Origin of the sequence: Streptomyces sp. NBC_00820, from assembly GCF_036347055.1 — a bacterium.
Classification (GTDB): Bacteria; Actinomycetota; Actinomycetes; order Streptomycetales; family Streptomycetaceae; genus Streptomyces.
Map to the genome: position 1 here is coordinate 5,580,610 of NZ_CP108882.1, position 230,006 is coordinate 5,810,615.

General features: G+C 71.5%; 198 protein-coding genes, 5 tRNA genes, 4 pseudogenes and 2 riboswitches (1 of these 209 running past the window's edge). Of the genes and pseudogenes, 142 read left to right on the top strand and 65 right to left on the bottom strand.

All coding sequences use genetic code 11. The annotated features are described in order from the left end of the window. Nucleotides 1–466: 466 nt before the first annotated feature. Both OIB37_RS25330 and OIB37_RS25335 read right to left on the bottom strand, forming a co-directional pair. Nucleotides 467–2,263 (bottom strand): ABC transporter ATP-binding protein, encoded by a 1,797-nt coding sequence (locus tag OIB37_RS25330; RefSeq protein WP_330459899.1) that lies wholly within the window; start codon nt 2,261–2,263, stop codon nt 467–469. Then, the gene (locus OIB37_RS25335) at nt 2,260–4,080 is read right to left on the bottom strand and encodes an ABC transporter ATP-binding protein (RefSeq protein WP_330459900.1); all 1,821 of its coding nucleotides are present in this window, start codon (nt 4,078–4,080) and stop codon (nt 2,260–2,262) included. Before OIB37_RS25335 ends, OIB37_RS25330 begins: the two co-directional genes overlap by 4 nt. A gap of 286 nt (nt 4,081–4,366) precedes the next feature. Here OIB37_RS25335 and OIB37_RS25340 point away from each other — a divergent pair, with 286 nt between their 5' ends. Next, nucleotides 4,367–4,894, top strand: a complete 528-nt coding sequence (locus OIB37_RS25340) for a DUF4232 domain-containing protein (RefSeq protein ID WP_330459901.1) — start codon at nt 4,367–4,369, stop codon at nt 4,892–4,894. A 253-nt stretch (nt 4,895–5,147) separates the two neighbouring features. Here OIB37_RS25340 and OIB37_RS25345 read toward each other — a convergent pair whose 3' ends face one another. Together OIB37_RS25345 and OIB37_RS25350 are read right to left on the bottom strand one after the other, a co-directional pair. Then, nucleotides 5,148–7,019 carry an ABC transporter ATP-binding protein gene (locus OIB37_RS25345; protein WP_330459902.1) on the bottom strand — a complete coding sequence of 624 codons (1,872 nt, stop codon included), beginning with the start codon at nt 7,017–7,019 and terminating at the stop codon, nt 5,148–5,150. Beyond that, a complete protein-coding gene (locus tag OIB37_RS25350; RefSeq protein WP_330459903.1) occupies nt 7,016–8,854 on the bottom strand; it encodes an ABC transporter ATP-binding protein in 1,839 nt (612 codons plus the stop codon). Before OIB37_RS25350 ends, OIB37_RS25345 begins: the two co-directional genes overlap by 4 nt. Nucleotides 8,855–9,051: 197 nt before the next feature. Between OIB37_RS25350 and OIB37_RS25355 the strand changes: the two genes are divergently transcribed. From OIB37_RS25355 to OIB37_RS25365, 3 genes and pseudogenes are all read left to right on the top strand, one after another. Continuing rightward, nucleotides 9,052–9,960 (top strand): ABC transporter ATP-binding protein, encoded by a 909-nt coding sequence (locus OIB37_RS25355; protein WP_330459904.1) that lies wholly within the window; start codon nt 9,052–9,054, stop codon nt 9,958–9,960. Next, nucleotides 9,957–10,601 (top strand): annotated as a pseudogene (locus tag OIB37_RS25360) (ABC transporter permease); the annotation flags it as partial. The gene OIB37_RS25355 and the pseudogene OIB37_RS25360, both read left to right, overlap by 4 nt. Next, a pseudogene (locus tag OIB37_RS25365) lies at nt 10,597–10,848 on the top strand (response regulator transcription factor); the annotation flags it as partial. The pseudogenes OIB37_RS25360 and OIB37_RS25365, both read left to right, overlap by 5 nt. On the opposite strand, the gene OIB37_RS25370 reads toward OIB37_RS25365, so the two are convergent. Next, entirely contained in the window at nt 10,845–12,341 is a 1,497-nt protein-coding gene (locus tag OIB37_RS25370) for a glycosyltransferase family 39 protein (RefSeq protein WP_330459905.1), read from the bottom strand. The pseudogene OIB37_RS25365 and the gene OIB37_RS25370 overlap by 4 nt on opposite strands. A gap of 619 nt (nt 12,342–12,960) precedes the next feature. Then, nucleotides 12,961–15,207, bottom strand: coding sequence for a glycogen debranching protein GlgX (gene glgX, locus OIB37_RS25375; protein WP_330459906.1), 2,247 nt, complete (start codon nt 15,205–15,207; stop codon nt 12,961–12,963). Nucleotides 15,208–15,453: 246 nt separating this feature from the next. On the opposite strand from glgX, the gene OIB37_RS25380 reads away from it, so the two are divergent. Both OIB37_RS25380 and OIB37_RS25385 read left to right on the top strand, forming a co-directional pair. Further along, a complete protein-coding gene (locus OIB37_RS25380; RefSeq protein WP_330459907.1) occupies nt 15,454–16,686 on the top strand; it encodes a L,D-transpeptidase in 1,233 nt (410 codons plus the stop codon). A 168-nt stretch (nt 16,687–16,854) separates the two neighbouring features. Then, complete coding sequence (locus OIB37_RS25385) at nt 16,855–18,093, top strand: L,D-transpeptidase (protein WP_443058202.1); 1,239 nt, start codon at nt 16,855–16,857, stop codon at nt 18,091–18,093. An 82-nt stretch (nt 18,094–18,175) separates the two neighbouring features. Here the strand turns inward: OIB37_RS25385 and OIB37_RS25390 are convergent, their stop codons facing one another. The 3 genes from OIB37_RS25390 to OIB37_RS25400 are packed head-to-tail and all read right to left on the bottom strand — an operon-like array spanning nt 18,176 to nt 20,131. Next, nucleotides 18,176–19,072: a MauE/DoxX family redox-associated membrane protein gene (locus OIB37_RS25390; protein ID WP_330459909.1), complete on the bottom strand. Its 897-nt coding sequence runs from the start codon at nt 19,070–19,072 to the stop codon at nt 18,176–18,178. A 16-nt stretch (nt 19,073–19,088) separates the two neighbouring features. Next, nucleotides 19,089–19,697 carry a cell wall protein gene (locus tag OIB37_RS25395; protein ID WP_330459910.1) on the bottom strand — a complete coding sequence of 203 codons (609 nt, stop codon included), beginning with the start codon at nt 19,695–19,697 and terminating at the stop codon, nt 19,089–19,091. Nucleotides 19,698–19,708: 11 nt separating this feature from the next. Continuing rightward, nucleotides 19,709–20,131, bottom strand: a complete 423-nt coding sequence (locus OIB37_RS25400) for a hypothetical protein (protein ID WP_330459911.1) — start codon at nt 20,129–20,131, stop codon at nt 19,709–19,711. Nucleotides 20,132–20,323: 192 nt separating this feature from the next. On the opposite strand from OIB37_RS25400, the gene OIB37_RS25405 reads away from it, so the two are divergent. From OIB37_RS25405 to OIB37_RS25425, 5 genes are all read left to right on the top strand, one after another. After that, nucleotides 20,324–21,091, top strand: coding sequence for an enoyl-CoA hydratase/isomerase family protein (locus tag OIB37_RS25405; RefSeq protein ID WP_330459912.1), 768 nt, complete (start codon nt 20,324–20,326; stop codon nt 21,089–21,091). 297 nt (nt 21,092–21,388) lie between these two features. Then, nucleotides 21,389–21,892 carry an ATP-binding protein gene (locus tag OIB37_RS25410; RefSeq protein WP_330459913.1) on the top strand — a complete coding sequence of 168 codons (504 nt, stop codon included), beginning with the start codon at nt 21,389–21,391 and terminating at the stop codon, nt 21,890–21,892. A gap of 134 nt (nt 21,893–22,026) precedes the next feature. Next, complete coding sequence (locus tag OIB37_RS25415) at nt 22,027–22,836, top strand: polysaccharide deacetylase family protein (protein WP_330459914.1); 810 nt, start codon at nt 22,027–22,029, stop codon at nt 22,834–22,836. After that, the gene (locus OIB37_RS25420) at nt 22,836–24,026 is read left to right on the top strand and encodes a YVTN family beta-propeller repeat protein (RefSeq protein WP_330459915.1); all 1,191 of its coding nucleotides are present in this window, start codon (nt 22,836–22,838) and stop codon (nt 24,024–24,026) included. The genes OIB37_RS25415 and OIB37_RS25420 overlap by 1 nt, the downstream gene beginning before the upstream one ends. A 78-nt stretch (nt 24,027–24,104) precedes the next feature. Continuing rightward, nucleotides 24,105–24,710, top strand: a complete 606-nt coding sequence (locus OIB37_RS25425; RefSeq protein WP_330459916.1) for an ADP-ribosyltransferase — start codon at nt 24,105–24,107, stop codon at nt 24,708–24,710. Here the strand turns inward: OIB37_RS25425 and OIB37_RS25430 are convergent. Continuing rightward, nucleotides 24,679–25,368, bottom strand: coding sequence for a GNAT family N-acetyltransferase (locus OIB37_RS25430; RefSeq protein WP_330459917.1), 690 nt, complete (start codon nt 25,366–25,368; stop codon nt 24,679–24,681). The genes OIB37_RS25425 and OIB37_RS25430 overlap by 32 nt on opposite strands. Before the next feature lie 62 nt (nt 25,369–25,430). Here OIB37_RS25430 and OIB37_RS25435 point away from each other — a divergent pair, with 62 nt between their 5' ends. The 3 genes from OIB37_RS25435 to OIB37_RS25445 all read left to right on the top strand — a co-directional run bounded on the left by OIB37_RS25435 (nt 25,431) and on the right by OIB37_RS25445 (nt 27,426). Continuing rightward, nucleotides 25,431–26,342, top strand: a complete 912-nt coding sequence (locus OIB37_RS25435) for a MerR family transcriptional regulator (protein ID WP_330459918.1) — start codon at nt 25,431–25,433, stop codon at nt 26,340–26,342. 59 nt (nt 26,343–26,401) lie between these two features. Further along, on the top strand, nt 26,402–26,614 hold the full coding sequence (locus OIB37_RS25440) for an EF-hand domain-containing protein (protein ID WP_330459919.1): 213 nt from the start codon (nt 26,402–26,404) through the stop codon (nt 26,612–26,614). Nucleotides 26,615–26,763: 149 nt separating this feature from the next. Then, nucleotides 26,764–27,426 (top strand): NADPH-dependent F420 reductase, encoded by a 663-nt coding sequence (locus OIB37_RS25445; RefSeq protein WP_330459920.1) that lies wholly within the window; start codon nt 26,764–26,766, stop codon nt 27,424–27,426. Nucleotides 27,427–27,514: 88 nt separating this feature from the next. Here the strand turns inward: OIB37_RS25445 and OIB37_RS25450 are convergent, their stop codons facing one another. The 4 genes from OIB37_RS25450 to OIB37_RS25465 form a co-directional block, all read right to left on the bottom strand. Further along, on the bottom strand, nt 27,515–28,072 hold the full coding sequence (locus tag OIB37_RS25450) for a glycoside hydrolase family 25 protein (RefSeq protein WP_330459921.1): 558 nt from the start codon (nt 28,070–28,072) through the stop codon (nt 27,515–27,517). Nucleotides 28,073–28,164: 92 nt separating this feature from the next. Next, nucleotides 28,165–29,283: a WD40 repeat domain-containing protein gene (locus OIB37_RS25455; RefSeq protein WP_330459922.1), complete on the bottom strand. Its 1,119-nt coding sequence runs from the start codon at nt 29,281–29,283 to the stop codon at nt 28,165–28,167. After that, nucleotides 29,270–29,677, bottom strand: a complete 408-nt coding sequence (locus OIB37_RS25460) for a hypothetical protein (protein WP_330459923.1) — start codon at nt 29,675–29,677, stop codon at nt 29,270–29,272. Before OIB37_RS25460 ends, OIB37_RS25455 begins: the two co-directional genes overlap by 14 nt. A 606-nt stretch (nt 29,678–30,283) precedes the next feature. Next, complete coding sequence (locus OIB37_RS25465) at nt 30,284–31,063, bottom strand: hypothetical protein (protein ID WP_330459924.1); 780 nt, start codon at nt 31,061–31,063, stop codon at nt 30,284–30,286. Between the two features lie 532 nt (nt 31,064–31,595). Here OIB37_RS25465 and OIB37_RS25470 point away from each other — a divergent pair. Next, complete coding sequence (locus OIB37_RS25470; protein ID WP_330459925.1) at nt 31,596–33,431, top strand: caspase family protein; 1,836 nt, start codon at nt 31,596–31,598, stop codon at nt 33,429–33,431. 50 nt (nt 33,432–33,481) lie between these two features. On the opposite strand, the gene OIB37_RS25475 is transcribed toward OIB37_RS25470, so the two are convergent. The 11 genes from OIB37_RS25475 to gcvT form a co-directional block, all read right to left on the bottom strand. Then, on the bottom strand, nt 33,482–36,367 hold the full coding sequence (locus tag OIB37_RS25475) for a CHAT domain-containing protein (RefSeq protein ID WP_330459926.1): 2,886 nt from the start codon (nt 36,365–36,367) through the stop codon (nt 33,482–33,484). A gap of 1 nt (nt 36,368) precedes the next feature. Next, nucleotides 36,369–37,043, bottom strand: a complete 675-nt coding sequence (locus OIB37_RS25480; RefSeq protein WP_330459927.1) for an RES family NAD+ phosphorylase — start codon at nt 37,041–37,043, stop codon at nt 36,369–36,371. A gap of 3 nt (nt 37,044–37,046) precedes the next feature. After that, nucleotides 37,047–37,706: a hypothetical protein gene (locus tag OIB37_RS25485; protein ID WP_330459928.1), complete on the bottom strand. Its 660-nt coding sequence runs from the start codon at nt 37,704–37,706 to the stop codon at nt 37,047–37,049. Next, complete coding sequence (locus OIB37_RS25490; RefSeq protein WP_330459929.1) at nt 37,688–38,818, bottom strand: hypothetical protein; 1,131 nt, start codon at nt 38,816–38,818, stop codon at nt 37,688–37,690. The genes OIB37_RS25485 and OIB37_RS25490 overlap by 19 nt, the downstream gene beginning before the upstream one ends. Before the next feature lie 428 nt (nt 38,819–39,246). Beyond that, nucleotides 39,247–39,666, bottom strand: coding sequence for a PIN domain nuclease (locus OIB37_RS25495; protein WP_330459930.1), 420 nt, complete (start codon nt 39,664–39,666; stop codon nt 39,247–39,249). Beyond that, a complete protein-coding gene (locus tag OIB37_RS25500) occupies nt 39,666–39,920 on the bottom strand; it encodes a type II toxin-antitoxin system VapB family antitoxin (protein WP_330459931.1) in 255 nt (84 codons plus the stop codon). Before OIB37_RS25500 ends, OIB37_RS25495 begins: the two co-directional genes overlap by 1 nt. A 365-nt stretch (nt 39,921–40,285) precedes the next feature. Further along, the gene (locus tag OIB37_RS25505) at nt 40,286–40,900 is read right to left on the bottom strand and encodes a type IV toxin-antitoxin system AbiEi family antitoxin domain-containing protein (RefSeq protein WP_330459932.1); all 615 of its coding nucleotides are present in this window, start codon (nt 40,898–40,900) and stop codon (nt 40,286–40,288) included. Between the two features lie 261 nt (nt 40,901–41,161). Next, nucleotides 41,162–42,529 (bottom strand): L-serine ammonia-lyase, encoded by a 1,368-nt coding sequence (locus OIB37_RS25510; RefSeq protein ID WP_330459933.1) that lies wholly within the window; start codon nt 42,527–42,529, stop codon nt 41,162–41,164. A 91-nt stretch (nt 42,530–42,620) separates the two neighbouring features. After that, nucleotides 42,621–43,889 carry a serine hydroxymethyltransferase gene (glyA, locus tag OIB37_RS25515; protein WP_330459934.1) on the bottom strand — a complete coding sequence of 423 codons (1,269 nt, stop codon included), beginning with the start codon at nt 43,887–43,889 and terminating at the stop codon, nt 42,621–42,623. Between the two features lie 15 nt (nt 43,890–43,904). After that, nucleotides 43,905–44,282, bottom strand: a complete 378-nt coding sequence (gcvH, locus tag OIB37_RS25520; protein ID WP_330459935.1) for a glycine cleavage system protein GcvH — start codon at nt 44,280–44,282, stop codon at nt 43,905–43,907. Between the two features lie 349 nt (nt 44,283–44,631). Next, a complete protein-coding gene (gene gcvT / locus OIB37_RS25525; RefSeq protein WP_330459936.1) occupies nt 44,632–45,774 on the bottom strand; it encodes a glycine cleavage system aminomethyltransferase GcvT in 1,143 nt (380 codons plus the stop codon). 39 nt (nt 45,775–45,813) lie between these two features. After that, a riboswitch (glycine riboswitch) is annotated at nt 45,814–45,936 on the bottom strand. Next, nucleotides 45,937–46,037: riboswitch (glycine riboswitch) on the bottom strand. A 179-nt stretch (nt 46,038–46,216) separates the two neighbouring features. Between gcvT and OIB37_RS25530 the strand changes: the two genes are divergently transcribed. The 10 genes and pseudogenes from OIB37_RS25530 (at nt 46,217) to OIB37_RS25575 (ending at nt 58,093) form a co-directional block, all read left to right on the top strand. Then, nucleotides 46,217–46,909, top strand: a complete 693-nt coding sequence (locus OIB37_RS25530; protein WP_330459937.1) for an AAA family ATPase — start codon at nt 46,217–46,219, stop codon at nt 46,907–46,909. A 41-nt stretch (nt 46,910–46,950) separates the two neighbouring features. Then, nucleotides 46,951–47,742: an enhanced serine sensitivity protein SseB gene (locus OIB37_RS25535; RefSeq protein ID WP_330459938.1), complete on the top strand. Its 792-nt coding sequence runs from the start codon at nt 46,951–46,953 to the stop codon at nt 47,740–47,742. Nucleotides 47,743–47,935: 193 nt separating this feature from the next. Continuing rightward, nucleotides 47,936–48,712: an enhanced serine sensitivity protein SseB C-terminal domain-containing protein gene (locus tag OIB37_RS25540; RefSeq protein WP_443058285.1), complete on the top strand. Its 777-nt coding sequence runs from the start codon at nt 47,936–47,938 to the stop codon at nt 48,710–48,712. A 359-nt stretch (nt 48,713–49,071) separates the two neighbouring features. Next, entirely contained in the window at nt 49,072–50,070 is a 999-nt protein-coding gene (locus tag OIB37_RS25545; protein WP_330459940.1) for an ABC transporter permease, read from the top strand. 55 nt (nt 50,071–50,125) lie between these two features. Then, the gene (locus tag OIB37_RS25550) at nt 50,126–51,877 is read left to right on the top strand and encodes an ABC transporter substrate-binding protein (RefSeq protein WP_443058203.1); all 1,752 of its coding nucleotides are present in this window, start codon (nt 50,126–50,128) and stop codon (nt 51,875–51,877) included. Between the two features lie 72 nt (nt 51,878–51,949). Further along, nucleotides 51,950–52,957, top strand: coding sequence for an ABC transporter permease (locus OIB37_RS25555; protein ID WP_330459942.1), 1,008 nt, complete (start codon nt 51,950–51,952; stop codon nt 52,955–52,957). Next, nucleotides 52,954–54,048, top strand: coding sequence for an ABC transporter ATP-binding protein (locus OIB37_RS25560; protein WP_330459943.1), 1,095 nt, complete (start codon nt 52,954–52,956; stop codon nt 54,046–54,048). The genes OIB37_RS25555 and OIB37_RS25560 overlap by 4 nt, the downstream gene beginning before the upstream one ends. Further along, nucleotides 54,045–55,251, top strand: a pseudogene (locus tag OIB37_RS25565) (ABC transporter ATP-binding protein); the annotation flags it as partial. The gene OIB37_RS25560 and the pseudogene OIB37_RS25565, both read left to right, overlap by 4 nt. Before the next feature lie 767 nt (nt 55,252–56,018). After that, nucleotides 56,019–57,389, top strand: a complete 1,371-nt coding sequence (locus OIB37_RS25570; protein WP_330459944.1) for a M1 family metallopeptidase — start codon at nt 56,019–56,021, stop codon at nt 57,387–57,389. A gap of 47 nt (nt 57,390–57,436) precedes the next feature. After that, nucleotides 57,437–58,093 carry a trimeric intracellular cation channel family protein gene (locus OIB37_RS25575; RefSeq protein ID WP_330459945.1) on the top strand — a complete coding sequence of 219 codons (657 nt, stop codon included), beginning with the start codon at nt 57,437–57,439 and terminating at the stop codon, nt 58,091–58,093. Here OIB37_RS25575 and OIB37_RS25580 read toward each other — a convergent pair. Then, a complete protein-coding gene (locus tag OIB37_RS25580) occupies nt 58,005–59,330 on the bottom strand; it encodes an alpha/beta hydrolase (RefSeq protein WP_330461972.1) in 1,326 nt (441 codons plus the stop codon). The two genes, OIB37_RS25575 and OIB37_RS25580, sit on opposite strands and share 89 nt — an antisense overlap. 149 nt (nt 59,331–59,479) lie before the next feature. Between OIB37_RS25580 and OIB37_RS25585 the strand changes: the two genes are divergently transcribed. Next, a complete protein-coding gene (locus OIB37_RS25585; RefSeq protein WP_330459946.1) occupies nt 59,480–60,340 on the top strand; it encodes a thioesterase family protein in 861 nt (286 codons plus the stop codon). Nucleotides 60,341–60,530: 190 nt separating this feature from the next. Here the strand turns inward: OIB37_RS25585 and OIB37_RS25590 are convergent, their stop codons facing one another. Further along, entirely contained in the window at nt 60,531–61,157 is a 627-nt protein-coding gene (locus tag OIB37_RS25590; RefSeq protein WP_330459947.1) for a TetR family transcriptional regulator, read from the bottom strand. Nucleotides 61,158–61,221: 64 nt separating this feature from the next. Here OIB37_RS25590 and OIB37_RS25595 point away from each other — a divergent pair, with 64 nt between their 5' ends. From OIB37_RS25595 to OIB37_RS25605, 3 genes are all read left to right on the top strand, one after another. Beyond that, nucleotides 61,222–61,488: a hypothetical protein gene (locus tag OIB37_RS25595; protein WP_330462100.1), complete on the top strand. Its 267-nt coding sequence runs from the start codon at nt 61,222–61,224 to the stop codon at nt 61,486–61,488. A 32-nt stretch (nt 61,489–61,520) separates the two neighbouring features. After that, on the top strand, nt 61,521–61,805 hold the full coding sequence (locus OIB37_RS25600; RefSeq protein ID WP_330459948.1) for a DUF4190 domain-containing protein: 285 nt from the start codon (nt 61,521–61,523) through the stop codon (nt 61,803–61,805). Nucleotides 61,806–62,012: 207 nt separating this feature from the next. Continuing rightward, nucleotides 62,013–63,182, top strand: a complete 1,170-nt coding sequence (locus tag OIB37_RS25605) for a cysteine desulfurase family protein (RefSeq protein WP_330459949.1) — start codon at nt 62,013–62,015, stop codon at nt 63,180–63,182. 325 nt (nt 63,183–63,507) lie between these two features. Here the strand turns inward: OIB37_RS25605 and OIB37_RS25610 are convergent, their stop codons facing one another. Further along, nucleotides 63,508–64,185, bottom strand: coding sequence for an N-acetylmuramoyl-L-alanine amidase (locus OIB37_RS25610; RefSeq protein WP_330459950.1), 678 nt, complete (start codon nt 64,183–64,185; stop codon nt 63,508–63,510). A 120-nt stretch (nt 64,186–64,305) separates the two neighbouring features. Here OIB37_RS25610 and mnmA point away from each other — a divergent pair, with 120 nt between their 5' ends. Beyond that, complete coding sequence (mnmA, locus tag OIB37_RS25615) at nt 64,306–65,430, top strand: tRNA 2-thiouridine(34) synthase MnmA (RefSeq protein WP_330459951.1); 1,125 nt, start codon at nt 64,306–64,308, stop codon at nt 65,428–65,430. Nucleotides 65,431–65,563: 133 nt separating this feature from the next. Here mnmA and OIB37_RS25620 read toward each other — a convergent pair whose 3' ends face one another. Continuing rightward, nucleotides 65,564–66,358, bottom strand: a complete 795-nt coding sequence (locus OIB37_RS25620) for an alpha/beta fold hydrolase (protein ID WP_330459952.1) — start codon at nt 66,356–66,358, stop codon at nt 65,564–65,566. Between the two features lie 63 nt (nt 66,359–66,421). Then, nucleotides 66,422–66,745 (bottom strand): DUF427 domain-containing protein, encoded by a 324-nt coding sequence (locus OIB37_RS25625; protein WP_330459953.1) that lies wholly within the window; start codon nt 66,743–66,745, stop codon nt 66,422–66,424. Nucleotides 66,746–66,796: 51 nt separating this feature from the next. On the opposite strand from OIB37_RS25625, the gene OIB37_RS25630 reads away from it, so the two are divergent. From OIB37_RS25630 to gatB, 9 genes are all read left to right on the top strand, one after another. After that, nucleotides 66,797–67,360 carry a TIGR00730 family Rossman fold protein gene (locus OIB37_RS25630; protein ID WP_330459954.1) on the top strand — a complete coding sequence of 188 codons (564 nt, stop codon included), beginning with the start codon at nt 66,797–66,799 and terminating at the stop codon, nt 67,358–67,360. 7 nt (nt 67,361–67,367) lie between these two features. Next, complete coding sequence (locus OIB37_RS25635) at nt 67,368–68,066, top strand: SDR family oxidoreductase (RefSeq protein ID WP_330459955.1); 699 nt, start codon at nt 67,368–67,370, stop codon at nt 68,064–68,066. Nucleotides 68,067–68,337: 271 nt separating this feature from the next. Continuing rightward, a complete protein-coding gene (locus OIB37_RS25640; RefSeq protein WP_330459956.1) occupies nt 68,338–69,345 on the top strand; it encodes a methionine synthase in 1,008 nt (335 codons plus the stop codon). A 15-nt stretch (nt 69,346–69,360) separates the two neighbouring features. Next, nucleotides 69,361–71,562: an NAD-dependent DNA ligase LigA gene (gene ligA / locus OIB37_RS25645; RefSeq protein ID WP_330459957.1), complete on the top strand. Its 2,202-nt coding sequence runs from the start codon at nt 69,361–69,363 to the stop codon at nt 71,560–71,562. Between the two features lie 259 nt (nt 71,563–71,821). After that, nucleotides 71,822–74,026 carry a putative bifunctional diguanylate cyclase/phosphodiesterase gene (locus OIB37_RS25650; protein WP_330459958.1) on the top strand — a complete coding sequence of 735 codons (2,205 nt, stop codon included), beginning with the start codon at nt 71,822–71,824 and terminating at the stop codon, nt 74,024–74,026. Between the two features lie 776 nt (nt 74,027–74,802). After that, nucleotides 74,803–75,099, top strand: a complete 297-nt coding sequence (gene gatC / locus OIB37_RS25655) for an Asp-tRNA(Asn)/Glu-tRNA(Gln) amidotransferase subunit GatC (RefSeq protein ID WP_018544665.1) — start codon at nt 74,803–74,805, stop codon at nt 75,097–75,099. A 6-nt stretch (nt 75,100–75,105) separates the two neighbouring features. Further along, a complete protein-coding gene (gatA, locus tag OIB37_RS25660) occupies nt 75,106–76,599 on the top strand; it encodes an Asp-tRNA(Asn)/Glu-tRNA(Gln) amidotransferase subunit GatA (protein ID WP_330459959.1) in 1,494 nt (497 codons plus the stop codon). Then, nucleotides 76,596–76,838 carry a hypothetical protein gene (locus OIB37_RS25665; protein WP_330459960.1) on the top strand — a complete coding sequence of 81 codons (243 nt, stop codon included), beginning with the start codon at nt 76,596–76,598 and terminating at the stop codon, nt 76,836–76,838. Before gatA ends, OIB37_RS25665 begins: the two co-directional genes overlap by 4 nt. Before the next feature lie 16 nt (nt 76,839–76,854). Then, the gene (gene gatB / locus OIB37_RS25670) at nt 76,855–78,369 is read left to right on the top strand and encodes an Asp-tRNA(Asn)/Glu-tRNA(Gln) amidotransferase subunit GatB (RefSeq protein ID WP_330459961.1); all 1,515 of its coding nucleotides are present in this window, start codon (nt 76,855–76,857) and stop codon (nt 78,367–78,369) included. Between the two features lie 50 nt (nt 78,370–78,419). Here gatB and OIB37_RS25675 read toward each other — a convergent pair whose 3' ends face one another. After that, nucleotides 78,420–79,217: an SAM-dependent methyltransferase gene (locus tag OIB37_RS25675; RefSeq protein WP_330459962.1), complete on the bottom strand. Its 798-nt coding sequence runs from the start codon at nt 79,215–79,217 to the stop codon at nt 78,420–78,422. 76 nt (nt 79,218–79,293) lie between these two features. Between OIB37_RS25675 and OIB37_RS25680 the strand changes: the two genes are divergently transcribed. From OIB37_RS25680 to OIB37_RS25700, 5 genes are all read left to right on the top strand, one after another. Further along, entirely contained in the window at nt 79,294–79,608 is a 315-nt protein-coding gene (locus tag OIB37_RS25680; protein WP_330459963.1) for a hypothetical protein, read from the top strand. A gap of 82 nt (nt 79,609–79,690) precedes the next feature. Continuing rightward, entirely contained in the window at nt 79,691–80,266 is a 576-nt protein-coding gene (locus OIB37_RS25685; protein WP_330459964.1) for a GNAT family N-acetyltransferase, read from the top strand. Nucleotides 80,267–80,311: 45 nt separating this feature from the next. After that, nucleotides 80,312–80,899: a hypothetical protein gene (locus OIB37_RS25690; RefSeq protein WP_330459965.1), complete on the top strand. Its 588-nt coding sequence runs from the start codon at nt 80,312–80,314 to the stop codon at nt 80,897–80,899. Between the two features lie 198 nt (nt 80,900–81,097). After that, a complete protein-coding gene (locus tag OIB37_RS25695) occupies nt 81,098–81,304 on the top strand; it encodes a hypothetical protein (RefSeq protein WP_330459966.1) in 207 nt (68 codons plus the stop codon). 179 nt (nt 81,305–81,483) lie between these two features. After that, a complete protein-coding gene (locus OIB37_RS25700; protein WP_330461973.1) occupies nt 81,484–84,558 on the top strand; it encodes a helix-turn-helix transcriptional regulator in 3,075 nt (1,024 codons plus the stop codon). Nucleotides 84,559–84,811: 253 nt separating this feature from the next. Here OIB37_RS25700 and OIB37_RS25705 read toward each other — a convergent pair whose 3' ends face one another. After that, the gene (locus OIB37_RS25705) at nt 84,812–85,993 is read right to left on the bottom strand and encodes a PQQ-dependent sugar dehydrogenase (protein ID WP_330459967.1); all 1,182 of its coding nucleotides are present in this window, start codon (nt 85,991–85,993) and stop codon (nt 84,812–84,814) included. 98 nt (nt 85,994–86,091) lie between these two features. Beyond that, nucleotides 86,092–87,090 (bottom strand): aldo/keto reductase, encoded by a 999-nt coding sequence (locus tag OIB37_RS25710; RefSeq protein WP_330459968.1) that lies wholly within the window; start codon nt 87,088–87,090, stop codon nt 86,092–86,094. 75 nt (nt 87,091–87,165) lie between these two features. Between OIB37_RS25710 and OIB37_RS25715 the strand changes: the two genes are divergently transcribed. The 6 genes from OIB37_RS25715 to serA all read left to right on the top strand — a co-directional run bounded on the left by OIB37_RS25715 (nt 87,166) and on the right by serA (nt 97,180). After that, nucleotides 87,166–88,107, top strand: a complete 942-nt coding sequence (locus OIB37_RS25715; RefSeq protein WP_330459969.1) for a 2-hydroxyacid dehydrogenase — start codon at nt 87,166–87,168, stop codon at nt 88,105–88,107. A gap of 409 nt (nt 88,108–88,516) precedes the next feature. Continuing rightward, entirely contained in the window at nt 88,517–91,528 is a 3,012-nt protein-coding gene (locus OIB37_RS25720) for a putative bifunctional diguanylate cyclase/phosphodiesterase (protein WP_443058286.1), read from the top strand. 277 nt (nt 91,529–91,805) lie between these two features. Further along, on the top strand, nt 91,806–93,671 hold the full coding sequence (locus tag OIB37_RS25725) for an acetolactate synthase large subunit (RefSeq protein ID WP_330459971.1): 1,866 nt from the start codon (nt 91,806–91,808) through the stop codon (nt 93,669–93,671). 21 nt (nt 93,672–93,692) lie between these two features. Beyond that, nucleotides 93,693–94,217, top strand: a complete 525-nt coding sequence (ilvN, locus tag OIB37_RS25730) for an acetolactate synthase small subunit (RefSeq protein ID WP_330459972.1) — start codon at nt 93,693–93,695, stop codon at nt 94,215–94,217. Between the two features lie 119 nt (nt 94,218–94,336). Further along, on the top strand, nt 94,337–95,335 hold the full coding sequence (gene ilvC / locus OIB37_RS25735; protein ID WP_330459973.1) for a ketol-acid reductoisomerase: 999 nt from the start codon (nt 94,337–94,339) through the stop codon (nt 95,333–95,335). Nucleotides 95,336–95,590: 255 nt separating this feature from the next. Continuing rightward, entirely contained in the window at nt 95,591–97,180 is a 1,590-nt protein-coding gene (gene serA, locus OIB37_RS25740; RefSeq protein WP_330459974.1) for a phosphoglycerate dehydrogenase, read from the top strand. A 94-nt stretch (nt 97,181–97,274) separates the two neighbouring features. Here the strand turns inward: serA and OIB37_RS25745 are convergent, their stop codons facing one another. Further along, complete coding sequence (locus OIB37_RS25745; RefSeq protein WP_330459975.1) at nt 97,275–98,807, bottom strand: MFS transporter; 1,533 nt, start codon at nt 98,805–98,807, stop codon at nt 97,275–97,277. 97 nt (nt 98,808–98,904) lie between these two features. On the opposite strand from OIB37_RS25745, the gene OIB37_RS25750 reads away from it, so the two are divergent. Further along, nucleotides 98,905–99,480 carry a TetR/AcrR family transcriptional regulator gene (locus tag OIB37_RS25750; protein WP_330459976.1) on the top strand — a complete coding sequence of 192 codons (576 nt, stop codon included), beginning with the start codon at nt 98,905–98,907 and terminating at the stop codon, nt 99,478–99,480. Nucleotides 99,481–99,484: 4 nt separating this feature from the next. Here the strand turns inward: OIB37_RS25750 and OIB37_RS25755 are convergent, their stop codons facing one another. Next, nucleotides 99,485–100,690, bottom strand: coding sequence for a PucR family transcriptional regulator (locus OIB37_RS25755; protein ID WP_330459977.1), 1,206 nt, complete (start codon nt 100,688–100,690; stop codon nt 99,485–99,487). A 167-nt stretch (nt 100,691–100,857) separates the two neighbouring features. Between OIB37_RS25755 and OIB37_RS25760 the strand changes: the two genes are divergently transcribed. From OIB37_RS25760 to OIB37_RS25780, 5 genes are all read left to right on the top strand, one after another. Further along, nucleotides 100,858–101,784: a proline dehydrogenase family protein gene (locus OIB37_RS25760; protein ID WP_330459978.1), complete on the top strand. Its 927-nt coding sequence runs from the start codon at nt 100,858–100,860 to the stop codon at nt 101,782–101,784. Then, nucleotides 101,777–101,917, top strand: coding sequence for a hypothetical protein (locus OIB37_RS25765; RefSeq protein WP_330459979.1), 141 nt, complete (start codon nt 101,777–101,779; stop codon nt 101,915–101,917). The genes OIB37_RS25760 and OIB37_RS25765 overlap by 8 nt, the downstream gene beginning before the upstream one ends. Nucleotides 101,918–101,955: 38 nt before the next feature. Then, nucleotides 101,956–103,596 carry an L-glutamate gamma-semialdehyde dehydrogenase gene (pruA, locus tag OIB37_RS25770; RefSeq protein WP_330459980.1) on the top strand — a complete coding sequence of 547 codons (1,641 nt, stop codon included), beginning with the start codon at nt 101,956–101,958 and terminating at the stop codon, nt 103,594–103,596. Between the two features lie 156 nt (nt 103,597–103,752). Beyond that, on the top strand, nt 103,753–104,685 hold the full coding sequence (locus OIB37_RS25775; protein ID WP_330459981.1) for an alpha/beta fold hydrolase: 933 nt from the start codon (nt 103,753–103,755) through the stop codon (nt 104,683–104,685). 9 nt (nt 104,686–104,694) lie between these two features. Beyond that, nucleotides 104,695–105,237 (top strand): GNAT family N-acetyltransferase, encoded by a 543-nt coding sequence (locus OIB37_RS25780; protein WP_330459982.1) that lies wholly within the window; start codon nt 104,695–104,697, stop codon nt 105,235–105,237. Between the two features lie 6 nt (nt 105,238–105,243). On the opposite strand, the gene OIB37_RS25785 is transcribed toward OIB37_RS25780, so the two are convergent. Further along, nucleotides 105,244–106,236, bottom strand: a complete 993-nt coding sequence (locus tag OIB37_RS25785; RefSeq protein ID WP_330459983.1) for an NADP-dependent oxidoreductase — start codon at nt 106,234–106,236, stop codon at nt 105,244–105,246. A 102-nt stretch (nt 106,237–106,338) separates the two neighbouring features. Between OIB37_RS25785 and OIB37_RS25790 the strand changes: the two genes are divergently transcribed. From OIB37_RS25790 to cimA, 10 genes are all read left to right on the top strand, one after another. Continuing rightward, nucleotides 106,339–107,301, top strand: coding sequence for a LysR family transcriptional regulator (locus tag OIB37_RS25790; RefSeq protein ID WP_330459984.1), 963 nt, complete (start codon nt 106,339–106,341; stop codon nt 107,299–107,301). Between the two features lie 213 nt (nt 107,302–107,514). Beyond that, complete coding sequence (locus OIB37_RS25795; RefSeq protein ID WP_330459985.1) at nt 107,515–107,646, top strand: hypothetical protein; 132 nt, start codon at nt 107,515–107,517, stop codon at nt 107,644–107,646. Between the two features lie 207 nt (nt 107,647–107,853). Next, nucleotides 107,854–108,897 (top strand): 3-isopropylmalate dehydrogenase, encoded by a 1,044-nt coding sequence (locus OIB37_RS25800; RefSeq protein WP_330459986.1) that lies wholly within the window; start codon nt 107,854–107,856, stop codon nt 108,895–108,897. 310 nt (nt 108,898–109,207) lie between these two features. After that, nucleotides 109,208–110,314 carry a branched-chain amino acid aminotransferase gene (locus OIB37_RS25805; protein ID WP_330459987.1) on the top strand — a complete coding sequence of 369 codons (1,107 nt, stop codon included), beginning with the start codon at nt 109,208–109,210 and terminating at the stop codon, nt 110,312–110,314. A 216-nt stretch (nt 110,315–110,530) separates the two neighbouring features. Continuing rightward, entirely contained in the window at nt 110,531–111,319 is a 789-nt protein-coding gene (gene ureA / locus OIB37_RS25810) for an urease subunit gamma (protein ID WP_330459988.1), read from the top strand. Beyond that, nucleotides 111,316–112,998 carry an urease subunit alpha gene (locus OIB37_RS25815; protein WP_330459989.1) on the top strand — a complete coding sequence of 561 codons (1,683 nt, stop codon included), beginning with the start codon at nt 111,316–111,318 and terminating at the stop codon, nt 112,996–112,998. Before ureA ends, OIB37_RS25815 begins: the two co-directional genes overlap by 4 nt. Nucleotides 112,999–113,009: 11 nt before the next feature. Next, nucleotides 113,010–114,053, top strand: a complete 1,044-nt coding sequence (locus tag OIB37_RS25820; protein ID WP_330459990.1) for an agmatine deiminase family protein — start codon at nt 113,010–113,012, stop codon at nt 114,051–114,053. 47 nt (nt 114,054–114,100) lie between these two features. Then, nucleotides 114,101–114,673 carry a hypothetical protein gene (locus OIB37_RS25825; protein WP_330459991.1) on the top strand — a complete coding sequence of 191 codons (573 nt, stop codon included), beginning with the start codon at nt 114,101–114,103 and terminating at the stop codon, nt 114,671–114,673. Continuing rightward, nucleotides 114,670–115,287, top strand: coding sequence for a TetR/AcrR family transcriptional regulator (locus OIB37_RS25830; protein WP_330459992.1), 618 nt, complete (start codon nt 114,670–114,672; stop codon nt 115,285–115,287). Before OIB37_RS25825 ends, OIB37_RS25830 begins: the two co-directional genes overlap by 4 nt. Nucleotides 115,288–115,649: 362 nt before the next feature. Then, a complete protein-coding gene (gene cimA, locus OIB37_RS25835; protein WP_330459993.1) occupies nt 115,650–117,260 on the top strand; it encodes a citramalate synthase in 1,611 nt (536 codons plus the stop codon). 28 nt (nt 117,261–117,288) lie between these two features. Here the strand turns inward: cimA and OIB37_RS25840 are convergent, their stop codons facing one another. Then, nucleotides 117,289–117,894: a GOLPH3/VPS74 family protein gene (locus tag OIB37_RS25840; RefSeq protein ID WP_330459994.1), complete on the bottom strand. Its 606-nt coding sequence runs from the start codon at nt 117,892–117,894 to the stop codon at nt 117,289–117,291. A 272-nt stretch (nt 117,895–118,166) separates the two neighbouring features. Further along, nucleotides 118,167–120,035 carry a ricin-type beta-trefoil lectin domain protein gene (locus OIB37_RS25845; RefSeq protein WP_330459995.1) on the bottom strand — a complete coding sequence of 623 codons (1,869 nt, stop codon included), beginning with the start codon at nt 120,033–120,035 and terminating at the stop codon, nt 118,167–118,169. A gap of 254 nt (nt 120,036–120,289) precedes the next feature. On the opposite strand from OIB37_RS25845, the gene OIB37_RS25850 reads away from it, so the two are divergent. Beyond that, a complete protein-coding gene (locus tag OIB37_RS25850) occupies nt 120,290–123,316 on the top strand; it encodes a glycoside hydrolase family 3 N-terminal domain-containing protein (RefSeq protein WP_330459996.1) in 3,027 nt (1,008 codons plus the stop codon). Nucleotides 123,317–123,376: 60 nt separating this feature from the next. Next, complete coding sequence (locus tag OIB37_RS25855; protein WP_330459997.1) at nt 123,377–124,762, top strand: hypothetical protein; 1,386 nt, start codon at nt 123,377–123,379, stop codon at nt 124,760–124,762. 154 nt (nt 124,763–124,916) lie between these two features. Here OIB37_RS25855 and OIB37_RS25860 read toward each other — a convergent pair whose 3' ends face one another. Continuing rightward, entirely contained in the window at nt 124,917–125,516 is a 600-nt protein-coding gene (locus OIB37_RS25860) for a YceI family protein (RefSeq protein ID WP_330459998.1), read from the bottom strand. Nucleotides 125,517–125,797: 281 nt separating this feature from the next. Here OIB37_RS25860 and OIB37_RS25865 point away from each other — a divergent pair, with 281 nt between their 5' ends. The 4 genes from OIB37_RS25865 (at nt 125,798) to OIB37_RS25880 (ending at nt 130,774) form a co-directional block, all read left to right on the top strand. Beyond that, nucleotides 125,798–126,292, top strand: a complete 495-nt coding sequence (locus OIB37_RS25865) for a hypothetical protein (protein WP_330459999.1) — start codon at nt 125,798–125,800, stop codon at nt 126,290–126,292. Between the two features lie 25 nt (nt 126,293–126,317). Continuing rightward, the gene (locus OIB37_RS25870; protein ID WP_330460000.1) at nt 126,318–128,777 is read left to right on the top strand and encodes a polysaccharide lyase 8 family protein; all 2,460 of its coding nucleotides are present in this window, start codon (nt 126,318–126,320) and stop codon (nt 128,775–128,777) included. Between the two features lie 154 nt (nt 128,778–128,931). Continuing rightward, entirely contained in the window at nt 128,932–130,527 is a 1,596-nt protein-coding gene (locus OIB37_RS25875) for an acyl-CoA carboxylase subunit beta (protein WP_330460001.1), read from the top strand. Between the two features lie 58 nt (nt 130,528–130,585). Continuing rightward, nucleotides 130,586–130,774, top strand: coding sequence for an acyl-CoA carboxylase subunit epsilon (locus OIB37_RS25880; RefSeq protein ID WP_330460002.1), 189 nt, complete (start codon nt 130,586–130,588; stop codon nt 130,772–130,774). A 179-nt stretch (nt 130,775–130,953) separates the two neighbouring features. Here OIB37_RS25880 and OIB37_RS25885 read toward each other — a convergent pair whose 3' ends face one another. From OIB37_RS25885 to OIB37_RS25920, 8 genes are all read right to left on the bottom strand, one after another. After that, entirely contained in the window at nt 130,954–131,535 is a 582-nt protein-coding gene (locus OIB37_RS25885) for a GTP-binding protein (protein ID WP_307622619.1), read from the bottom strand. Further along, nucleotides 131,516–132,085 (bottom strand): DUF742 domain-containing protein, encoded by a 570-nt coding sequence (locus OIB37_RS25890; protein ID WP_330460003.1) that lies wholly within the window; start codon nt 132,083–132,085, stop codon nt 131,516–131,518. The genes OIB37_RS25885 and OIB37_RS25890 overlap by 20 nt, the downstream gene beginning before the upstream one ends. A 94-nt stretch (nt 132,086–132,179) precedes the next feature. Then, complete coding sequence (locus tag OIB37_RS25895) at nt 132,180–132,593, bottom strand: roadblock/LC7 domain-containing protein (protein ID WP_330460004.1); 414 nt, start codon at nt 132,591–132,593, stop codon at nt 132,180–132,182. Nucleotides 132,594–132,603: 10 nt separating this feature from the next. Then, on the bottom strand, nt 132,604–135,870 hold the full coding sequence (locus tag OIB37_RS25900; RefSeq protein WP_330460005.1) for a sensor histidine kinase: 3,267 nt from the start codon (nt 135,868–135,870) through the stop codon (nt 132,604–132,606). A 379-nt stretch (nt 135,871–136,249) separates the two neighbouring features. Then, complete coding sequence (locus OIB37_RS25905; RefSeq protein WP_330460006.1) at nt 136,250–136,825, bottom strand: GTP-binding protein; 576 nt, start codon at nt 136,823–136,825, stop codon at nt 136,250–136,252. Beyond that, on the bottom strand, nt 136,806–137,204 hold the full coding sequence (locus OIB37_RS25910) for a DUF742 domain-containing protein (protein WP_330460007.1): 399 nt from the start codon (nt 137,202–137,204) through the stop codon (nt 136,806–136,808). Before OIB37_RS25910 ends, OIB37_RS25905 begins: the two co-directional genes overlap by 20 nt. Nucleotides 137,205–137,315: 111 nt before the next feature. Beyond that, entirely contained in the window at nt 137,316–137,729 is a 414-nt protein-coding gene (locus OIB37_RS25915; RefSeq protein ID WP_003993189.1) for a roadblock/LC7 domain-containing protein, read from the bottom strand. Between the two features lie 9 nt (nt 137,730–137,738). Further along, on the bottom strand, nt 137,739–141,656 hold the full coding sequence (locus tag OIB37_RS25920; protein WP_330460008.1) for a nitrate- and nitrite sensing domain-containing protein: 3,918 nt from the start codon (nt 141,654–141,656) through the stop codon (nt 137,739–137,741). Between the two features lie 557 nt (nt 141,657–142,213). Between OIB37_RS25920 and OIB37_RS25925 the strand changes: the two genes are divergently transcribed. From OIB37_RS25925 to OIB37_RS25965, 9 genes are all read left to right on the top strand, one after another. Beyond that, nucleotides 142,214–142,405 (top strand): hypothetical protein, encoded by a 192-nt coding sequence (locus OIB37_RS25925; protein WP_330460009.1) that lies wholly within the window; start codon nt 142,214–142,216, stop codon nt 142,403–142,405. 895 nt (nt 142,406–143,300) lie between these two features. Continuing rightward, on the top strand, nt 143,301–144,086 hold the full coding sequence (locus OIB37_RS25930; RefSeq protein ID WP_330460010.1) for a fumarylacetoacetate hydrolase family protein: 786 nt from the start codon (nt 143,301–143,303) through the stop codon (nt 144,084–144,086). Next, nucleotides 144,079–145,563 carry a glutamate--tRNA ligase gene (gltX, locus tag OIB37_RS25935; protein ID WP_330460011.1) on the top strand — a complete coding sequence of 495 codons (1,485 nt, stop codon included), beginning with the start codon at nt 144,079–144,081 and terminating at the stop codon, nt 145,561–145,563. The genes OIB37_RS25930 and gltX overlap by 8 nt, the downstream gene beginning before the upstream one ends. Nucleotides 145,564–145,732: 169 nt before the next feature. Continuing rightward, nucleotides 145,733–146,464, top strand: a complete 732-nt coding sequence (locus tag OIB37_RS25940; RefSeq protein ID WP_330460012.1) for an HAD family hydrolase — start codon at nt 145,733–145,735, stop codon at nt 146,462–146,464. Between the two features lie 93 nt (nt 146,465–146,557). Then, nucleotides 146,558–146,629: transfer RNA gene (locus OIB37_RS25945), tRNA-Gln, on the top strand. Nucleotides 146,630–146,668: 39 nt separating this feature from the next. Then, nucleotides 146,669–146,741, top strand: a tRNA-Glu gene (locus OIB37_RS25950). Nucleotides 146,742–146,772: 31 nt separating this feature from the next. Next, nucleotides 146,773–146,845, top strand: a tRNA-Glu gene (locus OIB37_RS25955). Nucleotides 146,846–146,865: 20 nt separating this feature from the next. Continuing rightward, nucleotides 146,866–146,937: transfer RNA gene (locus OIB37_RS25960), tRNA-Gln, on the top strand. A gap of 28 nt (nt 146,938–146,965) precedes the next feature. Then, nucleotides 146,966–147,038 (top strand) — tRNA-Glu (locus OIB37_RS25965). A 42-nt stretch (nt 147,039–147,080) separates the two neighbouring features. On the opposite strand, the gene OIB37_RS25970 is transcribed toward OIB37_RS25965, so the two are convergent. Beyond that, the gene (locus OIB37_RS25970) at nt 147,081–147,725 is read right to left on the bottom strand and encodes a MerR family transcriptional regulator (RefSeq protein ID WP_330460013.1); all 645 of its coding nucleotides are present in this window, start codon (nt 147,723–147,725) and stop codon (nt 147,081–147,083) included. 79 nt (nt 147,726–147,804) lie between these two features. On the opposite strand from OIB37_RS25970, the gene OIB37_RS25975 reads away from it, so the two are divergent. Next, nucleotides 147,805–148,347, top strand: coding sequence for a DUF4188 domain-containing protein (locus OIB37_RS25975; protein ID WP_330460014.1), 543 nt, complete (start codon nt 147,805–147,807; stop codon nt 148,345–148,347). 96 nt (nt 148,348–148,443) lie between these two features. Here OIB37_RS25975 and ndgR read toward each other — a convergent pair whose 3' ends face one another. Further along, on the bottom strand, nt 148,444–149,160 hold the full coding sequence (gene ndgR / locus OIB37_RS25980) for an IclR family transcriptional regulator NdgR (protein ID WP_330460015.1): 717 nt from the start codon (nt 149,158–149,160) through the stop codon (nt 148,444–148,446). Nucleotides 149,161–149,359: 199 nt separating this feature from the next. On the opposite strand from ndgR, the gene leuC reads away from it, so the two are divergent. The 4 genes from leuC to OIB37_RS26000 all read left to right on the top strand — a co-directional run bounded on the left by leuC (nt 149,360) and on the right by OIB37_RS26000 (nt 152,700). Next, a complete protein-coding gene (leuC, locus tag OIB37_RS25985) occupies nt 149,360–150,787 on the top strand; it encodes a 3-isopropylmalate dehydratase large subunit (protein WP_330460016.1) in 1,428 nt (475 codons plus the stop codon). A 2-nt stretch (nt 150,788–150,789) separates the two neighbouring features. After that, entirely contained in the window at nt 150,790–151,383 is a 594-nt protein-coding gene (gene leuD / locus OIB37_RS25990) for a 3-isopropylmalate dehydratase small subunit (protein WP_330460017.1), read from the top strand. Between the two features lie 287 nt (nt 151,384–151,670). Continuing rightward, nucleotides 151,671–151,901 carry a hypothetical protein gene (locus OIB37_RS25995; RefSeq protein WP_330460018.1) on the top strand — a complete coding sequence of 77 codons (231 nt, stop codon included), beginning with the start codon at nt 151,671–151,673 and terminating at the stop codon, nt 151,899–151,901. Nucleotides 151,902–152,037: 136 nt separating this feature from the next. After that, nucleotides 152,038–152,700 carry an HU family DNA-binding protein gene (locus OIB37_RS26000; protein WP_330460019.1) on the top strand — a complete coding sequence of 221 codons (663 nt, stop codon included), beginning with the start codon at nt 152,038–152,040 and terminating at the stop codon, nt 152,698–152,700. A 201-nt stretch (nt 152,701–152,901) separates the two neighbouring features. On the opposite strand, the gene OIB37_RS26005 is transcribed toward OIB37_RS26000, so the two are convergent. Further along, entirely contained in the window at nt 152,902–153,105 is a 204-nt protein-coding gene (locus tag OIB37_RS26005; RefSeq protein WP_330460020.1) for a hypothetical protein, read from the bottom strand. Between the two features lie 9 nt (nt 153,106–153,114). Further along, a complete protein-coding gene (gene cofC, locus OIB37_RS26010; protein ID WP_330460021.1) occupies nt 153,115–153,753 on the bottom strand; it encodes a 2-phospho-L-lactate guanylyltransferase in 639 nt (212 codons plus the stop codon). Nucleotides 153,754–153,929: 176 nt separating this feature from the next. Between cofC and OIB37_RS26015 the strand changes: the two genes are divergently transcribed. From OIB37_RS26015 to OIB37_RS26025, 3 genes are read left to right on the top strand one after another with little or no spacing between them, the layout of a single operon-like run. Then, nucleotides 153,930–154,736 (top strand): lysophospholipid acyltransferase family protein, encoded by an 807-nt coding sequence (locus OIB37_RS26015; protein ID WP_330460022.1) that lies wholly within the window; start codon nt 153,930–153,932, stop codon nt 154,734–154,736. After that, on the top strand, nt 154,733–155,752 hold the full coding sequence (locus OIB37_RS26020; protein WP_330460023.1) for an NAD(P)H-dependent glycerol-3-phosphate dehydrogenase: 1,020 nt from the start codon (nt 154,733–154,735) through the stop codon (nt 155,750–155,752). Before OIB37_RS26015 ends, OIB37_RS26020 begins: the two co-directional genes overlap by 4 nt. Before the next feature lie 59 nt (nt 155,753–155,811). Further along, nucleotides 155,812–156,969, top strand: a complete 1,158-nt coding sequence (locus OIB37_RS26025; protein WP_330460024.1) for a D-alanine--D-alanine ligase family protein — start codon at nt 155,812–155,814, stop codon at nt 156,967–156,969. A 112-nt stretch (nt 156,970–157,081) separates the two neighbouring features. Here the strand turns inward: OIB37_RS26025 and OIB37_RS26030 are convergent, their stop codons facing one another. Both OIB37_RS26030 and OIB37_RS26035 read right to left on the bottom strand, forming a co-directional pair. Beyond that, nucleotides 157,082–157,597, bottom strand: coding sequence for a DUF3515 domain-containing protein (locus OIB37_RS26030; RefSeq protein WP_330460025.1), 516 nt, complete (start codon nt 157,595–157,597; stop codon nt 157,082–157,084). Nucleotides 157,598–157,617: 20 nt separating this feature from the next. After that, nucleotides 157,618–157,851 (bottom strand): Lrp/AsnC family transcriptional regulator, encoded by a 234-nt coding sequence (locus OIB37_RS26035; RefSeq protein ID WP_029384521.1) that lies wholly within the window; start codon nt 157,849–157,851, stop codon nt 157,618–157,620. A 230-nt stretch (nt 157,852–158,081) separates the two neighbouring features. On the opposite strand from OIB37_RS26035, the gene OIB37_RS26040 reads away from it, so the two are divergent. Together OIB37_RS26040 and thiD are read left to right on the top strand one after the other, a co-directional pair. Continuing rightward, on the top strand, nt 158,082–159,047 hold the full coding sequence (locus OIB37_RS26040) for a thiamine-phosphate kinase (protein ID WP_330460026.1): 966 nt from the start codon (nt 158,082–158,084) through the stop codon (nt 159,045–159,047). Next, nucleotides 159,044–159,850: a bifunctional hydroxymethylpyrimidine kinase/phosphomethylpyrimidine kinase gene (thiD, locus tag OIB37_RS26045; RefSeq protein WP_330460027.1), complete on the top strand. Its 807-nt coding sequence runs from the start codon at nt 159,044–159,046 to the stop codon at nt 159,848–159,850. Before OIB37_RS26040 ends, thiD begins: the two co-directional genes overlap by 4 nt. Before the next feature lie 349 nt (nt 159,851–160,199). Here the strand turns inward: thiD and rpmB are convergent, their stop codons facing one another. Continuing rightward, on the bottom strand, nt 160,200–160,385 hold the full coding sequence (rpmB, locus tag OIB37_RS26050; RefSeq protein ID WP_004924906.1) for a 50S ribosomal protein L28: 186 nt from the start codon (nt 160,383–160,385) through the stop codon (nt 160,200–160,202). Between the two features lie 258 nt (nt 160,386–160,643). On the opposite strand from rpmB, the gene OIB37_RS26055 reads away from it, so the two are divergent. Further along, a complete protein-coding gene (locus tag OIB37_RS26055) occupies nt 160,644–162,452 on the top strand; it encodes a DAK2 domain-containing protein (protein ID WP_330460028.1) in 1,809 nt (602 codons plus the stop codon). An 82-nt stretch (nt 162,453–162,534) separates the two neighbouring features. On the opposite strand, the gene OIB37_RS26060 is transcribed toward OIB37_RS26055, so the two are convergent. Both OIB37_RS26060 and OIB37_RS26065 read right to left on the bottom strand, forming a co-directional pair. Further along, nucleotides 162,535–165,567: a tetratricopeptide repeat protein gene (locus OIB37_RS26060; RefSeq protein ID WP_330460029.1), complete on the bottom strand. Its 3,033-nt coding sequence runs from the start codon at nt 165,565–165,567 to the stop codon at nt 162,535–162,537. Further along, complete coding sequence (locus OIB37_RS26065; protein WP_330460030.1) at nt 165,564–167,411, bottom strand: HSP90 family protein; 1,848 nt, start codon at nt 167,409–167,411, stop codon at nt 165,564–165,566. The genes OIB37_RS26060 and OIB37_RS26065 overlap by 4 nt, the downstream gene beginning before the upstream one ends. A gap of 316 nt (nt 167,412–167,727) precedes the next feature. Here OIB37_RS26065 and recG point away from each other — a divergent pair, with 316 nt between their 5' ends. From recG to mutM, 8 genes and pseudogenes are all read left to right on the top strand, one after another. Further along, the gene (gene recG / locus OIB37_RS26070; protein WP_330460031.1) at nt 167,728–169,965 is read left to right on the top strand and encodes an ATP-dependent DNA helicase RecG; all 2,238 of its coding nucleotides are present in this window, start codon (nt 167,728–167,730) and stop codon (nt 169,963–169,965) included. Between the two features lie 170 nt (nt 169,966–170,135). Further along, a pseudogene (gene rsmD, locus OIB37_RS26075) lies at nt 170,136–170,735 on the top strand (16S rRNA (guanine(966)-N(2))-methyltransferase RsmD); the annotation flags it as partial. A gap of 26 nt (nt 170,736–170,761) precedes the next feature. Further along, entirely contained in the window at nt 170,762–171,241 is a 480-nt protein-coding gene (gene coaD, locus OIB37_RS26080) for a pantetheine-phosphate adenylyltransferase (protein ID WP_330460032.1), read from the top strand. Nucleotides 171,242–171,360: 119 nt separating this feature from the next. Beyond that, a complete protein-coding gene (locus OIB37_RS26085; protein ID WP_330460033.1) occupies nt 171,361–172,551 on the top strand; it encodes a cell division initiation protein in 1,191 nt (396 codons plus the stop codon). A gap of 155 nt (nt 172,552–172,706) precedes the next feature. Continuing rightward, complete coding sequence (locus OIB37_RS26090; RefSeq protein WP_330461974.1) at nt 172,707–173,360, top strand: YceD family protein; 654 nt, start codon at nt 172,707–172,709, stop codon at nt 173,358–173,360. A 2-nt stretch (nt 173,361–173,362) separates the two neighbouring features. Further along, the gene (rpmF, locus tag OIB37_RS26095; protein WP_015657589.1) at nt 173,363–173,536 is read left to right on the top strand and encodes a 50S ribosomal protein L32; all 174 of its coding nucleotides are present in this window, start codon (nt 173,363–173,365) and stop codon (nt 173,534–173,536) included. Between the two features lie 8 nt (nt 173,537–173,544). Further along, nucleotides 173,545–174,375, top strand: a complete 831-nt coding sequence (gene rnc, locus OIB37_RS26100; RefSeq protein ID WP_443058204.1) for a ribonuclease III — start codon at nt 173,545–173,547, stop codon at nt 174,373–174,375. 108 nt (nt 174,376–174,483) lie between these two features. Further along, nucleotides 174,484–175,344, top strand: a complete 861-nt coding sequence (gene mutM, locus OIB37_RS26105; protein ID WP_330460035.1) for a bifunctional DNA-formamidopyrimidine glycosylase/DNA-(apurinic or apyrimidinic site) lyase — start codon at nt 174,484–174,486, stop codon at nt 175,342–175,344. On the opposite strand, the gene OIB37_RS26110 is transcribed toward mutM, so the two are convergent. After that, entirely contained in the window at nt 175,317–175,712 is a 396-nt protein-coding gene (locus OIB37_RS26110) for a winged helix-turn-helix transcriptional regulator (protein ID WP_330460036.1), read from the bottom strand. The two genes, mutM and OIB37_RS26110, sit on opposite strands and share 28 nt — an antisense overlap. Before the next feature lie 134 nt (nt 175,713–175,846). Here OIB37_RS26110 and OIB37_RS26115 point away from each other — a divergent pair, with 134 nt between their 5' ends. Continuing rightward, the gene (locus OIB37_RS26115; RefSeq protein WP_330460037.1) at nt 175,847–176,437 is read left to right on the top strand and encodes a flavodoxin family protein; all 591 of its coding nucleotides are present in this window, start codon (nt 175,847–175,849) and stop codon (nt 176,435–176,437) included. A gap of 103 nt (nt 176,438–176,540) precedes the next feature. Here OIB37_RS26115 and OIB37_RS26120 read toward each other — a convergent pair whose 3' ends face one another. Continuing rightward, entirely contained in the window at nt 176,541–177,971 is a 1,431-nt protein-coding gene (locus OIB37_RS26120; protein ID WP_330460038.1) for a CAP domain-containing protein, read from the bottom strand. Between the two features lie 181 nt (nt 177,972–178,152). On the opposite strand from OIB37_RS26120, the gene OIB37_RS26125 reads away from it, so the two are divergent. From OIB37_RS26125 to OIB37_RS26140, 4 genes are all read left to right on the top strand, one after another. After that, nucleotides 178,153–178,434 (top strand): acylphosphatase, encoded by a 282-nt coding sequence (locus OIB37_RS26125; protein WP_330460039.1) that lies wholly within the window; start codon nt 178,153–178,155, stop codon nt 178,432–178,434. A 381-nt stretch (nt 178,435–178,815) separates the two neighbouring features. Next, nucleotides 178,816–179,019 carry a hypothetical protein gene (locus tag OIB37_RS26130; RefSeq protein ID WP_067004905.1) on the top strand — a complete coding sequence of 68 codons (204 nt, stop codon included), beginning with the start codon at nt 178,816–178,818 and terminating at the stop codon, nt 179,017–179,019. 243 nt (nt 179,020–179,262) lie between these two features. Continuing rightward, nucleotides 179,263–182,856, top strand: a complete 3,594-nt coding sequence (smc, locus tag OIB37_RS26135; RefSeq protein ID WP_330460040.1) for a chromosome segregation protein SMC — start codon at nt 179,263–179,265, stop codon at nt 182,854–182,856. 396 nt (nt 182,857–183,252) lie between these two features. Beyond that, nucleotides 183,253–184,671, top strand: coding sequence for a sugar porter family MFS transporter (locus OIB37_RS26140; RefSeq protein WP_330460041.1), 1,419 nt, complete (start codon nt 183,253–183,255; stop codon nt 184,669–184,671). Between the two features lie 127 nt (nt 184,672–184,798). On the opposite strand, the gene OIB37_RS26145 is transcribed toward OIB37_RS26140, so the two are convergent. Both OIB37_RS26145 and OIB37_RS26150 read right to left on the bottom strand, forming a co-directional pair. Beyond that, on the bottom strand, nt 184,799–185,338 hold the full coding sequence (locus OIB37_RS26145) for a hypothetical protein (RefSeq protein ID WP_330460042.1): 540 nt from the start codon (nt 185,336–185,338) through the stop codon (nt 184,799–184,801). Nucleotides 185,339–185,529: 191 nt separating this feature from the next. Further along, nucleotides 185,530–187,008 (bottom strand): cytosine permease, encoded by a 1,479-nt coding sequence (locus OIB37_RS26150; RefSeq protein WP_330460043.1) that lies wholly within the window; start codon nt 187,006–187,008, stop codon nt 185,530–185,532. Nucleotides 187,009–187,243: 235 nt separating this feature from the next. Between OIB37_RS26150 and ftsY the strand changes: the two genes are divergently transcribed. Next, entirely contained in the window at nt 187,244–188,446 is a 1,203-nt protein-coding gene (gene ftsY, locus OIB37_RS26155; protein WP_330460044.1) for a signal recognition particle-docking protein FtsY, read from the top strand. A 165-nt stretch (nt 188,447–188,611) separates the two neighbouring features. On the opposite strand, the gene OIB37_RS26160 is transcribed toward ftsY, so the two are convergent. Continuing rightward, nucleotides 188,612–189,274, bottom strand: coding sequence for a bifunctional DNA primase/polymerase (locus OIB37_RS26160; protein ID WP_330460045.1), 663 nt, complete (start codon nt 189,272–189,274; stop codon nt 188,612–188,614). Nucleotides 189,275–189,731: 457 nt separating this feature from the next. On the opposite strand from OIB37_RS26160, the gene nsdA reads away from it, so the two are divergent. The 6 genes from nsdA (at nt 189,732) to ftsH (ending at nt 199,458) form a co-directional block, all read left to right on the top strand. Further along, complete coding sequence (nsdA, locus tag OIB37_RS26165) at nt 189,732–191,210, top strand: transcriptional repressor NsdA (RefSeq protein WP_330460046.1); 1,479 nt, start codon at nt 189,732–189,734, stop codon at nt 191,208–191,210. Nucleotides 191,211–191,522: 312 nt separating this feature from the next. Continuing rightward, complete coding sequence (locus tag OIB37_RS26170; RefSeq protein WP_330460047.1) at nt 191,523–192,860, top strand: ammonium transporter; 1,338 nt, start codon at nt 191,523–191,525, stop codon at nt 192,858–192,860. Next, on the top strand, nt 192,857–193,195 hold the full coding sequence (locus OIB37_RS26175; protein ID WP_330460048.1) for a P-II family nitrogen regulator: 339 nt from the start codon (nt 192,857–192,859) through the stop codon (nt 193,193–193,195). Before OIB37_RS26170 ends, OIB37_RS26175 begins: the two co-directional genes overlap by 4 nt. Before the next feature lie 27 nt (nt 193,196–193,222). Next, on the top strand, nt 193,223–195,673 hold the full coding sequence (locus tag OIB37_RS26180) for a [protein-PII] uridylyltransferase (protein ID WP_330460049.1): 2,451 nt from the start codon (nt 193,223–193,225) through the stop codon (nt 195,671–195,673). A gap of 82 nt (nt 195,674–195,755) precedes the next feature. Beyond that, nucleotides 195,756–197,306: a signal recognition particle protein gene (gene ffh, locus OIB37_RS26185; protein ID WP_330460050.1), complete on the top strand. Its 1,551-nt coding sequence runs from the start codon at nt 195,756–195,758 to the stop codon at nt 197,304–197,306. Nucleotides 197,307–197,406: 100 nt separating this feature from the next. After that, the gene (gene ftsH, locus OIB37_RS26190) at nt 197,407–199,458 is read left to right on the top strand and encodes an ATP-dependent zinc metalloprotease FtsH (protein WP_330460051.1); all 2,052 of its coding nucleotides are present in this window, start codon (nt 197,407–197,409) and stop codon (nt 199,456–199,458) included. Here the strand turns inward: ftsH and OIB37_RS26195 are convergent. Further along, a complete protein-coding gene (locus tag OIB37_RS26195; RefSeq protein WP_330460052.1) occupies nt 199,439–200,335 on the bottom strand; it encodes an SAM-dependent methyltransferase in 897 nt (298 codons plus the stop codon). The two genes, ftsH and OIB37_RS26195, sit on opposite strands and share 20 nt — an antisense overlap. Before the next feature lie 509 nt (nt 200,336–200,844). Between OIB37_RS26195 and OIB37_RS26200 the strand changes: the two genes are divergently transcribed. From OIB37_RS26200 to OIB37_RS26280, 17 genes are all read left to right on the top strand, one after another. Further along, nucleotides 200,845–201,447, top strand: coding sequence for a hypothetical protein (locus OIB37_RS26200; RefSeq protein ID WP_330460053.1), 603 nt, complete (start codon nt 200,845–200,847; stop codon nt 201,445–201,447). Nucleotides 201,448–201,738: 291 nt separating this feature from the next. Continuing rightward, a complete protein-coding gene (rpsP, locus tag OIB37_RS26205) occupies nt 201,739–202,158 on the top strand; it encodes a 30S ribosomal protein S16 (RefSeq protein WP_330460054.1) in 420 nt (139 codons plus the stop codon). Between the two features lie 5 nt (nt 202,159–202,163). Continuing rightward, the gene (locus OIB37_RS26210) at nt 202,164–202,403 is read left to right on the top strand and encodes an RNA-binding protein (RefSeq protein ID WP_161180513.1); all 240 of its coding nucleotides are present in this window, start codon (nt 202,164–202,166) and stop codon (nt 202,401–202,403) included. Nucleotides 202,404–202,484: 81 nt separating this feature from the next. Beyond that, a complete protein-coding gene (rimM, locus tag OIB37_RS26215) occupies nt 202,485–203,102 on the top strand; it encodes a ribosome maturation factor RimM (RefSeq protein WP_330460055.1) in 618 nt (205 codons plus the stop codon). Beyond that, the gene (gene trmD / locus OIB37_RS26220) at nt 203,103–203,936 is read left to right on the top strand and encodes a tRNA (guanosine(37)-N1)-methyltransferase TrmD (protein WP_330460056.1); all 834 of its coding nucleotides are present in this window, start codon (nt 203,103–203,105) and stop codon (nt 203,934–203,936) included. 135 nt (nt 203,937–204,071) lie between these two features. After that, on the top strand, nt 204,072–204,422 hold the full coding sequence (rplS, locus tag OIB37_RS26225) for a 50S ribosomal protein L19 (protein ID WP_330460057.1): 351 nt from the start codon (nt 204,072–204,074) through the stop codon (nt 204,420–204,422). 45 nt (nt 204,423–204,467) lie between these two features. After that, entirely contained in the window at nt 204,468–205,205 is a 738-nt protein-coding gene (lepB, locus tag OIB37_RS26230; RefSeq protein ID WP_330460058.1) for a signal peptidase I, read from the top strand. Then, nucleotides 205,198–206,349, top strand: a complete 1,152-nt coding sequence (gene lepB, locus OIB37_RS26235) for a signal peptidase I (protein ID WP_330460059.1) — start codon at nt 205,198–205,200, stop codon at nt 206,347–206,349. The genes lepB (OIB37_RS26230) and lepB (OIB37_RS26235) overlap by 8 nt, the downstream gene beginning before the upstream one ends. Then, the gene (lepB, locus tag OIB37_RS26240; RefSeq protein ID WP_330460060.1) at nt 206,276–207,166 is read left to right on the top strand and encodes a signal peptidase I; all 891 of its coding nucleotides are present in this window, start codon (nt 206,276–206,278) and stop codon (nt 207,164–207,166) included. Before lepB (OIB37_RS26235) ends, lepB (OIB37_RS26240) begins: the two co-directional genes overlap by 74 nt. 189 nt (nt 207,167–207,355) lie before the next feature. Continuing rightward, nucleotides 207,356–208,114: a signal peptidase I gene (lepB, locus tag OIB37_RS26245; protein ID WP_330460061.1), complete on the top strand. Its 759-nt coding sequence runs from the start codon at nt 207,356–207,358 to the stop codon at nt 208,112–208,114. Nucleotides 208,115–208,235: 121 nt separating this feature from the next. After that, a complete protein-coding gene (locus OIB37_RS26250; RefSeq protein WP_330461975.1) occupies nt 208,236–208,712 on the top strand; it encodes an NUDIX hydrolase in 477 nt (158 codons plus the stop codon). 56 nt (nt 208,713–208,768) lie between these two features. Continuing rightward, nucleotides 208,769–209,077, top strand: coding sequence for a DUF2469 domain-containing protein (locus OIB37_RS26255; protein WP_003965949.1), 309 nt, complete (start codon nt 208,769–208,771; stop codon nt 209,075–209,077). 137 nt (nt 209,078–209,214) lie between these two features. Continuing rightward, nucleotides 209,215–209,580 carry a YraN family protein gene (locus OIB37_RS26260; RefSeq protein ID WP_330460062.1) on the top strand — a complete coding sequence of 122 codons (366 nt, stop codon included), beginning with the start codon at nt 209,215–209,217 and terminating at the stop codon, nt 209,578–209,580. Nucleotide 209,581: 1 nt separating this feature from the next. Beyond that, the gene (locus OIB37_RS26265) at nt 209,582–211,207 is read left to right on the top strand and encodes a YifB family Mg chelatase-like AAA ATPase (protein WP_330460063.1); all 1,626 of its coding nucleotides are present in this window, start codon (nt 209,582–209,584) and stop codon (nt 211,205–211,207) included. After that, nucleotides 211,204–212,364: a DNA-processing protein DprA gene (gene dprA, locus OIB37_RS26270; protein ID WP_330460064.1), complete on the top strand. Its 1,161-nt coding sequence runs from the start codon at nt 211,204–211,206 to the stop codon at nt 212,362–212,364. Before OIB37_RS26265 ends, dprA begins: the two co-directional genes overlap by 4 nt. Nucleotides 212,365–212,749: 385 nt before the next feature. Then, a complete protein-coding gene (whiG, locus tag OIB37_RS26275; protein ID WP_330460065.1) occupies nt 212,750–213,592 on the top strand; it encodes an RNA polymerase sigma factor WhiG in 843 nt (280 codons plus the stop codon). 64 nt (nt 213,593–213,656) lie between these two features. Further along, nucleotides 213,657–214,214, top strand: coding sequence for a TetR/AcrR family transcriptional regulator (locus OIB37_RS26280; protein WP_330461976.1), 558 nt, complete (start codon nt 213,657–213,659; stop codon nt 214,212–214,214). A gap of 125 nt (nt 214,215–214,339) precedes the next feature. Here OIB37_RS26280 and OIB37_RS26285 read toward each other — a convergent pair whose 3' ends face one another. Next, complete coding sequence (locus OIB37_RS26285; RefSeq protein ID WP_330460066.1) at nt 214,340–214,987, bottom strand: M23 family metallopeptidase; 648 nt, start codon at nt 214,985–214,987, stop codon at nt 214,340–214,342. A 270-nt stretch (nt 214,988–215,257) separates the two neighbouring features. On the opposite strand from OIB37_RS26285, the gene rpsB reads away from it, so the two are divergent. The 7 genes from rpsB (at nt 215,258) to OIB37_RS26320 (ending at nt 221,611) form a co-directional block, all read left to right on the top strand. Further along, nucleotides 215,258–216,187: a 30S ribosomal protein S2 gene (rpsB, locus tag OIB37_RS26290; protein WP_330460067.1), complete on the top strand. Its 930-nt coding sequence runs from the start codon at nt 215,258–215,260 to the stop codon at nt 216,185–216,187. Nucleotides 216,188–216,338: 151 nt separating this feature from the next. Continuing rightward, a complete protein-coding gene (tsf, locus tag OIB37_RS26295; RefSeq protein WP_330460068.1) occupies nt 216,339–217,175 on the top strand; it encodes a translation elongation factor Ts in 837 nt (278 codons plus the stop codon). Nucleotides 217,176–217,366: 191 nt separating this feature from the next. After that, on the top strand, nt 217,367–218,125 hold the full coding sequence (gene pyrH / locus OIB37_RS26300) for a UMP kinase (protein WP_330460069.1): 759 nt from the start codon (nt 217,367–217,369) through the stop codon (nt 218,123–218,125). 184 nt (nt 218,126–218,309) lie between these two features. Continuing rightward, nucleotides 218,310–218,867, top strand: a complete 558-nt coding sequence (gene frr / locus OIB37_RS26305; RefSeq protein WP_330460070.1) for a ribosome recycling factor — start codon at nt 218,310–218,312, stop codon at nt 218,865–218,867. Continuing rightward, nucleotides 218,867–220,030, top strand: a complete 1,164-nt coding sequence (locus tag OIB37_RS26310; protein WP_330460071.1) for a phosphatidate cytidylyltransferase — start codon at nt 218,867–218,869, stop codon at nt 220,028–220,030. The genes frr and OIB37_RS26310 overlap by 1 nt, the downstream gene beginning before the upstream one ends. A 255-nt stretch (nt 220,031–220,285) precedes the next feature. Then, nucleotides 220,286–220,981: a hypothetical protein gene (locus tag OIB37_RS26315; protein ID WP_330460072.1), complete on the top strand. Its 696-nt coding sequence runs from the start codon at nt 220,286–220,288 to the stop codon at nt 220,979–220,981. Nucleotides 220,982–221,068: 87 nt separating this feature from the next. After that, entirely contained in the window at nt 221,069–221,611 is a 543-nt protein-coding gene (locus OIB37_RS26320) for a helix-turn-helix domain-containing protein (protein ID WP_330460073.1), read from the top strand. Here OIB37_RS26320 and OIB37_RS26325 read toward each other — a convergent pair. Continuing rightward, nucleotides 221,550–221,864 (bottom strand): hypothetical protein, encoded by a 315-nt coding sequence (locus OIB37_RS26325; protein ID WP_330460074.1) that lies wholly within the window; start codon nt 221,862–221,864, stop codon nt 221,550–221,552. The two genes, OIB37_RS26320 and OIB37_RS26325, sit on opposite strands and share 62 nt — an antisense overlap. A 408-nt stretch (nt 221,865–222,272) precedes the next feature. Between OIB37_RS26325 and OIB37_RS26330 the strand changes: the two genes are divergently transcribed. Both OIB37_RS26330 and OIB37_RS26335 read left to right on the top strand, forming a co-directional pair. Then, entirely contained in the window at nt 222,273–223,970 is a 1,698-nt protein-coding gene (locus OIB37_RS26330; protein WP_330460075.1) for an ISAzo13 family transposase, read from the top strand. A gap of 280 nt (nt 223,971–224,250) precedes the next feature. Beyond that, a complete protein-coding gene (locus OIB37_RS26335) occupies nt 224,251–224,796 on the top strand; it encodes a GIY-YIG nuclease family protein (protein ID WP_330460076.1) in 546 nt (181 codons plus the stop codon). 165 nt (nt 224,797–224,961) lie between these two features. On the opposite strand, the gene OIB37_RS26340 is transcribed toward OIB37_RS26335, so the two are convergent. Continuing rightward, nucleotides 224,962–225,495 carry a hypothetical protein gene (locus OIB37_RS26340; RefSeq protein WP_330460077.1) on the bottom strand — a complete coding sequence of 178 codons (534 nt, stop codon included), beginning with the start codon at nt 225,493–225,495 and terminating at the stop codon, nt 224,962–224,964. A gap of 339 nt (nt 225,496–225,834) precedes the next feature. On the opposite strand from OIB37_RS26340, the gene OIB37_RS26345 reads away from it, so the two are divergent. From OIB37_RS26345 to OIB37_RS26360, 4 genes are all read left to right on the top strand, one after another. Further along, entirely contained in the window at nt 225,835–226,332 is a 498-nt protein-coding gene (locus OIB37_RS26345) for a hypothetical protein (RefSeq protein ID WP_330460078.1), read from the top strand. A 171-nt stretch (nt 226,333–226,503) separates the two neighbouring features. After that, nucleotides 226,504–227,610, top strand: coding sequence for a 23S rRNA (adenine(2503)-C(2))-methyltransferase RlmN (gene rlmN / locus OIB37_RS26350; RefSeq protein ID WP_330460079.1), 1,107 nt, complete (start codon nt 226,504–226,506; stop codon nt 227,608–227,610). Nucleotides 227,611–227,812: 202 nt separating this feature from the next. Beyond that, nucleotides 227,813–228,889, top strand: a complete 1,077-nt coding sequence (locus tag OIB37_RS26355) for a thiamine ABC transporter substrate-binding protein (protein WP_330460080.1) — start codon at nt 227,813–227,815, stop codon at nt 228,887–228,889. A 47-nt stretch (nt 228,890–228,936) separates the two neighbouring features. Next, nucleotides 228,937–230,006: the 5' portion of an ABC transporter permease gene (locus tag OIB37_RS26360; RefSeq protein WP_330460081.1), read on the top strand. The gene runs 532 nt beyond the window's last position; the window shows 1,070 of its 1,602 coding nt (coding positions 1–1,070); its start codon is at nt 228,937–228,939; its stop codon lies beyond the right edge, outside the window.

The window sequence follows — 230,006 nt, forward strand, 5'->3', positions numbered from 1 at the left end:
GCGCTTCGCGCGGCCAGGGGAGACCGGACGGTGGGATGGGACGTCCGGGCAGAACAGGGCGGTGCGGGAACACGCGTGCAGAGGCCGGCCCGGTCCAGTCGTGAACGTGGCGTGGGGTTGCTGTGAGCCGGCCGTGGGAAGAGTGGCAGGTGATCACTGCTCCTGTCAGGACCGCGTCAGGAACTTGGCCGGAAATCGTTCGTTGATCGGATATTCATGTTCGATATGCGAAATGTTTGTAAAACGACGCATGACTGTGGCGGGGGGTGTTTTGGGGGCAGGTGGGGGCGGTGAGTTGCCGTGGTGCCGGCCGGGGCGATGAGGTGCCGTAGCGGGTCGCGGCGATGAGGTGCCGTAGCCCGGGCCGTAGCGGGTCGCGGCGATGAGGTGTCGTAGCCCGGGCCGTAGCGGGTCGCGGCGATGAGGTACCGCAGCGCGGGCCGGAGCGGTCCGCCCCTCGCGGGCCTCAGTTCGGGGTGCCGTCCCCGTGCCAGGTCCGCCACAGGGCGGCATAGGCGCCGCCGGCCGCCACCAGGTCCTCGTGGGAGCCCAGTTCGGTGACGAGACCGTCCTCCATGACCGCCACCCGGTCCGCGTCGTGGGCCGTGTGCAGACGGTGGGCGATGGCGATGACCGTACGGCCCTCCAGGACCGCGGCGAGCGCGCGCTCGGTGTGGCGGGCGGTGGTGGGATCGAGGAGCGCGGTCGCCTCGTCGAGGATGAGGGTGTGCGGATCGGCCAGCACCACCCGGGCCAGCGCCAGTTGCTGGGTCTGGGAGCCGTCGGTGAGGCAAGCGCCTTTCGGCCCCGAGGAACCGGGACCCCGGGGAAGGCCGCCCGCGCCGAGGCGGGTGCCGAGCCCGTCCGGCAGGTCACGCACCCAGCCGTCGGCGTCCACGGTGGCCAGCGCCTGCCACAACTCCTCGTCCGTGGCACCCGGTTCGGCGATCAGCAGGTTGTCGCGGACCGTACCCAGGAACACATGGTGCTCCTGGGTGACCAGCACCACCTGGCGGCGCAACCGCTCCGGCGTCAGCCCGGCGACCGGCACCCCGCCCACCGTCACCGTGCCCGCGCTGGGACTGTCGATCCCCGCGATCAGCCTGCTGAGGGTCGTCTTGCCCGCGCCCGACGGGCCGACCACGGCGATCCGTTCACCGGGACGGACGGTCAGATCGACCCCGCGCAGCACCTCCCGGCCGCGCCCGTAGGCGTAACGGACGCCGGTGGCGTCGATACGGTCGCCGTCCGGAACCACCTCCCCGGCGGCCGGCGCCACCCGCGGGGCACGGGCCAGACCCTCCACCCGGGCGAAGGAGGCCCCGCTGGACTGCAGTTGCTCGACCCGTACCAGCACCGCGTCCAGCGGCTCGCTGAACTGCCGCAGATACAGCCCCGCCGCCACCACCGCGCCCAGGCTCACCGTGCCGTGCGCGTGCAGCACCCCGCCGATCAGCAGCACGCCGGCCACGGGCAGGAGATACGACACCTCGACCGCCGGGAAGAACACGGTCCGCAGGTACAGCGTGTGCAGGCGGGTGCGCCGCGACGTCTCCAGCGCCGCACCGCCGGCGGTGACGCGCCGGCCGGCCAGCCGGAACGCCTCGACCGTCCGCGCACCGGCCGCCGTCGCCGCGAGGGTCTCGGCGACGTCCGAGGTGGCCGCGCCCTCGGCGAGGTAGGCCGCCCGCGCCCGCCGCAGATACCAGCGCACCACGATCGCGACCGGCACCAGGCCGGTCGTCCCGACGGCACCCAGCAGCGGGTCGATGAGGAACACCGCGCCGAGCAGGAACAGCGCCTGCACCCCCTGAACGAGTATCTCGGGGCCCGCGTCGCGCAGCGTGGTGCCGACGGTCGTCACATCGGCCGTGCCCCGGGCGGTCAGGTCGCCGGTGCCGGCCCGCTCCACCACCGACGCGGGCAGCGCCAGCGCACGGTCGACGAACTCCTCCCGCACCCGGGCCAGCGTCCGCTCCCCGAACCGGTGCCCCACGTACCGCGCCCAGCGCGCCACCAGCAGCTGTGCCGCCGAACACAGCAGGATGACCGGCGCCAGCCGGTCCACCGCCGCGACACCGTCCCCGGACCGCACCGCGTCCACGATCCGCCCGACCAGCCACGGGCCGGCGAGACCCGCCACGGCCGCCGCCGCGTTCAGCGCCAGGACGGCCGCGAAGACCCGCCCGTCGGCGCGCACCAGCCGCAGCGCAGCCCGCCGTACGTCGGCCGGCCCGGCGATGGGCAGCTTCCCGTCGGTCACCTCGCTCCCTCCGTGTCAGCGACCGCGTCCGCGCCGGTGTGCGTATCGGCGTCTGTGTCTGTGTCTGCGCCTGCGTCTGCACCTGGGTCTGCGCCCGCGCCGGCGTCCGTGTCCGTCTCCGCGTCGGCCTCCCTGGTCACCAGTGCCCGGTATCCCGGTTCCCCGGCGAGCAGTTCGCGGTGGCTCCCGGTCGCCGCGACCTTGCCGTCGACCAGGTAGTGCACGGTGTCCGCGCGGTCGAGGACGAGCGGGGAGGCACTCGTCACCACGGTCGTACGCCCCGCGCGTGACGCGCGCAGCCGGTCGGCCACCACGGCCTCGGTGTGGGCGTCGAGCGCGGAGGTCGGTTCGACGGCCAGCAGTACCTCCGGCGCGGCCAGCAGCGCCCGTACGAGCCGTACCCGTTGCCGTTGGCCACCCGAGAGGTTGCGGCCCTGGGCGTCGACCTGCGCGTCGAGCCCGTCGGGCAGCCCCCGCACGATGTCGTCGGCCGCCGCCGCGTGCACGGCACGCGCCACCTCCGCCTCGTCCGGCTCCCGGCACCCACCGACCAGCTCGCGCAGCGGCCCCGCGAACAGGTCGGCCTCGTGGTCGGCGACCAGGATGCGCTCGCGCACCCGCGGCAGGGGGATGTCGTCCAGGCGGACGTCGCCCCAGGTGACGTCCGAGGGCGCGTACCGGCCGAGGCGGTCCACCACGGCGGCCGCGTCCGCCGGCCGCGCCGCGGCCAGCGCGGTCAGCCCGCCGGGCGGCACCCGCACGCCCGACTCGGGATCGTGCAGCACGGACGGTTCGGCCGGCGGGTCGGCGGTGCCGGCATCCGGCGCGGGTTCGAGCCGCAGCAGCCGTACGACGCGCTCCGCCGCCACCACGCCGCGGCTGAGGTAGTAGGCGCCGTCGATCAGCATGGCCACCGGCCACCCGGCCAGCACGGCGACATATCCGTACACCGACACCAGCTCGCCCACGGTGATCTCCCCGCGGGCCGCCATCCGCGCCCCCAGCCAGGTCACCACGGCCAGGAACAGGGTCGGCAGGCCCGCCCCCAGCGCCTGGATCCAGCTGGTCACGGCGCCCACGCGGTACCCCTGTTCGCGCAGCCGCCGCGAGTCCCGGCGGAAGGAGTCGGCGACGAGCCCCTTGCCGCCCAGGCCGCCCAGTACGCGCAGACCGCCCGCGAGGTCACCGATCCGCGCGGTCAGCACCCCCTGCCGTTCGCGGTACTCGGTCTCCGCCCCGCGCAGCCGCCCCATCAGCGGCCCGACGAGCACGCCGATCAGCGGCACCCCGACGAGCACCACCACGGCCAGCCGCACGGAGACCGACAGCAGCAGCCCCGCGACGACGACGTAGGACATGAGCGCGCCGATGCCGGGTCCGACCACCGTCATGGCGGCGGCGATCGTCTGCACGTCGCCGACGCCGATCGTGACCACCTCACCGGCCCCCGTCTGCCCGGGCAGCGTGGCCCCCAGCCGCACCGCCTGGCGCACGACGACCTTCACCGTGCGGAAGTTGGCGTCCAGCCGTACCCGGGTCATCGTGCGGTGCCGCATGATGCTCAGCCAGGCGTTGAGGGACCCGACCGCGAACAGCGCGGCCGTCCACCCGGCCAGCGCCCCCGTGTCGCCCGGCTCCAGGCCCTCGTCGACCGCCCTCGCCATCAGGTACGGCGTCGCCGCCAGCAGCGTCATCCACGTACAGCTCAGCACCGCTCCGGCCGCGGCCCGGCCCGGCTGCCGGGTCACCAGCCACCACAGGTATCGCCGGCCGCCGCGGCAGTCGGGTGTGCCGGGATCCTCGTACGCGTCGATCATCGCGGTCCGCTTTCCCGTAGGTTCCTCGCGAGCTCGGCCAGGCAGGCGGTCTTGCAGGCTACCGAGGGTGCCGGGGGTTGCCCATCGAATAATCCCGGCGGCGGGACGGCGGGATCCGGGCCCCGTGGGCTGCTCGGGCTGACGTTCGCGCGGGGTGAAAATGTGCGCTTTGGTGTAGACATGGCGCTTCTGTGGCATCCGGTGGCCCGGTCGGGGGAGGAATGGAGTCGACCGGGGTTCCGACGGAATCCCGTGGACCGAACCGAGCGGGAATGGAGAGTTCGTGGTGCGTACGACGACTTGGAAGACCGCCGTCACCGCCGCCACCACCTTGCTGGTGGGTGCGCTGGGCGGGGGACCGGCGCAGGCGTCCTTGCCGACCGCCGCGGCATCACCGGACGCGGGCGTGGCGCCCTCGTCGTGCCGGCCGGCGAACCACATCGCCGAGATCGCCGCGGACGCCCCGAGTTCAGGGCATCGCCACTACCGCGTCACCCTGACCGCGGCGCCCGGGTACGAACCGTGCGAGCTGGCGGGGTCGCCGACCGACGTGCGGTTCTCCCGCCACGGTCTCCCGGACGGCGTCACGGCCGGCCGGTACGGCTCGCAGAGCACGGTGGTGACCTTCGGCCCGGGCCACCCGGTCCACTTCGACATCCAGGTCCCCAGCGGCGCCGGGGGTGTTCTCGCCGACGAGGCGGCCTTCACGCTCAGGACCCCGGACGGCGGGGTGATCCCCGGCGAGTCCACCGCCTACGGCCAGTTCACCGTCGACGCCGGCACCCTCATCGGCCCGGTCGGACCAGGGGCCTGATCACGCGGGCCACCCGAACCCGCAGGCGGGCCACTCGCGCGCGGGCCGCTCGAGGGCGCGTACCGCTCGCTCCACCTCGGCACGGCGCTCGTGCGCATCCGCTGCCGGCGTGGCGCGAGCATCCCGCGGACGCCGGACGCCGGACGCCGGACGCCGGACGCCGGACGCCGGACGCCGGACGCCGGACGCCGGACGCCGGACGCCGGACGCCGGACGCCGGACGCCGGACGCCGGACGCCGGGGCCCGGGGGCCTCAGGCCAGGCTGTCCCGCCAGGCCTTGTGCAGGTCCGCGAACCGGCCCGTGCCGGCGATCAGTTCGTCCGGGGCGCCGTCCTCGACGATCCGTCCGTGCTCCATCACCAGCACCCGGTCCGCGATCTCCACCGTGGACAGCCGGTGCGCGATCACCATGGCGGTGCGGCCGCGCAGCACCGTCGACATCGCGCGCTGCACGGCCCGTTCGCCCGGGATGTCCAGCGAGCTGGTGGCCTCGTCCAGGATCAGTACGGCGGGGTCGGCGAGCAACGCGCGGGCGAACGCGACCAGTTGGCGCTGTCCGGCGGAGATGCGGCCGCCGCGCTTGCGTACGTCCGTGTCGTAGCCGTCGGGCAGTCCGCTGATGAACTCGTGCGCGCCGATGGCCTTCGCCGCCTGCTCGATCTCCGCGCGGGTGGCCTCCGGGCGGCCGATCGCGATGTTGTCCGCGACCGTGCCGGAGAACAGGAACGCCTCCTGCGTGACCATGACCACCCCGCGGCGCAGTTCGGGGACCGACAGCTCGCGCAGGTCGACACCGTCCAGCAGCACGCGCCCCTCGGTGGGGTCGTAGAAGCGGGCGAGCAGCTTGGCCAGCGTCGACTTGCCCGCGCCCGTGGAGCCGACCAGCGCGACCGTCTCTCCGGCGGGCACGGTGAGGTCGAAGCGGGGGAGCACCTCGCCGCCGGTGCGGTAGGCGAAGCGGACCTGGTCGAAGACCACCTCGCGGCCGGGGAGATCGCTCTCCAGGGGCGGCAGTTCACGCGGTTCCGCGGGCTCGGGCACCGACGGCGTCTGCGCCAGCAGGCCCGCGATCTTCTCCAGCGAGGCGGCCGCCGACTGGTAGGAGTTGAGGAACATGCCGAGCCGGTCGATCGGGTCGTACAGCCGGCGCAGGTACAGCACCGCCGCCGCCAGCACGCCCAGCGCCAGCGAGCCCGAGGCCACCCGGTAGGCACCCCACAGGACCATCGCCGCGACCGCCGTGTTCGCCACCAGCCGCGAGCCGACCACGTACCGGGCCATCTCCAGCATGCCGTCGCCGTTGGTCCGCGCGTGCCGCTCGTTCAGCACGGCGAACTCGGCGTCGTTGACGGCCTCCCGCCGGAAGGCGCGCACCGGGCGGATGCCGTTCATCGTCTCCACGAACTTCACGATCACCGCCGCGATCGCCGTCGACCGCGCCCGGAACACCCGCCCCGCACGCCGCCGGTAGAGCCGCACGAGCAGGAAGAGCGGCACGAAGGAGGCCACCGCGACCGCACCGATCCCGAGATCGAGCCACAGCAGCATCGCCGAGATGTAGAGGAAGGACAGCACGACGGTCACCAGCTCCTGGAGCCCCTCGTTGAGGAGTTCGCGCAGCGACTCGACGTCCGTCGTGGAGCGGGAGATCAGCCGCCCCGAGGTGTACCGCTCGTGGAAGTCGACACTCAGCGCCTGCGCGTGCCGGAAGATCCGCCCGCGCAGGTCCAGCAGCACGTCCTGGCTGACCCGCGCCGAGGCCTCGATGAACGTGAACTGCAGCCCGCCGGAGGTCAGCGCGCACAGCAGATAGCCGACGGCCACCACGACCAGCGGCCCCCGGTCGTGGTCCCGCAGCGCCGGTACGGCGTTGTCGATGGCGTACGCCACCAGCAGCGGGGCCGCCTGCACCGCCGCCTGCTGCAACAGCAGCAGCAGGGTGGTGAACGCGACCCGGGCCTTCATCGGGGCGAGCAGTGAGCGCAGCAGGGTGCTCGTGGCGCCGGGCGGAGTGGGCAGCACGTCCCGGTCGAAGGGGTCGCCCGGGGCGTCCGGGCCCGGCTTTCCGGTGCCGGACGCGCCGGGCTCGCCGGTGGTGGGGCCGGCGCTGGTCGTCGTGGTCATCGGTGGTCCCCCTCTTCGCCCTCACCGGACATCAGATGCGCGTACTCGGCGTTGGTGCGCAGCAGTTCGTGGTGCGTGCCCACGGCGGTGATCCGGCCGCCCGACAGCAGGGCCACCCGGTCGGCGAGCAGCACCGTGGACGGCCGGTGGGCCACGATCAGCGCGGTCGTGTCCGCCAGCACCTGCCGCAGCGCGGCCTCCACGGCCGCCTCCGTGTGCACGTCCAGGGCGGACAGCGGGTCGTCCAGCACCAGGAACTCCGGCCGGCCGACGACCGCGCGGGCCAGCGCGAGGCGCTGCCGCTGACCGCCGGACAGGCTCAGGCCCTGTTCGCCGACGCGGGTGCCGGGGCCCTGCGGGAGCGCGTGCGCGAAGTCGGCCTGCGCCACGGCCAGGGCGCGGTCCAGCTCCGCCGCGCCGGCGTCCTCGTCCGCCCCCATCAGGACGTTCTCGCCGACGCTCGTGGAGAACAGCGTGGGCTCCTCGAACGCCATGGCGACCCGGGCGCGCAGTTCCTCCCGGGACATCGCGGTGATGTCGGTGCCGTGCAGGGTGATGCGGCCGGACGTGACGTCGTGCAGGCGGGGGATCAGCGCGGTGAGGGTCGTCTTCCCGCTGCCGGTCGCGCCGACCAGGGCCATGGACTCGCCGGGGCGGATGTACAGGTCGACGCGGTCGAGGAGGGGAGGGGAGTGCGGCGGGGCGTCGGGGTAGCGGAAGGAGACGTTCTCGAACCGCAGACCCTTCGCGGGAGCGGGACCCTTCGCGGGAGTGGCAGCGAGAGTGGGGGTGCCCCGCTCCTGCGTCCCGCCCTCCGTCGTCCCCCGCTCCCGCGTCCCGCTCTCCGGTGCCTCGTCCATCACCTCGAAGTACCGTTCCGTGGCCGTGGCCGCCTCCTGGCTCATCGCCAGCAGGAAGCCGATCGAGTCCACCGGCCAGCGCAGCGCGAGCGCGGTGCTCAGGAAGGCGACCAGGGTGCCCGCCGACAGATCCCCGTCCGCCACCTGAAGGGCACCCAGCACCAGCGCCGCGCCGATCGCCACCTCGGGCAGCGTCACGATGACGCCCCAGATGGTGGCCAGCAGCCGGGCCTTGCGCAGCTCCGTGCCGCGCAGCGTGGCCGCCAGCGCGCGGAACGTCCGGGCCTGGCTGCGGTGGCGGCCGAAGCCCTTGATGATGCGGATGCCGAGCACGCTCTCCTCGACCAGCGTCGTCACGTCCCCGACCTGGTCCTGCGCGCGCCGCGCCACCTCGGCGTACCGGCGCTCGAAGACTACGCAGGTCCACAGCACGGGCACGGCGGGCCCGAGGATGACCAGCCCCAGCGACCAGTCCTGCAGCAGCATGATGACCACGCCGACGAGGATCGTCACCCCGTTGACCAGCAGGAAGGTCAGCGGGAAGGCGAGGAACATGCGCAGCAGCATCAGGTCGGTGGTGGCCCGCGAGAGCAACTGGCCGGACGCCCAGCGGTCGTGGAAGGCCACCGGCAGCCGCTGGAGGTGCCGGTACAGGCCCGCCCGCATCTCCGCCTCGACGCCCGTCAGCGGCCGGGCCACCAGCCGGCGCCGTATCCCGAACAGCGCCGCCTCGGCGATGCCGAGCAGCAGCAGGTACAGCGCGCCGAGCCAGACTCCGGCCGGATCCCGGTCGGCGACGGGTCCGTCGACCATCCACTTCAGGACGAGCGGGATCACCAGTCCGGTGCACGAGGCGAGGACCGCCACGAACGCGGCCGCGCCCAGCCGGACCCGGACGGGGCGGACGTACGGCCACAGCCTCAGCAGGGTGCGTACGGCGGAGCGTTCCTCGGTGGTTGCACGTGTCGTGGGCATCATCGCGAGCGTACGGACCGGGACCGGCGTCGCCCACCGAGTTTCGGCCGGACCGGGGTCCGTCGCTGGTCCTACGACCAGCGCGTTCCGCGGCACCGGGCCCGGGAGGTCGTAGCCCCGGGTCAACCGATCGGACGATGCCGCCTCGAGCGCGACGGCCGATGTGCCGGACCCCGTCCGCCCGGGACCCTCGACGCATGCCATCCGTCATCGAAGTCACCGATCTGCGCAAGTCGTACGGCGGACGCACCGTCGTGGACGGCGTCTCCCTCGCCGTCGAGGAGGGCGAGATCTTCGGCATCCTCGGCCCCAACGGAGCCGGCAAGACCACCACCGTGGAGTGCGTGGAGGGACTTCGCGTCCCCGACGCCGGCCGCGTCCGTGTCGCCGGCCTCGACCCCGTCGCCGACCACGCCGAGGTGTCCCGGCTCCTCGGCGCCCAGCTCCAGCAGAGCGAACTCCAGCCCAGACTCACCGTGCGGGAGGCGCTGGATCTGTACGCCTCCTTCTACCCCCGCCCCGCCGACCGGCACGCCCTCGCCGAACGGCTGGGGCTCGGCCCGAAGCTGGACACCCGGTTCGCCAAGCTCTCCGGCGGCCAGCAGCAACGTCTGTTCATCGCCCTCGCGCTGATCGGCGGCCCGCGCATCGTCGTCCTGGACGAGCTGACCACCGGCCTGGACCCGCGCGCCCGCCGCGACACCTGGCAGCTCATCGAGGACGTCCGCGCGAGCGGGGTCACGGTCCTCCTGGTCACCCACTTCATGGAGGAGGCACAGCGCCTCTGCGACCGCGTCGCGGTCATCGACAAGGGCCGGGTGGCAGCCCTGGACACCCCCGCCGGTCTCGTCCGGCGTTCGGCGGGTGCCACCGTCGTCTCCTTCACCCCGTCCGCACCGCTCGCCGAAACCGACCTGAACGCGCTGCCCGCGCTCGCCTCCGTCGAGCACCGGGACGGCCGGATCACCCTCACCGGCACCGACGAGACCGTCAACGCCGTCCTCTCCCTGCTCGCCCGCCACCACGTCACCGCGCACCAACTGCGCGTCACCGACGCCACGCTGGACGACGCCTTCCTCGACCTCACCAAGGAGGAAGCGGCATGAACACCGCCGTGCTCCGCACCGAGATCCGCCTCTTCCGCCGCGAACCCGGCGGCATCTTCTGGATCCTGCTCTTCCCCACCGTCCTGCTGGTGATCCTGGGCTCCATCCCCTCGTTCCGGCAGCCCGACGACTCCATGGGCGGCCTGCGCCCGATCGACGCCTACGTACCCGTGGCCGTCCTGCTCGGCCTGATCGTCGGCGGACTGCAGTCCATGCCGCAGTCCCTGACCGGCTACCGCGAACGCGGCATCCTGCGCCGCATGTCCACGACCCCCGTACGGCCGGGCGCGCTGCTATCCGCCCACATGTGCGTGTACGGCGGCGCGGCCCTGTGCTCCGCGCTGCTCGCCCTCGCCGTCGGCCGGCTGGCGTTCGCGGTGCACCTGCCCAGGCAGCTGCCCGGGTACGTCGTCGCGCTCGTGTGCGCCGTCCTGGTGGCCCTCGCTCTCGGCTCGGTGGTGTCCGCGCTGTCGCGCACGACGAAGATCGCCGGCGCGATCGGCTCGGCCGTGTTCTTCCCGTCGATGTTCTGCGCGGGCGTCTGGCTGCCGGTGCAGGCGATGCCGCACACCCTCGCCCGGGCCGTCGGGTTCACGCCCTTCGGCGCTGCCGCCGAGGCGCTGAACCAGGCGGCGGCCGGCCGTCGCCTCCCGCCTGGTCTCCGCCGTCCGCGCCCCCAGGACTCCCGGCAACGAGCCGTTGTCCGCACGCGAACGCGAGGTGCTGGCGCTGGTCGCCAAGGGCACGTCCAACCGGGAGATCGCCCGCGAGCTGTTCATCAGCGAGGCGACCGTGAAGACCCATCTCACGCACCTCTACGCCAAGTTGGGCGCGAAGGACCGCGCGGCCGCGGTGGCGGTCGCCTACGACCGGGGCATCCTCGGCTAACCGGAACCCGGGGGACAGGGAACGGGGCCCGCGCGTCCGGCGTCCTGGCGGCACCGCTCGTACACCGTCACCCGCCGCCCGCGCACCTGCGCGTCCGCCACCACCGTGAAGTAGCCGCGCAGCACGGCGGTCTTCGCGCCGTCCCGCCCGCCCCTTACCGGCCGGGCCACCTCGGCCGCGTCCGTGACCAGCAGTATCCGCCGCTGTGCCAGCATCGCGGCCCGTATCCGGCGGGGAGCGGCCTCCTCGCCCTTCAGCGTTCCGGACCGTAACGGGCTCTCGGCCAGCGCGACGTCCCGCAGGCCGGCGAAGGCGTCGGGGGAGACCAGCGCGGTGTCGCGCCGGGCCGCCGGTACGAAGACCACCGCGTCCCCGGCCCGCTTCAGCTGCCGTACGTTCCCGGCCGCCGCGAGGACGTCGTCCACCCGGCTGGCCGGGGACCGCTTGGCCAGCGCCTGCGGCAGCAGCGCCACCACCGCCGTCGCGAGCGCCACCGGGACGAGCAGGCGTGACGCCCGCGGGTACCGCGGCCCGGCCGCCCGTACCGCCGCACCCAGCGCCGAGCCGATCAGCAGGGCCAGGCCCAGCATGCTGAACAGCACGTACCGGTCCAGGAAGAGAGGCTGGACCAGGGAGATGCCGAGCAGGCCGAGCTGCGGCACCGCCAGCAACGGCAGCCCGACCGCCGCCGCCGACAGCCGGCCCACGCGCGGCCGGTCCAGCAGTGCGCCGAGACCGCCGATCGCCAGCAGGACCGCCGGACCGATCAGCATGTGCCACGTCAACGGCGGTATCCAGGACACCTGGTCGGACTGGGTCCGGCTGAAGAGGATCAACGGCAGCGCGGCGCCGACCGCCCCGGTCGAGGCCACCGCCCACCGTGTCCGGGTCCCGCGTGCGGCCTTCGTCCAGAGCAGCGTCGCCAGGTGGGCGGGCAGGACCAGCAGCGACAGCCAGTTCAGCAGCGCGCACACCGCGACGACGCCCCCGTAGGCCACCCAGTGCCCCGTCCGGGCCCGTCCCCGCAACGCCGTCACCAGCAGCAGGGTCGAGATCCCCGCCCCGGCCGCGACCAGCGCGTAGGAGCGGCCCTCCTGGAGATAGAACTGCACGGCCGGAAGCAGCCCGAACGCCAATCCGCCCGCCAGGCCCGCCCAGCGGCCGGTCAGCCGGTGGCCGATGAGCGCCACGCAGGTCGCGGCCGTCGCCGTGGCCAGGACCGAGGGAAGCCGCAGGGTCGTGGTGCTCGCCCCGAAGCAGACGAAGAGCCCGTGCATCAGCAGGTAGTAGAGCCCGTGCACGGCATCGACCTGTCCGAGCATGTACCAGATGCCGGAGGCGGGCCGCTGGGCCACCTGCCAGGTCGCGGCCTCGTCCCGCCACATGCTCCGCTGCCGGGACAGGCCCCACAGACCGAGGGCGAGCGTCCACGGCAGCGGGATCAGCCACAGCGGCGGCCGGTACCGGCGGAACGCGCCGGCCGGCCGCGTCACCTGGAGCGCACGGCGGCGGGAAGGGAGACGGCGGGCAACTCGCGCATGAACGGTCCTCCGGGGATCGACGGTCGGTGCCGCGGAGGACGGGCCGTCGAACGCCGCGGACCGGATCCCTCCCGCCGCTCCGGGACCGCCGGACAGCGTCTCGACGGCTCGAGGCCGAGACGGAATCCGGACGCCGGACACCCACCCCCCCTGGGCGTGCCCCCCTTGGTGCGAGGTCCGCCGGGCCGGGTGGGCAGGCCATGAAGTTACCGGATGTGGATCACCGGCAACCAGGGGTCACCGCCGTGGGCAGTGTCACCGCCGACGCGGGGAACCCCGCCCGCGCGCCGCGGGCGAACTGACCGTCTCCACCCGTGAAACGACGGTTCGCCCCTGGGCCCTGTCGTCAAACTCGCTCCCCCACTGCCTCAAGGGCGTGGGAGGTGCCCACAGCCTCGCGGCGTCACGCATGTCCTCTCGCCGCACCGGGCCCCGACCCACGTACATCCACTACGAGGGCCAGGGCCCGGCACGCCCAGAGAACGCACCTGACGCCGCGAGGCCCGCCCTCCAGGCGGACGACGGGAGTTTGACGACAGGACCTAGTCCGCGCCCCGCCCCGCCCCGCCCGTCAGCCGACCCGCAGCAGCAGCACCGAGCGCCCCGGCACCGTGATCTCCGTGCCCGCCGGGTGGACCGTCCCCGGTGCCCCGGTCTGCTCCTCGCGGGAGGTGTCGACCACGACCTCGTACGCTTCCGCCCACGGCGCCCCCGGCAGGACGAAGCCCGTCGGGTGCTCGCCCGCGTGCAGCACGGCGAGGAAGCTGTCGTCCAGGACCGGCGCGCCCCGCTCGTCCCGGCCCGGGATGTCCCGCCCGGACAGATACATGCCGAGCGTGGCCGCGGGCGCGTACCAGTCGCCCTCGGTCATCTCCGCGCCCCGGGAGGTGAACCAGGCCAGGTCGCGCAGCCCGTCCACCGAGTGCGCGCGGCCGGAGAAGAAGGCCCGGCGGCGCAGCACCGGATGCCGGTGGCGCAGCGCGATCAGCCGCGAGGTCAGGTCGAACAGCGGGCGCCATTCGGGGTCGTCCAGCAGCGACCAGTCCAGCCAGCTGATCTCGTTGTCCTGGCAGTAGGCGTTGTTGTTGCCGCCCTGGGTGCGGCCGAGTTCGTCGCCCGCGACCAGCATGGGCACACCGGTCGACAGCAGGAGGGTGGTCAGCAGGTTCCTCGACTGCCGCCGCCGCAGGGCCCGTACCCCCTCGTCCGGTGTCTCGCCCTCCGCCCCGCAGTTCCACGCCCGGTTGTCGTCGGTGCCGTCCCGGTTGTCCTCGCCGTTGGCCTCGTTGTGCTTGCCCTGGTACGACACCAGGTCGCGCAGGGTGAAACCGTCGTGCGCGGTGACGAAGTTGACCGAGGCGTAGGGGCGGCGCCCGCCCCAGGCGTACAGGTCGCTGGAGCCGGACAGGCGGTAGCCCATCTCCCGTACGTCGGGCAGCGCATGGCGCCAGAAGTCGCGTACGGCGTCGCGGTAGCGGTCGTTCCACTCGGTCCACAGCGGCGGGAAGGCACCCACCTGGTAGCCGCCCGAGCCGATGTCCCACGGTTCGGCGATGAGCTTGACCCGGCGCAGCACCGGGTCCTGGGCGATGACCGCCAGAAAGGGGGACAGCATGTCGACGTCGTGCATCGAGCGGGCCAGCGCCGCCGCCAGGTCGAAGCGGAAGCCGTCCACGCCCATCTCGGTGACCCAGTACCGCAGCGAGTCCGTGATCAGGCGCAGCACCTGGGGCTGGACCACGTGCAGGGTGTTGCCGCAGCCGGTGTAGTCGGCGTAGCGGCGGGCGTCGCCCTGGAGGCGGTAGTAGCCGCGGTTGTCGATGCCCTTGAGGGAGAGGGTGGGGCCCAGCTCGCCCGCCTCCGCCGTGTGGTTGTAGACCACGTCGAGGATCACCTCGATGCCGGCCGCGTGCAGCGCGCGGACCATCCGCTTGAACTCGCCGACCTGCTGCCCCGTCGTGCCGGAGGCCGCGTAGGCCGCGTGCGGGGCGAAGTAGCCGATGGAGTTGTAGCCCCAGTGGTTGACGAGGCCGCGGCGCAGCAGGTGGTCCTCGTGGGCGAACTGGTGGACGGGGAGCAGTTCCACGGCCGTGACGCCCAGCTTCACCAGGTGCTCTACCGCCGCCGGGTGCGCGAGTCCCGCGTAGGTGCCGCGCAGCTCCTCGGGGATACCGGGGTGGAGCTTGGTGAAGCCCTTGACGTGCAGTTCGTAGATGACGGAGTCCGCCCACGGCGTCTTGGGGCGGCGGTCGTCGGACCAGTCGTCGTCGTCGTGCACGACGACGCCCTTGGGCACGTGCGGCGCCGAGTCCCGCTCGTCGCGCACGGTGTCGGCGACGTACTGCTCCGGCCAGTCCCGCACATGCCCGTACACCTCCGGAGGCAGCGCGAACTCCCCGTCCACCGCACGCGCGTACGGGTCCAGCAGCAGCTTGGCCGGGTTCCAGCGGGCACCGGTCCACGGGTCCCAGCGGCCCTCCACCCGGTAGCCGTAGCGCTGCCCCGGCATGACGCCCGGCACGAAGCCGTGCCAGATCTCGTGCGTCAGCTCGGTCAGCCGGGCCTGGGTCTCCCGGCCCCGCTCGTCGAACAGGCACAGCCGGACCGCCTCCGCCCCGGCCGCCCACAGCGCGAAGTTGGTGCCCGCGACCCCGTCCGGGCCGACCCGGAACCGCGCCCCGAGCGGCGTCGGCGCACCGGGCCACACGGGCGGCGCGGGCGGCACGGCGCGGCGGGCGCCGTTCACCACGGCGGCCGGATGCCCGCTGTCCGCGGCCGGCTTCTCGGCCCGTGCCCGCCGCTCGGCTGCGCTCGTCACCAGTCGCCCCTCTTCTGTGTGGCTCGGCCCCGGGGGCGCGGCCGGCCGTGCCGAAGGGCCGGGTGTGCGGGCCCCCGGCCCGACGGCACACCCGGCCGACCGGTGCGGCTGCCCGCCCTGACGGCTCCGCGCGGGCCGGGGGTCCCCTCCTGGGGAACTCCCCTTCACGTCGTCCTCCCACTGTTCTGCCCAGCGCGGGCGTCGCACTCACGTTTCCCCGGGGTGGGCCCGGTCGTTGAGCCCCGCGTGAGGCACGTACAAGGAAACGCGCGGCGCGCGGCGGCCGCGCTGGCCGCGGTAATGACATGGGTCGGACTGCTGGCAGGGGCCGCCGGCTGCACCTCGGAGGGCTCCGGCCCGCTGGGCATCGGCGGGCCCGTGGGCAAACCCCCCGCACCCGAGGACGTCATCCGCGTCACCCCGGGTGACGGCGGCAAGGCCGTCCGGCCCGCGGAGCGGCTGCGGGTACGGCTGCCCGGCGGGCGCCTGGAGAAGGTCAGCGTCGTCCGGTCCCAGGACGCCCAGGACACCCCGGTACCGGGGCGCGTCAGCGCCGACGGGCTGAGCTGGGAGCCCGACGACAAGCGGCTGGCGCTGGCCGCCAAGTACACCGTCGACGTGGTGGCGCTGGACACCCACGGCCGCCGCTCGGCCCGGCACTCCACCTTCACGACGTACGTCCCCGACAAGCGCTTCATCGGCTACGTCACCCCCGAGAACCGCTCCGTCGTCGGCACCGGAATGATCGTTTCCCTGGCCTTCAGCCACGACATCACCGACCGCGCCGCCGTGCAGCGCGCCGTGCGCGTCACCGCGGAACCGCCCGTGGAGATCAGCGCGCACTGGTTCGGCAAGAACCGGCTGGACTTCCGCCCCGAGCGCTACTGGAAGCCCGGCACCGAGGTCACCGTCGACCTCGGACTGCGCGACGTCGAGGGCGCGCCCGGCGTCTACGGGCTCCAGCGGAAGACGGTGACCTTCACCGTCGGGCGCAGCCAGGTCTCCCTGGTCGACGCGGCCAAGCACACCATGGAGGTACGGCGGGACGGCGATCTGCTCGCCACCGTGCCGATCACCGCGGGCGCCCCCGACCACCCCACCTACAACGGGAAGATGGTCGTGATGGACATGCTCGAGGTCACCCGGATGAACAGCCAGACGGTCGGCTTCGGCGGCGAGTACGACATCCCCGACGTCCCGCACGCCATGAAACTCACCGACTCCGGAACCTTCCTGCACGGCAACTACTGGGCACCGACCGCCCCCGGCCAGGTCAATGTCAGCCACGGCTGCGTGGGACTCAAGGACGTCAAGGGAGGCGGCTCGGACACCCCGGCGGGCTGGTTCTTCGACCGGAGCCTGATCGGGGACGTCATCGAGGTCGTGAACAGCAAGGACAAAACCGTCTCCCCCGACAATGGGCTCTCGGGGTGGAACATGGCGTGGAACGCGTGGAAAGCGGGCAGCGTGCTCAAGTAGCCAGGTGAAGCGCGGGGTTCGGGGGTCACGGGGGCCGGTCGAAGTTGCGACGCAACGGTGACATTCGGCTGACTCCCCGTCCTAAACCCTGCGGTTACCATGCTCCGATGCGGGCGCGGGACGCGCCGGGGCGTGGGCCTGTGACCAGGCCTTGGAGGGGAGAGCAACTTGAACGTGCGGCCGATATCGGGGGCTCCGGCGGGGGACCGGCGGAGAGGTCGTCAGGGACTGGCGCTCATGACGGGAGCCCTGGTGCTGTCCCTCGCCGCGTGCGGCGGGGGCGGCGGTTCCGGCTCCGGGTCGGGTGACGGCAAGGCCAAGTCCTCGGACACCCGGCAGAGCAAGCAGTCCACGGCCGCCGTCAGCATCTCGCCCAAGTCCGGTGCCGCGCACGTCGACACCAGCGGCGCCCTCAAGGTCGGAGTCACCAAGGGCAAGCTGACCGAGGTCACCGTCAAGGACGACAAGGGCACCGCGGTCGACGGCGCCATCGCCGCCGACGGTGCCGGCTGGACGCCGTCGACGCACCTGGCCGCCGCCACCAAGTACACGGTGCACGCGGTCGCGAAGGACTCCGCGGGCCGCGAGGCCGCCGAGGACTCGACGTTCACCACGCTCACGCCGAAGAACACCTTCGTCGGCAACTTCACGCCCGAGGACGGCTCCACCGTCGGCGTCGGCATGCCGTTCTCCCTCCGCTTCACCCGGGGCATCACCCACCCCGAGGCCGTCGAGAAGGCCGTCAGCATCAAGACCGAGCCGGCCGTCGACGTCGAGGGCCACTGGTTCGGCAACGACCGCCTCGACTTCCGCCCGGAGAAGTACTGGAAGTCGGGTACGAAGGTCACGATCGACCTCAACCTCGACGGCGTCGAGGGCCGCTCCGGCGTCTACGGCAAGCAGCACAAGACGGTGAAGTTCACCATCGGCCGCGACCGGGTGTCCTACGTGGACGCCAAGAAGCACACGATGAAGGTCACCCAGGACGGGAAGGTCATCAAGACCATCCCGGTCACCACCGGCAAGCCCGGCTACGACACCTGGAACGGCCAGATGGTCATGAGCCAGAAGCTCGTCGTGACCCGCATGAACGGCGAGACGGTCGGCTACGGCGGCGAGTACGACATCAAGGACGTCCCGCACGCCATCCGTCTGACCGACTCCGGCACCTTCGTCCACGGCAACTACTGGGGCGGCGGCGCCTTCGGCAACTTCAACGCCAGCCACGGCTGCATCGGTCTGCGCGACGTGCGCGGCGGCTACGACAAGGGCGTCCCGGCGGCGTGGTTCTTCAACCACTCCATCGTCGGCGACGTGGTGGTCGTACGGCACGCCCACGACCGCACGGTCGACCCGGCGAACGGCCTCAACGGCTGGAACATGTCCTGGGACGAGTGGAAGAAGTAGCGACCGGCGGGTGTGAGGGGGCGGGGCGTCCGGTGGACGCCCCGCCCCTTCTTCTTTCCCGGCCGCCGGGCCTTCGGGCTCTTCAGACCAGGGGCAGGGAGGTGCGCCCCGGGAAGCCGTCGAGCAGGTCCACGTCCACCGGCAGGTCGGTCAGGTCGTCGATCAGGGTGACCCGGACCGCGGGCCGGTCGGTGGTGTCCCTGGTCGCGCCCGGGTCCACCGCGAACAGCACGGTGACCGGGCATGCCGCGCCGTCCGGGTCATGGACCCCGGCGTACTGGAGGAAGCGCCAGCCGTCGGCCTCCCAGTGGTCGATCAGCCCCGAGCGCACGACCGGCGCCGCGGCCACCCACGCCAGTGAGCGCTCCAGCAGTTCGACGGAGGCGGCGACCGGCACCTCCGCGTCCGGGGCTCCCGGGAGCGGGTGCCCGAACACCTTCAGCCGCGTCCTGCGCAGCGGCACCAGCCACAGTTCGTCCAGATCGCCGGAGACCGCGACCAGCACGGCCGCGGCGACGGCCAGGAACACGGCCGACGCCACCGGGTGCCCGGCGGCCTGGCTCCACCAGGCCGTCCGCGCTCCGGTGGCCGCGGCCCCGCCCGCCACGACGAGTCCCGCCCGGGCGAAGGACCGCCAGGTGAGCGGGGAGTCGTCCCGCGCGGTGCACCCGCAGGACGACTCCGGGGCGGTCGCCCGGGCGTACCCGAGGTAGCCCAGGAAGCCGAGCCCCAGGGCGGTCGCCGCGAGGCCCGGGACCTCCGTGGCCGGTGCCGCCAACAGGCCTGCGGCGACCACGAGTTCCGCGGCCCCGGTGGCCCGCAGGACGGCCGTGGCGCGGCGGCCGTCGCCCAGGACGCGCACCAGTACGGTGCCGGCCGCCTGCCGTGCCGTCTGCCGGCCGAACGCCTTGCCCGCCCCGGTGGCGGCGAGCAGGACCCCGAGCAGCAGCGGCGCGAGGCTCGTAACGAGCGAGACCATCACGTACCTCCTCGGCTCAGTGCCCGACGCTGATGCGGGCGATGTCCACGCTGTCGTCGGCGGGCCGCCAGGCTCCGAGCACCTGGGCGTGGTGCCCGATCCGCAGCTGCGAGAGGTCGGAGGTGAGGGCGCCGCCGCGGAAGGAGGCGGTGGTCCGCTTCGTCACGACGTTGCCGACCAGGGCGTTGCGGCCGTGGCTCAGGTGCAGCCTCGACCGCTCGATGCCGCGGACGGTGACGTAGAGGTTGACGATGTTCACCCACACCGCGTCGGCGGCCATGGTGCCGTCAGGCATGTCGACGCCCCGCGCGTACAGGCCGTCGCCGACCTCGACGGCCTCGGCGGTGACCGTCTCCAGCTTCCAGAGGCTGGTGGCGTTGGTGAGCTGGACGAGCCGGTGGCCGCCGTCGGACTCGACGACTTCGAGGACACTGCCCTTGATCCGGCTGACGCGGCCGTCGATGAAGGACGACTTGGAGATCGCAGGGTCCAGGGAGGGCGTCGGGGCGGCGAACGCGGCGTCCGCGTCCAGTGCGCCGAGTGCGGAGGCGCCCACGATGGTGGCGCCGCCGACCGCCGCGGCCGTCAGCAGACGGCGGCGGTCGAGGCCTTCGCGTCCGGTCATGGTCGTCCTCCTCACTCGTAGATGTAGACGGGGAGCAGCCCGGAGCTGAGGCTGCCGATGGCGGAGTAGGCGGCGGGGGTGAGGTCGATCACCCGGTGGGTGCGGCACACGCCGTTGCAGCAGGTCTTCTCGCTGCACCACATCTGGGTGTTGGGGCCGCAGTCGGCGAGGGTGACGCAGACGGTGGCGCCGGAGCACTGGTGCTTGACGTTGACCACGGAGCCGCAGCCGCGTCTGGGCATGTTCTCGCCGCAGGCGGCCGGGTTGGTGACGTTCCAGCAGGCGGACGTCAGGTTCGGCCAGGCGGCCATGTTCCGGCTGGACTGACAGGTGCCGCAGGCGCCGGTGCCGGTACTGCCGCAGGGGCCCCAGGAGCTGCCGCAGCAGAACCAGGACGTCTCGCCGGCCCACAGCGAGGTGGATCCGCAAGCCATTGCTTGTCCCTTCGTCGATGGGGGAGTTCAGTGCACCGTTCGGAGTGGGGGTTGAGTTGATCAGTGCATGACAACTTGCGACGAAACAGCTGTGCGGGATGGTGCGTCGGCCACGCCATGATGCTCGCTTCTACGCGCGTTGGCCAGAGGGTGCGGTGCCGCTCCGCGTGAACGCCCGCTAACCTGCGGGGCATGACCGTGAATCTCGAAGTCGCCGACGGTGTAGGAACTCTGCGCCTGGACCGCCCGCCGATGAACGCGCTGGACGTGGCCACGCAGGACCGGCTGAAGGAGCTCGCCGAGGAGGCCACGCGCCGCGAGGACGTGCGTGCCGTGGTGATCTACGGTGGCGAGCGGGTGTTCGCGGCGGGCGCGGACATCAAGGAGATGCAGGCCATGGACCACACCGCGATGGTCCTGCGCGCCCGCGGCCTTCAGGACTCCTTCAGCGCCGTGGCCCGCATCCCCAAGCCCGTGGTCGCCGCGATCACCGGGTACGCGCTCGGCGGCGGCTGCGAACTGGCCCTGTGCGCCGACTACCGCATCGCCGCGGACAACGCCAAGCTCGGCCAGCCCGAGATCCTGCTCGGTCTGATCCCGGGCGCCGGCGGCACCCAGCGGCTGCCCCGCCTCATCGGTCCCTCCAAGGCGAAGGACCTGATCTTCACGGGCCGCATGGTGAAGGCCGACGAGGCCCTCGCCCTCGGACTGGTGGACCGCGTCGTACCGGCCGACGAGGTGTACGGGCAGGCGCACGCCTGGGCCGCCGCGCTCGCCAAGGGTCCGGCCATCGCCCTGCGTGCGGCGAAGGAGTCCGTCGACACCGGACTGGAGACCGACATCGACACCGGCCTCGCCGTCGAACGGAACTGGTTCGCCGGTCTGTTCGCCACCGAGGACCGCGAGCGCGGCATGCGCAGCTTCGTGGAAGAGGGTCCGGGCAAGGCGAAGTTCGTCTGACCCGGAGGGTGAACTTCCGGCGTAACTCTGCCGGGATCACTTGCAATTGACGCGTCGTCTCATTCGGGTCCCTCGATGGAGCGGTTTATGGGAGCCTTAACTCGCCCTTAAGCCTGCCCCGTCGAGGGAGTCTGACGATTGCCCGGAAGTGAGCCGTCGCCGCAGGTCAACCGGCCCCTACCGGATCGAAACTTGCCGTCGGCATATGACAATCGGCCGACGGAGGACAGGGGCGTGCAGGGGGCGTATTCCCCCGGAACGCCTCCGGAGGCGGCCCCGGACGGCCATCATGGGGGCATGGCGGGGCTGGAGGGCATCGAACAGCCACGGGGACACAGCCGTGCGGCCGCGGCGCGCTGGTCGCCCGCGGTCGAGGACGAACAGGCGCTCAAGGCGCTCGAACTGTTCGGCAACCCCACGGAAGCGGAGGTCCCGCTCCCGTCCCGCCCCGAGTCGGCGGCCACCGCGCGCCGGCTCGCCCAGGTCGTCGTCCTGCGCCACTGGGGACTGTCCCCCAAGATGACCGAGGACGTGGTCCTGCTCGTCTCCGAACTCGTCGGCAATGCCGTACGGCACACCGGCGCCCGGGTCTTCGGCCTGCGCATGCGCCGCCGCCGCGGCTGGATCCGCGTCGAGGTCCGCGACCCCTCGCGCGGGCTGCCCTGTCTGATGCCGGTCCAGGAGATGGACGTCAGCGGCCGCGGCCTGTTCCTGGTCGACAAGCTCTCCGACCGCTGGGGCGTGGACCTGTTACCGCGCGGCAAGACGACCTGGTTCGAGATGCGCGTCAGCGACCGCTAGCCCCTCCACCGCTCCACCCCTCCTCCGCTCCGCCGTTCCTCCCCTCCACCGCACCCCTCCCGGGTTCCGGCATACGACCCGAAATCCTCCCCTAATGGGGGCAATCGGTCGTTTTCTTACCTGTCAGCCCTTAAATGGGTGCCGTGACCACCACCAACCGACGCGGGGTGCTGCGTGCGGGAGCCGGCCTCGTCACCGGCGGAGCACTCGCCGGCGGGTGCGGCGGCGCCCCGGCGGCATCCCGCGCCGCCGGGACCTCCGACTCCACCCCGCCTCCCACCCGCGCGGCCGGCCGCCCCACGGCCGCCCCCCGCCCCGCGCCCGCCCCCCGCGCCTTCCCCGGGCAGCCCGCCCAGATCACCCACGGCCCGCGCACCCGCCCGCAGGTCGCCCTCACCTTCCACGGCCAGGGCGACCCGGCCATCGCCACCGCCCTGCTCACCGCGGCCGAGCGGCACGGAGCCCGGCTCACCGTGCTCGCCGTCGGCACCTGGCTGGACGAACACCCGAGCCTCGCCCGCCGCATCCTCGACGGCGGTCACGACCTCGGCAACCACACCCAGCGGCACATCGCCGTCAACGACCTGTCCGAGAGCGAGGCCCGCGCGGAGATCACCGGCTGCGCGGACCGGCTGAAGCGGCTCACCGGGTCCATCGGCACCTGGTTCCGCCCCTCCCGCTCCCCGGCCGCCTCCGCACGCGTCGTCGGGCTGGCCCGCGCCGCCGGCTACCCGCACGTGCTGTCGTACGACGTCGACTCGCTCGACTACACCCGCCCCGGCGCCGACGCCGTCACCCGCAAGGTGCTCGCCGAGGTGCGCGGCGGATCGGTGGTGAGCCTGCACTTCGGGTATCCGGACACGGTCGCCGCCCTCCCCGCCGTACTCCACGAACTCGACCACCGCGGCCTGCGCGCGGTCACCACCACGGAGCTGCTGAGCTGATGCGAACGACGAACGCCGCCCGCCTCCTGGCCGCCGGAGCCGCCCTCACCGCCCTGACCCTGCTGACCGCGTGCGGAGGAGGCGACGGCGGGCACCGCGAGAGCCAGGCCCTCCCCAGCAAGGCGGCGGTCCGGCCACCGCAGGTGCGCCGGCAGACGAGCGTCCTGCCCGGGATGCCCCCGGTGCAGGACCCGCACGACCTCTACGCGGCCGACCGCCCGAACCGGCTGTCCCCGGTCGTCAAGGACTTCCCGTCCCTGGTGTACGTCCCCAACACCAACTCCGACACGGTCTCGGTCATCGACCCCAGGACCTACCGGATCGTCAGGACCATCCGGGTCGGCCGCCAGCCGCAGCACGTCGTGCCCTCCTGGGACCTGAAGACCCTGTGGGTCAACAACGACCGCGGCAACAGCCTCACCCCGATCGATCCGGCGACCGGCAAGGCCGGCAAGGCGGTCGCCGTGCACGACCCGTACAACCTGTACTTCACACCCGACGGGAAGTACGCCATCGTCATGGCCTCCATGGACCGCCAGCTCGTCTTCCGGGACGCGCACACCATGAAGACCGTCAAGGCGGTGCCCGTCAGCTGCTTCGGCGTCAACCACGCCGACTTCTCCGCCGACGGCCGCTACTTCGTCGTCTCCTGCGAGTTCAGCGGGGAACTGCTCAAGGTCGACACCGCGCGGATGAAGGTCGTCGCCCACCAGAAGCTGCCCCTGCGCGGTGCCATGCCGCAGGACGTCAAGATCTCCCCGGACGGCAAGCTGTTCTACATCGCCGACATGGCGGCCAACGGCGTGTGGATCCTGAACGGCGACACCTTCGCCAAGCCGTCGTTCCTCGCCACCGGCAAGGGCGCGCACGGGCTGTACGTCAGCCGGGACTCCCGGGTGATGTACGTCTCCAACCGCGGCGAAGGGACCATCTCGCTCTTCGACTTCACCCGCAGCCGGCTCACCGGGAAGTGGCGCCTGCCCGGCGGCGGCAGCCCCGACATGGGCGGGGTCTCGGCCGACGGCAAGGTGCTGTGGCTGTCCGGCCGCTACAACTCCGAGGTGTACGCCCTCGACACCGGCACCGGCAAGCTGCTCGCCCGCGTCAAGGTCGGCAGCGGCCCGCACGGCCTCGCCGTCTACCCGCAGCCCGGCCGCTACTCACTGGGCCACACCGGCATCTTCCGCTGACCGGGCGGTCGGCCGGAATCGCCGCCGATCGGGTGAGGATCCCGCATTCGCCGCCGGTGAGCCGACATCGTGCCGCCCATGATCACAACCCGTCCGCGGCGGCGGATCCTCGCCGCCGCCCTGTCCCTCGGCGCCGTCCTCGCGACCACCGCCGCCGCCCCGTCCGCGACCCCGGCGGATCTGAAGTCCCGGGCCGCCGCACCCTTCTGTCCCCAGTTCGAGGACAAGATCAAGGCGGCGGCCGACCGGAGCGTGGACGTCGACCGGATCACGCCGGCCCCGGCGTGGCGCACCACCTGCGGCACCCTGTGGCGCAACGACAACCGCGCACCCGAGACGATCTTCCCCGACGGCTTCTACCCCCGGGACGTCGTCGACGGCCAGTACGACGTCGAGAAGTACGTCCTCGTCAACCAGCCGTCGCCCTATGTGTCGACCACGTACGACCACGACCTCTACAAGACCTGGAAGTCGAAGTTCAACTACTACATCGACGCTCCCGGCGGCGTGGACGTCAACAAGACCATCGGTGACACCCACAAGTGGGCCGACCAGGTCGAGGTCGCCTTCCCCGGCGGCATCGCCCGGCAGTACATCATCGGCGCCTGCCCGGTCGACAAGCAGACCAGGACCGAGCTGCTGGACGACTGCGTCAGCAACCCGTACTACGAGCCGTGGCACTGACCGTCGCACCAACCGGCGCACCAGCCGTCGCGCCGACGAGCAGCGCCTCCGCGCCCACCGGCACGTAACCGGCCGCCTGGAACGCCCGCATGCTGCGGGCGTTCCCCGGCGCGACCTGCGCCCACAGCGGCTCCGTGACCAGCTGCCGGGCCGCCGTCACCAGCGCCCGCCCCAGCCCCCGGTGCCGTACCCCCTCGTCCACCTCGACGGACACCTCCAGGCGGCCGCCGACCCCGCGCCCCGCCATCAGCACCCCGCCGTCCGCCGTCCACGCCCGTACCTCGTCGCGGCGCCCCCAGGCGTAGGCGACGCGGGGATGCCCGGCGTCCTCGATCTCCCGCAGCGCGAGCCGCGGCGGGCCCGGCAGGGGAGCACCGACCAGAACCGCGTCCACGGTCTCCGTGCGGCGGCCGGTGCGGTCCATGAAGGCGGCGAGGAAGCGGGGGTTCAGCGACGCGGCGAGCGGATCGCAGTCCAGCCCGCGCAGGGTGTCGTACACCCAGCGGGGGTCCTCGTCAGTGAAGACGACCGAGTGTCCGGTGAACGCGACCACCCCCGCGTCCCGGTCGCAGTGCTGCGCCACGACCGTCGTACGGCCGTCCGCCGGGGGAAAGACGCCGCGCGCCGCCGCGTCGAGCACGTCCCGCAAGGTCTCCACCGCACACGCCCTCTCAGGTGCTCCTTGAGTCTCCACCCACTGGAGGGCCCACACTCGCAGACGTGATCGACGACGGCACCGCACTTCTCACCATCGGCGAGCTGGCACGGGCCACCGGCCTGACCGTTCGCACCATCCGCTACTGGTCCGACGAGGGTGCGCTGCCCCCGGTGGGCCGCTCAGCCGGCGGCTACCGGCTCTACGACAGCGCCTCCGTCGCCCGCCTGGAGCTGATCCACACCCTGCGCGAGCTGGGCCTCGGCCTGGACGACGTGCGCCGGGTGCTGGCGGGCGAGACGACGGTGGCCGAGGTCGCGGCGGCGCACGTGGTGGCGCTGGACGCGCAGATCGGCGCCCTGAAGGTGACCCGTGCGGTGCTGTCGACCGTGGCGCGACGCGGCTCGACCGCAGAGGAGATGACCCTGATGAACAAGCTGGCACGGCTGTCGACGGCCGAACGCAGGCGGATCCTGGAGGAGTTCGTGGAGGAGATGTTCCACGGCCTGGACACCGCGGACCCGGACATCCGCGAGCGCATGCGGAACACGGCCGTCGACCTGCCCGACGACCCGACGCCCGAGCAGGTCGACGCCTGGGTGGAGCTGGCCGAGCTGATCCAGGACCCCGCGTTCCGGGCGCAGATGCGCGAGGCGGCCGAGTTCAACGCCGCCGACCGCGGGCACAGTACCCCCGCCGGCGCTTCCATGTGGTTCTACAAGCGGCTCGTCCAGCTTGCCGGGCAGGCACGCGAACGCGGCATCGCACCCGAGGCCCCCGAGGCCGGCCGGATCCTGCGCGAACTGCTCGGCGACGCCGACCGGGACGCCGTCCTCGCCCGCATGAAGTCGTCCCACAACGTCAGGGCGGCCCGCTACCGCGAACTCATGGCCACGCTCAAGGGAACGACCCTCCAGGCCCACGAGGAGGAGTTCGCATGGGTGGTCGCCGCACTGGAGGCTCGCGCGGGCCGTTAATCTGACCAGCGTCAGTACGTCAGTACGGCATAAGAAACACGAGCAAAAGGGGCGGATCGGTGGCGGACATCGAGGAAGCACGCAAGCAGTTCCAGCGGATGGACGCGGACGGTGACGGATTCATCACCGCGGCGGAGTTCAAGTCCGCCCTGGCCCAGGAAGGTGACTGGAACGTCACCGAGACGGTGGCCGAGGCCATCATCAGGACCCGCGACCTCAACGGTGACAAGGTGCTGTCGTTCGACGAGTTCTGGACCTACCTGAGCAAGTGACACGCGGCGAAAGGGGGGTGCCCGGCCGGTCCGGCGCCCCCCTTCGTCGTACCCCGCCACCCGTTCGCCGGAGCCGCCGGAATAGCCGGGGCCCCGCCGGGGTTGCCGCCCACGGAAGCATGCACATGCATCGACCTGGAGGGCCCCTCATGAAGATCGGCATCATCGGCGCGGGCAACATCGGCGGCAACCTCACCCGGCGGCTCACCGCCCTCGGTCACGACGTGTCCGTGGCCAACTCCCGCGGTCCCGAGACGCTCAAGGCACTGGCCGAGGAGACCGGCGCGACGGCCGTGCGCGCCGAGGAGGCCGCGAACGGCGCCGAGATCGTCGTCGTCACCGTCCCCCTCAAGGCAGTCCCGGACCTCCCCGCCGGCCTTCTCGACGGCGCGGCCGAGGACGCGGCGGTGATCGACACCAACAACTACTACCCGCGAGAGCGCGACGGCCGGATCGCGGCCATCGAGGACGAGGGCCTGACCGAGAGCCGCTGGACCGGGCAGCACCTGGGACACCCGGTCGTGAAGGCCTTCAACGGCACCTACGCCCAGGACATCCTGGATCGCCACCGTCCGGCCGGCGCCCCCGACCGCCTGGCCCTCCCGGTGGCCGGCGACGACCCCGCCGCCAAGGCGAAGGTCCGCGCGCTCATCGACGAACTGGGCTTCGACACCGTCGACTCCGGCACCCTGGACGACTCCTGGCGCCAGCAGCCCGGCACCCCCGTCTACGGTCTCCAGGAGGGCACGGAAGCCGTCCGTGAGGCACTGGCGGCGGCGTCGCCGGAACGCCCGGCGGACTTCAGGGGCTGAGTGGGCGGCGGGGCGAAAAGCCCCTCGGGCGGCGGCCGTCGCGGGAAGCGGAAGCGCTCCCCGCGAGACGGTCGCCGCTCACCGCTCGCTACGCGTCCGCGGCCCACTCCCGCAGCGCGGCCTTGCTGGAGAAGTCCGCCACGTCCCGGTCGAGCGGGTCGGAAGTGTACTGGTGGAAACGCCACTTCGCCTTGATCCGGGGCTTGCCCGCCGTGACGTAGTCGGCGATCCAGAGCCCGTCGCCGGCGTACGAGGTGGTGTCGATGTTGAGCCAGTAGTCCCGGTTCGTGTACAGGATGACCCGGTTGTCCGGCCGCAACTGCTTCACCTTCCGGATGAAGGCGTCCTTCTCCGCGTTGCTCGCGTGCGTCCCCTCCCCGGTCGTCTCCCAGTCCACGGCCAGGACGTCCCCCGGCCGCTCCGGGGCGTGCCGGGCGAAGTACTCGGCCTGAGCGGTCAGATTCCCCGGCCACAGGAAGTGGTAGAACCCGACGACCAGCCCGGCGTCCCGGGCGGTCTTCGTCTGGGCCGCGAGTCTGGAGTTGACGTACGAACGTCCCTCCGTCGCCTTGATGAAGACGAAGGACAGGCCGTCCGTGTCGTACGAGGATGACTGGAACGCGCTTACGTCGATGCCGTGCAGCATGGGGGTGTTGTGCCCGCTGTGCCCACCGTCGGAACATCGGGCTCCGTATCAATGGCGCGGGGCCGCCGGCGGGTGGCGGGAGTGACGGTGCCTCAGGCGGCGGGCGAGCGCCACCACAGGTTCGCCGTCCCGTCCGGGCCGACCGTGGCCACCGTACGGGAGTCGGGGCTGAAGGCGAGCGCGGTGACGCGCTCCCCGCCGTCCGCGAAGGGGTGTCCGAGCGGCCGCGGCCGCGCCGGGTCGGTCACGTCCCACAGCGTGACGCCGTGCCGGCCGTCCACCACGGCGAGCAGACCGCCGTCGGGACTGAAGGCGAGCGCGGCCGTCTCCCGTCCGCCGGAGCCGAAGGGCGCTCCCGCGGCCCTGGGGCGTCCCGGCCGCGACACGTCCCACAGGCGCACACCCGAAGGCGCGCCGGCGGTCGCGAGGGTGTGTCCGTCCGGTGAGAACTGGGCCGGCCCGGAGGCCGGGGCGATTCTGCTCAGGGTGCGCGGCCGCGGCGGTTTCCCGTGCGTGCGGCGAAGCTCCACCAGCTCGGTGGAGCCGCCCGCGGCGGAGGCGGCCAGGATCGTGGTGTTCCCGCCGGCCAGCAGGGCCTTCACCCGCGGCGGGGCGTCCGGGCAGGACCACTGGGTCCGCCCCGTGTCGACGGCCAGCGCGCGCACTCCCTGCGCCCCCGCCGTCACGAGTGTCCTGCCGTCCGGGCTGATCCCGGCGGCCGTCACCCCCTGGGCTCTGCCCCGGGTGGTGACCCGTTCCGGATGCTCGGGCTCCATCAGGTCCCACGTGCCCACCGAGGAGCCGGTGACCGTCACCAGCAGCCCGCCGTCGGGCGGCGTGAACGCCACCGCGTCGGCCCGTCCGTACGGTCCGAGCCGTCCGTTGTCGACCAGGTGCCAGCGCTCCGCGCGGAGCACGTCGCCGCGTTCCGGCCTCACGCTCTGCCAGGGCGTGGGCAGCACGTCCTGTACGGCGGCGGCGGTCAGACAGGTCAGGACGACGCACCAGACGGTGAGGAGCCCGGGAAGCCAGCGCGCCCGGGGCGACGTACGGCAGGGTGGCGGCCCCTGAGCCCAGTCTGCCGCCGGCGCGGCGGCCAGGGCCGCCGCCAGCCGCGCGCCGGGCCGGTCCCGCGGCGGCGCGGGGGTGTCCGGCGGACACGCGGCCAGGGCCAGCACCAGGCGGCCGGCGAAGCTTTCAGCGCGCAGCATTGGACCCCCTGGACCGCGACAGCGCCTCTTCGGATTCCCCGTCCGACTGCCGGGCGCCGGGCAGCGGTGGCTCGGGGTGCTGCTGGGTGCCCGGACCGCTGACGGGGATCGCCTGGAAGAACTTGGCCACGACGAGCGGCGTCGTCACGCCCACGGCGAAGGCGGCGGTGGCGTTGGGCAGCTGCCCGGAGTTCCCCAGCGCCGCGGTGAGACCGAACCCCGCGAACAGTCGCAGCGCGATCGCCACCAGCATCACGGGGCGGTCGGCACGGCTGCGCCACGGCCACCGCCAGCGACTGCGCGGACCGGTCGGGCGCATGGACGCGGAGAGGTTGAGCGCCTCGGCGACGCTGCTGCCCAGCAGTCCCCACAGCGCGGCGTACAGGTCGGTCACCTCACCGATGGTAGCGGAGAGTGACGCTAAGTTTGCGGTGCGTGCCGATACGGGTGCCCGACCCCAGCCCCTAGGCCCCCACCGTCACCTTCCGGTCTGCGGCCCGCGCCCCGCGACCCGCAGCCGCCCGTGCCCGTCAGCACTCGATGATGTTCACCGCGAGCCCGCCGCGCGCCGTCTCCTTGTACTTGACGCTCATGTGGGCCGCACTTGAGCATGGCTCTGACCTGGCGTTTTGGTGCGGCGAACGTGGCTCGCGTGGCACTGGGGATTTTTCGGGGACTTCTTGCGGACGCTTGCTCACAGAGTATCTGGCGGCGCTCGAAATCCGTGTGAAGGGCGGACTCAAGGCAGTGCCGACGGTCTGGACAAGCATGCGTCCGAGCCGGCGAATCGGCGCGCTGGTAATGCGCAGAGGTCTCTGATTCGAATCCCGAAGGCGGTTCAGTGAAGTGACTTGGGCCTTTCATGCTTTCCAAGATCAATTCGTGGTGGCGAGGCACCTCTATCGGTACGCCGTGATCGCCACCGGTGGCGACCGGTGGACAGACGTGCAGCGAGCGCGCAGAGCGGGGGACAAGCAGGTGGTTGGAGACGTGCGACCAGCTAGCCGCGCAGGGTCACGCCGTGCCGAATGCGCATCCGGTGGATCTCCCACCAGACGACGGCCGTCACCGAAACCGGGCCGCCGAGCAGGGAACCGATCTGGATCAGCGGCGGGCCGGGCGGGAGGTCAGCCGTGGCGACGCTGATGACCATGAACTCCCAGACGAGGGCTCCGGTCAGCAGCGCGGGCAGGGCCGGATGCGCCTCGGCGGTGTTGAAGGCGCTGCGCACGGCTGGCCCGGAAGCGAACACCACGAACAGCAGGACCCAGATCATCGGGATCCATGGCACGAACGTGACCACCGGCATGAGCAGGATGGTGGTCACGTCGACGGACGACTTGCCGAACACGGCCGGCATCAGATGCGCCGTGGACCAGGCCGCGAGCGCGGCCAGCACCGGCACGAGGCTGAGCGCGCCGAAGTACCACAGGGCCAACCGCCCAGAGGCGCGTAGCCGCGGCCGCATGACCCGCCTTGCGTCGGGTGAGGCCCACCGGAAGAGCAACCAGCCCACCACCGGTGCGGTGAGCAGCAGCAGCCACGGTGTGGCCATCAGCCTGGCCCAGTACTCTTCCCGCGCCTGGGCCATATCCCCCGGCTTGCCGTACACGAGGAGGATGAGGCAGGAAATGACCGCAGCGGTCCAGGCGCGCGCCTTCTGGATACGCACAACCTCCGGGTCCTCGATCTGGCGGTGGTGCCCGGCCGCGAAGATCCGTCGTGCCCTGGTGCGGGCCGACCGGGCCAGCGGGTAGCTCACGAGCAGCGGCAGGGTCACGACCCAGGTGCACGGGAACAGCACCACGGCCCAGAGGCAGCCGTGCACCCGCCCGCGCCGCCCTCTGAGCAACTCGGCGAGTGTGGGCCACTCGTCGGACCGCAGTCGTTGCCACAGGGAGGGCTGCGTCGGCGAGTTGTACGGCGACGGGCCGTACGGGGTCGCGTACGGGGAGGGGGCGTACGGGGATCCGTATGGGGACGGGCCGTATGGGGTCTGGCCCGACTGAGGAGGGGCGTAGGGCGGACGGTCCGGGAGCGGCGGGACGTGGGGAAGCCGGGGCGGTGGCGGGGTGTGCGGGTCCGGCTGCGGGGTCGGCGGACACGGTCCGCCGTCGGGCTGCCAGGGTGACTGGTGCGGGTGGGGTCCCCCGAAACTCACTGCGCTGTCCTCTCTCCTGGTCTCCTGACTCTCATACTGCCCTTACCTTCAACTGCTTTGCGGTCCAAGGGACATGGGTGGCACGACGATGACCCGCACACGCCCTGGCTTCGCCCCGGTCCCGCCCCGTCCAGACTGAGAGGATCACGCCATGCGCAGCGTGTACGCCCTGTTCGTGGGCATCGACGACTATCCGGAAAAGCCGCTGAAGGGATGCGTGAACGACGTGCGGGAGGCCGAGCAATGGTTGCGTCGGCAGGGCGGTGTACGGGCCGACGTACTGCCGCTGCACAACGGGCGGGCCACTCGGGCGGCTGTGCTCGGCGGCATCGAGCGGCACCTCGGCCGCAGCGGTCCCGGTGACACCGCGCTGCTGTGGTTCAGCGGCCACGGTAGCGAGGAGGCCACCGACGCGCCGTGGGAAGCCACCGGCCGGTCCCAGGCCCTGGTGTGCCACGACAGCCAGACACCGGGCGGCCAGCCACTGCGGGACACCGAACTCGGCGCGCTGCTCGACGGCATCGCCGCGCGCGGCGCGCATGTCGTCGCCGTCCTGGACTGCTGCCACTCGGGCGGCGCGACGCGCGACGAGACCGCCGGCGTGCGCTCGGTGACCTGGCGCCCCTGGTGGCATACGGACGGCGCCCGAGGGACGCGGGACACCGGAGGCCAAGGTCCCGAGCAGCACCGGCACGTGCTGCTCGCCGCGTGCCGCCCGCAGGAGCTCGCCCACGAGGAGGTCCTCGACGGTCGGGTGCGCGGCTACTTCAGTCACGCCCTGCTCGCCACCCTCGGCGCGCTCGGCCCCGCGGCTGCCCACGGCGCGTTGCACGCGCGCGTGGAGGAACGCGTCCGCAGGCTGAGCAGCGTGCAGCACCCGGAGCTGCGCGGCCCGGAGAACGGCTCTTTCCTGTACGGCGACACCCTGGAAGCCTCGCCGTTCCTGCTGCGGCACACGGCCGACGGTTGGGAGGTCAACTGCGGTCGGGCTCACGGACTGGCCACGGTGGGAGCTGAGTTCACCCTGCTCGGCGGCGCGGGCACGCCGCGAACGGTCGTGGTGCGCGCCCTCCGGGCGGAGTCGGCTCTGGTGGAGCCGACGGGCTGGCAACCGGGGCCCGCCGATCGGGAGTCGGTGTTCGGGGTGACGCCGTCCGTGTTGGCCTTCACGCGGGCCGCCGTCACGCTCGAGGGCGAACCCGCGGCCGTACGCCTGCTCGCCGACGCCTTGGTCGACCGGCCTCTGCTGGCGGCCGAGGGCGACGGGCCGACGCTGCGGGTGGAGGCAGCGGACGGCCGGGTACGGGTGTCGGGCGGCGGGGGCGTCGAGCCCGAACTGCCACTGCGCTCCCGGGCCGACGCCGCACGAGTCGCCGACTGCCTGGAACACCTCACGCGCTGGCGGCATATCCGAGATCTGGACAACCCCGACCCCTGGCTGTCGTCCCTCGTCCGGGTGACGGTCGAGGAGACCTCGGTGGGCGGCGTGCGGCACACGGCCGACGGGGAGGTCATCTGCTCGTACACCGACGATCACCGCTCGCCGCAGGTGATGGTGGGCATCCGCAACGACTCGGACCGTCCGCTTTGGTGCGTCCTGCTCGATCTCACCGACCGCTACGGCTCGTGGCCGGGCTTGTTCGAGGGCGAGTTCGTCGGGCCCGGGCACACCGGGTGGGCCCGCCGGGGCGAGCCGGTGTGGCTGTTCCTGCCTTCGGGGCGCGAAGTACGGCGGGGTGCCTACACGCGGGAGTGGCTGAAGCTGATCGTGGCGGAGAACGAGCTGAACCTCGCGCCGTTCCGGCTCGATCCGTGGTCCGCCGACGCCCCCGAGCCGGCACGCGGGCTCCCGACCGGCTCCGGCAGCGACGGCGGTCTGCTGCGGCTGGCCGCGCCCGCGCACGGCCGGGACGCGGGCGGGCCGCAGGGGCGCGGCGTGGGCCGCTGGGGCACGGTCAAGGTCCTCATCCGCACCGAGGTGCCCTGAACCGCGGTCCCGGCCGGGTCACGAGCCGAGGCGGTACCCGGGCCGCCGGATCACCAGCCGAGGTGCGTGAAGCCGGCCCACGCCGTCAGGTCGTCGCTCCTGATCCGGGCGACGCGGGAGCGCAAGGGGGCCGGCATGCCCGGCGGCGGCTCGCGCAGATCGTCCAGCATCCACATCTGGGCACCGCGCAGGGCCTGCCCTGGGGGCCGCCCCTCCTGGCACAGGTAGTGATGGGTCATGTACATCAGCAGCGAGGTCGCCTCGTCGGGCACCAGCCACAGCGAGCCGATGACCGAGCGGGCGCCGGCGACGAGGAAGGCGGTGGACAGGCTGTACGCCTCGTCGTAACCATGCCCGGAGACGTTGGTACGGCAGGCGGCCAGTACCACCAGGTCCAGCTGCCGATATCGGGTGATTCCTTCGGTGAGCTGCTCGGCGCCCAGGTTCCCGCCGGAAAGGGCGAGATAGGCGCTGTGTCGGCTGCCCTGGTGCACCACTCCGTGGCAGGCGAGGTGCAACAGCCCGCCCCGCTGCCCCTCCAACCATTTGGTGACGGCGTCGGGGGTCGCCGTTCCGGAGCGCAGGAGGCGGCTGCCTGGGTGGAAGGCCCGGTGGATCGCCTCTGCCTCCTCGCCGGCGTGGTGCAGGTCCCGGGTCGGGTCGCCGACGATGAGCGCCTCGCGGGCGCCGGTCGCGGGACGGGCGGCGACCTCGCACAGCAGCCGGGCGGACGGCATGTACGAGACGTCCACCACCTGGCATACCCGCCGCCCCCGGGACAGCCGCGCCGCGTGCCACGGTACGACGCCCAGTTCGGCCATCGGCACCAGCACGAGGGAAGCCGTGCCGCCTCCGGCGTCTCGCGGGAGAGCCCTGAGCAGCGGCTCCATCACCGCCGTACCCGCCCAGTCGCACAGCCGCTCCAGGGCGGCACGGGTCGAGTCCGCGTCGGGAGCGGAAGCGGGGGCGGGAGGGTCGTCGGGTAGGGGTGGTCCGCCGGCGTCCCGGCCCGGGCTGCCGACGGACCGGTACGAACTCAACGCGGGTGCGGAAGCCGAGAGATGTGGCAGATCAAGCAACTGAGTGGTTCCGTCGGCGGTGACGATGACGGCCTGTCCGGGAACGGGGCGTCGGCCGAAGAACATTCGGTCCTTCAAGCCGGGCGACTCCTCGCCGGCCGGCACCAGATAGACCAGAGCCTTCGCCCCCAGTGCGCGCAGTGCCTGCCCGATCCGCTCGGGCGAGGGAGTGTCGAGTAGCCGTTGCCGCAGCGGGGACGCGGCCAGCGCGCGCAGCACCCGGCGGCGCAACCGGCTGTCCGGCCCGCCGCTGCCCGCAGGAGGCACGAGCACTGGGCTGACGCCGGGTGCCGGTGCGGCGATCGCGAGGCTGGCGCGCCGCCACTCGTGGGCGAGTTCGTCCTGTCCGAGCGAGGCGAGCATCTCGGGCACGGTGATCGTGATGGTCGCCGCATGAAGGGTCAGTCCGCGACCGGCGTCCAGAGCGCTTACGGCCTCGGCGTGGGCGCCGTCGGCCAGGCACCACCGCGCCACGTTCACGGCATCCGCGCCAGCGCGCCGGGCGGTCTCGGCGGCGTGCGTGGTACCGGACTGGAGCAGGACCGTCCAGGCCGCGGCCTTGAGCGCGGTGAGGCCGATGCGCCGGGCCTCGGCGTGGTTGGCGGGCTTGGCCCGTCGGTTGAGCAGGTGCAGGACATCACCTCGGAACCGGAAGGCGTCGGCGAGGGATGTGCCGGTGTGTCCCCAGAGCGGGTGTTCCGGGCCGCCCGTCAGCCGCCATACGTGCCGCAGCCAGGCGATGCCCTGGTCGAGGTGGGGCATGCGGTCGGGGTGCGGGGAGATGGAGAGGACGGCGAGGCTGCAGTGGGACTGGCCCAGGGCGTAGGCGTTGCGGATCCAGCGAGTGTCGTCGGGGTCGTCCAGCAGGTCCAGCGCTTCCTCGAGCAGGCCCTGGGCCTCCAGCATGCCCCGGTGGTCCCGCGCGCCCAGCGCCAGCATGCCCCGGCTGATGCCCAGCTCGCCCAGCCGGTCGATCCGCGCCTCGCGAGGCAGTGCGGCGAGTCTGCGCCGTAAATCAGGCAGTGGTTCGGCGGCGATCCGGCCCGCCGCCGTGGGCATACGGCCCAGACGGCGCGCTCGCATGACCTCCAGGTTGCCCCGGGCGACGTCGAGGTACGCCTCCAGGTTCAGTCCGTCCATGTGGTCGGCTGACAGGCGGCTGAGCAGCGATTCCATGACCTGGATCTGCTGCTCCAGTGCGTCTTCGTCGTTGCGGCGCGCGGCCTGGTGTGTGCGGAAGCCGGCGAGCTGGGCGGACATGGCCAGTTGCTGGTCGGCGGTGAACGCCGGAGATTCGGCGAGGCGGGCCATGTCATCGACCGCCGTGTCGAAGTCGTCTTCGCCTCCGGTGAGTTGCGCCAGCTGAGTCCTGAGCGCTGCGTGTTGGTAGTCGAGCGCGTCACGCTGCGGACTGTCCTGCGCGGACATGGCCCGCTGCTCCTCCACGCGGGCGATGGCGGCCTCCAGCGCCTTCGGGTCGTCCGGGTTCAGCACGCCTGTCATGGTCGTCGCCGTGACGACCGCTCTCTGCCAGCCTTCCTCGGACGGCCCATGAGCGCGTGCCTCGAGCAGCAGTTGCTCCTCCCGTCCGGGATCGCCGAAACGCTGATCCAGGCGGAGCATCGGAAGCAGCTGGAGGATCTCGCCCGCCCGCATTCCGGACATGACGGTCCCCCTGGGCAGCGCCTTCCAGTCTGCGTACAGCAACTCGAACGCCTCGGCTCCCGTGGTGCAGCCGAGGTGGTCCAGGACGAGGGCACTTGCCCGGTTCAGGTCCCGTGCGTCGATCAGCCTCTCGCCGAGCATGGTCCGCAGTTCGTACGTCAGCGCGTTCAGGTCGTAGATTCGCTGTGGCACGTCACACCCCCCGTCCCGGCAGGCGTGGGGCGGTCCGGGTGCGGTACGGAGCGAGTACGCCGTTGAGCCACTGTTCGCCCTCCTCCGTGCCGAAGTCGACTGACACGGCTCCCGTCGGTTCGAGTGCCGGTTCCATGCCTCTGTCGTCGAACAGGATCGCTACCCGGTCGGCGGGGTCGCGTTTGGAGGGCCAGACGAAGCCCTGCGCCCAGGGTGCGGTGTGCCGGCGGATCCAGTGGCCCCAGTCGCGGGTCTGCGGGTAGTCCGCGCCTTCGGCGTGGATGAGCCACGGGTCCTGCGCCACCGTCGCGAGGTCGGCGGCGGACATCAGCGATACGACCTCGATGTCGGCGGCCAGCCGGAGGAAGGACAGGCTGCGCCGCTCGAACACCTCGCGCGGCAGCAAGCGCGGACCGCCGTCGCCGTCGAACGGCAGGGAGCGCAGCAGGACCTCGCACACGGCGGCCCCAGGACCGAACCCGACGTACAGATACCCGTAGGGGTCGTGGGGCGTACTGTCGAACCGCCCACCGTAGTAGAAGGGGTGGGACGGACGGGAGTTGTACGCCGCAGGCGAGCGGTGGGAGGCGTGCACCCGGTACAGAGGGGTGCCCGCGCACAGGATCACGCGGGCCGGGTCGCCGAGCAGGCGGTCGGGGGGCGGGTACTTCCCCATCGGTCAGGCCTCCTCGTCCGCTGTCACCAGCGCACGTGCCGCGCCGAGCATCTCGGCGTCGCGGCCGTGCCCGAGGAGGTCGGCAGGGGTGCCGTCCCACCACGTGGTCCCGGAAAGCCACCAGTCGGCCGCGCCCCAGGGGTCGAGGTCGGCGCGCAGTACGGTGCCGATCTCGAGCACGATCTGCCAGGGCATCGTGCCCGCCTCGAACTGGAAGGCGGGCAGTCGGCGTCGTCCGTCTTCGTCCGAGAGCACGATCAGCCGCGGGTCGGCGCTCTCGCTCCAGGGCTCTGCCGGTGCACTCAGCAGGCGTTTGCGGATGGCGCCCAGGACGGGGCCGACCATGGGGTTGCCGTCGAGCACAAGCATGCACAGGTCGGTCGCGCCGTACCCTTCGTGCAGGATCGCTGAGGGTGCGCCGGCGAACCGCCCTGGCTCCTCCTCCCGTACGAGTTCGGCGGCCACCTCGGCGGGGAGGGCGCCGACGAGGGTCCGGGCCGCGCGCTCGGCCGTAGCTTCTTGGTTGGCGCCTGCGCTCCGTAACTCGGCGAGTGTTGCGCGGACGGCCTCGCGCGAGGCGGCGTCGAGCAGGCGGCCGTAGCGGCTCCAGTCGGCCGCGCATGCCGCGAGCACCTGGAAGGGGTTCACACGCACCTGTGCCATGTCTCCTTGTCATCGAATGCTCGCGGGGCGCTGGGCGCTGGGCGAGCGCCCAGCACCTCGGTGACGAGGTCGGCGAGCAGTGGTCTGCGGACGACGAGATGGATGTCCCGGTCTGGGGCCGCCCCGGCCCGCAGGGCGGCCCATAGGGCGCTCACGCTGGTCTGCGGGAGCAGCCCGCCGCGGCCGGCGCCGAGGAGGGGGAAGCAGATCGAGCGCAGGGGCGGGGTGAAGGCCGCGCGCTCCTCGGTCAGCAGGGTCAGAACGCGGGCGGTGGCCAGCGAGACGTCTTGCGGAGCTACGTCGTAGTCGTTGGTGCCGTGCCTCGGCACCGTGACGGCGGCGTGGTACAAGCGTCGTACCCCTTGTGCGGCGAGGGCACCCGATCCGGTGGGCACCACAGTGCCGGGCGGCACTGGCCGGCTGAGGACACGGTTCCGCCTGCGCCAGTCGACCAGCTCCTCGTGGACCGGGTCGGCGAGCACCTCGCCTGAGGCATCACGCACGGCACCGGCCCGGCGCAGCGCGGCCGGCACGGAGGCCTTGAACATCTCCGGCAGGCTCAGATGCGTGTTGACGGCGGAGACGATCACGTCGATGTGCCGTACGAGTTCGACCGGGTGGACGTGCAGCGTCAGCGCGACGTCGCCCACGCGCAGCGAGCGGTGCTGCAAGTGTGGTGCCAGCAGCGGAGGTTGACGCGACGCCCCCTCGGCCCCTGCCCCCATCCCGCCGAGCCAGCAGATCTGCTCGGAAATCTGGCCGAGGATCATCTCCTCTTGGCTCTTGCGGAAGCGCTCGACGCTGATGCTGTACGCCTTGGCCGCGAGTCTGCGCCGGTCAGCGGCGGGCCGGTCGCGCATCCCCGGGGCCAGGCCGAGCGTGAGCGCGGCAGCCTCCTCCAGGGGTCCCCCACCCAGCCGGGACACCGCGGTGCGCAGCAGGTTCTCCACCTCGACGGGCCAGGCGTCGGTGACCGTGGCGGACCTCGGCGCCGCTGCGCGCCGCAGCAGGGGGAGATCGAGATCGCGGATCCTGACCAGGCCCTCCGTCCGGACCATCTTCACCTCCCGAAGCACGGAAGTGACATCGAACTCGGTGGCACTAGGCGACATGCGTTTATGATCGGGCGCCCCTCCCACACCTCACAAGTGCCGTCACGGCACGTTGACGGTAGCGGGCTGTCCGGCTCCGGCGGGGTGCGCGGGCTGGTCGTCATCTGGTCGCGGGTGGGTCGTGGTGGACGGGGAGGTCGCCAGGCAGGGGGCGCCCCTCGCGGAGCTCACCAGGCAGGAGGCGCGCGCCGTGAACGCGCGGACATCACCGGCGCTGGCGACGAGGCCAGGGCCGGCACCGGTGACCGTGCAAACCCGTATTCAGGTTGCCTCGAACGCGCGCCGGATCAGCGGTCCCAAGGTGTCCTATGCCGTGCGCGTCGAGCGTCAGGCCAAGCGTTGGGGTCGGTAGTGTCCGAGCACGGTCTGATTGGTCCGCGTCAGTACCCTGTGGCGGACACAGCACCGCAGGCAGGAGGCCGAAATGATTACCGATCAGCAGTGCCAGGTGGGACGACCCATTCCGTGGGCTGACCGGTGAGGGAAGCGATCATGTCGAAGTCGCCGTCGTAGTGGAGGACAGTCCGGCGGTTGACCTCGGCCGTGGCAGCGATCAGCAAGTCCGGAAGGGACAGAGCCCGGTGGAAGCCCGCGTTGAGGGCGTGTCGCTGGATCTCGAGGGCGCGACTGAAGGCGTCGTCGTCGGTGGTTAGGTAGTCGAACGCGCGAAGCCAGGTGCTGATCCGGGTGGCCTCGGCGTTGTCTCGTGCCGAGTGGATCATCTCGTACTCGGTGGGCCGGCACACCGCGAGCAGGTAGCGCTCGTGCAGTGGCCTGAGGACTTCTTTGACGTTCGGTTTCGTCCAGCGGGCCAGGGCGGACTTGTCAATCAGGTAGCGGTCCTGCATCAGGCAGCACGGCCTCCGTCGCGACCGTTGTCGCGCTTGAGAGAGCCGTCGACGTTGCGGGGGCCGGTGGTCTCGACGATCTCGCTGAAGTCCAGCTCGCCGGCATCCATGGCGTCGAAGAACTCCTGGCGCAGGTGCCGTTTCACTGCGTCTTCCATAGCGAGGCGAACGGCCCTTGCTTTGGTCTTCGTGCCGAAGATGCGCATGGCCTCGGCAACCATGTCCTCGTCGAGGTCGATAACGGTTCTGGCCATGTGAACGGTCCTTCCGGAGATGCCCCAGGACTGAAAACGATACCTTAAAATCGCTAGATTCGATATCGTTTCGATGTGGAGTGGCCGGCCTGGGTGACTTGTGACGGGCCGCGGTCCAGCGGGTTCTTGTGGGAGCTGGACAGTCGTCACGATCTTGAGCTTCGCCGGGAGCGTGGGCAGGGCGGCGGAGACTCTTGGCTCCTGCGAGTGCTCAGTCGCGCGTCTCTAAGGGGATGCTCAGTAGAGGAACCGTTCGAGGACGTACTCGACCATGCCCTCGTCCGTGGACCGGCTGTTGTGGCGGGCCAGGTTGCGCAGGTCGTTCTAGGCGCGGCCGGCGGTGGTGTCGCGGGTGGGGTTGGCCATCAGGCGAGCACCGCCTCTACGGCGGGACGGACGGCGGAGAGAGCGCCCAACTCGCGCGCGATGTGCTGGAGTTCGCTGACCCCGCCGCGTCCGCTCCGGCGCAGGTAGCGGCCGAGCGCGGACAGGGCGAGGGTCTCGCCGATCCGGCTGCGGTGGCGCATCGCGTCGACGACGCTGCGGGCTGCGTTGTACACAGGAATGGTCTCTCCCGGGGCCGCTTCGAACCGTTCGACGCCGAGGGTGAAGGTTTTCGAGGTGTACTGCGCCACTACGGTCGGCGGATAGGAAATCGTGGGGCGGCGTGTACCGCGTGGCACGGCGATGTGTACCGCTGCGGGGATGTCGTCGATCAGCTCATGCAGAGCCAGGGCGGACTCGCCGCACACGACGGCGCGAGGGGCCCGTGCGCACACGGCCAGCAGATCGGCGTGCGCAGTCTCCGGGGCGTCTGCCCGCCGGTACACCCCGCGGGACAGTTCGTCTATCTCGCCTTCTGTGACCAGGTGCGCCAGATCGCGAGGGGAGAGCAGGGCTTGGCGCGCCTGCGCCGTCGTGAACGTGGGGAGGAGGCCGGCCAGCCGCTGCTCCAGGCGTGAGCTTTCCGCAGCACTCATGTATCTAATGGTACCCGTCGAGTGCTCTTAGGGGATCGATTTGATACATCTGGGCGGACGCTGACGGTCACGACGGATCCGAACAGTGGCCAAGAGGGCCATGAAACCCCAGGTCAGGCGCTCATCCTGTGTGATTTCCCGGGGACTTTTCGGGGACTTTCAAGCCTGTCCCAGGGACTCTCTGGGGACTGTCCGCCGCGTAAGCAGGGAAGGCCCCGACAGCGCCGAAAGACACGAACGCGCTGGTCAGGGCCTGTTCCCCTAGCACTCGATGATGTTCACCGCCAGCCCGCCGCGGGCCGTCTCCTTGTACTTGACGCTCATGTCCGCCCCGGTCTCCTTCATGGTCTTGATGACCTTGTCGAGGGAGACCTTGTGGGAGCCGTCGCCGCGCATGGCCATCTTGGCGGCGGTGACGGCCTTGACCGCGGCCATGCCGTTGCGCTCGATGCAGGGGATCTGGACGAGGCCGCCCACGGGGTCGCAGGTGAGGCCCAGGTTGTGTTCCATGCCGATCTCGGCGGCGTTCTCGACCTGCTCCGGGGAGCCGCCCAGGACCTCGGCCAGCGCGCCCGCGGCCATGGAGCAGGCGGAGCCGACCTCGCCCTGGCAGCCGACCTCGGCGCCGGAGATGGAGGCGTTCTCCTTGAAGAGCATGCCGATGGCGCCGGCGGCCAGGAGGAAGCGGACGACGCCGTCCTCGTCGGCTCCCGGGACGAAGTTGATGTAGTAGTGCAGGACCGCCGGGATGATGCCGGCCGCGCCGTTCGTGGGGGCGGTGACGACGCGGCCGCCCGCCGCGTTCTCCTCGTTGACCGCCATCGCGTAGAGCGTGATCCACTCCATCGCGTGCGCCAGCGGGTCGCCCTCGGCGCGCAGCTGGCGGGCGGTTATGGCGGCCCTGCGGCGGACCTTCAGGCCGCCGGGCAGGATGCCCTCGCGGGACATGCCCCGCGACACGCACTCGCGCATGACCCGCCAGATCTCCAGCAGGCCCGCCCGGATCTCCTCCTCCGAGCGCCAGGCCCGCTCGTTCTCCAGCATCAGCGAGGAGATCGACAGACCCGTCTCCTTCGTCAGGCGCAGCAGCTCGTCGCCCGTGCGGAAGGGGTACTTCAGGACGGTGTCGTCCAGCACGATGCGGTCCGCGCCGACCGCCTCCTCGTCCACGACGAAGCCGCCGCCGACCGAGTAGTACGTCTTGGTGAGCAGCTCCGCGCCCGAGGCGTCGTACGCCCACAGGGTCATGCCGTTGGCGTGGTACGGCAGCGCCTTGCGGCGGTGCAGGACCAGGTCGTCGTCGAAGGAGAAGGTGATCTCGCGCTCGCCGAGCAGGCTGAGCCGGCCCGCCTCCTTGATGCCCCGCACCCGCTCGTCGGCGCCCTCCACGTCGACCGTGCGCGGGGAGGCGCCCTCCAGGCCGAGCAGCACCGCCTTCGGGGTGCCGTGGCCGTGGCCGGTCGCGCCGAGCGAGCCGTACAGCTCGCAGCGCACGGACGCCACCGAGCCGAGCAGGTCCTCGTTGCGCAGGCGGCGCGCGAACATGCGCGCGGCGCGCATCGGGCCGACCGTATGAGAGCTGGACGGGCCGATGCCGATCGAGAACAGGTCGAAGACCGAGACGGCCACGGGTGACTCCTCAATGCAGGGTGGTGCTGGGGCGGTGCGGGGACGGCATCGCGCACACCGTCCAGTGTGCGCGATGCCGGATGAAACGGACTTACTTGTTCAGGCCCGGGTACAGCGGGTACTTCGCGGCCAGGGCCGTGACCCGGGCCTTGAGGGCCTCCGCGTTCGCCTCGTACGACGGCTTCAGCGTCTCGGCGATCACGTCCGCGACCTCGGCGAAGTCCTCGGCGGTGAAGCCGCGGGTGGCCAGGGCGGGCGTGCCGATCCGCAGACCGGACGTGACCATCGGCGGGCGCGGGTCGTTCGGGACCGCGTTGCGGTTGACCGTGATGCCGACCTCGTGGAGGCGGTCCTCGGCCTGCTGCCCGTCCAGCTCGGAGTCGCGCAGGTCGACCAGGAGCAGGTGCACGTCCGTCCCGCCGGACAGGACGTTCACGCCGGCCTCGCGGGTGTCCGCCGCCGTCAGCCGCTCGGCGAGGATCTTCGCGCCCTCGACCGTACGGCGCTGGCGCTCCTTGAACTCCTCGCCCGCGGCGACCTTGAAGGAGACCGCCTTGGCCGCGATCACGTGCTCCAGGGGGCCGCCCTGGAAGCCCGGGAAGACGGACGAGTTCAGCTTCTTCGCGAAGTCCTTCTTGGCGAGGATGATGCCGCCGCGCGGACCGCCGAGCGTCTTGTGGGTCGTGGAGGTGACCACGTCCGCGTACTCGACCGGGTTCGGGTGCAGACCGGCGGCGACCAGGCCCGCGAAGTGCGCCATGTCGACCCACAGGAACGCCCCGACCTCGTCGGCGATCCGGCGGAACTCGGCGAAGTCCAGCTGGCGCGGGTACGCCGACCAGCCGGCGATGATCACCTTGGGGCGGTGCTCCTTGGCGAGCCGCTCGACCTCGGCCATGTCGACCAGGCCGGCGTCGTCCACGTGGTACGCGACCACGTCGAACTGCTTGCCCGAGAAGTTCAGCCGCATCCCGTGGGTCAGGTGGCCGCCGTGCGCCAGGTCCAGGCCGAGGATGGTGTCCCCTGGCTGGGCCAGCGCGAACAGGGCCGCCTGGTTGGCGGAGGCGCCGGAGTGGGGCTGCACGTTGGCGTACTCGGCGCCGAACAGCTCCTTGACCCGGTCGATGGCGATCTGCTCGGCGACGTCGACGTGCTCGCAGCCGCCGTAGTAGCGGCGGCCCGGGTAGCCCTCGGCGTACTTGTTGGTCAGGACCGAACCCTGGGCCTCCATCACCGCGAGCGGCGCGAAGTTCTCGGAGGCGATCATCTCCAGCGTCGACTGCTGACGCAGCAGCTCCGCGTCGACCGCCGCGGCGATCTCCGGGTCCAGCTCGTGCAGGGGCGTGTTCAGAACGGTCATACGACTACGACTCCCTCAGCCGGCGTTCTGGGCGGTGTACTCGTCGGCGGAGAGCAGGTCGCCCGGCTCCTCCGCCACGCGGACCTTGAACAGCCATCCGCCCTCGAAGGGGGCGGAGTTCACCAGGGACGGGTCGTCGACGACGTCCTGGTTGGCCTCCGTGACCACACCGGTGACCGGCGAGTACAGGTCGGACACGGACTTGGTCGACTCCAGCTCGCCGCAGGTCTCCCCCGCGGTCACCTCGGAGCCGACCTCGGGAAGCTGGGCGAAGACGACATCGCCGAGCGCGTTGGCCGCGTACTCGGTGATGCCGACCGTCGAGACGCCGTCCTCGGCGCCCGACAGCCACTCGTGCTCCTTGCTGTAGCGCAGCTGCTGCGGGTTGCTCATGGCCTGAATTCTCCTGTACGCGGGGAGGTGCTGGTCAAAAGGGAAGTACTGAAACCGCTGGTGAGCGGGCGAATGTGCGCAGGGTCACGTACGGCGTCCGGCTTGATCGCGCGACCGCGCCCCAGCCTGCTGGGGCAGGTTGCCGGTGTCCACTTATCCGTGTGCCCCGTACGCCACGTGCGCTTCGGGTGTCTTGCGCGCCACGTGTGCTTCGTGTGGCCCGTACGGCACGCGTGTTTCGCGCGGCGGCCCGGCGCGGGCCGGCCTGGGGCCTGGCCCGCCGGTCACGGGTCCGTGACCGTGTCACCGGTCCCGGCCCGCTCCCGCGTCGCCGCTCGCGCGCAGGGGGCTACTTCTGCCGCTTGTAGAACGGCAGCGCGACGACCTCGTACGGTTCGTGGCTGCCCCGGATGTCCACGCCGACACCCTCGGTGCCCGGTGCCGCGTGCGCCGCGTCGACGTACGCCATGGCGATGGGCTTGCCCAGGGTGGGGGAGGGGGCGCCGGAGGTGACCTCGCCGATCACCTCGCCGCCGGCGACGACGGCGTACCCGGCGCGCGGCACCCGGCGGCCCTCGGCGATCAACCCGACCAGGACGCGCGGCGGGTTCTGCTCGGCCCGCGCGGCGGCCTCGGTCAGCGCCTCGCGGCCCACGAAGTCGCCGTCCTTCTCGAACTTCACCACCCGGCCGAGCCCGGCGTCGAACGGCGTCAGGGACGTCGTCAGCTCGTGCCCGTACAGCGGCATGCCCGCCTCCAGGCGCAGGGTGTCCCGGCAGGACAGGCCGCACGGCACCAGGCCGACGTCCTCGCCCGCCCGGGTCAGGGCCTGCCACAGCTCCACGGCGTGCTCCGGCTTCACGAACAGCTCGAAGCCGTCCTCGCCGGTGTAGCCGGTGCGGGCGATCAGCGCCGGGACGCCGGCGACGGTGCCGGGCAGGCCCGCGTAGTACTTCAGGCCGTCCAGGTCGGCGTCCGTGAGGGACTTCAGGATGCCGGGGGACTCGGGGCCCTGGACGGCGAGGAGCGCGTAGGCGTCACGGTCGTCGCGGACCTCGGCGTCGAAGCCCGCGGCCCGCTCGGTCAGCGCGTCGAGGACGACCTGCGCGTTGGAGGCGTTGGCGACGACCATGTACGTGGACGAACCGGCCTCGGCCTCGGCCAGCCGGTAGACGATCAGGTCGTCCAGGATGCCGCCGTCGGCCTGGCAGATCATCGTGTAGCGGGCGCGGCCGACACCGATCGAGGCGATGTTGCCGACGAGGGCGTGGTTGAGGAGGGCGGCCGCCTCGGGGCCGGTGACCGTGATCTCGCCCATGTGCGAGAGGTCGAAGAGACCGGCCCGGGTGCGCACCGCGACGTGCTCGTCGCGCTCGGAGCCGTACCGCAGGGGCATGTCCCAGCCGGCGAAATCGGTCATGGTGGCGCCCAGTTCGCGATGCAGGGCATCGAGAGCGGTACGGCGGGGCTGACGGGATTCGGTACTGCTCATCGGTCGGTCGTCTCCCAGAGGCATGACGGGCGAGGAAGGTCCTCCCCATCTGTCATCGGAACCTGAGAGGTTCGCCATGACCACCGGCTCGGGAAGAGCCGCGGGTCACGACTTGCACCTTGGGTGGGGCCACTGTCGCAGCGGCCCGCTTTTCAGATGTGCCTCGCCCGCGCGGTAACGGGGCCTGAGAGATTCAAGGGAGGGACTTGCTCCTTCGGCGCCCCAGCGAGACATGCTGCCGGGGACTCTCCCGCGCGGATTCAAACGGCCGGTATGCAGTTGGCGCGCACATCATTGCACGCCCCGGCCCGCCCCTGAAGGGCACGTCAGTTGTAACCGATCCGTGGCAGTACGCGCACCGAACCGCCGGACATCGCGCATTACCTTCTCTTTACATTACGAGGGCAGGGATCCCCCGAGCCCACAGGGGAGGACGATCACGGTGAACAGGACCACGGCGTACGCCGCCACCACCGGCATCGCGGTGCCGAAGCAGCCCTCCGCCCCCGCCCGCGAGCGCCTGGCCGGGCGGCCGTCCGCGGCCGTCCGCGACCTGCGCGACCACGCCGGGCACAGCCCGCACACCCTGCACTTCGGCCCCAGGGACCTGGTGGTGATCACCGGGCTGCCCGGCAGCGGCAAGTCCACCCTGATGCACCGCGTGGTCACCGGCCCCCGCGTCGACTCCCAGGACGCCCGCGACCGCTGGGACGCCCGCGCCCCCCGCCTCCTGCCGTACGCGCTCTACCGCCCCCTGGTCCGCCTCGCCCACTACGCCGGGCTGCGCCGCGCCCTGCGCGGCGGCGAGGGAGTGGTCGTGCACGACTGCGGCACCCAGGCCTGGGTGCGCGCGTGGCTGGCCCGCGAGGCCCGCCGCCGCGGCGGCACCCTGCACCTGCTCCTCCTGGACGTCTCCGCCGGCACCGCCCGGGAGGGCCAGCGCGAGCGCGGCCGCGAGGTGTCCCGGTACGCCTTCAGCCGCCACCGCCGTACGAACGCCCGGCTGCTGCGCGCGGTGGAGCGGGGCGAACCGCCCGCCGGGTGCGGCTCGGCGGTGCTGCTGGACCGGGACGCGGTGGACGTCCTGCGGCGGATCGTGTTCACCGGGGGTGGCTCTGTCACCGGCACCGGCTAGCCTTTTGAGCCACAGCATGGTTCCCAGCAGGCGGTAGGCACATGGACTTCCCGGCGGACTTCCCCGCTGACTTCCCGGCACAGGCGCATCCCCACCCGCACGGCGGGTGGCCCGGCAACGAACTGGAGGAGGTGCTCTCGGCCTCCGTCGGCATCCCCTCGGCGGGCGGACGGATCGTCGAGGTCCTGGGCCGCAGCCTCGTCTGGGTCCCGCTGCCCAACGGCGGCTCCCCCGAAAGCAGTTCGCTCGACCTGCCCACCCTCGACATCGAAGGCCAGGTGTACGTCCCGGTCTTCAGTTCCGAGGAACAGTTCCGGCAGGTGGTCGGCTCCCACATGTCGTTCACCATCGCCCCGGCCGTGGAGTTCGCCCGCGGCCTGCCGCCGCAGGCGGGCATCGCCGTCAACCCCGGCGGTGTGGTCGGCGTCCCGCTGCCGCCGGAGGCGGTCGCCGAGCTGTGCCGTTCGGGCCACAGCCCGCTGGAGGGCCTCGGCGGCGGCGGCCGGGTCCGCCTGTACGAGCCCGACTGGCAGGACGACCCGGTCGACTTCCTCGCCGCGGCGTCCGCCGAGTTCGCCGCGACGGGCGTGGTCCGCACCGCCCGCCGCTGCCTGGCCGCCATCGAGACGGCCGACCCGGTGATGTTCGTCGGCGTCGAACTCTCCTCGTGGGAAGGCGACCTGCGCGCCCTCCCCCTGGAGGCCCTCGGCAGGGCCCTCGGCAAGGTCCCGGTCCCGTGGCCGGTCAACCTGGTCCTCCTGGACGTCACCGAGGACCCGGTGGCGGAGTGGCTCAAGACCAACGTGCGCCCCTTCCACCAAAACGGGCACTGAAGTTCCACCGAAGCGGGCACTGAAGCACCTCAGGGGCACGGGGAACTGCGCGACGTGCCACAACGCACCGGTACTCGCGCACGGACCCGAGGTCCTGGCCCGGCAGGCGCTTAAGCTGTCTCCCAAACGAGGGGCAATCCAAGAAGGGCCGGTACGACAGGTGAGCGCGAGCCACAGCGGCAGCGTCGAGCACATGCTGCGCCAGGTCACCCCCGGGCGCTACGACGCCTACGAGGCATTGCTGCGCGCCCTCGCCACTCCCTCCTCCGGCCAGATCTGGATGCTCCTGTGGCACGGCCAGGCCGGCTCCCCGGACGCGCAGTACGGGAACATGGAGGTCGAAGGCCTCGGCTACGCCCCCTGTGTGACGTCCGCGCAGGAACTCTCGGCCAGTGGCTGGAACCGGTCCTACGAGGTGGTCGACGGCCTCGACGTGGCCCGCACCCTCTACCCCGACCACTACGGCCTCTGGCTCAACCCGCACGCCCCCGGCGGCGGCGTCGGCGTCCCCTGGCTGGACCTGCGCCGCATCGCCACCGGCCTGGACCGCCAGCCGGCCGGCCCGCTCCGCCTCTCCGAACCCGCCATCGAGGTCCCGCAGTTCTACGCCCTGCTCGCGCAGAACGCCCACCGCACCCCCGCGCTGCGCGCCCTGCGCCGCGCCTGGGTGCAGCCCACGCTCGGGGCGCCGTACCTCGCCATCGGCCTGGACGTGTACGACGCCTCACCGGCCGCCGTCGACTCGGTCCGGGCGATGATGCAGAGCTCCGTCGGCGCGGTACCCGAGGGCCTGCCCGTCTCCACGGTCGTGATGACCGACGACTACGACCCGGTAGTCATGTGGATGCGCGCCAACTCCCGGCCGTTCTACGACCGCGACGCCCACGCCGCGCCCCAGCCTCAGGTCCTGCCCCAGACCCAGGCTCCGGCCCCGGGGTACGGCTACCCGCCGGTGCACGGCGGCTACTGAGTCAAATACCTGCGCGGGAAAAGGCTTTGCACTCGGTCACCACCGAACTCGCCCACTCCGCACACATCTTCGCGCGTAGACACCGATCGGTCCGCCCCATTCGCGCCGAATCGACACCTTGCCCCAACTGGACCCTGTCCGTTACCCGTTACCCAGAGATCGGATAACGGAACCCCCAGCAACGCATCACGTTTGCGCATACTTTCGCCGCCAGCTCTGGCGGCTGATCGCAACCACACTGAAGACTCCCGAGTCAAGACGCGAGGTTGTGATGACCTCGTGGTCGAGTGCAAGTCGACAAAGCCGCAATCTGCGGCGAGCACAGGCCGGTCACCACCGGCGAGAGGGGTCGGGTCACTGTGACCGCACCGATCGAGACCACCGATACGGCAGCCGAGACACAGCCGGAAGCTGTCCTCGCCGGTGTCGGTAAGGGGCAGATCGAGGGTCGTTCCCTTGGACAGATCGCCTGGACCCGGTTCAAGAAGGACAGAGCCGCCGTCGCCGGCGCCGTCATCGTGATTCTGCTGGTCCTCCTCGCGGTCCTCTCGCGTCCCCTCCAGTCCGTGTTCGGGCTCGACCCCAACGCCTTCCACCAGGACCTCATCGACGCCAACACCTCGCTGCCCAAGGGCGCCTGGGGCGGCATGAGCGGCGACCACCTCCTCGGCCTGGACCCGAAGTTCGGCCGGGACATCGCCACCCGCATCCTCGAGGGCTCCTGGGTCTCGCTGGTGGTCGCGTTCGGTGCCACGGTCCTGTCCAACGTGATCGGCGCGATCATGGGCGTCGTCGCGGGTTACTACGGCGGCCGGGTCGACTCGGTCATCAGCCGCCTGATGGACACCTTCCTGGCCTTCCCCCTCCTGCTGTTCGCGATCGCCATCTCCGCCACCCTTCAGGGCGGCGCCTTCGGCCTGAACGGCCTGCCGCTCCACCTGAGCGTGCTCATCTTCGTCATCGGCTTCTTCAACTGGCCCTACCTGGGCCGGATCGTGCGCGGCCAGACCCTCGCCCTGCGGGAGCGCGAGTTCGTCGACGCCTCCCGCGGCATGGGTGCCCGCGGCCCGTACATCCTCTTCCGCGAGCTGATGCCGAACCTGGTCGGCCCGATCATCGTCTACTCGACGCTGCTGATCCCGACCAACATCCTCTTCGAGGCCTCCCTGAGCTTCCTCGGCGTCGGTATCCAGCCGCCGCAGGCCTCGTGGGGCGGCATGCTCCGCGAAGCGGTGACCTACTACCAGGTCGATCCCGAGTACATGATCGTGCCCGGTCTCGCCATCTTCGTGACTGTCCTGGCGTTCAACCTGCTCGGTGACGGTCTGCGTGATGCTCTCGACCCGCGCAGCCGCTGAGGCCCGCGTCCGAGAGCCCAATAAGTTTCCGACAATGGAGGGGAAAACGCCCATCATGCGAAGGTCAGCGCTGGCCGCGATCGCGGCCATCGGCACCGCCAGCCTGTTTCTTGCGGGTTGCAGCAAGGCCGATGACAACAAGAACGAGAACGGCACCAAGTCGGCCGGCGCCAACGCCGCGACCAAGGGCGTCGTCAACGCCTCCGACAAGAAGGGCGGGACGCTCACCTACGAGCTGTCCGACGTCCCGGACTCGTTCGACCCCGGTAACACTTACTACGCCTACATGTACAACCTCAGCCGGCTGTACGCCCGCCCGCTGATGACCTTCCAGCCCGGTGCGGGCGAGAAGGGCAACACCCTCGTCCCGGACCTCGCGGCGAGCAAGGGTGCCCCGAGCGACGGCGGCAAGACCTGGACGTACAAGCTGCGTGCGGGCCTGAAGTACGAGGACGGCTCGCCGATCACCTCGAAGGACGTCAAGTACGCCGTCGAGCGCTCCAACTTCGCGCGTGACGTGCTCTCCCTCGGCCCGAACTACTTCCAGCAGTTCATGGCCGGCGGCGACAAGTACAAGGGCCCCTACAAGGACAAGAACGCCAAGGGCCTGTCCTCCATCGAGACGCCGGACGACACCACCATCGTCTTCCACCTGAAGCAGGCCTTCCAGGAGTTCGACTACCTGGTCGCCGCCCCGCAGACGGCTCCGGTGCCCCAGGCCAAGGACAAGGGCGTCGACTACGTCAAGAGCATCGTGTCCTCGGGTTCCTACAAGTTCCAGAGCTACGAGGACGGCAAGCAGGCCGTGCTCGTGCGCAACGAGAACTGGGACGCGAAGACCGACCCGCTGCGCAAGCAGCTGCCGGACAAGATCGTCGTCAAGCTGAAGGTCAACCCGGAGACCATCGACCAGGACGTCCTCGCCGGCAACGCGATCGACCTGGCCGGTACGGGTGTCCAGGCCTCCACGCAGGCCAAGGTGCTCACCGACGCGAGCCAGAAGGCCAACACGGACAACACCTACGGTGGCCGCCTGGTCTACATGGCGATCAACACCAAGGTGAAGCCGTTCGACAAGGTCGAGTGCCGCAAGGCCGTCCAGTTCGCGATCGACAAGGTCTCGGTGCAGACCGCCGAGGGCGGCCCGATCCGCGGTGACGTCGCCTCCACGGTCCTGCCTCCGGACATCCCGGGCTACGAGAAGTCGGACGTCTACGCCTCCGCCGGCAGCAAGGGCGACACGGCCAAGGCCAAGGAGCAGCTGAAGGCCTGCGGCAAGTCGTCGATCTCGACGAACATCTCGGCCCGCTCGGACCGTCCGCAGGAGATCGACGCCGCCACGGCGATCATCAACTCGCTGAAGGCCGTCGGCATCACCGCCAGCCTGAAGCAGTACCCGTCCGGCAAGTACTTCACCGACTACGCGGGTGTGCCGAAGTTCGCCACGAAGCAGAACATCGGCCTGGAGATGATGCAGTGGGGTGCCGACTGGCCCTCCGGCTACGGCTTCCTGCAGCAGATCCTGAACGGCAAGGCGATCAGCCAGTCCGGTAACACCAACCTGTCGCAGTACGACAACAAGGACGTCAACGACCTGCTCGGCAAGGCGATCGGCACCGAGGACAACGCCGCGCGCAACAGCCTCTACACGCAGATCGACAAGAAGACCATGGACGACGCCGTCCTCGTCCCGCTGACCTACTTCAAGGTCCTGCTGGCCCGCCCGCAGAGCTACACCAACCTGGTGTCCACCGCGGCGTTCAGCGGTCAGTACGACTACCTCAACATCGGCGTCGCGTCGAAGTAGCAGCCCCGGAAGGCAGGTGAAGGCATTGGTGCCCGCGGGCTTTGCGGCCCGCGGGCACCAGCGCCGATCCCCGTGATCTCGTACATCCTCCGCCGGACGTTCGCGGCACTCGTGCTGCTGCTGGTCGTCTCCGCGGTCACCTTCGCCATCTTCTTCCTGCTGCCACGGCTCGTGGGGCAGACAGCGGATCAGCTGGCGCAGCAGTACATCGGCAAGAGCCCGTCGAAGGCGGACATCGTCGCTGTCAAGCACAACCTCGGTCTGGACCAGCCCGTCTACGTCCAGTACTGGCACTTCATCAAGGGGATCGTGGCCGGCGCCACCTACGACCTCGGCCCCACCACGGTGCACTGTGACGCACCCTGCTTCGGTTACTCGTTCAAGAACCACCAGGCAGTGTGGCCGGAGCTCGTCTCCCGTCTTCCGATCACCCTCTCGCTCGCCGTGGGTGCCGCCGTACTGTGGCTGCTCTCGGGCGTGGTGGCCGGCGTCATCTCGGCACTGAGGCCGCGTTCGTACCTCGACCGGACCTTCATGGGCATCGCGCTCACCGGCGTGTCGCTGCCCATGTTCTTCACGGGCAACCTGGCGCTCCTGCTCTTCCACTTCAAGTGGCCGATCTTCGGGAACGACTACGTCCCGCTCACCGAGAACCCCTCGCAGTGGGCCAACACCCTGTTCCCGGCCTGGTGTTCACTCGCGCTGCTGTACTCCGCCATCTACGCGCGGCTCACCCGCTCGGGCATGCTGGAGACGATGAACGAGGACTTCATCCGCACGGCCCGTGCCAAGGGTCTGCGTGAGCGCAACGTCGTGGTCCGGCACGGACTGCGCGCCGCTCTCACGCCGATCATCACCGTGTTCGGCATGGACATCGGCCTGCTGCTCGGCGGTGCCGTGATCACGGAGTCGGTGTTCTCGCTGCAGGGCATCGGTCAGTACGCCGTGCAGGGCATCACCGACAACGACCTGCCGAAGATCCTCGGCGTGACGCTGCTCGCCGCCTTCTTCGTCGTCATCGCAAATCTCCTGGTGGACGTGCTCTACGCCGCCGCCGACCCGCGGGTGAGGCTCTCGTGACCGAACTCTCCAAGTCCGGTGCGGCCGTGGGGGAGCCCACCTCCGACCGCCGGACGCCCGAAGCCTTCCTCGAGGTCCGCGACCTCAAGGTGCACTTCCCCACCGACGACGGCCTGGTCAAGTCCGTCGACGGGCTCAGCTTCTCGCTGGAGAAGGGCCGGACCCTCGCCGTCGTCGGCGAGTCCGGCTCCGGCAAGTCGGTCACCTCGCAGGCCATCATGGGCCTGCACCGGCTCGGCACCCGCGGCAAGAACGTCCAGATGTCCGGCGAGATCTGGCTGGACGGCAAGGAACTGGTCGGCGCCTCCCCGGACGAGGTGCGCAAGCTCCGCGGCCGCGAGATGGCGATGATCTTCCAGGACCCGCTGTCCGCGATGCACCCGTACTACAAGATCGGCGACCAGATCGTCGAGGCGTACCGGGTCCACCACGACGTCAGCAAGAAGGTGGCCCGCACGCGTGCCATCGAGATGCTGGACCGCGTGGGCATCCCGGAGCCGGCCAAGCGCGTCGACGGCTACCCGCACGAGTTCTCCGGCGGTATGCGCCAGCGCGCCATGATCGCCATGGCGCTGGTGAACAACCCCGAGCTGCTCATCGCGGACGAGCCGACCACCGCGCTCGACGTGACCGTCCAGGCGCAGATCCTCGACCTGATCCGGGACCTGCAGAAGGAGTTCGGCTCCGCGGTCATGATGATCACCCATGACCTCGGTGTGGTCGCCGAGATCGCGGACGACGTCCTGGTGATGTACGGCGGCCGGTGCGTGGAGCGTGGCCGCGCCGAAGAGGTCTTCGAGAAGCCGCAGCACCCCTACACCTGGGGTCTGCTCGGCTCGATGCCCCGGATCGACCGTGAGACCTCCGAACGGCTCATCCCGGTCAAGGGCCAGCCGCCGAGCCTCATCAACATCCCCTCGGGCTGCGCCTTCCACCCGCGCTGCCCGTACGCGGACGTCCCCGAGGGCAACGTCAGCCGCACGGTGCGTCCCGAGCTGGAGCTGGTGAGCACCGGGCACTGGTCCGCCTGCCACCTCCCGGCCGAGGACCGTGAGCGGATCTGGACCGAAGAGATTGCGCCGAAGCTGTGAGTGAGACCAAGAAGACGGACACCGTCGCCGAGGCCACGGTCCCGAACCAGGCGTCGTCCGTGGAAGACCAGGACGTGCTGCTCCGGGTCGAGGGCCTGACCAAGCACTTCCCGATCAAGAAGGGCATCCTTCAGCGCCAGGTCGGCGCCGTGAAGGCGGTCGACGGCATCGACTTCGAGGTGCGCAAGGGCGAGACCCTGGGCGTGGTCGGCGAGTCGGGCTGCGGCAAGTCGACCATGGGGCGGGTCATCACCCGTCTCCAGGACCCGACCGGCGGAAAGATCACCTTCGAGGGCCAGGACATCACGCGCCTGAGCGCCGGGAAGATGCGGCCGCTGCGCCGCGACATCCAGATGATCTTCCAGGACCCGTACGGCTCCCTGAACCCCCGTCACACCATCGGCTCGATCGTCTCGGCGCCCTTCCGGCTCCAGGGCGTGGAGCCCGAGGGTGGCGTGAAGAAGGAGGTCCAGCGGCTGCTGGAGCTGGTGGGCCTCAGCCCCGAGCACTACAACCGCTACCCGCACGAGTTCTCCGGCGGTCAGCGCCAGCGCATCGGCATCGCCCGCGCGCTCGCCCTGAAGCCGAAGCTGGTCGTCGCCGACGAGCCGGTCTCCGCGCTGGACGTGTCGATCCAGGCCCAGGTCGTCAACCTCATGGACGACCTCCAGCAGGAGCTGGGCCTGACGTACGTGATCATCGCGCACGACCTGTCGGTCGTCCGGCACGTTTCGGACCGCATCGCGGTGATGTACCTCGGCAAGATCGTCGAGCTCGCCGACCGCACCTCGCTGTACGAGTCGCCGATGCACCCGTACACCAAGGCCCTGATGTCGGCCGTGCCGGTTCCCGACCCGAAGCGCCGGGACGCGAAGAGCGAGCGCATCCTGCTGCGCGGTGACGTCCCGTCGCCGATCGCGCCGCCCTCCGGGTGCCGGTTCCACACCCGGTGCTGGAAGGCGACGCAGATCTGCAAGACGACCGAGCCGCAGTTCCTGGAGCTGAGGCCCGGCCAGCGGGTCGCCTGCCACCACCCGGAGAACTTCGCCGACCAGGCCCCGCAGGACACCGTCCTGCTCACGGCGGCGAAGGAGGCCTCCGAGCTGGTCCCGGACGCGGTCCTGGAGGAGTCGGCGGAGACGTCGGCAGCGGTGGCGGCGGAGGTCGCGGCCGAGTCCGCGACGGAGGAGGCCGCCACGGAGGAGGCACCGGCCGAGCGGGAGTCGGAGGAGGCGTCCGAGGCTGAGGCTTCCGTCGAGGAGCCCGAGGCTGCGGAGGTAACCGAGGCTGAGGCTTCCGCTGAGGAGCCCGAGGCTGCGGAGTCGGAGGAGGCGTCCGAGGCTGAGGCTTCCGTCGAGGAGCCCGAGGCTGCGGAGGTAACCGAGGCTGAGGCTTCCGCTGAGGAGCCCGAGGCTGCGGAGTCGGAGGAGGCGTCCGAGGCTGAGGCTTCCGTCGAGGAGCCCGAGGCTGCGGAGGTAACCGAGGCTGAGGCTTCCGCTGAGGAGCCCGAGGCTGCGGAGTCGGAGGAGGCGTCCGAGACCGAGGCTTCCGTCGAGGAGTCTGAGGCTGCGGAGTCGGAGGAGGCGTCCGAGGCTGAGGAGGCCGCCGAGACCGAGGAGGCGTCCGCCGAGGAGCCTGAGGCCGCCGAGGCCGCCGGTTCCGAAGAGACCCCCGCCCCCGGAGACTCCGCCGGCTCCGCCGACGCCTCCGGTGCCGAAGAGTCCGGTGAGGCTCCTGCGGCGGATGTGACGAAGTCCCAGGAGTCGAAGGGCAAGTAGCCCACGACAAAAGGGAAAAGGCATGTACATGCCTGAGCGGGAGAGTGCAGAGTCGTCCGTGTCCGTCTACTGACCGGAACACGCTCGAGGGGACGACTCATGGCACTCTCCCGTTCGGCACGTTCGGCACGTTCGGAAAGTCCGGCACGCTCAGCGCTTTCGACCCGCCCGTTACGCAGACGTTCGGTACGCGTGGGGGCCGTCGCCACCGCCGCGGCGGCCTCCTTCCTGGTCGTCGCCGCCTCACCCGCACCCGTCGCGGGCGCACCCGGCATCGGCGACCCCTACTTCCCGCGGCTCGGCAACGGCGGCTTCGACGCCCGCCACTACGACCTGGACATCGCCTACGCCCCCGGCACCGGCCGCCTGGACGGCCGTACGACGCTCACCGCCCGCGCCACCAGGAACCTCTCCTCCTTCGACCTGGACCTGCAGAAGCTGGAGATCACACGGGTCGAGGTCGACGGCAGGAAGGCGAAGTTCACGCGGGACGGCGACGAGATCACCGTCACTCCGCGCGGCACGCTCCGCAAGGGCCACGACTTCACGGTCTCCGTCACCTACGGCGGCGTACCCGAAGCCCTCAGCGGCCCCATCGTCTTCGGGTCCGACTACGGCTGGATGAAGACCACCGACGGCGTGTTCGTCGCCTGTGAGCCCAACGCCGCCTCCACCTGGTTCCCGTCCAGCGACCACCCCGCCGACAAGGCCACCTACGACATCCGGATCAAGGCGCCCAAGGGCCTGACCGGTGTCTCCAACGGCCGGCTCGTGTCGGCGTACGACAAGGGCGGCTCGTCGTACGCCCACTGGCGCGAGAACCGGCCCATGGCCACCTACCTGGCCACCGCCACCATCGGGAAGTTCGACGTGCGCACCGGCCGCACCCCCGGCGGCATCCCGGTCTACGTCGCCATCGACCCGGTGCTCAAGGACAGCAACGCCGTCGACGTGTACGCCGTCACCGCCGCCGCCACCGACTACTGGTCCCAGGTCTTCGGGCCGTACCCGTTCGAGGAGACGGGCGCGATCGTCGACGACATGCCCGAGGCCGGGTTCTCGCTGGAGGTGCAGAGCAAGCCCGCCTACTCGGCCGTGCGCAGCGAGTCGACCATCGTGCACGAACTGGCCCACCAGTGGTTCGGCGACTCGGTGAGCGTGGCTCAGTGGAAGGACATCTGGCTCAACGAGGGCTTCGCCACCTACGCCCAGTGGCTGTGGGCGGAGCACCAGGGCACCCGCTCGGCCCACGACTCCTTCCGGGCCGCGTACGACACCCGCCCCGCCGACTCCGACTTCTGGAAGATCAAGGTCGCCGACCCGCAGCGCGACACGATGTTCGCCTCCGCCGTCTACCAGCGGGGCGCGATGACCCTCCAGGCGCTCCGGGAGCGGATCGGCGACACCGCGTTCTTCGAGCTGCTGCCGGCCTGGACCCGTCAGCACCGGTACGGCAACGCCGACACCGGCGACTTCATCCGGCTCGCTGAGAAGATCAGCGGGCGACAGCTCGACGACCTGTTCGACACCTGGCTGTTCACGACAGGGAAGCCGACCGTCTAGGCCTGGCTTTGTAAGGTCCACGCACCCTGACAGGTGAGAATGTCAGGGTGCAGCTCCAGCAACTCTTCAGTCCCTCCGTCCAGCACACGCTCGATGTCATCGGCATCTTCGTGTTCGCGATCTCCGGCGCGCTGCTGGCCGTCCGGAAGAACTTCGACCTGTTCGGCATCGCCGTGCTCGCCGAGGTCACCGCGCTGGGCGGAGGACTGTTCCGGGACCTGATCATCGGGGCCGTACCCCCGGCTGCCTTCACCGACCTCGGGTACTTCGTCACCCCGCTGCTCACCGCGGTCGTGGTCTTCTTCCTGCACCCGCACGTGGAACGGATCCAGTCGGCGGTCCTCGTCTTCGACGCGGCCGGCCTCGGCCTGTTCTGCGTCACGGGCACGACCAAGGCGTACAGCTACGGCCTCGGTCTGACCGCGTCGGCGACCCTGGGCCTGGCCACCGCCGTCGGCGGCGGTGTGCTGCGGGACGTGCTGGCCAACGAGGTCCCCTCGCTGCTGCGCTGGGACCGCGACCTGTACGCGGTCCCGGCGATCGTCGGCGCCACCATGGTGGTGCTGTGCATCCGCTACGACGCGCTGACCCCGTTCACCAGCGGGGCCGCGGCCCTCACGGCTTTCGTGCTGCGCCTGCTGGCGATGAAGTTCCACTGGCGAGCGCCGCGTGCGTGGAACCGGCGTTCGACAGTGACCGAGTAGCGGACCCGACGGCGCCGGCGGTCCCGGCGGACGAGGCAGCCCCCTTGGAGCCCGTCCCGGCGCCCCCCGCGGACGCCGTGGACCCGGCGAGGGAGTGGTCCTCGCCCTGGGCGTGGTTCTGGCCCATCTGCAGGGTCAGCCAGCGGAACACCGCGGGGACCTGCGGCCGCCACAGCGCCAGGGTGTGGCCGCCCGCGCTGCGCGGCAGGAACACCACGTGCACGGTCGTCGGCGCCTTGGCGATCGACTCCAGCGCCACGCCGGCCTGGTAGCCGTCGCCGGACTCGCCGGAGACGTACAGCGCGATCCGGGGCGGCACGGCCCGCTTCCGCAGGAGCAGGTAGGGATTGTTCGCGGCGCGCAGCGCGGGGGTCTGCGCCGCCAGGGAGTTGCGCTCGCCGATGGGGTCGTTGTAGCCGGACATGCTCACCGCGGCCCGGAACCGGTCCGGGTGGGCGACGGCCAGCTTGACCGCGCAGTGCGCGCCCGCCGAGTACCCGGCGGCGGCCCAGCCCTGCGGCGCCGGCTGGGCGCGGAAGTTGTCCGTGACCATCTTCGGTACGTCGACGCTCAGCCAGCTGTCGGCGTTGACCTGGCCCGGGACGTTGGCGCAGCCGGTGTCGACGCCGGCCAGCAGGTTGGTGCGCGGGGCGACCAGGATGAAGGGCGCCACCTGGCCGCTCCTCATCAGGGGCAGCAGTTGTTCGTGCGTCCGGAGCGCTCCGAACCAGGCCTTCGCCGAGCCCGGGTAGCCGGGGAGCAGTTCCACCACCGGGAACCTCTTGTGCCGGTAGGCCGGATCACCGTACTGCGGCGGCAGCCAGACGTAGACCTCGGCGTTCACCCCCGAGACCCGGCCCCTGAGCTGGGTGACGCGCACTCCGCCGGCCGCGCGCATCCCGGGCCCGTCGGCCGGCCCGAAGTCCTGCCGGACCCTGGGCAGCCGCTTCAGCGCGATACCGCCCGTGCCGTCCTGGCCCAGGTCGCTCGCCTGCTGGACGTGGTTGCCGGTGCCGAGCAGGTCGGCCCAGTTGTCGTACAGGTTGTTCTGGTTGTTGACCAGCACGAAGACCAGCGTGACGGCCGTGCCCTGGGCGAACAGCAGCATCAGTACGCGGGCCGCTGCGCGCAGGGGCCTGGGTCCCCGCGGCCGCGACCAGAGCGCGAGCGGCAGTATCAGGGCGACGACGGACAGCACGATCGCCGTGTAGAGGAACGGAGTCCCGGTGAGGCTCATGTCCCCATAGAGGGCGATCAGGGGTCCGAGGTTGTGGACGTGTCCGGACACTTACCTAGAAATTGCCGGATTCTCACCCTGACGTGCGGCGAGCAGTCGAGAGATTTGAAAAGCTACCGCTTAGTAACACATTGTTGTACCGTTCAGCCATGCCAGAAGCAGCTTCCGTCTCCGCCGCGCGGGCCCTGATCGGCGACAGCGAGTTCGACCGCGACACCGCGGTCGTCCGGCGCGAGCCCGGCGTCTACGACATCGACCTCTCGGCCGGCTGGACCATCATCAGCGCCGTCAACGGCGGCTATCTGCTGGCCGTTCTCGGCAGGGCCCTCGCGGACGCCCTCCCGCACCCGGACCCCTTCACCATCTCCGCGCACTACCTGACCGCGTCCCGTCCCGGCCCCGCGGTCGTCCGCACGCAGACCGTCCGCGCCGGACGCACCCTCTCCACCGGCCAGGCCTCCCTCTTTCAGTACGACGACGAGGGCAACGAGGTCGAACGCATCCGCGTCCTCGCCTCCTACGGCGACCTCGCCGCACTCCCCGACGACGTCCGCACGACGGCCACCCCGCCGCGGATGCCGCCGTTGGAGCAGTGCTTCGGCCCCGAGGACGGGCCCGCGCCGATGGAGGGCAGTTCGGCCATCACCGACCGGCTGATGCTCAAGCTGGACCCCGCGACCCTCGGCTGGGCGCTCGGCGCGCCTTCGGGCAAGGGCGAGATGCGCGCCTGGTTCGGACTTGCCGACGGCCGCGACGCCGACCCGCTGTCGCTGCTGCTCGCGGTGGACGCCCTGCCTCCCACCGCCTTCGAGATCGGCCTCAAGGGCTGGGTCCCGACGGTCGAACTCACCGTCCACGTCCGGCACCGCCCGGCCCCCGGCCCGCTGCGGGTGTCGATCACCACCCGCAACCTGGCCGGCGGCTTCCTCGAGGAGGACGCCGAGGTCTGGGACAGCCAGGACCGCCTGGTCGCCCAGTCCCGGCAGCTCGCCCGGGCCAGGCTCGGCTGAGATGTGACCGACGGGTGAGGGCGCGGGTGCGTCAAGGCACTTGAGGCGGACCTCCGCGTCCGCGCCCGCGCGCCCTCCCTATGCCCGCGCGCCCTCCCCATGCCCGCGTGCCCTCCCGTATCCATACGCCCTCCCCGTGCCCGTGGCGGCGCCGTGCCGCCGGCCGCGTCCGGCGTGGTGGGGGAGCGGGTCAGTCCAGCCAGTGGTGGCGGCCGACGCTGATGAGCCGCAGCTGGCGGGCGGCGAGCCGGACGACGCGCTCGCGCTCCTCCCGGGGTGCCTCCAGCGCCTCCAGGAAGAGGGAGGCCGTGCTGAGCATCTGGTCGACGTAGAGGTGCGCGAGCATCAGCAGGTCGTCGTCGTTCCAGCCCTCCGCCTGCGGGTCGTTGGCCAGCTCGGCCTTCACCTCCTCGGCGAACCGGGCCAGTTGGGCCTGAATGGCCTCACGCACCGGCTGGACCCCGCCGTGCCGCTCCCGGGCGATGAAGCGGACGTGCGCGGGATAGGTGTCCACGTGATGGGCGATCAGTTCGATGGCACGGCGGATGCGTTCGTCGTTGTCGTCCGTCGTCGCCACCGTCGTCCGCACCATCGGATGCAGGCTGCCCAGCGCCTCGTCGACGAGGGCCACGCCGAGGTCGGCGGTGGAGCGGAAGTGCCGGTAGAAAGCGGTCGGCGCCACACCGACGGCCCGGGTGACCTCACGCAGCCCCAGACTGCTCAGGCTCTGCTCCTCCAGCAGCGCGAGCGCCGCGTCCAGGAACGCCTGCCGCGTCTTCTGCTTCTGGGCCTGCCGGATGCCGAGCGTGTGACTCATGTCATCCAGTTAACAACTGTTCTCTGGAATTGAAAAGCCGCGGCGCGCGCTAGACTCCCAGTCAGTGAACAAGTGTTACTACAACTGTTCACCAGAACTTCAGGGCGGCGCCTCCGCGGGAGGTGCCGCACGAGGCATCCCGGAGGGGGGACCCGATCTCATGCTGTTCCTCGTCGCCGCACTCATGCTGCTCGGTGTCGTGCTCGGCACCGTGGCTCATGTTCCGCTCACCGTCTCCGCCGCGCTGGCCGCCGTCATCGCCGCCTGGCTCGGCGTCTTCGCGATCCGCGAGCGGCACGCCGCCCGCCGTCGCCGCACCTCGGCCGACTGACCGTCCGTAACGACATCCAGGAGCTGAGCACCATGCATCTCACCGCACCTGCCGCGGACCGAACCGGTACCGGCGCCGGGCCGCGCACGCGGGACGCCGACGGTATGGCCGTGGCGTCCTTCATCCTCGGTCTGCTCGGTCTGCTCGTCCTCAACCTCTTCCTCGGCCCCGTCGCCGTCGTCCTGGCCGCGGTCGCCCTCTGGCGCGGCACCTCCCGTCGCGGCCGCGCGTGGCTCGGAATGGCCCTGGGCGTGGCCGACCTGGTCGTCCTGGTCGTCAGCATGCAGATGTCCGACACGGTGTCGTGGAGCCTGTGACGAAACGGCCGTGACGAAACGGCCGTGACGAGCGGCTGTCACGAGCGGATGTCACGAAGGGGCGTGACGAAGGGCCGTAATGAAGGGGCGTGGCGAACGGCCGAGGGGTTCGGCCGGGCGCGGGCGGCCGTTGCCGCGGGGCGATGGGGCCGTCCCGCCCGGCCGAAGCCGACCGTGTGGACGCCGCCCCGTAGAATCGGCCGCACCATGGCTTACCTCGACCACGCCGCCACGACCCCGATGCTCCCCGAGGCGGCGGAGGAACTGACCGCCCAGCTGAGCATCACCGGCAACGCGTCCTCCCTGCACGCCTCCGGCCGCCGGGCACGCCGTACGGTCGAGGAGTCCCGCGAGGCCCTCGCGGACGCGCTGGGCGCCCGCCCCAGCGAGGTCGTCTTCACCTCGGGCGGCACCGAGGCCGACAACCTCGCGGTGAAGGGCCTGTTCTGGTCCCGCCGCGCCGCGGACCCGGCCCGCATCCGGGTCCTGTCCAGCCCGGTCGAGCACCACGCCGTCCTCGACGCCGTGCACTGGCTGGGTGAACACGAGGGCGCCACGGTCGAGTACCTCCCCGTCGACGCCCACGGCCGCGTCCACCCGGAAGCCCTGCGCGAGGCCATCGCCCGCAACCCCGACGACGTCGCCCTGGCCACCGTGATGTGGGCCAACAACGAGATCGGCACGCTCATGCCGGTCCGTGAACTCGCCGACGTCGCCGCCGAGTTCGGCGTCCCGCTGCACGCCGACGCGGTACAGGCCTTCGGCCAGGTCCCGGTCGGCTTCGCCGCCTCCGGGCTCGCCGCCATGACCGTCTCGGGCCACAAGGTCGGCGGCCCCTACGGCATCGGCGCCCTACTCCTGGGTCGCGAGTACGCCCCCGTACCGGTCCTGCACGGCGGCGGCCAGGAGCGCCACGTCCGCTCCGGCACCCTCGACGTCCCCGCCATCGCCTCCTTCGCGGTGGCCGGCCGGCACGCCGCCGAGGGGCAGGAGCGGTTCGCCCGCGAGATCGGCGCCCTGCGGGACCGGTTGACCGACGCGGTGCTCACGGCCGTACCGGACGCCATCCTCGGCGGCGACCCGGCGCCCGGGGGCCGGCTCCCGGCCAACGCCCACTTCACCTTCCCCGGCTGCGAGGGCGACTCCCTGCTCCTGCTGCTGGACGCCCAGGGCATCGAGTGCTCCACCGGCTCCGCCTGTACGGCGGGCGTGGCCCAGCCCAGCCATGTCCTGCTCGCCACGGGCGTCGACCCCGACCTGGCCCGCGGCACCCTGCGCTTCTCGTTCGGCCACACCTCCACGGAGGCGGACGTCGAAGCGGTCGCCAAGGCGATCGGCCCCGCGGTGGAACGGGCCCGCGCGGCGGGACTCAGCTGAGGGAGGGCGCGCCGGATGCCCGCGTGCGGGCGGACCGTGCGGGCATGGAAACCCGCGTGCGGGCATGGAAACGACCTACGAAACGGGTTCCCTTCGCCGGTATGGTCCGGATCAGGTGACTAGGGGTCGCCTTCAGGCCTTGCTACTGCCTTCCGGCCTCTCAGTCCGACCGTCGACGTCGGCACCAGCGGAAGCTGTGTGCTTCTCACTTCTCGCTGAAGTCGGCTACTCCGCTCGGACTCCCTCACTCGCCTCGTAGGCCTGATACCAGGATAGAACTCCGCAAGGCGGACAAAAAGGGGTTGGGCCTTGATTTTTTGGCCGGTCACGACCGGCCGGTGCGCGCCTGTCGCACCAGCCCCATGTACCGCTCCCAGTCCCAGTGCGGACCCGGATCGGTGTGGTCCGTCCCCGGCACCTGCACGTGCCCGATCACATGCGTACGGTCGGCCGTCATGCCGTAGCGCCCGCATATCGCGGCGGTCAGCCGGGCCGACGCGGAGTACATCGCGTCCGTGAAGGAGGAGGGGTCCTCCACGAAACCCTCGTGCTCTATGCCGACACTGCGCTCGTTGTACTCGCGGTTGCCCGCGTGGAAGGCCACGTCCAGCTCCCGGACCAGCTGCGTGATCCGGCCGTCCCGGCGCACGATGTAGTGCGCCGCCGCCTCGTGCGCCGGGTCCTGGAAGACCTTCACCGCCGACGCGTAACCGCCCTGCGTGACATGGATGACCACCCGGTCCACCGGGTAGTCGTCCGGCCGGTCCGCCGACCGGTAGTTCGCGGGCGACGCGGCAACCCAGCGCGCGCCCCGGAAGTCCACCGCCCCCGCCACCCGGGAGCGCCGCACCCCCGGCAGCCGCCACCACAGATGCGACAGCTCCTCCCGCGCCAGCACCGCCGTGCCCACGGCGGCCGCGGCCCCGCCGACGAGCAGCGCCCGCCGCCCGAGCCGCCGGTCCCCGTCGCCGGTGCTCCCGCCGTTCGTCCCCGCCTCGCCCATGCCCCCACCCCGCCCCTGCCCCGCACCGTCCGCCCGTGTGCTTCCCGTGCGCGTCCCCGTGCGATCTTCAACGGATACGCGGCGGCTCCGGTTCCCGGGGCCCCGTACTCTGGAAGGGTTATGACTGAGACCTCGCAGCGCCCCCTCCGCGTCCTCGCCGCCATGTCCGGCGGCGTGGACTCCGCCGTCGCCGCCGCGCGTGCCGCGGAAGCCGGTCACGACGTGACCGGTGTCCACCTCGCGCTCTCGGCGAACCCGCAATCCTTCCGTACCGGCGCGCGGGGCTGTTGCACCATCGAGGACTCGCGCGACGCCCGCCGCGCCGCCGACGTCATCGGCATCCCGTTCTACGTCTGGGACCTCGCCGACCGCTTCCGCGAGGACGTCGTCGAGGACTTCATCGCCGAGTACGAGGCCGGCCGCACCCCGAACCCGTGCCTGCGCTGCAACGAGAAGATCAAGTTCGCCGCGCTGCTGGACAAGGCGCTGGCGCTCGGCTTCGACGCCGTCTGCACCGGTCACTACGCGAAGGTGATCCTGCGCGAGGACGGCTCCCGCGAACTGCACCGGGCCTCCGACATGGCCAAGGACCAGTCGTACGTCCTCGGCGTCCTGGACGACAGGCAGCTCGCGCACGCCATGTTCCCCCTCGGTGACACGCTCACCACCAAGGAGGAGATCCGCGCGGAGGCGGAAGCCCGGGGCCTGGCCGTCGCCAAGAAGCCCGACTCGCACGACATCTGCTTCATCGCCGACGGTGACACCCAGGGCTTCCTCGCCCGGCGGCTCGGCAAGGCGGAGGGCGACATCGTCGACGAGGACGGCAACCGGCTGGGCACCCACGAGGGCGCGTACGGCTTCACCATCGGCCAGCGCAAGGGCCTGCGCATCGGCACCCCGGCCGCCGACGGCAAGCCGCGCTACGTCCTCGACATCTCCCCAGTGAACAACAGGGTCACCGTCGGCCCCGCCGGCTCCCTCGACGTCACCGCCCTCACCGCGATCAAGCCCCGCTGGTGCGGCACCGCCCCCTCGGGCCCCGGCACCTACACCGCGCAGCTGCGCGCCCACGGCGGCGAGACCGAAGTGGCCGCGGAAGTCGTCGACGGCGAACTCCGCGTCACCTTCGCCGAGCCGGTCCGCGGCGTCGCCCCCGGCCAGGCGATCGTGCTGTACGACGACACGCGCGTGGTCGGCTCCGCGACCATCGCCGCCACCACGCGCGCGCCGGCGACGGCGGTCTGAGAACGGCGGGGCCCGGCGGCGGGTCCCGGTGGCCGTGGTCCGGTGCCTGTGACCCGGCGGCTGTGGCCCGGCGGCCGCTTCCCGGCGGAGCGGGGGCCGGGCGGCCGCGAACCGGCGCCGGACCGTGCCCCGTTCAGCCCGCCGGGGGACCGGTGAAGAAGTCCGCCAGCACCGGTGCCAGGACGGGCGGCTCCACCGCGTGCGTCTGCTTCTCCAGCTCGACGTACGTCCCGTGCGGCACCAGCGCCGCGGCCGACCGGCCGGCCTCCCGGATCCACTCCGGGCTCGCCCCGCCCGTCACGGACAGGACCGGCACGGAGACCGACGTCAGCCGGTCCAGGGGCAGCACGCCGTCCTCCATCACCGCGGCGTCGTACGCCAGGCTCGGCGCGACGACCTCCATGCCGGCCCACAGCGGCGAATGGCGGGCGCGCTCGATCATCTCCTCGGCCAGGGACGTCAGGCGCAGGAACAGCGCCACCGCGTCCCCGCGCCGGCCCTCCGCGAGCGCCGTGTCCAGGTTCTTCCGGTAACCGGCCCACCGCTCGGCGCCACCCACCACGAAGTCCGCGTACGGCACCTCGTACACGGCCGCCCGGCGCACCGGCAGCCCGCTCGCCGCCGCCCGGAGCACCAGCGCACCGCCCGAGGACATCCCGAACAGGGACGCGTCCCCGCCCACCGCGGCGACCAGCGCGGCCAGGTCCTCGACCTCGCGCTCCACCGCGTACGGTGCCGTGTCGCCGCTCCCGCCACGGCCCCTGCGGTCGTAGACGACGACGGTGCAGGCGTCCGCGAGCAGCTGTGCCAGGGGCGCGAGCGTGCCACCGGTGGACAACGCGCCGCTCACCAGGATCACCGCGGGCCCCTGGCCGATCACCTGGTACGCGAGGGACGTGCCGTCACGGGAAGTCGTCATCTTGTCCATGCCGGTGCAGACTGCCGTACGCCACCCGGCTCCCCGGTCACGACACGACGACACCGCGCAAGGTCACGACACTTCCGGCGCGTAGAAGCACAGGTGGTCCTTGATGGCCGCCACGTCCGGCTTCGGGGCCGGGTACGCCCACGCGAGGTCGGGGGCGTCCGGCAGCGACCAGTAGGACGCCGTGCCCTTGAAGGGGCAGACGGTGTGCGTCCCGGAGGGGGTCAGCAGATCGAGACGTACGTCCTCGGCGGGGAGGTAATACCGCGCGGGAGAGCCCGTCTCGCGCAGCACCAGCGGACGGTCGCTCTCCGCGAGCACCAGGTCGCCGTGCACCACGCGCACGTGCTGATCGCCCTGCTCGATGGTGATGGTGTGTCCTTTGGTCATATCGGTTGAGCGCCGCGGAGCCCGCGGTTCTTCCCGCGTACGGTGGAGCGCATGAACATCTGCGTCTTCCTCTCCGCCGCCGACCTCGACGAGCGCTACACGCGCCCCGCGCGCGAGTTCGCGGAACTGATCGGCAAGGGAGGCCACACCCTGGTCTGGGGCGGCTCCGACACCGGCCTGATGAAGGTCGTCGCGGACGGGGTGCAGGAGGCGGGCGGGCGGCTGGTGGGCGTGTCCGTGGAGTTCCTCTCGCTCAAGGCGCGGCCCGGCGCCGACGAGATGGTCGTCGCCGCCGACCTGGCCGAACGCAAGAGGCTGCTGCTGGAGAGGGCCGACGCCGTGGTGATCATGGTGGGTGGCACCGGGACGCTGGACGAGGCCACCGAGATCCTGGAGCTGAAGAAGCACGGCCGCACGGACAAGCCGGTGGTGCTGCTGAACACGGCCGGCTTCTACGACGGCCTGGAGCAGCAGTTCCGTCGCATGGAGACCGAGGGCTTCCTGCCGCGGCCGCTGTCCGAGCTGGTCTTCTTCGCCGCCGAGCCGGCCGCGGCGCTGGCCCACCTGGAGAGCGCGACATCGGCGGCCACCGCCGCGGAGCCCGGCTCCCGGTGATGCGAGCATGGCGGGCATGGCTACTCATGTGATCACCGGCGCCGGCTCCGGCATCGGCGCCGCCGTCGCCCGCCGTCTGCACGAGCGCGGGGACGAACTCGTCCTGCACGCGCGCGACGCGGCCCGCGCGAAGGAGCTGGCGGCCGAGTTTCCCGGGGCCCGTACCCTCGTCGGCGACCTCGCCGACCCGGACAAGCTGTCCTGGGCGTTCTCCCACCAGACCCTGCCGGACCGCGTCGACTCGCTGCTGCACATCGCCGGTGTGGTGGACCTCGGCGACGTCGGCGACCTCACCCCGAAGTCCTGGCGTCACCAGCTAAACGTCAACCTGGTCGCGCCCGCCGAGCTGACCCGGCACTTCCTGCCCCAGCTCCGGGCCTCCCGCGGCCAGGTGATCTTCGTCAACTCCGGGGCCGGCCTCAACGCCCACGCCGGGTGGTCCGCGTACGCCGCCTCCAAGCACGGCCTGAAGGCTCTCGCGGACTCCCTGCGCCAGGAGGAGCACGGCAACGGTGTCCGTGTCACCTCCGTCTACCCCGGTCGCACCGCCAGCCCCATGCAGGTCAAGGTTCACCAGCAGGAGGGCAAGGAGTACGACCCCGGGAAGTGGATCGACCCCGAGTCGGTCGCCACGGCGATCCTCACGGCCCTGGACCTGCCGCGGGACGCGGAGATCAACGACCTGACGGTACGTCCGGGGCGCTGACGCCGGGGTGCGCCGGGGTGCGCCGGGTTGCGCCGAGGGTGCGGCGGCGGTGGGGGTGCGGCGACGGTGGTGGTGGGCGGGTTCCTCGCCCCCGCCGCCCCTACCCGTCCCGTCCCCGGGGGCTGCCCGCCCCCAGCCCCCCCGCATCGGCCCTGCAAGGGCCTCGTCCTCAAACGCCGGACGGGCTGTCCGACGCGAGCGGCGCCGGCTTCGAAAACCGAGCTGGGCAGGGGGCGGAGCCCCCGGGGGTGGGACGGCATACCCTGCGGGGGTGAGTGAGAACAGCGAGTTCAGGTTCGCGGGAGCGACCGGCATCGGCTCCATGCCCGGCACCGACGCGCGGGAGGCCGCCAAGACCGTCACCGGCAGCCTGGAGGACTTCCCGTTCCTCGCGGAGCTGCCCGCGCGCGGGCCCGGCGCCGACATGATCGGCCGCACCGCGGGCATGCTCGTCGAGCTGTACGCGCGCGTGGAGCCCAGCGGCTGGCGCCTCTCGGACCACCCCGGCCGCGACACCCGGCGCGCCCGCTCCTGGCTGGGCGAGGACCTCGACGCCCTGGAGGAGTTCACCCAGGGCTACGAGGGCGACCTCAAGGTGCAGGCGGTGGGCCCCTGGACGCTTGCCGCCGCCCTGGAGCTCAGGAACGGCGAGGCCGTGCTCTCCGACCCCGGCGCCTGCCGCGACCTCGCCGCCTCGCTGGAGGAGGGCCTGCGCCTCCACCTCGCCGAGGTACGGCGCCGGATCCCGGGCGCCCGGGTCGTCCTCCAGCTCGACGAGCCCTCCCTCACCGCCGTACTGCGCGGACAGGTGCGCACCGCCAGCGGCTACCGCACCCACCGGGCGGTGGACCGGCAGGTCGTCGAGGCCACCCTGCGCCAGGTGTTCGGGGCGACGGCCGGCGGCCCGGTCGTGGTCCACTCCTGCGCCCCCGACGTGCCCTTCGCCCTGCTGCGCAGGGCGGGCGCGGCGGCCCTCTCCTTCGACTTGGCGCTTCTCACCGAGCGTGACGACGACAGCGTCGGCGAGGCCGTCGAGGGCGGCACCGGACTGTTCGCCGGTGTCGCGGCGGGCACGGACGGCCCGTTGTCAGACCCTGCCGGTAGCGTCATGGGTGTCAGGACGTTGTGGCGCAGGCTGGGGCTGCGTCCGGGGCTGCTCGCGGAAGCGGTCACGGTCACCCCGTCGTGCGGTCTCGCGGGCGCTTCTCCCGCCTATGCGCGCCAGGTGCTCGCCCACTGCGTCCGGGCGGCGAGATCCCTCGCGGACAACCCTGAGTAACGGGAGGACCACACGGTGGCCGGCGACAAGCAGCAGGCGGAGACGACGGTGCCCGCCGAGGCACGGGAGCAGCACGCGCAGCTCGCGGAACAGGTCGAGGAGCACCGCTTCCGGTACTACGTGAAGGACGCCCCGGTCGTCAGCGACGCGGAGTTCGACCGGCTCCTCAGAGCGCTGGAGGCGCTGGAGGAGGAACACCCGGAGCTGCGCACCCCCGACTCGCCGACCCAGAAGGTCGCGGGGGCGTACGCCACGGAGTTCACCGCCGTCGAGCACCGCGAGCGCATGCTGTCGCTCGACAACGCCTTCGACGACGAGGAACTGGCCGCCTGGGCCGACCGCGTCGCCAGGGACCTCGGTGAGCAGGAGTACCACTTCCTGTGCGAGCTGAAGGTCGACGGCCTGGCGGTCAACCTCACCTACGAACACGGCCGCCTCACCCGCGCGGCGACCCGCGGCGACGGCCGTACCGGCGAGGACATCACGCCCAACGTCCGTACGATCGCCGACATCCCGGACCGCCTCCGCGGCGACGACGTCCCGGACCTCGTGGAGATCCGCGGCGAGGTCTACTTCCCGATGGAGAAGTTCCTCGAACTCAACGAGCGGCTGGTCGCGGCCGGCGACAAGCCCTTCGCCAACCCCCGCAACGCCGCCGCAGGTTCGCTGCGCCAGAAGGACCCGCGCGTCACCGCCGGCCGCCCGCTGCACATGGTCGTCCACGGCATCGGCGCCCTGGAGGGCTACACCGGCACGGGCATGACCCGGCTCTCCGAGGCGTACGACCTGCTGAAGACCTGGGGCCTGCCCACGTCCACGCACAACCGCGTGGTCGACGACCTCGACGGCGTAAGGGAGTTCATCGCGTACTACGGCGAGAACCGCCACTCCGTGGAGCACGAGATCGACGGCGTCGTCGTCAAGCTCGACGAGATCCGCCTCCAGGGCCGCCTGGGCTCCACCGCGCGCGCCCCGCGCTGGGCGATCGCCTACAAGTACGCGCCGGAGGAGGTCAACACCAAGCTCGTCGACATCAAGGTGGGTGTCGGCCGCACCGGCCGCGTCACGCCGTACGCCCAGGTCGAGCCCGTCACCGTCGCGGGCAGCGAGGTCGAGTTCGCCACCCTGCACAACCAGGACGTCGTCAAGGCCAAGGGCGTCCTCATCGGCGACACCGTGGTGATCCGCAAGGCCGGTGACGTCATCCCGGAGATCCTCGGCCCGGTGGTGGACCTGCGCGACGGCACCGAGCGGGAGTTCGTGATGCCGGCCGAGTGCCCCGAGTGCGGGACACCGCTGCGGCCCATGAAGGAGGGCGACATCGACCTCCGCTGCCCCAACGCCCGCACCTGCCCGGCCCAGTTGCGCGAGCGCGTCTCCTACCTCGCCGGCCGTGAGTGCCTGGACATCGAGAACTTCGGCGCAGTGGCCGCCGCCGCTCTCACCCGGCCGCTGGAGCCGGCCGAACCGCCGCTGGCGGACGAGGGCGGCCTCTTCGACCTGACCGTGGAGAAGCTGCTGCCCATCAAGGCCTACGTCCTCGACCCGGACAGCGGCCTGCCCAAGCGCGACCCCAGGACGGGCGAGGAGAAGGTCGTCACGGTCTTCGCCAACCAGAAGGGAGAGCCGAAGAAGAACACCCTCGCGCTGCTGGAGAACATCGAGGCCGCCAAGCAGCGCCCGCTCGCCCGGTTCCTCAACGGCCTGTCCATCCGGCACGTCGGACCGGTGGCCGCGCAGGCGCTCGCCCGCGAGTTCCGCTCGATCGACCGCATCGAGGCGGCCACCGAGGAGGAGTTGGCGAACATCGACGGCGTGGGCGCCATCATCGCCACCGCGCTCAAGGAGTGGTTCGCCGAGGACTGGCACCGCGAGATCGTCCGCAGGTGGAAGGCGGCCGGCGTCCCGCTGGAGGACGAGGCGTCCGGCGAGGACGAGGGCCCCCGCCCGCTGGAAGGACTCACCGTCGTCGTCACCGGCACCCTGGAGAACTTCACCCGGGACGGCGCCAAGGACGCGCTGCAGAGCCGGGGGGCGAAGGTGACCGGATCGGTGTCGAAGAAGACCTCGTTCGTCGTCGTGGGCGACAACCCCGGGTCGAAGTACGACAAGGCGATGCAGCTGAAGGTTCCGGTTCTGAACGAGGACGGTTTCGCCGTCCTGTTGGAGCAGGGCCCCGACGCGGCGGCCGAAGTCGCGCTTCCGACCGGGGAGTAGCGGTTGAAGGCCACTCGATCGGTGCATATCAGATGCATACGGGTGGCCCGGGCGTATTCGGGCAACCGTCGACGACCGCTGCCCGAGGAAGCCTTCCGCGGCCTACTGTTGAGGTGTGCGCCGCCGTGCCCAGCTACGGCTGGGGCATCCCCGTGCCCACCGGACGGCACGGGGAGGGGCATTCCAGCGCGGAGCCGCTGATGGTTGCCGGGCATCGGGCCGCGTGGCGTGGGCACCGCCGGCTGTGAGAGGGACGGGAATGGAACCGACCGAGAGCGCCGCCCCGGACTCACGGCTGCGCCTGCGCCGCCGCGCGGCCGCGTGGCGGGCGAGCCGACGGAGCGGGCGCGGCGCCGAGCGCGCCGGCGCGCCGGGCACCGCACCGCACCCCCCGTCGCCCCTCGACCCCGGCCTGCCCGGCGCGGGACCCGAACGGCGCCTGCCCTGGCCCGTGCTGCCCACGGTCGTCGTGGCCACCGCGACGGTCGCCCTCGGCGCCGGCTTCTGCCAGGCCGTCGCCGCACACCACGCGTTCTTCCCGCCCGGCAGGGTCGGTTGGTCGCTGGCCCTGCTCACCGGCTTCATCGTCGGCCACCTCGTGATGCTCGGCCGCGCCCGCTGGTGGGGCGGCACCGGCTCCGGCGCCGCCCTCACCATCGCCGTCCTGCTGCTGTACGGCTGGGCGCCCGCCGGCATGGTCAGCCTGACCGTCGTCGTCCTGGTCGGCATAGCCAGACGCCAGCGCCGGCACCAGGGCGTGCTGCACGGCGCGGTGGACATCCTCGGCGTCGGCGCCGGAACCCTGGTGCTCGCCGCGTTCGGCCGGGTCCCGAGCGTCGAGTCGCCCTGGCGGCCCGACAGCTGGAGCGTCGGCACCGCGCCCGAGGTGGTGCTCGCCGCCGTCGCCTACCTCGCCGTCAGCCGCGGACTGCTGTGGTACCTGCACGCGCCGCGCAGCGGCGGACTGCCCACGGTCGCCCGCAGCGCCCTGCTCAGACAGGGCCTGGTCGCCGCCGCCCTGACCGGCATCGCGCCGCTGGTGTGCGTGGTCGCCGACACGCATCCGCTCCTGCTCCCGCTGTTCGCCATCCCGCTGGTCGCCCTCGACTCCGCCCTGTGGATGGCCCGGGCCCGCGCCGAGGAGCAGTTGCGCGACCCGCTGACCGGACTGCCCAACCGGCAGTGGCTGCTGGAGCGGATCTGGACCGCCCTCGACGACGCGGAGCGTATCGGCGCGCGCTCCGCCCTCATGCTGATCGACCTCGACCGTTTCCGGTCGGTGAACGACACCCTCGGTCATCTCGCGGGTGACCGGCTGTTGTTGCAGATCGCGGACCGGCTCCGGCTCGCCCTGCCGCGCGGTGCGGAGGCCGCGCGGCTCGGCGGGGACGAGTTCGCCGTGCTGCTGCCGGTCGCCGACTCCACGACGTCCGCGACCCGGATCGCCCGCGGCCTCGTCACGGCGCTCAGTTCCCCGCTCGACCTCGACGGACTCACCCTCGTCCTGGAGGCCAGCGCGGGCGTCGCCGTCTTCCCCGACCACGCCCTGGACGCCGAGGGGATGCTGCGGCGGGCGGACGTGGCGATGTACCAGGCGAAGCGGGACCGTACGGGGGTGGAGGTCTACGAGTCCAAGCGGGACTCCAACACCCCCGACCGGCTGGGCCTGCTGGGCGATCTGCGCCGCGCGCTGGACGCGCACGAGGTGCAGCTGCACTACCAGCCGAAGGTCCGCTTCGACGGACAGGTGGCCGGCCTCGAGGCGCTGGTGCGCTGGGTGCATCCCGAGCGCGGGAAGGTTCCGCCGGACGAGTTCATAGCGATAGCCGAGTCCTCGGGGCTGATGCCCCTTCTGACGGAGTACGTGCTGGAGACCGCGCTCGCGCAGGTCGCCCGCTGGCGGGTGCAGGGGCTGCGGGTGCCGGTGGCCGTCAACGTCTCCCCGCGCGACGTCCACACGCCCGGTTTCGCGGGCTCGGTCGCGGCCCGGCTGGCCCGGCACGGGGTGCCGGCGGGGGCGCTCCAGCTGGAGATCACCGAGCACGTCCTGCTGGAGGATCCGCAGCGGGCCGCCGACACGCTCAACGCACTCGCCGGGCACGGCGTCAAGATGTCACTCGACGACTTCGGCACCGGGTACTCCTCGCTGGTCCATCTGCGACGGCTGCCCGTCAGCGAGCTGAAGATCGACCGGTCCTTCGTGGCCCAGCTGGCCGTGGACACCGAGGACGCGGAGATCGTGCGCTGCACGGTGGACCTCGCGCACTCGCTGGGGCTGGTGGTCGTCGCCGAGGGCGTCGAGGACGACGAGACCTGGGAACGGCTGCGCGACCTGGGCTGCGACGCGGTCCAGGGCTGGCTGGTCGCCGCCGCGATGCCGCCGGAGGAGACCACGGCGTGGCTGCGCGCGCGGGGCTCCCGCGGCTGGCAACGGCCACGCGCGGCTCTGCCGGCCGCCGAATGACCCGTCCCACCTCGCCGCCCGCCCGCTCGGCGCGGCCGCGTGGAGGCCGCCTCCCGTGAGCCCCGGCTGCCTCGGCCGCCCTGGCCGGCCTGGCCGGCCGCGACGGCCGGGCGACCGCCTTCCGCTCGCGCGGCTCGGCGTCGGCGGGCAGAGGGCAGAGGCGAGAGGCCCGGCGTGGGGGTGGTCGCCTTCCCGTGCGGGAGGGGTGCGGCGGGACCGTCGTCGGTTCGGGAGCGCGCGGATGATCCCCGCGCGGTCGGCCGTTCTGGCCGACGGCGACGGCCGGCCGGCCGCCTTCCGCTCGCGCGGCCCGGCCGCGCGGCGCGCTTTCCCGCGGCGGCGCTCGGCGTCGGCGGGCAGAGGGCAGGGGTAAGAGGCCCGCCGACGCTGACGGCGAGGGCCGCGCACCGGGGCCGTACCCGGGCCGGGCGGGGGTCGCGCCCCGGGGCCGTACCCCGCTCGGGGCAGGCCTCGGGCAAACGTTTCACGGTCATCGGGCCTCGCTCGGGGCCGCCCCCGGGCAAACCGTTTCACGGTCACCGGGCCCCGCCCCATAGGATTGGGGCTAGTCGTCCCCTTCCCGTCTGTCGCGCGACGCCCGGCACGCACGCTCGCCGCGTTGCCGAATCGTCCACGTGGCTCCGCCACGAGGGCGCTCCGGCGCCTTGCGATCGCACGCACCAGATGCCGCGCGACCCGCCCTTCGGGCGGACGACGGGAAGGGGACGACTAGCCCCAGCCCCAAACCACACACACTCACCCCAGAGGATCGCTGCATGCCTGGCATCACGCGCGAGGAGGTCGCCCACCTCGCCCGGCTGGCGCGTCTGGAGCTCAAGCCCGAAGAACTCGACCACTTCGCCGGCCAGCTCGACGACATCATTGGCGCGGTCGCCCGCGTCAGCGAGGTCGCTGACCAAGACGTACCGCCGACCTCGCACCCGCTCCCGCTGACGAACGTCATGCGGGCGGACGAGGTCCGTCCCTCGCTCACCCCCGCGCAGGCGCTCTCCGGCGCCCCCGCCCAGGAGCAGCAGCGTTTCAAGGTGCCGCAGATCCTGGGGGAGGACTAAAAAGTCATGACGGACATCATCAAGCTCACCGCAGCCGAGATCGCCGAGAAGATCGCCTCCGGCGAGCTGACGGCCGTCGAGGTCACCGAGGCCCACCTCGCCCGCATCGACGCCGTCGACGAGAAGGTGCACGCCTTCCTGCACGTCAACCGTGAGGGTGCCCTCGCCCAGGCCCGTGCCGTGGACGAGAAGCGCGCCCGTGGCGAGAAGCTCGGCCCGCTGGCCGGCGTCCCGCTCGCGCTGAAGGACATCTTCACCACCGAGGGCATCCCGACGACCGTCGGCTCGAAGATCCTCGAAGGCTGGATCCCGCCGTACGACGCGACGCTCACCAAGCGTCTGAAGGACGCCGACGTCGTCATCCTCGGCAAGACCAACATGGACGAGTTCGCCATGGGGTCCTCCACCGAGAACAGCGCCTACGGCCCGACCGGCAACCCCTGGGACCTCACCAAGATCCCCGGCGGCTCCGGCGGCGGCTCCTCCGCCGCGCTCGCCTCCTACGAGGCCCCGCTCGCCATCGGCACCGACACCGGCGGCTCCATCCGCCAGCCGGCCGCCGTCACCGGCACCGTCGGCGTCAAGCCGACGTACGGCTCGGTGTCGCGCTACGGCATGGTCGCCTTCTCGTCCTCCCTGGACCAGGGCGGCCCCTGCGCCCGTACGGTCCTGGACGCGGCGCTCCTGCACGAGGTCATCGCCGGCCACGACCCGATGGACTCCACCTCCATCGACGCACCGGTCCCGGCGGTCGTCGAGGCCGCCCGCAACGGCAGCGTCGCCGGCATGCGCGTCGGCGTCGTCAAGCAGTTCCGCGGCGAGGGCTACCAGGCCGGCGTCATCCAGCGCTTCGACGAGTCCGTCGAGCTGCTGAAGGAGCTGGGCGCCGAGATCGTCGAGCTGGACTGCCCGTCCTTCGACCTCGCCCTGTCGGCGTACTACCTGATCGCGCCGTCCGAGTGCTCCTCCAACCTCGCCCGCTTCGACGGCCTGCGCTACGGCCGCCGCACCGGCGACGACGGCACCCACTCGGCCGAGGAGGTCACCTCCCTCACCCGTGAGGCCGGCTTCGGCGACGAGGTCAAGCGGCGCATCATGCTCGGCACGTACGCCCTGTCGAGCGGCTACTACGACGCCTACTACGGCTCCGCGCAGAAGGTCCGCACGCTCATCACGCGGGACTTCGAGAAGGCCTTCGAGCAGGTCGACGTGATCGTCTCCCCGACGACCCCGACCACCGCCTTCGCGATCGGCGAGCGCGCCGACGACCCGATGGCGATGTACCTCGCGGACCTGTGCACCATCCCGACCAACCTGGCGGGCAACGCGGCCATGTCCCTGCCCTGCGGTCTCGCCCCGGAGGACAACCTCCCGGTGGGCCTGCAGATCATCGCCCCGGCGATGCAGGACGACCGGCTGTACAAGGTCGGTGCCGCCGTCGAGGCCGCCTTCGTGGAAAAGTGGGGGCACCCGTTGCTGGAGGAGGCTCCGTCGCTGTGAGTAGTGCACTGTCGAAGGCCAAGGGCTTCAAGAAGTCCAAGTCCGGTACGTACCTGTCCATGGCCACCACCGCGTTCGGCGCGGTCGGTGTCGCCAAGCAGATCAAGAAGGCCCGTGCCGAGCAGGACAAGCTGCGCCTGTTCGATGCCGCCGTGTCCGCCGTCGCCATCGCCACCGGCCTCGCGATCCTCTACCGCGAGCTGAAGCGGCTGGGCGACGACGACGTCCTGCTGGGCTGAGAGGGAAGTTTTCACCGTGACCACCACGACCGACCTGGTGCCGTACGAGGACGCGCTCGCGTCGTACGACCCCGTCATGGGCCTCGAGGTCCATGTCGAACTCGGCACCCACACCAAGATGTTCTGCGGCTGCTCGACCGAGCTGGGCGCCGAGCCCAACTCGCAGACCTGCCCGGTCTGCCTGGGCATGCCCGGCGCGCTCCCGGTCGTCAACGCGACCGGCGTCGAGTCGGCCATCAAGATCGGCCTCGCGCTGAACTGCGAGATCGCCGAGTGGTGCCGCTTCGCCCGGAAGAACTACTTCTATCCGGACATGCCGAAGAACTTCCAGACCTCCCAGTACGACGAGCCGATCGCCTTCGACGGCTACCTCGACGTACAGCTGGAGGACGGCGAGACCTTCCGCGTGCAGATCGAGCGCGCCCACATGGAGGAGGACACCGGCAAGTCGACGCACGTCGGCGGCGCCACCGGCCGTATCCACGGCGCGTCCCACTCCCTGCTGGACTACAACCGCGCCGGCATCCCGCTCATCGAGATCGTCACCAAGCCCATCGAGGGCGCCGGCGAGCGTGCCCCCGAGGTCGCGCGCGCCTACGTCCGTGAGCTGCGTGAGCTCATCCGTGCCCTCGGCGTGTCCGAGGCCCGGATGGAGATGGGCCAGATGCGCTGCGACGTGAACCTGTCGCTGCGTCCGCACGGCCGCGAGAAGTTCGGCACGCGTTCCGAGACGAAGAACGTGAACTCGCTGCGCTCGGTCGAGCGTGCGGCCCGCTTCGAGATCATGCGCCACGCCGCGGTGCTGAACTCCGGCGGCACGATCATCCAGGAGACCCGCCACTTCCACGAGGACACGGGGTCCACGACCTCGGGCCGCGTGAAGGAGGAGGCCGAGGACTACCGGTACTTCCCGGAGCCCGACCTCGTCCCGGTGGCGCCGTCGCGCGAGTGGGTCGAGAAGATCCGCGCCGCGCTGCCGGAGATGCCGCTGGCCCGCCGTACCCGCCTGCTGGCGGAGTGGGGCGTCTCGGCCACCGACATGCAGTCGATCCTCAACGCCGGCGCGCTGGACCTGATCGTCGCCACGATCGACGCCGGTGCCGACGCGGCCTCCGCCCGCAAGTGGTGGATGGGCGAACTGGCGCGCAGCGCCAACGAGTCGGGCGTGTCGCTGGACGAGCTGGCCATCACGCCGGAGCAGGTCGCCCGGGTCACCGCGCTGGTGAACGGGGGCGACCTGAACGACAAGCTGGCCCGTCAGGTCATCGAGGGCGTCCTCGCGGGCGAGGGCACCCCCGACGAGGTCGTCGACAAGCGCGGTCTGAAGGTCGTCTCCGACGACTCCGCGCTGGGTACGGCCGTCGACGAGGCCATCGCCGGCAACCCGGGCATCGCGGACAAGATCCGCGGTGGCAAGGTGGCCGCGGCCGGCGCCCTGGTCGGCGCGGTCATGAAGGCCACCCGTGGCCAGGCCGACGCGGCCCGCGTCAAGGAGCTGATCCTGGAGAGGCTGGGCGTCAGCGAGGGCTGAGCCCCCGCTTTCCCCACGGCCCCGGAGGCGCGTCCTCCGGGGCCGTTCCCTCATCCGCGCCGGCCCACGACCCGCGCGAAGCCGAGCAGACGCCCCCGGTCGGCGTCGAGCAGCTCCACCGAGTCGCGCGCCATCCCCGCCATGAACGCGCTCGGGCTCTCCTCGGCGCACACCTCGCTCCACAGCAGCCAGTCGCGCCAGCCGTCCTCCAGCCAGTCGGCCGCCTCCACGGTCACCGCCCGCGTGCGCGTCCAGTTCCGCCGCCACCAGGCGGGGGAGTGGAACGCCCAGAACCCCGGGTCCCAGTGGTCCCGCAGATGCGCGGGCGCCTCGGTCCCCTCGAGCTCCTCCCGCACGGACGGCACCACGACCCCGATCCGCCCGCCCGGCTTCAGCAACCGGGTGAGGGTGGGCAGGTACAGGTCGGTGGTGCCGAAGTACTGGTAGGCGTCGACGCACACGATCGCGTCGAAGGAGCCCTCGGCGAACGGCAGGTCGTGGGCCTCCACGGACATCGGCAGCACCCGGTCGGCGACGCCCGCCTCGGCGAGACGGACCGCGTTGTCGTCGGGTTTCACCCACAGGTCGGCGGCGACCACCCGCACGCCGTACTCCCGTGCGAGGAAGACGGACGTCATCGCGCGCCCGCAGCCCAGGTCCAGCACGCGGGCGGACGGCGGCAGGCGGTCCAGGCCGAGCGCGGGCGCCAGCCACTCCAGCAGCCACAGCGCGTGCGGTCCCATCTGGTTCTCCACCGCCCAGCGGGCGTCGTAGCGGCTGCTGCGGGGGTAGCGGGGGTGGACGAGGCGTGTGGTGAGCTCGTCGGGCGTTTTCGCTGTCTCGGTCACGAACGACCATGGGTAGCACCCGGGGACACCGTCCCGCACCAGGGTTTCCCGGACGGAGGCGCTACGCTCGCCCGCCATGAGTGGACGTACCGAATCCGACACCGAACCCGCGCCGTCCGAGGCGGAGGAGCCGGCGGAGTACGTCGAAGACGCGCGCAGGGCCCGCCGGACGGCGGCCGGTACCGGAGCCCTGCTCTGCGTCGCCGGACTGGCCGCGGCGCTGATGCGGCTCACCGGCCCCGCCCCGGCCGTCGTCCCCGCCGCCTACGCCCTCGGCGCCGCCGTCTGCGCCCTCGCCGCGCTCCTGGGCGCCCGGGGCCGCACCCGCCGCGCGCTGTGGCTGCTGATCGCGGGGACGATGGTCATGGCGCTCGGTGACCAGTTCGACTGAGAAGCCGGGGCGGAGCGCCGCGCGGCGGCATGAAAGGCTCGATCGCGTATCGGGGGAAGAACGAGAGAGGAACGACAGCACGATGTACGCGACATCCCTGGGCGACGACGGCGCCGAACTGCGGCCACTGGAGGTCTGGCACGCGGCGGAACTGCTCGCCAACATCGACCGGGGGCGTGAGTTCATCGGCCGGCACGTCGGACTGCCGGACGTGGTGCCCGACCTGGACGCCGCCCGCGCCTACCTGAAGTCGTACGCCGACAAGCGCGCCACCGACGCCGGCAGCCTGCACGGGATCTGGCTGGACGAGAAGCTCGTCGGCGGGCTGCTCTTCCGGGTGTGGGACAGCGCGAGCGGCGTCTGCGAGGCCGGCTGCTGGCTGGAACCGGACGCCGCCGGGCACGGACTCGTCACGCGGGGCCTGGTGAGGCTGCTGGACTGGGCGTTCGAGGAGCGCGGCATGCACCGGGTGGAGTGGTACGTGTCCTCCGCCAACCAGCCCAGCATCAACGTGGCCCGGCGCCTCGGTATGACCCGGGAGGGCGTGCTCCGGGAGAACTACCCGCACCGCGGCGTGCGCACCGACACCGAGGTCTGGGCGGTGCTCGCCCCGGAGTGGCGTGAGGCACGCGCGCGTACCGCTCACGACGCGCACTGACGATCATTAAGAGACTTCTCAGACAGCGTCCGTACGGTGCCGGGCATGGCTACGAAGACAGAGGACGACATCCGGACCGACGACGAGGGGACGCAGCGGGAGGACTCCCGGGAGGAGGCACCGCGGGAGGAGGCGGAAGCGCCTGAGGAGACCCGTGGGTCCGAGGAGCCCGCAGGGCTCGAAGAGGCCGGGAAGACCGCCGAGACCGACGAGCCCGCCGAGTCCGACGAGAAGGATTCCTCGGGGGTCGGGCAGGGCGCGGGCGCCGTCGTCTCCGCCGCGCTCGGTCTGGTCTCGCTCAGCGGCGGCTGGATCGGCACGATCGCCGGCGCCCGGCAGCAGCTCGTCGGCCAGCTGCGCACCTCGTCCTCCGCGGGCGTCGCCCAGCAGATCAAGGCGGTCTACGGCGACTCCTGGCACGCCACCGCGCTGTGGGCCGGTCTGTTCGCGCTGGCCGCGCTGGTCACCGGCGTGGTCGTGCTCGCCCGGCCCGCGTTCGGCGCCCCGGGCCGCCCGCAGGCGGCCTGGACCAGGTCGGTCGCCTGGGCGGGTGTCTCGCTCGGCGTCATCGGCCTGCTCCTGGCCGTCCTGAAGTACTCCGACGTACTGCTCGGCCTGCCCTCCGCCGGCTGAGAAACCGCAGGTCACACAGGGGTCTTAGGGAATCCGTGAGTACCTTACGGACTCCCTGGGGCCCCTTAGGCATGCCCCCGGGCCCGCCCGGCGCCCCAAGATGCGGAACTCGCCCGATGTGGGCGGTCCCCCTCGGAGACGAAAGTGAACACGTCGCGGAAAGCGGCACACGACACCACCTCTCCCGAAGGGCACACCATGTACGAGTTCGAACTCCACCGGTTCCGCTCCGCCGACCTGCGCCGCACCGCCCAGCAGGAACGGCTGGCCCGCGAGGTCGCACGCGCCGGGCGCGCCGCCCGCCGCGCCGCCCGCCTCGCCGAGGCGGCCCACAACGGCGGCCCGGACGCCGAGCCGCATACCGGACGCCGCGGCCGCCGGAGCCGGCTCCCGCGCACCGCGTGAGCGCCGGAACGCCGGACACCGGCGGCGCACGGGCGGGCCACCGGCCGGCCCGGGGTCGTACGACGCTCCCGCGGCTTCGTACGACCCCGGCGCCCGTCCACGCGACCGCCGCACCCATCGGTACGACCATCGCACCGGACCTGTGGAAAACGGGTGACGGGCCGTACGTGCCCCGTGCGATGCTCGGGCCTGTGGAGACCAGGTCCGTCAGTCCCGTGTTCGTCGGCCGCGCCGACGAGTTGGCCACCTTGAACGACGCGCTCGCCCGTGCCGCCGGTGGAGGCGCCTCCCAGGCCGCCGCCACCGGGGGAGAGCCGCAGGCGCTGCTGCTCGGCGGTGAGGCGGGGGTCGGCAAGACCCGCCTCGTGGAGGAGTTCGGCGCGGCCGCAGCCCGCGTGGCCGCCGTCGTCGCCGTGGGCGGCTGCGTGGAGATCGGCGCCGACGGACTGCCCTTCGCCCCCTTCTCCGGCGCGCTGCGCGCCCTGCGCGCCGCCCTGCCCGAACAGTTCGCCGCCGCCGCGGCCGGACAGGAGGACGAACTGGCCCGGCTGCTGCCCGAGCTGGGCGAGGCCAGCAGCCGCCACGACGAGCAGGGAACGGCCCGCCTGTTCGAACTCACCGCCCGGCTGCTGGAGCGGGTCGCGGCCGAGCACACGGTCGTCCTCGTCCTGGAGGACCTGCACTGGGCCGACGCCTCCACCCGCCACCTCCTCGCCCACCTCGTCCGCAACCTGCGCACCGGCCGCCTCCTCGTCCTCGCCACCTACCGATCCGACGACATCCACCGCCGCCACCCGCTGCGCCCGCTGCTCGCCGAACTCGACCGGATGCGCACCGTCCGTCGGATCGAACTCGCCCGCTTCACGCGCGAGGAAGTGGGCCGCCAGGTCGCCGGCATCCTCGCCGCCGAGCCCGACCCCGCCCGGATCGACGAGATCTTCGAACGCTCCGACGGCAACGCCTTCTTCGTGGAGGAACTCGCCGTCGCCGGCTGCGAGGGCTGCCGCGCCGGGCTCACCGACTCACTGCGCGATCTGCTCCTGGTCCGGGTCGAGGCGCTGCCCGAGAGCGCCCAGCAGGTCGCCCGGATCGTCGCCGAGGGCGGCTCGACCGTGGAGTACCCGCTGATCGCCGCCGTCGCCCGGCTCCCCGAGGACGACCTCATCGAGGCGCTGCGGGCCGCCGTCGGCGCCAACATCCTCACCACGACCCCCGGCGGCGACGGCTACCGCTTCCGGCACTCCCTGGTCCGCGAGGCCGTCGCCGACGACCTGCTGCCCGGCGAACGCTCCCGGCTCAGCCGGCGCTACGCCGAGGCCGTCGAAGCCGATCCCGCACTCGTCCCCGCCGACGCCCGCGTGATGCGCCTGGCCAGTTACTGGTACCACGCCCACGACCCGGCCAAGGCGCTGCCCGCCGTCCTGGACGCCGCCGTCGTGGCCCGCCGCCGGCACGCCTACACCGAGCAACTGCGGCTCCTGGAGCGGGCGATGGAGCTGTGGGACTCCGCACCCCAGGAGGTCCGCTCCGCCCTGCGCCCGGTCGACCACGCCGAGGTCTATCCCCCGTGCGGCTGCCACCCGGCGACCACCCCGCTGCGCTACCTGGACCTGATGGCGGAAGCGGCGGTCGCCGGCCGCTTCGGCGGGGAACGCGAACGCGCCCTGAAGATCATCAAGCGGGCGCTGCGGCTCCTGGAGGACGACCCCGACCCCCTCCGCGCCGCCTGGTTCTGGGTGCAGCGCTCGCGCCTGGTGCAGGCGCAGGCCCGCGGCGACGGCCGGCGCGAACTGGCCACCGCCCAGGACCTGGTACGCGGCCTGCCGCCGTCCGAGGTGCACGCCGAGGTGCTGGCGCTCGCCGCCAACCTGTCCATGCTGCACCGCCCGGGCCCCGGGGCCTTCGCCGACGCCGAGCGGGCCGTGGAGTACGCCCGCATGGTGGGCGCCCGCGAGATCGAACTGCACGCCCGCCTCACCCTGGGCTGTCTCATGGTGGACGCGGGAGACGTCGAGGCCGGCCTCGCGGAGCTGCGGCAGGTCACGGCGGACGCTCTGACGGAAGGCGTCACCCAGGTCACCGGCCGCGCCTATGTGAACCTCCCGTCCAAGCTCCAGTCCGTGGGCCGCGCCCGGGAGGCCGAGCCCGTCCTGCGCGAAGGCATCGTCTTCACCCGCCGGTTCGGGCTTCTCGACCCCGAGGCACTGGTGTGGAGCAACCTCTCCGACGTGCTGTACGCGCTCGGCCGGTGGCCCGAGGCCGCCGAGGCCGCGACGCAGGCGATCCGGGCCGGCCACAGCGCCGCACCCCAGGGCGCCGGCGCGCTGCGCCTGGCCCATCTCGCCCTGGCCCGCGGTGACATCGCGGAGGCCGGCCGCCAACTGGCCGCTGCCCGAACCCACTGCGGCACCCACGACCCGATGCCCCAGCAGTGGCTGCCCCTGGCCCGCGTCACCCTCGGCATCGCCGCCGAGGAGGGCCGCATCCTCGACGCCCGCGCCGAACTGGCCGCCACCCTGGACACCGGCTTCCCGGCCGGCACCCACCGCTACGCCTGGCCCCTGCTGAGGGCCGCCGCCACCGCCGAGGCCGACGCCCGCGCCCTGCCCACCGCCGAGCCCGGCCGCGCCGAAACCCTCGGCCGCATTCTCGACACCGTCCGCACCCTCACCACCGGCGCCCCGCTCTGGCACGCGCACGACCGGTGGATCCGCGCCGAGTTGCTGCGGGCCGAGGGCCGTGACACCGCCGCCACCTGGTCGCCCGTGGTCACCGCCTTCGAGTGCCTGGACCGCCCCTACGACCTCGCCCGGGTCCGCTACCGCCTGGCCGTCGCCCTGCTGTCCGAGGGCGGCGGCGAGGGCGAGCGTGACCGCGCCGTGGAACTGCTGAGACTGGCCGGAGCGGTCGCCGGCCACCTCGGCGCCCACCCGCTCGCCGACACCGTCGCCCGCCTCGCCCAGCGCGCCCGCCTCGCTCTCACCCGCACCCCGCGGCAGGCCCTCACCCCCGCCGACCCGGTGGCGGCCCTCGGGCTCACCGGCCGCGAACAGGACGTGCTGCGCCTGGTCTCGGCCGGCCGCACCAACCGCCAGATAGCCGAGGAGCTGTTCATCTCCCCGAAGACGGCGAGCGTCCACGTCTCCCACATCCTGGCGAAGCTCGGCGTCGCCGGCCGGGGCGAGGCGGCGGCGGTGGCCCACCGGCTGGGACTGTTCCCGCCCGGCGACCCGGAGCGACGGGAGGCGGGCTGACGGGGCAGGCACGCATCACGGAGGAGGCGCGGTCCCCCGGACCCAGGCCCCCAGCCCCAGCCCCCAGCCCCAGCCCCCCGGACCCAGCCCCCCGGACCCAGCCCCCCGGACCCAGTCCACCGAGCGCGCCTCCGCACGGCGCGCACGGCCCGACGCGCTCCTTCGCGGACCCCGCAAGTGTCTGAACCGGTGCAGCTCCTGGAGCACGAGCCGCGCAACGGTCCCGCTCACTGCACCTGCTCACCACACCCGTTCACCGCACCCGCAGCTCCAGCACCCGGTCGTCCCCCTTCTTCGGCTCACCCCGTCCGTCCGTGTTGCTCGTCACCAGCCACAGCCTGTCGCCGCCCGCCGGGGCCACCGTACGAAGGCGGCCGTACTCGCCGGCGAGGAAGGCCTGGGGGGCAGCGGCGGCGGCCGTGCCCTTCAGAGGGACGCGCCACAGACGCTGTCCCTTGAGGCCCGCCATCCAGATCGAGCCGTCCACATAGGCGATGCCGCTGGGGGAGGCGTCGTCGGTGTGCCACTGGGCCAGCGGGTTGTGGAAGCGGGTGCTGGAGGACGTGCCCTCGGCGGCCGGCCACCCGTAGTCGTCGCCCGGCTTGATCGCGTTCAGCTCGTCCCAGGTGTCCTGGCCGAACTCCGAGGCGAACAGGCGCTGCCTGGAGTCCCAGGCCAGGCCCTGCACATTGCGGTGCCCGTAGGAGTACACCGGCGAGCCGGGGAAGGGGTTGCCCGGGGCCGGCTCGCCCTCCGGGGTCATTCTGAGGATCTTGCCGCCGAGCGACGTCCGGTCCTGGGCGAGAGGGCGAGAGCCGCTCTCGCCCGTGCCCGCGTAGAGCATCCGGTCCGGGCCGAAGGCGATCCGGCCGCCGTTGTGGATGAAGCCCTTGGGGATGCCCTTGAACACCGTGTCGGGAGCGCCCAGTTGCTCACCGGCCGGCTTCCGCTCGGCGTACCGCACACGCACGATGCGGTTGTCCGAGGCCGAGGTGAAGTAGGCGTAGATCAGGTGGTCCGAGGCGTAGTCGGGGGACAGGGCGATGCCCAGCAGGCCGCCCTCACCGGCCGGGGAGACCCCGGAGACCGAGCCCAGCTCGGTCTTCCCGCCCGTCTTCGCGTCGATGCGGGTGATCGTGCCGTCGTCGCGCGAGGACACCAGCAGATCGCCGCCGGGCAGGCCGGCCAGCCCCCACGGCGTCTTCAGGCCCTCGGTCACCGTGCGCACCACCGTCACCGAGCCCTTGGCCGGAGCGGCCGACTCCGCGGCGGGCGCGGTGGAGGAGGAGCCCGCGGCCGTACCGCTCGGCGTCGGCCTGCCGAAGCCGCCCGGGAAGTCCCCGCCGCTGCCTCCCCCGCCGGAGGAGCAGCCCGCCGTCAGCAGGAGCGCGGTCGCGGCCAGCGCGGCCCGTACAGCTCGACGTCGCACGATCATGGTCCCTTCGCAGCGGCGGCCCGAAGACGGCTTCTCCTTCTCATACACCCCTCGCGCCGCCCGGGTTCCCGATCCGTGCCGACCTCATGCGGAATCGTTCAGTCCCAGGACTTCCGTGCGGCGGGCAGCCGGGACACCTCCGCCAGGTCCAGCTCCGTCAGCCGCAGTCCGGCCGCGGCCGCGTTCTCCTCGGCCCAGCGCGCCTGCTTGGTGCCCGGCAGCGCGACCACGCCCCGGCCCTGGGCCAGCACCCACGCCAGCGCCACCTGCGCCGGGGTGACGTGCTCGCCGTGCCGGCGCGCGATACGGCGCAGCCCCGCGACGATGGGCTGGTTGGCCGCCATCATCTCGGCCGTGAAGCGCGGGTGGCGGGCCCGCACGTCGTCCGGCTCGAAACCGCCCCCCGGAGTCAGCGTGCCGGTCAGGAAGCCGTTGCCCAGCGGCATCGCCGCCAGCAAGCCCACGCCCCGCGCCTCGCACCACGGCAGCAGCTCCCCGAGCGCCTCCGGCGACCACACCGACAGCTCGGCCTGCACCGCGCTCACCGGGAAGACCTGCTGCACCCGCCGCAGCCGGCGCAGCGTCGCGTCGTGCGGTCCGGCCGCGGAACGGCGGCCCGCGCGCGCGTCCACCGCGCACAGCCCCAGCGCCCGCACCTTTCCCGCGCGCACCAGCTCGGCCATCGCGCCCCACGTCTCCTCTATGGGGACCTCGGGGTCGGCGCGGTGCAACTGGTAGAGGTCGATCACGTCCGTCTGCAGACGCCGCAGCGAGGCGTCGCAGGCCCGCTTCACGTACCCGGGGCGGCCGTTGGCCACGATGTGCTGCTCGCCCACCAGCAGTCCCGCCTTCGTCGACACGAAGGCGTCCGCGCGCCGCTCCCTCAACACCCGCCCGAGCAGCAGCTCGTTGGTGAACGGGCCGTACATGTCCGCCGTGTCCAGGAGGGTCGAACCCAGGTCCAGCGCCCGGTGCACCGTCCTGAGCGAGGCCTCGCCCCGCTGCCGCGACCCGCCGTACGCCCAGCTCATGGGCATGCACCCGAGTCCGACGGCCCCCACCGCGAGCGCACCCGCGCCGATCGTCCTGCGCTCCACCTGCTCGTGAACCTCCCTCTCCGGGCCCCCAACCTAACCTCTGCGCGAACACACCCCTGACATAGCCTCCTCGCCATGACTGCTGACGTATGGCTGCCCATTCCGCCGGAGGAGATCGAGGGGCTTCCGGAGGGGCCGCGCTACCTGTTCTGGGACGGCGCCGAGGAGTTCCCCGGGGACCCGGCGGACTGCGTGATGTACGTGGTGCCGTACATGAAGCGGTGGCCGGTCAAGGTGCGCCCCCTGGAACGGCTGACCCACCTCCAGGTCATCCAGACGCTCACCGCCGGCGTCGACGACGTCACCGCCGCCCTCTCCTCCATCGTGCCCGGCGTACGGCTGTGCAACGCGCGCGGTGTGCACGAGACGAGCACGGCCGAGCTGGCGCTCACCCTGGTCCTCGCCTCCCTGCGCGGCATCCCGCAGTTCGTCCGGGCCCAGCAGGAGGAGCACTGGCGGACCGGGTTCCGTCCCTCCCTCGCCGACCGGTCCGTGCTCATCGTCGGCTACGGCGCCATCGGCGCCGCCATCGAAGACCGGCTCGCACCCTTCGAACTCGCGCGGGTGGCGCGCGTGGCGCGCTCCCGGCGCACCTCGGTGCGCGGTCCCGTGCACCCGCTCACCGACCTGCCCGAACTGCTCCCCGACGCCGACGTGGTGATCCTGTCCACGCCCCTCACCGACCGGACCCGGGGCCTGGTCGACGCCGGGTTCCTCGGCCGCATGAAGGACGGCGCCCTGCTCGTCAACGTCGGCCGGGGAGCGGTGGTCGACACCGAAGCGCTGCTCACAGAGCTGGAGAGCGGCCGCATCACCGCCGCCCTGGACGTGGTGGACCCCGAGCCGCTGCCGCCGGGACACCCCCTGTGGCACGCGCCCGGCGTGTTGATCAGCCCGCATGTGGGCGGCCCCAGTTCGGCCTTCATGCCGCGCGCGAAGCGGCTGCTCGTGGACCAGTTGCACCGATTCGTGAACCACGAGCCGCTGCGGAACGTGATCCTCACCACGGGGGCGTGACGCGCTCGCGGGCACCCTCCGCAATCCTCCGGATGCGGGGCGTACCCGCATCTCCGCTGGTCGTCACGGAGCGTAGAGACACTATGTCCCTGAGTGACGATACTGGTGTATCGTCCCGACAGGGGCTGCGCCGCCGACCGTTCGGCGCCGGGGATGGACAGTCAGATTGGTGAGGGGGGCGACGGGCGATGCACGGCCTATGGACGAACGATCCGACGCGGCGGAGCCGCCGACGGCGACCCTGTCGCACGGCCGCGCGCAGACGCGGCCACCACACGAGCCATCACGGTCAGCACGGCCAGCACAGTCACCGCCGCAGGCCGGGCGGCCGCAGGCGGCACACGCACCGGGACCCGCGGGACCCGGGAACGTCGCGATCCGGGAGGCCCCGGTGAACGCAACGCCGTCCATGACGACCACCCTCGACGGGCCACCGCGCGCGGACCACCCGCCGGGTGCGCCGCCGCCCCGCCCGCGGACCACCGGTGACGCCTCCCGGCTGATCCAGCAGCTCGCCATCGCCCTGGTGTGCGCGGCCTACGGCATCGGGTCGGCCTTCGACTGGGGCTCCCACCAAGTCGCGCTGATCATGGGCGACTTCGGGCTGAGCGCCGCCGCCGGCACCGCCGCGGTCTCCTGCTTCCTGTACGCGCGCAGCGCGCGCGTACGCTTCCGCCCCGCCTGGCTGCTGTTCGCGCTGTCCTCGGCGATGGCGGCCCTGGGCAACGCGGTCTGGGGATGGTACGAGGTCGTCCTGGGGCAGGACGTGCCCAGCCCCAGCTACGCCGACCTGTTCTTCCTGTGCTTCGCGCCGCCCGCCATCGTGGGCCTGCTGGTCCTCGCCAAACGGCCGGCGAACCGCGCGGGCTGGATCTGTCTGGCCCTGGACGCCTGGCTGATCGGTGGCTCGCTGCTCACCCTGTCGTGGAGCCTCGCGCTCGCGCAGGCCGCCGGCTTCGACGGGCCGAGCGTGGCGCACACCGCGCTGTCGCTGGCGTACCCGCTGCTCGACATCGCGCTCGTCAGCATGGTGCTCGCGCTGCACTTCCGGCGCAGTCCGGGCAACCGCACCGCGGTGAACACCGCGATCGGCGCGCTCGCCCTCACCGTGATGTGCGACGCGCTGTTCACCTCACCGCTGCTGCACAGCAGTTACCGCTCCGGACAGCTTCTGGACGCGGGCTGGTTCGCCGGTTCGCTGCTGCTCGCCTACGCCCCCTGGGCCGCCCCGCGCCGTCACGGGACGCGAGACGCCGAGCGGCACGTACCGGACGGGTACACGCGCGTGGTCCACGAGCACGTGCCGGGACAGCGCGGCACGGTCGCCGCGTCGGCTTCCGGCCCCACGCCCCCGCCCGCGTCGGGCGCCGAACACGGCCGCTACCCGGCCGGCCGGCCGCTCACCGGATCCCTCGCCGCCCTCACCCCGTACCTCGCCGCGGCCGTGTGCACCCTGGGCATCCTCTACAACGTCCTCAACGGCCGCAGGCCCGACCACGTGGTGCTGATCACCGCCGGCGCGGTGGTCCTGGCGCTGGTCATCCGGCAGGGGATCATGCTGCTGGACAACATCACCCTCACCCAGGAACTGGCGCAGAAGGAGAACCACTTCCGCTCCCTGGTGCAGGGCTCCAGCGACGTCATCATGATCGCCGCACCCAACGGCATCCTCCGGTACGTCTCCCCGGCCGCCGCCGGGGTCTACGGGCGGCCCGCCGAGGACCTGGTGGGGACCGAGCTGGCCGGCCTGATCCACCCGGAGGACCTGGGCTGCGTGGTGCACGAGGTGCGCCGGTTCCTCGCCGCCAGCCCGCCGGAGGAACCCACCACCCGCATCGAGTGCCGCTTCCGCTCCGGAGGGGGCGGCTGGCTCAACGTCGAGTCCACCGTCAACCGCCACCACGGCGGCCTCATCTTCAACAGCCGGGACGTGACCGAGCGGGTGCGGCTCCAGGCCCAGCTGCAGCACAACGCCGAGCACGACCCGCTGACCGACCTGCCCAACCGCGCGCTGTTCACCCGGCGCGTCCAGCAGGCCCTGTCCGGGCGCCGCGCCGGCGACCGGGTCGCCGTCCTGCGCGGCACGGCCGTGCTCTTCATCGACCTGGACGGCTTCAAGGCCGTCAACGACACCATCGGACACCAGGCCGGGGACGAACTGCTCGTCCAGGCCGCCCGCAGACTCCATGACGCGGTCCGCCAGGGGGACACCGCCTCCCGGCTGGGCGGCGACGAGTTCGCGGCCCTGATCGCCGGGGACGGCACCCGTGACCGGGCCGCCCGGGAGCGGAACATCCTGGAGCTCGCCGACCGCCTCAGGCTGACCCTCTCCCAGCCCTACGCCATCGGCGGCAACGATGTCCGGGTCAACGCCTCCATCGGCGTCGCCTTCGCCGAGGCGGGCCTCGGCGCGGGCGAGCTGCTGCGCAACGCCGACCTCGCCATGTACCGCGCGAAGGCGGGCGGCAAGGGGCGCGTCGAGCTGTACCGGCCGCAGATGCAGCAGGACGTCGTCCGCAAGGCGGAGCTGGCCACCCGGCTGCGCGCCGCGCTGCACGACGGCGAGTTCGCGCTGCTGCACCAGCCGGTGGTGTGCCTGGAGAAGGGCCGGATCGCGTCGGTCTCCGCGCACGCGCGCTGGCGCTCCTCCCAGGGGGTGCTGTTCACACCGGCCGAGTTCCTGCGGGTCGCCGAGGACGGGGACAAGACTGCGGAGCTGGAGCGCTGGATCCTCCAGGAGGCCGTGGAGCAGGCCGCCGAGCGGGCCGCCGGGGGGCTCGTCGTCCCGGTGGCCGTGCGGATGAGCGCCCGGCGGCTGCTGGACCGCTCCCTGCCGCTCGGCTCGGTCGAGGCGCTGCTCACCCGGCACGCGCTGCCGCCCGGGGCGCTGGTCGTCGAGCTGACCGACACCGACCCCCGGATCTCCCTGGACGAGCTGGAACGCAGACTCACCGCGCTCAACCGGCTCGGGGTGCGGATCGCGCTCGACGGCTTCGGCAGCGGCTACGCGGCCATCACGGCCCTGCGCAGGCTGCCCGTGGACATCCTCAAGCTCGACCGCAGCCTGGTCGAGGGCGTCGTGGAGTCCCCCCGGCTGCGCAAGATCACCAGCGGGCTGCTGCGCATCGCCGGCGATCTCGGGCTCCAGTCCGTCGCCGAGGGCGTGGATCTCCCGGAACAGGTCGTCGCGCTGCGGGAGATGGGCTGCACCCACGGGCAGGGCATGGCGTTCGCGGGTCCGGTGGACGAGTACCGGCTGCGCAGGGCGCTCGCTTCCGGCCACTATCCGGTACCGCACGCACCGGCCGAACCGGCCTTCGCGGGCGGGGGTGCGGGGGTGTACACAGGGGGCGTGTCCACTGTCTTCGGAGGTGGAAGTGCCCTTCGCTCACATAATGAGACTCCCGTCCCACCTACTTGACACGTGGTGCGTGCCGGGGGGAGGGTCAGTGCCATGCGCACCCGAATTCTCGTACTTGGACAGCGCGTCGGCTGAACTGGGATGCACCGGACGACGATCCGGAAAACCCCAGCGACCTCACCGACGCGCTCCCCTCGCTTGCCTTGCGGCACGAGGGGTTTTTTGTTGCATGAGCACCCCTCGCGGGGCGCCCGGCACCCGCTCCGACCCCACTCCGATTCAGCTCCAAATCCGCTCAAACTTCGCAAAAACCCTCAGCATCGAGAAGAGAATGACGATGACCGAGCAGGCCACCGGGGCCAACCATCCGCAGCCGCGGCCCCGATCCGGAGGACAGCAGTCCGCGCCCGTCGAGCACGTCACGGGTGCGCAGTCCCTGATCCGCTCCCTCGAGGAGGTCGGCGCTGAGACGGTATTCGGCATTCCCGGCGGTGCGATCCTCCCGGCGTACGACCCCCTGATGGACTCCACCCGGGTGCGTCACGTGCTGGTCCGCCACGAGCAGGGCGCCGGCCACGCGGCCACCGGCTACGCGCAGGCCACCGGCAAGGTCGGCGTCTGCATGGCCACCTCGGGCCCGGGTGCGACCAACCTGGTCACGCCGATCGCCGACGCGCACATGGACTCGGTGCCGCTGGTCGCGATCACCGGCCAGGTCGCCGCGAAGGCGATCGGCACGGACGCCTTCCAGGAGGCCGACATCGTCGGCATCACGATGCCGGTCACCAAGCACAACTTCCTGGTCACCAAGGCCGAGGACATCCCCCGGGTCATCGCGCAGGCCTTCCACATCGCCTCCACCGGCCGCCCCGGCCCGGTCCTGGTCGACATCGCCAAGGACGCCCTCCAGTCGCGGACCACCTTCTCCTGGCCGCCGGTCATGGACCTGCCCGGCTACCGCCCGGTGACCAAGCCGCACGCCAAGCAGATCCGCGAGGCCGCCAAGCTGATCACCGCCGCCAAGCGGCCCGTCCTCTACGTCGGCGGCGGCGTCCTGAAGGCCGGGGCCACCGCCGAGCTGAAGGTCCTCGCCGAACTCACCGGCGCGCCCGTCACCACGACCCTGATGGCGCTCGGCGCGTTCCCCGACAGCCACCCGCTGCACGTGGGCATGCCGGGCATGCACGGTGCGGTCACCGCCGTCACCGCGCTGCAGAAGGCCGACCTGATCGTCGCCCTCGGCGCCCGCTTCGACGACCGCGTCACCGGCAAGCTGGACAGCTTCGCCCCGTACGCCAAGATCGTGCACGCCGACATCGACCCGGCCGAGATCGGCAAGAACCGCGAGGCCGACGTGCCGATCGTCGGTGACGCCCGCGAGGTCATCGCCGACCTGGTCCAGGCCGTGCAGAAGGAGCACAGCGAGGGCAGCCTGGGCGAGGCCGCCCGCACGCGGTACGCGGCCTGGTGGAGCGACCTGAACCGCTGGCGCGACACCTACCCGCTCGGCTACGGCCAGCCCGAGAACGGTTCGCTCGCCCCGCAGCATGTCATCGAGCGCATCGGACAGCTCGCGCCCGAGGGCACGATCTTCGCCGCCGGCGTCGGCCAGCACCAGATGTGGGCCGCGCACTTCATCCAGTACGACAAGCCCGCGACCTGGCTGAACTCCGGCGGCGCCGGAACCATGGGCTACGCGGTCCCGGCCGCCATGGGCGCCAAGGCCGGCCGGCCGGACCGTACCGTCTGGGCGATCGACGGCGACGGCTGCTTCCAGATGACAAATCAGGAACTCACCACCTGCGCCCTGAACAACATCCCGATCAAGGTCGCCATCATCAACAACGGCGCCCTCGGGATGGTCCGCCAGTGGCAGACCCTCTTCTACAACCAGCGCTACTCCAACACCGTGCTGCACTCCGGCCCGGACAGCGCCGACCCGGAGGCCAGGGGCACGCGCGTGCCGGACTTCGTGAAGCTGTCCGAGGCCATGGGCTGCGTCGGCCTGCGCTGCGAGCGCCCGGAGGACCTGGACAAGGTCATCGAAGAGGCGAACTCCATCAACGACCGCCCCGTCGTCGTCGACTTCATCGTCCACGAGGACGCGATGGTGTGGCCGATGGTCGCCGCCGGCACCTCCAACGACGAGATCATGGCCGCCCGGGACGTCCGCCCCGACTTCGGCGACAACGAAGACGACTGAGCGAGAGAGACGTAAAAGATCATGTCCAAGCACACGCTCTCCGTCCTGGTGGAGAACACCCCGGGCATCCTCGCCCGGATCGCCGCCCTGTTCTCCCGCCGCGGCTTCAACATCGACTCGCTCGCGGTCGGCGTCACCGAGCACCCCGACATCTCCCGCATCACCATCGTGGTGGGTGTCGAGGACCTGCCGCTGGAGCAGGTGACCAAGCAGCTCAACAAGCTCGTCAACGTGCTGAAGATCGTCGAGCTGGAGCCCGGTCAGGCCGTTCAGCGCGAACTCGTTCTGGTGAAGGTGCGCGCCGACAACGAGACCCGCTCCCAGATCGTGGAGATCGTCAAGCTGTTCCGCGCCAAGACCGTCGACGTCTCCCCGGAGGCGGTCACCATCGAGGCCACCGGTTCCGGCGACAAGCTGTCCGCCATGCTCAAGATGCTCGAACCCTTCGGCATCAAGGAACTGGTCCAGTCGGGCACGATCGCCATCGGACGCGGCGCCCGCTCGATCACCGACCGGTCGCTGCGCGCACTCGACCGGTCCGCCTGAGCGGTGTCCGGTCGGCCGGGACAACACCCGCCGACCGGATGCCGAGACCCCCGGACTTCCCTTCCCCTCACCGCAATACGGTGGGACGCATCATCTGCACACCAAGGAGAGAACCCAAAGTGGCCGAGCTGTTCTACGACGCCGACGCAGACCTGTCCACCATCCAGGGCCGCAAGGTCGCGGTCATCGGCTACGGCAGCCAGGGCCACGCCCACGCCCTGTCGCTGCGGGACTCCGGTGCCGACGTCCGTGTCGGTCTGCCCGAGGGCTCCAAGTCCCGGGCCAAGGCCGAGGAGCAGGGCCTGCGCGTGGTCACGCCGGCGGAGGCCGCCGCCGAGGCCGACGTCATCATGATCCTCACCCCGGACCCGGTCCAGGCGAAGGTCTACGAGGAGTCCATCGCCCCGCACCTGAAGGACGGCGACGCGCTGTTCTTCGGCCACGGCTTCAACATCCGCTTCGGCTTCATCAAGCCCCCGGCCGGCGTGGACATCTGCATGGTCGCCCCCAAGGGCCCGGGCCACCTGGTGCGCCGCCAGTACGAGGAGGGGCGCGGCGTTCCCTGCATCGTCGCCGTCGAGCAGGACGCCTCCGGCGACGCCTTCGCGCTGGCCCTGTCGTACGCCAAGGCCATCGGCGGCACCCGTGCCGGCGTCATCAAGACGACCTTCACCGAGGAGACCGAGACCGACCTGTTCGGTGAGCAGGCCGTCCTGTGCGGTGGCGCCGCGGCCCTGGTCAAGGCGGGCTTCGAGACCCTGACCGAGGCCGGCTACCAGCCGGAGATCGCCTACTTCGAGTGCCTGCACGAGCTGAAGCTGATCGTGGACCTCATGTACGAGGGCGGCCTGGAGAAGATGCGCTGGTCCATCTCCGAGACCGCCGAGTGGGGCGACTACATCACCGGCCCGCGGATCATCACCGACGCCACCAAGGCCGAGATGAAGAAGGTCCTCACCGAGATCCAGGACGGCACCTTCGCCAAGAACTGGATGGACGAGTACCACGGCGGTCTGAAGAAGTACAACGAGTACAAGGACCAGGACTCCGAGCACCTGCTGGAGACCACCGGCAAGCAGCTGCGCAAGCTGATGTCGTGGGTGAACGACGAGGCGTGAGCGCCCCGCCCGGTGGTGGTGCGTCCCCGGCCGGGGGCACCACCACCGGCCCGCCCCAGGGAGACCCCGTACACAATGGAGTTTCTCGTCCGGGTGATCCTTCCGCAGTGGCGCAAAACGACGACCGTGGCGCCATTACACTGCTGCACACATACGCGTCAGGCCCACAGTGTCGTGCGTCTTCCACGCGGCTAGCACCCTCCACCGCCAGCGGCCGTCGGGACGGCCGTCCGCATTGGACTTGTGAGGACTCACGTGAGCTCGAAACCTGTCGTACTCATTGCTGAAGAGCTGTCGCCCGCGACCGTCGACGCGCTTGGTCCCGACTTCGAGATCAGGCACTGCAACGGTGCCGATCGGGCCGAGCTGCTCCCCGCCATCGCCGACGTCGACGCGATTCTGGTCCGTTCCGCCACCAAGGTCGACGCCGAGGCCATCGCCGCCGCGAAGAAGCTCCGGGTCGTCGCGCGGGCCGGTGTCGGCCTGGACAACGTCGACGTCGCCGCCGCCACCAAGGCCGGCGTGATGGTCGTCAACGCCCCGACCTCCAACATCGTCACGGCCGCCGAGCTCGCCTGCGGCCTGATCCTCGCCACCGCCCGCAACATTCCGCAGGCGAACTCGGCGCTGAAGAACGGCGAGTGGAAGCGCAGCAAGTACACCGGCGTGGAACTGGCCGAGAAGACCCTCGGCGTCGTCGGCCTCGGCCGCATCGGCGCGCTGGTCGCGCAGCGCATGTCCGCCTTCGGTATGAAGGTCGTCGCCTACGACCCCTACGTGCAGCCCGCGCGGGCCGCCCAGATGGGTGTCAAGGTGCTGTCCCTGGACGAGCTGCTGGAGGTCTCCGACTTCATCACCGTCCACCTGCCCAAGACCCCCGAGACCCTCGGCCTGATCGGCGAGGAGGCGCTGCGCAGGGCCAAGCCCGGCGTGCGCATCGTCAACGCGGCCCGCGGCGGCATCGTCGACGAGGTGGCGCTGTACGCGGCGCTGAAGGAGGGCCGGGTCGCGGGCGCGGGCCTGGACGTGTACACCAAGGAGCCGTGCACCGACTCCCCGCTGTTCGAGTTCGACCAGGTCGTGGCCACCCCGCACCTCGGCGCCTCCACCGACGAGGCCCAGGAGAAGGCGGGCATCGCGGTCGCCAGGTCGGTGCGTCTGGCGCTCGCCGGTGAGCTGGTGCCGGACGCGGTGAACGTCCAGGGCGGTGTCATCGCCGAGGACGTCAAGCCCGGCCTGCCGCTCGCCGAGCGCCTCGGCCGCATCTTCACCGCCCTCGCGGGCGAGGTGGCCGTACGCCTGGACGTCGAGGTCTACGGCGAGATCACCCAGCACGACGTGAAGGTGCTGGAGCTGTCCGCGCTCAAGGGTGTCTTCGAGGACGTCGTCGACGAGACGGTGTCGTACGTCAACGCGCCGCTGTTCGCGCAGGAGCGCGGTGTCGAGGTGCGCCTGACCACCAGCTCCGAGTCCGCCGACCACCGCAACGTGGTCACCGTGCGCGGCACGCTCGGTACCGGCGAGGAGATCGCGGTCTCCGGCACGCTGGCCGGTCCCAAGCACGTCCAGAAGATCGTCGCGGTCGGCGAGTACGACGTCGACCTCGCGCTCGCCGACCACATGGTCGTCCTGCGCTACGAGGACCGTCCCGGTGTCGTCGGCACCGTGGGCCGCATCCTCGGCGAGGCGGGCATCAACATCGCCGGCATGCAGGTCGCTCGCGCGGGCGTGGGCGGCGAGGCCCTGGCCGTCCTGACGGTCGACGACACGGTGGGCGCCACTGTGCTGGCCGAGCTCGGCGAGGAGATCGGAGCGACCTCCGCGCGCTCGGTCAACCTGGTCTGAGGTGCTGTTCCGCCGGACGGGCCGACTTTCTCAGGCCTGAACCGCAAAGCGCCGGGTGAGCTGTCTCAGCTCACCCGGCGCTTTGTCGTGCGTGTCAGCTGCCGTCGGTCTCGATCTTCCGCAGCGTCACCGCCGCCCCCACCGCGGCCGACGCCAGCAGCACCCCTCCGGCGATCGCCGCCCCGTGCATCCCACTGGTGAACGCCTCCCGTGCCGAGGCCAGCAGCGCCTGACCGGTACTGCCGGGGAGGTGGGCGGCTGTCGCGAGGGCGCCGCCCAGGGTTTCACGCGCCGTGGCCGGGGCCGAGGCGGGCATCCCGTGGCGGTAGACGGCCGTACCGACGGAGCCGAGGACCGCCATGCCGAGCGCGCCGCCGAACTCCGTGCCGGTCTCCAGGAGCGAGGAGGCCGTGCCCGCGCGCTCCACGGGTGCCGTGCTCATCGCGAGGTCGGTCAGCTGGGACATCACCATGACGACCCCGCAGGCGAGGACACCGGCGGCGGCCAGGACCAGCCAGAGGGAGTCGGTGCCGGTGAGCGCGAGGAGCGCGTACCCGGCGGCGGAGACGGCGAAGCCGGTGGCGACGACGTGACCGCGGTTCGCGCCACGGGCGACGAGCGCTCCGGTGACCGGGCCGGCGACGCCGATGAGCACCGACGGGAGCAGACTCCACAGCGCGGCCTGCAGCGGGCTCTTGCCGAGGACCGACTGCAGGTACTGCGTGGTGAAGATGGCCGAGCCCATCATGCCGAACGCCGAGACCAGGGTCAGCACCAGCGCCGGGGTGAAGCCGCGGCCGCGCAGCAGGGCCGGCGGGATCAGCGGGGAGGCGGCGGTGCGCTGGCGGTGGACGAAGAGCGCGGCGAAGAGCAGACCGGTCGTCAGTGAGGCGACGTAGCCCGGGTGCCAGCCCTCGGAGGGGATCTCCTTCAGGCCGTAGACCACGGGGAGCACGGCGGCCATCGACAGCGGCACGCTCGGCCAGTCGAAGCGGCCGGGGGAGGGGTTCTTCGACTCGGGGAGGAGGAAGGGGCCGAGGACCAGCAGCAGGGCCATCGCGGGGAGGTTGACCAGGAAGACCGAGCCCCACCAGAAGTGCTCGACCAGGACGCCGCTCATCACCGAGCCGAGCGCGATGCCGCCCGTCATCACCCCGGACCACAGCCCGATCGCCTTCGCCCGCTGGCCGGGGTCGGTGAACATCGTGCGCAGCAGGGCCATCGTCGACGGCATCAGGGTCGCGCCGCCGATGCCGAGGATCGCGCGGGCCGCGATCAGGGTCCCGGCGCTGTCCGCGTAAGCCGCCAGGACCGAGGCGGCGCTGAAGGCCGCGGCGCCCATGAGCAGCAGCCTGCGGCGGCCGATCCGGTCGCCGAGCGAGCCCATCGTCATCAGCAGGCCGGCCAGGACGAAGCCGTAGATGTCGAAGATCCACAGCTGCTGGGTGCCGCTGGGGCGCAGGTCGGCGCTGATCGCGGGGGACGCGAAGTACAGGACGGAGACGTCCATCGAGACCAGCAGCAGCGGGAGCATCAGCACACCGAGAGCGGTCCATTCACGGCGGCCGGCGCGGACGGGGGCGCCGACGGCGCCCGTCGGGACGTTCGTGCTCGTCGAGTTCGTCATGGCGAGGACTGTACGGGCGTCTTAAACGCTTGTCTAGAACTAATGTATAAGTCACCCGTCTAGGACGGGTGTATGGATCGGCGGTAGGCTGGCCGGTATGGGACACCGTGAGGATCTGCTCGAAGGCGCCAAGCGCTGCCTGCTTCAGAAGGGCTTCGCGCGGACGACCGCGCGCGACATCGTGAAGGAGTCCGGGACCAATCTGGCCTCGATCGGCTACCACTACGGCTCGAAGGACGCGCTGCTCGCGCAGGCGTACGTGGCACTGGTGGAGAACGTGTCCGACGACTTCGACGGGGACGGTCCGCAGGCCGAGGGTGTCCCCGGTTCGCTGGAGCGCTTCCGGTGGGTGTGGTCGAACATCGTCGCCACCATGCGGGAGCCCGGCTCGGTGTGGCGGCTGAGCATGGAGGTCATGACCCTCGAACTGCCCGAGGTGCGCGAGCACCTGGCCCGCGCGCAGCGGGAGGGCGGGCGCGGGCTGGTGGCGCTGCTGATGGGCGTGCCCGAGGAGGAGGTCTCCGACGAGAGGGCGGACACGCTCGGCCGCTTCTACCTCACGCTGATGACCGGCCTCATCGCCCAGTGGTCGTTCGATCCGAAGACGGCGCCCGACGGGGACGCGCTCACCGAAGGGCTGCGCCAGATCATCGAGGCCGCCGCGAAGAGCTGACCCCTCAGGCCAGTCGCGCCCGCTTCAGTGCCATGTGCAGCAGCAGCCGGTCCTCGCCGTCGTCCAGGTCGAGGCCCGTGAGCTGTTCCACCCGGGACAGCCGGTAGTACAGCGTCTGGCGGTGGATGCCCAGCTCGGCGGCCGTGCGGCCGGCCTGGCCCGCGCAGTCCAGGTAGACCTCGGCGGTGCGGGCCAGTTCCTGGTGGGCGGGCGTCAGGAGCGGGCCGGCCGCCGGGTCGTGGGCGGACTCCGGCGGCAGGGCGGTCAGCAGCCGGTACGGGCCGATGTGCCCCCACTCGGCGACGGGGCCGAGCCGCGATTCGGCCAGCGCGGCGCGCGCGGCGGCGGTGGCCTCCTGCCAGACCGCGCCCAGTTCGACGAGGCCGACGCGGGGTTCGCCGACCCCGGCGGCCGCGCCTTTCGTGCGGTGTGCTCCCTCCGCCTCCTTGAGCAGGCGTGCCGCGGTCGTCAGCGCCGGTGTCCGCACGTCCGTCGAGCGGAGCCGCACCAGCACCGCCAGGCTCTGGGCCGTGGTCCTCCAGGGGACCGTGCACAGGGCCGTGGCGTGCGGGACCGTGCGCGTGGACGGGGCGTCGTCCGGGTCGGCCGAGGGCCAGGGGGCCAGGCAGACGAGAGTGTGCGGGCCGTCGGCACGGGCGCCCAGGGCCGTACGGAGTTCCGCCACCGCCATGTCCTGCTGCCAGCCGGGTTCCGCCGTGAGCACCGCCCGCAGTTCGCGGCCGAGGCCGGCCCCGGCCCGTGCCTCGTCGGCGAGCAGCGCGCCGATCCGGCCCGCCACCTCCATGGCCGCGGCCAGCTGCGCGTCGGTCGGGCCCGGGTCGTCGTCCAGCAGCCAGACGTAGCCGAGGACGACACCCCGATGGCGTACGGGCAGGCAGACGCGCCCGCGGTAGACGCCGGCCTCCGGCGTCGGCGGGATGCGCACCGGTCCCGTCGCGCGCGTGATGCCGAACCCCTCGAACCACGCCCGCACCGTCGCCGTGGACCGCCGGGTCAGGATCGAGCGGGTGCGCACCGGGTCCAGGGCCGACGGATCCAGCTCGCCCTCGCTGTCGTACGCGCCGAAGGCGATCAGCTCGAAGTCCCGGTTCTCCAGGGTCGCGGGTGCGCCCAGCAGCTCCGAGATCTCGTCCACCAGCTCCTGGTAGTCACCCTTGAATTCCGACGTCACCCGGGCATTCTGCCGCATTTCCTAGCGGCCTTCATACATCTGTCTGAGATCCCGGCAACGGATGCGTGACAGCTGTCGATGGCCGACCATCGGAGAGATCCTTAGGTTTCACGGTGGTTCTCCGTGCCGTCTCCGAATCGTCGGATGCCGGCCGTTTTCGGTGCTTTTGTTTGTGGAGGTGCCCCGTGCTGGGTCCCGTGATTCTCGCCGCGTCGCGCAGCGACCGGATGCGTCGCCTGATCTCGGCGGCCCCGGTGACCAAGCAGGTCGTCGACCGCTTCATCCCCGGCGAGACCGTGGACGACATCGTCCCGATCATCAAGGACCTCACGGCCAAGGGCCTTGAGCTGACGATGGACGTCGTCGGCGAGGACATCACCACGCCCGAGCAGTCCTACGCCGCCCGGGACGCCTACCTGGCCCTGATCGACCACCTCAAGCTCCTGGGGCTGGGGGAGAAGGTCGAGATGAGCGTCAAGCTCTCCATGTTCGGCCAGGCGCTGGAAGGCGGCCACGAGCTGGCCCTCGCCAACGTCCGCCCGGTCGTCGAGGCCGCCGCCGCCATCGGCACCACCGTGACCCTGGACGCCGAGGACCACACCACCCTCGACTCGATGTTCGCCATCCACGAGGAGCTGCGGAAGGACTTCCCGCAGACCGGCTGCGTCATCCAGGCCTACCTGTTCCGCACCGAGGCCGACGCCCGCCGCCTCGCCGCGGCCGGCAGCCGGGTGCGCCTGGTGAAGGGCGCCTACAAGGAGCCCGCCGAGGTCGCCTACCAGCAGAAGCACGAGATCGACAAGGCCTACGTGCGTATCCTGAAGACGCTGATGAACGGCGAGGGCTACCCGATGATCGGGTCCCACGACCCGCGCCTGATCGCCATCGCCCAGGAGCTCGCGCACAAGGCCGGCCGTAAGCTCGACGAGTACGAGTTCCAGATGCTCTACGGCATCCGCGGCGAGGAGCACCTGCGGCTGGCCGCCGAGGGCCACCGGATGCGTGTGTACACCGCCTACGGCACCGACTGGTACGGCTACTTCATGCGCCGCCTGGCCGAGAAGCCGGCGAACCTGCAGTTCTTCCTGCGGAGCATGATCAGTCGTGGCTGAGGCAACCGGGCTGTGCCGCGGCGTCGGCCGGGGGTCCGGGGGTTGTCCCCCGGGAAAGCACAGCATGCGCCGCCTCGCCGAGAAGCCGGCGAACCTGCAGTTCTTCGTACGCAGCATGATCACCAAGGGCTGAGCCCGACACCCGCTCACGATAAAGGAGTTACGGATCATATGGACGCTGTGACCCAGGTCCCCACCCCCGTCAACGAGCCGGTGCACGGCTACGCCCCCGGCACGCCCGAGCGCGCCCGCCTGGAGGCCAAGCTGAAGGAGCTGGCCGAGAACCCGATCGACCTGCCGATGACCATCGGCGGCGAGAAGCGGATGGGCGGCGGCGAGGCCTTCCAGGTCGTCCAGCCGCACAACCACAAGGCCGTCATCGGCACCTTCCGCGGTGCCACCCAGCAGGACGCGCAGGACGCGATCGACGCCGCGCTCGCCGCCGCCCCGGCCTGGCGCGCGATGTCCTTCGACGACCGCGCCGCGATCATCCTGCGTGCCGCCGAGCTGCTGGCGGGCCCCTGGCGCGAGACGCTGGCCGCCTCCACCATGCTGGGCCAGTCGAAGACCGCGCAGCAGGCCGAGATCGACACCCCCTGCGAGCTCGTCGACTTCTGGCGCTTCAACGTCCACTACGCCCGCCAGATCCTCGCCGAGCAGCCGCCGGCGAACTCCCCGGGCGTGTGGAACCGCATGGACCACCGCCCGCTGGAGGGCTTCGTCTACGCGATCACCCCCTTCAACTTCACCGCCATCGCGGGCAACCTGCCGACCGCCCCGGCGCTGATGGGCAACGTCGTCGTCTGGAAGCCGTCCCCGACGCAGACCCACGCCGCCGTGCTGCTGATGCAGCTCCTGGAGGAGGCCGGGCTGCCCAAGGGCGTCATCAACCTGGTGACGGGCGACGGCATCGCCGTCTCCGAGGTGGCCCTCAACCACAAGATGCTGGCCGGCATCCACTTCACCGGCTCGACCAAGACCTTCCAGCACCTGTGGAAGACGGTCGGCAACAACATCGAGAAGTACCGCTCCTACCCGCGCATCGTCGGTGAGACGGGCGGCAAGGACTTCGTCGTCGCCCACCCGAGCGCCGACCGCGCCGTGCTGAAGACCGCGCTGACCCGCGGCTCCTTCGAGTTCCAGGGCCAGAAGTGCTCCGCGTCCTCGCGTGCGTACGTCCCGGCCTCCATCTGGAACTCGGGCTTCAAGGAGGAGTTCGCGGCCGAGGTCGACGGCATCAAGATGGGTGACGTCACCGACCTGACGAACTTCATCGGCGCCGTGATCGACGAGCGTTCCTTCGCCAAGAACAAGGCCGCGATCGACCGCGCGAAGTCCGACCCGAGCTGCACGATCGTCGCAGGCGGCACGTACGACGACTCGGTGGGCTACTTCGTCCGCCCGACCGTCATCGAGTGCACCGACCCGGAGAACGAGGTCTTCACGACCGAGTACTTCGGCCCGATCCTCGCCGTGCACGTCTACGACGACAGCTCGGCCGAGAAGTACGACGAGATGCTGGACCAGATGGAGTCCGTCTCCGACTACGCCCTCACCGGCTCGGTCATCTCGGGCGACCGCGCCGCGGCCGCCCACACGATGGCGAAGCTCCGCTACGCGGCGGGCAACTTCTACATCAACGACAAGTCGACCGGCGCCGTCGTCGGCCAGCAGCCCTTCGGCGGCGGTCGCGCCTCCGGCACCAACGACAAGGCCGGTGCCCCGCAGAACCTGATGCGCTGGACCCTGACCCGCGCCATCAAGGAGACGCTGGTCCCGCCGACCGAGTACGGCTACCCGCACATGGGCTGACCAGCCCCGTGAACGCGGGCCGGGAAGCCTGAACTCCCCCGAACAGGCTTCCCGGCCCGTTCCCTTTTTCCGGACGTCTCCCGGACGTCTCCCGGACTTTTCCCGGGGCATCCCCGGATATTTCCCCGGACATTCCCCGGGCGTCACACTGGACGCATGACGGTGACGACCGACGACGCGGCACGGCTGTGGGCGGTCCGGACGGCCGGTCCGGGCGACCCGCTGGTGCTGTGCCACGGCGGTCCGGGACTGTGGGACATGTTCGGCGACGTCGCCGAACTCGTCGCCGGCGCCACGTCCGCCGTCCGCTGGGACCAGCGCGGCTGCGGGCGCTCCGCGCCGTCCGACGGCCCGTGGACGAGCGAGCGCTTCGTCGCCGATCTGGACGCCGTACGACGGCACTTCGGGATGGAGCGGATGGCGCTGCTGGGCCATTCCTGGGGCGCGCAACTCGCGTTGGGCTACGCACTGGCGCACCCGGAGCGGGTGAGCACGCTGATCTACGTCTCCGGCACCGGCATCGGCCCGGACGCCGGCTGGCGCCCGGCCCACGAGGCGAACTTCGTCGCCCGGCTCGCCGACCACCCCCAACGCCTCGCCCACTGGCGGGAACTGGCCGGCGTCGCCCCCGCCGCGCGCACCCCGGACGAGGAACGGGAACTGGCCGTCCTGCGCTGGTCCGCCGAGTTCGAGGACCGGGAGCGGGCCCTGGAGCTCGCCCGGCGCATGGCCGACCCGTGGTTCGGCGTCAACACCGCCTGCAACAGGGCCCTCAACCTGGAGCGCGAGCGCACCTGGGGCACCCCCGCGCTGTACACCGCCTGCACCCGGCTCGACGTCCCCGCCCTGATCGTCGACGGGGAGCGGGACCTCCGCCCCCGCTCCGCTGTCGACTCCCTCGCCGAAGCCCTGGCCCGCGCCCGCCGGGTGAGCCTCCCGGACGCGGGCCACCTGCCGTGGGTGGAGGACCCCGGGGGATTCCGGGACGCGGTGGTGGGTGCACTCCAGGGCCTGCCGTCCGGCGCGGGCCGGCCCGGGCAGGCGGTGTTTTCCGGCCGGCTCCGGCAGGATCCGGAGGACAGGTTTTAACCTGACCGCATGACCCCGCGCCCGCGCACCGTCCACACCGCCGATCTCGATGCCGCCGAACTCCGTTCCGTGCGCGCCCTGCTGGACGCGGCGTTCGACGGCGGCTTCAGCGACGAGGACTGGGACCACGGCCTGGGCGGCCTGCACGTCCTGGTCCAGGACGACAGGGGGCCGGCCGCCCACGGCTCGGTGGTGATGCGGCGGATGCGGCACCGCGGGCGCTGGCTGCGCACCGGATACGTGGAGGCCGTCGCCGTACGGGCCGACGTGCGCCGGACCGGGCTGGGCGGGCAGGTGATGGAGGTCGTCGAAGGGATCATCGACCGGGCCTACGACCTCGGCGCACTGTCCGCGAGCGCGCAGGGCGCCGCGTTGTACGCGTCCCGGGGCTGGCAGCGGTGGGGCGGCCGGGTGCACGGCCTCTCACCCGACGGGATCGTCCGCCTGGCGGAGGAGGAGGGGGGCATCCACCTCTGGCCGGCGCGCGCCGGGAGGCCGCTCGACCCCGAGCACGAGCTGGTCCTCGACTGGCGTGACGGCGACGTCGCCTGAGGTACGTCAGTTCCTGCGGACCAGGATCTTCCCCGTGTTGCCCCCGCGCAGCATCAGCAGGAACGCCTCCACGATCCGCTCGAAACCGTCCACCACCGTCTCGTCCAGCGCGAGCGCCCCGCTGCGCAGATGCGGCACGGCGAAGTCGTACAGCTCCTTCTGCGCGTCCATGTGGTCGCGCACCAGGAAGCCCTCGATCCGCAGGCTCTTCTCCACGACGTCCGCGTGGTCGAAGCGGACCGGCGGCGCGTCCGGGGTGTTGTACTGGGCGATCGTGCCGACGCGCACCACCCGGCCCCGGTCGCGCAGGGCGCCGACCGCCGCGCCGAGGTGGTCGCCGCCGACATTGTCGACGAAGAGGTCGATTCCGGTGGGGGCGGCTTCGGTCAGGAGGTCCGCGACCGGGGCGCCGTGGTAGTCGAAGGCGGTGTCGTAACCGACCTTCTCCGTCAGGTACGTGACCTTCTCCGCCGACCCCGCGCTGCCGATCAGCCGGCCCGCGCCGAGCAGACGGGCGAAGCGGCCGGTGGCCGTGCCGACCCCGCCCGCCGCGCCGGAGACGAACACGTCCTCGCCCTCGCGCAGCCGGGCGATCCGGGTGAGGCCGACGTAGGCGGTCAGGCCCGTGCCGCCCAGCACGCCCAGGTAGGCCGAGAGCGGCACATCCGGGTGGTGGGGCAGGTGCCGCACCTCCTCGGGGCGGACCACGGAGTGGGTGCGCCAGCCATGCCGGTGGAGGACGATCTCGCCCTCGGGGAGCGCGGGTGTGCGCGAGGCGACGACCCGGCCGAGGGTGCGGCCCTCCAGCGGGGCGTTCAACTCGAACTGCCCGTCCATCATTTCGCGGTGGTACGGGTCCACCGACCAGTACAGGTTCTCCACCAGAGCCGTGCCGGGGGCCGGTTCGGGGACGGGGGACTCGGCGAAGCGGAAGTGGCCGGCGGTCGGGAGGCCGGTCGGGCGGGCGGTCTGCTGCACGGTGAGCGCGGTCTCGGTCATGGCAGGGACCGTACGGAGGAATGCCCGGACCGGGCAGGGGGTTGGGCTCATGCAACGCGGTGATCCATGAGCCGTCCTCATAGCAGCAGGTGGGAGTCCCCCGTGACCGCAGCCGACCTTGCCCCGCAGGAGCTGAGAATCCTCGTCGCAGTGGCCGACGAGGGCGGGTTCTCCGCCGCGGCCGGCCTCCTGGGGACCACCCAGTCCGCCGTCTCCCACGCCGTGCGCGGAGTCGAACGCAAGCTGGGTGCCGTGCTCTTCGAGCGCGGCCGGTTCGGCGCCCGGCCGACGCCGGCGGGGGAGCGGGCGGTTGCCCACGCGCGGCGCGTGCTGCGGATGCTCCAGGCGCTGGCCGCCGATGTCCGGGGCGCGGACACCGGCCAGGTCGCCGGACCGCTGCGCGTCGCCGCCTTCCGCAGCGCGGCCCTGTCCCTGCTGCCGCCCGCCCTGGAACGGCTCACCGCACGGCATCCGGATGTCGAGGTGAGTGTGAGCGTCGTACGGGAACTGGGCGCCGGCACCGCGGGAGAGGTCGCGCGGGGGCGGGCCGACCTCGGGATCGCCACCCTCGCCGACGGCGCGCCCCTGCCCGCCGGGCTGGTCGGGGACGTGCTGATGGAGGAGCCGTACGCCCTGGTGCACCCCGCCGGACACCCCGAACCGCGCCGACTGCCCCTGGTGGACTGGGCGGAGAACTGCGGCTCGTACACCCGGGACTGGTGGGCGGCCCAGGAGTGGATCCCGGCCGCGACCGTGACCGCCGAGGACGACGGCGCGGTGCTGGCGATGGTGGGCAGCGGCCTCGGCATGGCGATCATGCCCGCGCTCTCCCTCGCCGCCGCGCTCTCCTGCGTGCAGATCACCGACCTGGGGCCGCTGAGCCCGCACCGGTCCGTCGGGTACGTGACCACGCCCGAGCTGGCCGCCACCGGTGCCGTGCGCGCGCTCGTCCGTGAGCTGCGCGCCCTCCACCTTCGTACGGCCCCCCCTGCTCCGCTCTGGAAAGGCGCAGGTCACGGCGGTGTGATCCGGTCCGTCGTCTCAGATACTAGGACGTCCGAGTAACTATGCAGACAGATACGTTCGGCTCCCTTAGCGTGGAAGGAGCCGAACGACTCGCTCGATCCAGCGAATGGCGGTCGTGATCCGAGCCCTGCGCAGGCAATCCCTGCGGGCCGGTCCGCCGTATCTGGGGGTACTCCCGCGCCCATTAGGCAGCGGAGGAGTCTCGCAACCCGCCCCAGCCGTGCTCCAGGTTTCCGAAGGAGTCGAATTCCCATGGCCGAGACGACCAGCCGCCGCCGAGTCCGCCACGTGTCCCGCACGAACGAGACCGACCGCAAGAGCGCCGCCGCCGCCCTTCAGCGCGCCCTCGACCGCCGTGACAACGGCGGCTCCACCGGGCACTGAGCCGGGGCCGGGAGCCGCACCACCCGCCGGTGGGCAGGACGCGCTGTCCTGCCCACAGGACCGGCTCACCCGCCGCGCCGCACCCCGAAGCGGTCGACGCAGCGGCCGTGCGGGTGAACGCCGGGCGACGGGCTGCCGCCGACACACCGGGTGTCCGCATGCCGGACTCCCCATGTCATTCCCTGGGATGCGGAGTACGGTGCTGGCATGTCGCGCAGCATCAATCTCGCAGTGATCCCCGGTGACGGCATCGGCCAGGAGGTCGTGGCCGAGGGTCTCAAGGTCCTCTCCGCCGTCCTGCCGCAGGACGTGAAGCTGGAGACCAAGGAGTACGACTTCGGTGCCAGGCGGTACCGCGCCACCGGTGAGACCCTCACCGACGCCGACCTCGACGCCCTGAAGCGGCACGACGCCATCCTGCTCGGCGCGATCGGCGACCCCGGCGTCCCCTCCGGCGTCCTGGAGCGCGGCTTCCTGCTCAAGCTCCGCTTCGCCTTCGACCACCACGTCAACCTCCGTCCCTCGAAGCTGCTCCCCGGCGTCGCCACCCCGCTCGCCGGCCAGCCGGAGATCGACTTCGTCGTCGTCCGCGAGGGCACCGAGGGCCCCTACACGGGCAACGGCGGCACCATCCGCAAGGGCACCGAGCACGAGGTCGCCACCGAGGTCTCCGTCAACACCGCCTTCGGTGTGGAGCGCGTGGTCCGCGACGCCTTCGAGCGCGCCCAGGCCCGCCCCCGCAAGAAGCTCACGCTGGTCCACAAGAACAACGTGCTGACCTTCGCCGGGCACCTGTGGACGGACGTCTTCAACCGGGTGGCCGAGGAGTACCCCGAGGTCACCACCGACTACGTCCACGTCGACGCGGCCACCATCTTCCTGGTCACCCAGCCCGAGCGGTTCGACGTGATCGTCACCGACAACCTCTTCGGCGACATCATCACCGACCTCGCCGCGGCCGTCTCCGGCGGCATCGGCGTGGCCGCCTCCGGCAACATCAACCCCAGCCGCGCGTTCCCGTCCATGTTCGAGCCGGTCCACGGCTCCGCCCCGGACATCGCCGGCCAGGGCAAGGCCGACCCCACCGCCACGGTCCTGTCCGTCGCCCTGCTGCTGCGCCACCTCGGCCACGACGCCGAGGCGGACCGGATCGACGCCGCGGTCGCCGCCGACCTCACCGAACGGGCCGGCAAGCCGGCCCGTTCCACCTCCGAGATCGGCGACGCCCTCGCCGTACGCGTAGCCGGCTGACCCCGCGCTGCCTGCAAAGCCGCCGGGTCGCACCGCACCCGGCGGCTTTTCCTGTGCGGCCGCCGGGTGTCACCATCGAACCCGGGGCCGCATTCACCCCGATTCCTTCCATCGCCACCCGCGCGCGATAATCGAACGCGGAGCCGCGATATGGGGAATGCTCGGACGTCCTCACTCCGGCCACGGGCCGTGCGGGCGTGAGCGCGGCCCGTCACCACAACCGGTGCTGCATCTTCCGGGGACACCCCCGGACCCCGGCCGAAAGACCGGAGCTGGCTCCGCCCACAGAGGAAGCGAAGGACTCCCCGTCATGACGACGCCCACGATCGAGCTCAAGCCCTCCGCCCACCCGCTCGCCGCCGCGGAGCGGGAGGCGATCCTGGCCAACCCCGGATTCGGCCGCCACTTCACCGACCACATGGTGACGATCAAGTGGACCGAGGGCCGCGGCTGGCACGACGGTCAGCTCGTTCCGTACGCGCCGATCCCGATGGACCCGGCCACCAACGTCCTGCACTACGCGCAGGAGATCTTCGAGGGCCTGAAGGCCTACCGCCGGCCCGACGGCTCGGTCGCCACCTTCCGCCCCGACCAGAACGCCAGGCGTTTCCAGCGCTCCGCCAAGCGCCTGGCCATGCCCGAGCTTCCGGTCGAGACGTTCATCGAGGCCTGCGACCTGCTGGTGCAGCAGGACAAGGACTGGGTGCCCGCGCACGGTGGCGAGGAGTCCCTCTACCTGCGCCCCTTCATGATCGGCACCGAGGTCGGCCTGGGCGTCAAGCCGTCCAACGAGTACCTCTTCATCGTCATCGCCTCCCCGGCCGGCGCCTACTTCCCGGGCGGCGTGAAGCCGGTCTCCATCTGGGTCTCCGAGGACCGCGTCCGCGCCGTCCCCGGCGGCATGGGCGACGCCAAGACCGGCGGCAACTACGCCGCCTCGCTGCTCGCGCAGGCCGAGGCCGCCGTCAAGGGCTGCGACCAGGTCTGCTACCTCGACGCCGTCGAGCACAAGTGGGTCGAGGAACTGGGCGGCATGAACCTGTACTTCGTGTACGGGGCTGCGTCCAATGAAAAGCCGGTGATCGTCACGCCCACGCTGACCGGCTCCATCCTGGAGGGCGTCACCCGCGACTCCCTGCTGGCCGTCGCCCGTGACCTCGGCTACCAGGCCGAGGAGGGCCGCGTCTCGGCCGACCAGTGGCAGCGCGACTCCGAGAACGGCACCCTCACCGAGGTCTTCGCCTGCGGCACCGCCGCCGTGATCACCCCGGTCGGCACCGTGAAGCGGGACGGCGTCGAGTGGAAGCAGAGCGGCGGTGAGCCCGGCGAGGTCACCATGCGCCTGCGCCGCGCCCTCCTCGACATCCAGCGCGGCACCGCCGAGGACAAGCACGGCTGGATGCACGAGCTGGGCTGACCCCCACCCGGCTCCCACCGCACAGGGCCGCCCCGGACACCGCGTCCGGGGCGGCCCTGCCGCGTCCCGGGGCGCCGATCGATTTGAGCAACACTCAAACAAGCGTGCGGGGGTGACGTCGACGACCCTTCTGTTCGTCGAAGGCCCCTTCTGTTTCGCGGATACGACGTTTAGAGTGACGCTCTAAACGTATGTGAGGCAAAGAGGTGCCGCGTCGTGCGACTGACCCCCACCGAACGTGACCGGCTGCTGCTCTTCGGGGCCGCCGAGCTGGCCCGGGCCCGCCGGGCGCGCGGCCTCAGGCTGAACGTGCCGGAGGCGACCGCGCTGATCGCGGACACCGTCTGCGAGGCCGCCCGGGACGGCCGGCGGCTCGCGGAGGCCATCGAGGCGGCTCGCTCGGTCCTCGGCCCGGACGACGTGCTGCCGGGGGTCGCCGACGTGGTCACCGAGGTGCACGTCGAGGCCGTCTTCGACGATGGCTCCCGGCTCGCGGTGGTCGCCGACCCCATCGGAGGCGGCCTCGGTGACCGGGCACCGGGCGCGCTGCTGCCCGGCCCGGAGCACGCCGACCCCGCGCCCGTCCGCCGGCTCACGGTCACCAACACCGCCGCCGTGCCCGTCTCCGTCACCTCCCACTTCCACTTCTTCGAGGCCAACCCGCGGCTCGACTTCCCCCGCGAGCGCGCCTACGGCATGCGGCTGGCCGTACCCGCCGGATCCTCGGTGCGGTTCGGGCCGGGTGAGAGCGCCGAGGTCGGCCTCGTACCGATCGGCGGCGAGCGGATCGCCATCGGCTTCGCCGGCCTGGTCGACGGACCGCTGGACGCGCCGGGAGCCCGGGAGGAGGCCCTGCGCAGGGCCGCCGCGTGCGGATACCTGGGGGCCGGAGACCCGGGGCCCGGACATCCGGGTGCCGGACGCCCGGCGGTTGACGGCCTGGCGGCCGATGACCCCATGGCCGATGATCTGGCGGCTGAAGGCCTGGAGGGCGAGGGCCGGTGAATCCGTACGAGTACGCCGCCACCCACGGCCCCCGCGCCGGCGACCGCGTCAGGCTCGGCGACTCGGGGCTGGTGATCCGCGTCGAGTCCGACGCGCAGAAGCACGGCGACGAGTTCCTGGCCGGCTTCGGCAAGACCGCCCGCGACGGACTGCACCTCAAGGCCGCCGCCGTCCGCGACACCTGCGACGTCGTGATCAGCAACGTCGTCGTGATCGACGCCGTCCAGGGCATCCGCAAGGTGTCCATCGGCATCCGCGAGGGCCGCGTCCACGCGATCGGCCGGGCCGGCAATCCCGACACCCTGGACGGGGTGGACGTCGTCGTCGGCACCGGCACCTCGATCGTCTCCGGCGAGGGGCTCATCGCCACCGCCGGGGCCGTCGACACCCATGTGCACCTGCTGTCGCCGCGCATCATGGAGGCCTCCCTCGCCTCCGGGGTGACCACGATCATCGGGCAGGAGTTCGGCCCGGTGTGGGGCGTCGGCGTCAACTCCCCCTGGGCGCTCAGGCACACCTTCAACGCCTTCGACGCCTGGCCGGTCAACATCGGCTTCCTGGGCCGGGGTTCGTCCTCCTCGCCGGCCCCGCTGGTCGAGGCGCTGGCCGAGGGCGGCGCCTGCGGGTTCAAGGTGCACGAGGACATGGGCGCCCACACCCGCGCCCTGGACACCGCGCTGCGGGTCGCCGACGAGCACGACGTCCAAGTGGCCCTGCACAGCGACGGGTTGAACGAGTGCCTGTCTGTCGAGGACACCCTGAGCGTCCTCGACGGCCGCACGATCCACGCCTTCCACATCGAGGGCTGCGGCGGCGGTCACGTGCCCAACGTGCTGAAGATGGCCGGCGTCCCGAACGTCATCGGCTCCTCCACCAACCCCACCCTGCCCTTCGGCCGGGACGCGGTCGCCGAGCACTACGGCATGATCGTCTCCGTCCACGACCTCAAGACCGACCTGCCCGGCGACGCCGCCATGGCCCGCGACCGCATCCGGGCCGGCACCATGGGCGCCGAGGACGTGCTGCACGACCTCGGAGCCATCGGCATCACCTCCTCCGACGCCCAGGGCATGGGCCGCGCGGGCGAGACGGTCCGCCGTACGTTCGCCATGGCGGGCAAGATGAAGGCCGAGCTGGGCCCGCTGGAGGGCGACGGCGAGGGCGACGACAACGCCCGCGTCCTGCGCTACATCGCCAAGCTGACCATCAACCCGGCCATCGCGCACGGCCTCTCCCACGAGGTCGGCTCGATCGAGACCGGCAAGCTCGCCGACATCGTGCTGTGGCGCCCGGAGTACTTCGGCGCCAAACCGCAGCTCGTCCTCAAGGCCGGCTTCCCGGCGTACGGCGTGACCGGCGACCCCAACGCCGCCACCGACACCTGCGAACCCCTCGTGCTGGGACCGCAGTTCGGCGCGTACGGGGCCACGCCCGCCGACCTCTCCGTCGCGTTCGTCGCCCGCGCCGCCCTCGACCAGGGCCACGACACCCTGCCCACCCGGCGCCGCCGGGTCGCCGTGCGCGGCACTCGCGGCATCGGCCCCGCCGACCTGCGGCTGAACGCCCGCACCGGCGCGGTCGACGTCGACCAGCGCACCGGCCTGGTCACCCTCGACGGCGACCCGCTGCGCTCCGCGCCCGCCGACTCCGTCGCCCTCAACCGCCTCTACTTCCTCTAGGGAGCCACGACATGACCACCCCGGCAGCCGACGGCTTCCGCATGCCCGCCGAATGGACCCCGCACGAGCGGACCTGGATGGCGTGGCCCGGCCCCAACCCCACCTTCGCCGACCCCGACGGCCTCGCCGCCGCCCGCCGCGCCTGGGCCTCGGTAGCCCGAGCCGTCCGCCGCTTCGAGCCGGTCACGGTCGTGTGCGGACCTGGGCAGTCGGCGGAGGCGGGCCGGCTGCTCGGGCCCGGCGTCGACACCGTCGAACGCGCCCTGGACGACGCCTGGATGCGCGACATCGGCCCCACCTTCCTCACCGACGGCAAGGGCGGACTGGCCGCGGTGGACTGGACGTTCAACGGCTGGGGCGCCCAGGAGTGGGCGCGCTGGGAGCACGACGCCGAGATCGCCGGGTACGTCGCCGGCCTCGCGGGCGCGAGGACGTACGCCTCGAAGCTGGTCAACGAGGGCGGCGCGATCCACGTCGACGGCGAGGGCACCGTCCTGCTGACCGAGACGGTCCAGCTCGGCCCCGAGCGCAACCCGCACCGGACGAGGCAGGAGGTCGAGGCGGAGATCCACGCCCACCTCGGCACCCGCAAGGCGCTCTGGCTGCCGCGCGGCCTCACCGCCGACTACCCTCCGCACGGCTTCGGCACCCTCGGACACGTCGACATCGTCGCCGCCTTCGCCGGCCCCGGCGTCGTCGTCGCCCACCACCAGCCGGACCCGGCCCACCCCGACCACGAGATCACCCGGGAGGTCATCGGCATCCTCCGGTCGGCGACCGACGCCCAGGGCCGCCCCCTGGAGGTCGTGGAGGTGCCCGCCCCCACCGTCCTGGAGGCCGACGGCCACTGGGCCGACTACTCCTACATCAACCACTACCTCTGCAACGACGGCGTCGTCCTCTGCGCCTTCGACGACCCGCGCGACGAGACCGCCGCCGCGATCTTCCGCAGGCTCTTCCCCCGGCGCACGGTCACCCTGGTGGACGCCCGCCCCGTCTTCGCGGCCGGCGGCGGCATCCACTGCGTCACGCAGCAGCAGCCGAGGGTCCGGTGACGGCGCACGGCACCGCGGTGACGGCCGGCGTCGGGTACAACGTACGAGTGAACGTACTGGTCTGTGCCGCCTGCGGCCACCACCTCACCGAGCCGCTGCGCCCCCTGCCCGAGCTGCCGCCGCGCCCGGCGGACGGGCTGACGGTCGACGTGCCGGTGGCCCCCGACGGGCTGACGGTCGACGTGCCGGTGGACCCCGACGGACCGGCGGACGACGTGCCGGTGGCCCCCGACGGCGCGTCGCACGCCCCTTCCACCGTGCCGCGCGGCGCCTACGCAGTGGACCCCGAGCCGTGCGGCGCTCCCTTCGTGCCGTACCCGGATCCGGAGCGGGTGGAGTCCGCGGTTCCCGGTGGGCGCGGGGGCGCCCCCGACGGCCCAGGCCGTCTCGTGTCCGCCGGGCCCCGCGACACCCTGGTCGTGCACCCCGAGGACAGCGCGGCGTTCCTGGCACGCGACCCCGCCTCCCGGGGGACGGGGTGCTGCGGCGAATCCGGAACGGAGGGGCCGAACAGGGTGTGCGGCGGGTGCGGTGCCCCGGTGGCGACGCTCTTCAGCGAGTGCTACGGCCCCTACGAGATCCACTTCCTGCCCGACGCCGTACGGACGGTCCCCGCATGAGCCCGACCTCGTCCCCCCGCCGCCGCACCCCCGCCCCGCCCCGCGAGGAGGTCCTCGCCGCCGCGATGGACATGATCGCCGAGCGCGGTCTGGAGAAGCTGACCATGGCGGGGCTGGGCCGTGAGGTGGGGATGAGCAGCGGGCATCTGCTCTACTACTTCCGCTCCAAGGACGAACTCCTGCTCCAGGCCCTGGAGTGGAGCGAGGGCCGGCTGGGCGCGGAGCGGGGCCGCCTGCTGGCGCGGGCGGGCAGCGCGCGCGAGCGGCTGGCGGCGTACGTCGACCTGTACGTCCCCGACGGCCACGGCGACCCGCACTGGACGCTGTGGCTGGAGGTGTGGAACCGCTCGCGCGAGGCCGGTGACGACGCCCGCGAGCGGCAGGCCGCCATCGAGGGCGCCTGGCACCGCGACCTCGTCGCCCTGATCGCCGAGGGCGTCTCGCGCGGCGAGTTCCGCGTCGTCGACGCCGACCGCTTCGCCACCCGGCTGCGCGCGCTCCTCGACGGCTTCTCCATCCACGTGGCCGTCGGCCTGCGCGGCACGGACCAGGAACGGGTGACGGCCCACGTGCGGGAGTTCCTCGCCGACGCGCTGTTCACGCCGGACGCCTGAACCCCGCGCCCCGGCTGGAGGGTCCAGGGCCCCCTCCCGTCCCTCCCGTCCACCGGGTGGGTCGCCCGAGCCCGCATCCTGAGACGGACAGTGAGGTGAAGGGCACTCTGTGCCAGACTGCCCTTCGTGCTCTCGTTCGCCATGATTATGGGCAGCAGGCGCGCCGGTCCGCAGTGACCACCTCGCACGACCAGGTGCGGGTGGCACCGTCGTCCTCGACCCGCGCGCAGACCTCTCGCACCCGCGAGGGGTTTTTCGTTTTCCGGCCCACCTACAGCCGGAGGCGTGGCGCGAGGGACCATGGAGGACGGTGGAGCCGGTCATCCGGTAAGACCGATTTTTCCGACAGGAGCCTTCAGACCATGACGGAAACCAGCGAACTCGACGATTCGTTCCACGTCTTCGACACCACGCTGCGCGACGGCGCGCAGCGCGAGGGCATCAACCTCACGGTCGCGGACAAGCTGGCCATCGCACGGCATCTGGACGACTTCGGCGTGGGATTCATCGAGGGCGGCTGGCCCGGCGCGAACCCCCGGGACACCGAGTTCTTCGCCCGTGCCCAGCAGGAGATCGACTTCCGGCACGCCCGGCTCGTCGCCTTCGGCGCCACCCGCCGCGCGGGTGCCAGGGCCGCCGACGATCCGCAGGTCAAGGCGCTCCTGGACTCGGGCGCCCCGGTGATCACGCTGGTGGCCAAGGCGCACGACCGGCATGTGGAGCTGGCCCTGCGCACCACCCTGGACGAGAACCTGGAGATGGTCCGCGACACGGTCTCCCACCTGTGCGCGCAGGGCCGCCGGGTCTTCGTCGACTGCGAGCACTTCTTCGACGGCTACCGCGCGAACCCGGAGTACGCCAAGGCGGTCGTCCGTACGGCCGCGGAGGCCGGCGCGGACGTCGTCATCCTCTGCGACACCAACGGCGGCATGCTCCCCGCCCAGATCCACGCGGTCGTCGCGACCGTCCTCGCCGACACCGGCGCCCGGCTCGGCATCCACGCCCAGGACGACACCGGCTGCGCGGTCGCCAACACCCTCGCCGCCGTCGACGCGGGCGCCACCCACGTGCAGTGCACGGCCAACGGCTACGGCGAGCGCGTCGGCAACGCCAACCTCTTCCCGGTCGTCGCCGCCCTGGAGCTGAAGTACGGCAAGAAGGTCCTGCCCGACGGGCGGCTGCGCGACATGACCCGCGTCTCGCACGCCATCGCCGAGGTCGTCAACCTCACCCCCTCGACCCACCAGCCCTACGTCGGCGTCTCCGCCTTCGCGCACAAGGCCGGCCTGCACGCCTCCGCGATCAAGATCGACCCCGACCTGTACCAGCACACCGACCCCGCCCTGGTCGGCAACACCATGCGCATGCTCGTCTCCGACATGGCCGGCCGCGCCTCGGTCGAGCTGAAGGGCAAGGAACTCGGCATCGACCTCGGCGGCGACCGCGAGCTGATCGGCCGGGTGGTCGACCGGGTCAAGGAACGCGAGCTCAAGGGCTACACCTACGAGGCCGCGGACGCCTCCTTCGAGCTGCTGCTGCGCGCCGAGGTGCAGGGCAAGCCGCTGAAGTACTTCGAGGTCGACTCCTGGCGGGCGATCGTCGAGGACCGCCCCGACGGCACCCACGCCAACGAGGCCACGGTCAAGCTGTGGGCGATGAGCGAGCGCATCGTCGCCACCGCCGAGGGCAACGGCCCCGTCAACGCCCTCGACCGGGCGATGCGCGTGGCCCTGGAGAAGATCTACCCCCAGCTCGTCAAGCTGGACCTGGTGGACTACAAGGTCCGCATCCTGGAGGGCAAGCACGGCACCCACTCCACCACCCGGGTCCTGATCTCCACCAGCGACGGCGCGGGCGAGTGGTCCACGGTCGGCGTGGCGGACAACGTCATCGCCGCCTCCTGGCAGGCACTCCAGGACGCCTACACCTACGGCCTGCTGCGCGCCGGGGTGGAGCCGGCCGCCGCCCAGTAGTGAACGGCACGGCGGGTCCGCGGCCGGGTCAGGGGGCCCGCCAGACGTTGTCGTAGGCGTCCTCCTCGATCCGGTGCCGCTGGCGCACGCCCTCCAGCTCGGTCAGGGCCTCGCCGACGGCGGCCAGGACGGTCACCACCGAGTCGTCCGCGATCTCCTCGGGGTCCACCGGCGGGGGGTCCTCGATACCGAGCGCGTCCGCGAGGCCCACCAGGACCGGTTCGCGCGCGGCCCAGCGGTCGGCCGCGCGGCGCCGGGCCGGTGAGTCCGGGGGCGAGGCGGGCGCGGAGCGCCGGCGCAGCCAGTGCCGGCGCGTCCCGGCCGGCTGCTCCTGTTCCTCCAGAGCGGTGGCGTAGGCGTCGGCCAGGCCGCGTCCGCGCCGCCACAGCCAGTCCTCGACCGTCTCGTACGGCGTCTGCCGGACGAGGGACGCCGCCGCCCCGTCCAGCAGGACGTCACCCGTGACGCGCTCGGCGGACGGGACGACACGGTCGTCCTCCACCACGAGCGCGCCGACCTCCAGGAGGTCGAGGAGCTCCGCGCCGGCGAGGGCGAGAGACAGGTCGCCCTGGGCCGGACGGCTCGCGGGCGGGGCGTCCAGGGCGACGATCAGCAGATCCTGGGGTGTGGTCATCTACGGCTCCCGATGGCATGGCTCGGCACGGCCCCACACCACCACCATGTCGTCCGGGCGGCCGATCCGCAGCATGACCGCCGAAGCGGGTCCGCGAGCACGACCGCCGAATCCGCGCGCTCACTTCGCCGAGGCACCGCGGCGGCAGGGTGCCGAGCACCTTCGCGCGCGGCCCCTCCTCGCCGGCCGCCCACCGCCGCCCACCGCCGCCCCCGGGCCACGGCTCGGGAGCGGCGGTGCGGACGGAGCGCGGCCTGCCGGCAGGCACCGGCCTACTGCAGGTGCCACTTCTGGTTGGCGGCCCCGGTGCACGACCAGATCTGGGCGCGGGCCCCGTTCGCCGACGAGTTGTCCGTGACGTCCAGGCACTTGCCGGCGGCGCTGTTCACGACGTCACCCGTGGCGGCGTTGTACGACCACCGCTGGGCCCCGGTTCCGTTGCACCCGTACAACTGCACCTTCGCCCCGTCCGCCGTCGAACCGGCCGTCACGTCCAGGCACTTGCCGAGCCCCTGCACGGACCCGTCGGCCTGCACGGTCCACGTCTGGGCCGCGGTGCCGTTGCAGTCGTAGAGCTGCACGGCCGCGCCGTCGGTGCTCGAACCGCCCGCCACGTCCAGGCACTTGCCGGCCAGGCCCACGAGGGAACCGCTCTGCCCGACGCCGCCCGACGGGGTGCCGGACCAGGTGAAGGTCGCGGAGGTCTTCCCCGGCAGGGAGTAAGTGGCGTGCTGCGAGCCCCAGTCGATGGTGACCGTCCGCGCCGAGGACGACCCGTTGTAGGCGATCAGGGCCTTGCTGCCGTCCGGATTGCGCCATGCCACGTTGGGCACGGTGGTGGACGCCGTGGAGGCGATGCGCTGGGCGCCCGGCCGGACGAACTTCGTCAGGTGTCCCATGTCGTAGTACTCGACCGTGTAGTCCACGGTCCCGCCGCGCGCGTCGCCGTTGTGCACGGTGACCAGGCCGGTGCAGGTGCCGCAGCCGCCGTTGTGCGGGCCCATGTTCTGGTCCACCGCCAGCGACCACTTGGTCACCGACTTCGCCCAGTTGCGCGTGTAGTCGATGATGTTGGACATGTCCTCGTGCTGCTGGTCGGCGATCCAGGTGCCGCCGGAGTGTTCGGTGCCGAAGGCGTCGAGGCCCGGGTACTGGTTGTGGACGGTGGTCTGCTTGGCGATGTCACCGCCGTAGCCGTGCCAGGCGATCCCGCCGAAGTTGGGGTGGTTGCGGACGGCCGGGTCGTCCACGGTCTGGGCGGCGTAGGAGTCGTAGGAGTCCCAGTTCCAGTCGTGCGCGAGCACCTTCGCCGGAAGGCCCGCCGCCTGGAGCCTCGGCAGCAGCTCGCTCTTGGTGAAGTAGGCCAGCCCGCTCGCGTTCCAGCTCATGGAGGGATAGCCCGAGCAGCAGGTCGGCTCGTTCTGCGCGGTGACGTACGAGACCTTGACGCCCTGGGCCTGGTAGGCCTGGAGGTACTTCACGAAGTACGCGGCGTAGGCCCCGTAGTCCTCCGCCTTCAGCCAGCCGCCGTTGAGCGAACCGCTGTCCTTCATCCAGGCCGGAGCCGTCCACGGCGACGCCATCACGGTCAGCGACGGGTTCAGCTGGAGAGCCTGTCTCGTCAGCGGGGCCACGTCGGCGAGGTCGTGTGCGAGGGAGAACCTGGCCAGATCCGGGTCGCTCTGGCCGGCCGGCACGTCGTCGTACGTGTAGCCGGAGCGCGCGAGGTCCGAGGCGCCCATCGGGTTGCGCAGGAAGGACAGCCCGATCCCGTCCGCCGGCGAGAACAGCTTGCGCATGGTCGCGTCCCGCGTCGCCTGCGACAGTGCTCCGCTGCTGTTCAGCAGCCATGCCGCGGTGTCCGTGAAGGACGCGCCGCCGCCGGTGAAGGTCTGGTACCGGGTGTTCTCGTCGACGGTGATGTTCTCGCCGGTGCCACCGGTCCCGGACTGGAAGGCGAACGGCGTCTGCGCCTGGAGTCCGCGCACCACATGCCGTCCGGCGGAGTCGTCGGTGGTGGTGAGCCAGGCCGTCACCTGCTCGCCGGCCGCGTGCGCGGTGGGGATGCCCAGGGTCGTCAGCCCGGCGGTGGTCAGCAGCCCGGCCAGTAGCAGCCGGGCCGCGCGCAGGGGTCGTCTCATGGAGCGCCGTCCCTTCGGGAGGTGGGGGTGGGGAGGCGTGCGAGCCGTGAGTCAATGACGGCTCGGCGGGCGCGTCAAGAGGTCGCGCATTCAGGAAGCGAACGCACAACGGCCGTGTTCCGGACGCCAGTTGAGCGCGCACCACTTCTGACGTGAACTCTTGACGGCATCATGAGCCCCGAGTTAACTCACGCCGTGATCTAAGTCATGAGTGAATCGAGAGCCCAGTGAATCAAGAGCCAAGGGAAGGGTCCATGCGAAGAACCGCCCTGCTCGCCTCCGCCGCTCTGCTGACCGCACTGCTCCCGCTGACCGCCGTCGCCACCGCCTCCGGTGCCGACGACCCGCCCCCCGTGCCCGTCGACCGCTTCGAGGGCGAGGTCCCCTTCGCCGCCCAGCCCGCCGAGGGCATCTTCACCTGGGGCGGCGACGCCGACGACCCGCCCGCCCTGGAACTGGCGGACCGCCCCGACGCCCCGGAGGGCGCCAAGGTCCTCACCGGCACCTACGACATCAGCGGCTACGGCGGCTTCACCCACGACTTCGCCGCCGGTGAACCGGCCCACGACTGGTCCGCGCACCAGGGCATCCGCTTCTGGTGGGACGGCCAGGACAGCGGCAGGAAGCTCGCCTTCGAGATCAAGGACGGCGGCGCGAACGGCGAGGCGTCCGAGCTGTGGACGACGTCCTTCACCGACGACTTCACCGGCTGGAAACAGATCCTGATCCCGTTCACCGACTTCACCTACCGCACGGACTACCAGCCCGTCGGCGGCATCGACCACGTCCTCGGACTCACGCAGATGTGGGGATACGCCCTCACCCTCCCCGTCGGCCTCAAGGGCCGCTTCGCCATGGACGACGTCGAGCTGTACGGCAGGGCGGACCAGTCGCTGCGCGCCTCCGTCACCGCCGACTCCGCCGTCCACCCGGTGAAGGAGGGCGGCACGGCCACGCTGAAGGTCACCGTGGCCACCACCGGCGCGGCGCCCCTCGACGACCCCGTGACGGTCACCTACGCGACCGGCGGCGGCACCGCCGAACCCGGCAAGGACTACACCCCCGCCTCCGGCACCCTCACCTTCCCGGCCGGTACCGCCTCCGGGGCCTCGCGGACCATCCGGGTCGCGACCCTCAAGGACAAGGCCGCCGAGCCCGCCGAGACCGTCCCGGTCGCGCTCACGGTGACCGGCGCCAAGGCCCCCGCCGAGATGCCGCAGGTCGTCATCGACGCCCACGGGCTGCCGTACCTGGACACGAAGCTGCCCGTGAAGAAGCGGGTCGCGGACCTCCTCGGCCGCCTGTCCCTGGCGGAGAAGGCCGGCCAGATGACCCAGGCCGAGCGCGGCGCGGTCGGCACGGGGGACGACATCGCGGCCTACGGCCTCGGCTCACTGCTCTCCGGCGGCGGTTCGACACCCACGCCCAACACCCCCGAGGCCTGGGCGAAGATGATCGACGCCTTCCAGCTCCGGAGCCGGGCCACCCGCTTCCAGATCCCGCTTATCTACGGCGTCGACGCGGTCCACGGCCACAACAACCTGGTCGGCGCCACGGTCATGCCGCACAACATCGGCATCGGAGCCACCCGGGACCCCGCACTCGCCGAGAAGGCCGGGGCGGTGACGGCCGCCGAGGTCCGGGCCACCGGCATCCCCTGGGACTTCGCGCCCTGCCTGTGCGTGAGCCGCGACGAACGCTGGGGCCGCTCCTACGAGTCCTTCGGCGAGGACCCGGCGCTGGTCGAGTCCATGGAGACCGTCATCCAGGGCCTGCAGGGCCGGGCGGACGGCAGGGACCTGAGCCGTGACGACAAGGTCCTCGCCACCGCCAAGCACTTCGTCGGTGACGGCGGTACCGCGTACGGCTCCTCGACCACGGGCTCCTACAAGACCGACCAGGGCGTCACCAAGGTCACCCGCCAGGAGCTGGAGGCCGTCCACCTGGCACCGTTCGGCACGGCCGTCGACCGGGGCGTCGGCACGGTCATGCCGTCGTACTCCTCCCTGGACGTCATCGGTGACGGGCAGGGCCCGGTGAAGATGCACGCCCGCGCCGACATGATCAACGGCGTCCTCAAGGGCCGCATGGGCTTCGACGGCTTCGTCATCAGCGACTGGAACGCCATCGACCAGCTCCCCGGCGACTACGGCTCCCACGTGCGCACGTCCGTGAACGCGGGCGTCGACATGATGATGGTCCCGTACACCTACAAGGACTTCACCAAGACCCTGACCGACGAGGTCCGGGCCGGACGGATCAGCGAGCGGCGGATCGACGACGCCGTCTCCCGCGTCCTCACCCAGAAGTTCAGGCTGGGCCTCTTCGAGCACCCGTACGCCGACACCAGTGGCGCCGCCGCGATCGGCTCCCCGGCGCACCGGGCCGTGGCCCGCCGCGCCGCCGCCGAGTCGCAGGTGCTGCTGAAGAACTCCGGCGGGCTGCTGCCGCTGAAGAAGAGCCAGAAGGTGTACGTCGCCGGGTCCAACGCCGACGACATCGGCAACCAGAGCGGCGGCTGGACCGTCACCTGGCAGGGCTCCTCCGGGAACATCGTCCCCGGCACCACCGTCCTGCAGGGCATGCGCGAGGCGGGCGGGAACGTCACGTACTCCAAGGACGCCTCCGCCCCGACGAACGGCTACGACGTGGGTGTGGTCGTCGTCGGCGAGACCCCGTACGCCGAGGGTGTCGGCGACGTCGGCAACGGCCCCGCCCACACTCTGACGCTCTCGGCCGCCGACCAGGCCGCCGTCGACAAGGTGTGCGCGGCCATGAAGTGCGCGGTGCTGACCGTCTCCGGGCGCCCCCAGCTGATCGGCGACCGGCTCGGCGACGTCGACGCGCTGGTGGCCTCCTGGCTCCCCGGCACCGAGGGCGAGGGCGTCGCCGACGTCCTGTACGGCAAGCGGCCCTTCACCGGGCAGCTCCCCGTCACCTGGCCCCGGTCCGAGGCCCAGCTGCCGATCAACGTGGGCGACGCGTCGTACGACCCGCAGTTCCCGTACGGCTGGGGCCTGACCACGCTCACCCACGTGCCGGACGGCGGCGCGGCCACGCTGCGCGCGCTCGGCAAGGCCGCCGCGGTGGCCGAGCGGGCCGGCGCCGACCGGACCGGGCGGGAGCTGGTCACCAAGGCGCGGCTGATCGTTCAGCGCAAGGCCGGGCAGCGGATCACCGAGGCGCTGGCGGGGCCCTTCGCCGACGCCGACAACGCGCTGCTGACCGGCCGGTACGGAGAGGCGGTGCGGAAGCTGACGGAGGCGTACCGGGCGGCCTGAGCCCACCCGCACCCTCCTCCGGTATGACCGCTTAGGGGCTGGTTCGGGTAGCTTCGAAGCATGAAGGCCGTCTCGTGGACCCGAAGCCTCCCGGCCCTGCTGCTGGCCGTACTCGCGCTGGTCGTCCTGACCGCGCTCGCCCCCGGCGCGAGCGCGGTCACCGGCGTCTCCACGATCGCCCAGGCCCTGCGCAAGGGACCGGTCTACGTCGATCCGGCGGCCTCCGGGCAACTGTCCGCAGCCGAGGCCAAGGTGCTCGCCGAACGGATCAAGCACGCGAACAAACCCCTGTTCATCGCGGTCCTGCCGGCGGGCTACCCGACGAAGGACCTCCTGCCCAAGGTGCGCGCCGCCACCGGCGTCACGGGCCTGTACGGCATCCGCGTCGGCGACCTCTTCGGCGCCCGTTCCGACCGCTCGGTCATGTCGAAGACGGCCGCGCAGAACCTGGTGGCCAGCGTCCAGGGCGAGGACGCCAAGGCCCAGCTCACCGACTTCACCGACCGTGCCCTGGCCAACATGGGCGGCCACGCGCCCGCGAGCTGGAGCGGCTCCGTGGACGGCAAGGGCGAGGGGGTGTCGACGACCGCCCTGATCGTCGCGGGCGCGGTCGTGGTGGCCGGCGGCGTGGGCGCCTACACGCTGGTCCGCCGCAGCCGCCGCCGGCGCGAGGAGGAGCAGCGGGCCGCGCTGGACCGGCTGCGCGTGGTGGTGGACGAGGACATCACCGCCTTCGGCGAGGAACTCGACCGGCTGGACTTCCACCCGGCCGAGCCGCGCGCCGACGACGCCATGCGCGCGGACTACGAGCGCGCGCTGGACTCCTACGAGAACGCCAAACGGCGCATGACCGAGGCGCGCAGACCGGAGGACGTCCGGGTGGTCACCGAGGCGCTGGAGGACGGCCGCTTCTCCCTCGCCCTGCTGGCCGCCCGCCGCACGGGACGCGCCCTGCCGGAGCGGCGTCCGCCCTGCTTCTTCGACCCGCGCCACGGCCCGTCCGTGACCGACGCCACCTGGACCCCGGCCGGCGGCAGCTCCCGGGAGGTCCCGGTCTGCGCCGCGGACGCGACCCGGCTGGCCGACGGCCGCGACCCGGCGATCCGCGAGGTCGACTCCGACCACGGCCGCCGCCCCTACTGGGACGCGGGCCCCGCCTACGGTCCCTGGGCCGGCGGCTACTTCGGCGGCGGCATCCTCCCCGGCCTCCTCGTCGGCACCCTTCTGGGCAGCGCGATGGCCACCCCGTCCTACGCGGCCGACTACGGCTCCGGCTACGGCGACTTCGGCGCCGGCGGCTACGAGGGCGGCGACGTCTCCGGCACCGACTTCGACCCCGACGACTTCAGCGGCGGCTTCGGCGGCGGCGACGGCGGCGGCGGTTTCGGCGGGGACTTCGGCGGTGGGGACTTCGGTGGCGGAGGGGATTCCGGCGGCGGATTCTGACACCGCGCGCGGCCGCCGTCCGGCCGCGGCTGGCTGACCGGGACGCAGGCCCGGGCGCCACAGCGCACGGGCGCACGAGCGCCCGCCCTCCCTTTTCGGGGGAGTGGAGGGCGGGCGCGCTCGGGGTGCGGGCGCCGGCAGGGGCGCCGCAGGCTCATGCCTGCTTGATGGCCGAGATGTCGAAGTTCAGCTTGATCTTGTCGGAGACGAGGACGCCACCGGTCTCCAGGGCCGCGTTCCAGGTCAGGCCCCACTCGGAGCGCAGGATCTCGCTCTTGCCCTCGAAACCGACGCGCTCGTTGCCGAACGGGTCCTTCGCCGCGCCGTTGAACTCCAGGTCGATGGAGATCGGCTTGGTCACGCCGAGGATGGAGAGGTCGCCGGTGATGCGGTAGTCGTCGCCGCCCAGGTGCTCCGCCTTGGTGGAGCGGAAGGTCATGACCGGGAACTCGTCGGTCTTGAAGAAGTCCGCGGACTTCAGGTGGCCGTCACGGTCGGCGTTGCCGGTGTCGATGCTGTCCATCTGGACGTCGAGGGTGGCGGTGGACTTGGCGGGGTCGGAGCCGTCGAGGTGCAGCGTGCCGGTGAAGTCCGTGAAGCCGCCCTTGACGTTGGTGACCATGGCGTGGCGGGCCACGAAGCCGATCGTGGTGTGCGCGGGGTCGAGGATGTAGTCGCCGGTCAGCGCGGAGAGGTCCGCGCCGGGCACGGCGGAGGTCTGAGGGGCGCTTTCCTTGCGGCCGAAGATACCCATGAGGTGCTCCTTGGGAAGGTCTGTGAAGGGTGGGGGACGGACACGGCCCGGTACGACGAGACCGTGCCCCGGAGTCTGTTGAACGTTCAACGAAACCGACGGTTACGACCGTAGACCCATTCCGTTCGATTTTCAACATCATCCGCAACGTGTTTTCAAGATAACCCACAGTAACCACGTACGCCCTCTGGCGGACGCGCGTAGATCTCGGGCACCATCTGCATGCACCACCTGCACAGCCGCCCCACAGGACGCTCGGCCAACCGCAGGAAGGGTCCCCCATGAAGTTCCGCTCCGCCGTGACCGCGCTCGCCCTCGTCGTCGCCCCCGGCGTCGCCGTGGTCGGCACCGCCACCGACGCCTTCGCCGTCACCAAGATCAGCCAGGCCACCGCCGAATCGATGTTCCGCTCGTCCGGCATCACCTGGTCGTCGTCGGGTGGCTGCACCAACCGCAACAACTCCACCTGCACGTCCTTCGACCAGCTCAACCTCGCCACCGCGCAGGGAGCCCAGACCCTGAAGAGCGCCAGCGGCTGCGCTCTCAACATCACCGGCGGCACCGAGACCGGCCACGCCTCCGGCACCTACTCGCACTGGAACGGCTACAAGCTCGACTACAGCAAGAACACCTGTATCACCAACTACATCAAGAACAGCTTCACTTACATCGGTCTGCGCGGCGACGGCTACCCGCAGTGGCAGGCCGCCTCCGGCAACCTCTACGCCGACGAGGGCAGCCACTGGGACGCGACGTACTACACCTGCGGCTGCTGAGACGGGAGGGGTGGTGACCGGTGACATGAGCCCGACCGGATCGACCCGCCGCGCACTGCTGCTGGCCACCGCCCTCACGGCTGCCCTGGGCCCCCCGGCCCAGGCGGCCCCCGCCGGCGCCGCCGGCCGCGGGGTTCCCGCGGACCCGGGCGACGCGTACGACACTCTGCGCCGACGCTGGCTCGGCATCGCCCTCGGCGCGGGGTACGACCCGACCGCCGAGCCGTACGCCTCCCGCCTCGCCCGACTGGGCGCGCTGGCCCGCGACTTCCGCGCCACCATGGACCCCGCCGCGGCCTCCCTCTGGCCCGGCCACCCCTTCGACCCGCCCGCCGGCATCACCTTCAGCTACAACCGCCTGTGGACCATGGCCCAGGCCCACGTCCAGCCCGGCACCGGCTCGACCGGCGACGACGGCCTCCTCGCCGACGTGCTCCGCGGCCTCGACCATCTCTCCGCCACCGTCTACCACCCCGCCGCCGTCCCCTACGGCAACTGGTGGGAGTGGCAGATCGGCAGCCCCCGGCTGCTCATGGACATCACGGCCGCGCTGTACGACCGCCTCGGCGACGCGCGCGTCGCGGCCGCCTGCGCCGCCGTCGACCACTTCATCCCCGACGCGATGCTCACCGACTACTCCGGCACCTCCACCGGCGCCAACCGCGTCGACCTGTGCCGCTCGGTCGTCCTGCGCGGCATCCTCGGCCGCGCCGGCGACCGCGTCGCGCTCGCCCGGGACGCCCTCTCGCCGGTCTTCCCGCACGTCACCCGGGGCGACGGCCTCTACGCCGACGGATCCTTCGTCCAGCACACCTGGGTCGCCTACTCGGGCACCTACGGCCAGGTCCTCCTCGACGGCCTGGGGCGGCTGTTCGCCCTGCTCGCCGGATCACCGTGGGAGGTCACCGATCCCGCCCGGCGAAACGTCCTCGACAGCGTCGAAGGCGCCTACGCCCCCCTGATCCACGACGGGTTGGTGATGGACTGCGTCAACGGCCGCGCCATCAGCCGGGGTTACCTGCTCTCCGACGACCTGCACATCATGCGCGGCGACCACTACCACGGGCAGGCGCTGATCGCCGCGATCGCCCTGCTCGCGGACGGCGCGAGCGAGGCCGAGCGGGAGCGGTGGCACGGCATGGTGAAGGGCTGGGCCGAACGCGACACCGTCACGCCGCTGCTGACGGCCGATCAGTTCGGCGTCGCCGAGCTGGCCCGGCTGCGGGCCATCGCCGACTCGGCCGTACCCGCGCGCCCCGAACCCCTCGGGCACCGCCTCTTCCCTGCCATGGACCGCGCCGTCCACCGCGGACCCCGTTTCACCGCGTCCCTCTCCCTGGCCAGCGACCGCATCGCCCACTACGAGTGCGGCAACGGCGAGAACCCGCGCGGCTGGCACACCGGCTCCGGCATGCTCTCCTGGTGGCCGAAAGGGCGCGGCGGCCGGTCCGGCGGGTCCGGCAGTTCCGGTGGGTCGGGAGGCTCAGGCGGGTCGGGAGGCTCAGGCGGGTCAGGCGGGGCAGGCGGGTCCGGCCGGTCCGGCCGGACCGATCAGTACACGGACTGGTACTGGCCCACCGTCGACTGGTACCGGCTGCCCGGCACCACCGTCTCGACCAAACGCCTCGCCGACCGGGCCGGCGGCGAATGGGGCGCCCCCAAACCCGACGTCCGCTGGGTCGGGGGCACCACCGACGGCACGTACGCGGTCGTCGGCCAGGACCTGAAGGGCCTCGATTCCACGCTCCGGGCCCGCAAGTCCTGGTTCTTCCTCGACGACGCCGTCGTCTGCCTCGGCGCCGGGATCACCTGCGCGGACGGCGTCCCCGTGGAGACGGTCGTGGACAACCGCAATCTGGGCGAGAACGGCACCCAGGCGTTCACGCGCGGCCCCCGCTGGGCCCACCTGGAGGGCCACGGCGGCTGGCTCCTGCCCCACGGCGGCGATCTGCGCACGCTGCGCGAGGACCGCACCGGTTCCTGGTCCGACATCAACACCACCAGCACCACCGAGCGCCGCACCCGCCGCTGGCAGACCCTGTGGCTCGACCACGGCACCGACCCGGCCGACGCCGCCTACCTCTACGTCCTGCTTCCCGGCGCCTCGCGCGCCGAGGTCGCCGCACGCGCCGCCGACCGCCACTGGCTGACCGTCCTCGCCAACGACGCCCGCGGGCAGGCCGTCACCGTGCCCGCCCTGGGTCTGACGGCCGCCGTCTTCTGGCGGAACGGTACGGTGGGGGACCTCACGGCATCGGCCGGCGCGAGCGTGCTCGTCCGGCGCAGGGGCCGGACCGCCACCCTGTGCGTCAGCGAGCCGCCCCGCACGGGCGCGCCGCTGGAGATCGTCTGGGACCGTCCGGTGCGCTCGGTCCGCCGGGCCGACGACACCGTGGAGGTCCGGTCGGCGGGCAGCCGTCTGAGGCTCCTTGTCACTCCGGGGATGGCATGTGCCACCCACGAATGTGAGGTCACTCTCAGGTGACTGCTTTGTGGCACCCCTACAACGTTGACGCCCGTTGAGCAGTCGGAACGGCTGCATGTTGTTGTGGTTCTGTTCAGTCGTACCAGGAAAACGCTCCGGAGACTGTACGGAGTCGACGGCTGGCATTCCGCGGTGCTCTTCGTAAGGTCACTACATGACCGTTTTGGAAGAGACGAAGGGTGAGCCGACCGGCGAGCCGGCGGACGCGCGCGGACGGGTCGCCGAGCTGCACGAGATCCGTGCGCAGGCCGTGGCAGGTCCCAGCGAGAAGGCGACCCAGGCGCAGCACGCCAAGGGCAAGCTGACGGCCCGCGAGCGCATCGAGCTGCTCCTGGACCCGGGTTCCTTCCAGGAGGTCGAGCAGCTGCGCCGGCACCGGGCGACCGGTTTCGGCCTCGAGGCGAAGAAGCCGTACAGCGACGGTGTCATCACCGGCTGGGGCACGGTGGAGGGCCGCACGGTCTTCGTCTACGCCCACGACTTCCGGATCTTCGGCGGCGCGCTGGGCGAGGCCCACGCCACCAAGATCCACAAGATCATGGACATGGCCATCGCGGCCGGCGCGCCCCTGGTCTCCCTGAACGACGGCGCGGGCGCCCGTATCCAGGAGGGCGTCTCCGCCCTCGCCGGTTACGGCGGCATCTTCCAGCGCAACACCAAGGCCTCGGGTGTCATCCCGCAGATCTCCGTGATGCTCGGCCCCTGCGCGGGCGGTGCGGCCTACAGCCCCGCCCTGACGGACTTCGTCTTCATGGTCCGCGAGACCTCGCAGATGTTCATCACCGGTCCGGACGTCGTCAAGGCGGTCACCGGCGAGGAGATCACCCAGAACGGCCTCGGCGGCGCCGACGTGCACGCCGAGACCTCGGGTGTGTGCCACTTCGCCTACGACGACGAGGAGACGTGCATCGCCGAGGTGCGCTACCTCCTGTCGCTGCTGCCGCAGAACAACCGCGAGAACCCGCCCCGGGCGGAGTCCTCCGACCCGGTGGACCGCCGCAGCGACGTCCTGCTCGACCTGGTCCCGGCCGACGGCAACCGCCCGTACGACATGGCCAAGGTCATCGAGGAGATCGTCGACGACGGCGAGTACGTCGAGGTCCATGAGCGCTGGGCCCGCAACATCATCTGCGCGATGGCCCGCCTGGACGGTCAGGTCGTCGGCATCATCGCCAACCAGCCCCAGGTCCTCGCCGGCGTACTGGACATCGAGGCGAGCGAAAAAGCTGCGCGCTTTGTCCAGATGTGTGACGCTTTCAATATCCCGATCGTCACCTTCCTGGACGTCCCCGGGTTCCTTCCCGGTGTCGACCAGGAGCACGGCGGAATCATCCGTCACGGCGCGAAGCTCCTCTACGCCTACTGCAACGCGACCGTGCCGAGGATCTCGCTGATCCTGCGCAAGGCCTACGGCGGTGCCTACATCGTCATGGACAGCCAGTCCATCGGCGCCGACCTGACCTACGCCTGGCCGACGAACGAGATCGCCGTCATGGGTGCGGAAGGTGCGGCCAACGTCATCTTCCGCCGTCAGATCGCCGAGGCCGAGGACCCCGAGGCGATGCGGCAGAAGATGGTCAAGGAGTACAAGGCCGAGCTCATGCACCCGTACTACGCGGCGGAGCGCGGCCTGGTGGACGACGTGATCGACCCCGCCGAGACCCGCGAGGTCCTGATCAAGTCCCTGTCGATGCTGCAGACGAAGCACGCCGACCTGCCCTCGCGCAAGCACGGCAACCCCCCGCAGTAACCGACCCGGACCGGCCGCGGTGACTCCGCGGACTTCTCTCTCACGGAGACTGACACCCATGAACCTGCCTGACATCCGCGTCGAGAAGGGCCTCGCCGACCCCGAGGAAGTCGCCGCCATCACGGCCGTCCTCCTCGCCCGCGCCGCCGCCCAGCCGGCGCCCCCGGCCCACCGCGGCCGCCCCAGGGCCGGCTGGCGCCGCCTGGAGCGCGAGCCCGGCTTCCGCGCCCCGCACAGCTGGCACTGAGTTCTGACAACACCACGGCCCCGCTCTCCCAGGGAGAGCGGGGCCGTGGTGTTGGTGCGCCCAGGGTGGTCCGGCCGCGGGCGCCGAGTCGCGTACGCCGGCCCGGACGCGGGCCCGGACGCGACCCGGCCCCCGAACCGCATGGGTTCGGGGGCCGAGGTCACAGATCGCGGGGCGTCCTACCGCAGGCGGGCCATGAGTGCGTGTTCCACCAGGGTGATGAGTGCGCTCTTGGCGTCCGCGCGGTGGCGGGCGTCCGTGGTGATGATGGGGGTGTCGGGGCCGATCTGGAGTGCCTCGCGGACCTCGTCGGGCTGGTACGGCTGGCTGCCGTCGAAGCCGTTGAGGGCGATGACGAAGGGGAGGCCCGAGTTCTCGAAGTAGTCGACCGCGGGGAAGCAGTCGGCGAGGCGTCGGGTGTCGACCAGGACGATGGCACCGATGGCGCCGCGGACGAGGTCGTCCCACATGAACCAGAAGCGGTCCTGTCCGGGTGTACCGAAGAGGTACAGGATCAGGTCCTGGTCCAGGGTGATGCGGCCGAAGTCCATGGCGACCGTGGTGGTCTTCTTGTCCCCGGTGTGGGTGAGGTCGTCGATGCCCGCCGAAGCGGACGTCATGACGGCCTCGGTACGCAGCGGGTTGATCTCCGAGACCGCCCCGACGAACGTGGTTTTGCCCACGCCGAAGCCGCCCGCCACCACGATCTTCGCGGACGTGGTGGAGCGGGAAGGCCCTCCGCTAGAGCTTGCGAAGTCCACTGAGCACCCTTTCGAGCAAAGTCACGGCTGGCTGGCCACCGGCGTTCTCGTCGCCGCCGGGCTGATGGATGGCGACCAGGCCCGCCTCCGCCAAGTCGGCGACGAGGATCCTGGCCACGCCGAGGGGGATCGTGAGCAGGGCCGAGACCTCGGCCACCGACTTGATCTCCCGGCACAGGTTGCAGATCCGCTGATGCTCGGGCAGCTGGCCCTGCATCTGATGCGGCTGCGCGGTGGTGTGCACCAGTGCCTCGATGGCGAGCTGGTAGCGCGGGCGAGTCCGGCCGCCGGTCATGGCGTACGGACGCACCAAGGGGTTGCTGGCTCCCGCCGGAGCGGGCGTCGGCTCACGGCGCTGCGGCTGCACAGGCTGGATCCGAGGTGCCGCCGGCTGGTCGTACGGCGAGGGGCCGGGGCCCTGCGGTGCGTACGGCTGCTGGTGGCCAGGGGCGGAGGGGAAGTTGTACGGGTTCGCCGAGCCGTCGTTCTGACCCTGAGCAGGGCCGTACGACCAATTGCCCGAAGACGAACCGCCTGGGGGTGTTGCCACTTTCTCCTCCTCCGACTGTGCCGGGCACCCATCGCTGTGGAGCCGCGTCCCGAAACCTTACGGCCCAGGGACGCGAACACGCACCGTTCGATTGCTAGTTGAGAAGGCTTCCCTGGAGCTCCGCACGGAGATCCGGGGTGAGGACCGTGCCCGCGCGGTCCACCAGAAGGGCCATCTCGTACCCAATGAGGCCGATGTCCGCTTCCGGGTGGGCCAGAACCGCGAGCGCGGAACCGTCGGATACGGACATGAGGAAGAGGAATCCTCGCTCCATCTCCACAACCGTCTGGTTCACGGCGCCTCCCTCGAAGATCCGAGAGGCGCCCGCCGTCAGCGACGTCAGACCGGATGCGACGGCCGCGAGCTGGTCGGCGCGGTCGCGGGGGAAGCCTTCGGACATCGCCAGAAGGAGTCCGTCGGCGGAGACCACCACCGTGTGGGACACCCCCGGGGTGTTGTCCACGAAGTTGGTGATCAACCAGTTCAGGTTCTGTGCCGCCTGGCTCATCGGGCTCACACTAACGCTCCTGGTTGTAGGTGCTGTCAGGGCCGAAGCCCTGGCCGTTCGTTTCACTGCCTGCGTTGCGTCCGCGCTGGACACCTCGACGCAGGTTGCTCAGCCTGCCCCGGACGTCCTCCGGGGCACGGGAGACCTGGGGGCCCCCCTGAGGGGTGCTCTCGGCGGTGCCCTCGACCAGGTTGGCCTTGGGTACCCGCCGCGGCAGACCGGAGGAGGTGACCCCGCCCGCCTTGGGCTTCCGCAGCTGCGAGGCCTGCTGCCAGCGCTCGTCGTTGGCCGAACGCCAGTCGCTGTCACCGTCGTTGCCCGGGGTGTTGCCCGGTGCGGGAGCCGGCGTCTCCGGCCGCACAGGTGCCGCACCGTTCGAGCCGCTCACGCCGTTGGAACCGCTCCCCAGCGAACCGCGGCGGGGCAACCCGGAGTCGGTCATCCGGTGGGGGGCGGAAGGGGACGGTCCCGGTCGGTCGAAGCCTACGCGGTTCCGCTCGTTCACGTCACCGGCCTGCGACGATTCCGTTTCCGGAGCGTACTGGGCCGGGTGGCCGTTCTGGAAACCGGCCTCGTTCTGGAAGCCGTTCTGCTGCGGCCAGTCGTCCTGCGCCGGCTCCGCGAACGCGGGGTCGGGGTAGCCGCCGCCGTTGGCCTGGAAGCCGTCGTTCTGCGGCAGCCCGCCGTTCGGAGCGAAGTACTGGTCGTCGTAGGGCTTTTCGTACGACCCTTCGTACGACGCCTGACCCTGCTCCTGGTACGGCTGCTGCGGCTGCTCCTGGTACGCCTGCTGCCCGTCGAAGGCACCGGGCTGCGCCGGCTGCGCGGTGTACCCGGTGGTGCTGCCGTCGTAGCCGGCCCGCTGCGCGTCGAACTCGTCCGGGTACGCCTGCTGCGGGTTCTCGGACTGCTCGTGACCCGGGGACCCCAGGGCGGCACGGCGCTCTTCACGCAGCAGCGAGCGGCCGACCGGGTCCAGGTCACGGATGTCGTCGGGGACCTCGTAGCGGCTGTCGTCGAAGCCCAGTTCGGCGGCGGTACGCAGCGGAGGCTGCTGCTGCTGTTGCTGCTGCTGGCCGAAGTTCTCACCCTGGAACTTCTGTTCCGGGATGATCTGGGAGACGGTGAACTCCTCGCGGTCCAGCGCCACGTCGCCGCCACCACCGTGCGTGATCGCGTCCGGCAGCATGACCAGGGAGGTCGTACCGGCCTGCTCGCCCGAGGGGCGCAGCTGGACGCGGATGCCGTGCCGGTCGGACAGCCGGCCGACCACGAACAGGCCCATGCGCTGGGAGATCGCGGCGTCCACGGTCGGCGGGTTGGCCAGCTTGTGGTTGATGTCCGCGAAGTCCTCGGCCGTGAGGCCGATGCCCTTGTCGTGGATCTCGACCATCACGCGGCCGTCGGGGAGACGGGTCGCGGTGACGCGGACCTTGGTCTGCGGGGAGGAGAACGTGGTGGCGTTCTCCAGCAGCTCGGCCAGCAGGTGCACGAGGTCGGTCACGGCACGGCCGTGGATCTCGGCGTCGGGGACACCGGAGAGCTCGACGCGCTCGTACTGCTCCACCTCGGAGGAGGCGGCGCGCAGGACGTCGACCAGCGGGACCGGCTGGTCCCAGCGGCGGCCCGGCTCCTCGCCGGCGAGGACCAGGAGGTTCTCGCCGTTGCGGCGCATACGGGTCGCGAGGTGGTCCAGCTTGAAGAGGTTCTCCAGCTGGTCCGGGTCGGCCTCGTTGTTCTCCAGGTCGGTGATCAGGGTCAGCTGGCCCTCGATCAGGGACTGGTTGCGGCGCGACAGGTTGGTGAAGATCGCGTTGATGTTGCCTCGCAGCAGGGCCTGCTCGGCGGCGAGACGGACCGCCTCGCGGTGGACCTGGTCGAAGGCGCGGGCGACCTCGCCGATCTCGTCCTTGGTGTGGATCGGGATCGGGGTCACCCGGGTGTCGACCCGGCCCGGGTCGGTACGGGAGAGCTGGTCCACCAGCATCGGCAGACGCTGCTCGGCGATGCCGAAGGCGGCGTTGCGCAGCTGGCGCATCGAGCGGCTCATCTGGCGGGCCACGGTGCCGGCCAGGAAGAAGGCGAGGAGCAGGGCGAGCACGACGGCCGCACCGGTGATGAACGCCGAGGTCTTGGCGTCGTCGGCGATGCCGGAGGCCTCGGTCACGGCCTTGTTGGCCATGTCCGTCTCGATCGAGCTGTACGCGTCGAACTTGAGGGTGTTGACCGCCCACCAGTTGACCGGGGTGATGCCCTGCGTGACCGCGAGCTGCTGGCGCTCCGTGGGGTCCGTGGTCTTCAGCGAGGCGAGCGCGATCACCATCGCCTGCGGGTTGGACGGCGGCGGAACGAAGTTCGGGTCCTTGGCCTTGGCCTGCCTGGCCAGCGCCGCGGCCTTGGCCTCGACGTCCTTCTTCTCCGCTTCGAGCCGGTCCGCGTCGGCCTGGGTGCCACCGCCGAGGTACTCCTCGGAGGCGATGCCCTCCAGGTACGCGTAGGAGGCGAGGGCCGTGCGCTGGCTGGTCAGACCAGGCTGGTCCGGGCCCGGCTTGATCAGCATGTGCATACCGATCGAGCGTTCCAGGGACAGCGCGGCCTTGGTCAGCGAGATGGCGTAGACGGTGCGGCCGTAGGAGGTGATGTTGCCCGTGCCCAGACCCAGCTCGTTGGCGAACTCCATGAGCGGGTGGGCGATCTTGACGTAGCCCTCCTCGGTCTGCACACCGGGGAGATTCGTCGTGTACGCCAGCTGGCGCAGCGTCCGCAGCTGGGGCTCCGTGTCACCGAACAGCTTCAGTCGGCGGTCCAGGCCGGCGGTGTGCGGCGCGTCCTGCGCGACCCGGTGGAAGTCCGCGGCGGCCTTGTCGGTCCTGGCGCGGATACCGATGACCGACTTCTTGTCCTCGGCGGTCTCCAGCTTGCCCTTCAGCAGGTACTGAGCGGTCATGTCCCGCTCGTTGTACAGCTGGTTGGCATAGGTAAGAGAGGCCTGAACCAGGCGCGCGGTCTTCTCCGCGTCCTGCGCGTCCTGCCAGGTGTCGATCGAGCTCTTCACCTGGAAGCCGCCCATGACCAGGCCGACCACCACGGGTATGAGCAGGATCGCGTTCAGGCGGGTCGGCACTCTCCAGTTGCGCGGGGAGAAGCGGCCACCGCTGGAAGCGGGGGGTTCCGCCGGCTCCGAACCGGGTACAACCGGACTGGGCGCCGCAGCGCGCGGCGGCGGGGTGAAGTTGCCCCGTGCCGACGGCTCGGGACCGTTCTTGCTTCGCCTCACTCGACCAACAACCTCTCGGCGGGTCGGCACCTTCGACGTGCCGCAGTCTCTCAGAGCCCGTTCTGGCATCGACGACTCAGTACGTCGTTGACCAATGGGCGGTTCAGGCATTCCAGCACGTGGACCAGCGCAGTTCCAAACAGTGGAGAGCGCGAGGTCGTGCCCTTGTAAGTCCCAGATAAAACGGTCATAAAGAGCGAGCCACGCCAAATGGCGGGGCGTTTGTGCGCGGACAGGCACCACGCGACCGCGTCGCGTGGTGATCCTCGCCCGATTCCTCTGCCGAACTGTTATGAACACCGGAGCCGACCGTGTCAAAGGCCACAGTCGGCTCCAGGTTCTCTACGGCAACTGCCTTACGGCACGTCCCACTTGACTGTCACCGCAGGCGGGCCATGAGTGCGTGTTCCACCAGGGTGATGAGTGCGCTCTTGGCGTCCGCGCGGTGGCGGGCGTCCGTGGTGATGATGGGGGTGTCGGGGCCGATCTGGAGTGCCTCGCGGACCTCGTCGGGCTGGTACGGCTGGCTGCCGTCGAAGCCGTTGAGGGCGATGACGAAGGGGAGGCCCGAGTTCTCGAAGTAGTCGACCGCGGGGAAGCAGTCGGCGAGGCGTCGGGTGTCGACCAGGACGATGGCACCGATGGCGCCGCGGACGAGGTCGTCCCACATGAACCAGAAGCGGTCCTGTCCGGGTGTACCGAAGAGGTACAGGATCAGGTCCTGGTCCAGGGTGATGCGGCCGAAGTCCATGGCGACCGTGGTGGTCTTCTTGTCCCCGGTGTGGGTGAGGTCGTCGATGCCCGCCGAAGCGGACGTCATGACGGCCTCGGTACGCAGCGGGTTGATCTCCGAGACCGCCCCGACGAACGTGGTTTTGCCCACGCCGAAGCCGCCCGCCACCACGATCTTCGCGGAGGTGGTGGTCCGGCCCGAGTCAGAGCTTGCGAAGTCCACTGAGCACCCTTTCGAGCAGCGTCACATCCGGAGCGCCGCCGTTGTTCTCGTCGCCACCAGGCTGGTGGATGGCGACCAGGCCGGCCTCGGCGAGGTCGGCCACCAGGATCCGGGCCACGCCGAGCGGCATGGTCAGCAGCGCGGAGACTTCCGCGACCGACTTGACCTCGCGGCACAGGTGGCAGATGCGCTGATGCTCCGGGAGCATCCCGATGAGCGCTGCCGGGTCGGCCGTGGTGCTGATCAGCGCCTCGATGGCGAGCTGATAGCGCGGCCGGGTCCGGCCGCCGGTCATCGCGTACGGACGTACCAGCGGCTGGTCGCCCTCATCGCCGTACGGTTCCGCGTACGGATCATGAGAGGCGGTGGGCGGGGTCATGAATCCTCCGGGCGGGACAGCAAGTTGGTCAGTCGTGCCGTCTGACGGGGCCGGTGGGGGGATTGTGGCGGCCGGACGGTGGTTTTGTGAGGTGGGTGGTGCCGGGGCGGGTCAGTGGAGCAGACTGCCTTGGAGCTCGGCGCGCAGATCCGGCGTGAGCACCGCACCCGCACGGTCGACGAGCAGCGCCATCTCGTAGCCGACGAGACCGATGTCGCACTCGGGGTGGGCCAGGACCGCGAGGGACGACCCGTCCGAGACGGACATGAGGAAGAGAAAGCCGCGCTCCATCTCGACGACGGTCTGCGCCACACTGCCGCCCTCGAAGATCCGGGAGGCCCCGGCCGTCAACGAGGTCAGCCCGGACGCGACCGCCGCCAGCTGGTCGGCGCGGTCCCGCGGGAAGCCTTCGGACATCGCCAGCAGGAGGCCGTCGGCGGAGACCACCACCGTGTGCGACACCCCAGGGGTGTTGTCCACGAAGTTGGTGATCAACCAGTTCAGGTTCTGTGCCGCCTGGCTCATCGGACTCAACTAACGCTCCTGCTGGTGAGTGGGGCTCGGGAAGCTGCCGGTCTGGCCGCTGCCGGCCTGACGGCCCTGAGCGATGCCCCGACGGAGATTGGTCAGACGGCCGCGTACGTCATCGGGCGCACGCGAGACCTGCGGACCGCTCTGTTGCTGCTGTTGCTGCTGTGCCTGGCCCGGGACGAGGTTCGCCTTGGGCACCCGGCGCGGAAGGCCGGAGGTCGTGATGCCGCCCGCCGCGGGCTGCCTGACGCGCTCCGCCTGCCGGACGAGTTCGTCGTTCGGAGAGGTGCGCCAGGAGCCGGTGGGGGAGGCGGAACGCTGCGGAGCGGGCGCGGATGCGGCCGCCTGCGGCGTCTGCTGCTGCGGAGCCGGAGCGGCCGCCTGCTGCTGCTCGGGCGGGGCGCCGTGGAACCAGTTGGTCTCCAGCGTGTCGTACAGCGGGGTACGGCCGTCGCCCTGGCTCGGAGCCGGCGGCAGCGCGTATCCGTCGCCCGGGCGGCCCTGGGTGTCGGGACGCTGCGGGGCGGCCGGGCGCTGGGCGCCGAAGTCGCCGTGACCGCCCTGCTGCGGCCGCTCGTACTGGCCGGTGTGCGCGGGGTTCTGGGGCTGGTTCTGAGCCTGGCGGCCGGGCAGCGCGTGCTGTCCCGTGGAGCCGGCGTCGTAACCGTTGCCGTTGCCGTTGCCGTTGCCGTACGCCTGCGGAGTCGCGTACTGGCCCGTGTGGTGCTGCTGCTCCTGCGGGGCCGCGTACTGCCCGGTGTGGTGCTGCTGCTCCTGCGGAGCCGCGTACTGGCCGGTGTGCTGCTGGCCCTGCGCGGCGCCGTACTGGCCCGTGTGGTGCTGCTGCTCCTGCGGGGCCGCGTACTGGCCCGTGTGCTGCTGCTGGCCCTGGTGTCCGGGCGCCGGCGTGCCGAAGAGGTCGGGGCGCTGGAACTGGCCGCTGTTGTCCTGCTGGTCGAACTGACCGTTGCCCTGCTGGGTGCCGGGACGCTGGAACTGGCCGGTGTCCTGGGGGCTGTTGTAGCCGTTCAGGTCCTGCCGGGCGAACTCGCCCGTGGCGGCCTGGTCCTGCCCGGAACCGATGCGGGGCATCTCCGCGGTCGCGCCCGGACCCTGGCGGTCGTCGACGCGCGGCATGCGCCCGGTGCGCGCCGGGGCCTGCTCGTCATGGCCGCGCGGGGCGTCCAGCGAGGCACGCGAGACCGGGGCCTGGGCGTTGTCGCCCCACTCCGGGGTGCGCGACTGCGGGGTACCACCGGGCAGTTCGGCCCGCGGGCCGCCACGCGGCGGCAGCTGGGGCTGACGGCTCTGGTCGGCGGCGCCACCGCGCTGCGCGGCCGGGCCGCGGCCGCCGAAGGCGTCCTGCTGCGACCCACCGGGGTTCGCGGCCTGCATGCCCTGCGAGGCACCCGGCGCCTGACCGGCGCCGAAACCGTTCGTACCGGCGGGACCGGAGCGGCCCTGCTGGGGCGCGGCGGGACCCTGCTGGTTACGGGCACCGCCCGGACCACCCTGCCGGCCGCCCTGGCCGGTGCCGGGCAGCGCGGCCCGGGGACCCTGGCCCGCACCGACCTGGCCGCGGGGACCGGGACCGGAACCGAGCAGTCCGCCGCCGGCGGGCGCACCGCCGAGGGTGCCGCCCGGGGCGCCGCCCTTACCGCCGTTGTTGCGGCGGGCGGCGGCGGCACCGGCCGCGGCCTGCGCGGCGGCGGGGCCACCGCCGGACCCGGGCATGCCGGGCTTGCCCGGAGCGGGTTTCTTGCCGCCCTGGGCCACGTCGACGGGCAGCATGACCAGCGCGGTCGTACCACCGGAGTCGGACGGGCGCAGCTGGATGCGGATGCCGTGGCGCTGCGACAGACGACCGACCACGAACAGACCCATGCGGCGGGAGACCGACACGTCCACGGTGGGCGGCGCGGCGAGGCGCTCGTTGATCGCGGCGAGGTCCTCGGGGGACAGACCGATACCGGTGTCGTGGATCTCGATCAGCACGCGGCCGTCGGGCAGCGCGTGACCGGTGACCTTGACCTTGGTCTGCGGCGAGGAGAAGGAGGTGGCGTTCTCGAGCAGCTCGGCGAGGAGGTGCACGAGGTCGTTGACCACGCGGCCGGCGACCTCGGTGGTCGGCACGGAGGCCAGCTCGATGCGCTCGTACTGCTCCACCTCGGACGCGGCGGCGCGGAGCACGTCGACCAGCGGGACCGGACGGGTCCAGCGGCGGCCGGGCTCTTCACCCGCGAGGACGAGGAGGTTCTCACCGTTACGGCGCATACGCGTCGCGAGGTGGTCGAGCTTGAAGAGCGAGGACAGCTGGTCCGGGTCGGCCTCGCGGGACTCCAGTTCGGAGATGAGCGAGAGCTGACGCTGGATGAGGCCCTGGGAACGGCGCGAGAGGTTGGTGAACATCGCGTTGACGTTGCCCCGCAGCAGGGCCTGCTCGGCGGCGAGACGGACCGCCTCGCGGTGCACGTCGTCGAAGGCCGAGGCCACCTGGCCGATCTCGTCCCGGGAGTGCACACCGACCGACTCCACGGACGTGTCGACGTCCTGCGGGTCGGACTCGGACAGCTGCTTGACCAGCTCGGGCAGACGGTCCTGGGCGACCTTGGTGGCCGTCTCCTGGAGCCGGCGCAGCGAGCGGATCATGGAGCGCGCCACGACGAAGGCGCCGACCAGCGAGACGCCCAGCACCAGCAGGATCAGCGCACCGGAGATGATGGCTTCCTGCTCGGAGGTGGCCTTCAGCTCGCGGGCCTTCTGCTCCATCTGCTCCAGCAGCTGGCGCTCGATGTTCTTCATCTGCTGGATCTTGCTGGTGCTGTCGTCCACCCAGTCCAGGTACGAGCGGTCCGGCTGACTGGCGAGGCCGTTGCGGTCGTTGAGGACGCGCTGCGCGTACTTGTCCGCGGACTTGATCGTCGGGTTGGTCCCGTCGATCGGCTGGAGGGTCTGCTCGGCGTTCTGGGCGGTGTAGATCTGCCGGAAGATGTTGAGTTCGGAGCCCTCGCTGTCGTACGCCGACTGGCCGTACAGACGGTCGTTCTCGGAGAGCTTGCCGGTGGTGGTGTTGTTGGCGGGCAGGGCCGCGGCGATGACGGCGCGCTGTACCGACGCGTATTCCTTGGCCGTGGAGAAGGCCGACAGGGCGCGGGTGCGCTGGATCATCTCGGGGTTGCTGGACGCCTCGGCCATGTCCTGGGACAGGCCGATCAGCTGGGTGATCAGCCGGTGGTAAGCCTCGACCGTCTGCGTCGAGTTCTGCGGCGAGGAGTAGGCGTCGTGGCGGATCCGCTGGAGGTTGTCCAGCTGACCGACCAGGCCGACCAGGGTGTCGCGGACACCCTGGAGGTTGCCGTCCTTGCTGGCCGCGTCGATGCCCTCGGCGGCCGACTGGAAGTTGTCCTTGGCGCGGTCGGTCTTCTGCCGCAGGCCCTTGATGGAGTAGTTGTTCGCCGTCAGGCCGTGGCTCAAGGGGCCGGCCGACTGGTCGCGCTCGTCCTGCAGCGCGGCGGCCAGCTCGGTGGCCTGCGTGGTCATCTCCGTCAGCAGCTGCATGTTGTCGAGCTGCTGAATGTCGTTCATGGAGTCGCCGATACGCAGCGCACCCAGTGAAGTGGCCGCGACCACGGGGAGCGCCAGCAGCGACACCAGGCGCGTGGAGATGCGCCAGTTGCGCAGTGCCATGCGTGAACCCGGGCCGGGCACCCCCTTGGCGGCACTCGTGGCCGACGGTGGACTCACCGGCCCGGAGGCACCCGCCGTGGCGGATATGCCGGCGCGCCCGGAGCGTTCGCCGCCGTCACCGGACGGGGTCGGACCCGGGCTCTGGGCGTGCTGGGGCGAGGAGCCGCGGTCGGTCCCGCCGTGCGGCTCCGGCTCTGCCGAAGCGCTGCCATCCCTCTTGAAACGTCCCTGCACTAGCGTCGCAACCTCTGGACCAGGCGCCCCTCCGCGTGAACGAAGGGACACGGTGTCGGCGTCGTGGAGAGCGCCCTGAATACGCCCACCAAATGCTCTTGAGTGGCCGGCGCAGCTTCCCCCAGCCCGCCGCCACTCGGCGCTGCGTTGCGCCCCCTGCGCGCCGGCTCGATGCCGCGGCGGTCCGAGGAATTCCAGCACAGTGCCGGATCTCCAACAAGGGCCGTGGCCCGAGCTGTGCTGTCTGTCACAGGCGGTGAGGGGGGTGTAACCGAACGTAGAAGCTTTTCCGGTCGAAAAGGGGGCGTTCCTCTGCGAGTCGCCGCGCGGTGACAGGTGTCCCAGTCGCCATGATCAGGAGCGGAATGATGGCTTCAGTGGCCCAATGTCCGTTTCGTTGCGGAGGGTTGCGAGTCGGAATTGACCGGTTTGTTCGCGCGGGCGTGAGCAAACTCACATGTAGATCAAGGGCAGTTCACGGCTCTGGCGGGGAATTGGATGTTTAGCCTGACGCTTTACAGGATGACCTGATCTGCCGAGCCCACAGGACGACAACGGTGAAGACGACGATGATGTTCCGCAACATAGCCAACCCGCGGCGCACGACGCTGGCGCACCTCGAGGACGCCGACGAGCTGCAGACGCCCGCGCTGCCGGAGCACTCCGTCGACCTGCCGGCCCAGACCGCCAACCCGCGGCGCACGATCCTCATGGAGATCCCGGCCGGCGTCGGCGCCGCCGCCGAGTAGCCGAACGCCCCGCACGGCCCGCGAGCGCGGCCCGGAGATCACGCACCAGCGACGATCTTCCGGGCCGCGCTCGTTTTCGACGCACTTCGCCGACAGTGGGAGATGTCGCCGCCGTGCAGTAGGAGATGTCGCCCGCCGAGGTGACGCTCACCGGCTTTCCGGCGGCGCGACTCCCGCCCAGGACCCGGCGCCCGACCGCGCGGCGGGTTTCGCTTCGGGGCCGGGCGCCTGTGACGACAGGCGGATATCCGTGGAACGCGGCGCTTTCCATGTCCTATATCCCGTACTTCCGTACCGGCGGTCCGGCGCGGCGGCCGGAGTGGATTTCACCGGCACGGAAAGTCCGGCCCTCTTCCCGCGGTCCCGGGCCGGAATGTACTGCGCCGAGCCGGTGACCTCGTATTTCCGTGCCGCCGCGGTGGTGGGCCGGGACGGGGCCGGTAGGCGCGGTCGCCTCTCTGTGTACTCGGGGGAGTACTGGACGAGGGGGACGCGGGGGTGGGGGTGGCGTCCGCCGGACGGGCGGAGCCCGGGGCCGCGGCCTCCCGCTCCGGCCGGGTGTACGCCGCAGGAGCCGCTCCTGCCGCGGCGGCGGCCGCCGTACGCGTCCCGGCGGCGAAGGCGCCGAGTTTCCGGGATACCCGCATGGAATTCCCTTCCCCTTACCGTTCCGGTCGGCGTGCCCGGGGTGATCCCGGGGTCGGTATCCGTCCTGATCGGCAGCGGTTTCAGGCGGAGATCCGGCCGAAACCTCCGGAATTCGGAATTCGGCCGGACCCGTTTCCGAGGCCCCGAAATCCCCGGCGCCACGCCGTACCGACCGAACGGCGAGCGGTCCGACCGGTTAACCTGGGGCGTCAGTAAGCCGGTTCTCAGTGAGAGGCGCAAGGATCCCGTGCGCATCGCCAGGTTCTCCATCGACGGGAACGTCGCCTTCGGCGCGGTCGAGGGCGACAAGCAGGACGAACTCGTCCTCGACATCATCAAGGGCATTCCGTTCGCGGACCACGAGCTGTCCGGGACGAAGGTGCCGCTGAGCAAGGTCAGACTGCTCCCGCCGGTCCTCCCCAACAAGGTCGTGGCCTTCGGCCGCAACTACGGCGACCACGCCAAGGAGCTGGGCAACGAGGTGCCCGAGGCCCCGTTCGCCTTCTTCAAGCCGTCCACCTCGGTGATCGGCCCGGGCGACGCGATCCAGTACCCGTCCTTCACCACGGACCTGCAGTACGAGGCCGAGCTGGCCGTCGTCATCGGCCGCATGTGCCGCGAGGTCCCGCGCGAGCGCGTCAAGGACGTCATCCTCGGCTACACCTGCGCCAACGACCTGACCGCCCGCGACGTGCAGAAGCGCGAGAAGCAGTGGGCCCGCGCGAAGGGCTTCGACACGGCCTGCCCGCTCGGCCCCTGGGTCGAGACGGACCTCGACCTCGCCCGCGCGAACGACCTGACGATCCAGCTCACCGTCAACGGCGAGCAGCGCCAGCTCGGCAGCACGAGCGAGATGATCACCCCCATCGAGGACCTGATCGTCAACATCTCCGAGGCGATGACCCTGCTCCCGGGCGACGTCATCCTCACCGGCACCCCCGCAGGGGTCGGCTCCCTGCACGTCGGCGACGAAGTCGCCGTCACCATCGAAGGCATCGGCACTCTCACCAACAAGGTTGTAAAGCGTGGCTAGCGCACCAGGCACCCCCGTACGCGTCCGTTTCTGCCCGTCCCCCACCGGTAACCCCCACGTGGGCCTGGTCCGCACCGCCCTGTTCAACTGGGCGTTCGCGCGGCACCACCAGGGCACGCTGGTCTTCCGCATCGAGGACACCGACGCGGCCCGCGACTCCGAGGAGTCGTACAACCAGCTGCTGGACTCGATGCGCTGGCTCGGCTTCGACTGGGACGAGGGCCCCGAGGTCGGCGGCCCGCACGCGCCCTACCGCCAGTCGCAGCGCATGGACATCTACAAGGATGTCGCCCAGAAGCTCCTGGACGCCGGTCACGCCTACTACTGCTACTGCTCCCAGGAGGAGCTGGACAGCCGCCGCGAGGCCGCCCGCGCCGCCGGCAAGCCCTCCGGCTACGACGGCCACTGCCGCGACCTGAGCGCCGCCCAGGTCGAGGAGTACAAGGCCCAGGGCCGTGAGCCGATCGTCCGCTTCCGCATGCCGGACGAGACGATCACGTTCACCGACCTGGTCCGCGGCGAGCTGACCTTCACCCCGGAGAACGTCCCGGACTACGGCATCGTGCGCGCCAACGGCGCCCCGCTGTACACGCTCGTCAACCCGGTCGACGACGCCCTGATGGACATCACCCACGTCCTGCGCGGCGAGGACCTGCTCTCCTCCACCCCGCGCCAGGTCGCCCTGTACAAGGCGCTGATGGAGCTGGGCATCGCCCAGCGGGTCCCGGACTTCGGCCACCTGCCGTACGTGATGGGCGAGGGCAACAAGAAGCTCTCCAAGCGCGACCCGGAGTCGTCCCTCAACCTCTACCGCGAGCGGGGCTTCCTGCCCGAGGGTCTGCTCAACTACCTGTCCCTGCTGGGCTGGTCGCTCTCGGCGGACAAGGACATCTTCTCGATCGAGGAGATGGTCGCGGCCTTCGAGATCTCCGACGTGAACCCCAACCCGGCGCGCTTCGACCTGAAGAAGTGCGAGGCGATCAACGCCGACCACATCCGGATGCTGGACGTGAAGGAGTTCACCGAGCGCTGCGCCCCCTGGCTGAAGGCCCCCTTCGCCCCCTGGGCGCCGGAGGACTTCGACGAGGCCAAGTGGCAGGCGATCGCCCCGCACGCCCAGACGCGTCTGAAGGTCCTCTCCGAGATCACCGACAACGTCGACTTCCTCTTCCTGCCCGAGCCGGTCCTCGACGAGGCGAGCTGGGCGAAGGCGATGAAGGAGGGCTCGGACGCACTGCTGCGCACCGCCCGCGAGAAGCTGGACTCCGCGGACTGGACGTCGGCGGAGTCCCTCAAGGAGGCCGTCCTGGCCGCCGGTGAGGCCCACGGCCTGAAGCTCGGCAAGGCCCAGGCCCCGGTCCGGGTGGCCGTCACCGGCCGCACGGTCGGCCTGCCCCTGTTCGAGTCCCTGGAGATCCTGGGCAAGGACACGACGCTGGCCCGCATCGACGCGGCGCTGGCCAGGCTCGCCGCGTAACCGAAAACATCGGACACCGTCCGACGACGTCGAGGGGCGGCACCCGGAGCACCGGGTGCCGCCCCTCACGCATGCCGCCGTTCGGGCGCCTCCGGGAGCCGCCCCGGCCGCGGGCGTGAGATCCACTGATTCCCGGACGGGCCCCGCGTGCCCGCGTTACCGTCGGATCATGAGCATCCGAGCCGTGGTCTGGGACGTCGACGACACGCTGTTCGACTACACGAGCGCGGATCGCGAGGGGATGCGCGCCCACCTCGCGGTGGAGGGCCTGCTCGACGGGTACGGCGGCCCGGAGCGGGCCGTCGTCCGCTGGCGCGCGGCCACCGACCTGCACTGGGCGCGGTTCGCGGCCGGCGGGAACACCTTCGAGGGACAGCGCCGCGACCGGGTGCGGACGTTCCTGGACGCGGAGCTGACCGACGACGAGGCCGACGCCTGGTTCCAGCGCTACCTCGGCCACTACGAGGCCGCCTGGAGCGTGTTCCCGGACGTGCTGCCCGCCCTGGACGCCCTCGCCGCCGGCTACCGGCACGCGGTGCTGTCCAACTCCAGCCTGACGGTCCAGGAGCGCAAGCTGCGCACCCTGGGTCTGCGCGACCGCTTCGAGACCGTGCTGTGCGCCGCCGAGCTGGGCGTCTCCAAGCCGGAGGCCGGTGCCTTCCTGGCGGCCTGCGCGGCGCTGGAACTGCCTCCGCACGAGGTGGCGTACGTCGGCGACCACCCGGAGATCGACGGGCGCGGGGCCGCCGACGCCGGGCTGCTGTCGGTGTGGATCGACCGCGGCCGGCCGTACGAGGAGGGGGCCGGCGGACCCTCCGCGCACCGGATCACGAGCCTCGCCGAACTCCCCGCGGTCGTCCGTGCGGATACCCGTTTTGGAGCCCCGTCCACCTTCGGGTAATGTTCTTCCTGCGCCGAGGGAAACGGGCCGAAAGGGCCGGAACCCGAGGAGCAAACTAGAACGAGATCCCCCGCACAGGGGCTTGAGTTCCAGTGGCCTATGGTGTAATTGGCAGCACGACTGATTCTGGTTCAGTTAGTCTTGGTTCGAGTCCAGGTAGGCCAGCTCGCAGAGCTCATCTGCAGTCGCGGATCACATCCGCAAGCCCCCGTTGTGTAGCGGCCTAGCACGCTGCCCTCTCAAGGCAGTAGCGCCGGTTCGAATCCGGTCGGGGGTACTGGTTCCGATCTTGTGTCGGGATCGCTAGGGCCCCCGTTGTGTAGCGGCCTAGCACGCCGCCCTCTCAAGGCGGTAGCGCCGGTTCGAATCCGGTCGGGGGTACGACTGGTCTAAACCATCATTGGTCTATGGTGTAATTGGCAGCACGACTGATTCTGGTTCAGTTAGTCTTGGTTCGAGTCCAGGTAGACCAGCTCGGACCTGCGGAAACGCAGAGTCCAGGCCCCCGTTGTGTAGCGGCCTAGCACGCCGCCCTCTCAAGGCGGTAGCGCCGGTTCGAATCCGGTCGGGGGTACGCAGACCGAAGGCCCTCCACTCAGGTGGAGGGCCTTCGGCGTTACTCGAAGCCGTAGCGCCGCGCCGACTCCTCCTCCTGCGCCAGCCGGTGCAGCGCCCGCAGCATCGGCTCGACGAGGACCGTGCCGAGCACCGCGGTCTCCACCTTCTCCGCCTCCGACGGACGCCGCTCCACGTGGTCGAGGTCCAGCACCGCCGCCCGGTGCATCAACTGCGCGTACGACACGAGCAGTTCCGCGTCCCAGTCGTAGCCGACCCGGCGCAGCGCGGCCAGCGCCACCACCAGGGAACGGTAGGCGGGGGAGATGCTGGTGAGCTGCTCCGCGTTCGTCCAGCCCAGCGTCCGGAGCAGCTCGTCCGCCTCCTGGTGCGCCGTCCGGACGTGAACGTCGTCCTCGTCCGGCTCCGGCACCTGCGGCAGCGCCCACAGGGCCGCACCCAGGCGGACCGTCCGGCCCAGCGAGTCGTCGTCGACGTGTCCCAGGACCTCCCGGACCGTCGCCACCGGCAGCCGGCCGACCTGGATCATCGCGCGCACCAGCCGCAACCGCCGCAGGTGCTCCTCGTCGTACTCCGCCGTCGTCGTGTTGATCTGGTGGCCCGGGGCCAACAGCCCCTCGCGCAGGTAGTACTTGATCGTCGCGGTGGACACACCGCTGCGTCTGCTCAGTTCGGCGAGCCGCATCTCTTGCGCCCTTCTTTGGATAGGAGCACTATCCAAGCATGCCCGCACGGCGGGCGCCGCTCACCGACGAGGGGGAGTCATGTTCCGCAACCGGATCACTCGCGGGCGCACCACCGCCGACGCCACGGGTGAGGTGGTCGTCCTGCTGATCGGCATGCGCGTCAACCGCTTCTGGGCGGTGCACCAGTGGGTGCCCGTGATGCTGGCGATGGTCCGCATGCTGGAGGAGCTGCGCCGGGCCCCGGAGCGGGGACTGCTCGGCCGGGTCCTGCTGACCGCGTCGCCGCGGACCTACTACGTCGTGCAGTACTGGGAGTCCAAGGAGAAGCTGTACGCCTACGCGAGCGCCCCGGACGCTCTGCACCACAGGATGTGGTCCCTGATCAACCGCGAGGAGCGGGCCGGGAAGGTGCGGGGGCACGTGGGGATATGGCACGAGGCGTACGTCGTGCCGGAGGGGGCGTACGAGGCCGTGTACGGCGACATGCCGGCGTTCGGGCTGGCGGCGGCGCACGGGCAGGTCCCGTTGGAGCGGCGGGGCCGGTACGCGAAGGACCGGTTCGCCCATCGGTCGGGGGAGGGCTCCCAGGGTTCGTCCGACCGGTCCGTGCTCCGGGGGTAGTTCCGGAGGCAGCCTCCCGGGCGTAGGTCACCCGCAGGGGAAAGGGCCTGCCGCGGCGTTGAGGCCGGCCCTTTCGCGGGGTGGGGATCGGGGGTGTCAGCCCGAGCGGCGCAGGGCCTCCGACAGGCGGGCCGCCGAGTCGATGACCGCCTGGGCGTGCATGCGGCCCGGGTGTCGGGTCAGGCGCTCGATGGGACCGGAGACCGAGACGGCGGCCACCACACGGTTGGACGGGCCGCGCACCGGCGCCGAGACCGACGCGACGCCCGGCTCGCGCTCGCCGATGGACTGGGCCCAGCCGCGCCGCCGTACGCCCGACAGGGCCGTCGCCGTGAAGCGGGCACCCTGCAGGCCGCGGTGCAGACGCTCGGGCTCCTCCCAGGCGAGCAGGATCTGCGCCGAGGAGCCCGCCTTCATGGTCAGCGTGGAGCCGACCGGCACGGTGTCCCGCAGGCCGGACAGCCGCTCCGCCGCGGCCACGCAGATCCGCATGTCGCCCTGCCGGCGATAGAGCTGCGCGCTCTCGCCGGTGATGTCCCTGAGGTGGGTGAGCACCGGGCCGGCCGTGGCCAGCAGGCGGTCCTCGCCCGCCGCGGCGGCCAGTTCCGACAGGCGCGGTCCGAGGATGAACCGGCCCTGCATGTCACGCGCCACCAGGCGGTGGTGTTCCAGGGCCACGGCCAGCCGGTGGGCCGTGGGTCGTGCCAGTCCGGTGGCCCCGACCAGACCCGCGAGGGTGGCCGGACCGGACTCCAGGGCGCTCAGGACAAGGGCTGCCTTGTCCAGAACGCCGACGCCGCTACTGTTGTCCATGCAACGATACTCACGTCTCACTCTGTGAAACGCAAGTTCAATTTTCCGTGGAACGCGCCACCCTTGGAACACACAGCGGCCCGCATATGGACGGGTCCGGCGGTGGGTGCCCGGAATCGCCGGATTCAGAGGCGTGGGCACCCCTTCCTCAAGATCTCTAGTTGCGTCGGCGTGCGCATGGCCGGCCGGAGGGAAAGCGATGGGTAGGACACTCGCGGAGAAGGTCTGGGACGACCATGTCGTCCGGCGCGCCCAGGGCGAGCCCGACCTCCTCTACATCGATCTGCACCTGCTGCACGAGGTGACCAGCCCGCAGGCCTTCGACGGTCTGCGGAAGAACGGCCGTCGCATCCGCCGCCTCGACCTCACCCTCGCGACCGAGGACCACAACACCCCGACCCTGGACATCGACAAGCCCATCGCCGACCCCGTCTCCCGCACCCAGCTGGAGACGCTGCGCAAGAACTGCGCCGAGTTCGGGGTGCGGCTGCACCCGCTGGGCGACGTCGAACAGGGCGTCGTCCACGTGGTGGGACCCCAGCTGGGCCTGACCCAGCCCGGCACCACCGTCGTCTGCGGCGACTCGCACACCTCCACGCACGGTGCCTTCGGCGCGCTGGCGTTCGGCATCGGCACCTCCCAGGTGGAGCACGTGCTGGCCACCCAGACGCTGCCGCTGGCCCGCCCGATGACCATGGCGATCACGGTCGAGGGCGAGCTGCCCGACGGCGTGACCGCCAAGGACCTGATCCTGGCGATCATCGCGAGGATCGGCACCGGAGGCGGCCAGGGCTACATCCTGGAGTACCGCGGCCCCGCCATCGAGAAGCTCTCGATGGAGGCGCGGATGACCATCTGCAACATGTCCATCGAGGCCGGTGCCCGCGCGGGCATGATCGCCCCCGACGAGACCACCTTCGCCTACCTCCAGGGCCGCCCGCACGCCCCCGAGGGCGCCGACTGGGACGCCGCGGTGGAGCACTGGAAGACCCTGCGCACCGACGACGACGCCGAGTTTGACGCCGAGGTCGTCATCGACGCCGCCGAACTGTCGCCGTTCGTCACCTGGGGCACCAACCCCGGCCAGGGTGCGCCGCTTTCGGCCGCCGTCCCCGACCCGGCTTCGTACGAAGACGCTTCGGAGCGCCTGGCCGCCGAAAAGGCCCTGGAGTACATGGGGTTGGAGGCCGGGCAGCCGCTGCGCTCCATCAAGGTGGACACCGTCTTCGTAGGCTCCTGCACCAACGGCCGGATCGAGGACCTGCGAGCCGTCGCCGCGGTCCTGGGGGGCCGCAAAGTCGCCGACGGCGTACGGATGCTGGTCGTCCCGGGCTCCGTACGGGTCGGTCTGCAGGCCGTTTCCGAGGGCCTGGACGTGGTCTTCAAGGAGGCCGGCGCCGAATGGCGGCACGCGGGCTGCTCGATGTGTCTCGGCATGAATCCCGACCAGCTGGCCCCGGGCGAGCGCTCCGCCTCCACCTCCAACCGCAACTTCGAGGGCCGGCAGGGCAAGGGTGGCCGCACGCACCTGGTGTCGCCGCAGGTCGCGGCCGCCACCGCCGTCCTGGGCCACCTGTCCGCGCCCGCCGACCTGACCGACGCCCCCACGCCCGCTGGAGTCCGCTGACCATGGAAGCCTTCACCACCCACACCGGCCGGGCCGTCCCGCTGCGCCGCGGCAACGTCGACACCGACCAGATCATCCCTGCTCACTGGCTCAAGAAGGTGACCCGGGACGGATTCGAGGACGGACTCTTCGAGGCGTGGCGCAAGGACGACTCCTTCGTCCTCAACCGCCCCGAGCGGCAGGGCGCCACGGTCCTGGTCGCCGGCCCCGACTTCGGCACCGGCTCCTCCCGCGAGCACGCCGTCTGGGCGCTGCAGAACTACGGCTTCAAGGCCGTGATCTCCTCCCGTTTCGCGGACATCTTCCGTGGCAACTCGCTGAAGAACGGGCTGCTCACGGTGGTGCTCGACCAGAAGGTCGTGGACGCGCTGTGGGAACTGACCGAGGACGACCCGCAGGCGGAGATCACCGTCGACCTCCGGGACCGCGAGGTGCGCGCCGAAGGCGTCACCGCCTCCTTCGAGCTGGACGAGAACTCCCGCTGGCGGCTGCTGAACGGCCTGGACGACATCTCCATCACCCTCCAGAACGAGGCCGACATCGCCGCTTTCGAGGCCAAGCGGCCCGCTCACAAGCCGCGGACGCTCCAGGACTGACCCGCGACGGCCCCGGCCGGGCCGGTCCGCCGCTTCGGACCGTCGGGTTTCGGCCACCCAACACTCCCGCTGTACCCCCGATCGCCACGATTGGGGGTACAGCTGTTTTCGCGTCCGGACGGCCCCGGGCGCGCCGCGCGGAGCGCTCAACTTCCCACGTTAAGAAGGCGGTTGCCGGGGTACGCGACTGTTGGGCCCTTGGCGCCCCAAAGGCCCGGGAGAGGCCGCAACGGCGGCAGTTGCCCCCTGCGCAGGCGACAACTCGCCCCAGATGGCACAATCTGTGCATGGAACACGACGGCCAACTCCAGCTCTATGCGGCAGTCGCGGACCAACTGAAGGAAGCGCACACAAGAGTGCGCGCACTGCAAGTCCCGGAGGGCGTACGGATGGCGCTGACCCGGAAGCTGCTGGTCATTACGGCCGCGGCCAAGCACGATCTCGCCGACGCGGCAAGGCGTCTCGAACGGTTCACCGCTGACCTCGACGAGGGTCGACTCCCCGAAGAGGGCCGCTGAACAGTCCGAGGCAACCGAATCCGTTGCGGCACAAGGGTGATAAGCCCGTTTCGTGTTTGATTTGCGGTATATATCTGCCTAACGTGCGAAAAAGCTTGAACACTTTCGTTCTGGCGATGTCTCCGAAGGGGAAGACGTGAACAAGGCGCAGCTCGTAGAAGCGATTGCCGACAAGATGGGCGGCCGCCAGCAGGCCGCCGATGCTGTCGACGCGGTCCTGGACGCCATCGTCCGCGCCGTCGTCGCGGGCGACCGGGTCTCGGTCACCGGCTTCGGGTCCTTCGAGAAGGTGGACCGCCCCGCCCGTTACGCCCGCAATCCCCAGACGGGCGAGCGTGTTCGGGTCAAGAAGACGTCTGTGCCGCGCTTCCGTGCCGGTCAGGGCTTCAAGGACCTGGTGAGCGGCTCGAAGAAGCTTCCGCGGGGCGGCGAGGTCGCCGTGAAGAAGGCGCCCAAGGGCAGCCTGACCGGCGGTGCTTCCGCGACGGTCAAGAAGGCCGCGGCCAAGAAGGCCACCAAGGCCGCCGCCGCGAAGAAGACGGCCGCCAAGAAGGCGACGCCGGCGAAGAAGACCACGGCCGCCGCCAAGAAGGCCGCCACCAAGGCCGTGGCGAAGAAGACCACCGCCAAGAAGGCCACGGCGACCACCAAGACCACCGCCGCGAAGAAGACCACCGCCAAGAAGGCGACGGCCAAGAAGGCTCCGGCGAAGAAGGTCACCGCCAAGAAGGCACCCGCCAAGAAGTCGACGGCGCGCAAGACCACCGCCAAGAAGGCCACCGCCCGCAAGGCGTCGTAACGTCACCAGGGCACTCACGCGCCGGGCCGGACTCCCTTGAGGAGCCCGGCCCGCGGCGTGCGTGGCCCGGAAAAGCCGGGAAAACCAGGAGATCCGGGAAACCGGGAGATCCGGGAAACCGGGAAAACCAGGGGAGTCCTGGAGCCCTGGCTCTGGAGCTCTGGAGGTCCAGAAGGCCTGGAGGCCCAGAAGGCTTGAGGGCTAGAAGGTCTGGAGTGTCACGAGGGTGATCCGGGCGGTCGCGCCCTCCCCCTCCGTCTCGATCCGCACCCGCTGTCCGGGCCGCAGCAGCCTGAGCCCGCCCGCGTCGAACGCGCTCGCGTCGAAGGGCACCGGGGTGCCGTCGTCGAGCAGCACCTGTCCACTGCGCGTCTCGGGGTCGTACGTGTATGCGGTCGCCTGCATGACGGCAGCCTACTGCCCGGCGATCGCCAGCCGCGCGCTCACCGCCGCCGTGCGCGGGCCCACCCCGAGCGTCAGCGCCGCCCGCAGATCGGCGCCGGTGTCCACGTCCTGCCGTACCGAGTCGACGCCGGCCAGTTCCAGTTCCCTCGCCCCCGAGGCCCGGTGCCGGGCGCGGGAATCGGCGCCGAAAACCGGACGCAACGCGTGACCGGGGGTCGCCGCGAGCAATGTGGTGCCGAGTGCGGCGGCGTCCGGGAGAAATGCGCGCGGGAATTCGGCGGATGCTTTCAGAACCCGGGACAATTCCAGCGGGCGCAAGGCCGGCAGGTCGGCGTTCAGCGCCGCCACGGGAGCGCGGGGCCGCAGGGAGCGCACCACGGCCTCTCCGTGCGCCAGCGCGGCGTTCAGGCCGGTTCCGGGAGTGTCCGGGACGATCCGGGCGCCCAGCGCCGCCAACTCACGGCCGGCCAGCTCGTCGTCCGTGACGACCGCCACATCCGCGACGTCGGCGCAGCCCAGTGCCGCGGCCACCGTGTCCTGCGCGAACGCGAGGACTAACCGCGGGCGCACCCCGTCCGAAGCGGTGTCCGCAAGCCTGCTCTTGGCCCGCGACAGAGGCTTCAGGGGGATGACCAAGGTCCACTGCACCGGCGTACCGTCCCTCTCTCTCGGCGCCCATTGTCACCCGGTCCTTCCGGTGGCGCCGGTGGCGGGGCGTACCGTGTTCTCGACAGACCGGCGGCCTGGGGCGACACTTGTGCGGCCCCTCGGTGGCCTCCCGTCCGAGGTGACAAGCCCTTGAGGCCCTAGAGGAAGGTGTCCGCGTGCCCCGCCGCAGAATCGGCTTCTGGTACCGCTTGGCCGCGGTGATCTGCAAACCACCGCTGGTGGTTCTGATCAAGCGGGACTGGCGTGGAATGGAGCACATGCCGGCCGAGGGTGGATTTATCACCGCGGTGAATCACAATTCCCACGTGGACCCGTTCGCCTACGCGCACTATCAGTACAACACCGGCCGGGTTCCGCGATTCCTGGCGAAGAGCGGCCTTTTCAGGAAGGGATTCGTCGGTGCCGCGATGCGCGGCACCGGACAGATCCCCGTCTACCGCGAGAGCACGGACGCGCTCAGCGCTTTCCGGGCCGCCATCGACGCCGTGGAGCGCGGCGAGTGCGTCGCCTTCTACCCCGAGGGCACCCTGACCCGCGACCCGGACGGCTGGCCCATGACGGCCAAGACCGGCGCCGCCCGCGTGGCGCTGCAGACCAAGTGCCCGGTCATCCCGGTCGCCCAGTGGGGCTGCAACGAACTGCTGCCGCCCTACGCCACGAAGCCCCACCTCTTCCCGCGCAAGACCCACCGTGTCCTCGCCGGCCCGCCGGTGGACCTCTCCCGGTTCTACGACCGGGAGATGACCGCCGAGGTCCTCAAGGAGGCCACCGAGGTCATCATGGCCGCCGTCACCCGCCAGCTGGAGGAGATCCGCGGCGAGAAGGCGCCCGAGACGCCGTACGACCCGCGCCGCGAGCGGATCGAGCAGCGCCGCCGCACCCAGGCGCAGACGGAGGCGCAGGCACAGGCGCAGGTGCAGGCGCAGGCGCAGGCCAAGCAGCCGGAAGGGCAGGGTAAGTGAGCAACCCGGACAGGCCGGTCAAAGCAGCCGTCTTCAGCGCCGGTTCGTGGGGCACGTCCTTCGCCATGGTGCTCGCCGACGCCGGGTGCGACGTCACCCTGTGGGGACGCCGCACCGAGGTCGTGGAGGCGATCAACACCACCCGGACGAACCCCGACTACCTGCCCGGCGTCGAACTGCCGGAGAACATCCGGGCCACCGCCGACCCCGCCGAGGCCGCCGCGGGCGCCGACTTCACGGTCCTGTCCGTGCCCTCCCAGACCATGCGGGACAACCTCGCCGAGTGGACCCCGCTGCTCGCCCCTGGCACCGTGCTGGTCTCCCTGATGAAGGGCGTCGAACTCGGCTCGACCATGCGGATGAGCGAGGTCATCGAGGACGTCACCAAGGTCGGCGCCGACCGCATCGCGGTGGTCACCGGACCCAACCTGGCCCGCGAGGTCGCCGCCCGCATGCCCGCCGCCGCCGTGGTCGCCTGCACCGACGAGGCGGTCGCCCAGCGGCTCCAGGCCGCCTGCCACACGCCGTACTTCCGGCCGTACACCAACACCGACGTGATCGGCTGCGAACTCGGCGGCGCGGTCAAGAACGTCATCGGCCTCGCGGTCGGCATCGCCGACGGCATGGGCCTGGGCGACAACGCCAAGGGCTCGCTCATCACGCGCGGCCTCGCCGAGACCACCCGGCTCGGCATGGTGCTCGGCGCCGACCCGCTGACGTTCTCCGGACTCGCCGGACTCGGCGACCTGGTGGCCACCTGCTCCTCGCCGCTGTCCCGCAACCACACCTTCGGCACCAACCTCGGCAGGGGCATGACCCTCGAGGAGACCATCGCGGTCACCAAGCAGACCGCCGAGGGCGTCAAGTCCTGCGAGTCCGTTGCGGATCTGGCCCGCCGGCACGGAGTGGAGATGCCGATCACCGAGACGGTCGTGGACATCGTGCACGAGGGCAAGCCGCCGGCGGTCGCCCTCAAGGAGCTGATGTCGCGCAGCGCGAAGCCCGAGCGACGCTGAGCCACCCGGCGCGGCCGACGCTGGGCCAGGGCTCTACCAGCGGGTACGCTCAACGCGATATGAGCACCGAGAACCTCCCCCAGAGCCCTGAGCAGCCGTCTCGGAAGCCGCGTGTGGCCGTCGTGTTCGGCGGACGCAGCTCCGAGCACGGGATCTCCACGGTCACCGCCGGCGCTGTTTTGAACGCCATCGACCGGACCAAGTACGACGTCCTGCCGATCGGCATCACCCGGGAAGGCCGCTGGGTGCTGACGGCCGACGAGCCGGAGCGCATGGCCATCACCGACCGCCGGGTGCCCGCCGTCGAGGAACTGGCGGAGTCCGCCGAGGGCGCCGTGGTGCTCCCCGTCGACCCCGCCGTCCGCGAGGTCGTCTACAGCGAGCCGGGTTCCGTGCCGAAGGCTCTCGGCGAGGTCGACGTGGTCTTCCCCGTCCTGCACGGCCCGTACGGCGAGGACGGCACCCTCCAGGGCATGCTGGAGCTGTCCGGAGTGCCCTACGTCGGCGCGGGTGTGCTCGCCTCGGCCGTCGGCCAGGACAAGGAGTACATGAAGCGGGTGTTCACCTCCTTCGGGCTGAAGGTCGGCCCGTACGTGGTGATCCGGCCCCGCGAGTGGGCCCAGGACGAGTCCGCCGCCCGCAAGAAGATCATCGACTTCGCCGGCGAGCACGGCTGGCCGCTGTTCGTGAAGCCCGCGCGCGCCGGCTCCTCGATCGGCATCACCAAGATCGACGACCTTTCCGGCCTGGACGAGGCCATCGCCGAGGCCCAGCGCCACGACCCGAAGATCATCGTCGAAGCCGCGATCCGCGGCCGCGAGATCGAGTGTGGCGTCCTGGAGTTCGAGGACGGCCCGCGCGCCTCCGTCCCGGCCGAGATCCCGCCGCCTGACGCGCACGCGTACTACGACTTCGACGCCAAGTACATCGACTCCACGCCCGGCATCGTCCCGGCGCCGCTCACCGCCGAGGAGACCGCCGAGGTACGGCGGCTCGCGGTCGAGGCGTTCGACGCGACCTCCTGCGAGGGCCTGGTCCGCGCGGACTTCTTCCTCACCGAGGACGGCGAGTTCGTGATCAACGAGGTCAACACGATGCCCGGCTTCACGCCGATCTCGATGTACCCGAAGATGTGGGAGGCCACCGGCATCGCCTACCCGGAGCTGGTGGACCGCCTGGTGCAGGCCGCCCTGCGGCGCTCGACCGGGCTGCGCTAACCCGCTTCCGGGGCCGGCGGCCGTCCGCGCGTCCGCCGTGGCCGGCCGCGCGGCTCCCCGCGCCCCGGGGCACTGCCCACGGACCCGCCGGTACCGCGTGGTCGGCGCATGGTCAGCGCATGGAGGCGATCCCCTCGGGGATCGCCTTCTTCACGGCCGGGGCCAGGTCGATGAGCACCTCGGAGCTGTCGTCCGGGCCGGACAGTTCCTTCGCCAGGGTCACCTGCACATAGGCCCGCCGGCCCGCCGTGGTGAACTGCCAAGACCCGTCGTCGTGCTTCTCCATCAGCCAGTCCACGCCGTCGACGCCGCCGCCGATCGCGTTCGGGTCATCGCCCTGGGCCACCTTGCCGTCGATCATCTTCGGCGGCCGGACGATGCCGCAGCGCAGTATGATCGCCGGGCCTCCCCAGCCCGCCGTGTAGACGGACCGGGGCCTGGGGTCGTCGCGGCGTTCGCCGTCCACCTTCCCGGGCAGTTCCCGGTGCAACTGACGGCACAGGGGTGCGGTCCTGGCGTCGGGACGGGGAACCGCGACCGTGGCGTCGTCTGCCGAGGAGCAGCCCGCGACCGCGATCAGCAGGGCGGGCGCGAGCAGGGCGAGCGACCGGTGACGGAAGATGTTCACCGGCCAAGGGTAGACGGGGGCTACAGATGCACGACCGGACAGGTCAGGGTGCGCGTGATGCCGTCCACTTGCTGGACCTTCGCGACCACCATGCGGCCGAGGTCGTCGACCGTGTCGGCCTGGGCGCGCACGATGACGTCGTAGGGACCCGTCACGTCCTCGGCCTGGATGACTCCGGGGATCTTGCCGATCGTCTCGGCGACGGTCGACGCCTTGCCGACCTCGGTCTGGATCAGGATGTACGCCTGTACCACGGAACCTCCAGGGCGGCCACGAGGATCATGTGGGGAAAAGGAACGCCACGGTATCGCGTCGCCGCTCCCCGCGGGGAGACCTGCGGGGAGCGGGCTTGCGCGCCAGGGTGCAGGCACGAAAGAAGTTGACGGTCACCTCGACCGTATCGGGGACACTGAAGAGGCGCGACCGGGCTCGCACCGGTACAGAGGCGACCGGGCACGCACCGGCACAGAAGGGGCTTGAGGCAATGAAGGGCACAGTGGGTGAGCTGGGTGAGTTCGGGCTCATCAGGGAGCTGACCTCACGTCTCACCACCACCCCGGCGGTCCGGGTCGGCCCGGGTGACGACGCCGCGGTGGTCGCCGCCCCCGACCGCCGGGTGGTGGCCAGCACCGACATCCTGCTGGAGGGACGGCACTTCCGCCGCGACTGGTCCACGGCGTACGACGTCGGGCGCAAGGCGGCGGCGCAGAACCTCGCGGACATCGCGGCCATGGGCGCCGTACCGACCGCGCTGCTGCTCGGCCTGGTCGTCCCGGCCGAACTGGCGGTCACCTGGCCCACCGAGCTGATGGACGGCCTGCGCGACGAGTGCCAGGTCGCCGGTGCCAGTGTGGTCGGCGGGGACGTCGTACGCGGCGACACGATCATGGTGTCGATCACCGCGCTCGGTGATCTGCGGGGCCAGGAACCGGTGACCCGCGGCGGAGCCCAGCCGGGCGACCTCGTGGCCGTCACCGGCTGGCTGGGCTGGTCCGCGGCGGGCTACGCGGTGCTCTCCCGCGGTTTCCGCTCGCCGCGCGCCTTCGTGGAGGCCCACCGGCGCCCCGAACCGCCGTACCACGCGGGCCCGGCGGCCGCGGGGCTCGGCGCGACCGCGATGTGCGACGTGAGCGACGGGCTGATCGCCGACCTCGGGCACATCGCCGAGGCCAGCAAGGTGCGCATCGACATCCGGTCCGGCGCGATCGACATCCCCACGCAGATGAACGACATCGGGCAGGCCGTCGGTGTCGACCCGATGCAGTGGGTGCTGACCGGGGGAGAGGACCACGCGATCGTGGCCACCTTCCCGCCGGACACCAAACTCCCCGCCCGCTGGAAGGTCATCGGCGAGGTGCTCAACCCCTCGGCGCTGCCTCAGGTGACCGTCGACGGGGCACCCTGGACCAGCAAGGGCGGCTGGGACCACTTCGGAGACATAGAGTCGTGATACCCCGTGTACTGACCGTGGCCGGCTCGGACTCCGGCGGAGGCGCCGGCATCCAGGCCGACCTGAAGACGATGCTCGCGCTCGGCGTGCACGGGATGAGCGTGATCACCGCCGTGACCGCGCAGAACTCCGTGGGCGTACAGGGCGCCTGGGAACTGCCCGTGGAGGCGGTGCGGGCGCAGTACCGCAGCGTCGTGGACGACATCGGCGTGCAGGCCGTGAAGACCGGCATGCTGGCCTCGGCCGAACTGGTCGAGGCGGTCGCCGAATTGATCTCCGGCACGGACGTGCCGACCGTGGTGGACCCGGTGGGCGTCTCCAAGCACGGGGACCCGCTGCTCGCGGCCTCCGCGCTGGACTCGGTCCGTGACCGGCTGCTGCCGGTGGCGACCGTGGCCACCCCGAACCTGGACGAAGTGGTCCAACTCACAGGTGTCCGGGTCGAATCGGAGCGTGATCTGCCGCGGGCCGCGGCTGCCGTGCTGGCCTATGGGCCGCGCTGGGTGCTGATCAAGGGCGGTCATCTCCCCGGCGAGGCCGTGGACCTGCTCACCGACGGTTCCGAGGAGCACTGGCTGAGGGCACCCCGGCACGACAACCGGCACACCCACGGCACGGGCTGCACGCTCGCCTCGGCGATCGCCTCGGGTCTGGCGAAGGGGCGTTCCGTGCCGGAGGCGGTCAGGGAGGCCAAGGAGTACGTCACCGGGGCGATCGCCGCCGGGTTCCCGCTGGGAGCGGGGATCGGGCCGGTGGATCACGGGTGGCGGTTCAGGCCGGGCGGGGATCCCGCGGGGACGTGAGCCCGCGGGGACGTGAGCCTGTGAGTGTGTGAGCCCGCAGGGGCGTGAGCCCTCGGGTGTGTGGCTTTTTGGGCGCGGTGGACCGGACGACCGGTCTGCCGCGCCTACGTATGGCCGGACGCGCGCACGCACGCGCGTGGCCCAGGTGCGGCCGGTCGCCAACTGGCGGGCGCGGCCGTATGCGTGGGCACGGCCGTATGCGTGGGCACGGCCGTGTGTACGGGCGCGGTGGTGTGCACGGGCACGGTGGTGTGCGTCGGTACCGGCCGTGTGCGGGTACGGCAAAAAGCCGGCCCACCGTGAGGTGGACCGGCTCAGTGCGGCGAACCAGCAGTGGCCGCGCTGTACGTCAGCGCGAGACCTTGCCGGCCTTGATGCACGAGGTGCAGGCGTTCACGCGCTTCGGCGTCCCGCCGACCACGGTACGCACACGCTGGATGTTCGGGTTCCAGCGGCGCGGCGTACGGCGGTGCGAGTGCGAGATGTTGTTGCCGAAGCCCGGCCCCTTGCCGCAGACGTCGCAGTTGGCAGCCACGGGTCACTCCAAAGACTTCAGATGCACTTACGGTTGATCCCGGCATGCCGGGACCGAGATCCGAAGATCTATGACCTTTAGTGGCGTTGCCAGGGGGAATGGCCCGACCGAGATCGGGCAACCGGAGCAGCATACAACGGCTGCTTCCGTACAACGAAACTACCATGTCGGCGCAGGCTTCTGCTCCCGGCCCTCTTCCGGAGGACGCCGCCGCTCGGTCTACGCTGCGTCCACGTCCAGCCACTCAGGGAGGCGCAGGTGGCGCAGGTGCCGCAGACATTCCTCGATGCTCTCGCGGTGCGCACCTGGTGCGTTCTGGCACTCGGGGCGCTGGGGCGGGCGCGCGAGGAGATCGACGCGATCAACGTCTACCCCGTCGCCGACGGGGACACCGGGACCAACCTCTACCTGACCCTGGAGTCGGCGGCGACCGCAGTGGAGGCGGTGTTCGCCGGGTACGAGACGGGCACGGGCCGCCCCTCGCTCGCGGACGCCGTGCACGCGATGGCCCACGGAGCGCTCATCGGGGCCCGGGGCAACTCCGGGACGATCCTCGCGCAGCTGCTGCGGGGGATGGCGCAGGTGCTGGCCGCGGAGGGCGCCGCGGGAACAGGGCGCGCAGAGGACACCGAGGACGCCGAAGACAGCGAGGACACCGTGGGCACCCGGCGTGCGGGTGACGCGCCTCACGTCGACGGTGCGGGTCTGGGTCTGGCCCTGCGGCATGCCGCCGACTCTGCCCGTGAGGCCGTGGCCCACCCGGTCGAGGGCACGGTCCTGACGGTCGCCTCCGCCGCGGCGGACGCCGCCGAGCGGACCGAGGGCGACTGCGGGACGGTCGCGAGGGCCGCCTACGAGGGCGCCTGGACCGCCCTGGCGGCGACGCCGGGCCAGTTGCCGGCGCTCAGGCGGGCCGGAGTCGTGGACGCGGGCGGGCGGGGACTCGTGGCGGTGCTGGGGGCACTGGTGGAGGCGGTCACGGGGGAAGCGGTCGCGGAGGAGGCGCCGGGAGCGACGGCCGCGCGGCCGCCGGAGGACTCCGCCGCCGCCTCCACGGCATCCGCCGCCGCTTCCCTGGCCGCCCACGCGCGCGTGGGCGACGTTTCCGGACCGGCGGACCTCTGCGCCGACGGCACCGGGGCGAGCGGCCCGGCCTTCGAGGTGATCTATCTCCTCGAAGCCGGTGACGAGGCCGTGGCGCGGCTGCGGGAACGGCTCGACGCCCTCGGCGACTCCCTCGTCGTGGTCGGCGGCGACGGGCTCTGGAACGTCCACGTGCACGTCGACGACGCCGGTGCCGCCGTAGAGGCGGGGATCGAGGCGGGGCGTCCGTACCGGATCCGGATCACGCACTTCGGTCCCGGCGACGTGCACACCGGCGGTGAGCGGCCGCCGCGCGAGCGCGTCCAGCGGGCCGTCGTCGCCGTCGTACCCGGCGAGGGCCTGGCCGGGCTGTACACGGAGGCCGGCGCGACCACGATCCTGGCCCGCCCCGGGGAGCCGCCCGCCGGCGGCGAACTGGTGCAGGCCCTGCGGCGGGCCCACGCGCGCGAGGTCGTCCTGCTGCCCAACGACGCCGAACTGCGCCTCACGGCCGCGGCGGCCGCCGAGCAGGCCCGCGCCGAGGGCATCCGGGTCGCCCTGATCCCGACCCGCTCGGCGGTCCAGGGCATCGCCGCGCTCGCCGTGCACGAGCCGGAGCGGCGCTTCGACGAGGACGTCGTCCAGATGACCTCCGCGGCGGGCGCCACCCGGTACGCCGAGGTCGTCGTCGCCGAACGCCAGGCCTGGACGTCGGCCGGCATCTGCCAGGCCGGTGACGTCCTCGGCCTCATCGACGGCGACGTGGCCGTCATCGGCCCGGATGTCATCAGCACCGCCGAGACCGTCCTGGACCGCATGCTCCGGGCGGGCGGCGAGCTGGTCACCCTCGTCACCGGCGACGAGACCCCCGAGACCGTCGCCACCCACCTCGAAACCCGGGTCCGCGAGACCTACCTGGCCGTGGACACCGTGGTGTACCGGGGTGGACGGCAGGGAGCGCTGCTCCTCATCGGCGTGGAGTGAGCGGAGCCGCCGTACCGGCCGGATCCGTAAGGTGCCGGACCGGCGGCTCTCCTCTCACCAGCGCGGTCTCACCACCGCGGTCTCACCGCTCCGGCTCGGGCAGGCCGAGCAGCCGGGCGGCCTCCGCCCGGCGCGCCTGGGCGGTCTCGTCGTCGGCCTCCGGGCCCTCGTGGGCGTCGTAGGCGGCGAGCACACCACGCGCGCGTGCCGCCGCCTCGGCGGTACGGCCGAGGTCCGCCGCCAGCCGGCCCGCGGCGAGATCCGCGCCGGTACGGCCGTGCAGGCCGTCCGCGCCCAGTTCGCCGAACAGCTCCGCCGCGCGGTCCATCTGGACCAGCGCCGCCTCGAACGCCGCCCGGATCGCCCCGTCTTCGGTCTCGTCGACGACGGAGTGGGCCAGCAGATCGCCGAACTGGCGGTGTGTGTTGCCGAGTTCGGCGGTCAGCTGCTCCCGGGTCACCGGGTCGGCGGTGTCCTCCAGCGCGCGCTCGCACGCGCTTGTCGCGTCCGCCATCAGCTTCCGCGCGCCCTCCGCTCCGGCGTCCCCGCGCAAGCCCAGCCAGGCGCGGGCCCGCACCGAGCGGACGAGGAAGTGCGGGTTGCCCAGCTCCCGCCACAGCTCGCTCGCCCGCGCGTACGCCTGGTCCGCCTCCTCCAGCAGGCCGGCGTTGCCCAGGGACTCGGCGGCGAGGTGGGCCAGCGTGGCGTGGTCCTGCTGCTCGGGCCAGTGCCGGGCGACCTCGGCGGCCCGGAGCCGGTGCTCGGCGGCCGCCCGGTGCTCGCCCAGCTCGCTCAGGCAGTCCCCGAGCCACCACCGCGCCTGTACGACCATCCCGTCGCCGTGCGTCTCGGCGGACAGGTCGGGCAGCGCCGACTCCAGCACCTCGGCGGCCTCCGCGCACCGCCCCTGGCGCAGCAGGAACCCGCCCAGCTGGTGTCGCGCCCAGGCGCCCAGCGTGGCGCTCTCGCCCGCCTCGTCGGCCCAGTGCGCCGCCTCCAGCGCGTGCTCCGCCGCTTCCCCGGCCGCGCCCCGGGCGCCGGTCACCTCGGCGAGCTGCAGGTGCAGCTGGGCCCGCCCGGCCGGCTCCACGTACGGTCCGCCGTGCTCCAGCGCAGCCCGCAGCGCCCGTTCGGCCTCGGCCGGATCGGTGAGGTGGGACAGCGCGGCGATCCGCACCTCGTACTCCAGCGCGAACCACGGCAGCCCGGCGGCCACGTACCGGGCCGCGGCCTCCCGGAACAGCCGTCCCGCCCGCGGTACGTCCCCGGACCGCTCCGCCAGCTCGCCCAGCATCGCCCGCGCCTCGGCTCCCCGGGCCGCCAGCCGCACGTCGTCACCGGCCACACCGGCCACACCGGCCACACCGGCCACACCGTCCACGAGCGCCAGCACCTCACGGACCGCCCGCTCGGCCTCGACCAGCTCATCGAGTGCCTCCGGGCCCCCGGCGTGCGCGTCCGTGCCCGTCCCCGAGTCGCCGGGGCGGGTCGCCTCCGACTCCGGGGGGCTGTCCTGGACGCGTCGCATCAGTACGCGGGCGCGGCTCATCAGGACCGATGCCGTCTGGCGGACTCCGGTGGCGTCCGCGGCGTACAGGGCCAGCGTCTCGTCGTAGAGGCCGTCGACCGCCGCGCGGGCGGCGTCCACGTCACCGGCGAGGGCGCGTATGTACGCGCCGCGCGCGCGGGCCGCCAGTGCCTCACCGGGGTCGCCCGCCTCCGCGTACAGCGCGGCGGCCCGGTCGAAGAGGGGGATGCCCTCGGGGCCGAGGGACATCGCCTCGTGGTCGGCGATCGCCGCGCGGTCGCGAGGGTCGAGATCGGTGCCCTCGGCGGCCCGGGCGACCGCCGCCCAGGCCTCCAGGGCGTGCGGGCTCAGGGTGTCCGCGAGGCGGCGAGCCTCGGCGAGCAGGGCGGGCAGCCCGGACTCCGCCGACGGGGCCTCGGGCGCCGGAGCGGGCGGGTTCACCTGAGCCGGGGCCGGAACCGACTGTACCGGCCGTACCGTCCGTACGCCCAGCGGCAGCCGGTCCACCAGTGGGCGCTGGGCCATCCGCGCGCGGACGCGGTCGCCGACGGACGACGTGCCGTTGCGGTCGTCGAACCGCCCGGCCAGCTCCAGGGTCCGCTCGCGCGCGTGGGCCGCGAGTTCGCCCGCGGTCCAGGTCCGTCCCGCGGGCCCCGGCACCCGCTGTCCGCCCAGGCCCAGCCCGGTCAGGCGGTCCATCAGCAGGGTCACCGCGGCCAGGAAGTCCATCAGACTGCGCGGCTGCCCGGCGTCCGTGAAGTACGCGGGCCGCTCGGCGAGCAGCTCCAGGCCGCGCGCCTCGTTGCCGGTCAGGGCGCAGAACTCCACGTGGTCCGTGTAGGCGCCCCGCATGCTCTCCATGGGCCGCACCAGACGGAAGCCGCGCAGGTGGTGGGCGCGGGCCTCGTCCCGGCGCTCCAGGCGCAGCAGGGGCGCCAGCGAGGAGGCGAGGACGGTGTGCGGCTCGTGCGCGCAGCTGTACTCGCCCTCCAGCACCGGCCGCCACAGCTCCAGCGCCTTGGCGTCCCGGCCGAGCTCGGCCTGCCAGCCGCCCTGCCCGTGCAGCTCGCAGGCGTGGCAGTCGGCCATCTGGTCCCGGTCCGCGGCCAGCCACGCGGCGTACGCCCGCTCCGCCCGCGCCCGGTCCCCGACGTGCTGGGCCACCCCGAACTCGGCGCTCCGCACGGCCCGTTCGGAATACCCGGCGATCCGGTAGCGGTGCTCCATCTCGGCGAGCCACTTCTCGATCGAGGCGAGCGGGATGTGCGGCTGGTCCAGCATGCCCGCCGAGACCCACTTGAAGGCCCAGTGCAGGGAGTGCGCCTCGTACTCGTCGAAGTCGGCGGGCCGTTCGTCCCACATGCGCAACAGCCGCGCGAAGGGCACGAACAGGCGGTCCTTCTCGGAGCTGTAGTTGTAGACCTTCAGCTGATGCCCGAGCGCCTCGATCACGGCGAGCGGGATCTCCAGCCCCTCGGCCGCGGTCAGCAGCTCCTCCGCGCGCGCGTTGCGGGCCGGTCCCTCGGGCCGCTCGGAGTTCTCCGCCATGGCCCGGCGCAGCGCGTCGAAGTCCGTGATCCCGGTCATCGGTGACCGTCCTCCCCGTGTGTGGCCCATTCCAGGAGGCCGATGAACGCCCGGTTCAGCAGCGCCGAGTCGGCCGGCCGGAGCGGCCGCTGCGCCATCAGCAGCGCTTGCCCGTACAGCGACTCGGTCGCGGTGCCGATCAGTTCGGCGTCCCGCAGCGAACTGATCCTGCGGATCAGCGGGTTGAGATGGTTGAGCACCAGACGCGCGCGCGGGGCGCTGCCGCGCAGCGAGCCCAGGATGCCCGCCCACAGGTCGTCGGCCCGCTCCTCGGCCTCCGCCCGCGCCTGCTCGTGCCGGGCCGCCCGGTCGTCCAGGTGCAGCGCGGGCACGGACAGCGGATGGAACGCGCGCAGTACGACGTCACAGCCCAGCGGGTCCAGCTTCGCGCGCGCGGCCGCCAGGAAGCCGGACAGCGCCAGCTCCTCGGCCGGGTCGACCGCGTCCAGGTGCGCGGTCACGGTGTCCGCGTCCAGCTCGGCGACCACCGTCCCCGGCCGCACCGACGGCAGCGCTTCGACCAGCTCGCTGTCGTACGTGTAACCGCCGTTGACCACCCCGACGCCCTGCGCGGAGGCGATCGGCGCGACCTGCCGGTACTCCTCGACCGTCCGCGTGAAGTGCACCACCGGGTGCCGCTGCGCGAACTCCTCCAGGGACAGCTGCCCGTCGGTGGTCTCGAACGGCAGCCACGGCAGCATCGTGCGCAGCATCTCGCCGTCGTGCCGGGCCAGGGACTTCACGCCCAGGTGGTGCACGGCGAGGAACGCGGCCAGCCGCTCCGGATCACCCGCCGCGAGCCCGGTCAGCCAGGACCGGATCCGCTCGCCGAGGGCCTCCCGCACGGCGGCGAGGGTCTCGTCCTCGTACAGCGACTCGCGCGAGGCCGTGGGCCGCAGGCTGTCGGTGTCCAGCACGCAGCGCACGAAGAACGCCCAGTCGGGCAGCAGCTGTTCGGCCCGCTCGGTGAGCAGCATGCCCTTCAGATGCACCCGGTGCGTGGCCCGCTGTGCCGGGCTGACCGCCGCCGGCAGCACGTACGCCACCCCGCGGATCCCGGCGAGCGGCACGTCCAGGCCGATCGAGTCCAGCGGCGTGAAACCGAACAGCTCGCGGCAGTGCCCGGCCAGCGCCACCCTGCGCGCGGCGGGAGAGGGATACGGGCGGTCCCAGGGCGCCGGGAGGTCCGTGACCGCCTCACCGTCCACCTGGACGTCGTACGGCAGCAGCGAGCCGAAGTCCCGCGCCAGGGCGCGCACCCGCTCGGGCGCCAGCCACTGCGCCGCGCCCGGCCGCGCCACCAGGTGCACGGTGGTGCCCGGCTCGGTGCGGGCCGAGTCCGGGAGCGTGCGGACGGTGTAGGAGCCGTCGTCGCTCGCCGTCCACTCCACCGGCGGCGCCCCGGGCTCACGGGCGCTGCGGCTGACCACCCGGATGCGCTCGGCGACCACGAAACAGGCCAGCAGCCCGATGCCGAACTGGCCCAGGAAGTCGGACCGGGCCTCCTGGAGGCCCTCCGCCCGCTTGGAGCTGCGGCCGATGGTCGCCAGCAGGCTGTGCACGTCCTGCTCGGTAAGCCCGACGCCGCTGTCCTCCACCCGCAGCGCGGCGCCCCCGTCGGACGCCGCGTACAGCCGCACCCGCGCCGGGGCACCGGGCTCCAGGGACCGCCGGGCGGTGATGGCGTCCACGGCGTTCTGCAGCAGCTCGCGCAGGTAGACCTTGGGACTGGAGTACAGATGATGGGAGAGCAGGTCCACCAGACCGCGCAGGTCGACCTGGAACGTATGAGGTGTCTGGGGGGCCTGGGATGACTGGGATGACTGTGAGGTCTGGGAGTCCATCGTCGCAGCGCCGGTGGGGGGAAGCAGCGTTCGGCGCGGGGTCGGGCGGTCCGGATGGGGCGGTGACCGCGGGGATGGCCGGAGCGCGCCATCCTAGGCCCGGAACAGCGCACCCGACCAGGAGTTTCCCAGACAGGTACGGGAGGCGCGCGCCTCGCACGGGACCTGCCACGGGACCTCTCGCGGGACGCCTCCCAGGACCCGGCAGGGGAGTCGGCTCAGGACCCGGCTCGGGACCCGCCACCGACACGGGTACGGCACGACAGGACCCGTCCGCGGGGGAGCGTGTGCGCCATTGTCGGTGCCGTGGTGTGCAATGGATCTCGTGCCCGCACTGCGAGAACCCCTGAAACAGCCGCTGAAGTCAGTGCTCGGCCCCGCCACCGCGAAGGTGATGGCCGAGCACCTCGGCCTGGACACCGTCGGCGACCTCCTGCACCACTACCCGCGCAGATACGAGGAGCGGGGCCAGCTCACCCACCTCGCCGACCTCCCCATGGACGAGCACGTCACGGTGGTCGCCCAGGTCGCCGACGCCCGTCTGCACTCCTTCGCCTCCGCCAAGGCCCCGCGCGGCAAGGGCCAGCGCCTGGAGGTCACCATCACGGACGGCAGCGGCCGGCTCCAGCTGGTCTTCTTCGGCAACGGTGTGCACAAACCGCACAAGGAGCTGCTGCCGGGCACGCGCGCGATGTTCTCGGGCAAGGTCTCCGTCTTCAACCGCCGCCTCCAACTCGCCCACCCCGCCTACGAGCTGCTGCGCGACGACACCGGCGAGGGCGACGAGGCCGCCGAGACCGTCGAGAGCTGGGCCGGCTCCCTCATCCCGATCTACCCCGCCACCGCCAAGCTGGAGTCCTGGAAGATCGGCAAGGCCGTCCAGACGGTGCTGCCCAGCGCCCAGGAGGCGCTCGACCCCCTGCCGCCCGCCCTGCGCGAGGGCCGGGGCCTGGTCACCCTCCCCGAGGCCCTGCTCAAGATCCACCGTCCGCACACCAAGGCCGACATCGCCGACGCCCGCGCCCGCCTGAAGTGGGACGAGGCCTTCGTCCTCCAGGTCGCCCTGGCCCGCCGCCGCTACGCCGACTCCCAGCTCCCGGCCGTCGCCCGCAGGCCGAAGCCCGACGGCCTCCTCACGGCCTTCGACGACCGCCTGCCCTTCACCCTCACCGACGGCCAGCAGAAGGTCTCCAAGGAGATCTTCGACGACCTCGCCACCGAACACCCCATGCACCGCCTGCTCCAGGGCGAGGTTGGTTCCGGGAAGACGATGGTCGCCCTGCGCGCGATGCTCGCCACGGTCGACGCCGGCGGGCAGGCCGCGATGCTCGCGCCCACCGAAGTGCTCGCCCAGCAGCACCACCGCTCGATCACCGAGATGATGGGCGAGCTGGCCGAGGGCGGCATGCTGGGCGGCTCCGAGCACGCCACCAAGGTGGTGCTGCTCACCGGCTCCATGGGCGCGGCCGCCCGCCGCAAGGCCATGCTGGACATCGCCACCGGCGAGGCCGGCATCGTCATCGGCACCCACGCCCTGATCGAGGACAAGGTCCAGTTCCACGACCTCGGTCTGGTCGTCGTCGACGAACAGCACCGCTTCGGCGTCGAACAGCGCGACGCCCTGCGCGGCAAGGGCAAACAGCCCCCGCACCTGCTCGTCATGACCGCCACCCCCATCCCGCGCACGGTCGCGATGACGGTCTTCGGCGACCTGGAGACCTCGGTCCTCGACCAGCTCCCGGCCGGCCGCTCCCCGATCGCCACCCACGTGGTCCCCGCCGCCGACAAGCCCCACTTCCTGGCCCGCGCCTGGGAGCGGGTCCGCGAGGAGGTGGAGAACGGCCACCAGGCCTACGTCGTCTGCCCCCGCATCGGCGACGACGAGGAGGCCGCCGACGCCAAGAAGGCGAAGAAGTCCCCCGAGGACGAAGCGGAGAAACGCCCCCCGCTCGCCGTCCTCGACGTGGCCGACCACCTGGCCAAGGGGCCCCTGCGGGGCCTCAGGGTCGAAGTCCTGCACGGCCGTATGCACCCCGACGACAAGGACGCCGTCATGCGCCGCTTCACGGCCGGCGAGACGGACGTCCTGGTCGCCACCACCGTGATCGAGGTCGGCGTCAACGTCCCCAACGCCACCGCCATGGTGATCATGGACGCGGACCGCTTCGGCGTCTCCCAGCTCCACCAGCTGCGCGGCCGCGTGGGCCGCGGCTCGGCCCCCGGCCTCTGCCTCCTGGTCAGCGAGATGCCCGAGGCCAGCCCCGCCCGCCAGCGCCTGAACGCCGTCGCCTCCACCCTCGACGGCTTCGAGCTCTCCCGCATCGACCTCGAACAGCGCCGCGAGGGCGACGTCCTCGGCCAGGCCCAGTCCGGCGCCCGCACCAGCCTGCGCGTCCTGGAGGTCATCGAGGACGAGGAGATCATCGCGGAGGCGAGGGAGGAGGCCTCGGCGGTCGTGGCGGCCGACCCCGACCTCGCCGGGCTCCCGGGCCTGCGCACGGCCCTGGACGCCCTCCTGGACGAGGAGAGGGAGCAGTACCTGGAAAAGGGGTGAAGAGGCGAGAGGGGCGCGGGGGACCCGGCCTGGAGGAGCGGTGAGGCGGACCCGCCCAGGGGGACGGGAGACCGCGTGCCCGGCCCGGACGGACCCGCACCCGCCGACGGCGATCCGGCACCCCTTTCCGCAGGCTGCAAAAATGACCAGACAACAGCCGCCCATCGAAGAAGGACCCAGAGATGACCCGCGTGATCGCAGGCCGAGCCGGCGGACGGCGCCTCGCAGTACCGCCCGGCACAGGAACCCGGCCGACATCGGATCGCGCGCGCGAGGGCCTCTTCTCCACCTGGCAGTCCCTCCTCGGCGGCCCCCTGGGCGGCGAACGGGTCCTGGACCTCTACGCCGGCTCCGGAGCCGTGGGCCTGGAGGCCCTCTCCCGGGGCGCGAGCCACACCCTCCTCGTCGAAGCGGACGCCCGCGCGGCGAAGACCGTCCGCGAGAACGTGAAGAACCTGGGCCTGCCCGGCGCCGAGGTCAGAACGGGCAAAGCGGAACAGGTCGTCCGGACCGCGCCCCCCGCCGAGCCCTACGACCTGGTCTTCCTGGACCCCCCGTACGCCGTCACGGACGACGATCTTCGGGAGATCCTGCTCACACTCCGCACAGAAGGCTGGCTCGCCGAGGAAGCCCTCGTCACCGTGGAGCGCAGCACCAGAGGCGGCGAATTCCGCTGGCCGGACGGCTTCGAGGCCCTGAGGTCCCGTCGCTACGGCGAGGGAACGTTTTGGTACGGTCGCGCCGCCTCTACGTGCGAAGACGCACGATGACCGGACCGGAGAGCGAGGGATCTCAAGTGCGCCGCGCAGTCTGTCCCGGGTCGTTCGACCCGATCACCAACGGACATCTCGACATCATCGCCCGCGCCTCCCGTCTGTACGACGAGGTGTACGTCGCGGTGATGATCAACAAGTCCAAGAAGGGCCTGTTCGAGGTCGAGGAGCGGATAGAGCTGATCCGCGAGGTCACCGCCGACTACGCCAACGTGCGGGTCGAGGCCTTCCACGGCCTGCTCGTCGACTTCTGCAAGCAGCGCGACATCCCCGCCATCGTCAAGGGCCTGCGCGCCGTCAGCGACTTCGACTACGAGCTGCAGATGGCCCAGATGAACAACGGGCTCACCGGCGTCGAGACGCTGTTCGTGCCCACCAACCCGGCCTACAGCTTCCTGTCCTCCTCCTTGGTCAAGGAGGTCGCGACCTGGGGCGGCGACGTCTCCCACCTGGTGCCGCCGCAGGTCCTGGGTGCCCTCACCGAGCGCCTGAAGGCGAACTGAGCCCGGACGGGAAGTCCGCGGGAAGGTGACTGCGCGTCACCCGGTGTCGGGCGGCGGGGCCATGGCCGTACAGTCGTGCCGTCCGTCTTCAACACAGCTGTAGAGAGTGGCGAGCGCCGGTGGACGTCCAGATGAAGCTCGACGAGATCGTCTCCGCGGTCTCCAGCGCCCGGTCCATGCCCATGTCGGCCTCGTGCGTGGTCAACCGTGCCGAGCTGCTCGCGCTGCTCGAAGAGGTGCGCCAGGCGCTGCCCAGCTCCCTCGCCCAGGCCCAGGAACTCATCGGCGACCGCGAGCAGATGGTCGAGCAGGCCCGCGTGGAGGCCGACCGGATCATCGGCGACGCCCACGCCCAGCGCGGCTCGCTGATCTCCGACACCGAGATCGCCCGTCGTTCCCAGGGCGAAGCGGACCGGATCCTCGCCGAGGCCCGCGCGGAGGCCGAGGAGGTCCGCGCCGAGGCGGACGACTACGTCGACTCCAAGCTCGCCAACTTCGAGGTCGTCCTCACCAAGACCCTCGGCTCGGTCGGCCGCGGCCGCGAGAAGCTCCTCGGCACCGGATCCGGCCTCGACGAGAACGGCTACGAGGACGAGGACGCCCCCGAGCGCAGCCAGGACCCGGAGACCCTGCGGCACAACGCCGACTCGTACGTCGACGTCAAGCTCGGCGCCTTCGAGGCGGTCCTCGCCGCGACCCTGGAGGCCGTCGGCCGCGGCCGGCAGAAGCTGCACGGCCGGATCGCCACGGACGACCTCGGCGCCCTCGCCGACGACACCACGACCTTCCAGCACTCCAGCGACGCCGACTACCTCGCCGACCTCGCGGCCCTCTCCGACGACGCCCCGGCCGAGCGCCCGGGCCAGCAGGCCGCACGGCCGAAGCCGTCGTACGAGCCGCAGCCGGAGCCGTCGTACGAGCCTCGGCCGGAACCGTCGTACGAACCCCAGCCCGCCTACGGCTACCAGCAGCCGGAGGCGTACGAGCCGCAGCCGGACCCCTACTCCCCCACCTCCGGCTACGCTCCGGCGGGAGGTGCCCCCACCTTCCCGCAGCAGGGCGGCTACGCCCAGCAGGACCCTTACGGCTACCAGCAGGCCGACCCCTACTCCGCCGCCTCCGGCTACGCCCAGGCGGGCGGCGCCCCCGGCTACCAGGGCTACGACGCTCAGCAGGCCGCCTACGACCCGAACCAGCCGCACCGGCACCAGTCCCAGGAGGGATACGCTCTCGACGAGACCAGTCTCTTCGACACGAGCATGATCAGTGCGGAGCAGCTGCGGGCGTACGAACAAGGGCGCGGGATGTAGGCGCGAGGTCCGCGGGCCGGAGGCGAAGGGTCCGGATTGGGCCCTGAGCGAAAGGTCAAGTATCCTGGCTGTTCGGTCACGTGTATGCCCGTGACCGGCGCTGCCTGGAACACCGTCGGGCGGCGTTCCTTCGAGTTCGAAGATCGAAAGCAGGAATGGCTTCCAACGCACGCCTCGACCACCGCAACCCCCTCGTGATCGATACGCACGAGCTGGGTCGGCGTCCGGGTGCGCTGCAGCGCCAGACCCGTGAGATCGACGCCCCCCGGGACCTCGGTATCCAGGGCGTCATCGGAGTGCCGGAAGGCGCCCCGGTGGAGCTCGACCTCCGACTCGAGTCGGTCATGGAAGGGGTGCTTGTCACAGGCACCGCCCGTGCACTGGCAGAGGCGGAGTGCGTAAGGTGTCTGGAGCCGTTCGAGCACGAGCTCGAAGCGGACTTCCAGGAGATGTTCTCGTACCCTGACGCCGACGACCGTGGCCGCGTGATCGCGGAACCGGGCGACGACGCCGAGGACGACGAGGACAGGCTCTACATCGAGGACGGTCTGATCGACCTCGAACCCGTGCTGCGTGACGCGGTAGTGCTCGCACTGCCGATGCAGCCGGTGTGCCAGGACGACTGTCCGGGTCTGTGCTCCGAATGCGGAGCACGACTCGCGGACGACCCGGAGCACCACCACGACGCCGTCGACATCCGTTGGGCGGCATTGCAGGGACTCGCCGGTTCACTCGAAGACGGCGAGAAGGACGAGATGAGCGGCGGCGCGCTTCCTTCAGCACGCGCCGACGAGAAGCAGGAGAAGTAGCCGTGGCTGTTCCGAAGCGGAAGATGTCGCGCAGCAACACGCGCCACCGCCGGTCGCAGTGGAAGGCTGCGGTCACCCCCCTGGTTGCGTGCGAGCGCTGCCACGAGCCCAAGCAGCAGCACATTGCGTGCCCGTCTTGTGGCACCTACAACAAGCGCCAGGTCCTCGAGGTCTGAGCGGGCTGGTGAGAGGCACTGTGTCCACTGCCAAGAAGAACGCTCCCCGCGCGAGCGGGGGTGGACCGGCAGACAATCAGGCCTCGTCCCACACGCTTCTGGAAGGGCGGCTCGGCTATCACGTCGAGACCGCCCTTCTGGTGCGCGCGCTGACCCACCGTTCCTACGCGTACGAGAACGGCGGCCTGCCGACGAACGAGCGGCTGGAGTTCCTCGGGGACTCCGTGCTCGGTCTCGTCGTCACGGACACGCTGTACCGCACCCACCCCGATCTGCCCGAAGGCCAGTTGGCCAAGCTTCGGGCCGCGGTGGTCAACTCGCGCGCGCTGGCGGAGGTCGGACGTGGCCTCGACCTGGGCTCCTTCATCCGGCTCGGCCGTGGTGAAGAGGGAACGGGCGGCCGGGACAAGGCATCCATCCTTGCCGACACCCTTGAAGCGGTGATCGGCGCGGTCTATCTCGATCAGGGCCTCGACGCGGCGTCCGAGCTGGTTCACCGGCTCTTCGACCCGCTGATCGACAGGTCCTCGAACCTCGGAGCCGGCCTGGACTGGAAGACCAGTCTCCAGGAGCTCACCGCGATGGAGGGACTCGGCGTGCCCGAGTACCTGGTCACGGAGACCGGCCCCGACCACGAGAAGACCTTCACTGCTGCTGCCCGCGTCGGAGGCGTCTCGTACGGCACCGGCACCGGCCGCAGCAAGAAGGAGGCGGAGCAGCAGGCCGCCGAGTCCGCCTGGGGGTCCATCCGGGCCGCCGCGGACGAGCGAGCCAAGGCGGCGAACACGGCCCAGGAGGCCGTGGAACAGGACGATCAGTCGTCCGCCGCCACCGCCTGACGTAAAAGAGCAGCAGCCGAGCGCCCGTCCCCGTCGTCACCGGCGGGCCGGGCGCTCGGTTCATTCATCCACCGGTCCGTACGGTCCACGGTCCTGACGGGGGTCCCGATGCCCGAGTTGCCCGAGGTCGAGGTCGTCCGGCGCGGTCTGGAGCGGTGGGTCGCCCATCGCACCGTCGCCGACGCCGAGGTGCTGCACCCGCGCGCGGTGCGCCGGCACACCGCGGGCGCCGACGACTTCGCGCACCGCCTGAAGGGCCACCGCATCGGCATACCCAGCCGGCGCGGCAAGTACCTGTGGCTTCCCCTGGAGGACACGGACCAGTCCGTCCTCGCCCACCTCGGCATGAGCGGCCAGCTGCTGGTCCAGCCGCACGCGGCCCCGGACGAGAAGCACCTGCGCGTCCGCGTCCGCTTCGCCGACGCCGTCGACACCGAACTGCGCTTCGTCGACCAGCGCACCTTCGGCGGCCTGTCGCTGCACGACAACACCCCCGAGGGTCTGCCCGACGTCATCGCGCACATCGCCCGCGACCCCCTCGACCCGCTCTTCGACGACGAGGCCTTCCACCAGGCCCTGCGGCGCAAGCGGACCACCATCAAGCGGGCCCTGCTCGACCAGTCGCTGATCAGCGGGGTCGGCAACATCTACGCCGACGAGGCGCTGTGGCGTGCCCGCGTCCACTACGAACGTCCGACGGCGGGCTTCACCCGCCCGGTCACGGCGGAATTGCTCGGTCACGTCCGCGACGTGATGAACGCGGCCCTCTCCGTCGGCGGCACCAGCTTCGACAGCCTGTACGTGAACGTCAACGGCGAGTCGGGCTACTTCGACCGGTCCCTGGACGCGTACGGCCGTGAGGGCCTGCCCTGCAAGCGGTGCGGCACGCCCATGCGCCGACGTCCCTGGATGAACCGGTCCAGCTACTTCTGCCCGAAGTGTCAGAGGGCGCCGCGCGTCTCGTCGTAACGCGCGCGGGCGGCGAGGACGTCGTCCATCGAGCCCTCCACACAGTGGATCAGCGCCAGCAGCCGCTCGGCGACCGCGTGGCCCAGGGGGGTCAGTTCGTAGTCGACGCGGGGCGGGTTGACCGGCTGGGCCTCGCGGTGCACCAGGCCGTCGCGCTCCAGTGCGTGCAGGGTCTGCGACAGCATCTTCTCGCTCACCCCGTCGACGCGGCGGCGCAGCTCGTTGAAGCGGAGCGGGCCCTCGTGCAGCGCGCCGAGCGTCAGTCCGCCCCAGCGTCCCGTGACGTGCTCCAGGGTGCCGCGCGAGGGGCAGGCCTTGGCGAACACGTCGTAGGCGAGATCGTCCTGGTCCTGGGTGAGGCCGCTCATGGAGCAAGCGTACGTGAGCGCAGCGCCAACCGGCAGGTTGCGCTAACTAAAAGTTAGTGCTTTCCTGTGGTTATCGCTGGCGAGCTGCCGCTTCGGCACGCTCACGCCCTTAGCTGCCCCAAGGAGCCACCACCGTGACCACCCCCGCCCCTGTCGTCTCCATCGCCTACCACTCCGGCTACGGCCACACCGCCGTCCTCGCCGAGGCCGTCCGCGCCGGTGCCGCGGACGCCGGTGCCGAGGTGCACCTGATCAAGGTCGACGAGATCACCGACGAGCAGTGGCAGACGCTGGACCGCTCCGACGCGATCGTCTTCGGCTCGCCCACCTACATGGGCACGGCCTCCGGCGCCTTCCACGTCTTCGCCGAGGCCACCTCCAAGCGGTGGTTCGGCCAGGACTGGAAGGACAAGCTGGCCGCCGGTTTCACCAACTCCGGTTCCAAGAGCGGCGACAAGCTGCACACGCTGCAGTTCTTCCAGATCCTCGCCGGCCAGCACGGCATGAACTGGGTCAACCTCGGCCTGCACCCGGGCTGGAACAGCAGCGAGGCCTCCGAGAACGACCTCAACCGCCTCGGCGTCTTCGCCGGCGCGGCCGCCCAGACCAACGTGGACCAGGGCCCCGAGGGTGTGCACAAGGCCGACATCGCCACGGCCGAGCACCTGGGGCGCCGGGTGGCGGAGACGGCGAGCGTGTTCGCACGCGGCCGCGCCGCGGCCTGAGACCGGTTCCGGCTGAGACTGGTTCACGACCGGGGGCCGGTTCACGGCTGAGGCCGGTTCGCGGCTGAGACCGGTTCACGGGCCTGGGGGGTTCACGGCGTTCTCAGTAGCCGAAGTCCTGTGTCCACCAAGGCCCGCCGGTGCCGAAGTGGACGCCGACGCCGAGGGTCGTGTAGTCGCAGTTCAGGATGTTGGCGCGGTGGCCGGGGCTGTTCATCCAGGCGTCCATGACGGCCGCCGCGTCCGTCTGGCCGCGGGCTATGTTCTCGCCGCCCAGGTCGGTGATGCCCGCCTTCGCGGCCCGGTCCCACGGGGTCGCCCCGTCCGGGTCGGTGTGGTCGAAGAAGCCGCGCGCGGCCATGTCGTCACTGAAGGCCCCGGCCAGCGTGGTGAGCGAGGAGTTCGCCGACAGCGCGCTGCAACCCACCTTCGCCCGCTCCTCGTTGACGAGCTTCAGCACCTCTGCCGCCGCGACGGCCTCCACCGAGACCGTCACCGGCGCGGAACTCGCCTGCGGCGGCTGCGGTGACTTCGGCGCGCTGTGCGCGGGCGGGGCCTCGGTCTCGGCCGGGGTGGGCTTCGCCGCGGGGTCGCCGTCCGCAGTCCGGCCCGGTGCGGGTGACGGCGAGGCGGACTCCGCGGGGGGCTTCGAGGAAGGGGCGGACGGCGCGGGGGCGGACGGCTGCCGGGCGCCGGTCCCCGCCGAGGGGGCGCCGCCGGCCTGGGGCTCGGCACTGCCGGAGGTGCCGCCCTGCTCGGCGGCCGAGTTGCCGGGGGAGTCCGCGGCCTGCACGCGGCCGCCACCGGCGCCCGGACCGCCGCCGAGCTGGTAGTTCTGGAGTCCGGGTACGACGCCCGCGGCCACCGCGGCCGTCCCGAGCGCGACGGCCGCGGACACCCCGAGCAGCCCCGTACGCACCGGCTGCACGGCCTTCTTCCGGCGCCGGTGCCCGCGCGGACCGCCACCACCGGGAGTGAAGCCGCCGCTCATGCCGTCGGCCGTGGCGAAGTCGCCAGGTATACCGTCCGGCGCGTTGAACCCGCCGCGTATGGCGCCGGGTGCGGTGAATCCGCCGCGTGTGCCATCTGTAGTGCTGAACCCGCCGCGTGTGGAATCCGGCGCGGTGAAGTCGCGGCCTGTGCCGCCGGCCGTGGCGGACCCTCGGCGGGGGGCACCGGCCATCGCGAACTCGCCGCCCGCGCCACCGGCCGTGGCGAACTCCCCGCCAGCGCCGCCGGCCGGGGCCGGTCCGCCGTTCGTGGCTTCGGCCGTGGGCATGCCGCCGGTGCCGGGACCGGCACCCGCGTCGTCGGCCGGTCCACGTTCGTCGTCCGTCGCGAACAGGTAGGCCGTACTGCGGGCGTTGGTCTCCGCGTACGCCTCCGGGTTCAGGTACGGCGCGATGCCCATGGGCGCACGGTCGTCCGTGCGCGGGCGCGGACCGCTCGCCGTACCGGACAGGTGCGGGTGCGTGACCTCCGCGGCGTGGTCCGTTGTGGCACGGCCGGCGGCGGAGCGTCGATGGCGTCCCATCCCCTTGCCCTCTTCCTCGTCCTCGCGGCCGGCCGGCGCCGTGACGGCGGATGACGCCCTCTGACCGAACCGACTCACTCGATCGAGTGAGTTTCAAATGAGATGCATTGGGTCGGGACGCTACCGCATGGCCCTGGGGGAGGTTGCGTCCCGAGGGACATTGGCCAGTTAGGTTGCACCCATGAGCGAGGATGTACGGATGGTTGCCTGGGTGCGCGGACGCGTCCAAGGTGTGGGTTTCCGCTGGTTCACGCGCGCCAAGGCGCTGGAGATCGGCGGACTGAGTGGCTTTGCTCTCAATCTGGGCGACGGACGCGTCCAGGTGGTCGCGGAAGGATCACGCGGCGACTGCGAGGGACTGCTCGACTGGCTCCAGGGCGACGACACGCCCGGACGTGTGGATGGCGTCACGGAGATCTGGGACACACCGCGCGGCGGCTACGACGGCTTCGCCATCCGCTGAGCCGATTCCGTAAATCCCCGCAGGTGGGGTCGGGGCAAGTTGCTCCGGGCATATGCCCGGAGCAGAAATGGCCTGGTGGTTGCCAAGAACGGCTCGGCGTGGCAGGCTCCGCAGATACAGCTGGTCGCCACACCTTGAGGGCCCCGCAGGAGACGCAGTGCCACCGCAAAAACGGTTGCGCGCCCCGGGTTCGCCCGCCAATACGGGGTGTGATCGTGTTGACCGTCAAACTTTTTGGTGAGACGCTGAAAGCCCCGCGCACCTTAGCTGTTTGGCATGTAGAGCGGCAGAGTAACACTCGAGTGTGTCAAGCACCGCGGGTGCGATCCCTCACGACCCACACCGCATCGGTCGGTCACTCAGTGTGGAGGACCATCCATCATGGCAAAGGCGCTTCTCGGTTACGTCGGCGGCTCCGACCCTCGACTCCTCGCCGAGATGCGACGGCTGCAGCAGCGTGTACAGGACCTGGAGTCCGAGCTCGGACGGATCCAGGCTGAGAACGACGCGCTGACGGCTGCCGCCTCTCAGGACAGGATCATGGAGAGCATCGACGCACACCAGGCGGAGCCTGCGCTCACCTGATCGCTGCATCGCTCCACGACAGCAGTCGCAGCGGTTGGGCTGCCCGTATCAACCGCTCAGTGATCAGACAACGCAATCCAGTTGTCAGAGCCGCAAGGGACGCTTCGGCGTCCCTTCCTTCTTACCCTGTGCATCCTTTCACCCTCTTCAACGTCTGGTGTGCCCTGCATGTTCATGGGCGAAACCGCACGGGTTGCGAGTGTTCGCTCCGTGAGATAGCGGTGGCCGGTAGAGTCCAACGGCGTGCACCTCAAGGCCCTGACCCTGCGTGGATTCAAATCGTTCGCCTCGGCGACCACGCTCCGGTTCGAACCGGGGATCACGTGTGTCGTCGGTCCGAACGGCTCGGGCAAGTCCAATGTCGTGGACGCGCTCAGCTGGGTCATGGGCGAGCAGGGTGCCAAGTCGCTGCGCGGCGGCAAGATGGAGGACGTCATCTTCGCCGGCACCACCGGCCGCCCGCCGCTGGGCCGCGCCGAGGTGTCCCTGACCATCGACAACTCCGACGGGGCGCTGCCCATCGAGTACGCCGAGGTCACGATCACGCGGATCATGTTCCGCAACGGCGGCAGCGAGTACCAGATCAACGGCGACACCTGCCGGCTGCTCGACATCCAGGACCTGCTGTCCGACTCCGGCATCGGCCGCGAGATGCACGTCATCGTCGGACAGGGCCAGCTGGACTCCGTCCTGCACGCCGATCCGATGGGCCGCCGCGCCTTCATCGAGGAGGCCGCGGGCGTCCTCAAGCACCGCAAGCGCAAGGAGAAGGCGCTGCGCAAGCTCGAGGCGATGCGGGCCAACCTCGCGCGCGTGCAGGACCTCACCGACGAACTGCGCCGCCAGCTCAAGCCACTGGGCCGCCAGGCCGCCGTCGCACGCCGGGCCGCCGTGATCCAGGCGGATCTGCGCGATGCGCGCTTGCGGCTGCTCGCCGACGATCTCGTACGACTGCGCGAGGCCCTGAAGACCGAGATCGCCGACGAGGCCGCCCTGAAGGAGCGGAAGGAAACCGCCGAGGAGGAGCTGCGCAAGGCCCTCCAGCGCGAAGCCCTCCTGGAGGACGAGGTACGGCAGCTCACCCCGCGCCTCCAACGCGCCCAGCAGACCTGGTACGAGCTGTCCCAGCTCGCCGAACGCGTACGCGGCACCGTCTCGCTGGCAGACGCCCGGGTCAAGAGCGCCACCTCCGCGCCCCCTGAGGAGCGGCGCGGCCGCGACCCCGAGGACATGGAACGCGAGGCCGCCCGCGTCCGCGAGCAGGAGGCCGAACTGGAAGCCGCCCTGGAGGCGGCCCGGCACGCGCTCGACGACACGGTCGCCCACCGCGCCGAGCTGGAGCGCGAACTGGCCGTCGAGGAACGCCGGCTGAAGGACGCAGCCCGCGCCATCGCCGACCGCCGTGAGGGCCTGGCCCGGCTGTCCGGCCAGGTCAACGCGGCCCGTTCGCGCGCCGCCTCCGCCCAGGCCGAGATCGACCGGCTGGCCGCCGCCCGCGACGAGGCCCAGGAGCGCGCGGTCCGCGCCCAGGAGGAGTACGAGGCCCTCAAGGCCGAGGTCGACGGCCTCGACGCGGACGACGCCGACCTCGCCGGACAGCACGAGTCGGCCAAGCGCCGGCTCGCCGGGGCCGAGGCCGCGCTGAGTGCCGCGCGCGAGGCCGCCACCGCCGCCGAGCGCGGGCGCGCCGCCACCCAGGCCCGCCACGAGACGCTGTCCCTGGGCCTGCGCCGCAAGGACGGCACCGGCATGCTGCTCCAGGCCCGCGACCGCCTCACCGGAGTCCTCGGCCCGGCGGCGGAACTGCTGACCGTGACCCCGGGCCACGAAACCGCCCTGGCCACCGCCTTCGGTGCCGCGGCGGACGCCGTCGCCGTCACCACCCCCGCCGCCGCGGCCGAGGCCATCAGACTCCTGCGCAAACAGGACGGCGGCCGCGTGGCCCTGCTGCCGGCGGGCCTCCCGGACGGCCTGGACGGTTGGAACGGCCCGGCCGGCGCCCGCCCCGTCGGACATCCCCTCGCCGTCGACCTCGTCCGCGGTCCCGCCGAACTCATGCCGGCCGTACGGCGGCTGCTGCGCGGGATCGTCGTCGTAGGGACGCTGGAGGACGCGGAGGACCTGGTCTACGCGCACCCGGAACTGACCGCGGTGACCGCGGAGGGCGACCTGCTCGGGGCGCACTTCGCGCACGGCGGGTCGGCCGGGGCACCGAGCCTGCTGGAGGTGCGGGCCTCGGTGGACGAGGCGGCGCGGGAGCTGGCGGAGCTGGCCGTACGGTGCGAGGAGCTGGCCGAGGCACAGCACGCGGCGACCGGGCTGCGGGCGGAGAGCGCCGCGCTCGTCGAGGAGCTGGGGGAGCGGCGGCGCACCGCCGACCGGGAGAAGTCGGCCGTGGCCCAGCAGCTCGGGCGGCTCGCCGGGCAGGCGCGCGGGGCCGTGGGAGAGGCCGAGCGGTCGGCAGCGGCGGCCGCGCGTGCGCAGGAGGCGCTGGAGAAGGCTGTACAGGACGCCGAGGAGCTGGCCGAGCGGCTGGCGGTCGCCGAGGAGGCACCGGCCGACGAGGAGCCCGACACCTTCGGGCGCGACCGGCTGGCAGCCGACGGCGCCAACGCGCGGCAGACCGAGATGGAGGCCCGCCTCCAGGTCCGCACCCACGAGGAGCGGGTCAAGGGACTCGCCGGGCGGGCCGACTCGCTCGACCGGGCCGCGCGCGCCGAACGCGAGGCACGCGCGCGTGCCGAGCAGCGGCGGGCCCGGCTCCGGCACGAGGCCGCCGTCGCCGGGGCCGTCGCCTCCGGCGCCCGGCAGCTGCTCGCGCACATCGAGGTGTCCGTCGGCCGGGCCGAGCGGGAGCGCGTCGCGGCCGAGGCCGCCAAGGAGCGGCGCGAGCGGGAGCTCGTCGCCGCGCGCGGCGACGGCCGCGAACTCAAGTCCGAACTGGACAAGCTGACGGACTCGGTGCACCGCGGCGAGGTGCTCGGCGCCGAGAAGCGGCTGCGGATCGAGCAGCTGGAGACCAGGGCGCTGGAGGAGCTGGGCATCGAACCGGCGGGCCTCGTGTCCGAGTACGGCCCCCACCTGCCGGTGCCGCCGTCGCCCCCCGTCGACGGCGAGGAGCTGCCCGGGACCGGATCCGACGGCGGCTTTGCCGCGGGTGAGCACCCGCGCGACCTGCCCAGGCCCTTCGTGCGCGCCGAGCAGGAGAAGCGGCTCAAGGCCGCGGAGCGCGCCTATCAGCAGCTCGGCAAGGTCAACCCGCTCGCCCTGGAGGAGTTCGCGGCGCTGGAGGAGCGGCACAAGTTCCTCAGCGAGCAGCTGGAGGACCTGAAGAAGACCCGGGCCGACCTGCTTCAAGTGGTGAAGGAGGTCGACGAACGGGTCGAGCAGGTCTTCACCGAGGCCTACCGGGACACCGCCCGCGAGTTCGAGGGCGTCTTCGGCCGGCTGTTCCCCGGCGGCGAGGGCCGGCTGATCCTCACCGATCCCGACAACATGCTCACCACGGGCGTGGACGTCGAGGCCCGGCCGCCGGGCAAGAGGGTCAAGCGGCTCTCCCTGCTCTCCGGCGGGGAGCGGTCACTGACCGCCGTCGCGCTCCTCGTGTCGATCTTCAAGGCGCGGCCCAGTCCCTTCTACGTCATGGACGAGGTCGAGGCCGCCCTCGACGACACCAACCTCCAGCGCCTGATCAGGATCATGCAGGAGCTGCAGGAGTCCTCGCAGCTCCTGGTGATCACGCATCAGAAGCGCACGATGGAGGTCGCGGACGCGCTCTACGGCGTCTCCATGCAGGGTGACGGCGTGTCGAAGGTCATCTCGCAGCGGCTCCGCTAGGGGGTGTCGTCTGGATCAGCTCGGGTCCGCGACGCCCGGCACGGCACCTCGCCGCGTTGTCGGATCAGCCGAGTACGTCCGGTACGCGGCAGAACCTCCGCCTTGCGAGGCACCGCACCGGACGCCGCGGCCTGAACCGACCTGATCCAAACGACACCCCCCAGCCCCTCCTTCAAGATCAAATAACGCCTCCTTCACTTCTTGAACATGAAGCGAGGGAGGCGTATCGAAAAGCTCACACTCGTCGAGGTATTGACTTCGAAACTTGAAGGCATATTCTCTGCAACGTTGTATTTACCTTCAGGTGTGAGCGGCGCCAACCTGTGCGCCACTGGAAGCCTGGAAGGGCTCACCCCCACCCCGGCAGCGTTGCCGGTGGCCCGAGGAGTTACTTACGTGACCAGCACAGCGCAGGCGCCTTCGCCGGGAGCCAGGGCGGCTCATCCCGAACATCTCGGGCATGTCATCTTCATCGCGGCCGCGGCCGCGATGGGCGGCTTCCTCTTCGGTTACGACAGTTCCGTGATCAACGGCGCCGTCGAGGCCATCCGGGGCCGCTACGAGATCGGCCCCGCAGCGCTGGCCCAGGTCATCGCCATCGCCCTGATCGGCTGCGCCATCGGCGCCGCGACCGCCGGCCGCATAGCCGACCGGATCGGCCGCATCCGCTGCATGCAGATCGCCGCCGTCCTCTTCACCATCAGCGCCGTCGGCTCCGCACTGCCCTTCGCGCTGTGGGACCTCGCCTTCTGGCGCATCGTCGGCGGCTTCGCCATCGGCATGGCCTCCGTCATCGGCCCCGCCTACATCGCCGAAGTCGCGCCGCCCGCCTACCGCGGTCGCCTCGGCTCCTTCCAGCAGGCCGCGATCGTCATCGGCATCGCCATCTCCCAGCTGGTCAACTGGGGCCTGCTCAACGCCGCCGGCGGCAACCAGCGCGGCCACCTGATGGGCCTCGAGGTCTGGCAGGTCATGCTCGGCGTCATGGTGGTCCCGGCCGTCCTCTACGGCATGCTCTCCTTCGCCATCCCCGAGTCCCCGCGCTTCCTGCTCTCCGTCGGCAAGCGTGAGCGCGCCCGCGAGATCCTCGCCGAGGTCGAGGGCAAGGGCGTCGACCTCGACGCGCGTGTCGCCGAGATCGAGCACGCCATGACGAGCGAGCACAAGTCCACCTTCAAGGACCTGCTCGGCGGCGGCTTCTTCTTCAAGCCGATCGTCTGGGTCGGTATCGGCCTGTCGGTCTTCCAGCAGTTCGTCGGCATCAACGTCGCGTTCTACTACTCCTCGACGCTGTGGCAGTCGGTCGGCGTCGACCCGTCGGACTCGTTCCTGTACTCCTTCACGACGTCGATCATCAACATCGTCGGCACCGTGATCGCGATGATCTTCGTGGACCGCGTCGGCCGCAAGCCGCTGGCCCTCATCGGTTCCGTCGGTATGGCCGCCGGCCTCGCGCTGGAAGCCTGGGCGTTCTCGTACCACCTGGTCGACGGCAAGCTCCCCGCCACGCAGGGCTGGGTCGCGCTGATCGCCGCCCACGTGTTCGTCCTCTTCTTCGCCCTCTCCTGGGGCGTGGTGGTCTGGGTCTTCCTCGGCGAGATGTTCCCGAACAAGATCCGCGCCGCCGCCCTGGGCGTCGCCGCCTCCGCGCAGTGGATCGCCAACTGGGCCATCACCGCGAGCTTCCCGTCGCTGGCCGAGTGGAACCTCTCCGGCACCTACGTGATCTACGCGATCTTCGCCACGCTCTCCATCCCGTTCGTCCTGAAGTTCGTCAAGGAGACGAAGGGCAAGACGCTGGAGGAGATGGGCTGAGCCCACCCCTGAGCCGAGGAGAAGGGCCAAGTCCCCGCTGCCCCTCTCCTCGTACCTTCCCGCCGCCCCCGTTCCGGTCACTGCCCGGAACGGGGGCGGCGGTGTGTCGTAGGGGACCCGGCGATGCTCAGCCCGTCGTCCGCCACCGCGGGGCCAGGTCGTCGGGCGTGTCCGGGGACGCGAAGTGGAACGGCACCCCGAGGCGGCGGGCGAGGGCCCGGCCCGCCTCCGCGGCGGCGGTGGCCGGCGGGGCGGCGCCACGAGACCGGTGGACGGTCGCCAGGTGACCCTCTCCGGCCGGGTCGTCCAGGACCGCGACCAGCTCCACGAACCAGTCGTGGACGGTGTCGCCGTCCCAGAGCGCCTCGACCGCGACCACCCGGCCCGGGAGCGCCGCGGCGCGGGCCGCGAGCGAGGGGACGTCGAGCGGATCGGGCGCCCGCCGGCGCACGCGCTCCCCCAGGGCCTCGTAGCGCAGGACGACCACGTGCTCCGCCTCGTACAGGCCGAACCCCAAGGGGCGCAGAGCTTCCCACGCGGCCAGGACCGCCGGCATCCGGTGGTCGCGCAGCACGTTCGCGTCGACCTTCCCGCGGGTCCGCTCGTCCAGGAGGGCCCACCCGTCGCTCACGGGTCGCCCGGCGCGGGGATTCCAGGGGGACGTCATGGGCGGAACGTACTACGGCCCGCCGAGCCGCTCACCGCGATTTCGCGCCCGGGACCGCCCGGCGGTACCGGGGCCGTCCGTGGGCGGGGCATGCGAAGTCCCCCTCCGGTGGAGCTGGATGGAGGGGGACTTCGCCCGGCTGCGGGGGAGGGCCGGGTCCGGCCGGAAACCGGCGGGGACGGGGACCTCGGTCAGACACCGGCGGGTATCGGCACCTCTGCGGACTCCTCGGCCGCGTCCCCGGCCCCGGCCTCGGCGGACGGCGCCGGGCTCACCACGGCGGGCTTGGGCAGCACCAGGTACAGCACGCCCGAGATCACGATCGCGGCGACCCAGCCGAGGCCGTACTCACCGACGAGGTTGTTCTTCGCCAGCGGGCCGGTGAACCAGTCCGAGGTGGTGAACATCAGGCCCGAGACCAGGCCGATCGCCCACGCGGCCACGGCCGCCGGGGAGAAGCCGCCCCGGTACCAGTAGGCGCTGGTGCGGCCGGTGTCGCTCAGCGCCCGGCCGTCGTACTCCCTGCGCCGGAACATGTCCACGCCGAAGACGCCGGTCCAGGCGGAGAAGGCCACGGCGAGCATCGACAGGAAGGCGATGAAGGAGCCCATGAAGCTGGTCGCCACCAGCATCAGGACACCGCCCAGGGCCAGCGAGATCACGGCGTTGATGGAGACGGCCCAGTGCCGCGGGATCCGGAAGCCGAGGGTCTGCGCGGTGAAGCCGGCCGAGTACATCGACATCGAGTTGATCAGCAGCATGCCGACCACGGCGATCAGCAGGTACGGCACCGCGATCCAGATCGGCAGGATCTGGCCGACGAAGGAGACCGGGTCGGTCGCCGTGGCCAGGTCCGGGGTGCCGACCGCCATCACCGCGCCCATCAGCACCATCGGCAGGACGACGATGCCGGCGCCGCCCATGGTCGTCCCCACGATCGCCTTGGACGAGGCCGTACGCGGCAGGTAGCGGGCGAAGTCCGGCGCGGACGGGATCCAGCTGACACCGCCCGCCGCGATCATGCCGACGGCGGTGATGAGGGAGGCCGTGGAGCCCGCGCCGTGGTGCATCACCTTCGACCAGTGGGTGTGCACGGCCAGGTATCCGAGGACCAGCACCGAGAAGACGCCGAAGAGGTAGGTCGCGTACTTGCTGCACTTGCGCACGGCGTTGATGCCGAGCCCGGAGATCGCGAAGGTCGCGACGACGAAGAGGAGCAGGGTGACCATGTCCAGGACGGGGTTGGCCTTGAAGCCCAGTCCGAGGTCGAGGATGGTGAGCAGCGCGTAGGCGCCGGTCACGGCGTTGATGGTCTCCCAGCCCCAGCGGGCGACCCAGATCAGCGCACCGGGCAGCAGATTGCCGCGCTGTCCGAAGACCGCCCGCGACAGGGCCATGCCCGGCGCGGCGCCGCGCTTTCCGGCGATGCCGATGAAGCCGACCAGGCCGTAGGAGACGGCGGGCGCGGCGAACGCGACGACGAGCGCCTGCCAGAAGTTCAGGTGGTACGCCACCACGAGGCTCGCGCCCATCGTGAGCAGCAGCACACTGATGTTCGCGCCCACCCAGGTCGGGAACAGTCCACGGGTCTTCGCCGTACGTTCGGCATCGGGGACCTGCTCGATGCCGCGGGTTTCGAGAGCGCCTTCGGTCTCGGCCGTTTTACTCATGGCGGTTCTGCTCATGAAGAGGTGTGCCCTAGCGGTGGGGGGAAAGGGGACGACGGGACCGCACGCGCGGCGGACGGGACACTCCGCGCGGCAAGGAAGCCCAGGCCATCGTACTTTAATCCGACTACTTCACCCCAGTGGCATTTGTCTCCTGTGCGAAGCTCCAAGTGAGGACAAGCCCGGAGTACGCACAAGCGGGGGAATGCCGCACCTCATGGCCGATACTGGAGCGGTTATGGAAACCGTCATCCTTGCTGTAGTCATCGCTGTGGTGGTGCTCGCGGCGCTCGGCGGGCTCATCGTCGGCACCCGCCGCCACAAGGCGCTGCCCCCGCCGCCGCCCTCCGCGCCCGACATCACCGCGCCCCCGGCCGAGCCGCACGTCGGCGACGAGGCCGAGACACCGCGCGACGAACCGCGCCGGTCGATCGAGGAGGTGGATCTCCCGGGCGCCGCCGCAACGGCCACCGTGGAGGAACCCCCCGCGGTCGAGGCTCCCGGGATCGAGATCCCGGAGCCCACCGCCGGACGGCTCATCCGCCTGCGCGCCCGCCTGTCCCGCTCCCAGAACGCCCTCGGCAAGGGGCTGCTCACGCTGCTCTCGCGCGAGCACCTCGACGAGGACACGTGGGAGGAGATCGAGGACACGCTGCTCACCGCCGACGTCGGCGTGCAGCCCACCCAGGAGCTGGTGGAACGCCTGCGCGAACGCGTCAAGGTGCTCGGCACCCGCACCCCCGAGGAGCTGCGCGCCCTGCTGCGCGAGGAGCTGCTCAAGCTGATCGGCACCGACGTCGACCGCACCGTGAAGACCGAGCCCGAGGACCGCAAGCCGGGCATCGTGATGGTCGTCGGCGTCAACGGCACCGGCAAGACCACCACCACCGGCAAGCTCGCCCGTGTCCTGGTCGCCGACGGCCGCACCGTCGTCCTGGGCGCCGCCGACACCTTCCGTGCCGCCGCCGCCGACCAGCTGCAGACCTGGGGTGAGCGCGTCGGCGCCCACACCGTGCGCGGGCCGGAGGAGGGCGACCCCGCCTCCGTCGCCTTCGACGCGGTGAAGGAGGGCAAGGAGCTCGGCGTCGACGTCGTGCTCATCGACACCGCCGGCCGCCTCCACACCAAGACCGGCCTCATGGACGAGCTGGGCAAGGTCAAGCGCGTCGTGGAGAAGCACGCGCCGCTGGACGAGGTGCTGCTCGTCCTGGACGCCACCACCGGCCAGAACGGCCTGGTGCAGGCCCGCGTGTTCTCCGAGGTCGTCGACATCTCCGGCATCGTGCTGACCAAGCTCGACGGCACCGCCAAGGGCGGCATCGTCATCGCGGTCCAGCGCGAGCTGGGCGTGCCGGTCAAGCTGATCGGGCTCGGCGAGGGCGCGGACGACCTGGCGCCGTTCGACCCCGAGGCGTTCGTGGACGCTCTCATCGGCGACTGAGCAACCCGTGGACTTACCGCCCGCCCGCGCGAGAAGCGCCCGCCCCGGACACACTCGGGGGCGGGCGCTTCGTCATGTGCGCCGGGAATTCCCGCAGGCTGCCGCTGCCGTCGTCGCAGGTACCGGTACCGGTACCGGTCCGCGCCCGGTCGAGGTCGAGCCCGGTTACGCCCGTGCCCGCGACCGGTGCGCCACGTACGCCAGCGTGCCCAGCAGCAGCCGGGCCGCCGGGGGCCTGGTGGCGGAGTCCAGCGCGGGCGGGCGCAGCCAGCGCACCGGGCCCAGGCCGCCCCGGTCGGAGGGCGGTGCGGTGATGTGCGTACCCGGGCCGAGACCGCGCAGGTCCAGGGCGGAGGGATCGTCCCAGCCCATGCGGTACAGCAGCTGGGGGAGTTCGGCGGCGGCGCCGGGGGCGACGAAGAAGTGGGCGCGGCCGTCCGGGGTCGCGGTGACCGGGCCGAGCGGAAGACCCATGCGCTCCAGCCGGACCAGGGCGCGCCGCCCGGCGGCCAGGGCGACCTCGACGACGTCGAACGCGCGGCCGACGGGCAGCAGTACGGAGGCGCCGGGGAACTCCGACCAGGTCTTGGTCACCTCGTCGAGGGTGGACCCGGCCGGCACCTCGGAGGCGAAGCCGAGCGGGTGCGCGCCCGGTGCCCGGCATCCGGCGTGCCCGCAGGAGCAGGCTCCGGCCGCGGCCCGTGCGCCCGGCACCACGTCCCAGCCCCACAGCCCGGTGAACTCGGCGACGGCGATGCACTCCGACGCGCGGCCGCGCCGGCGTGTGCCCGAGCGGATCTCCCGGATGCCGCCGATCGTGAAGCCCATGCCCCCTCCAACGGGTCCAGCGCGCCGGTGGTTACGACACGGAGCGAGACGGAAGCGGAACGTGACGCTACGGCTTCGCTTCCCCCGCACCTGTGAGGTCAAGGTGGCGCTTTGCGGCACTCGGGGTGGTGCACCGGGGCCCGCGCGCCCCGGGGGTGCATCACTCCGCCCACTCCCGGCTGTCCTATGTCAAGTGAATCGCGCGGTGGCGATCGTGAGTTCATTCGAAGGGGTGGCGAATGGTGGCGTTTCCGTGGTCGCCATGGCTGAGCGGGTGATCGTGGGATTACTGTGAGTGTGCGAGTCCTGGGGGCACATGCGCTCGTGGGTATGCCCGAGGCAAGTCGTCAGCTCGTTCGAAGGGTGAGAACCGCCGGACGGGAGGCCGTATTTACCGGCATTCTGATAGGGCTTGGCGCACTCGGTGACAAGTGGTCTCAGGGATGGGGGCGTTCCAGTGGGCGGCAACGGCGGTAGCGGGACGAACGCTGACAAGCGCCCCAACGAGCTGCTCGGCTCGTGGTTCGTGCGCAGCGGATGGTCCAAGGGCGAGCTGGCCCGCCAGGTCAACCGCAGGGCACGCCAGCTGGGTGCCAACCACATCTCCACCGACACCTCGCGGGTGCGCCGCTGGCTGGACGGCGAGAACCCGCGCGAGCCGATCCCGCGCATCCTGTCCGAGCTGTTCTCCGAGCGCTTCGGCTGCGTCGTCTCCATCGAGGACCTCGGCCTGCGCGCCGCCCGTCAGTCACCCTCGGCGACCGGCGTCGACCTGCCCTGGACGGGCCCGCAGACGATCGCCCTGCTCGGCGAGTTCTCGCGCAGCGACCTCATGCTGGCGCGGCGCGGCTTCCTCGGAACCTCGCTGGCGCTGTCCGCGGGCCCGTCCCTCGTCGAGCCCATGCAGCGCTGGCTCGTGCCGGCCCCCGTCTCCCCGGCGCCGCCCGAGCCCGAATCCCTCCACGAGTCCCGCCGGCCCGGCCGGCTCTCCCGGCCCGAGCTGGAACTGCTGGAGTCCACCACGCGCATGTTCCGCCAGTGGGACGCCCAGTGCGGCGGCGGCCTGCGCCGCAAGGCGGTCGTCGGCCAGCTGCACGAGGTCACCGACCTCCTCCAGGAACCCCAGCCCGAGGCCACCACCCGCAAGCTCTTCAAGGTCGCCGCCGAGCTCGCCGAACTCGCCGGCTGGATGTCCTACGACGTCGGACTCCAGCCCACCGCGCAGAAGTACTTCGTCCTCGCGCTGCACGCGGCCAAGGAGGCCGGCGACAAACCGCTCGGCTCCTACGTCCTGTCCAGCATGAGCCGCCAGATGATCCACCTCGGCCGGCCCGACGACGCCCTGGAACTGATCCACCTCGCCCAGTACGGCAGCCGCGACTGCGCGAGCCCGCGCACCCAGGCCATGCTGTATGCGATGGAGGCCCGCGCCTACGCCAACATGGGCCAGCCCGGCAAGTGCAAGCGAGCGGTCCGCATGGCCGAGGACACCTTCGCCGAGGTCGACGAGTGGGACGAGCCGGACCCCGACTGGATCCGCTTCTTCTCCGAGGCGGAACTGCACGGCGAGAACTCCCACTCCTACCGCGACCTCGCCTATGTCGCCGGCCGCAGCCCCACCTACGCCTCCCTGGCCGAGCCGCTGATGCAGCGGGCCGTGGAGCTGTTCGCCAAGGACGACGAACACCAGCGGTCGTACGCGCTCAACCTGATCGGCATGGCCACCGTGCACCTGCTCCAGCGCGATCCCGAGCAGAGCACCGAATACGCCAGGCAGGCCATGGGGATCGCCACGAAGGTCCGCTCCGAACGTGTGAACACTCGTATCCGAAAGACGGTCGACACGGCCGTGCGCGACTTCGGCGACCTCACCGCCGTGGTCGACCTCACCGACCAGCTCGCCGTCGACCTTCCCGAGACCGCACAGGCGGTCTGACCACCCCGTCTCCACGCCACCCACCCCCACGACACCCATGCCCCGGCCGCGGCCGGTCCTCCCGAACAGCACCGACTCGGCTCCCCCATGCCAGGTCATCGAGAGGCCGCCGCGGCCGGCCCGTGTCCCGGGCCACCCGCACTTCACCGCCGCGTAACACACAGGGCGTCTTCGTCACCCCGGCGAAACAACGAGGGGCTCCCACCGAAACCGCGCTGCGTCACTCTCAGGCGCACAGCCGGCCAGCCCCCACCGACCGGACCGCTCAGGCACCGCCCGCACGGGGCCGTACCCACCGACGAGGAGACGCCGATGGCACCAGCCATCACGCTTGCCGCGGAGGCACCCAAGCTGTCCGCCGCGAACACGGGCTTCATGCTGATCTGTTCCGCTCTGGTGCTGCTCATGACCCCGGGCCTGGCCTTCTTCTACGGAGGCATGGTCCGCGTCAAGAGCACGCTCAACATGCTGATGATGAGCTTCGTCAGCATCGGCATCGTCACCATCCTCTGGGTGCTCTACGGCTTCTCCCTCGCCTTCGGCACCGGTTCCGCCCTCATCGGCTGGAACGCCGACTGGATCGGCCTGAGCGACATCGGCCTGACGGAGCTGTGGGACGGCTACACCATCCCGATCTTCGTCTTCATGGTCTTCCAGCTGATGTTCGCCGTCATCACACCGGCCCTGATCAGCGGCGCCCTCGCGGACCGCGTCAAGTTCACGGCCTGGTCGCTCTTCGTCGCGCTGTGGGTCACGGTCGTCTACATCCCGGTCGCCCACTGGGTCTGGGGCGCCGACGGCTGGGCCTACAAGCTCGGCGTGATCGACTTCGCCGGCGGTACGGCGGTCCACATCAACGCCGGTGCCGCCGCGCTCGGCGTGATCCTGGTCATCGGCAAGCGCGTCGGCTTCAAGAAGGACCCGATGCGCCCGCACAGCCTGCCCCTGGTCATGCTCGGCGCCGGTCTGCTGTGGTTCGGCTGGTTCGGCTTCAACGCCGGCTCCTGGCTCGGCAACGACGACGGCGTCGGCGCGCTGATGTTCGTCAACACGCAGGTCGCCGCCGCCGCCGCCATGCTGGCCTGGCTCGCCTACGAGAAGATCCGGCACGGCGCGTTCACCACCCTGGGCGCCGCCTCCGGCGCGGTCGCCGGCCTCGTCGCCATCACCCCGTCCGGCGGCGCGGTCTCCCCGCTCGGCGCGATCGCCGTCGGTGCCATCGCCGGTGTCGCCTGCGCCGCGGCCGTCTCGCTCAAGTTCAGGTTCGGATACGACGACTCCCTCGACGTCGTCGGCGTCCACATGGTCGGCGGCATCATCGGCTCCCTGCTCATCGGCTTCTTCGCCACCGGCAAGGGCCAGTCCACCGCGACGGGAGTCTTCTACGGCGACCACAGCTTCGACCAGCTGTGGAAGCAGTGCGCCGGTGTCTTCGCGGTCCTCGCCTACTCCCTGGTCGTCTCCGCGGTCCTCGCCTTCCTGCTCGACAAGACCATCGGGATGCGGGTCTCCCAGGACGAGGAGATCTCCGGCATCGACCGGGCCGAGCACGCCGAGACCGCATACGACTTCAGCGGAGCCGGCGGCGGCGTCGCCGGCTCCGCCCAGGCCGCCCCCGCCGCCACGCAGACCAGGAAGGTGGACGCATGAAGCTCATCACCGCCATCGTCAAGCCCCACCGGCTGGACGAGATCAAGGAAGCCCTCCAGGCCTTCGGTGTCCACGGTCTGACCGTCACCGAAGCCAGCGGCTACGGCCGCCAGCGCGGGCACACCGAGGTCTACCGCGGCGCCGAGTACACCGTCGACCTGGTCCCCAAGATCCGCGTCGAGGTGCTGGCCGAGGACGATGACGCCGAACAGCTCATCGAAGTCGTCGTCAAGGCCGCCCGCACCGGCAAGATCGGTGACGGCAAGGTCTGGTCCGTGCCCGTCGAGACCGCCGTACGGGTCCGCACCGGCGAACGCGGCCCGGACGCGCTCTGAGACACGCGAGGGAACAGGAGTCGCTGAGTGACGCCCACGAATGTGCGCAAAGAAGCGGATGACTCGGGACCCAGCGGCTACGCGGCGGCCCGGCTGCGCCTCCTCACCGAGGGGGCGCGGTCCGGGCCGCCGCGCCGCGCCGCCCTCGCCGGTCTGACCGACGACTGGCTGGCGGCCCTGTTCGGCGCCGCCACCGAGGGGCTGCGCGGCGTGTCCCTCGTCGCCGTCGGCGGCTACGGCCGCGGCGAGCTGTCCCCGCGCAGCGACCTCGACCTCCTGCTGCTGCACGACGGCCGCGACCCCGCCGCCGTCGCCGCCGTGGCCGACCGCCTCTGGTACCCCGTCTGGGACCTCGGCCTCGACCTCGACCACTCCGTCCGCACCCCGGCCGAGGCCAGGAAGACCGCCGGAGAGGACCTGAAGGTCCACCTCGGCCTCCTGGACGCCCGCCACCTCGCCGGTGACCTGGGCCTGACCGCCGGCATGCGCACCGCCGTCCTCGCCGACTGGCGCAACCAGGCGCCCAAGCGCCTGCCCGAACTCCGCGACCTGTGCGCCGAACGCGCCGAACGCCAGGGCGAGCTGCGCTACCTCCTCGAACCCGACCTCAAGGAGGCCCGCGGCGGCCTGCGTGACGCCACCGCCCTGCGCGCCGTCGCCGCCTCCTGGCTCGCCGACGCCCCCCGCGAGGGCCTCGCGGACGCCCGCCGGCGCATCCTCGACGTCCGCGACGCCCTCCACCTGGCCACCGGCCGCGCCACCGACCGCCTCGCCCTCCAGGAGCAGGACCAGGTGGCGGCCGAGCTGGGCCTGCTCGACGCCGACACCCTGCTGCGCCAGGTCTACGAAGCGGCACACGTGATCGCGTACGCCGCCGACGTCACCTGGCGCGAGGTGGGGCGCGTACTGCGCTCCCGCGCGGCCCGCCCGCGACTGCGCGCCATGCTGGGCGGCGCCAAACCGTCCGTCGAACGCTCCCCGCTCGCCGAGGGCGTGGTGGAACAGGACGGCGAGGTGGTCCTCGCCCGCACCGCCCGCCCCGAACGCGACCTCGTGCTCCCGCTGCGCGCCGCGGCCGCCGCCGCCCAGTCCGGCCTCCCGCTCTCCCCGCACGCCGTACGGCGCATGGCCGCCACCGCGCGCCCGCTGCCCACGCCCTGGCCCGCCGAGGCACGCGAGCAACTGGTGACCCTGCTCGGCTCAGGCCGCCCGACCGTCGAGGTCTGGGAGGCGCTCGAAGCGGAAGGCCTGATCAGCCGCCTCCTGCCCGACTGGGAACGGGTCCGCTGCCGCCCGCAGCGCAACGCCGTCCACCTCTGGACCGTCGACCGGCACCTGATCGAGACCGCCGTCCGCGCCTCCGCGCTGACCCGCCGCGTCAGCCGCCCCGACCTCCTCCTCGTCGCCGCCCTGCTGCACGACATCGGCAAGGGCTGGCCCGGCGACCACTCGGTGGCCGGCGAGATCATCGCCAAGGACGTGGCCGCGAGGATCGGCTTCGACCGCGCCGACGTGGGCGTCCTGTCGGCGCTCGTACGCCACCACCTGCTGCTCGTCGAGACGGCCACCCGCCGCGACCTGGACGACCCCGCCACCGTCCGCGTGGTCGCCGAGGCCGTCGGCACCCAGAGCACCCTGGAGCTGCTGCACGCCCTCACCGAGGCCGACGCCCTCGCCACCGGCCCCGCCGCCTGGTCCTCCTGGCGCGGCTCCCTCGTCGCCGACCTCGTCCGGCGCGTGTCCGCCGTCCTCGCCGGGGACACCCCCGACGAACCCGAGCCCGCCGCGCCCACGGCGGAACAGGAACGGCTCGCCATCGAGGCGTACCGCACCGCGGGGCCGGTCCTCGCCCTGCGCGCCCAGCCGGAACCCGCCCCGGACGCCGAACCCTCCGGCGAGCCCGAGCCGCTCGGCGTCGAACTGCTCATCGCCGTCCCCGACCAGCCCGCCGTACTGCCCGCCGTCGCCGGCGTCCTCGCCGTGCACCGCCTGACGGTCCGCACCGCCGAGCTGCGGACCCTGCCGTTGCCCGACGACGTCGAGGACGGGTCCGTCCTGCTCCTGAACTGGCGTGTCGCGGCGGAGTACGGCTCCCTGCCCCAGGCCACCCGGCTGCGCGCCGACCTCGTCCGCGCCCTGGACGGCACCCTCGACATCGAGAGCCGCCTCGCCGAGCGGGACGCGGCCTACCCGCGCCGCCGCGGCTGGCCGGCCCCGCCGCCCAGGGTGACGGTGGCCCCGGCGGCCTCCCACCACGCCACGGTGATCGAGGTACGCGCCCAGGACGCCCCGGGGCTGCTGTTCCGGATCGGGATGGCGCTGGAGAAGGCGGGGGTGCGGGTGCGGAGCATGCACGTCAGCACGCTGGGATCCAACGCCGTCGACGCCTTCTACGTCACGACGGGCACGGGCGCGCCGCTGCCGGCGCAGGACGCGGCCTCGATGGCCCGGGGGCTGGAGGAGACATTGCGGGGATGACCCTGCCCGGTGACTTCGGCGCCGGGATACTCTGGAGGGCGATTCCCAGAAGCCATCCCCGACCCCGAGGACCGCGAGCGCCGTGTTCGACACTCTCTCCGATCGCCTGTCAGCGACTTTCAAGGGCCTGCGCGGCAAGGGGCGGCTCAGCGAAGCGGACATCGACGCCACCGCACGCGAGATCCGCATCGCGCTCCTCGAAGCCGACGTGGCCCTGCCGGTCGTCCGCACGTTCATCAAGAACGTCAAGGAGCGGTGCCTCGGTGCCGAGGTCTCGAAGGCGCTGAACCCCGCCCAGCAGGTCCTGAAGATCGTCAACGACGAGCTCGTCACGATCCTCGGCGGCGAGACCCGACGCCTCCGCTTCGCCAAGCAGCCCCCCACCGTCATCATGCTGGCGGGTCTCCAGGGTGCCGGTAAGACCACGCTCGCCGGAAAGCTCGCCAAGTGGCTCAAGGACCAGGGCCACTCCCCGCTGCTCGTCGCCGCCGACCTCCAGCGCCCCAACGCCGTCAACCAGCTGAGCGTCGTCGCCGACCGCGCCGGTGTCGCGGTCTACGCCCCGGAGCCGGGCAACGGCGTCGGTGACCCGGTCAAGGTCTCCAAGGACTCCATCGACTTCGCGAAGTCCAAGGTCCACGACATCGTGATCGTGGACACCGCCGGCCGCCTGGGCATCGACCAGGAGATGATGCAGCAGGCCGCGGACATCCGCGACGCCGTCTCCCCGGACGAGATCCTGTTCGTCGTCGACGCGATGATCGGTCAGGACGCGGTCAACACCGCCGAGGCCTTCCGCGACGGCGTCGGCTTCGACGGCGTGGTGCTCTCCAAGCTCGACGGCGACGCCCGCGGTGGTGCGGCTCTCTCGATCCGCCAGATCACCGGCAAGCCGATCATGTTCGCGTCGAACGGCGAGAAGCTCGACGACTTCGACGCGTTCCACCCTGACCGGATGGCCTCCCGCATCCTCGACATGGGTGACCTGCTCACCCTGATCGAGCAGGCGGAGAAGACGTTCAGCCAGGAAGAGGCCCAGAAGATGGCCTCCAAGCTGGCGTCCAAGAAGGGCCAGGACTTCACCCTGGACGACTTCCTGTCCCAGATGGAGCAGGTCAGGAAGATGGGCTCGATCTCCAAGCTGCTCGGGATGCTCCCGGGCATGGGGCAGATCAAGGACCAGATCAACAACATCGACGAACGTGACGTCGACCGCACGGCCGCGATCATCAAGTCGATGACCCCGATCGAGCGCCAGGACCCGACGATCATCAACGGCTCCCGCCGCGCCCGTATCGCCAAGGGTTCCGGTGTCGAGGTCAGCGCCGTGAAGAACCTGGTCGAGCGGTTCTTCGAGGCCCGCAAGATGATGTCCCGCATGGCCCAGGGCGGCGGCATGCCGGGCATGCCGGGGATCCCGGGCATGGGCGGCGGCCCCGGCCGCACCAAGAAGCAGCCGAAGAAGGCCAAGGGCAAGCAGCGCTCCGGCAACCCGATGAAGCGCCAGCAGCAGGAGCTGGAGGAGGCCCAGCGCCGCGAGGCCGCGGCCCAGGGCGGCAACGCCTTCGGGATGCCGCAGCAGGGCGGCCAGGACTTCGAGCTGCCGGACGAGTTCAAGAAGTTCATGGGCTGACCGGCCCCGTCGTACGTCCCCGAGGGCGCCCTTCTCCGGAAGGGCGCCCTCGGCCGTTCGTGCGGGTGCCGGAGACGGGAGCGTGGCGTAACGTCCCGATATGACCAACCCCGCGCCGCCACGCAAGTCGCCCGACCAGCCTTGGCGTACCGAGGGCGCTCCGGAGGACAAGCCGAAGAAGTCCGGCGGGCGCGGGATGCGGGGCAGCTGGTGGCGACTGATCCTCGCCGCCCTGGTCGTGTACCTGATCGCCAACCTGGTGCTGTCCAGCATCGGCGAGGCCAACGAGCCGACGATCTCGTACACCGAGTTCAGCAAGCAGGTGAACGACGACAACGTCGCCAAGATCTACGCCAAGGGCGACGCCATCCAGGGCCAGCTCAAGAAGGAGCAGGACAAGCCGGGCGGGGACGGGAAGTACACCAAGTTCAACACCCAGCGGCCGTCCTTCGCGGGTGACCAGCTGTGGCAGACCCTCACCAAGCACAACGTCACCGTCACGGCCCAGCCGGTCGTCCAGCACCGCAGCTTCCTGTCCAACCTGCTGCTCTCGCTGGCGCCGATCGTGGTGCTGGTCGCCGTGTGGCTGTTCATCGCGCGGCGGATGAGCGCGGGACTCGGCGGTGCGGGCGGCATGCTCGGCCGCAAGGCGCCGCCCAAGCCGGTGGAGCTGGTGCCGGGGCAGAAGCGCACCACCTTCGAAGACGTGGCCGGCATCGACGAGGTCGAGGGCGAGCTGAGCGATGTCATCGACTTCCTGAAGAACCCCGACGCCTACCGCCGCATGGGCGCCAAGATGCCCCGCGGTGTGCTGCTCGCGGGGCCGCCCGGGACCGGCAAGACGCTGCTCGCGCGGGCGGTCGCGGGGGAGGCGGGGGTGCCGTTCTTCTCGGCCTCCGCCTCGGAGTTCATCGAGATGATCGTGGGCGTGGGCGCCTCCCGGGTGCGGGAGCTGTTCGCGGAGGCGCGCAAGGTCGCCCCGTCGATCATCTTCATCGACGAGATCGACACCATCGGCCGGGTCCGCGGCGGCGGCGCCGGCATGGGCGGGCACGACGAGCGCGAGCAGACCCTGAACCAGATCCTCACCGAGATGGACGGATTCTCCGGCTCCGAGGGCGTGATCGTCATCGCCGCCACCAACCGCGCCGACGTCCTGGACCCGGCGCTGACCCGCCCCGGCCGCTTCGACCGCGTCGTCCAGGTCTCGCCCCCGGACCGGGGCGGCCGTGAGGCCATCCTGGAGATCCACACCCGCGACATCCCGCTCGACCCGGACGTCAACCTCGCCCAGGTCGCCCGTACGACCCCGGGCATGACCGGCGCCGACCTGGCCAACCTCGCCAACGAGGCCGCCCTGCTGGCGGTCAAGCGCAAGCAGCACCAGGTGACCCAGTCGGACATGTCCGACGCCCTGGAGAAGGTCCAGCTGGGCGCGGAACGGCCGCTGGTGATGCCCGAGGAGGAGCGCCGGCGTACCGCCTACCACGAGAGCGGCCACGCACTGCTCGGCATGCTCCAGCCGGGCGCCGACCCCGTCCGCAAGATCACCATCGTGCCGCGCGGCCGGGCGCTCGGCGTCACGCTCTCCACGCCGGACGCCGACAAGTACGCGTACACCGAGGAGTACCTGCGCGGCCGGATCATCGGCGCGCTCGGCGGGATGGCGGCGGAGAACGTCGTCTACGACGTGATCACCACCGGTTCCGAGAGCGACCTGGAGCAGGTCACCAACATCGCGCGCGGGATGGTCTCCCGCTGGGGCATGAGCGAGGAGGTCGGCCGCCTCTCCGCGCTCCCCCACGACGCCCAGCAGGCCTACGGGCTCGCCGCCGCCCCGCAGACCCTCGACGTGATCGACAGCGAGATGCGCCGCATCGTGGACGAGTGCTACGAGGAGGCGTGCCGCAAACTGCGCGACCACCGTGGTCAGCTGGACGCGCTCGCGCAGGCGCTCCTGGAGAACGAGACGCTGGAGGAGGCGGACGCGTACCGCATCGCCGGCGTCCCCCGCTTCACCAAGGACCACGACACCGGGACGGGTCCCGCCGGCGGCTCCGGGAGTGCCGGGGACTCCCGGGGCCCGGACGGAGAGGAAGCGGACCCGAGCGGCTCCGGCGGTTCCGGCGGCCCTAGGGAACCCGGGCGATGAGGTAGCGGAAGACGTTGGGCATCCACACGGTCCCGTCCGGACGCCGGTGCGGATGCAGGGCCTCCGCCAGCTCCTTGTCCACCTGCTTGCCGTCGGTCGCCGCGATCGCCGCGTCGAACAGCCCTGTCGACAGCAGCCCCCGTACGGCGCTGTCGCTGTCGGCGTAGCCGAACGGGCACGCCACCCGGCCGGAGCCGTCGGGCCTCAGCCCGGCGCGCTGGGCGACCTCCTCGAGGTCGTCGCGGCGGGCGGGCCGCCAGCTGCGCGCGCTGCGCAGCGGGTCGGCCAGCTTGGTCGCGACCCGCAGCACCGAGGCGGTGGCGCACCGCTCCGGCGGGCCCCAGCCGACCAGCACCACGGCCGTTCCGCGTTCCGTCAGCGGCAGCGCGGAGGCCAGCAGTTCGGCGAGGCCCTCGGAGTCACCGGCGAGGCAGCCGATCGGCTCGAAGACGGTCACGAGTGAGTACGCGGGCGTCCCGGCGCCGGCCGCGTCCCCTGCGGCCTCCCCGGCCACGTCCCCGGGTGAGCCCTCGACGAGTCTGGCGTCCCCCCGCGCGCGCGTGCCGGGCGGTGTGCCGGGCCGTGTGTCCGGCAGCAGCCGCTCGCGCGCCAGGGCGAGCAGTTCCGGACAGGAGTCCACGCCGGTGACCGCGGCGCCCCGGGAGAGCGCCGTCAGCAGGGCGAGCCCGGAGCCGCAGCGCAGACCCAGCAGCCGGGTGGCCGGGCCCACCTCGAGCCGGTCGTAGACGGCCTCGTGGAGCGGTACCAGCATCCGCTCCTGGATCTCGGACCAGTCACGCGCGCGTGCGCACACGTTCACGCGGGGCGGTTCGGAACCCGCGTGCGACAGGTGCTCCCGCACGAGCGTAGGTGTCATAGGTAAGCGCCCCAATCCCCGACAGTCCGGTGCTGTGCCCGATCGCGTGGCCCCCGTGCCGTGCGGTCGCACTTCCCACGTATGCCAGGTAACTCCCGGCTCGCGAAGTCGTCCAGGGGTCGTGGGGGTCCGGCTTGCCCGCGGCCGCCCGGGTGGCGAGATTTCACATCCCGGCAACCTGGGGGACGGCCCGGTGCGGGGCCGCGAACGGGCACCCGGTAACGTCACCGTCGTCACAGACGCTGTATGGGACGGCGGCCCGGGCCGCCAGAGCGACCGAAACGCCTCTTGCGTATCCGCCGGCCTCAGCGGTGCCGGTGTGCGGACGGGCTCTACGCGCGGGGTCGTACGTCGGCTACGCACCGACTTGGTAGGAGCTGTGAAGCTTCTCCGCAGTTCGGCGCACCCGCCCTCGTCAGGACGCATCAGCGGCAACTGACGGGTTAGTGCAAATTATTTGAGATGCCCCGGAATAGGAACACAGCGGCACCTCCGCTCGTTGTGATTACGTGAGCACGACACAGACACCACCTGTTCTCGCCGCAGAGCTGGCACAGGCGTGGGCCGATATTCAGCGGTACCACCCCGAGCTGCCGGATCTTGCCGCGCCAGAGTCCCTGATCGGAGAGTCGTCCTCCGCGTGCGGACACGAACTCTCCTTCGAGCGGCTGCTTCATGAGGCAGTCCACGGCATCGCCGCCGCCCGCGGTGTCCGCGACACCTCCCGGGCCGGCCGCTACCACAACCGTCGCTTCCTCTCCATCGCCGAGGAGCTGGGCCTGGACCACCCCGAGGAACCGCATCCCAGCAGCGGCTTCTCGCTGGTCACGCTCAACCCCGAGGCGAAGCGGCGCTACCGTCCGACCATCGAGAGGCTGCAGCGCGCACTGAAGGCCCACATGGTGGCCACCTCCGCCGACACCTCCCGCACCTTCCGCGGCCCGGCCGCACGGCACGGCTCCTCCGGCGGCGGCGTCCGCGTCAAGGCCGTGTGCGACTGCGGCCGCAACGTCCGGGTGGTCCCGTCGGTGCTGGCCCAGGCCCCGATCGTGTGCGGCGGCTGCGGCAAGCCGTTCCGCATCCCGGAGGCGGTGGGGGCGGCGGCGAGTTAGGGCCGCGGCTGCTCGTGGCAGTCGCAGCCCGCTCCGGCGCCCTGTCGCCGCCGGCGGCGCACCCGACGTTCCTCCCGTCCGCGCCGGGTGCGGCCGAGGCCTGCCCGAGACCGCCGGGTTCCCCCGGCCGGGAGCGACCCGCAGGGTGTGGCACAATGGACAGCTGTACTCGACAGTCGCACAGGACCCCTCTCTCCTCCGGCTGACGCGTCCATCGGGCACTCGGGTACCGCAACCCCACGCGGCAACTTGCCGTGCCCAACCACGTCAAAAACAGGAGAGTCCACTCCCGTGGCAGTCAAGATCAAGCTGAAGCGTCTGGGCAAGATCCGTTCGCCTCACTACCGCATCGTCGTCGCCGACTCCCGTACCCGCCGTGACGGCCGGGCCATCGAGGAGATCGGCAAGTACCACCCGACCTACAACCCGTCGGTCATGGAGGTGGACGCCGACCGCGTCGCCTACTGGCTGAGCGTCGGCGCGCAGCCGACCGAGCCGGTTCTCGCCATTCTGAAGAAGACCGGCGACTGGCAGAAGTTCAAGGGCGAGCCGGCCCCCGCGCCGCTGCTCGTCGCTGCGCCGAAGCCCGCGCGTCCGCTGTTCGAGGCCTTCGGTGCCGAGGACGAGGGCAAGGGTGAGGCGATCACCCAGAAGAAGAAGGCTGAGAAGAAGGACGAGGCTGCTGCCGAGTCCGCTTCGACCGAGGCCTGAGCATCATGCTCGAAGAGGCGCTTGAGCACCTCGTGAAGGGCATCGTCGACAACCCTGACGATGTGCAGGTCGCCTCGCGCGACCTGCGCCGCGGACGCGTGCTGGAGGTCCGGGTCCACCCCGAAGACCTCGGCAAGGTGATCGGCCGCAACGGCCGCACCGCGCGTGCTCTGCGCACCGTCGTGGGCGCCATCGGCGGCCGCGGTGTCCGTGTCGACCTCGTCGACGTGGACCACGTTCGCTGACGCTTCATCGCATCCGGCTCGGGCCGGGGAGGGCCACTGGGCCGTCCCCGGCCCGCAGTCGTCTGACAGGAGATTTGACTCGTGCAGCTCGTAGTCGCACGGATCGGCCGTGCTCATGGCATCAAGGGCGAAGTCACCGTCGAGGTACGTACCGACGAGCCGGAACTGCGGCTCGGTCCCGGCGCCGTCCTCACCACCGACCCGGCCTCGGCCGGGCCTCTCACCATCGCCACCGGCCGCGTGCACAGTGGCCGCCTCCTCCTGCGCTTCGAGGGGATCAACGACCGTACGGCCGCCGAGACCCTGCGCAACATCCTGCTGATCGCGGACGTCGACCCCGAGGAACTCCCCGAGGAAGAGGACGAGTACTACGATCACCAGCTCATGGACCTCGACGTGGTCACCGCCGACGGCACCGAGGTCGGCCGGATCACCGAGATCTCGCACCTGCCCTCCCAGGACCTCTTCATCGTGGAGCGTCCCGACGGCAGCGAGGTGATGATCCCCTTCGTGACGGAGATCGTCGCCGAGATCGACCTGGCGGAGCAGAAGGCCGTCATCACGCCCCCGCCGGGCCTGATCGACGACCGCGCCGAGATCGCCTCCGCGCGGGACGCGCAGGACGCGGAAGACGAGGCGGACGCGGCCGACGCCGAGGGCTCGGCCGGCTCGGCAGACTCGGCCGGGGAAGAGTCGTAAATGCGCCTGGACGTCGTCACGATCTTCCCCGAGTACCTCGACCCGCTGAACGTCTCCCTCGTCGGTAAGGCACGCGCGCGCGGCCGGCTGGACGTGCATGTGCACGACCTGCGGTCCTGGACCCATGACCGGCACAACACGGTCGACGACACGCCGTACGGCGGCGGCCCCGGCATGGTCATGAAGACCGACCCCTGGGGCGACGCCCTGGACACGGTCCTCGCCGACGGCTACGAGAACGGCGACCGGGCCCCCGCGCTGATCGTCCCCACCCCGAGCGGCCGGCCCTTCACCCAGGAGCTGGCCGTGGAGCTCTCCGAGCGCCCCTGGCTGATCTTCACGCCGGCCCGTTACGAGGGCATCGACCGCCGCGTCATGGACGAGTACGCGACCCGCATGCCCGTCTACGAGGTCTCCATCGGTGACTACGTCCTCGCCGGCGGCGAGGCGGCCGTCCTGGTCGTCACCGAGGCCGTCGCCCGGCTGCTGCCCGGCGTCCTCGGCAACGCCGAGTCCCACCGGGACGACTCCTTCGCGCCCGGCGCGATGGCGAACCTCCTCGAGGGGCCCGTCTACACCAAGCCCCCGCAGTGGCGCGGCCGGGACATCCCGGACGTGCTGCTCAGCGGTCACCACGGGAAGATCGCCCGCTGGCGCCGCGACGAGGCCCTGCGGCGTACGACGGCCAACCGGCCCGACCTGATCGAGGGCTGCGACCCCAAGTCCTTCGACAAGAAGGACCGCGAGATGCTCTCCATCCTGGGCTGGGCTCCGGACCCGGAAGGGCAGCCTTACGGCCGATTTTGGCGTAGGGCCGAGGCCGTGGAAGAATAGGTCGCTGTTGTGTGTCCGTCCGGCGTGCGCCCCTGCCACAGGGGGAAACGACGCCCGCACCGACTCGCACGGCAGACCCCTTGTACATCCATCTCCCGTTGATGACCTGTGGCATCAACGAAGAAAGCAGACGAAATGTCTCACCTGCTCGACACCGTCGACGTCGCGTCGCTGCGCACCGACATCCCGGCCTTCCGCCCGGGTGACACCGTCAACGTGCACGTCCGCGTCATCGAGGGCAACCGCTCCCGTGTGCAGCAGTTCAAGGGCGTCGTGATCCGCCGCCAGGGCAGCGGTGTCCGCGAGACCTTCACGGTCCGCAAGGTCTCGTTCTCCGTCGGCGTCGAGCGCACCTTCCCGGTGCACACCCCGATCGTCGAGAAGATCGAGCTCGTCACCCGTGGTGACGTGCGCCGCGCCAAGCTGTACTACCTCCGTGAGCTGCGCGGCAAGGCCGCGAAGATCAAGGAGAAGCGCGACAACTGAGTGCCTTTCCGGGGTCACAGCGGAGCCGGATAACATCTGGCTCCGATGGACACCGAAGCACATCCGACGGAACGCGACCGCTCCTCCCGCCCCGGTACCACGGGGCCGGAGGGCCGGTCGCGTTTCGCGTTGCCGGGCCCGGTCGCCGGCCGGCTGCCGGGTGGCCGGCTCACCCTCGGCCTCTTCGGCTGCCTGGCCTTCCTGCTCCTCCTCAACACGTTCGTGGTGCAGCCGTTCCAGATTCCGAGCGGATCCATGGAGCGGGGGCTGAGGATCGGGGACCGCGTTCTCGTAAACAAGTTGGCGTACCGTTTCGGTTCCCGGCCGCACCGCGGTGACGTGGTCGTGTTCGACGGCACCGGGTATTTCGGGGACGCCGACTACGTCAAGCGCGTTGTCGGGGTGGGGGGCGACCATGTGGTCTGCTGCGACAGGCAGGGGAGGCTCGAGGTGAACGGCCGGTCGGTCGACGAGACGGCGTTCCTGTATCCCGGGGACACCCCGTCCACCGTGCCCTTCGACGTCGTCGTGCCCGCCGGCCGCCTCTTCCTGCTCGGCGACCACCGCGGCCGCTCCAGCGACTCCCGTGACCACCTCGGCTCGCCCGGCGGCGGCATGGTCCCCGTCGGCGACGTGATCGGCCGGGCCGACTGGATCGCATGGCCGTACACCCACTGGACACGCGTCCGGCAGCCCGCCGCCTACGCGCGCGTGCCGGCCGCGGGAGCGGGCCGGAGCACCGCGTCGACGCAGCACTCACGACCGGAGGACGTCCATGGGTAACCGAGGCAGACAGCACGGCGTGCCCAGCTCGCCGGCCGAGGAGCTGCTGCCCACCGGTTCCCGCCGCACCTCGAAGCCGAGCAGCAGCGGCCGTTCGCGCGCGGACCGGCGCAAGCTCCAGCGCAAGGTGAAGCGCAAGCGGAGGCGTTCGGCCGTCAAGGAGATCCCGCTGCTGGTCGGCGTCGCGGTCCTCATAGCGCTGGTCCTGAAGACCTTCCTGGTCCAGGCGTTCGTGATCCCGTCCGGCTCCATGGAGCAGACGATCCGGATCGGCGACCGCGTCCTGGTCGACAAGTTCACGCCGTGGTTCGGCTCCAAGCCGCAGCGCGGCGACGTCGTCGTCTTCCACGACCCGGGCGGCTGGCTGGCAGGCGAGCAGACGGCCAAGAAGAACGACCCCGTCGGCGTCAAGCAGTTCAAGGAAGGCCTCACCTTCATCGGCCTGCTGCCCTCGGACAACGAGAAGGACCTCATCAAGCGGGTCATCGGTGTCGGCGGGGACCACGTCAAGTGCTGCGACGCGCAGGGCCGGGTCACCGTCAACGGGGTACCCCTCACGGAAGGGGACTATCTCTACCCGGGGAACGCCCCCTCCCTGATGCCCTTCGACATCCAGGTGCCCAAGGGGCGCCTGTGGGTGATGGGGGACCACCGGGGCAACTCCGCGGACTCCCGGTACCACCAGAACACGTCGTACAAGGGGACCGTCTCCGAGGATTCGGTGGTCGGCCGGGCGATGGTGATCGGCTGGCCGTTCGGCCACTGGACCCGCCTGCGGGAACCTAAAACCTTCGCAAGCGTTGGCGACTCGGTGCCGGGTGCGACTGCGGCCCCTCCGCTGTCGCATAGGGTTGCCTCCGACGATCCGAAGGCTATGACCCAGCTCCCGACCCCTGCGGAACTCCCGCTCGTTATGGGAGTGGTGGGCCTGCACCGGCTACGGAGCAGGCGGCGGCACAGAGTGAGGAGTTGGCGTGGGGGATGTGGCGGTTGGCGCACGGTCGGGACACGACGGCGAGGAGCACCGCGGGCACCCCGTGGAGGCGAACGGCCCCGCCCCGGACGGCGCCATGAACTCCGCGGACGGCTTCGCGGCGGCCGGCGACGGCACTCCGGAGGAGAAGCGGCCCCGGGCCGCGAGTGAGGGCGACGGCAGGGACGAGACCGCGCGCCCGCCGAAGAAGCCGCGCTCCTTCTGGAAGGAACTGCCGATCCTGATCGGCATCGCGCTGGTCCTGGCGCTGCTGATCAAGACGTTCCTGGTGCAGGCGTTCTCGATTCCGTCGGACTCGATGCAGAACACCCTCCAGCAGGGCGACCGCGTCCTGGTCGACAAGCTCACGCCCTGGTTCGGCTCCAAGCCCGGGCGCGGCGAGGTCGTCGTCTTCCACGACCCGGACAGCTGGCTGGCGGGCGAGCCGACGCCCAACCCGAACGCCGTGCAGAAGGTCCTCAGCTGGATCGGTCTCATGCCGTCCGTCAACGAGAAGGACCTGATCAAGCGCGTGATCGGCGTCGGCGGCGACACGGTCGAATGCAAGGGGACCGGCCCGCTGATGGTCAACGGCAAGGCGCTGAACGAGCCTTACGTCTATCCCGGCAACACGCCGTGCACCGACGACGAGGTGGGCGGCCGGTTCAAGGTCAAGGTTCCGCAGGGCTACATCTGGGTCATGGGCGACCACCGCCAGAACTCGAGCGACTCGCGCTACCACCAGAGCGATCAGCACCACGGCATGGTTCCGGTCAAGGACGTCGTCGGGCGCGCCATCGTGAAGGCCTGGCCGATCAACCGCTGGGGCACCCTCCCGGTCCCCGACACCTTCGACCAGCCCGGCCTGGGCGACCAGTCCGCCGCCGCGGCGTCCCTCTCGGTGGCCCCGCAGGGCATCGCCCTCGTGGGCGTGCTCCCGGTGGCGGTGTGGCGACGCCGGCGGGCCGCTTCGGCCGAGGCGCGCTGAGCACGGGCCGCTTCGGCCGAGGAGTGCTGAGCAGGTGAGTGACAGGACGTCCGCGCCCGGGGGGTGCGGGCGTCGCGTCGTTCGGGGCGCGGTCCCAGATGGGCCGTTTCCCGAAAGGGCCGTTTCCCGAGGTGTGAGTCGGCTGGGAGGGTGGGCCCGCTCGGGTACCGACGGGTAGGGTGCGGGTCCATGAGTGGCGAGAGCGCGCACACCGCACAGGCCGGCGGCAGCCGGGTCGGGCAACGGCTTTCCGGGCTGGCCGTCGCCTTGGGCCTGGCGCTGTTCCTCGGCGGATTCGGCTGGGGGGCGTGGTCCTACCGGCCGTACACCGTGCCCACCAGCTCGATGACCCCGACCATCGCCGCCGGCGACCGCGTGCTCGCCCAGCGCGTCGACGGCACCGGGGTCCGGCGCGGCGACGTGGTCGTCTTCAAGGACAAGAGCTGGGTCAGCAACGCCGACGTGGTCAAGCGTGTGGTCGCGGTCGGCGGCGACACGGTCTCCTGCTGCACGGACGGCAAGCTCACCGTCAACGGCAAGCGGATCGATGAGCCGTACCTCCCCAAGGGCTCCCTCGCCGAGATCAAGAACTTCCCCACCGTGACCGTCCCCGAGGGCCGCCTGTTCCTGCTCGGCGACGAACGCCAGGGCTCCCTGGACTCCACCGCCCACCTCACCGACGCGGCCGGCGGCACGGTGTCCCGTGGCGCGGTGTCCGCCCGCGTGGACGCGGTCGTCTGGCCGATGAAGGGCATGCTCAAGCGCCCCACCGGCTTCCAGGCACTGGGCGCCCTCTCGCAGCCGGGCCCGGTCCGGACCATCGAGCTGATGATCGTCGTGGGTGCCGTCCTGGTGCTGGGCGGCGGCGCGTACGGCCCGGTCGAGGCGCGCCTGGTCCGCTCGCGCCCCCGCGCCCGTACCCGGCCGGAGCCCGCCGGTGTCCGCTGAGGCCGGGCCGGCGGACGAGGGTCGCCACGAGGTGTCCCGCGAGGACGCCTGCGACGACTCCCGTGAGGACGCCCGCGACGACTCCCGCGACGATTTCCGTGAGGACTCCCGCGGGACCGGTCTGCGCAGGGTGGCCCGGGTGGTGCTGCTGGATCCCGAGGACCGCATCCTCCTCCTGCACGGCCACGAGCCGGACGACCCGGCCGACGCGTGGTGGTTCACCCCGGGCGGTGGACTGGAGGGCGCCGAGACGCGCGAGGAGGCCGCGCTGCGGGAACTCGCCGAGGAGACCGGCATCATCGACGTCGAACTCGGTCCCGTGCTGTGGCGCAGGCGCTGCTCCTTCCCGTTCGCCGGGCGCCGCTGGGACCAGGACGAGTGGTACTACCTGGCCCGTACGACCCAGACGGCCACCGAGGCCCGGGGGCTGACGGAACTGGAGCGGCGCAGTGTCGCCGGAGCGCGCTGGTGGACGTGCCGGGAACTGACCCGGGCACATGAGACGGTGTATCCGACAAGACTCGCCGGGCTGCTGCGTACGCTGCTCGACGAAGGTCCCCCCGCCAGGCCGGTCACCCTGGACACGGAAATCGTCTGAGGGCTGGTCGGACTGGCGCACAATGGTGGGATCGCACGGCTGAAGGGGAACATGCCATGAGCGCCGAGGACCTCGAGAAGTACGAGACCGAGATGGAGCTGAAGCTCTACCGGGAGTACCGAGATGTCGTCGGTCTGTTCAAGTACGTGATCGAGACAGAGCGGCGTTTCTACCTCACCAACGACTACGAGATGCAGGTGCACTCGGTCCAGGGAGAGGTGTTCTTCGAGGTGTCCATGGCGGACGCCTGGGTCTGGGACATGTACCGACCGGCTCGGTTCGTCAAGCAGGTCCGCGTCCTCACGTTCAAGGACGTGAACATTGAGGAGCTGAACAAGAGCGACCTCGAACTCCCGGGTGGCTGATGAGCGCGGAGTGACGCGCGGTGACCTGCGGCTTTCCCCGTCCGGGTGACGGAGTTCTCCACAACCGACGGGTAACGCACCAAGATCCACTTGCTCTCGCATGATGCGTGACGGTTGGCACCGGAGGTGGTGCCGACATGAGCAAGGCACGCAGGGGACTCGGCGGCTACGGCGAGGATCTGGCCGCACGGCGGCTGGCCGAGTCCGGCATGGCGATCCTGGAACGCAACTGGCGCTGCGGACGGTCCGGCGAGATCGACATCGTGGCGCGCGACGGGAACACCCTCGTCATCTGCGAGGTGAAGACCCGCAGGGGCGGCGGCTACCAGCACCCGATGGCTGCCGTCACGCCCAAGAAGGCCCAGCGCCTGCTGAGCCTGGCCGAGCGCTGGATCCAGGCCCACGGAGGGGCTCCGCCGGGAGGCGTCCGCATCGACCTCGTCGGGGTCCTCCTGCCCCGCCGCGGCGCCCCCGCCGTCGAGCACGCGCGGGGGGTGGTCTGACATGGCGTTCGCCCGCACATGCTCCGTCGCCCTGGTCGGCGTCGAGGGCGTCGTCGTGGAGGTCCAGGCCGACCTCGAACCCGGGGTGGCCGCCTTCGCCCTGGTGGGCCTCCCGGACAAGAGCCTCACCGAGAGCCGGGACCGGGTCCGGGCGGCGGTGGTGAACTCCGGCGGCGAGTGGCCGCAGAAGAAGCTCACCGTGGGGCTCAGCCCCGCCTCGGTGCCGAAGGCCGGCTCCGGGTTCGACCTGGCCGTGGCCTGCGCGGTACTCGGTGCCGCCGAGCGGATCGACCCCAGGGTCCTCGCCGACATCGTCATGATCGGAGAGCTGGGCCTGGACGGCAGGGTCCGACCGGTCCGGGGCATCCTGCCCGCGGTGCTGGCCGCCGCCGACGCCGGCTACGAGCAGGTCGTCGTACCGGAGTGCGCCGCCGCAGAGGCCGCGCTCGTCCCCGGCGTCTCGGTGCTCGGCGTCCGCAGCCTGCGCCAGCTGATCGCGGTCCTGGCCGAAGAACCCGTGCCCGAGGAGGAACCCGTCGACCTGGGGCGCCCGGATCCCCTGCTGGCCGGTCTGCGGGTGCCCGGCACGGGCATGGCCACGGGCATGCGCGGCATCGGAGCCGCACACCCCGGCCCGGACCACGACCTGGCCGACGTCGTGGGCCAGTCCTCGGCGCGCACGGCGGTGGAGGTCGCCGCCGCGGGCGGCCATCACCTGTTCCTCGAAGGCCCCCCGGGCGCGGGCAAGACCATGCTCGCCGAGCGGCTGCCCGCGGTGCTGCCCCGGCTCACCCGGGAGGAGTCCCTGGAAGTCACCGCGGTGCGCTCCGTGGCCGGGCTGCTGCCCGCGGGCAAGCCGCTCGTCGACGTCGCGCCCTACTGCGCCCCGCACCACTCGGCGACGATGCAGTCACTGGTCGGCGGCGGCCAGGGCATCGCCCGGCCCGGCGCCGTGTCCCTGGCCCACCGGGGCGTGCTCTTCCTCGACGAGGCTCCGGAGTTCCGCACCCAGACCCTGGACGCCCTGCGGCAGCCGCTGGAGTCCGGGCACGTCGTGATCGCGCGCAGCGCGGGCGTGGTCCGGTTCCCGGCCAGGTTCCTGATGGTGCTGGCGGCCAACCCCTGCCCCTGTGGACGGTTCTCGCGGCGCGACGCCCAGTGCGACTGTCCGCCGTCGGCGATCCGCCGCTACCAGGCCCGGCTGTCCGGACCGCTGCTGGACCGCGTCGACCTGCGCGTCGAGGTCGATCCGGTCACCCGCGCGCAGCTCACCGACCCCGGAGCCCGGGGCGAGTCCACCGCGACCGTCGCCGAGCGCGTGCGGGAGGCCCGGGAACGGGCGGCGGCCCGCCTGACCGGGACGGCGTGGCGCACCAACAGCGAGGTGCCGGGCAGGGAACTGCGGGGCCGGTTCCGCGCCGCGGCCGGAGCGATGGACGAGGCCGAACGCAACCTCGAACGAGGCGTGCTCACGGCCCGCGGGATCGACCGCGTGCTCCGCGTCGCCTGGACGGTCGCGGACCTCGTCGGCCACGACCGCCCGGACGCCACCGATGTCGGCCTCGCGCTGCACCTGCGCACCGGAGTGCCGAGGGGCGTCCCCATGGCCATCGGAGCCCTGACATGACCGGAGCCGCCGGGCCGCAGGAGGAACTCCTCGGGCGGGTGTTCCTCGCCCGGGTGCTGGAGCCGGGGGACGAGGTCGGGGGACGGTGGCTGCGGGAGTTCGGGGTGGGGGAGGTGGTGCGGCGGTTGAGCGACGGCGGGGAGCCGTTGCCGGGGGTGAGCGGGGCACGGTGGGCCGGGCTCGTGGCGCGGGCCGGGCGGGCCGAGCCGGAGCGGGACCTGGAGGTGGCCGGGGACGCCGGGGTGCGGTTCGTGTGCCCGGGGGACGCCGAGTGGCCCGCGCAGCTCGACGATCTGGGGGACGGGCGTCCCACGGGGCTGTGGGTGCGCGGGCGGGCCGGCCTGCGGATGTGGGCGCTGCGGTCCGTGGCCGTCGTGGGGGCCCGGGCCTGCACCGAGTACGGCGCCCATGCGGCGGCCACCCTCGCCGCGGGACTCGCCGAGCAGGGCTGGGTGGTCGTGTCCGGGGGCGCCTACGGGATCGACGGCGCCGCCCATCGCGGCGCCCTCGCCTCCCGGGGAGCCACCGTCGCCGTCCTGGCCTGCGGCGTCGACCGCCCCTACCCGCGCGGGCACACCGCGCTGATCGGCCGGATCGCGGAACAGGGTCTCGTGGTGGGGGAGTTGCCGCCGGGCGATCACCCGACGCCGAGCCGGTTCATCCTGCGCAACCGGGTGATCGCCGCGCTGACCCGGGGCACGGTCGTCGTGGAGGCCGCCTGCCGCAGCGGTTCGCTGGCCACCGCGCGCGCCGCGCAGCGCCTGGGCAGATTCACCATGGGCGTGCCCGGGCCCGTCACCAGCGCCCTCTCCGCCGGAGTGCACGAACTGCTGCGCGGGGAGGCGGTCCTGGTCACCGACGCCGCGGAAGTGGTCGAACTCGTGGGCGCCATCGGCGAGCTGGCGCCGCCCCGGCACGGGCCCGTCCTCCCCCGGGACCTGCTGGAGCCGGCCGCCCGCTCCGTCCTCGCCGCCCTCCCCGGGAACCGCCCGGCCCCCGCCGAGGAGATCGCCCACGGCGCCCGGACCACCCGGGACGAGGCGATCGTGAGGCTGTACGAGCTTCGAGCACTTGGTTACGTCGAACGACACGGCGACGGCTGGAAGTTGACACGCCAGGCGATGATCTCGGTCCGACCGGGTCGCCGTCCATGCTGACGGAGTGTGTTCGGCCGTCCGGGGGAATCCCGTACACCCCTGGGTTTTCCCGGAGTTGGCGCCTTCGGCCGATCACGCAGAGCGAGGCGTGGAGTGAGGTGGCGCGCCCGCCGAGGGGGTTCCGCGCACGGGTGGAGCCTCGCCGTTCGCACACCGCGACTCCTCAGTCACGCTACGCTCACGAAGTCCTCGGTGCAGACCGCGCCAACTCGACACCAGACCGGCATCGGGCCGACAGCTCACCCAGGTGGCCCATTTCGGCCCGCGACGCCCCACGACACACCGCGACCGCCCACCACGTTCCACTCCGCAGCACCCCGCGACACCCCCGCAGCATCCCGCAGCACTTAACGGCACTTCACGGCAGAACGGCACAAGGCGACGAATGCCCCAGCACACCTCCGGGTCCGACCGGGCGGCGATCCCCCCAGCCGCCCGCGACGGTGGCAGCGTGCGGCCGCCCGCTCCCTCGACGCTCGACGAGCTGTGGCGGTCCTACAAGGCGACGGGGGACGAGCGGCTGCGTGAGCAGCTGATCCTGCACTACTCGCCGCTCGTCAAATACGTGGCCGGCCGGGTCAGCGTCGGGCTGCCGCCCAACGTCGAGCAGGCCGACTTCGTCTCCTCCGGGGTGTTCGGGCTGATCGACGCGATCGAGAAGTTCGACATCGACCGGGAGATCAAGTTCGAGACGTACGCGATCACCCGGATCCGGGGCGCGATGATCGACGAGCTGCGGGCGCTGGACTGGATCCCCCGGTCCGTGCGGCAGAAGGCGCGCAACGTCGAGCGGGCCTACGCCACCCTGGAGGCGCGGCTGCGGCGGACGCCGACGGAGGTGGAGGTGGCCGCCGAACTGGACATGGAGGTGGAGGACCTCCACGCCGTGTTCAGCCAGTTGTCGCTGGCCAACGTGGTCGCCCTGGAGGAGCTGCTGCACGTCGGCGGCGAGGGCGGCGACCGGCTCAGCCTCATGGACACACTGGAGGACACCGCCGCCGACAACCCGGTCGAGGTAGCCGAGGACCGGGAGTTGCGGCGGTTCCTGGCACGGGCGATCAACACGCTGCCCGAGCGGGAGAAGACCGTCGTCACGCTGTACTACTACGAGGGGCTCACCCTCGCCGAGATCGGCAACGTGCTCGGGGTGACCGAGAGCCGGGTCAGCCAGATCCACACCAAGTCGGTGCTCCAGTTGCGGGCGAAGCTGGCGAGCTTCGGGCGATGACTTCCCCCGTTCGGGGCGGGGGGTCCGTAAAGTGGTTGACGTGCCAAGGATTCGAGCGGCCTCCGTGGCCGAGCACCGGTCGATGCAGCGAGCCGCCCTGCTGGACGCGGCTCGCTCCTTGTTGTCCGAGGGCGGTACGGAGGCGCTGACCTTCCCGGCCCTCGCCGAACGGACGGGGCTCGCGCGGTCGTCCGTGTACGAGTACTTCCGGTCCCGGGCCGCCGTGGTCGAAGAGCTGTGCGAGGCCGACTTTCCCGTGTGGGCGGCGGAGGTCGCGGCGGCGATGGAGCGCGCGGAGACGGCCGAGGAGAAGGTCGAGGCGTACGTACGCCAGCAGCTGGCGCTCGTCGGGGACCGGCGGCACCGGGCCGTGGTGGCGATCTCGGCCAGTGAGCTGGATCCGGGGGCCCGGGAGAAGATCCGCGCGGCGCACGGGGGACTCGTCGCGATGATCGTGGAGGCGCTCGGGGAGCTGGGGCACGAGCGGCCCCGGCTCGCCGCGATGCTGCTGCAGGGGGTCGTGGACGCGGCCGTGCGGCGGATCGAGCTGGAGGCGGCGGAGGAGCCGGCCGAGATCACGGATGCCGCCGTGGCCATGGCCCTGCGGGGCGTGCGGGGCTGACCCCGGCCGTGGCTGGGCTGCGGGAGCTGTGTGGACTACGGGAGCTGTATGGACCACGGCGACTGGGCGGGCCGCGGCGACGGTGTGGACCACGGCGACTGTGCGCGCTCCAGCGACCGCGAGGGCTACGGGAGCTGTGCGGGCAGCGGCACGCCCGGCACCGGCAGCAGTCTCGACGGCCCCCTGCGCAGCAGCCATGGCGGCAGCAGGGCCAAGGGGTCCAGGTAGGTCTCGCCTCGCAGCAGCCCCCAGTGCACGCACGTGGCCGGCCCGCAGTGCGATCCGGTCGGCTCGACCGTGCCGACCGCCTCGCCGGCCCCTGCCTCGTCACCCTTCCTCACCGACGGGGTCACCGGCTCGTAGGTGGTCCGCAAGCCGGTGCCCGTCAGTTCGATCGTCACCACGCCCCGCCCTGCCACGCGGCCCGCGAAGGAGACCCGGCCGGCCGCGACCGCGCGGACCGGGGCACCGGCGGCCGCCGCCAGGTCCACTCCCCGGTGACCGGGACCGTACGCCGTCGCAGGGGGCTCCCAACCGCGCAGGACCGGCGGGCGGGTGCCCACCGGCCAGACGCGGGCGAGAGCCGGAACCGGGGCCTGCGGGTCCTCTGGAGCCTCCTGGGCCTCCTGGGTCTTCGGGGCCTGCGAGGGTGTCGGGGCAGGTCGGGGGACCGGAGGCGACGGGCCGGCCCAGGCCGGAGGCGGCAGGGTCGCCGCCGCCGGGAGCAGGAACAGAACGGCCCATCGCGTCACGTACCGCATCACTTCGCGCATGGGAGAACCGTCCCGCACTCCGGTCGGTCATGGCGTGACCCGTGGACAGCCGCCCGGTTGTGGACAGGGGCGTCACCCGGTACTCCCGCCGTCCCGTACACTTCTTCTGGCGATCCGGGTCACCGGGTCGACTTCGCACGCCCCAATACGAGGTCCGGAGACGGCTCGTATCAGCGCCCCTCGGTCCTTAGCGGCTCGGCGCAACGCGGGCGTCAGGCGCGACCGCCGTCCGGCGGACGCGGCACAACCGAGAAAACCAAGGAGATGGCCATGGCCGTCGTCACGATGCGGGAGCTGCTGGAGAGCGGCGTCCACTTCGGTCACCAGACCCGTCGCTGGAACCCGAAGATGAAGCGCTTCATCTTCACCGAGCGCAACGGCATCTACATCATCGACCTGCTCCAGTCGCTGTCGTACATCGACCGCGCCTACGAGTTCGTCAAGGAGACCGTCGCCCACGGCGGCACGGTCATGTTCGTCGGCACGAAGAAGCAGGCGCAGGAGGCCATCGCCGAGCAGGCGACCCGCGTCGGCATGCCCTTCGTCAACCAGCGCTGGCTGGGCGGCATGCTCACCAACTTCTCGACCGTCTACAAGCGTCTGCAGCGCCTCAAGGAGCTCGAGCAGATCGACTTCGAGGACGTCGCCGCTTCCGGTCTGACCAAGAAGGAGCTTCTCGTGCTCTCGCGCGAGAAGGCCAAGCTGGAGAAGACCCTCGGTGGTATCCGCGAGATGTCCAAGGTGCCCAGCGCCGTCTGGATCGTGGACACCAAGAAGGAGCACATCGCGGTCGGCGAGGCCCGGAAGCTCAACATCCCGGTCGTCGCCATCCTCGACACCAACTGCGACCCCGACGAGGTCGACTACAAGATCCCGGGCAACGACGACGCGATCCGCTCCGTCACCCTGCTCACCCGCGTGATCGCCGACGCCGTCGCCGAGGGCCTCATCTCCCGCTCGCGCGTCGCCACCGGTGACAAGGGCGAGAAGGCCGCGGCCGAGCCGCTGGCCGAGTGGGAGCGCGACCTGCTCGAGGGTGAGAAGAAGGCCGACGAGGTCGCCGAGGCCGTCGAGGCCGCCGCTGAGGCGCCGGCTCCCGACGCCGAGGTCGGCGAGGCCATCGCCGAGGCCGTCGCCGAGGCCCCGGCCGTCGAGACCGAGGTCGTCGAGACCGCGGCCGCCGAGGCCGAGCAGGCCTGACGTCAGTGTTGACGGCGGGGACGGGTGCATGAAATCCGCCCCCGCCGTTCAACCGTAGGTCCGCACGCGGTCTTCGATCCGCGACCACGCGTGGCCCACGGACCGTGCGGATCTCCGATCTCTCAAGACTTCGAGAAAGACTCACAGACTCATGGCGAACTACACCGCCGCCGACGTCAAGAAGCTCCGTGAGCTCACCGGCGCCGGCATGATGGACTGCAAGAAGGCTCTGGACGAGGCCGAGGGCAGCGTCGACAAGGCCGTCGAGGCGCTGCGCATCAAGGGCCAGAAGGGCGTCGCCAAGCGCGAAGGCCGCTCTGCCGAGAACGGCGCCGTGGTCTCCATCATCGCCGACGACAACTCCACCGGCGTCATCGTCGAGCTGAAGTGCGAGACGGACTTCGTCGCCAAGGGTGACAAGTTCCAGGCCGTCGCCAACAAGATCGCCGAGCACGTCGCGGCGACCTCCCCGGCCGACATCGAGGCCCTGCTCGCCTCCGAGATCGAGCCCGGCAAGACCGTCCAGGCGTTCGTGGACGAGGCCAACGCCAACCTCGGCGAGAAGATCGTCCTGGACCGCTTCGCGCAGTTCTCCGACGGCTTCGTGACCGCGTACATGCACCGCACGATGCCCGACCTGCCCCCGCAGATCGGTGTCCTCGTCGAGCTGGACAAGCCGAACGCCGACGTCGCCAAGGGCATCGCCCAGCACATCGCCGCCTTCGCGCCGAAGTACCTCTCCAAGGAGGACGTCCCGGCCGAGGTCGTCGAGACCGAGCGTCGCGTCGCCGAGGAGACCACCCGCGCCGAGGGCAAGCCCGAGGCCGCGATCGCCAAGATCGTCGAGGGTCGCGTGAACGGCTTCTTCAAGGACGCCACGCTGCTCGGCCAGCCGTACGCGCTGGACAACAAGAAGTCGGTCCAGAAGGTTCTGGACGAGGCCGGTGTCACCCTGAAGCGCTTCTCGCGCATCAAGGTCGGCATCTGAGTCCGTACCGCGATCGACGCGCGACCCCGGTAGGGTCGACAGCAGTCGTCCGCGCACACCGCCACAGTCAGGCACGTGGCGGACGGCAGCAGATCTGACGAGGAGGCCATTGCCGCGTATGGGAGCGAACAGCGACCGCACCGGCAATGGCCTTCTTCGTATGTGCAACACGTGAAAGAGGCGGGATCCCCATGACCACCAAGGCCCAGAAGAGCGACGAGGGCAAAGTACGCGGCCGGTTTCTGCTGAAGCTGTCCGGAGAGGCTTTCTCCGGTGGCGGGGGCCTCGGCGTCGACCCCGACGTGGTGCACAAGATCGCCCGCGAGATCGCGGCCGTCGTCCGGGACGGCGCGGAGATCGCGGTCGTCATCGGCGGCGGCAACTTCTTCCGCGGCGCCGAGCTGCAGCAGCGCGGCATGGACCGCGCCCGCTCCGACTACATGGGCATGCTCGGCACCGTGATGAACTGCCTCGCCCTCCAGGACTTCCTGGAGAAGGAGGGCATCGACAGCCGCGTGCAGACCGCCATCACCATGGGCCAGGTCGCGGAGCCGTACATCCCGCTGCGCGCCGTGCGCCACCTGGAGAAGGGCCGCGTGGTCATCTTCGGCGCCGGTATGGGCATGCCGTACTTCTCTACCGACACCACCGCCGCCCAGCGCGCCCTGGAGATCGACGCCGAGGCGCTCCTCATGGGCAAGAACGGGGTGGACGGGGTCTACGACTCCGACCCCAAGACCAACCCCGAGGCCGTCAAGTTCGACGCGCTCAGCTACGGCGAGGTCATCACCCGCGACCTCAAGGTCGCCGACATGACCGCCATCACGCTGTGCCGTGACAACAAGCTGCCCATCCTGGTCTTCGAGCTCCTGGCCGAGGGCAATATCGCGCGGGCCGTCAAGGGTGAGAAGATCGGCACGCTTGTGGGTGACCAGGGCAGCCGGAACTGACCGGCACACCCCCGTCGCCCGGGGTGCGCCACCTGTCCGGGGGACCGGCGGGTCGCGCCCTGGCCGGGGGATGGACAATGTCCTGCCGGTCGGGAACCGTGCAGGAAGAAGACGCGACGCAGCCGGCCGGAGCCTCATCGGGGAACCGCGGCCGGGCCTCACTCAAGACACGCAGGAGCAAGTGGTGATCGAAGAGACCCTCCTCGAGGCCGAGGAGAAGATGGAGAAGGCCGTCGTGGTCGCCAAGGAGGACTTCGCCGCGATCCGCACCGGCCGTGCGCACCCGGCGATGTTCAACAAGATCGTGGCTGACTACTACGGTGCCCTGACGCCGATCAACCAGCTGGCCTCGTTCTCCGTGCCGGAGCCGCGCATGGCGGTCGTGACCCCGTTCGACAAGAGCGCGCTGCGCAACATCGAGCAGGCGATCCGCGACTCCGACCTGGGCGTCAACCCCAGCAACGACGGCAACATCATCCGTGTGGTGTTCCCCGAGCTGACCGAGGAGCGCCGCCGCGACTACATCAAGGTCGCCAAGACCAAGGGCGAGGACTCGAAGGTGTCCATCCGCTCGGTGCGCCGCAAGGCCAAGGACGCCATCGACAAGCTGGTCAAGGACGGCGAGGTCGGCGAGGACGAGGGCCGCCGCGCCGAGAAGGAGCTGGACGACACCACGGCGAAGTACGTCGCCCAGGTGGACGAGCTCCTGAAGCACAAGGAAGCGGAGCTCCTCGAAGTCTGATGAGCGACTCTTCCTGGGGGGCGCCGCCGCAGGCGGGGCAGGCCGGGTACTGGGGGCCCACCGCTGGTGGGCCTGTCCAGGGGGCTGCCCCGGCGGGTCCCGCATACGATGCGCCCGAGGCGCAGCAGACTCGCCCCATGCCCATCGTGCCCGACGTACCCGCTCATGGCGGTGACCAGGACGACGACCGAGGGGTCGGCCGGCCGAGCGGCCCCTCGTTCCGAGACGGGACGTCGTACTCGACGCAGCACGCTTCGCAGAGTTTCCCGCAGACTTTCCCCCAGAGTCCCTCGCAGAATCCGGAGCCCATGCCCGACGCCCCGCAGCAGGCGCCCGCGCCTCAGAAGAAGAGTGCGGGCCGTGACCTGGGCTCCGCCATAGGGGTCGGCGTCGGACTCGGCGCGGTGATCATCGCGTCGCTGTTCGTCGTGAAGGCCGTGTTCGTCGGCGTGGTCGCCGTCGCCGTGGTCGTCGGTCTGTGGGAGCTGACCAGCAGGCTGCAGGAGCGCAAGGACATCAAGGCGCCGCTGGTGCCGCTCGCGGTCGGCGGTGCGGCCATGGTCGTCGCCGGGTACGTGCGCGGTGCCGAGGGCGCGTGGGTGGCGATGGCGCTGACGGCTCTCGCGGTCCTGGTCTGGCGCATGACGGAACCTCCCGAGGGCTACCTCAAGGACGTCACGGCGGGTGTCTTCGCGGCGTTCTACGTGCCCTTCCTTGCCACGTTCGTCACGATGATGCTCACCGCGGACGACGGCCCCTGGCGCGTCCTGACCTTCCTGCTCCTGACGGTGGTCAGCGACACCGGTGCCTACGCCGTCGGCTGGCGCTTCGGCAGGAAGAAGCTCGCCCCGCGCATCAGCCCCGGCAAGACCCGCGAGGGCCTGCTGGGCGCGGTGCTGTTCGCGATGGTCGCGGGCGCGCTGTGCATGCAGTTCCTGATCGACGACGGTCGTTGGTGGCAGGGTCTCCTGCTCGGCCTCGCGGTCGCGGCCAGCGCCACGCTGGGCGACCTCGGCGAGTCCATGATCAAGCGTGACCTGGGCATCAAGGACATGGGTACCTTGCTCCCCGGCCACGGCGGCATCATGGACCGGCTGGACTCCCTGCTGCCTACCGCTCCGGTGGTGTGGCTGCTGATGGTGGTGTTCGTCGGCTCCGCGTGAGCCGTCAGCCGCAAGGCGTCGGGCCCCCGTCCTGTTCCACAGGGCGGGGGCCCGTCGTCGTTCACCGGCCTCGTCGTCACCGTGCCTCGTCGACCGCCCCGTAGGCCCGGAGCCGGCGGGGAGGGCGGACGGGGGCCGACGGGGGCCGGCGGGGAGGCGGACGGTCCGAAGACCGGCGCCCGAGGGTTCCGGAACCACTCATTCCGAACTTATGATCGACCTCATCGTGATCCTTGTCCGGGAGGGTTGGGGCGCATGTGGGGACGTAGGCGTGCCAGACGTGAGCAGGAGACGGCGGAGGCGGCGGAGGTGGCCGGTTCGCTGGCCGACAGTCTGAGGGCGACGGTCGACTCGGCCGACGAGACCCACCGGGGGCTGCTGGAGCTGCGGGAACATCTGGCGCGGCAGCTCGCCGAGATCGCCGTACTGATCGGCCACGGTGACGGGCTGCCCGTCGACGCGATCCGCCGGCAGACCGACACCGCCGAGCTGCTCCTCAGCGAGGTGGACCGGATGTCCGGGGACTACGCCGAGACCCGGTCACTGCTCGTGGGCAAGGACGAGGGCGATCTCGACGAGATCATGCCGGCGCTCGAGGCGCTCGCGGAGCACGCCCAGGGCATGGCGGAGGTCGGAGAGTCGCTCGCCGGGCTGACCGAGTCGATGGGGGAACTGCGGGAGGGGGCCCAGCGCCTGCGCGGCGAACTGATCCCGCTGCGCGAGCGCGTCCGCGCCGCTCTGAGCGACGCCGACGACGAGCTGACCGCGAGCCGGGGAGCGCCCGGCTGGTTCGGCCGGCAGGCGTCCCTCGCCAACCTCGGCGACCGCCTCACCGCCCTCGACGAGGGCCGCGTCGTCCCCACCCCCGAACACACGGTCAGCGACTTCTACCGCGAACTGGAGCGCGACATCGCGGCACTGCGGGACGAGATGGCGACGGAGCCGGACTGACTCGGCGCGGCGCGGCGCGCGTGGCCTGCGTGGTGGGTGCCGTGTGCGCGGCGCGTGCGGCGAGGTCGGGCCGAGGGGCCGGGCGGTGTGCGCGGCGGGTCGGACCGAGGCGACGGCATCTCCGACTCCCAAGCCCTGGGCCCCAGGGCCAAGGAGCTACGCCGCGCCGCTGGCATGGCTCAGAGTGATCTAGCCGCAGCGATGGGGCGCTCGGAGAGCTGGGTTTCGCAGGTCGAAAGAGGGGTTCAACCCGGGCCGGAGGCCATGAGTCGATCACCGCAGAGCGCGGCCCACGGCCAGGGCTATGCCTCCGGCGGGGGATCGGCCGGCACCGGGTGGAGGGGGCGCCGTTCCCGGCCGCGGGTCCGGTGGGGCGTGCGCGGGGTGCTCCCGTCCCGTACGCCATCGACCCAGGCAGAGCCGAGCAGACGCGGCCCATGGCGTCCAGGTCGTTCGTACAGTGGCGCGCTCCACCTGGACGCCATGAACCACGCCCGCTCCACGGTGTGTGGGTCGACGGCGTACGGGACGGGAGCTGGGGAGGGTTGTTGGTTAAGGAAGTGGGCGGCTAAGGCGTGCCGTTGCCCTCTCGATTACCACCCGCGAGCTGGCCCACCGTCATCACGATGATGCCGACCAACAGAATCACGCTGCCGGTCAGGGCGCCCCACAGCCGGGTATCCGAGTCGCTGATCACCAGCCCGCAGACCGCCTGCCAGCACAGCGCGAAGGCCACCACCAGCTGGCCCCAGCCATAGAGGTGAGGGCCGCGAACGTGGCGACGGTTCATGGGGAGCACCCAGCCACGGGCAACCGCCGCCACGCCGGAGGCGGCGATGAGCAACGCCAGCAGAACAAGAGGTATGGCGATGTAGAGCTCCATGATCCCTCCCCTGCGCGCCAGGCCCACGCCGGACGCCAGCGTGATCATGGCACCCGCCGCGCCGCCCGTCCATAGGCTTCCCCGCGTCCCTCATGATCGACCGGACAAGTCCCAATACGCTGTGTTGGTTTTGTCAAGAGCGCCCCTCTTCACTGACACCAGTACCTGATACCAACAGGGCCAGACAGCGGCGGGCACCGCCGAACGTAGACGGACAGCCAATCGAGGCGCGAGACGAGTTGACCGACGTTCCAAGGGCCCCATGATCGACCTGATAAGGATGAGGCCAGACCTCAAAGCTTCGTGCCTCGTGGGGCGTTGTCCTGAACTGATGGACAGCGCCCCACTGGCTTAGGGCTCGCAGAGAATCAACGTGTTGCTTCCCATGGGCGAGCTCGTTCACGTGGTATGCGCATACCTGACGAGACTCGAGATCAACTCGCCATCAAGTTCGGGGGGTTGTTCCCGCATCTGGACGAGCGGCAGCGGCGGCTGATGCTGGGGGCTGAGGCCCGAATCCTGGGCCACGGCGGTATCCGGGCGGTCGCGCGGGCGGCCCAGGTCAGCGAGACGACGGTTCGCAAGGGGGTGGACGAGTTGGAGGCCGGCGAGGAGTCTTTGGGACGGGTCCGCAGGGCCGGTGGTGGCCGGAAGAAGGCTGTGGACCTTGATCCGGGTCTCCGGCCCGCGCTGCTGGCACTGGTGGAACCTGACGAGCGGGGCGATCCGATGTCGCCATTGCGCTGGACGGTGAAGTCGACCAGGACCCTCGCGGCCACGCTCACCCGCCAGGGGCACAGGGTGTGCGCGGACACGGTCGGAGACCTGCTGCGTGAGGAGGGCTTCAGCCTGCAGGCCGGCGCCAAGACGCTCGAGGGCAAGCAGCATCCGGACCGTGACGCCCAGTTCCGCTACATCAACGAGCGGGCGACAGAGCACATGGTCGGCGGGCAGCCGGTGATCAGCGTGGACGCGAAGAAGAAGGAACTCGTCGGCGACTACAAGAACGCCGGGCGTCAGTGGCGGCCCGAGGGTGAGCCGGTACAGGTCAAGACGCACGACTTCCCGGACCGGCAGGGACCGGGCAAGGCGATCCCATACGGGATCTACGACGTCGCCGCGAACACCGGATGGGTCAGCGTCGGCACTGACCACGACACCGCCGCGTTCGCCGTCGCCTCCATCCAACGCTGGTGGCAGGCCCGTGGCAGACACGACTACCCGCAGGCCACCCGTCTGCTGATCACCGCAGACGCAGGTGGCTCCAACGGCTACCGCACCCGCGCCTGGAAGACTGAACTCGCAGCCCTGGCCGCCGAGACGGGCTTGGACATCACGGTCTGCCACATGCCGCCGGGCACCTCGAAGTGGAACAAGATCGAACACCGGCTGTTCTCCCACATCTCCATGAACTGGCGAGGCCGCCCGCTGACCAGCCACGACGTCATCGTGAACAGCATCGCAGCGACCACCACCCACACCGGGCTGAAAGTCCACGCCGAACTCGACCCGGGCACCTACGACACCGGCATCAAGGTCACCGACAGCGACAGCGACAGCGACATCGACGCCCTGCCCATGCACCGGCACCGCTTCCACGGCGACTGGAACTACACCCTCCATCCACGACCTCGCGACACCACCAGCGCAGCCAAGAAGCCGCGGCCGGCCGGCGGCCCGTCCCCGCAGCCCTGCGCCTGGCGTCTGCGCAACCCGGAGCTGACCGGCATGCCCGAACCGATGCTGGACGAACTCATCTGCCAACTGGACGGAAAGCTGGATGAGTTACGTGAGCGAGGACGGCTTCAGCAGCGAGGAGGTGAACGCATCCGTGCTCGCGGCGCAGGGGCCAAGGACAAGCTGACCACCGCCGACAGAGTCCTGGCCACTGTGCTCTACCTGCGCAAAATCGGCACCCGAGACCTGCTCGCCCAGCTCTTCGGAGTCAACGGCAGCACACTCACCAGAGCCGTTCACCAAGTCCAGCCCCTCCTGGCCGAGCACGGCTGCACCATCCCACCCTCGACAGCCCGGTTCCGCACACCCGCCGACATCGCCGCGTTCCTCGCGAACAGCAGCCCCACAGAGATCAAACCCGCATGTTGATTCTCTGCGAGCCCTTAGGAGCCTCGTGGCGGCCGGTATGACCATCTCTGACCGATCCGGAAAGGGCTACGGATGAGAAGGCCGTGTGCCACAGCAATCACGGCTCGGCGCAGTCGAGATGCGCCGTTCACCTGGGTTGCCGCTGCAGCCGGAGTGACCTGGGCGCTTCCGCTTCGGACCATGGCTGCCATTACAAAGCCGCGGTGTTCGGTCTGCCCAGGAGGGTCGGCGTGGTCAGCCAGTAGCCTGCGGCAATCAGCCCACCGACCTTGGAGGCTCCGTGGTCCATGCTGCTCTCACCGAACCGGATCGACTGTGGTCGGCGCAGGAGGTCCTGTTGCGTCCCAGCCCGGTGCCGGCGGCGGCCGGGGTCTACGGATGGCACTTCGAGAAGGCTCCTTGTCCAGACCTCGATGCCGGGCGCCTGCTCTACGTCGGTATAGCCCCGCGACACATGGCGAACCGGACCAGCACGCAGAATCTGCGCAAGCGCGTGAGGTATCACTACCGGGGCAATGCGGCCGGATCGACACTCCGCCTCACGCTCGGTTGCCTGCTCGGGTTCGAGTTGCGCCGCGTGGGCAGCGGGAAGCGCATGACCTTCGGCAAGGCCGGGGAAGCAGACCTCAGCCAGTGGATGGCCGAGAATGCCCGAGTGTGCTGGATCGAGCGTGACGAACCGTGGACCATGGAGTCGGAGCTCATCTCTCAACTCGACCTGCCTTTGAACCTCGACCAGAACCGCCGCAACCCGTTCCACGGACGACTCACGGCAGTCAGATCCCAAGCCCGGCAGCGGGCAAGGGAGTTGCCTGTCAGTGCATAGCCTGGTGGGCTGACATCACCAGCTGACATCAACGGCGGCGAACGGTGGTACACCGAGGCGACCAGTGCCGGATCGGCGAGCGCCCATTAGGCGCCGTTTGCGCACGCCGCACCGCGTTGCGATCGAACTTCCAAAGCGGATGTCACCGAATGTTCCAGCTGTAGATCAGTCCCCATAATCGAGATCGCTGCCACCGCTGGCCTTGATCAGCCAGGACAGCGAACCGCTACCGAACGGCCAGCCGGTGGTGGCCACCTCAACCCAGCCGTTGCCTGGCTCATCGGACCCCGCGTCCCACCACCACCAGCTGCGATCGTGGCCCATGCCGTCCTCGGTCGGGTCGAAGTAGTAGAGCCAGTCCGACAGCGCCCAAGGCCCTTGGCTGAAGGCTGACTTCTGCTCGGGCGTCATCGCCTGCCACTCCTGCAGCCAGGCCTGGGCATCGAATGAAGGGTCGGGCTCCGACTCAGGCGCGCACCGCTGCACGAACCCCGCCGGCAGCAGCTCCGGCCATCGCTCGAACGCTGGCCAGTCACTCGTCCGCTGGACCACGCATGCCAGTGCAGTACGGGCATGCGCGATGACCTGCGCCGGATTCTCGGCGGTGAACCGGACCCGCACGAGAAACGGCCGCTGTCGACTGTCATCGGCCCCGGGGCCGGACTGGAGACGCCGCAGCTCGTCCCTGATGATCTCCACGGCGAGAAGTGTCCACTGCCACCGGCTTTGCCACACGCCAAGGCGAACCAAGGCCTCCAGGTCTCCATCTATGGCTGACCGTGCTGACTGACTACTGCCTTGTGAGCAGCAACGCCTTCTGTCCCGTGTGGCCGGATCGCTCCCTTGTGGGCACTTCGTGTACGTGTCAAACAGTTGAGAGGCGGGGCGACCGGGGGAGGAGGGCGCTGGATGTCTGCGTCAGGTGAGGATCGGATTATGCCGTCGGATTGGGCGGTAGAGCGGTTCGGGGAGCGTGCCGGTGGGCTCGCTGCCGCGGTTCCGGTGCAACTGGCCAGGGCGCACGCGCGAGCTCACGCGGTGCATCTCACGGCCCGGTTGAAGAAGCGCAGCCCATACGGCGCCACCCTGGCGGAGGCGGTGCGGGAGAACCTGGCGGACACGGCGCGGGAGCTGGAGGAAGCCGTGCGGGATGTGCGTGGGTACGAGTACGCCGTCATCAACGACCACGCGCTGTTCCCCTTCAAGTACGCCGACCGTCCGAAGCCTCTTGATCGTGCCCGGCTGGCTTCAAACGCTTCCCCTACGCGCCGCCGGATGCTCCTGGGGCACGGACCGCAGCCTCAGGAAGGGCTGTTCGCTCTCGGTGACGACATGACGACGGAGGAGTACGAGGAGCTGCACGAGACGTTCGAGGCGCTCGGAGCCTCCGCCAAGCTCGTCTGTCTGTTCTTTACGGCCGACCCGGAGAACGGCATCCATGCCATCCACTGGGGGGACGCCCATCTCGAACCGGACCGCACCTTCACCTGGCTCTACAGCGAACAGCTCCGGGTCGCTCCCCAGCCGCTCGAGTGACGGCCCTGAGCGGACGCGATCTGGGTCACGTCGGCGACGAGCGGGCAGTCTCATGGGCCGTCCCTGGGCCGTGCGAGGCCAACCAAAGCTGACAGACGGCACCCACGGGTGACCACCCCCACCCCGCTCTAGCCTGGGCCGGTCGAGTTGATCTGCGACACTGGAAGGGATATGCCTAAGCCCGGAGAACTCACTTTCGTCGCCCCGCGCGGAGCCAAGAAGCCGCCGCGGCACCTTGCCGACCTCACGCCCGCCGAGCGCAAGAACGCGGTGGCCGAGATCGGCGAGAAGCCGTTCCGTGCCAAGCAGCTCTCGCAGCACTACTTCGCGCGCTACGCGCACGACCCCGAGCAGTGGACCGACATCCCGGCCGGCTCGCGTGACAAGCTGCGCGAGGCGCTGTTCCCGGAGCTGATGTCGGTCGTGCGGCACCTGTCCACCGACCAGGGAGACACCCGCAAGACCCTGTGGCGGCTGTTCGACGGCACGCTCGTCGAGTCGGTCCTGATGCGGTACCCGGACCGGGTCACCATGTGCATCAGCTCGCAGGCCGGATGCGGCATGAACTGCCCGTTCTGCGCGACCGGGCAGGCGGGGCTGGACCGTAACCTGTCGACCGCCGAGATCGTCCACCAGATCGTGGACGGCATGCGGGCGCTGCGGGACGGGGAGGTGCCGGGCGGACCGGCGCGGCTGTCCAACATCGTCTTCATGGGGATGGGCGAGCCCCTCGCGAACTACAACCGGGTCACGGGTGCCATCCGCGCGCTGACCGACACCGCCCCGGACGGCCTCGGGCTCTCGCAGCGCGGTATCACCGTGTCGACGGTCGGCCTCGTGCCCGCCATCCACCGGTTCGCCGACGAGGGCTTCAAGTGCCGCCTGGCGATCTCCCTGCACGCCCCCGACGACGAGCTGCGCGACACCCTCGTCCCCGTGAACACGCGGTGGAAGGTGCGCGAGGTGCTGGACGCCGGGTTCGAGTACACGGAGAGGTCCGGGCGCCGGCTCTCCATCGAGTACGCGCTCATCCGGGACATCAACGACCAGGCCTGGCGCGGCGACCGGCTCGGCCGGCTGCTCCGGGGCAAGTCCGTGCACGTCAACCTCATCCCGCTGAACCCGACGCCGGGCTCCAAGTGGACGGCCTCGCGGCCCGAGGACGAGAAGGCGTTCGTGGAGGCCATCGCCGCCCACGGCGTGCCGGTCACCGTCCGGGACACCCGCGGCCAGGAGATCGACGGGGCCTGTGGTCAGCTCGCGGCCACCGAGCGGTAACCTGTCCACCGTCACTCATATCTTCATATTCCGACAGGGGAGCGCCACAGCGCTGAGAGTGCGGCATTCGGGCCGCAGACCCTCTGAACCTCGCCCAGGTCATTCTGGGTAGGAAGTTCGGTCATCACTCGAGCTGTTGTGCCCTGCCCGGGGTTCCCGGGCAGGGCCGCGTTCTTCCTGGCCAACCCCAGGAGGACATCCAGTGCAGAACAAGACCCTCGTGGCCGTGGCGGCAGGGCTCGGCCTCGTCGCGCTGTCCGCGTGCGGAACGACGGACGGCAAGGACTCGGGAGCGGCCTCCAAGACCGTGACTGTCGTCAGCCACGACTCGTGGGCCGTGTCGAAGAACGTCATCAAGGACTTCGAGAAGAGTTCCGGCTACAAGGTCCGCGTCCTGAAGGACGGCGACGCCGGACAGGCCGTCAACAAGGCGATCCTGACCAAGGACCACCCGCAGGGCGACGTCCTCTTCGGCGTCGACAACACCCTGCTCTCCCGCGCCCTCGACAACGGCCTCTTCCAGCCGTACGAGGCCAAGGGACTCGGCCAGGTCGACCCCGCCCACCAGCTCGACGCGGACAAGCACCGCGTCACACCCGTCGACTACGGCGACATCTGCGTCAACTACGACAAGGCGTACTTCAGCGCGCACAAGCTGACCCCGCCGCAGACCTTCGCCGACCTCGCCAAGCCCGCGTACAAGAACCTCCTCGTCACCGAGAACGCCGCCACCTCCTCGCCCGGCCTCGGCTTCCTGCTCGGCAGCGCCGCCCGGTTCGGTGACACGGGCTGGCAGGGCTACTGGAAGAAGCTCGAAGCCAACGGCGTGAAGGTCGTCGACGGCTGGGAGCAGGCCTACTACCAGGAGTTCTCCGGCTCGTCCGAGGGGAAGAAGGCCGGCGGCGACCGGCCGCTCGTGGTGTCGTACGCCTCCTCCCCGCCCGCCGAGGTCATCTACGCCACCAAGCGGCCCAGCACCGCCCCGACCGGCGTGTCGAACGGCACCTGCTTCCGGCAGACCGAGTTCGCCGGCCTGCTGGACAACGCGCGGAACACCAAGGGCGGCAAGGCGTTCATCGACTTCCTGCTGACCAGGGAGTTCCAGCAGGACATGCCGCTGAACATGTTCGTGTACCCGGTGGTGAAGGGCGCGAAGGTGCCGGCCGAGTTCACCGAGTACGGGCCGGCCGCCGAGAAGCCTGCGACCATGGCCCCCGCCGAGATCGCCGCCAACCGCGACCAGTGGGTCAAGGCGTGGACGTCGCTCGTACTGAAGTAGCCCCCCGAGGGAGGGGTACGCGCGGGAGCGCGGCTCGGCTCGGGCTCATGGCCCTGCCCGCCGCGTTCTTCGCGGTGTTCTTCGCCTGGCCAGTGGCCGCGATCGTGACACGCGGACTGAGGACGGACGGCGCCTGGCGGTTCGGGCGGATCGCGGACGTCGTCACCCAGCCCGGCATCCGGCACGTGCTGTGGTTCACCACCTGGCAGGCCCTCGCCTCCACCGCGCTCACCCTGCTGCTCGCGCTGCCCGCCGCCTACGTCTTCGCCCGGCTCGACTTCCCCGGCAAACGCATCCTGCGGGCCGTGGTCACCGTCCCGTTCGTGCTGCCCACCGTCGTCGTCGGCAGCGCCTTCCTGGCCCTGGTCGGGCGCGGCGGGCTGCTGGACGAGCTGTGGGGCGTACGACTGGACACCACGGTGTGGGCGATCCTCGCGGCGCACGTCTTCTTCAACTACGCCGTCGTCGTGCGCACGGTCGGCGGCCTCTGGGCCCAGCTCGACCCGCGCCAGGAACAGGCCGCCCGGATGCTCGGCGCCTCCGCGGCGCGGGCGTGGCGGAAGATCACCCTGCCCGCGCTCGTCCCGGCGGTGGCCGCCGCGGCGCTGATGGTGTTCCTGTTCACCTTCACCTCCTTCGGCGTGGTGCAGATCCTCGGCGGCCCCACCTTCTCCACCCTCGAAGTGGAGATCTACCGTGAGACCTCCGAGGTCTTCGACCTCGCCACGGCCGCCGTCCTCACCCTCGTGCAGTTCGCCGCGGTCGGCGCGATCCTCGCCGTGCACGCCTGGACGGTACGACGGCGCGAGACCGCCCTGCGCCTGGTGGACGCCTCCGGCACCGCCCGCCGGCCGCGCGGCGCCGGGCAGTGGACGCTGCTCGCCGGGGTCCTCCTCACCGTCGCCCTGCTGCTGGTGCTGCCCCTCGCGGTGCTCGTCCGGCGCTCCCTGGACGCACCGGGTCTCGGCTACTACCGGGCGCTGACCGAGACCGACGGCGGCACCTTCCTCATGGCGCCGCTGCACGCGGTGTGGACCTCGCTGGAGTACGCCGTCGCCGCCACCGCCATCGCCGTACTGATCGGCGGACTCGCCGCCGCCGCGCTGGCCCGCCGGGA

What these genes read in the sequence shown, in the direction of transcription:
- rplS (WP_330460057.1), top strand. Translation starts at nt 204,072, where the DNA reads ATGTCTCACCTGCTCGACACCGTCGACGTCGCGTCGCTGCGCACCGAC.
- recG (WP_330460031.1), top strand. Translation starts at nt 167,728, where the DNA reads ATGGATCTCGTGCCCGCACTGCGAGAACCCCTGAAACAGCCGCTGAAG.
- OIB37_RS26025 (WP_330460024.1), top strand. Translation starts at nt 155,812, where the DNA reads ATGAGCACCGAGAACCTCCCCCAGAGCCCTGAGCAGCCGTCTCGGAAG.
- OIB37_RS25785 (WP_330459983.1), bottom strand. Translation starts at nt 106,236, where the DNA reads ATGACCGAGACCGCGCTCACCGTGCAGCAGACCGCCCGCCCGACCGGC.
- OIB37_RS25415 (WP_330459914.1), top strand. Translation starts at nt 22,027, where the DNA reads ATGGGTGCCGTGACCACCACCAACCGACGCGGGGTGCTGCGTGCGGGA.
- OIB37_RS26110 (WP_330460036.1), bottom strand. Translation starts at nt 175,712, where the DNA reads ATGAGCGGCCTCACCCAGGACCAGGACGATCTCGCCTACGACGTGTTC.
- tsf (WP_330460068.1), top strand. Translation starts at nt 216,339, where the DNA reads ATGGCGAACTACACCGCCGCCGACGTCAAGAAGCTCCGTGAGCTCACC.
- OIB37_RS25805 (WP_330459987.1), top strand. Translation starts at nt 109,208, where the DNA reads ATGACGACGCCCACGATCGAGCTCAAGCCCTCCGCCCACCCGCTCGCC.
- OIB37_RS26315 (WP_330460072.1), top strand. Translation starts at nt 220,286, where the DNA reads ATGTGGGGACGTAGGCGTGCCAGACGTGAGCAGGAGACGGCGGAGGCG.
- gatA (WP_330459959.1), top strand. Translation starts at nt 75,106, where the DNA reads ATGACGGACATCATCAAGCTCACCGCAGCCGAGATCGCCGAGAAGATC.
- OIB37_RS25705 (WP_330459967.1), bottom strand. Translation starts at nt 85,993, where the DNA reads ATGATCGTGCGACGTCGAGCTGTACGGGCCGCGCTGGCCGCGACCGCG.
- ndgR (WP_330460015.1), bottom strand. Translation starts at nt 149,160, where the DNA reads ATGGACAACAGTAGCGGCGTCGGCGTTCTGGACAAGGCAGCCCTTGTC.
- OIB37_RS25915 (WP_003993189.1), bottom strand. Translation starts at nt 137,729, where the DNA reads ATGAGCCAGGCGGCACAGAACCTGAACTGGTTGATCACCAACTTCGTG.
- OIB37_RS26325 (WP_330460074.1), bottom strand. Translation starts at nt 221,864, where the DNA reads ATGGAGCTCTACATCGCCATACCTCTTGTTCTGCTGGCGTTGCTCATC.
- OIB37_RS25490 (WP_330459929.1), bottom strand. Translation starts at nt 38,818, where the DNA reads ATGTCGCCTAGTGCCACCGAGTTCGATGTCACTTCCGTGCTTCGGGAG.
- OIB37_RS25680 (WP_330459963.1), top strand. Translation starts at nt 79,294, where the DNA reads ATGAGTGGACGTACCGAATCCGACACCGAACCCGCGCCGTCCGAGGCG.
- lepB (WP_330460059.1), top strand. Translation starts at nt 205,198, where the DNA reads ATGGGTAACCGAGGCAGACAGCACGGCGTGCCCAGCTCGCCGGCCGAG.
- OIB37_RS25795 (WP_330459985.1), top strand. Translation starts at nt 107,515, where the DNA reads ATGGCCGAGACGACCAGCCGCCGCCGAGTCCGCCACGTGTCCCGCACG.
- OIB37_RS26060 (WP_330460029.1), bottom strand. Translation starts at nt 165,567, where the DNA reads ATGACCGGGATCACGGACTTCGACGCGCTGCGCCGGGCCATGGCGGAG.
- OIB37_RS25600 (WP_330459948.1), top strand. Translation starts at nt 61,521, where the DNA reads ATGCATCTCACCGCACCTGCCGCGGACCGAACCGGTACCGGCGCCGGG.
- OIB37_RS25970 (WP_330460013.1), bottom strand. Translation starts at nt 147,725, where the DNA reads ATGCGGCTCGCCGAACTGAGCAGACGCAGCGGTGTGTCCACCGCGACG.
- OIB37_RS25695 (WP_330459966.1), top strand. Translation starts at nt 81,098, where the DNA reads ATGTACGAGTTCGAACTCCACCGGTTCCGCTCCGCCGACCTGCGCCGC.
- OIB37_RS25845 (WP_330459995.1), bottom strand. Translation starts at nt 120,035, where the DNA reads ATGAGACGACCCCTGCGCGCGGCCCGGCTGCTACTGGCCGGGCTGCTG.
- OIB37_RS25580 (WP_330461972.1), bottom strand. Translation starts at nt 59,330, where the DNA reads ATGAGCCTCACCGGGACTCCGTTCCTCTACACGGCGATCGTGCTGTCC.
- OIB37_RS26330 (WP_330460075.1), top strand. Translation starts at nt 222,273, where the DNA reads ATGCGCATACCTGACGAGACTCGAGATCAACTCGCCATCAAGTTCGGG.
- OIB37_RS25505 (WP_330459932.1), bottom strand. Translation starts at nt 40,900, where the DNA reads ATGAGTGCTGCGGAAAGCTCACGCCTGGAGCAGCGGCTGGCCGGCCTC.
- OIB37_RS25870 (WP_330460000.1), top strand. Translation starts at nt 126,318, where the DNA reads ATGAGCCCGACCGGATCGACCCGCCGCGCACTGCTGCTGGCCACCGCC.
- OIB37_RS25420 (WP_330459915.1), top strand. Translation starts at nt 22,836, where the DNA reads ATGCGAACGACGAACGCCGCCCGCCTCCTGGCCGCCGGAGCCGCCCTC.
- OIB37_RS25495 (WP_330459930.1), bottom strand. Translation starts at nt 39,666, where the DNA reads ATGCAGGACCGCTACCTGATTGACAAGTCCGCCCTGGCCCGCTGGACG.
- OIB37_RS25910 (WP_330460007.1), bottom strand. Translation starts at nt 137,204, where the DNA reads ATGACCCCGCCCACCGCCTCTCATGATCCGTACGCGGAACCGTACGGC.
- OIB37_RS26125 (WP_330460039.1), top strand. Translation starts at nt 178,153, where the DNA reads ATGAGCGAGGATGTACGGATGGTTGCCTGGGTGCGCGGACGCGTCCAA.
- OIB37_RS25610 (WP_330459950.1), bottom strand. Translation starts at nt 64,185, where the DNA reads ATGGGCGAGGCGGGGACGAACGGCGGGAGCACCGGCGACGGGGACCGG.
- OIB37_RS25485 (WP_330459928.1), bottom strand. Translation starts at nt 37,706, where the DNA reads ATGGCACAGGTGCGTGTGAACCCCTTCCAGGTGCTCGCGGCATGCGCG.
- OIB37_RS26150 (WP_330460043.1), bottom strand. Translation starts at nt 187,008, where the DNA reads ATGAGTAAAACGGCCGAGACCGAAGGCGCTCTCGAAACCCGCGGCATC.
- OIB37_RS25750 (WP_330459976.1), top strand. Translation starts at nt 98,905, where the DNA reads ATGGGACACCGTGAGGATCTGCTCGAAGGCGCCAAGCGCTGCCTGCTT.
- whiG (WP_330460065.1), top strand. Translation starts at nt 212,750, where the DNA reads ATGCCCCAGCACACCTCCGGGTCCGACCGGGCGGCGATCCCCCCAGCC.
- OIB37_RS25875 (WP_330460001.1), top strand. Translation starts at nt 128,932, where the DNA reads ATGACCGTTTTGGAAGAGACGAAGGGTGAGCCGACCGGCGAGCCGGCG.
- OIB37_RS26175 (WP_330460048.1), top strand. Translation starts at nt 192,857, where the DNA reads ATGAAGCTCATCACCGCCATCGTCAAGCCCCACCGGCTGGACGAGATC.
- OIB37_RS25355 (WP_330459904.1), top strand. Translation starts at nt 9,052, where the DNA reads ATGCCATCCGTCATCGAAGTCACCGATCTGCGCAAGTCGTACGGCGGA.
- OIB37_RS26120 (WP_330460038.1), bottom strand. Translation starts at nt 177,971, where the DNA reads ATGGGACGCCATCGACGCTCCGCCGCCGGCCGTGCCACAACGGACCAC.
- OIB37_RS26255 (WP_003965949.1), top strand. Translation starts at nt 208,769, where the DNA reads ATGAGCGCCGAGGACCTCGAGAAGTACGAGACCGAGATGGAGCTGAAG.
- OIB37_RS25690 (WP_330459965.1), top strand. Translation starts at nt 80,312, where the DNA reads ATGGCTACGAAGACAGAGGACGACATCCGGACCGACGACGAGGGGACG.
- OIB37_RS26195 (WP_330460052.1), bottom strand. Translation starts at nt 200,335, where the DNA reads ATGACACCTACGCTCGTGCGGGAGCACCTGTCGCACGCGGGTTCCGAA.
- OIB37_RS26260 (WP_330460062.1), top strand. Translation starts at nt 209,215, where the DNA reads ATGAGCAAGGCACGCAGGGGACTCGGCGGCTACGGCGAGGATCTGGCC.
- OIB37_RS25880 (WP_330460002.1), top strand. Translation starts at nt 130,586, where the DNA reads ATGAACCTGCCTGACATCCGCGTCGAGAAGGGCCTCGCCGACCCCGAG.
- OIB37_RS25700 (WP_330461973.1), top strand. Translation starts at nt 81,484, where the DNA reads ATGCTCGGGCCTGTGGAGACCAGGTCCGTCAGTCCCGTGTTCGTCGGC.
- OIB37_RS25895 (WP_330460004.1), bottom strand. Translation starts at nt 132,593, where the DNA reads ATGAGCCAGGCGGCACAGAACCTGAACTGGTTGATCACCAACTTCGTG.
- OIB37_RS25860 (WP_330459998.1), bottom strand. Translation starts at nt 125,516, where the DNA reads ATGGGTATCTTCGGCCGCAAGGAAAGCGCCCCTCAGACCTCCGCCGTG.
- OIB37_RS25975 (WP_330460014.1), top strand. Translation starts at nt 147,805, where the DNA reads ATGTTCCGCAACCGGATCACTCGCGGGCGCACCACCGCCGACGCCACG.
- OIB37_RS25470 (WP_330459925.1), top strand. Translation starts at nt 31,596, where the DNA reads ATGCGCAGCGTGTACGCCCTGTTCGTGGGCATCGACGACTATCCGGAA.
- OIB37_RS25715 (WP_330459969.1), top strand. Translation starts at nt 87,166, where the DNA reads ATGACTGCTGACGTATGGCTGCCCATTCCGCCGGAGGAGATCGAGGGG.
- OIB37_RS25625 (WP_330459953.1), bottom strand. Translation starts at nt 66,745, where the DNA reads ATGACCAAAGGACACACCATCACCATCGAGCAGGGCGATCAGCACGTG.
- lepB (WP_330460058.1), top strand. Translation starts at nt 204,468, where the DNA reads ATGGACACCGAAGCACATCCGACGGAACGCGACCGCTCCTCCCGCCCC.
- OIB37_RS25405 (WP_330459912.1), top strand. Translation starts at nt 20,324, where the DNA reads ATGACCGTGAATCTCGAAGTCGCCGACGGTGTAGGAACTCTGCGCCTG.
- OIB37_RS25400 (WP_330459911.1), bottom strand. Translation starts at nt 20,131, where the DNA reads ATGGCTTGCGGATCCACCTCGCTGTGGGCCGGCGAGACGTCCTGGTTC.
- OIB37_RS25335 (WP_330459900.1), bottom strand. Translation starts at nt 4,080, where the DNA reads ATGATCGACGCGTACGAGGATCCCGGCACACCCGACTGCCGCGGCGGC.
- leuC (WP_330460016.1), top strand. Translation starts at nt 149,360, where the DNA reads ATGGGTAGGACACTCGCGGAGAAGGTCTGGGACGACCATGTCGTCCGG.
- pruA (WP_330459980.1), top strand. Translation starts at nt 101,956, where the DNA reads ATGGACGCTGTGACCCAGGTCCCCACCCCCGTCAACGAGCCGGTGCAC.
- OIB37_RS26310 (WP_330460071.1), top strand. Translation starts at nt 218,867, where the DNA reads ATGAGCGACTCTTCCTGGGGGGCGCCGCCGCAGGCGGGGCAGGCCGGG.
- gcvT (WP_330459936.1), bottom strand. Translation starts at nt 45,774, where the DNA reads ATGAGCAGTACCGAATCCCGTCAGCCCCGCCGTACCGCTCTCGATGCC.
- OIB37_RS26130 (WP_067004905.1), top strand. Translation starts at nt 178,816, where the DNA reads ATGGCAAAGGCGCTTCTCGGTTACGTCGGCGGCTCCGACCCTCGACTC.
- OIB37_RS25685 (WP_330459964.1), top strand. Translation starts at nt 79,691, where the DNA reads ATGTACGCGACATCCCTGGGCGACGACGGCGCCGAACTGCGGCCACTG.
- OIB37_RS25800 (WP_330459986.1), top strand. Translation starts at nt 107,854, where the DNA reads ATGTCGCGCAGCATCAATCTCGCAGTGATCCCCGGTGACGGCATCGGC.
- OIB37_RS25480 (WP_330459927.1), bottom strand. Translation starts at nt 37,043, where the DNA reads ATGGGGAAGTACCCGCCCCCCGACCGCCTGCTCGGCGACCCGGCCCGC.
- leuD (WP_330460017.1), top strand. Translation starts at nt 150,790, where the DNA reads ATGGAAGCCTTCACCACCCACACCGGCCGGGCCGTCCCGCTGCGCCGC.
- rpsB (WP_330460067.1), top strand. Translation starts at nt 215,258, where the DNA reads ATGGCCGTCGTCACGATGCGGGAGCTGCTGGAGAGCGGCGTCCACTTC.
- ftsH (WP_330460051.1), top strand. Translation starts at nt 197,407, where the DNA reads ATGACCAACCCCGCGCCGCCACGCAAGTCGCCCGACCAGCCTTGGCGT.
- OIB37_RS25940 (WP_330460012.1), top strand. Translation starts at nt 145,733, where the DNA reads ATGAGCATCCGAGCCGTGGTCTGGGACGTCGACGACACGCTGTTCGAC.
- glyA (WP_330459934.1), bottom strand. Translation starts at nt 43,889, where the DNA reads ATGACCGTTCTGAACACGCCCCTGCACGAGCTGGACCCGGAGATCGCC.
- OIB37_RS25780 (WP_330459982.1), top strand. Translation starts at nt 104,695, where the DNA reads ATGACCCCGCGCCCGCGCACCGTCCACACCGCCGATCTCGATGCCGCC.
- OIB37_RS26090 (WP_330461974.1), top strand. Translation starts at nt 172,707, where the DNA reads ATGGCTTCCAACGCACGCCTCGACCACCGCAACCCCCTCGTGATCGAT.
- OIB37_RS25445 (WP_330459920.1), top strand. Translation starts at nt 26,764, where the DNA reads ATGAAGATCGGCATCATCGGCGCGGGCAACATCGGCGGCAACCTCACC.
- OIB37_RS25855 (WP_330459997.1), top strand. Translation starts at nt 123,377, where the DNA reads ATGAAGGCCGTCTCGTGGACCCGAAGCCTCCCGGCCCTGCTGCTGGCC.
- OIB37_RS26285 (WP_330460066.1), bottom strand. Translation starts at nt 214,987, where the DNA reads ATGCGCGAAGTGATGCGGTACGTGACGCGATGGGCCGTTCTGTTCCTG.
- cimA (WP_330459993.1), top strand. Translation starts at nt 115,650, where the DNA reads ATGACGGAAACCAGCGAACTCGACGATTCGTTCCACGTCTTCGACACC.
- OIB37_RS25605 (WP_330459949.1), top strand. Translation starts at nt 62,013, where the DNA reads ATGGCTTACCTCGACCACGCCGCCACGACCCCGATGCTCCCCGAGGCG.
- OIB37_RS25830 (WP_330459992.1), top strand. Translation starts at nt 114,670, where the DNA reads ATGAGCCCGACCTCGTCCCCCCGCCGCCGCACCCCCGCCCCGCCCCGC.
- OIB37_RS25345 (WP_330459902.1), bottom strand. Translation starts at nt 7,019, where the DNA reads ATGACCACGACGACCAGCGCCGGCCCCACCACCGGCGAGCCCGGCGCG.
- OIB37_RS25630 (WP_330459954.1), top strand. Translation starts at nt 66,797, where the DNA reads ATGAACATCTGCGTCTTCCTCTCCGCCGCCGACCTCGACGAGCGCTAC.
- OIB37_RS26170 (WP_330460047.1), top strand. Translation starts at nt 191,523, where the DNA reads ATGGCACCAGCCATCACGCTTGCCGCGGAGGCACCCAAGCTGTCCGCC.
- OIB37_RS25620 (WP_330459952.1), bottom strand. Translation starts at nt 66,358, where the DNA reads ATGGACAAGATGACGACTTCCCGTGACGGCACGTCCCTCGCGTACCAG.
- lepB (WP_330460060.1), top strand. Translation starts at nt 206,276, where the DNA reads ATGAACTCCGCGGACGGCTTCGCGGCGGCCGGCGACGGCACTCCGGAG.
- OIB37_RS25590 (WP_330459947.1), bottom strand. Translation starts at nt 61,157, where the DNA reads ATGAGTCACACGCTCGGCATCCGGCAGGCCCAGAAGCAGAAGACGCGG.
- OIB37_RS25775 (WP_330459981.1), top strand. Translation starts at nt 103,753, where the DNA reads ATGACGGTGACGACCGACGACGCGGCACGGCTGTGGGCGGTCCGGACG.
- OIB37_RS25840 (WP_330459994.1), bottom strand. Translation starts at nt 117,894, where the DNA reads ATGACCACACCCCAGGATCTGCTGATCGTCGCCCTGGACGCCCCGCCC.
- trmD (WP_330460056.1), top strand. Translation starts at nt 203,103, where the DNA reads ATGCGCCTGGACGTCGTCACGATCTTCCCCGAGTACCTCGACCCGCTG.
- OIB37_RS25755 (WP_330459977.1), bottom strand. Translation starts at nt 100,690, where the DNA reads ATGCGGCAGAATGCCCGGGTGACGTCGGAATTCAAGGGTGACTACCAG.
- mnmA (WP_330459951.1), top strand. Translation starts at nt 64,306, where the DNA reads ATGACTGAGACCTCGCAGCGCCCCCTCCGCGTCCTCGCCGCCATGTCC.
- OIB37_RS25500 (WP_330459931.1), bottom strand. Translation starts at nt 39,920, where the DNA reads ATGGCCAGAACCGTTATCGACCTCGACGAGGACATGGTTGCCGAGGCC.
- ftsY (WP_330460044.1), top strand. Translation starts at nt 187,244, where the DNA reads ATGGAAACCGTCATCCTTGCTGTAGTCATCGCTGTGGTGGTGCTCGCG.
- OIB37_RS25395 (WP_330459910.1), bottom strand. Translation starts at nt 19,697, where the DNA reads ATGACCGGACGCGAAGGCCTCGACCGCCGCCGTCTGCTGACGGCCGCG.
- OIB37_RS25455 (WP_330459922.1), bottom strand. Translation starts at nt 29,283, where the DNA reads ATGCTGCGCGCTGAAAGCTTCGCCGGCCGCCTGGTGCTGGCCCTGGCC.
- OIB37_RS25995 (WP_330460018.1), top strand. Translation starts at nt 151,671, where the DNA reads ATGGAACACGACGGCCAACTCCAGCTCTATGCGGCAGTCGCGGACCAA.
- ilvN (WP_330459972.1), top strand. Translation starts at nt 93,693, where the DNA reads ATGTCCAAGCACACGCTCTCCGTCCTGGTGGAGAACACCCCGGGCATC.
- OIB37_RS26265 (WP_330460063.1), top strand. Translation starts at nt 209,582, where the DNA reads ATGGCGTTCGCCCGCACATGCTCCGTCGCCCTGGTCGGCGTCGAGGGC.
- OIB37_RS25585 (WP_330459946.1), top strand. Translation starts at nt 59,480, where the DNA reads ATGCCAGAAGCAGCTTCCGTCTCCGCCGCGCGGGCCCTGATCGGCGAC.
- OIB37_RS25450 (WP_330459921.1), bottom strand. Translation starts at nt 28,072, where the DNA reads ATGCTGCACGGCATCGACGTAAGCGCGTTCCAGTCATCCTCGTACGAC.
- gatC (WP_018544665.1), top strand. Translation starts at nt 74,803, where the DNA reads ATGCCTGGCATCACGCGCGAGGAGGTCGCCCACCTCGCCCGGCTGGCG.
- OIB37_RS25635 (WP_330459955.1), top strand. Translation starts at nt 67,368, where the DNA reads ATGGCGGGCATGGCTACTCATGTGATCACCGGCGCCGGCTCCGGCATC.
- OIB37_RS26040 (WP_330460026.1), top strand. Translation starts at nt 158,082, where the DNA reads ATGAAGGGCACAGTGGGTGAGCTGGGTGAGTTCGGGCTCATCAGGGAG.
- OIB37_RS25550 (WP_443058203.1), top strand. Translation starts at nt 50,126, where the DNA reads ATGCGAAGGTCAGCGCTGGCCGCGATCGCGGCCATCGGCACCGCCAGC.
- mutM (WP_330460035.1), top strand. Translation starts at nt 174,484, where the DNA reads ATGCCCGAGTTGCCCGAGGTCGAGGTCGTCCGGCGCGGTCTGGAGCGG.
- OIB37_RS26005 (WP_330460020.1), bottom strand. Translation starts at nt 153,105, where the DNA reads ATGCAGGCGACCGCATACACGTACGACCCCGAGACGCGCAGTGGACAG.
- OIB37_RS26065 (WP_330460030.1), bottom strand. Translation starts at nt 167,411, where the DNA reads ATGGACTCCCAGACCTCACAGTCATCCCAGTCATCCCAGGCCCCCCAG.
- gcvH (WP_330459935.1), bottom strand. Translation starts at nt 44,282, where the DNA reads ATGAGCAACCCGCAGCAGCTGCGCTACAGCAAGGAGCACGAGTGGCTG.
- dprA (WP_330460064.1), top strand. Translation starts at nt 211,204, where the DNA reads ATGACCGGAGCCGCCGGGCCGCAGGAGGAACTCCTCGGGCGGGTGTTC.
- OIB37_RS25865 (WP_330459999.1), top strand. Translation starts at nt 125,798, where the DNA reads ATGAAGTTCCGCTCCGCCGTGACCGCGCTCGCCCTCGTCGTCGCCCCC.
- rlmN (WP_330460079.1), top strand. Translation starts at nt 226,504, where the DNA reads ATGCCTAAGCCCGGAGAACTCACTTTCGTCGCCCCGCGCGGAGCCAAG.
- OIB37_RS25650 (WP_330459958.1), top strand. Translation starts at nt 71,822, where the DNA reads ATGGAACCGACCGAGAGCGCCGCCCCGGACTCACGGCTGCGCCTGCGC.
- OIB37_RS25820 (WP_330459990.1), top strand. Translation starts at nt 113,010, where the DNA reads ATGACCACCCCGGCAGCCGACGGCTTCCGCATGCCCGCCGAATGGACC.
- OIB37_RS26145 (WP_330460042.1), bottom strand. Translation starts at nt 185,338, where the DNA reads ATGACGTCCCCCTGGAATCCCCGCGCCGGGCGACCCGTGAGCGACGGG.
- OIB37_RS25725 (WP_330459971.1), top strand. Translation starts at nt 91,806, where the DNA reads ATGACCGAGCAGGCCACCGGGGCCAACCATCCGCAGCCGCGGCCCCGA.
- OIB37_RS26160 (WP_330460045.1), bottom strand. Translation starts at nt 189,274, where the DNA reads ATGGGCTTCACGATCGGCGGCATCCGGGAGATCCGCTCGGGCACACGC.
- OIB37_RS25350 (WP_330459903.1), bottom strand. Translation starts at nt 8,854, where the DNA reads ATGCCCACGACACGTGCAACCACCGAGGAACGCTCCGCCGTACGCACC.
- OIB37_RS26210 (WP_161180513.1), top strand. Translation starts at nt 202,164, where the DNA reads ATGCTCGAAGAGGCGCTTGAGCACCTCGTGAAGGGCATCGTCGACAAC.
- lepB (WP_330460061.1), top strand. Translation starts at nt 207,356, where the DNA reads ATGAGTGGCGAGAGCGCGCACACCGCACAGGCCGGCGGCAGCCGGGTC.
- OIB37_RS25720 (WP_443058286.1), top strand. Translation starts at nt 88,517, where the DNA reads ATGACGACCACCCTCGACGGGCCACCGCGCGCGGACCACCCGCCGGGT.
- OIB37_RS25410 (WP_330459913.1), top strand. Translation starts at nt 21,389, where the DNA reads ATGGCGGGGCTGGAGGGCATCGAACAGCCACGGGGACACAGCCGTGCG.
- OIB37_RS25745 (WP_330459975.1), bottom strand. Translation starts at nt 98,807, where the DNA reads ATGACGAACTCGACGAGCACGAACGTCCCGACGGGCGCCGTCGGCGCC.
- OIB37_RS25390 (WP_330459909.1), bottom strand. Translation starts at nt 19,072, where the DNA reads ATGGTCTCGCTCGTTACGAGCCTCGCGCCGCTGCTGCTCGGGGTCCTG.
- OIB37_RS25535 (WP_330459938.1), top strand. Translation starts at nt 46,951, where the DNA reads ATGGACTTCCCGGCGGACTTCCCCGCTGACTTCCCGGCACAGGCGCAT.
- OIB37_RS25425 (WP_330459916.1), top strand. Translation starts at nt 24,105, where the DNA reads ATGATCACAACCCGTCCGCGGCGGCGGATCCTCGCCGCCGCCCTGTCC.
- OIB37_RS25540 (WP_443058285.1), top strand. Translation starts at nt 47,936, where the DNA reads ATGCTGCGCCAGGTCACCCCCGGGCGCTACGACGCCTACGAGGCATTG.
- pyrH (WP_330460069.1), top strand. Translation starts at nt 217,367, where the DNA reads ATGACCACCAAGGCCCAGAAGAGCGACGAGGGCAAAGTACGCGGCCGG.
- OIB37_RS25850 (WP_330459996.1), top strand. Translation starts at nt 120,290, where the DNA reads ATGCGAAGAACCGCCCTGCTCGCCTCCGCCGCTCTGCTGACCGCACTG.